Origin of the sequence: Streptomyces sp. NBC_01016, from assembly GCF_026341035.1 — a bacterium.
Taxonomy (GTDB): Bacteria; Actinomycetota; Actinomycetes; order Streptomycetales; family Streptomycetaceae; genus Streptomyces.
Genome location: NZ_JAPEOQ010000002.1, coordinates 1,593,735 through 1,824,420 on the forward strand (window position 1 = coordinate 1,593,735; position 230,686 = coordinate 1,824,420).

Genomic DNA, 230,686 nt, shown 5'->3' on the forward strand with positions numbered 1-230,686 from the left:
CAGGGCCACTCCCGGCTCGACGCCTACGCCGCCGTGCGCACCGGCGACGACAAGCTGGCCAAGCGCGCCTGGGAGAAGTTCTTCAAGAGCGACGGCTACACCGAGGCGTCGCCCTGGAAGACCGAGAAGGTCGACGGGCCCGTCACGCTCGTCGCAGGCACCGAGGCGAACTGGGTCTACACCAACGACACGGCCCTGTACGGGCTCGCCGCCATCGAGAACCTGGCGCTTGTCGGGGACAAGATGCCCTGATCCCGGCAGAATCGGGTCATGGACCGCAGCCGTCGCGACTGGACCCATTACCGCTTTCGCAGTGTGTGGGAACTGCCCGCCCCGCCGGGCGCCGTGTACGCGGTGCTCGAGCGGGCCGAGGAGTATCCGCGGTGGTGGCCCCAGGTCCGCTCGGTGACGCCGCTGGACGGGAGCGCGACCAGCGGCGTCGCCGTCTTCCGGTCCTTTCTTCCCTACGAGCTGCACGTCACGGCGCGCGAGGCGCGTCGTGACCCGGCCGCGGGGACCCTGCAGATCGCGATGACCGGGGACCTGGAGGGCTGGGCGCGCTGGACGCTGACGCCGCTGCCCGGAGGCGGCACCCGTGCCGTCTACGACCAGGAGGTCGAGGTGAGCAAGCCGCTGATGCGCCGGTTCGCGCTGCCCGGCCGTCCGGTGTTCCTGGCCAACCACGCGTGGATGATGCGCGGCGGGCGGAGGGGGCTTGCCGCCCATCTGCAACCGGTTTGAACACAGGGCGCCGCGACCTGTATTGTTCAACGCGTTCCCGGGCGATTAGCTCAGTGGGAGAGCGCTTCGTTCACACCGAAGAGGTCACTGGTTCGAACCCAGTATCGCCCACCCGGAGAATGACCGGTCCGCCGTACAGGCGGGCCGGTTTTTCGTTGTGCCGGTTTTCGTTGTGCCGTACGGCACCGGTGGGTGAGGTGTCGTTTCTGCCTTCGGGGCCCCGACGGGGGAACGATCAGGCTGCCGCCGGAAGTTCCGGGCGCAGCGGCCACGCCGGGTCCACCGTCTCCGGGTTGCCGCTGCGGGCGAACCAGGCCTGCAGGCCGCGGGCCTGCGCCGCGTGCCAGACCGCCTGCAGGGTGTGCAGCTCGGCGGGGGAGAGGCGCTCCAGGCGGGACGCGAACCTGCGGCCCACCTCCCGCACCAGGTCGAGGGACGCCTGCGCGTCCGCCGCCGCGTCGTGCGCGTCCGCCAGCTCCACCTCGTAGTGCGCGCACAGATCCGTCAGCGTGCGACGGCCCTTGCGGTAGCGGTCCAGGTGCTTGTCCAGGACACGCGGGTCGATCACGCACAGGGACGCGGTCGCCAAGTAGAGGGAGAGCGACGAGGCCCGGTGCCGCTTCAACTCGCGGTCCAGCAGCGTCAGATCGAACGGGGCGTTCATCACGACCAGCGGGCGGCCCGCCGCGGCCTGCTCGGCGAGTGCCCGCCCGACCTCCTCCATCACGGGCGCCGGCCAGCGCCCGTTGAGCTGCAGATGCTCGTCGGTAAGGCCGTGCACCTCGGTGGCACCCGGCGGCACCGGCACCCCGGGGTTCACCAACCAGCGTGATACCCGTGGGCGCGTTCCCGCCGCGTCCTGCACCACGATCGCGGCGGACACAATGCGATCGTTCTCCACGTCCACGCCGGTCGTCTCGGTGTCGAAGGCGGCCAGTGGACCCTCGTACCAGCACGTCATGATCTCTCAACTCCTGGTTCCCGCGCGGCAGATGACGTCCCGTCGACGTGTGGTCCCTGCCCCAAGCGGTGATACCCGCGCTGTTTGCGTCGTACGCCGAGCGGTGACAACACAGGTACGAGTCATGGCAGTTCAGCGGGGTGCCATCGGCGTGAACCCGCATTCCCGGAAGGTCAGTCGGCCCATGGCGCTCGCGCGGCCCGAACGAGGCGGGCTGCTGCCCGAGCGGATCGCACCGCCGCGCGGCACACTCGCCACCACCGCCTGCATGGAGACCCTGCAGGTGGGCTATCTGCATGCCGTGGCCGCCGCCGCGGGGTGCTCGCTCTCGCAGCCCTTTCCGGACAACGGCATCGACTGGCACGTCAGCCACAGCTCGCCCGGGCATGCGATCGACGACGAAGTCACCATCAAGGTGCAGCTCAAGGCGACGTACCAGGTCGCGCCCGATCCGCCGGGTCCCTCCTTCGCCTTCACGCTCGACAACGCGCACCTGGAGAAGCTCGCCCGCACCCCGGTCTCGGTGCACAAGATCCTCGTCGTGATGCTCGTGCCGCGCTCCCAGGACGACTGGCTGCGGGCCGCCCACGACCGGCTCGACCTGCGGCACTGCTGCTACTGGATGAACCTCGCCGGACACCCGGTCACCGGGCGGCGCAGGACCACCGTGCGCGTCCCGACGGCGCGGATCTTCGACGACCGCGCGCTCTGCGAGATCATGGCCAGGGTGGGCGCGGGTGGACGGCCCTGACGGTCCAACTCGGCCTGGGCCGAAGGGAGTTGTGTGATGCAGCATCGCCCGATCGAGGAACCACTGCGCCCGCTCGGCGCGGGCCGCGGCCACCCCGTCGACCTCGTCGGGCCCGATCCGGGGCAGGTCGACCCCGCGGTGCTCGGCGCCCTGCTCGACCGGCACGGCTGGCGGCGGCGCGGCGGGGCCGCCGGGAGGTACGCGCGCTGGACGCTGCCGGGGGGCGGGGGCCGGACCAGCCTGCTCGTGCCGGAGAGCCGGGCCTTCCCGGACAGCGAGGAACTGCTCGGCGAGGCGATCGTCGCCCTCGAACGCAGCGGTACGCCGTCCGCGCGGGAGGTGCTGGTCTCGCTCGCCGTGCCGAGTGACGAGATCCGCTGGACGCGCGATGTTCCGGCGGGGCCCGCGGGCGCCTCGTCCTGGCCCGCCGAGGAGCAACTGCGGGGCGCGGCACGGCAGATGCTGCTCGCGGGCGCCCTCGCCGCGCGGGGCCGCGCCGGGTACTACGGGGCGAGGCATCGGCGGCCCGCGGCCGCGGCCCTGGAGAACGTACTGGTGCAGACGGCGTCCGGCGGGCGCCGTCTCACCGCGTTCGTGCCCGTGGCCACGGGGCGGGCGCTCGCCGTACGGCTGCACCAGGCGCTGTACGCGGTGCGCGAGGCCATCGACTACCGGCGGGCCACCGGCGGCATGGACGCGTTCGACGGCGCGGTCGAGGCGGGCGTCAGCCATGAGCTGACCGAGGCGCTCGTCGCGCTGGTGCGCGGCACCGAGGGCGCGCGCGTCGGCGTGGCCTGGGCGCCCGCCGCCGGGGTGCCCGAGGAGTGCACGGACGGCGACGCCCCCGTCGAGTTCTCACCCGGTGACCTCGACGTGCTGCGCGAGGCCGGCGCCCGCTTTCTGTACGCCGAACCCGCCGTCTCCGTCCGCGTCACCGGCACTGTCGTCCGCATGCGCAGGACGGGGCCGCGCGGCGCGGGCACGGTGCGGATGCGGGTGCTCGCGGGCGTCGAGGTGCCGCACGTACGGATGACGCTGGACGAGGAGGCGTACCGGATCGCAGGGCACGCGCACCTGGTGGGCCTGCCGATCCGCGTGCACGGGCGCCTGGAGAGCCGGGGCGGATTCCGCCGCCTCACCGGGGCGACCGGAGTCGTCCCCGTACAGGTGGAAGAGGCCGAGCGGGACCGGATGATGAAGTCGCTCCAGGAGAACCTGGACTTCTTCGAGGAGGCCTGCGCGGGGGAGGAGTAGGGCTTGATCCGTCGGAAGGCCCCCAGCCGCCCGGGTCAGCTGCTGGACCGGTGCGCGTACAGGTCTCTGAGCAGGGCGATCTCCGCGCCGTGGTGCAGCATCTCGCGGTTGATGTGGAGGACGAGCCGCGCCATCGGATCCTTGGCGAACTCGCCCTCCGCCGGGCCGCACGGGCGGGCGAGGCCCTCCTCGCCGAGGCTGCGCACGCCGTCGGCCCACTGCGCGTACGCCGCGTCGAGCCGGTCGAGGGCGTCCGCCGCCGTCCCCGGATACACGTACGACTCGTAGTCGACGGGCGCCGCCCCGAAGTGCGACGCGTTCCGCGCGCCGAGCACGCCCACCAGAATGTGGCCGAGGCGCCAGGCGATCGTCGTCACCGGCGCGGGAACCGGCTCCGGGTACGCGAAGTCGATCGTGAGCTCGCCGGAGCCGACCTGCATGGGGGCGGTGCCGGTGCCGCGCGGGCGGACGTTCCAGCAGTCCGCCACCGGTTCCCAGAAGTACTCGTCGTCGCTGAGCCCCGCCAGGCGGTCGCGGAGCTGGTGACGCCAGTGCCAGTCGAGCTGGTCGGCGAGGAGCGGGTTCCAGTCGAGTGTCATACGTCTCACGCTAGAGCCCGGCACTGACAGTCGCCTCATGCGCGCGACCGGTGACGGGCCCGTCGCCCGGTTAACCGTTTCGCGAGCGGCCCTGGTGACTCGGTACGATCGTTGCTGCGCGCGTCACAGGTAATGGCGCGGCGTTCCATCTTCAGGTAGGAGAAGTCCGGTGTCTGACGTCCGTGTGGCCATCCAACGCGATTCCGAGCGGGAAGAGCGCGTGGTGACGACGGGCACTACGGCCGCCGAGCTCTTCCCCGGCGAGCGCAGCATCGTCGCGGTGCGCGTGGCCGGAGAGCTGAAGGACCTCGCGTACGAGGTCGTCGACGGCGAGACCGTCGAGCCCGTGGAGATTGCCTCCGAGGACGGCCTGAACATCCTGCGGCACTCGACCGCGCACGTCATGGCGCAGGCCGTGCAGGAGCTGTTCCCCGAGGCCAAGCTCGGCATCGGCCCGCCCATCAAGGACGGCTTCTACTACGACTTCGACGTCAAGGAGCCGTTCACCCCCGAGGACATCAAGCGCATCGAGAAGAAGATGCAGGAGATCCAGAAGCGGGGGCAGCGCTTCTCGCGCCGCGTCACCACTGACGCGGACGCGGCGGTCGAGCTGGCCGACGAGCCGTACAAGCTGGAGCTCATCGGCCTCAAGGGCAACGCGGCGCAGGCCGCCGACGGCGCGGACGCCGAGGTGGGCGGCGGCGAGCTGACCATCTACGACAACCTCGACGCCAAGACCGGCGAGCTGTGCTGGAAGGACCTCTGCCGAGGCCCGCACCTGCCGACCACCCGCGTCATCCCCGCGTTCAAGCTGATGCGCTCGGCCGCCGCCTACTGGCGGGGCAGCGAGAAGAACCCGCAGCTCCAGCGCATCTACGGCACCGCGTGGCCGTCGAAGGACGAGCTGAAGGCGTACCTGGAGTTCCTCGCCGAGGCCGAGAAGCGCGACCACCGCAAGCTCGGCGCCGAGCTCGACCTGTTCTCCTTCCCGGACGAGCTGGGCCCGGGCCTCGCGGTCTTCCACCCCAAGGGCGGCGTGATCCGCAAGGTCATGGAGGACTACTCGCGGCGCCGCCACGAGGCCTCCGGCTACGAGTTCGTGAACACCCCGCACATCTCGAAGGAAGCACTCTTCGAGACCTCGGGTCACCTGCCGCACTACGCGGAGGGCATGTTCCCGCCCATCCAGTTCGACGAGCAGAACTACCGCCTCAAGGCGATGAACTGCCCGATGCACAACCTGATCTTCAAGTCCCGCGGGCGTTCCTACCGTGAACTGCCGCTGCGGCTCTTCGAGTTCGGCACCGTGTACCGCTACGAGAAGTCGGGCGTCGTGCACGGCCTGACCCGCTCGCGCGGCTTCACGCAGGACGACTCGCACATCTACTGCACCAAGGACCAGATGGCGGAGGAGCTCGACAAGCTCCTCACCTTCGTCCTCGACCTGCTGCGCGACTACGGCCTGACCGAGTTCGAGCTGGAGCTGTCCACCCGCGACGACTCCGACAAGTTCATCGGCACGGACGAGGACTGGGCCGAGGCCACCGAGGCGCTGCGCACCGCGGCCGAGAAGCAGGGTCTTCCCCTGGTGCCCGACCCGGGCGGCGCCGCGTACTACGGCCCGAAGATCTCCGTGCAGGCCAAGGACGCCATCGGCCGCTCCTGGCAGATGTCGACCCTCCAGGTCGACTTCAACCAGCCCAAGCGGTTCGGCCTCGAGTACACCGCGGCGGACGGCTCGCGCCAGCAGCCCGTCATGCTGCACCGCGCCCTCTTCGGCTCGATCGAGCGGTTCTTCGGCGTGCTCCTGGAGCACTACGCGGGTGCGTTCCCGGCGTGGCTCGCCCCGGTCCAGGCCGTCGGCATCCCGATCGGCGACGGCCACGTGACGTACCTGGAGGAGTTCGCCGAGAAGGCGCGCGCCCAGGGCCTGCGCGTCGAGGTCGACAAGTCCTCGGACCGCATGCAGAAGAAGATCCGCAACCAGCAGAAGGCCAAGGTGCCCTTCATGGTCATCGCGGGCGACGAGGACATGAACGCCGGTTCGGTGTCCTTCCGTTACCGCGACGGCTCGCAGGAGAACGGCATCCCGGTCGACGAGGCCATCGCGAAGATCGCGAAGGTCGTCGAGGAGCGGGCGCAGGTCTGATCCCTCAGTCCGTACGGTGTGAGGCCTCCGGGGAGTTCCCCGGGGGCCTTTCGCCTTCCCGCACCGTCTCCCGTTCCCCTTCCCGCGCGAACACCTGCAGCAGCCACGAGGAGAACGAACCCGTGACCGCGCCGAGCAGAGCAAGGCCGCAGGCCATCACGCCCACCGCCACCAGCCGGCCGATCGGGGTCACCGGCGCCAGGTCGCCGTAGCCCACGGTCGACAGCGTCGTGCACGTGAACCACACCGCGTCGCCGTAGGTGCGAATGTCCGCGCCGGGCGCCGCGTGCTCCTGCTGGTACAGGGCCAGCGACGCGGCGAAGCCGAGCAGCGTCACCGACAGGCCCGCGTACGCGATCACGCGCGCGTGCAGCGAGAGCCGCGGCTCGTTCTGCCGGCGCTGCACCGCCTCGTAGGTCTGCACGATCCGTACCGGGCGCAGCAGCGGAAGCAGCAGGACCAGCGTGTCCAGCCAGTGCGTGCGGATGAAGCGCGGCCAGCGTTGTCCGCTCAGGTGCCAACGGGCCACGTAGTCGACGAGGAACACCGCCCACGCGGCGAGGGCGAGCGCCAAGCACAGGGTCTGCACGGCGCCGGGCAGGCCGTGGCCCAGGACCAGGACCGCGTACGCGGCGAGGAAGACGAGCGAGGCCACCGCCAGGACGACGCCGTTGTGCCGTTCCCAGCGGGCGAGTGGGGTGTCGGTCATCCCGACAGCATCGCCCGCGCCGACCTGGGGCGGTACCCGCCGACACGCCTCCGTGAGGTGACGCAATATGCTGCATTGCATGACGAGTGAGCCGGAGCAGCAGGTCGGTCCAGTGGGTGAGCCGGACGGATTCGGGCGTCTGTGGACCCCGCACCGCATCGCGTACATCCAGGGCGAGGGCAAACCGAGCGGCCCCGGGGCCGACGACGGCTGTCCCTTCTGCGCGGCTCCCGGCCAGTCCGACGAGGACGCGCTGATCGTGGCCCGCGGCGAACACGTCTTCGCGATCCTCAACCTGTACCCGTACAACGGCGGGCACATGATGGTGCTGCCCTACCGGCATGTCGCCGACTACACCGACCTCGACCTGAACGAGACCGCCGAGCTCGCCGACTTCACCAAGCGCGCCATGGCCGCACTGCGCTCCGCCTCGGGCGCGCACGGCTTCAACATCGGCATGAACCAGGGCGCGGTCGCGGGCGCCGGCATCGCGGCCCATCTGCACCAGCACATCGTTCCGCGCTGGGGCGGCGACACCAACTTCATGCCGGTCGTCGGCCACACCAAGGTGCTGCCGCAGATGCTCGCCGACACACGCACCGCCCTGGCGAAGGCCTGGCCGAGCGAGTGAACGCGCGGCCTGGGGCCCCTTTGGGCCCCGGCCTGATCCGTCAGTAGGGGCCCTACGCGTCGTACGTGTGGGCCCTACGCGTCGTACGTGTCCGCCTTGCCTGGTGACGGGTCCTGGACCGCGCCACTGAGGAAGCCCGAGCGGGCGCCGAACTTCTCGGTGTCCACGCCGTTCTCATCGAGCACCCTGATGGCCGCCGCGTGCACCACGCGCAGTACGGGCGTTGCCGTGCGCAGCGCGTCGTCCGCCATGAAGCGGTGCCGCCACGGCTGGTCCGCCCAGGCGTGGCGCAGGCCGAACGGCTCGGGCAGCACGAGCTTGCCGCCGAGGTGGTCGAGGAGCGGCGGATACCAGGTGAAGGGCGCGCGGACCGCGATCCGGACCGACTCGTCCGAGGTGACCAGCGGGAGCGTCTTCTCCGTGGTCTCCCAGAACCGTATGGCCTTGGAGACCTCCTTCTTCCTCGGCTCGGGCTTCGACGTGAACAGGGAGTGCACCGGACCGAGCGCGTGCCCGGTCACTTCTATCCGCAGCGTCTGGTGCAACACCGTCACCGTGATCAGCATCGTGATCACCAACTGGCCGTCCCAGAGCGTGAACTGGACGCCCAGGTAGTGGCGGCTGCCGCCGCCGAACTGCTGCTCGTTGCAGATCCGCTCTATCTCGTGCGTCCTGGTCTCGAACGCATCCACGTTCACGCCCGAGGGACGGGTCACGCTCTTCGCGTTCTCACCGACCGGCGAGACGATCCAGTGCTTCACCGAAGGCGTGGGGAAGCCGCCCGTATGGATGGGCTTGCGCTCCAGGAGGCGGAGTTGGTCGTGGATCGCGCGGATCACGTCCCAGCTGCGGAACGGGTGGATGTCCTTGCCGGGCTCCTTGGACACCAGGTCCTCGGCCAGCTGCCAGCCGCCCCAGCGCGTGCCCATGCCCAGGATGCCCTTGGGCCCCGCGTAGAACACGGAGTTCGACGCCTGCTCAGCGGTCAACTTGGCCAGATTCTGCCGCAGTTGCTCGGCCGCCGTCTCGCCGGGGCTGCCGGGAACGGCCTCCGGGATCTTCGCGCCGATCCCGCCGCCGGACAGCAGCCCGCCCCACCGGTCCCGCAGGTCCCGCGCGGTGCGCTCGCAGATCCGCCGCGCCCACAGGCCGCCGATCACGGGCGCCACGAACGAGGCCCGCAGATACCAGGTCCAGCCGCTGCTGGACGGAAGCTGGACGAGCACGACGATGACGGCGACGAACACGACGGCCAGCACCGCCATGGTGAGGGCGGACCGGCCGCGCGCCTCGCGCTCGCGCTTCTTGGCCTCGCGCTTCTCCTTGGCGCCCTTGCCCTCGGCCTCCTTGAGCTCCTTCTCGGCCTGGGCGACCCGGATGGTGTCCCTGCGGCGGATCTCGAACGCGGTCACCCAGAGCAGGAAACCGGGCAGGAACAGGAAGCCGAACACCACCGTCACCAGCGTGAGCAGGCTGTCGCGCTGGCGCCGGATCCGATTGGCCGCGAGGCAGTGCTCCACGACGACCTGCGGTTCCGTGCCGAACGACTGGATGAGCGGCTTGCGCGCGCCGCCCAGCATCCGCACCTGCACCGCCCGCGCGAAGGCCTCACCGAGGTTCGGCGCGAAAAGTGACCACATCCCCCTCTTCACCTGGGACTTGTGCCACTCGTTGTTGGTCTCCTCGATCTTCACCGCCGGGTCGTCCCGGTACGCGGCCGAGGCGATGGCGAACGTCGCGGCGGTCTGGCCCGCGGAACCCTGCAGCGGGATCTGCGCGCCCGGTCGGAAGTCGAATACTCCGTCGGCCGAAGCCGGCTTCATCGTGTCCGCCACTGCCACCCCCATCACCGCACGCCGTCGCTGCGGCTTTTCCCGACTTGCCCGCCCCGCACACCTGTTGGGCGCGCCGTCGGCCGGATCCGGCTGATCTTCGACCAGCGTAGCGGCCGCCACCGACACCGGCCCCGAGGAACGGGAAGCCGGTGCCGGTGCGCGCTCCGGGGCCGACTACGGGACGTCCTGGGCCTGTTCGCGGATCCGCTCGCTCAACTGGGCCGGCATCGGCTCGTGCCGGGCGTACGCACGGCTGAAGCGCGCGGTGCCGTGCGACAGTGAGCGCAGGTCCACCGCGTACCGGCCGATCTCGATCTCCGGCACCTCGGCCCGGATCAACGTCCTCCCGCCCGACGCCTGTTCGGTGCCGACGACGCGGCCGCGCCGACCGGACAGATCGCTCATCATGGTTCCCACATAGTCGTCGCCGACGAGGACCTCGACCTCGGCCACCGGCTCCAGGAGATGGATCCGCGCATCGGCAGCCGCCTCGCGCAGCGCGAGCGCCCCCGCCGTCTGGAACGCCGCGTCGGACGAGTCCACCGAGTGCGCCTTGCCGTCGAGCAGCGTCACTCGCACGTCGATGAGTGGATATCCGGCCGCGACGCCCTTCGCCGCCTGCGCCCGCACGCCCTTCTCCACGGACGGGATGAACTGCCGGGGCACCGCGCCGCCGACGACCTTGTCCACGAACTCGATGCCCGAGCCGCCGGGCAGCGGCTCCACCTCGATCTCGCAGATCGCGTACTGGCCGTGACCGCCGGACTGCTTCACGTGCCGGCCGCGCCCCGCCGACTTGCCCGCGAACGTCTCCCGGAGGGAGACCTTGTGCGGGATGACGTCGACCTGCACCCCGTACCGGCTGCGCAGCCGTTCCAGGGCGACGTCCGCGTGCGCCTCGCCGAGGCACCACAGCACCACCTGGTGCGTGTTCTGGTTGTGTTCCAGGCGCATCGTCGGGTCCTCGGCGACCAGGCGTGAGAGACCTTGCGAGAGCTTGTCCTCGTCGGCCTTGCTGTGCGCCTGGATGGCCAGCGGCAGCAGCGGGTCGGGCATCTCCCAGGGCGACATGAGCAGCGGCGCCTCCTTCGCCGAGAGCGTGTCCCCGGTCTCCGCCCGGCTCAGCTTCGCGACGCACGCCAGATCGCCGGCGATGCATTGGGTCAGCGTGCGCTGCTGTTTCCCGAAGGGGGCCGAGAGCGCGCCGATCCGTTCGTCCGCCTCGTGCAGGGCCCGGGCCTCGTGCCCGTGGTCGGAGAGCCCGTGGCCCGACACGTGCACCGTCTCGTCGGGCCGCAGGGTGCCGGAGAAGACGCGGACGAGCGAGACCCGCCCCACGTACGGGTCGGACGCGGTCTTCACGACCTCCGCCACCAGCGGCCCTTCCGGGTCGCAGGCGTGGATGTCGAGCTCCTTCCCGTCGCGCCCGCGCACATCGGGAGCGGCCCGCTCCAAGGGGGTCGGGAAGCCGCCGGTGATCAGATCGAGGAGTTCGACGGTGCCGATGCCCTGCCGTGCGCCCTCCGCCGCCGGGGCCGCCGCGAGGACCGGGTGGAAGACGCCGCGCGCGACGGCCCGCTCCAGGTCGTCGATGAGCGTCTTGACGTCGATCTCCTCGCCGCCCAGATAGCGGTCCATGAGGGTCTCGTCCTCGCTCTCCGAGATGATCCCCTCGATGAGCCGGTTGCGGGCCTCCTCGATCAACGAGGCCTGGTCGGCGCCCGGTTCCGACTCCTTGCGTTCGCCCGACGCGTAGTCGAAGAGGCGCTGCGAGAGCAGCCCGATCAGGCCCGTCACGGGCGCGTGCCCGTCCGGCGCCTGTTCGCCGCGCAGCGGGAGGTACAGGGGGAGCACGGCGTCCGGGTCGTCGCCACCGAAGATCTCGGCGCAGGTCCGCGTCATGTCCTCGAAGTCGGCGCGCGCCGCCTCCAGGTGCGTGATCACGATGGCCCGCGGCATGCCGACCGCCGCGCATTCCTCCCACACCATGCGTGTCGCGCCCGCCATCGTCTCGGGCCCGTCGGCCGCCGAGACGATGAAAAGGGCCGCGTCCGCAGCTCGCAGACCGGCCCTCAACTCCCCGACGAAATCCGCGTAGCCGGGGGTGTCCAGGAGATTGATCTTGAATCCGTCCCACTCCAACGGGACGAGCGAGAGCTGGACCGAGCGCTGCTGGCGATGCTCGATCTCGTCGTAGTCCGAGACGCTGGTGCCGTCCTCGACGCGCCCGGCCCTGTTCACCGCCCCCGCGGTCAGTGCGAGGGCCTCCACCAGGGTGGTCTTGCCCGATCCGCTGTGGCCGACCAGCACCACATTCCGTACGGACGCGGGATGGTCGGCCGTCGCTGCCCTGCCGGCGGCTCCGGGGTGTCCGTTGCTCTTGTCGCCCATGCCTTGCCTCCCGGTTGCTTGCTGCTCGGTGAGGTGGTCCCAGGTCCTTGTCGGCCTATGGGCGCGGACACGCGAATCCGCGTGCGGAGGCGGCTTCGGCGACGCCCGCGGTGTCTTCGAGCTTTCCACTCGGGTCACTGTGCGTCCATACGTCGTACCGGATCGCACGCCCACGCGTGCGGCCCGTCGGCGGTTCGCACGTGTGCGTGGCTACGATGGGCCAGCCGGTGGCCAGAGGGGCCGCGCGGCCACCGACCATCGGGAAGGCCATGCTGAACAAGTACGCGCGTGCATTCTTCACGCGTGTCCTCACACCGTTCGCCGCGTTTCTCATCCGCCGCGGAGTCAGCCCCGACGCGGTCACGCTCCTGGGCACCGCCGGAGTCGTGGCCGGTGCGCTGGTCTTCTATCCGCGCGGTGAGTTCTTCTGGGGAACCGTCGTCATCACGCTGTTCGTGTTCTCGGACCTCGTGGACGGCAATATGGCGCGCCAGCTGGGCCGCTCCAGCCGCTGGGGCGCCTTCCTGGACTCCACGCTCGACCGTGTCGCGGACAGCGCCATCTTCGGCGGCCTCGCGCTCTGGTACGCGGGTGGGGGCGACGACAACGTCCTGTGCGCCGTGTCGATCTTCTGCCTCGCCAGCGGCCAGGTCGTGTCCTACACGAAGGCACGCGGCGAATCGATCGGCCTGCCCGTCGCCGTGAACGGTCTCGTGGAGCGTGCCGAGCGGCTCGTCATCTCGCTCGTCGCCGCGGGCTTCGCCGGGCTGCACAAGTTCGGCGTACCCGGCATCCAGTACCTGCTGCCGGTCGCCCTGTGGATCGTCGCCGTGGGCAGCCTCGTCACGCTGATCCAGCGCGTCGTCACGGTGCGTCGCGAGTCCGCGGAGGCCGACGCGGCGGCAGCCCAGGAGGGGGCCACCTCGTGAGCGGGACGCAGGAACGGATCACCGACGCGCTGTACGGGCTCGGCTGGGCGACCGTCAAGAAGCTTCCCGAGCCGGTGGCACAGCGCCTCGGCCGCACGATCGCCGACGCCGCCTGGAAGAAGCGCGGCAAGGGCGTGCGGCAGCTGGAGGCCAACCTCGCGCGCGTGGTGCCCGACGCCACACCCGAGCGCCTGCAACAGCTGTCCAAGAAGAACATGCGCTCGTACCTGCGCTACTGGATGGAGTCCTTCCGGCTCCCCGCGTGGAGCAAGGAGCGCATCCGGGAGGGCGTCTCGATCAAGGACATCGACTACCTCACCGAGGGCCTCGACTCCGGTAAGGGCGTCGTCCTCGCGCTGCCCCACATGGGCAATTACGACCTGGCGGGCGCCTGGGTCACCACCAAGCTGGACACCCCGTTCACGACCGTCGCCGAGCGGCTCAAGCCGGAGACCCTGTACGACCGTTTCGTCGCCTACAGGGAGGGCCTCGGCATGGAGGTGCTGCCGCACACGGGCGGCGCCGCCTTCGGGACGCTCGCACGGCGGCTGCGTGCGGGCGGCCTGGTCTGCCTGGTCGCGGACCGGGACCTCTCGACCTCCGGTGTGGAGGTCAAGTTCTTCGGCGAGACGACCCGGATGCCCGCGGGGCCCGCGATGCTCGCCCAGCAGACCGGCGCGCTGCTGCTCCCGGTCACCCTCTGGTACGACGACTCGCCCATCATGCGGGGGCGCGTCCACCCACCCGTCGACGTGCCGGAGACAGGTACGCGGGCCGAGAAGACGTCTGTCATGACGCAGGCGCTGGCCGATGCCTTCGCCACAGGGATCGCGGACCATCCGGAGGACTGGCACATGCTGCAGCGCTTGTGGCTCGCCGACCTCGACAATTTCGAAGAGAGGCCGGCGTGAGAATCGGAATCGTCTGCCCGTACTCCTGGGACGTGCCGGGCGGCGTCCAGTTCCACATCCGCGATCTGGCGGAGCACCTCATCCGCCTGGGGCACGAGGTGTCCGTCCTCGCGCCCGCGGACGACGAGACCCCGCTGCCGCCGTACGTCGTGTCGGCGGGCCGCGCGGTTCCCGTGCCGTACAACGGCTCGGTGGCGCGCCTGAACTTCGGCTTCCTGAGCGCCGCGCGCGTGCGCAGGTGGCTGCACGACGGCACGTTCGACGTGATCCACATCCACGAACCGGCGTCCCCGTCGCTCGGCCTCCTGACGTGCTGGGCCGCACAGGGCCCGATCGTCGCGACCTTCCACACGTCCAACCCGCGCTCGCGCGCGATGATCGCCGCGTACCCGATCCTGCAGCCCGCCCTGGAGAAGATCAACGCGCGCATCGCGGTGAGCGAGTACGCGCGCCGCACCCTGGTCGAGCACCTGGGCGGCGACGCGGTCGTCATCCCGAACGGCGTCGACGTGGACTTCTTCGCCCGCGCCGAGCCCAAGCCCGAGTGGCAGACAGAAGGGGCGCGAAGCTCGGTTGAGGGCGGTGGTGGGAGACGGGCGGGAGGCACGATCGGCTTCATCGGCCGCATCGACGAGCCCCGCAAGGGCCTTCCGGTGCTCATGAAGGCGCTGCCCAAGATCCTCGCGGAGCGCCCGCAGACCCGGCTCCTGGTCGCGGGGCGGGGCGACGAGGACGAGGCGGTGGCCTCCCTGCCCAAGGAGATGCGCGACCGCGTCGAGTTCCTCGGCATGGTCAGCGACGAGGACAAGGCGCGCCTCCTGGCGAGCGTCGACGTGTACGTCGCGCCCAACACCGGGGGCGAGAGCTTCGGCATCATCCTGGTGGAGGCGATGTCGGCGGGCGCGCCCGTGCTCGCCTCCGACCTGGACGCCTTCGCCCAGGTCCTCGACCAGGGCGCCGCCGGCGAACTCTTCACCAACGAGGACGCGGACACCCTCTCCGTCGCCGCCCTGCGCCTCCTGGGCGACCCGGACCGCCGCGCCGAACTACGCGCGCGTGGCAGCAAGCACGTCCGCCGCTTCGACTGGTCCACGGTCGCCGCGGACATCCTCTCGGTCTACGAGACGGTGACCCAGGGCGCGGCCGCGGTGGCGGCGGACGAGCGGACGGGCCTTAGGGCGCGCTTCGGCTTGGCGCGGGACTGACGCCCGCCGCGACCCCGGTAGCCTTGCCGCCCGTGACCGTCACCCTCATCTGGATCGCCGTAGCCCTCTTCGCGATCGGGCTCTACCTGAGCTGGACCGCAGGAAGGCTCGACCGCCTGCACGCCCGTATCGACGCGGCCCGCGCCGCCCTCGACGCCCAACTCCTGCGCCGGGCCTCGGTCGCGCAGGAACTGGCCACGTCGGGCGTGCTCGACCCGGCCGCGTCGATCGTGCTGTACGAGGCGGCACACGCCGCGCGTCAGGCCGAGGAGGAGCAGCGCGAGGTCGCGGAGAGCGAGCTCAGCCAGGCGCTCAGGGCGATCTTCAACGAGCCCGACCAGGTCGAGGTGATCCGCGCGGCCCCCGGCGGCGAGGAGGCCGCAGAGGAGCTCGCCCAGGCGGTCCGCCGCGTCCCCATGGCCCGCCGCTTCCACAACGACGCCGTACGCGCCGCCCGCGCGCTGCGCCGCCACCGCACGGTCCGCTGGTTCCGGCTCGCCGGGCACGCCCCGTTCCCGCTGGCCTTCGAGATGGACGACGAGGCGCCGGTGGCGCTGGCCGACCGTGCCACCAACTAGCTCCACCAACCAGATCCACCAGAACTAGATCCACTGGATCCCGGGCCAAAAGGAGCCACCGGCTACCCATTGGCCCTTGTAGTGGCCTGCTGTCCAGAGGTTTGCTCGGTGCTGCAAAAGCCTTCTTCACCGAGTCGAGGTCACCCGTGTCCACTTCTGAAAACACCGCCACCGGCACCGCCCGCGTCAAGCGAGGCATGGCCGAGCAGCTCAAGGGCGGCGTCATCATGGACGTCGTCACGCCCGAGCAGGCGAAGATCGCCGAGGACGCCGGCGCCGTCGCGGTGATGGCCCTGGAGCGGGTGCCGGCCGACATCCGCAAGGACGGCGGCGTGGCCCGGATGTCCGACCCGGACATGATCGAGGGCATCATCGGCGCCGTCTCGATCCCGGTGATGGCCAAGTCCCGCATCGGCCACTTCGTCGAGGCCCAGGTGCTCCAGTCGCTCGGCGTCGACTACATCGACGAGTCCGAGGTCCTGACCCCGGCCGACGAGGTCAACCACAGCGACAAGTTCGCGTTCACGACCCCGTTCGTCTGTGGCGCCACGAACCTGGGCGAGGCCCTGCGCCGCATCGCCGAGGGCGCCGCGATGATCCGCTCCAAGGGCGAGGCCGGCACCGGCAACGTCGTGGAGGCCGTGCGCCACCTGCGCCAGATCAAGAACGAGATCGCCAAGCTGCGCGGCTTCGACAACAACGAGCTGTACGCCGCCGCCAAGGACCTGCGCGCACCGTACGAGCTGGTCAAGGAGGTCTCCGAGCTGGGCAAGCTGCCGGTGGTCCTCTTCTCCGCCGGTGGCGTCGCCACCCCGGCCGACGCCGCGCTGATGCGCCAGCTCGGCGCCGAGGGCGTCTTCGTCGGCTCGGGCATCTTCAAGTCCGGCGACCCGGCCAAGCGCGCCGCCGCCATCGTGAAGGCCACCACCTTCTTCGACGACCCGAAGATCGTCGCGGAGGCGTCCCGCAACCTCGGCGAGGCCATGGTCGGCATCAACTGCGACACGCTGCCCGAGGGCGAGCGCTACGCGAACCGGGGCTGGTGATGACCACTCCCGTGGTCGGAGTGCTCGCTCTCCAGGGCGACGTGCGGGAGCACCTCGTCGCCCTGGCCACGGCCGACGCCGTGGCGAGGCCCGTGCGGCGCCCCGAGGAACTGGCCGAGGTCGACGGGCTCGTCATCCCCGGCGGCGAGTCGACCACCATGTCGAAGCTGGCCAACCTCTTCGGCCTGATGGAGCCCCTTCGCGCGCGCGTGCGTGACGGTCTTCCGATCTACGGGACGTGCGCGGGCCTGATCATGCTCGCCGACAAGATCCTCGACCCGCGCTCGGGCCAGGAGACCATCGGCGGCATCGACATGATCGTGCGGCGCAACGCCTTCGGACGGCAGAACGAGTCCTTCGAAGCGGCTGTCGACGTCCGGGGCGTCGAGGGGGATCCTGTAGAGGGCGTCTTCATCCGGGCTCCATGGGTGGAGTCCGTGGGCGCCGAGGTGGAGGTGCTCGCCGAGCACGAGGGGCACATCGTGGCCGTGCGCCAGGGCGACGCTCTCGCGACGTCCTTCCACCCCGAACTCACGGGAGACCACCGGATCCATGCCCTGTTCGTGGATATGGTGCGGGCGAAGGACGCTCCGGGTTCCTTGTAGGATCTCTGGCGTTCGTAAATTGGTTACGCGAAGGAGACAGGCAGATGTCCGGCCACTCTAAATGGGCTACGACGAAGCACAAGAAGGCCGTGGTTGACGCCAAGCGCGGCAAGCTCTTCGCGAAGCTGATCAAGAACATCGAGGTTGCGGCGCGCTCCGGCGGCATCGACCCCGATGGAAACCCGACGCTTGTCGACGCCATCCAGAAGGCCAAGAAGAGCTCGGTCCCGAACAAGAACATCGACTCCGCGGTCAAGCGCGGCGGCGGCCTCGAGGCCGGCGGCGCCGACTACGAGACGATCATGTACGAGGGCTACGGGCCGAACGGTGTCGCGGTGCTCATCGAGTGCCTCACCGACAACCGCAACCGTGCCGCCTCCGACGTGCGCGTCGCCATGACCCGCAACGGCGGCTCGATGGCCGACCCCGGTTCGGTCTCGTACCTCTTCAACCGCAAGGGCGTCGTGGTCGTCACCAAGGGCGAGCTGTCCGAGGACGACGTCCTGGGCGCCGTGCTCGACGCGGGCGCCGAGGAGGTCAACGACCTGGGCGAGTCCTTCGAGGTGCTCTCCGAGGCCACCGACCTGGTCGCGGTGCGCACCGCGCTGCAGGAGGCCGGGATCGACTACGACTCGGCGGACGCCAACTTCGTCCCGACCATGCAGGTCGAGCTGGACGAGGAGGGCGCGCGCAAGATCTTCAAGCTGATCGACGCGCTCGAGGACAGCGACGACGTGCAGAACGTCTTCGCCAACTTCGACGTCTCCGACGAGGTCATGGAGAAGGTCGACGCCTGACGTGACATCAGCGGCGGGCCGATGGGACACACCCCGTCGGCCCGCCGCTTTGTCAGTGGCACCCGATAGCCTGCACAAACAGGCGATCGAAGGTTGGGGGCAGGCGTGCGTGTTCTCGGGGTGGACCCGGGTCTCACCCGGTGCGGTGTCGGCGTGGTCGAGGGGATCGCGGGACGGCCGCTGACGATGCGCGGCGTCGGTGTCGTACGGACGCCCGCGGACGCCGAGTTGGGGCACCGCCTCGTCGCCATCGAGCAGGGCATCGAGCAGTGGCTCGACGAGCACCGGCCCGAAGTCCTCGCCGTGGAGCGGGTGTTCAGCCAGCACAACGTCAGTACGGTGATGGGCACCGCCCAGGCAAGCGCCGTCGCCATGCTGTGCGCCTCGCGCCGCGGCATCCCCGTGGCGCTGCACACGCCCAGCGAGGTCAAGGCCGCCGTCACCGGCACGGGCCGTGCCGACAAGGCACAGGTGGGCGCCATGGTGACGCGCCTGCTGAGGCTCGACGCCCCGCCCAAGCCTGCCGACGCCGCCGACGCCCTCGCCCTCGCCATCTGTCACATCTGGCGGGCCCCCGCGCAGAACCGACTCCAGCAGGCCGTGGCACAGCACGCGGCCCAGGCGCCCAGGACCCCCCGAGCCACCCGCGCTTCTCACGCACCGAAAGGCCGTACCGCATGATCGCCTTCGTCAGCGGCCCCGTCGCCGCCCTCGCCCCCGACGCCGCGGTGGTCGAGGTGGGCGGTGTCGGTATGGCCCTCCAGTGCACGCCGAACACGCTGTCCACGCTGCGTATCGGCCAGCAGGCCAAGCTCGCCACCTCCCTCGTCGTGCGCGAGGACTCGCTCACGCTCTACGGCTTCGCGGACGACGACGAGAAGCAGACGTTCGAGCTGCTGCAGACGGCGAGCGGCGTCGGCCCGCGCCTGGCGCAGGCGATGCTCGCCGTGCACAGCCCGGACGCGCTGCGCAGAGCCGTCTCCACAGGTGACGAGAAGTCGCTCACGGCCGTCCCCGGTATCGGTAAGAAGGGCGCCCAGAAGCTGCTCCTGGAGCTGAAGGACCGGCTCGGCGAGCCCCTCGGCACGGGCGGCCCGGCCATCGGCAAGGCAGTCAACAGCGGCTGGCGCGAGCAGCTGCACGCCGCGCTCATCGGCCTCGGCTACGCGACCCGCGAGGCCGACGAGGCGGTCGACGCGGTCGCCCCGCAGGCCGAGGCCGCGGAGGGCACGCCGCAGGTCGGCCAGCTCCTGAAGGCGGCCCTGCAGAGTCTCAACCGCACCCGTTAGCCCCGCCGCCCCGACCGGGCATCCGAAGCCGACCGCCCCTCCCAATCCGTAACGCGAGGCACCACACATGAACTGGGACGAGACCGCCGAAGACGCCGCGACGCCGCAGGCCGACCGGCTCGTCGGTGCGTCGGCCGACCATGAGGACCAGGCCGTAGAGGCGGCCCTGCGCCCCAAGGACCTGGGCGAGTTCATCGGCCAGGAGAAGGTCAGGGAGCAGCTCGACCTGGTCCTGCGCGCCGCCCGCGCGCGCGGCGCCACCGCCGACCACGTCCTGCTCTCCGGCGCCCCCGGCCTCGGCAAGACCACCCTCTCCATGATCATCGCGGCCGAGATGGGCGCCCCGATCCGCATCACCTCCGGCCCCGCGATCCAGCACGCGGGCGACCTCGCGGCGATCCTCTCCTCGCTCCAGGAGGGCGAGGTCCTCTTCCTCGACGAGATCCACCGGATGTCGCGGCCCGCCGAGGAAATGCTCTACATGGCGATGGAGGACTTCCGGGTCGACGTCATCGTTGGCAAGGGCCCGGGCGCCACCGCCATCCCGCTGGAGCTGCCGCCCTTCACCCTCGTCGGCGCGACCACGCGCGCGGGGCTGCTGCCGCCGCCGCTGCGCGACCGCTTCGGCTTCACCGCGCACATGGAGTTCTACGGGCCACCGGAACTCGAGCGAGTGATCCACCGCTCGGCAAGCCTCCTCGATGTGGAGATCGACACAGCGGGCGCCGCCGAGATCGCCGGTCGCTCCCGCGGCACGCCCCGTATCGCCAACCGCCTGCTGCGCCGCGTCCGCGACTATGCGCAGGTCAAGGCGGACGGACAGATCAACAGGGACATCGCGTCCGCGGCCCTCGGCGTCTACGAGGTGGACGGCCGCGGCCTCGACCGCCTGGACCGCGCCGTGCTTGAAGCCCTGCTCAAGCTGTTCAGTGGTGGGCCCGTGGGACTTTCGACACTCGCCGTCGCCGTGGGGGAGGAGCGTGAGACGGTGGAAGAGGTCGCCGAGCCCTTCCTCGTCAGAGAGGGACTCCTGGCGCGCACCCCCCGGGGGCGCGTGGCGACTCCCGCCGCGTGGGCCCATCTCGGACTCACCGCACCCCAAGGGAGACCTGGGGCAGGCGGACAACAAGACCTCTTCGGGGCATGACGGCGCGCGTGCTCGCCGGGGCTGGAACCCCGGTGCCATGCTGAGCGTTGTTCCCACAGTGCGGACTCGCTTAGACTCCGCCGACGTCGCCTTTACAGCGGCGTAATACCCCATCATCGATGCGGCCGCATCTCGACGCGGCCGAATGAAGGAAGTTCCTACCCGTGAGTCCTGTGACCCTCCTCCCGTTCATTGTGCTCATCGGGGCCATGTTCCTGATGACCCGGTCTGCCAAGAAGAAGCAGAAGCAAGCCGCGGACATGCGCAATGAGATGCAGCCCGGTTCCGGCGTCCGCACGATCGGGGGCATGTACGCCACGGTCAAGGAGGTCCACGACGACGCGGTCCTCCTCGACGCCGGCCCCGGGGTCCACCTCATGTTCGCGAAGAACGCCATCGGTGCCGTGCTCACCGATGACGAGTACAACCGCATCGTCCACGGCGAGGAAGTCGTTGGTGATGACGAGCTGACCAATGACGCCGTCGTGCCGGACGACGCGTCCTCCCTCACCGAGACCGACGCTGACGACTCGCGCATCGACCTCGGCAAGAAGGACGAGGCCGCCGAGGACGTCGAGGCCGAGAAGGCCGAGCCGGCCGAGAAGGCCGAGAAGGCCGACGACGTCGAGGTGAAGAAGACCGACGGCGAGTCCGACGCGAAGTAGTACGGCCGGAACCGTGGGGCGTCCGCTCGATGTGCCCCGCGGTTCCTGTTCGTGCGTGACCCGCGCGGACTCTCGACCATTTCATGGCCGTCCGGGCACCCAACCCCGATGCCGGGCGGATGGAGAGGGAGTACGAGAAGGTGGCCACACCTAAGAAGAGCCGAGGGGCAGGTGCCCCGTCGAAGCCGGGGCGCGCCCTGGGCCTGATCGTGATCATCATGGTCGCGCTCGTCGGGGGGATGTTCGCCTCCGGCACGTTCACCCCGCGCCTTGGCATCGACCTCGCGGGCGGCACCAGCATCACGCTGGAGGCCAAGAACGAGCCGGGCAAGCCCAACGCGATCAACAAGACCAACATGGACACGGCGGCGGACATCATCAACCGCCGTGTCAACGGCATGGGTGTCTCCGAGGCCGAGGTCCAGACGCAGGGCAAGAGCAACATCATCGTCAACATCCCGCGAGGGACGAACGAGAAGCAGGCTCGCGAGCAGGTCGGTACGACCGCGCAGCTCTACTTCCGTCCGGTGCTCACGATGACCTCCGGCCAGCCGGCCGGCAAGGGTGACAAGTCGGCCACCCCGTCCCCGAGCGCCTCTACGGGTGGCAAGGCGACCGACAAGGCCACCGGCTCGGACAAGGCGACCGACAAGTCGACGGCCACGCCGACCCCGAGCGCCACGACGCAGGGCCGCGCCGTCACCGACAGCCTCAAGGCCGACGCGACGCCGAGCGCCTCCGCGAAGACCGGCGACGACGCGCAGGCCACCCCGAGCGCCAGCACCGACCCGGCGACCGCCGCGCTGCAGAAGAAGTTCATGCAGCTCGACTGCACGGACAAGGCCGCCCGCACCAAGATCAACGAGGGCGCGAAGTCCTCCGACCCGATCATTGCCTGCGGTCAGAGCCAGGGGCAGTGGCAGAAGTACGTCCTCGGCCCGTCCGAGGTGGGCGGCAAGGACGTCAAGAAGTCCCAGGCGACCATCAACCAGCAGAACGGCCAGTGGGTCGTGAACATGGAGTTCACGGGCACGGGCTCGAAGAAGTTCGCCGCGACGACCAGCAAGCTCAAGAGCCAGCAGTCGCCGATGAACCAGTTCGCCATCGTGCTCGACGGCGACGTGGTCTCCGCCCCCAGCGTCAGCTCCACCCTGAGCCAGAACGCCGAGATCTCCGGCTCCTTCACCCAGGAGTCCGCCCAGGACCTCGCGAACGTGCTGTCCTACGGCGCCCTGCCGCTGACCTTCCACGAGCAGAGCGTCACCTCGGTGACCGCCGCGCTCGGCGGTGAGCAGCTCAACGCCGGTCTGATCGCGGGCGCCATCGGCCTCGCGCTGGTCATCATCTACCTGGTGGTCTACTACCGCGGCCTGTCGCTCGTCGCCCTGGCCTCGCTGCTGACCTCCGGCATCCTCACGTACACCCTCATGACGCTGCTCGGCCCGGCCATCGGCTTCGCGCTGAACCTGCCGGCCGTCTGTGGTGCCATCGTGGCCATCGGTATCACCGCGGACTCGTTCATCGTGTACTTCGAGCGGATCCGGGACGAGATCAGAGAGGGACGCACCGTGCGTCCCGCCGTGGAGCGCGCCTGGCCGCGGGCCCGGCGCACGATCCTGGTCTCCGACTTCGTGTCGTTCCTCGCGGCCGCGGTGCTCTACATCGTGACCGTCGGCAAGGTGCAGGGCTTCGCGTTCACGCTCGGCCTGACCACCCTGCTCGACATCGTCGTGGTCTTCCTCTTCACGAAGCCGCTGATGACGCTCCTGGCACGCACCAAGTTCTTCACGAGCGGGCACAAGTGGTCCGGCCTCGACCCGAAGCGCCTCGGCGTGCAGCCCCCGCTGCGTCGCACCCGCCGCGCCACCCGCCCTGTCGACCCGAAGGAGGCGTGAGATGTCGAAGCTGGGCAATCTCGGCGCCAAGCTGTATCGCGGTGATGTCGGGTACGACTTCATCGGGAAGCGCAAGATCTGGTACGGCGTCTCGATCCTGATCACCATCACGGCCATCCTCGGCCTGACGGTGCGCGGCCTGAACATGGGCATCGAGTTCGAGGGCGGCGCGATCTTCACGACGCCCAAGACCAGCGTCTCGGCCCAGAAGGCCGAGGAGTACGCCACGGAGGCCTCCGGCCACGAGGCGCTCGTCCAGGAGCTCGGCTCGGGCGGTCTGCGCATCCAGGTCGCGGGCGTCGACACCGCCAAGTCGGACCAGATCAAGGCCGAGCTGTCCAAGGACATGGACATCAAGGCCGACGACATCAACGCCGACCTGGTGGGCCCCAGCTGGGGCGCCTCGATCGCCAACAAGGCATGGCAGGGCCTGGCCATCTTCATGGTCCTGGTCGTGATCTATCTGGCGATCGCCTTCGAGTGGCGGATGGCGCTCGCGGCACTCGTCGCGCTCATCCACGACATCACGATCACCGTCGGGATCTACGCGCTGGTGGGCTTCGAGGTCACCCAGGGCACGGTGATCGGTCTGTTGACCATCCTTGGTTATTCGCTCTATGACACGGTCGTCGTCTTCGACTCGCTCAAGGAACAGACGAAGGGTCTCGAGAAGCAGACCCGCTGGACGTACAGCGAGGTCGCCAACCGGTCGATCAACAGCACCCTGGTCCGCTCGATCAACACCACGGTCGTGGCGCTCCTCCCGGTCGGCGGTCTGCTGTTCATCGGCGGCGGCTTCCTCGGCGCGGGCATGCTGAACGACATCTCGCTGTCGCTCTTCGTGGGCCTCGCCGCCGGTGCGTACTCGTCGATCTTCATCGCCACTCCGCTGGTCGCCGACCTCAAGGAGCGCGACCCGAAGATGAAGGCGCTCAAGAAGCGGGTGCTCGCCAAGCGGGCCGCCGCCGCGGCGAAGGCCGAGTCGCCCGTCGTGGGCCACCAGGCCGACGGCGGTCTGGACACGGAAGCCGAGGAGCCGCAGGACGCCGCCCCCGCGGGCGCCGGCCCCGCCGCCGCGGGTCCGCGCAACCAGCCGGCCCGCAACCGCGGCCGCGGCCGACCCTCGGGCAAGCGCCGCTGACCCGGACCTTCACGGTCGTCACAAGGGCGCCAGGAGCCTTCGAGGCCCTGGCGCCCTTGGCGTTTCCGCACAGCGGCGACTGCTAGGGTTGGCGGTCGCCGCAAAGCGGTCGAACCTCCAGGAAAAACTCTTCACATACTCGCTGAGGTGCAGAAATGACCGACATCAAGGAGCTGCTCCTCAGCCGCATCCGCGATGTGCAGGACTATCCGGAGCCCGGCGTCCTGTTCAAGGACATCACCCCGCTGCTCGCGGACCCGGCGGCCTTCACGGCCCTCACCGACACGCTCGCCGAGCTCTGTGTCCGCAACGGGGCCACGAAGATCGTCGGCCTGGAGGCGCGCGGCTTCATCCTGGGCGCCCCCGTCGCGATCCGCGCGGGCCTCGGCTTCATCCCCGTACGCAAGGCGGGCAAGCTCCCCGGTGCGACGCTCGCGCAGTCGTACGACCTGGAGTACGGCTCCGCCGAGATCGAGGTGCACGCCGAGGACCTCGGCTCCGACGACCGCGTCATGGTGATCGACGACGTGCTGGCCACCGGCGGCACCGCCGAGGCCGCGGTGCACCTGATCCGCCGTGCCGGCGCCGAGGTCGCGGGCTGCGCCGTCCTCATGGAGCTGGGTTTTCTGCCGGGCCGCGCGCGACTCGAATCCGCGCTTCGGGGCGCGCCGCTCGACGCCCTGCTCGTGGTGTAAAGCCGCAGTTCACAGCCTTGGCGGCGGGCCCGGAGGAATCCGGTGCCCGCCTCTGGTGTTTCACCAGTACGAAGGCGTCACCTCGGCCCGGGGCGAGCCGAGGACGCCGGATCGATACCATGGGCTCTCCGGGACCTGAACGGGGGACCCGTCGCGCACGAGGAGCGCCGTTGCCAGACGAGGCCAAGCCACTTTCCGCCGCCACGCATGACGAACAGGCCACTGCCGCCGCGGCTCCTTCCCGCACGCCCGAGAAGGACGCGAAGACGGCGAAGCCTGCGCCGCCGAGCGGCACGGCGGCGGAGCAGCCGCGCACCAAGCCCCCTACCAACCAGCCGCGCCCCACATCCCCGCCGGCGATCCGCGCGGCCTCGAACCAGCCGGCCGCGCGCTCCGGCTCCTCCAACCGCGTCCGCGCCCGCCTGGCCCGCCTCGGCGTGCAGCGCTCGAACCCGTACAACCCGGTCCTGGAGCCGCTGCTGCGGATAGTGCGCAGCAACGACCCGAAGATCGAGACGTCCACGCTGCGCCAGGTCGAGCGCGCCTACCAGGTCGCCGAGCGCTGGCACCGCGGCCAGAAGCGCAAGAGCGGCGACCCGTACATCACGCACCCGCTCGCCGTGACGACGATCCTCGCCGAGCTCGGCATGGACCCGGCGACGCTGATGGCGGGCCTGCTGCACGACACGGTCGAGGACACCGAGTACGGCCTGGACACCCTCAAGCGCGACTTCGGCGACCAGGTGGCGCTGCTGGTCGACGGCGTGACCAAGCTGGACAAGGTCAAGTTCGGCGAGGCCGCGCAGGCCGAGACCGTGCGCAAGATGGTCGTCGCGATGGCCAAGGACCCGCGTGTCCTCGTCATCAAGCTCGCCGACCGCCTGCACAACATGCGCACCATGCGCTACCTCAAGCGCGAGAAGCAGGAGAAGAAGGCCCGCGAGACGCTGGAGATCTACGCTCCGCTGGCGCACCGCCTGGGCATGAACACCATCAAGTGGGAGCTGGAGGACCTCGCCTTCGCGATCCTCTACCCCAAGATGTACGACGAGATCGTGCGGCTCGTGGCCGAGCGCGCGCCCAAGCGCGACGAGTACCTGGCCATAGTGACCGACGAGGTGCAGTCGGACCTGCGCGCGGCCCGCATCAAGGCGACCGTCACAGGCCGCCCGAAGCACTACTACAGCGTCTACCAGAAGATGATCGTCCGCGGCCGTGACTTCGCGGAGATCTACGACCTGGTGGGCATCCGCGTCCTCGTCGACACGGTCCGCGACTGCTACGCGGCACTGGGCACGGTCCACGCCCGCTGGAACCCGGTTCCGGGGCGGTTCAAGGACTACATCGCGATGCCCAAGTTCAACATGTACCAGTCGCTGCACACGACGGTCATCGGCCCCAACGGCAAGCCCGTCGAGCTCCAGATCCGTACGTTCGACATGCACCGCCGCGCCGAGTACGGCATCGCCGCGCACTGGAAGTACAAGCAGGAGGCCGTCGCAGGCGCCTCCAAGGTGCGCACCGACGCGCCCAAGTCGTCCGGCAAGGGCGGCAAGGACGATCACCTCAACGACATGGCGTGGCTGCGCCAGTTGCTCGACTGGCAGAAGGAGACGGAGGATCCCGGGGAGTTCCTGGAGTCGCTCCGCTTCGACCTCTCGCGCAACGAGGTCTTCGTCTTCACGCCGAAGGGCGACGTCATAGCGCTCCCGGCCGGGGCGACGCCGGTGGACTTCTCGTACGCGGTACACACGGAGGTCGGCCACCGGACCATAGGAGCACGCGTCAACGGACGCCTCGTGCCCCTCGAATCCACGCTGGACAACGGCGACCTGGTGGAGGTCTTCACCTCCAAGGCGCAGGGCGCGGGCCCGTCCCGCGACTGGCTCGGCTTCGTGAAGTCGCCGCGTGCGCGCAACAAGATCCGGGCCTGGTTCTCCAAGGAGCGCCGCGAGGAGGCCATCGAGCAGGGCAAGGACGCCATCGCGCGCGCCATGCGCAAGCAGAACCTGCCGATCCAGCGGATTCTCACCGGCGACTCGCTCGTGACGCTCGCGCACGAGATGCGCTACCCGGACATCTCGTCCCTGTACGCCGCCATAGGCGAGGGCCACGTCACGGCGCAGTCCGTCGTGCAGAAGCTCGTGCAGGCCCTCGGCGGCGAGGAGGCGGCCAACGAGGACATCGCGGAGAGCGCACCGCCCTCGCGCGGCCGTTCCAAGCGCCGCTCGAACGCCGACCCGGGCGTCGTGGTCAAGGGCGTCGACGACGTCTGGGTGAAGCTGGCGCGCTGCTGCACGCCGGTGCCCGGTGACCCGATCATCGGCTTCGTCACGCGCGGCAGCGGCGTATCGGTTCACCGCAGCGACTGCGTCAACGTGGACTCGCTGTCCCGCGAGCCGGAGCGCATCCTCGAGGTCGAGTGGGCGCCCACGCAGTCGTCCGTCTTCCTGGTCGCCATACAGGTCGAGGCCCTCGACCGCTCGCGGCTCCTGTCCGACGTGACCCGGGTCCTGTCGGACCAGCACGTGAACATCCTGTCCGCGGCGGTACAGACGTCCCGCGACCGGGTGGCCACATCCCGCTTCACGTTCGAAATGGGCGACCCGAAGCACCTGGGCCACGTCCTCAAGGCGGTCCGCGGAGTCGAGGGCGTGTACGACGTGTACCGGGTGACGTCGGCGCGGCGGCCGTAAATCCAGACCTGTGGCCGGAGGGGGCAATTCAAGCCCTGCGGCCGGGTGAGCAAATCAAGCCCCTGCGGCGATTGAGCAGCGGGGTCCGGGGCAGAGCCCCGTGGCATGGGAACGGCCCCCGAGCACAGTGCTCGGGGGCCGTCCACGTTCCGGCCGCAGTGGAGGCTCAGCCTCCGAACTCGTGCAACCCCTTGACCGCCTGGTCCAACAACGCCTGGCGCCCGTCAAGCTCCTTCTGGAGCTTGTCCGCCTTCGCGTTGTTGCCCTGCGCCCGCGCCTGCTCGACCTGCCCGCTCAGCTTGTCGACCGCCGCCTGCAGCTGGCCGGTAAGGCCCTCCGCACGGGCACGCGCCTCCGGGTTCGTACGGCGCCACTCCGCTTCCTCGGACTCCTGGAGGGCACGCTCCACGGTGTGCATCCGGCCCTCGACCTTCGGGCGGGCGTCCCGCGGTACGTGACCGATGGCCTCCCACCGCTCGTTGATCGAGCGGAACGCGGCGCGCGCCGACTTCAGGTCCTCGATCGGCAGCAGCTTCTCGGCCTCGTCGGCGAGCGCCTCCTTGTGCTTGAGGTTCTCGCCCTGCTCGGCGTCGCGCTCGGCGAACACCGAGCTGCGGGCCGCGAAGAAGACGTCCTGGGCGCCGCGGAAGCGGTTCCACAGGTCGTCCTCGTGCTCGCGCTGCGCGCGCCCCGCGGCCTTCCAGTCCGACATCAGGTCGCGGTAGCGGGCCGCCGTGGCGCCCCAGTCCGTCGAGTTCGACAGCGACTCGGCCTCCGCGACCAGCTTCTCCTTGGTCTTGCGGGCGTCCTCGCGCTGCGCGTCCAGCGACGCGAAGTGGGCCTTGCGGCGCTTGGAGAACGCCGAGCGGGCGTGCGAGAAGCGGTGCCACAGCTCGTCGTCCGACTTGCGGTCGAGGCGCGGCAGACCCTTCCAGGTGTCCACCAGCGCACGCAGCCGCTCGCCGGCCGCCCGCCACTGCTCGGACTGGGCCAGCTCCTCCGCCTCGACGACCAGCGCCTCCTTGGAGTGCCGCGCCTCGTCGGACTGCTTGGCCTTCTGGACCTTGCGCTCCTCGCGGCGGGCCTCGACGCTCTCCACCAGCTTGTCGAGCCGCTTGCCGAGCGCTTCCAGGTCGCCGATCGCGTGGGCGTCCGTGACCTGCTCGCGCAGGTGCTCGATCGCCGTCATGGCGTCCTTGGCCGACAGGTCGGTCGTCTTCACCCGGCGTTCGAGGAGCCCGATCTCGACGACCAGGCCGTCGTACTTGCGCTTGAAGTAGGCCAGGGCCTCGTCAGGAGACCCCGCCTTCCACGAACCGACCTCTCGCTCGCTGCCGTCGGCCGTACGCACGTACACGGTCCCCGTCTCATCGACGCGGCCCCACGGGTCGCTGCTCACAGCGCCTCCTCCACATGATGCCTGCGCGGGGCGTCCCGCCCCGGGGCATCGTCCACAGTTTCCTGGCGGGCCCGGCCCGCCCTCCACAACGCGGCTCGAATCCGCGCCGCTCGAAGCCAATCTAGGCGACCGGCCACCCCACTGTCCGCACTCAGCGCGGCTCAATTCCGTGCCTACACGCGCGTGGGGTGGCCCTTTGGCCTCACTTCTTGGTGACCGTCGCCTTGCTGACCTTGACGGCCTCCTTCGGCGCCCCGTCCTCCGAGCCGCCGGTGACGCCCTTCGCCGCGACGCCCTGGACGACCTTGAGGCCCTTCGCGTCCATCGTGCCGACGGGCGTGTACGTAGGCGTCAGCTTGCTGTCCTTGTAGACGAGGAAGAACTGGCTGCCGCCGGAGTCGGGCTGCCCGGTGTTCGCCATCGCGACCGTGCCCGCCTTGTAGGTCACCGAGCCGTCCTTGGCCGGCTTGCCGAGCCCGCCCAGGTTCTCGTCGGGGACCGTGTAGCCGGGGCCGCCCGCGCCGGTGCCCTCCGGGTCGCCGCACTGCAGGACGTAGATGCCCTTGGTGGTGAGGCGGTGGCACTTCGTACCGTCGAAGAAGCCCTTGTCCGCGAGGTGCTTGAACGAGTTCACGGTGTGCGGGGTCTTCGCCGCGTCCATGGCGACGGTGATGTCACCGGCGCTCGTCTTGAAGGCCATGTCGTACTTGGCCTTCTTGTCGATCGCCATCTTGGGTTCGGACGCCTTCTTGCTCGCCGAGGGCGACGGGCTGGGCTTCGCGCCCGAGGTGTCCTTCGCACTGTCACCGCTGAAGGCCCCGGCGGCGTACGCGCCGCCCGTGCCGAGGACGGCCACCGCGAGCACGGCGGCGATCACGGTGTTGCGGGTGCGTGCCTTGCGTCGAGCGGACTCGCGCCGCTGCTGCTGGCGGAGGAACTTCTCCCGGGCGAGCTGACGCTGCCGCTGATCCTTGGTGACCACCGGGTCTTCTCCTCGTACGTCTCGTGACCTTCATGGGCCCCTGCTGGTGCCCCGTACCGTATATGGGTTCGCTGTGGAATCGGCCGCGCCGGTAGGCTCTGATCCGCCGCATTCCGTTTCGACGACACACGAAGGACGAACGTGCTGATTGCCGGGTTCCCCGCCGGGGCCTGGGGCACCAACTGTTATCTGGTTGCCCCCGCCGCGGGTGAGGAGTGCGTGATCATCGACCCCGGCCACCAGGCCGCTCAGGGAGTCGAGGAAGCGCTCAAGAAGCACCGCCTCAAGCCGGTGGCGGTCGTCCTCACGCACGGGCACATCGACCATGTCGCCTCGGTCGTCCCGGTCTGCGGGGCGCACGACGTCCCGGCCTGGATCCACCCCGAGGACCGCTACATGATGAGCGACCCGGAGAAGGGCATCGGCCGCTCCATCGGCATGCCGCTGATGGGCGAGCTGTCCGTGGGGGAGCCGGACGACGTGCGGGAGCTGTCCGACGGCGCGCGGCTGAAGCTCGCCGGGCTCGACTTCGGCGTCGCGCACGCGCCGGGCCATACCAAGGGGTCGGTGACCTTCCAGATGCCCGAGGCGGCGGACATCCCGTCCGTCTTCTTCTCGGGCGATCTGCTCTTCGCCGGCTCCATCGGACGCACCGACCTTCCCGGTGGCTCCATGGACGACATGCTCGAATCGCTGGGCCGTGTGTGCCTGCCGCTCGACGACTCGACCGTGGTGCTGTCCGGACACGGCTCCCAGACGACCATCGGCCAGGAGCGCGCCACCAACCCGTATCTGCGGCAGGTGGCCGCCGGCCAGGGATCCTCCACCGAGGCTCCCCGACGAGGAATGTGACGAGAAACCTCCCGTGAGTACCTTCCAGGCCCCCAAGGGCACGTACGACCTGCTTCCGCCGGACTCCGCGACGTATCTCGCGGTCCGCGAGGCGATCTCCGCCCCGCTGCGGAACTCCGGCTACGGCTACATCGAGACGCCCGGCTTCGAGAACGTCGAGCTCTTCGCGCGCGGTGTCGGCGAGTCCACGGACATCGTCACCAAGGAGATGTACGCCTTCGAGACCAAGGGCGGCGACAGGCTCGCGCTGCGCCCCGAGGGCACCGCGTCCGTGCTGCGTGCCGCCCTGGAGGCCAACCTCCACAAGGCGGGCAACCTCCCGGTCAAGCTCTGGTACTCGGGCTCGTACTACCGCTACGAGCGCCCCCAGAAGGGCCGTTACCGGCACTTCTCCCAGGTGGGCGCCGAGGCGATCGGTGCCGAGGACCCGGCCCTGGACGCCGAGTTGATCATCCTGGCCGACCAGGCGTACCGCTCGCTCGGCCTGCGCAACTTCCGCATCCTGCTCAACTCGCTCGGCGACAAGGAGTGCCGTCCCGTCTACCGGGAGGCGCTCCAGACGTTCCTGCGCGGCCTCGACCTCGACGAGGACACGCTGCGCCGCGCCGACATCAACCCGCTGCGCGTCCTCGACGACAAGCGGCCCGACGTGCAGAAGCAGCTCACGGACGCGCCGCTGCTGCGCGACTACCTGTGCGACGCGTGCAAGGCGTACCACGAGCAGGTGCGCGAGCTGCTGACCGCCGAGGGCGTCGCCTTCGAGGACGACGAGAAGCTGGTCCGCGGTCTCGACTACTACACCCGTACGACCTTCGAGTTCGTCCACGACGGACTCGGCTCGCAGTCCGCGGTCGGCGGCGGCGGCCGCTACGACGGCCTGTCCGAGATGATCGGCGGCCCCTCGCTGCCGTCGGTCGGCTGGGCGCTCGGCGTGGACCGTACGGTCCTGGCTCTGGAGGCGGAGGGCGTCGCGCTCCAACTCCCGTCCAGCACCAGCGTGTTCGCGGTGCCGCTCGGCGACGAGGCGCGGCGCGTGCTGTTCGCCAAGGTGACCGAGCTGCGCAAGGCCGGGATTTCGGCGGACTTCTCGTTCGGCGGCAAGGGCCTCAAGGGCGCCATGAAGAATGCCAACCGGTCGGGCGCGCGGTTCACGCTCGTCGCCGGTGAGCGGGACCTGGCCGAGGGCGTCGTGCAGCTCAAGGACATGGAGTCGGGCGAGCAGGACGCCGTCGCGGTCGACGAGATCGTGAACGTGCTCACCGCGAAGCTGAAGTAGGCAGATTTTGCACACCTGATGTTCGAGGCCCCGGAACACGCTTCCGGGGCCTCGAACATTTTCGCCCCCGAGGGCGTACATGCTTATGCCCAACGAACGGTGGACACAGGGGCCGGTGCGGCAGAATGAGGGCGACCGCAGCACACCCACTCGCGTACTCACCTACGGATCGGCGTGATGAGCAAGACGACCACAGCAAGCGACACCGTCTCCCGTGACACCGGAGCCGATCCCGCACCGCGCTCCGTCGGCGGCAGCCGAGCCTTCGGGCTGCTCCTGGTGATCACCGGGGCGGCCGGACTGCTCGCCTCGTGGATCATCACGCTCGACAAGCTCAAGCTGGCCGAGGACCCGAACTTCACGCCGGGCTGCTCCCTGAACCCGGTCATCTCCTGCGGCAACATCATGAAGAGCGAGCAGGCGACGGCGTTCGGCTTCCCGAACCCGTGGCTCGGCCTCGTCACCTACGCCATCGTGATCGGCGTCGGCATGAGCCTGCTGGCCAATGCGAGATTCCCGCGCTGGTACTGGCTGACCTTCAACTTCGGCTGCCTCTTCGGCGTCGGATTCGTGACCTGGCTGCAGTTCCAGTCCCTGTACCGGATCAACGCGCTGTGCCTGTGGTGCTGCCTGGCCTGGGTCGCCACGATCCTGATGTTCTGGTACGTCACGTCGTCCAACATCCGCAACGGCTTCCTGCCGGCGCCGCGCCCGGTCAGGACGTTCTTCGAGGACTTCACCTGGGCGCTGCCGGTGCTGCACATCGGGGTCATCGCCGTGCTGATCTTCACGCGCTGGGGCTCCTCGCTCTGGGCCTGAGGGGCCCGTGCCCGCGGCGTTGTCAGTGGCGTGACTTAGGGTTTTGATCGTGGAAGCCGACCTGTTCACCGCCGCAGCCGAAGAGCGCCAGGAGAAGGACCCGTCCGCGAGCCCCCTGGCCGTCCGGATGCGCCCGCGCGTCCTCGACGAGGTCGTCGGCCAGCAGCACCTGCTCAAGCAGGGCTCGCCGCTGCGCCGACTGGTCGGCGACGGCGGGTCAGGACCCGCGGGCGCCTCCTCGGTGATCCTCTGGGGCCCGCCCGGCATCGGCAAGACCACGCTCGCGTACGTGGTGTCCAAGGCGACGAACAAGCGGTTCGTGGAGCTGTCCGCGATCACCGCGGGCGTCAAGGAAGTGCGCGCCGTCATCGAGGGCGCCCGCCGCGCGCTGGGCGCCCACGGCAAGGACACGGTTCTCTTCCTCGACGAGATCCACCGCTTCAGCAAGGCCCAGCAGGACTCGCTGCTGCCCGCCGTGGAGAACCGCTGGGTGACGCTGATCGCGGCGACCACGGAGAACCCGTACTTCTCGGTGATCTCCCCGCTGCTGTCCCGCTCCCTGCTGCTCACCCTCGAATCGCTCACCGACGACGACCTGCGCGGACTGCTCGCGCGTGCGCTCACCGAGGAGCGCGGTCTCGGCGGCGCGGTGACGCTCGCGGAGGACGCCGAGGAGCACATCCTGCGGGTGGCCGGCGGCGACGCCCGGCGTGCGCTGACCGCCCTGGAGGCGGCGGCCGGAGCGGCCATCGCCAAGGGCGAGGAGACCATCACCCTCGAAAGCGTCGAGGAGTCGGTGAACCGCGCGGCGGTGACCTACGACCGGGACGGGGACCAGCACTACGACGTGGCGAGCGCCCTCATCAAGTCCATCCGCGGCTCGGACGTGGACGCGGCGCTGCACTATCTGGCCCGCATGATCGAGGCCGGTGAGGACCCCCGCTTCATCGCCCGTCGCCTGATGATCTCCGCGAGCGAGGACATCGGCCTCGCGGATCCGACGGCGCTGCCGACCGCCGTCGCCGCCGCCCAGGCCGTCGCGATGATCGGCTTCCCGGAGGCGGCGCTCACCCTGAGCCACGCGACGATCGCCCTCGCCCTGGCCCCGAAGTCGAACGCGGCCACGACGGCGATCGGCGCCGCCATGGAGGACGTACGCAAGGGCCTGGCAGGACCCGTGCCGCCGCACCTGCGCGACGGGCACTACAAGGGCGCCGCCAAGCTGGGCCACGCGCAGGGCTACGTGTATCCGCACGACGTGCCCGGCGGCATCGCCGCCCAGCAGTACGCGCCGGACGCGATAGCGGGCCGCCGCTACTACCAGCCGACGCGCTACGGGGCGGAGGCCCGGTACGCGGACGTGGTGGAGCGGGTCCGCGAGCGGCTCGGGGGCCCTGGCGGCGAGGGGTCCGACTGATCCGGTAGACTGCCCCGAAGTGCTGTGTCCCGTGCCCGGGATCCCGAAAGGGAAACCGGCACCACCAGAGCGGGACATCAAGCCGGATCCCCCGAACCGTGTGTTCTCCGCACGGCACAGGAGATCCAGGAGCGTCGCGCACCGTCGAAGGTGTCGCGGGCAGCCCACCACCAGCCCGGCCCGCAAGGGCCCGGGGCCCGGTCGGTGGGCCACTCGCGTGCTGCACGTATGTGCCCAGACCTGGGAGCGGCTGCCCTGCCGTCCGCAAGGACAGCGGTGGGGTTTCCCGGGCTGCGGATTGCGACCTCCCCGAACCCTGGTGAAGCCGTATTCGCATCAGAAACACGAGGTGTTTGGTTCATGCCGAACCAGTCCCGCCCCAAGGTCAAGAAGTCGCGTGCCCTCGGCATTGCGCTGACCCCGAAGGCCGTCAAGTACTTCGAGGCCCGCCCCTACCCGCCGGGCGAGCACGGCCGCGGCCGCAAGCAGAACTCGGACTACAAGGTCCGTCTGCTCGAGAAGCAGCGTCTGCGCGCCCAGTACGACCTGAGCGAGAAGCAGATGGCCCGCGCCTACGACCGCGCGAAGAAGGCCGAAGGCAAGACCGGCGAGGCCCTGGTCATCGAGCTCGAGCGTCGTCTCGACGCCCTGGTTCTCCGTTCGGGCATCGCCCGCACGATCTACCAGGCCCGTCAGATGGTCGGCCACGGCCACATCGAGGTCAACGGTGGCAAGGTCGACAAGCCGTCGTTCCGTGTCCGTCCCGACGACGTCGTGATGGTCCGCGAGCGCAGCCGCAACAAGCCGCTGTTCCAGGTCGCGCGTGAGGGTGGCTTCGCCCCCGACGGCGAGACCCCGCGTTACCTCCAGGTGAACCTGAAGGCTCTGGCCTTCCGCCTGGACCGTGACCCGAACCGCAAGGAGATCCCCGTGATCTGCGACGAGCAGCTCGTCGTCGAGTACTACGCCCGCTGATCTCCCTCACCGGAGTCTCCCTCACGGGAGTGCGGACGTAGTCTCACCTGCGTTTCATCCCGCCGTCTCGCCACCCTTCCAGGTGTGCGAGGCGGCGGGTTCGCGTTTCTCCCGGGCCGGTTCCGCGGGGCGGGCCGGATGCGGGACCGTCGCGGCCGGGCGGTGCCACCGACCGCGGCTCAGTGCGCGTGCCACCGCCTCGTCGTGCTCCAACTGCTCGCCCGAGCACGCAAGTTCGGCGAACCGGGCGTCGTCGAGCGCCTGCCGTGCCTGCGTCTCGCACCGCTTGTGCGGCGTGCTGTAGTGGGCCGAGCCGAACAGTGGCAGCCCCACGGAGGTCCACATCCGGGCGGCCGCCCCCTGCAGCACCGCAGCCTCGGCGGCGTCCCCCTCCTCGACCGTGATCAGGGCGAGCAGTTCCATCGACAGCACCGTGCCCAGCAGATCGTGGAACTCGTGGTGGATGGCCAGGCACTCGTCGAGCAGCCGGCGCGCCTGCGCGTAACGACCCTCCGTCCACTGCGCGTACGCCAGCACATAGAGCGCGTACGCGAGGGTCCAGCGCTCCCCGTGGTCCTCGGACACCTGTCGTACGTCCGTGCACAGCGCCACGGCCTCCGCCAGGTCGCCCTGGAAGGCGAGCGCCATCGCCAGCTCGACCTGGCCCATCAGCACGTTGCTGTTGAGCTCGCCGATCTCCCGGTAACTGGACAGCGCGGTGCGCAGCAGGTCCTCGGCGCGCGGCAGGTCGTCGGTGACCAGGGCCAGGCACCCGGTGCGGTGCACCGCGTACGCGAGCGCCGTGGCGTCGCCGGCCCGCTCCGCCTCCTCGCGGCACTCCTGCAGCGCGGCGAGCGCGGGCACCGTGTCGCCCTGCAGGATCGCGACGTAGCTGAGCACCCACAGCGCCTTGAGGCGCGAGGCCCCGTACTCCAAGCCCTCGTCGACGAGCCCGGGGCAGACGTCGCCGTCGTCGAACTCGACGTCAAGGCCGACGCTGCGGTCCAGCCAGTGCCGCCCCTCGGAGAGCCGCCCGCAGCCCGCCCAGTAGAACCAGAGCGTGCCCGCCAGGTACTGGCCCAGATGCGTCTCGCCCGGTTCGGTCAGGCAGTGTTCGAGGGCCGCCCGCAGATTCGGCAGCTCCGCCTCGATCCGGGACGCCACCTCGCCCTGCCGCGGCGAGAACCAGTCCAGCTCGCACCAGGTGGCCAGGCCCATGTACCAGTCGCGGTGCCTGCGCCGCATCCGCCGGCCGTCGTCCAGGTTGTCCAGCCACTCGGCCCCGTACGCGCGCACCGTGTCGAGCATCCGGTAGCGCACCTCGCCCCGAGCCTCCTCGCGGACGACCACGGACTGCGCGAGCAGCTCGTCGAGGACGTCGACGACGTCGTCCGCGGGCAGGCTCTCGCCACCGCACACGTACTCCGCCGCCTCCAGGTCGAACGAGCCGGAGAACACCGACAGGCGCGCCCACAGCAACCGCTCCTGCGGCGTGCACAGTTCATGGCTCCAGCCGATCGTGGTGCGCAGCGTCTGGTGGCGCGGCAGCGCGTTCCTGCCGCCACCGCGCAACAGCCGGAACCGGTCGTCGAGCCGCTCCATCAGCTGCGGCGGCGACAGCACCCGCAGCCGCCCGGCCGCGAGCTCCACCGCGAGCGGCAGACAGTCGAGGCGGCGACACACCTCCAGCACGTCTACCAGCGTCCGCCCGTCCAGCTGGAACCCGGGCAGCAGCGCCGTGGCCCGGTCCGCGAACAGCTCCGCCGCGTCGGCCGGCGTCAGCGGCGCCAGCGCGAACACCTGCTCCCCGTCGACGGTGAGCGGTCTGCGGCCCACCGCGATCACCCGGAGACCCGGCGCCGCGCGCAGCAGGTCCCGTATGAGGGAGGCGCACGCCTCGACGAGGTGTTCGAAGCCGTCGAGCACGAGGACGAGCCGGCGCTCGGCGAGGTGGTCCACCAGCACCTGGCGCGGCGCGCGGGTGGTGTGGTCGGTGAGGCCGAGGGCCTCGGCGAGCGTGTACTCGACGAGCTCCGGCAGCCGCACGGTCGCCAGCTCCACCCGCCACACCCCGTCGGGACACAGGGAGCGCGGGACCCGGGCGGCGGCGTGGGCGGCGAAGCGGGACTTGCCGACACCACCGACTCCGGTGACCGTGACCAGGCGGCCCGACTCCAGCGCCGCCGTCAGCGCCGTGAGTTCGGCGCCGCGGCCGACGAAACGATTGAGTTCGTGGGGGAGGTTGCCGGGTTGTGGGGGACCGGCGGGGACATCTGTGGGGCGCGAAGTGCGTCGCATGGGGCACAGAGCGTACTCAGGCGTGCGCGGTCCGTACAATCGCTGTCCCGAATGTCCACCGCTCCGGACGCGAATGCGGTACGGACCGCGCGGTCGGGCGCGATAGGCTCGGGGGACGACTTTTTGATGTTCAGAAGCTGTGCGTTCGTACAGAGCTTTCGTACCGAGCTAGGGAGCGGTGCCAAGTGTCCGGTGGAGAGGTTGCCGGGATTCTGGTGGCTGTCTTCTGGGCGATCCTGGTCTCCTTCCTCGCGGTGGCGCTCGTGAGGCTGGCCCAGACGCTCAGGGCGACCACGAAGCTGGTCGCGGACGTGACCGAACAGGCCGTCCCGCTGCTCGCCGACGCCTCCGCCGCGGTGCGCTCCGCGCAGACCCAGATCGACCGTGTCGACTCGATCGCCTCGGACGTCCAGGAAGTCACGTCGAACGCGTCGGCGCTCTCCTCCACCGTGGCCTCCACCTTCGGCGGCCCGCTGGTCAAGGTGGCCGCGTTCGGCTACGGAGTGCGCCGGGCCATCGGTGGCCGCGCCAAGGACGCGCCCGCCAAGGAGTCGCGCCGTACCGTGATCGTGGGGCGCCCGCTCCCCGAGGCGCGGCGCGCCAAGCGGGCCAACCGGAACAAGAGGGACTGACCGAAGACATGTTCCGCCGTACGTTCTGGTTCACCGCGGGCGCAGCCGCCGGCGTATGGGCCACCACGAAGGTCAACCGCAAGCTCAAGCAGCTGACGCCGGAGTCGCTCGCGGCCCAGGCCGCCAACAAGGCGGTCGAGGCGGGCCACAAGCTCAAGGACTTCGCTCTCGACGTCCGCGACAACATGGCCGAACGCGAGGCCGAACTGGGCGACGCCCTCGGCATCAACGAGGCGCCGGATCCCGAACCGCTGCCGCAGAGCCGCTTCGCGGTCATCCAGAACACCTTCGCCACGAAGCAGACCAAGCAACTCAAGCAACCCAAGTACCTCGAGAACACGCGGTACTCGATCAACAATCGGAATGAGGACCACTGATGGAGTCGGCTGAAATCCGTCGCCGCTGGCTGAGCTTCTTCGAGGAGCGTGGCCACAAGGTCGTGCCCTCGGCGTCGCTCATCGCGGACGACCCGACTCTGCTGCTCGTCCCCGCAGGCATGGTCCCGTTCAAGCCCTACTTCCTGGGTGAGGTCAAGCCGCCCGCGCCGCGCGCCACTTCCGTCCAGAAGTGCGTGCGCACGCCGGACATCGAAGAGGTCGGCAAGACCACGCGGCACGGCACGTTCTTCCAGATGTGCGGCAACTTCTCCTTCGGCGACTACTTCAAGGAAGGCGCCATCAAGTACGCCTGGGAGCTGCTCACCAGCTCCGTGGCGGACGGTGGCTACGGTCTGGAGCCCGAGAAGCTCTGGGTCACCGTCTACCTCGACGACGACGAGGCCGAGCGCATCTGGCACGAGGTCGTCGGCGTACCCAAGGAGCGCATCCAGCGCCTGGGGAAGGCGGACAACTACTGGTCCATGGGCGTCCCGGGCCCCTGCGGCCCGTGTTCCGAGATCAACTACGACCGCGGCCCCGAGTTCGGCGAAGAGGGCGGCCCGGCCGTCAACGACGAGCGCTACGTGGAGATCTGGAACCTGGTCTTCATGCAGTACGAGCGCGGCCCGGGCACCGGCAAGGACGACTTCGAGATCCTCGGCGACCTGCCGTCGCAGAACATCGACACGGGTCTCGGTCTCGAGCGCCTCGCGATGATCCTGCAGGGCGTACAGAACATGTACGAGACGGACACCCTGCGCGTCGTCATCGACAAGGCCACCGAGCTGACCGGCGTCGCCTACGGCAGCAAGCACGAGTCGGACGTCTCGCTGCGCGTCGTCGCCGACCACATGCGTACGTCGACGATGCTCATCGGCGACGGCGTCACGCCCGGCAACGAGGGCCGCGGCTATGTGCTGCGCCGCATCATGCGCCGCGCCATCCGCAACATGCGCCTCATGGGCGCCACGGGCCCGGTCGTGCAGGAGCTGCTCGACGTCGTGATCGACACGATGGGCCAGCAGTACCCGGAGCTGATCACCGACCGCAAGCGCATCGAGCAGGTCGCGCTCGCCGAGGAGGCCGCGTTCCTCAAGGCCCTCAAGGGCGGCACGAACATCCTGGACACCGCCGTCACCGAGACGAAGGCCGCCGGCAAGTCGGTCCTCGCCGGCGACAAGGCGTTCCTGCTCCACGACACGTGGGGCTTCCCCATCGACCTCACCCTGGAGATGGCCGCCGAGCAGGGCCTCTCCGTGGACGAGGACGGCTTCCGCCGCCTGATGAAGGAGCAGCGGGAGCGCGCCAAGGCGGACGCTCAGGCCAAGAAGACCGGGCACGTCAACGTCGGTGCGTACCGCGAGATCGCCGACGCCGCCGGTGCCACCGACTTCATCGGTTACTCGGCCACGCAGGGCGAGTCGACGGTCGTCGGCCTGTTGGTCAACGGCGTCTCGTCGCCGGCCGCCACCGAGGGCGACGAGGTGGAGGTCGTACTCGACCGCACCCCGTTCTACGCCGAGGGCGGTGGCCAGATCGGCGACACCGGCCGCATCAAGCTGGACAACGGCGCGGTGATCGAGGTCCGCGACTGCCAGAAGCCGGTTCCCGGCGTGTACGTCCACAAGGGCGTCGTGCAGGTCGGCGAGGTGACCGTCGGCGCCTCGGCCCAGGCGATCATCGACGTGACCCGCCGCCGCGCCATCGCCCGCGCCCACTCCGCCACGCACCTCACGCACCAGGCGCTGCGCGACGCGCTCGGCCCGACGGCTGCGCAGGCCGGCTCCGAGAACCAGCCGGGCCGCTTCCGCTTCGACTTCGGTTCGCCGTCGGCCGTGCCCACGGCCGTGATGACGGACGTCGAACAGAAGATCAACGAGGTGCTCGCCCACGAGCTCGACGTGCAGGCCGAGGTCATGTCGATCGACGAGGCCAAGAAGCAGGGCGCCATCGCCGAGTTCGGCGAGAAGTACGGCGAGCGGGTGCGCGTGGTCACCATCGGCGACTTCTCCAAGGAGCTGTGCGGCGGCACGCACGTGCACAACACCGCCCAGCTCGGCCTGGTGAAGCTGCTCGGCGAGTCCTCCATCGGCTCCGGCGTGCGCCGCATCGAGGCCCTCGTCGGCGTCGACGCGTACAACTTCCTCGCCAAGGAGCACACGGTCGTCGCCCAGCTCCAGGAGCTGATCAAGGGCCGCTCCGAGGAGCTGCCCGACAAGGTCTCCGCCATGCTCGGCAAGCTCAAGGACGCCGAGAAGGAGATCGAGAAGTTCCGCGCGGAGAAGGTCCTCCAGGCTGCCGCCGGTCTCGCCGAGAGCGCCAAGGACGTCCGCGGCGTCGCCGTCGTCACCGGCCAGGTCCCGGACGGCACGTCCGCCGACGACCTGCGCAAGCTGGTGCTCGATGTTCGAGGCCGCATCCAGGGTGGCCGCCCCGCGGTCGTCGCCCTCTTCACCACGGCCAACGGCAAGCCGCTCACGGTCATCGCGACCAACGACGCCGCCCGTGACCGCGGTCTCAAGGCCGGCGACCTGGTCCGTACGGCCGCCAAGACCCTCGGCGGCGGTGGCGGCGGCAAGCCGGACGTCGCGCAGGGCGGCGGCCAGAACCCGGCCGCGATCGGCGACGCCATCGACGCCGTCGAGCGCCTCGTCGCGGAGACCGCGAACTGATGCGCCGAGGCCGCCGTCTGGCGATCGACGTCGGGGACGCCCGGATCGGGGTCGCGTCCTGCGACCCCGACGGGATCCTCGCGACTCCGGTGGAGACCGTGCCGGGACGCGACGTCCCGGCCGCCCACCGGCGGTTGAAGGCCATCGTCGAGGAGTACGAGCCGATCGAGATCGTCGTCGGACTCCCTCGCTCCCTCAAGGGGGGCGAGGGCCCGGCGGCCGCCAAGGTCCGCGGCTTCGCCCAGGAACTCGCCCGAGGCGTGGCACCCGTTCCGGTGAGACTTCTCGACGAGAGGATGACCACAGTGACGGCCAGTCAGGGACTGCGCGCCAGCGGTGTTAAGTCCAAAAAGGGCCGCTCTGTCATCGACCAGGCGGCCGCCGTCATCATCCTCCAGCAGGCCCTGGAGTCCGAACGGGCGTCAGGAACCGCTCCCGGCGAGGGCGTCGAAGTGGTTGTCTGATCGCGATACGGTAACGTTCCGCGCGACCGGCGGTGTTCGAATAGCCGCCGCACAGCATCAAGAGGCGGAACGGTTGCCCTTCCTGATCGGGGCCTTCCTGATCGGACAGCGGCTCATCCTGCCTCGCGGCTTGTAGGGGACCGATGACTGAGTATGGCCGGGGCCAAGGCTCCGAACCGTGGCATCCCGCGGACCCGCTGTACGGGGACCAGGGATGGGGGCAGCAGGCCGGGCACGGCCAGGCTGCCTACGGAGGCCAAGGGCAGTACGACCCGCAGCAGGCCTACGGCGGTGACTGGGACACCGGTCAGCAGGGTTACGGCTACGGGCAGGACCCCGGTTACGGCCAGAATCCCGGCTACGGGCAGGACCCGGGCCACGGCCAGGACCCCGGCTACGGCCAGCAGTCGTACGGCGGACAGCAGGGCCAGAACGGTGGCTGGGACTGGGACACCGGCTCGCAGGGGCAGCCGCCCTACGGCGTCGACCCCGCTGACCCGTACGGCACCGGTCAGCACGCCGCGTACAACGGCGAGGAGCCGGACTACTACAACACCCCCGGCGCCTACCCGCCGCCGGAGCCGCCCGGCCACCGCCGCCCGCAGCAGGACCCGGGGACCGGCTGGGACGCCGGCCCCGACCAGGGCGAGGAAGCGTTCTTCAACGGCGGTGGCGACGACGAGGACGACTACGACGAGGGTCGCGGCGGGCGCCGGGGCCGCGGCGGCAAGAAGCCGAAGAAGCGGCGCAGCGGCTGCGCGTGCCTGGTCCTCACGGCGATCTTCGCGGCCGGTGTCGGCGGCGTCGGCTACTTCGGTTACCAGTTCTACCAGGATCGTTTCGGCGCGGCGCCGGACTACGCGGGCGACGGGAACGGCAAGCAGGTCACCGTCGTCATCCCGAAGGGCTCCGGCGGCTACACCATCGGGCAGAAGCTGAAGGACGCAGGCGTCGTGCAGAGCGTCGACGCGTTCGTCGCCGCCCAGTCGGCGGACCCGAAGGGCAAGTCGATCCAGGACGGCGCGTACGTCATGGAGAAGCAGATGTCCTCGTCGAGCGCCGTCGACCTGCTGCTCAGCCCCAAGAGCCACGCCAACCTGACCATCCCCGAGGGCTGGCGCAACGCCAAGGTCTACGAGCTGATCGACAAGAAGCTCAAGGTCTCCAAGGGCACCACGGCCAAGGTCGCGAAGAAGGACTACAAGGACCTCGGCCTGCCCGACTGGGCGCTGGACCACAGCGGCGTGAAGGACCCGCTGGAGGGCTTCCTCTACCCGTCGAGCTATGCGGCCGCCAAGGGCATGGAGCCCGAAGAGGTCCTGAAGGACATGGTGGCGCGGGCCAACGACAAGTACGAGCGGCTCGACCTCGAGGGCGAGGCCAAGAAGCTCCACCTGGACAGCCCGTGGCAGGTGCTCACCGTCGCGAGCCTCGTGCAGGCCGAGGGCAAGACGCACGACGACTTCCGCAAGATGTCCGAGGTCGTCTACAACCGCCTCAAGACGTCGAACACGGAGACCAACCAGCTCCTGCAGTTCGACTCGACCTTCAATTACCTCAAGGGTCAGAGCAACATCAACATCGGCGAGTCCGAGATCAACAGCAACAAGGACCCGTACAACACCTACACGCGCAAGGGCCTCCCGCCCGGCCCGATCGGCAACCCCGGCGATGTGGCCCTCGCCGCGACGCTCAACCCGACGGACGACGGCTGGATCTACTTCGTGGCCACGGACGGCATGCACAAGACCGAGTTCGCGAAGACCGGCGCCGAGTTCGAGAAGCTGAAGGACAAGTTCAATGCCAGCCAGGTCAACTGACGTGCGCAGGGCGGCAGTTCTGGGCTCGCCCATCGCCCACTCCCTCTCGCCGCAGCTGCACAACGCGGCGTACGCGGAGCTGGGTCTGGACGAGTGGAGGTACGACCGGTTCGAGACCGACGAGGCGGCGCTGCGCGGCTTCCTCGCCGGACTCGGGCCCGAGTGGGCCGGGCTCTCGCTGACGATGCCGCTGAAGCGGGCGGTGATCCCGCTGCTCGACGAGGTCACCGAGACCGCGCGCTCCGTGGAGGCCGTGAACACGGTCGTCCTCAAGGAGGACGGCCGCAAGATCGGCGACAACACCGACATCCCGGGGCTGATCGCGGCGCTGCACGAGCGCGGCGTGGAGAAGGTCGAGTCGGCGGCGATCCTCGGCGCGGGCGCCACCGCGTCCTCCGCGCTCGCCGCGCTCTCCCGGATCTGCACCGGCGAGGTCGTCACCTACGTACGCAGTGAGCAGCGCGCTGACGAGATGCGCGGCTGGGGCGAACGCCTCGGGGTGCGGGTGCGCACGGCCGACTGGGCCGACGCGGCCGCGGCCTTCGAGGCCCCACTGGTGATCGCCACGACGCCGAAGGGCGGCACGGACCACCTGGTCGAGGCGGTGCCCGGAAACGTCGGCACGCTCTTCGACGTCGTCTACGATCCGTGGCCCACGCCGCTGGCGGCCGCCTGGGAGCGGCGCGGCGGCCCGATTCTCAGCGGGCTCGACCTGCTCGTGCACCAGGCGGTCTTCCAGTTCGAGCAGTTCACCGGGGACACCCGCCCGGTGCTCGCCGCCATGCGCGCGGCGGGCGTGAAGGCGCTCGGCTGACCCCTCGGCGTGTGGCTCGCGTCTCATGTGGCGTCCGCACCCCGGACACCGGAAACGTCGGGCTCTGCGGGCATGGGAGGATCGTTCCCATACACAGAGCGCGAGCATGAGGAGCACCGTTGAGCAGGTTGCGCTGGCTGACCGCGGGGGAGTCGCACGGCCCCGCACTCGTCGCGACGCTGGAGGGACTTCCCGCCGGCGTTCCGATCACCACGGAGATGGTGGCGGACCACCTGGCACGGCGGCGCCTCGGCTATGGCCGCGGCGCGCGGATGAAATTCGAGCGCGACGAGGTCACCTTCCTCGGCGGCGTCCGGCACGGACTCACCCTCGGCTCCCCGATCGCGATCATGGTCGGCAACACCGAGTGGCCCAAGTGGGACAAGGTCATGTCCGGTGACCCGGTCGACCCGGAGATCCTCAAGGACATGGCGCGCAACGCGCCGCTGACCCGTCCGCGCCCCGGCCACGCCGACCTCGCGGGCATGCAGAAGTACGGCTTCGACGAGGCCCGCCCGATCCTGGAGCGCGCCTCGGCCCGCGAGACGGCCGCCCGGGTCGCGCTCGGCGCGGTCGCCCGGTCGTACCTCAAGGAGACGGCCGGCATCGAGATCGTCAGCCACGTCGTCGAGCTGTGCTCGGTGAAGGCCCCGCAGGGCGTCTACCCGACCCCGGCCGACGTCGAGAAGCTGGACGCCGACCCGCTGCGCTGCCTGGACGCCGACGCGTCGAAGCAGATGGTGGCCGAGGTCGACCAGGCCCACAAGGACGGCGACACGCTCGGCGGCGTCGTCGAGGTCCTCGCCTACGACGTGCCGGTGGGCCTCGGCTCGCACGTGCACTGGGACCGCAAGCTCGACGCCCGCCTGGCCGGTGCGCTCATGGGCATCCAGGCCATCAAGGGCGTCGAGATCGGTGACGGCTTCGAGCTGGCGCGCGTGCCCGGTTCGCAGGCGCACGACGAGATCGTCAAGACGGACGACGGCATCCGCCGCGTCTCCGGCCACGCGGGCGGCACCGAGGGCGGCCTCACCACCGGTGAGCTGCTGCGGGTGCGCGCCGCGATGAAGCCGATCGCGACCGTGCCGCGCGCCCTCAAGACCGTCGACGTCGCCACCGGTGAGGCCACGCAGGCCCACCACCAGCGCTCCGACGTCTCCGCCGTGCCGGCCGCCGGCATCGTCGCCGAGGCGATGGTCGCGCTCGTCCTCGCGGACGCGGTCGCCGAGAAGTTCGGCGGCGACAGCGTGCCGGAGACCCGGCGCAACGTCACCTCGTACCTCGACAACCTCCAGATCCGTTGAGCGGCCCGCAGGTCGTCCTCGTCGGACCGATGGGGGTCGGCAAGTCGACGGTGGGCGCGCTGCTCGCCGAGCGGCTCGGCTGCGCCTACCGGGACACCGACGACGACATCGTCACCGCACAGGGCCGCGCCATCGCGGAGATCTTCGTCGATGAGGGCGAGGCGCACTTCCGAGGCCTTGAGAAGGCCTCCGTTGCGGCCGCGCTCGCCGACCACGAGGGCGTGCTCTCGCTCGGCGGCGGCGCGATCCTCGACGCCGACACCCGCGCGCTGCTCGCCGCCCACCCGACCGTCGTCTATCTCTCGATGGACGTCGAGGAGGCGGCCAAGCGCACCGGTCTGAACGCGGCCAGGCCGCTGCTCGCCATCAACCCCCGCAAGCAGTGGCGGGAGTTGATGGAGGCGCGCCGGCATCTGTACACCGAGGTCGCCCAGGTGGTCGTGGCCACCGACGGCCGCACCCCCGAAGAGGTCGCCGAAGCGGTCCTCGACGCACTGGAGTTGAAGCAGGCATGAGCGAGGAAGTGACCCGTATCCACGTCGGCGGCACCGCCGGCACGGACCCGTACGAGGTCCTGGTGGGGCGTCAACTCCTGGGTGAACTGGGCTCGTTGATCGGCGACAAGGTCAAGCGTGTCGCCATCGTGCACCCGGAGGCGCTCGCCGAGACCGGCGAGGCGCTCCGCGACGACCTGGCCGACCAGGGCTTCGAGGCCGTCGCCATCCAGGTGCCGAACGCCGAGGAGGCGAAGACCGCCGAGGTCGCCGCGTACTGCTGGAAGGCCCTCGGGCAGTCCAACTTCACGCGCTCCGACGTCGTCGTCGGCGTCGGCGGCGGCGCGACCACGGACCTCGCCGGTTTCGTGGCCGCGACCTGGCTGCGCGGCGTGCGCTGGATCGCCATCCCGACGACCGTGCTCGCCATGGTGGACGCGGCGGTCGGCGGCAAGACCGGCATCAACACCGCCGAGGGCAAGAACCTGGTGGGGTCCTTCCACCCGCCGGCCGGAGTCCTGTGCGACCTGGCCGCCCTCGACTCCCTCCCGGTGCACGACTTCGTGTCCGGCCTCGCCGAGGTCATCAAGGCCGGCTTCATCGCCGACGAGAAGATCCTCGAACTCATCGAGGAGGACCCGGAGTCGGCCCGTACGCCCACGGGCAAGCACACCGCCGAGCTGATCGAGCGCGCCATCAGGGTCAAGGCCGAGGTCGTCTCCTCCGACCTCAAGGAGTCGGGCCTCCGCGAGATCCTCAACTACGGGCACACGCTCGCGCACGCCATCGAGAAGAACGAGCGCTACAAGTGGCGGCACGGCGCGGCCGTCTCCGTCGGCATGCTCTTCGCCGCCGAACTCGGCCGCCTGGCAGGCCGGTTGGACGACGCGACGGCCGACCGCCACCGCACGGTCCTGGAGTCGGTGGGTCTCCCGCTGACCTACCGCTACGACCAGTGGCCCAAGCTCCTCGAAACGATGAAGGTCGACAAGAAGTCCCGCGGGGACCTGCTGCGCTTCATCGTCCTCGACGGCCTCGGCAGGCCCACCGTCCTGGAGGGGCCCGACCCCGCCGTGCTGCTCGCCGCGTACGGCGAAGTGGCGGAATAGGGCGGTCCGTTCGCGTTCGGGCACGTCATGACCTCCCCGGCCGTTCACACAACGGCGGCCGGGGACGGTACCGTTCAGTAGCGCCCCGTTCGCCGGCGCCCTAGGGTCTGTCCGGCGGGTCAGGTCGCTTCCGGGTGGCCGTCATCGATCGGTGCCGGTGAGCGGGGGCTGGTGTGTGCAGCTGCAAGGCGGACGATTGAGGCATCGCGGAGCGATGGTGATTGAGGACAACGCCGCAGATGTGCGTGCCAGGGCCCGCAACCGCGACATGATCCGCCGGATAGACCCTAGTGACCGTCGTACGAGATGGAGTGGCACCGGATGCAGCAAGCAGGGGGGTCTCCGCTGCCGCCGCCCCACCGGCCGGAGCACAGGCCGGCCGGCCCCTTGCCGCAGGCGAGTCACGCCCCGCAGCCGCCCGGTGTGCCGGGCTTCAGCGGAGCGCCGCCGCACCACCCGCCCGCCCAACCGCCGCACATCCAGGCGCCGCAGGCCCCTGCCCCGCCACCGCCGCAGGCCGCGCATCCGCCGCAGCAGCCGCCGCGTGAGACCACCGGCCATGTGCAGCTCCCGACCGGCGCCCCCGTCGCGGTGCCGAGTCCGCCGCCCGCGCAGGCGCCCGCCGACGCGACCTCGACCACGCTCGCCGTGCTGCTCATCGGTCCCGCGGGTGCGGGCAAGACGAGTGTCGCGAAGTACTGGGCGGAGAGCCGTCGGGTCCCGACGGCCCACATCAGCCTCGACGACGTACGGGAATGGGTTCGCTCGGGCTTCGCGGACCCGCAGAGCGGCTGGAACGACAACAGCGAGGCCCAGTACCGGTTGGCCCGCCGCACCTGTGGTTTCGCCGCGCGCAACTTTTTGGCGAATGGAATCTCCTGCATCCTCGACGATGCGGTGTTCCCGGACCGGCCGGTGGTCGGGCTCGGCGGCTGGAAGCGGCACGTGGGGCCTGGGCTGCTGCCCGTCGTCCTCCTGCCCGGCCTGGAGATCGTCCTGGAGCGCAACTCCCGGCGCAGCGGCAACCGGCGTCTCACCGACGAGGAGGTGGCCCGGATCCACGGGCGGATGGCGGGCTGGTACGGCTCGGGCCTCCCGATCATCGACAACTCCCAGCTGGACGTCCCCGGCACGGCGCAGGTCCTGGACGACGTCCTGGCCCGCGCCATCACGAGCCCACCGAAGTGGTGACGGTGGGGTAGGCGTAGGCCTGGCGGCGGGGCGGGTGGGGTCGGCGGGCCGACGGGGCCTTCGAGGTTGGCTGGGGCGGGGCTGCCTACGGGGTCGGCGGGCTTGATACCGGTGGGCTCTGCTGGGGCGGGGCGGGGTATGCGGTGCCCGCGTACCGGTTCCCTCCGGCCGATGCGGGCCTGCGGCGTCCCGTGCGGGTTCCTTCCGCCCGACGTGGCTTTGCGGCGCCCGCGTGCGGGTTCCCTCCGGCTGACGAGGGCCTGCGGTGTCCCGTGCGGGTTCCCTCCGGCTGACGAGGGCCTGCGGTGTCCCGTGCCGGTTCCTCCGCCCATCTCCCACCCGCCCGCCCCCTCCGGGGGCGTCGGTCCGACGGGGTGTTGCCCGTGGCGTGGGCCGTCCTGTCGCCGACCGGGTTCTCTGCCTGTTGCGGTCGATCGGCTCACGCCGCGGGGCTCTGCCCCGGACCCCGCTGCTCAAGCGCCGCAGGGGCTTTATTTGCCCAGCTCGACCGTGACGGTGCGGAGCGCGGCTCCCGCCGCGAACAAGCGGCCGTCGCCTTGGGCAGCCCGGCGTCGACCACGGCTCCTGCTTGTGGCGGTCGGCCGCAACTGCCTGGGGCGATCTGTGGCCACCACGGTTCCCCACCCGTGGCGGTCGGCCGCAACCGCCTCGCGCAATCTGCGGCCATCACGGCTCCCAACTCGTGGCGTGCGACCGCAACCGCTTCGTGCGAACTGCCGCCACCACGTCTCCTGTCCCTGGCGGTCGACGCCGTCCTGCCTCGTGCAATCCGCCGCCATCCACGGCTCCCGCTCATGGCGGTCGACGCTGACCCGCCTTGTGCAATCCACCACCAGCCACGACTTCCCACCCATGGCGGTCGGCCGCAGCTGCCTTGGGCAATCTGCCGCCACTACGGCTCCCACCCACGGCGGTCGGCCGCAACTGCCTTGGGTGATCTGTGGCCACCACGACTCCCCACCCGTGGCGGTGGGCCGCCCCCGACTTGGGCAATCTGCCGCCTTGGGCGGCAGGGTGGGCAAGGCGGCGCACGGTGCCGCGCAACGAACACGGAAGGCCCGGCCCCGGCACAGGTCGCCGACCTCGGCGCAGCGGGCCAGGCCCCGGGGCGGGCCGGAGCCCCCGGAGGGGGCGGGTGGTGGGAGATGAGCGGGCACTGGCGCAGCCGGGGGTGGTGTGGTGCCGTGCACCGGCCCAGTGGTGTGCCGTTCCCGGCGAAGCTCCGTTCCTCGGCGCTGCGCACGCATCACGGCGGGCGCCACCCCTGAGAGAGCCGGCCCCGGGGAGGCCCGCTCCTGTCAGATGCGGGCCCCGGCGCAGCGGGCCAGGCCCCGGGTGGGCCGAAGACGCCGGTGGGAGCGGGTAGGAGAGGGACGACCGGGCGTTGGCGCAGCCGGGGGTGGTGTGGCGCCGCGCACCGGTCCAGTGGTGCGTCGGCACCGGTGGAGCTCCACCCTCGGCGCTGCGCACGCGTCACGACGGGCGCCAAGCCTGAGGGAGCCCGGGCCCAAGCCCCGTATACCTGTCACGATCCGGGCCCCGGCACCGCGGGCCGGCCCCCGGGCGAGCCGAAGCCCCCGGAGGGGGCGGGTGGGAGGGAGATGAGCGGGGATCGGCGCAGCCAGGGGTTGTGCGGCGCCCTGCAATGAGCGCGGCAGACGTTGCCCCGGTAAGGCGCCCCCCGGCGCCGTGCCCCCATCAGGTAAGCGTGGCCCCGGGCAAGGCTCCAACCCCCGGCGCCGCGCCCCCATCAGGCAAGCGCGGATCCCGGCAAGGCCCCAACCCCCGGTGCCCCGCACTCATCAGGCGGGCCCCGCCCCCGGATGACGCTGCCACCAACCCCGCCACAGCTCACCCCGGCGGCCTCGCGCACCAAACCCCCGGCACGAGCCCACCCGCCCCACCCCCGGAGGGACCCGTCCGGACGCGCTTGGACGGCCGTCACCCGTGCCCGCTCGTACGCTCGCGTCATGGCAGAGGTGCACGCGGCCCGACGGGACCGGCTCAGAGAGCGCGCTACGGCGGGCGGCAGCGCGGCCGCCCTCGTCTCGCGCCCCGCCAACGTCCGCTACCTGGCTGGAACGGCACCGCACGGCGCCGTCCTCCTGCTGGGCCGGGACCTCGGCGGCGGTGACGACCTCCTGCTGTGCGCGCGAGCGCCCAGCGAGGAACCCGCCGACGGCCGGCTCGACGAAGCGCTGCGGGTACAGGTCCTGGACGTACCCGCGGGGGACCCGGCCGTCGCCGCCGCGGACGTGGCCGCGGCCCGCGGGGCCGACTCGCTCGCCGTCGAGGAGCACCACCTGACGGTGGCCCGGCACCGTGCGGTCGGCTCCGTGGCACCCCGGCTCCGTCTGCTGGACCTCAACAGCGGGGTCGAGCAGCTCCGCCTCGTCAAGGACGAGGAGGAGATCTCCTGTCTGCGGATAGCGGCAGAGATCGCCGACCAGGCGCTCGGTGAGCTGCTCGAGTCCATCCTCGTCGGCCGAACGGAGCGGCACCTCTCCCTCGAACTGGAACGTCGACTTGTCGACCACGGCGCCGACGGTGCCGCCTTCCCCACCTCCGTGGGCACGGGCCCGAACTCGGGGCGCGTGGCCCACCGGCCCACCGACCGCCGGGTCGAGGAGGGTGATTTCCTCTCCGTGTGCCTGGGCGCGACGTACCGCGGCTACCGCTGCGAGATCGGCCGTACGTTCGTCATCGGAACCTCGCCCGCGGACTGGCAGATCGAGCTGTACGACCTCGTCTTCGCCGCCCAGCGGGCCGCCCGGGAGAGCCTGGCGCCGGGCGTCGAGTGCCGCGAAGTGGACCGGGCCGCCCGTCACGTCCTGGACGCGGCAGGGTATGGTGACGGGCTCGCGCCGCTGACCGGACACGGTGTGGGACTCGAAATCGACGAGGACCCGCAGTTGGCCCCCGCAGCCATGGGTAAACTGGACACTTGTGTGCCGGTCACCGTCGAGCCGGGGGTCCACCTCCCGGGTCGGGGCGGCGTCCGGATCGATGACACGCTCGTCGTCCGCCCCGAGGCGGACGGCGGACCCGAGCTACTCACCATCACGACCAAGGAGCTGCTCGCGCTCTAGCCCGCAAAGGCTGCTCGCGTGCCCCTGGGTCGTCCACGTCAGTCCAGGAGATTCCGCAACCGTGGCTTCCACGAACGACCTCAAGAACGGCCTGGTGCTCAAGCTCGACGGGGGCCAGCTCTGGTCCGTCGTCGAGTTCCAGCACGTCAAGCCCGGCAAGGGCCCTGCCTTCGTGCGCACCAAGCTCAAGAACGTGCTCTCCGGCAAGGTCGTCGACAAGACGTTCAACGCCGGCGTCAAGGTCGACACGGCCACCATTGACAAGCGCGACATGCAGTTCTCGTACATGGACGGCGACTACTTCGTCTTCATGGACATGCAGACGTACGACCAGCTGCACGTCGACCGCAAGGCCGTCGGTGACGCCGCCAACTTCCTGATCGAGGGCTTCGAGGCCACGGTCGCCCAGCACGAGGGCGAGGTGCTCTTCGTCGAGCTGCCGGCCGCCGTCGAGCTGGTCATCAAGGAGACCGAGCCGGGCGTCCAGGGCGACCGCTCCACCGGCGGCACCAAGCCCGCCATCCTGGAGACCGGCCACCAGATCAACGTGCCGCTCTTCGTCACCACGGGTGAGAAGATCAAGGTCGACACCCGCTCCAGCGACTACCTCGGCCGGGTGAACAGCTAACCGTGGCTGCCCGTAATACGGCCCGCAAGCGCGCCTTTCAGATCCTCTTCGAGGCAGACCAGCGCGGCGCCGACGTCCTGACGGTTCTCGCGGACTGGATCCGGCACTCCCGCAGTGACACGCGGCAGCCCCCGGTCAGCGAGTACACGATGGAGCTGGTCGAGGGGTACGCCAAGCAGGCGTCCCGGATCGACGAGCTCATCTCGCAGTACTCCGTCGGGTGGACCCTTGACCGGATGCCGGTCGTCGACCGCAACATCGTGCGGCTCGGCGCCTATGAGCTGGTCTGGGTCGACGGGACCCCGGACGCCGTGGTGATCGACGAGGCCGTTCAGCTGGCCAAGGAGTTCTCCACCGACGAGTCACCGGCGTTCATCAACGGACTGTTGGGTCGCTTCAAGGACCTGAAGTCGTCCCTGCGTCGCGACGAGGCCTGAGCCCCGCCGCCGAGCGCAGCACCGTTCCGCGGGCCCGGAGCAGAACATGAACAATGTTCTGCTCCGGGCCTGGTGCGTTTCCGGGGATCTTCACTAAGTTCTGGTCATGTCACCGACAGGCCTCCCCGCGCGCGTGCGCATCGGCTACGGGCTCGGCTCCCTCGCCACCGGAACCTTCGGCACGGTCCCGGGCCTGTTGCTGCTGTACTACCTGACCGACGTGCTCGGCGTCGGAGCGGGACTGGCCGGGCTGCTCGTCTTCCTGCCCAAGGTCTGGGACGTGCTGTTCAACCCGTGGGTCGGCGGTCGCTCCGACCGCAGCACCCGCTCGCGCCTCGGCCCGCGCCGCTCCTGGATGCTGCTCGGCGCGCTCACCCTGCCGGTCTGCTTCGCGGGCATGTTTGCTGCCCCCGCCGGCCTCGAAGGCGGACCCGCCGCCGCGTACGTGGCCGTCCTGTTCCTGCTCAGCGCCTCCGCGTACGCCTGCTTCCAGGTCCCGTACGTCGCGCTGCCCGCGGAACTCACGGGTGATCCGGACGAGCGGGCCCGGGTCATGGCCTGGCGGGTCGCCTTCCTCGCCGTGGCCATCCTGCTGTCCGGCTCCCTCGCCCCGATCCTCGCGGGCGCCACCGGCGACGACCGGGGGAGCGCGGGCGGGTACCGGCTGATGGGTGTGGTGATCGGCGGGCTGCTCGCCGTGGGCATGCTGGCCGCCGTGCTCGCCACGGCGGGAGCGCCCAGCGTTATACGTAATACGCGGGACGTCATACGTACAACGCGTGACGCCACACCAGCACCGGCGGACGTCATACGTACAACCAGCGAGTCGAGTCTGCGCGCGCAGCTGCGCGCCGCCCGGGGCAATGCGCCCTTCGGCTGGCTGTTCGGCGCGTACGTCGTGCAGGCCGCCGCGTCCGGCCTGATGCTCGTCGGCACCCAGTACTTCGCGACGTACATCCTCGGCCGGCCGAGCGCCACCACCGTGCTGTTCGCCTGCCTCATCGTGCCGTCGCTCCTCGCGATGCCCCTGTGGCTGGCCATGGGCCGCCGAACGGGCAAGCGGAACGCGGCAGTCGGGGCTTCCGTCTGCTTCCTGCTGGGGGCGCTCGGCGCCGCCGCGGGACGTGAACTGCCGACGACGCTGGTCTACGTGGCCGTGGCCGTGGCGGGCGTCGGGTATGCGGGCATGCAGATGCTGCCGCTCGCGATGCTCGGCGACGCGATCGCCGCGGACGCCTACACCAGCGGGCGGCGCAGGGCCGGAGTCTTCACCGGCCTGTGGACCGCCGGTGAGACACTCGGACTCGCCCTGGGCCCCGGCCTGTTCGGGCTCGTCCTCGCGCTGGGCGGGTTCGTCTCGTCCGATGCCACTGACCGCGTCGCGCAGCCCGGCTCGGCGCTGACCGCGATCGTCATCGGCTTCGGCGCACTGCCCGCCCTGCTGCTCGCGCTGAGCCTTCCGCTGCTGGCCAGGTACCGCCTCACCGAGTCCGAACTGATCCGCCTGCGCGCCGACTTCGACGAGTCCTTCGCGCCCGGCGAGCACCCAGAGCCCACCCAGCGAGACGAGGAGTCCGCATGACGACCGACGACCCGATCCTGGCGCGGCTGACCGCACTGCGCGCGGGCGACCTGCCGGTACACGGCGGGCGCACCATGGCGTACGTCTACGACTCCGGGCTCGAGGGCCTCGACGAACTCGCGAACGCCGCGCAGGCCGCCTTCGCCGGGGTCAACGGGCTCGACATGACGGCGTTCCCGAGCGTCGTGGAGCTGGAGAACGACCTGGTGCGGCGCGGCACCGCGCTGCTCGGCGGGAGCGCGGGCACGTTCACCAGCGGCGGCACCGAGAGCTGCCTGCTCGCCGTCCTGACCGCGCGTCAGTACGCCCGCAAGGAGCGCGGGGTGACCGAGCCCGAACTCGTGCTGCCGGAGACGGCGCACGCCGCCTTCCACAAGGCCGCCGAGCTCTTCGGCCTGCGCGTGGTGAGCGTCCCCGTCGACCCGGACACCTTCAAGGTGCGCCCGGCCGACATGGCCGCGGCGATCTCCGACCGCACCGCCCTGGTCGTCGTCTCCGCTCCCTCGTACGCGCACGGGGTCATCGACCCGGTCGTCGAGGTGGCGCGGGAGGCGGAGCGGCGCGGGGTGCTGTGCCACGTCGACGCGTGCATCGGCGGGTGGTACCTGGGGCATCTGCGGCACGCCGCGCGACAGGGGCAGGACGTACCGGACGTCCCGGAGTTCGACCTGTCCGTCCCCGGCGTGACGTCGCTCTCCGTCGACCTGCACAAATACGCGTACACGGCGAAGGGCGCCTCGCTGCTCCTGTTCCGCGACGCGGGGCTGCGCCGGCACGGCTGGTTCGCGCACGCCGCCTGGCCCGGCTACCCCGTGGTCAACTCCACGCTCCAGGGCACCAAGTCGGCCGGGCCCCTCGCGGCGGCCTGGGCGGTGACGGAGCGCGTCGGCGCCGAAGGTTACGCGGTGCTGTCGACGCGCGTACACCGGACGACCCGCGCGCTCGCTGACGGTGTCGAACGGATCGGCGGTCTGCGGCTCGCCGCGCGGCCCGAGGCCTCCCTGATCGCCGTGGCCTCCGACGACCCGGACATCGATGTCTTCGTGGTGGCGGACGAGCTGCGGGGGAGCGGCTGGTATCTGCAGCCGCAGCCGGCGTTCGGGGCCTCGCCGGCCACGCTGCATCTGACGGTGACCGCGGCGGTCGCGCAACAGGAGACGGCGCGGATGTTGCTTGCCGAGCTGGAGAAAGCGGTGGAACGGGCCCGTGAGCTGGGGCCCGTTCGGGTGGATCCCGAGGTCGTCGAGGCCGCGGCCACGCTGGATCCGGACGCGCTGACCTCGGAGGAGGTCGAGATCGCGCTCGCGCTCGCCGGGGTGGGCGAGGGCGGCAGGCTGCCGGAGCGGATGGCGCCCGTGCTCGCGGTGCTCCAGGAGCTCCCGCCGCGACTGAGCGCGCGCCTGCTGCCCGAGGTGATCGGGCGGCTCTTCCGGACCTGAGGGACTGAGGGAACGCACCGGGGCTCGGAAACACCGGAGGGAACGCACTGGGCAGGCCCCGGAAACGCCTGAGGGGGCGGAGCCCAATCGCTCCGCCCCCTCAGGGCTGTGACGTTTCTGCGGCGCGTGGCCGGAATCAGACGTCGTCGTGCGCCACCGCGCGACGCGCGTCCGCGTCGAGCACGCCCCAGCTGATCAGCTGCTCGGTCAGGACCGAGGGCGACTGGTCGTAGATGACGGCGAGGGTGCGCAGGTCGTCCTGGCGGATCGACAGCACCTTGCCGTTGTAGTCACCGCGCTGCGACTGGATCGTGGCGGCGTAACGCTGCAGCGGGCCCGCCTTCTCCGGCGGCACGTGGGCCAGACGCTCCAGGTCGAGGCGCAGCTTCGGCGGCGGCTCGGCGGCGCCACCCGGGGTGGTGCCCGGCAACAGTTCCTGCACCGGCACGCCGTAGAAGTCCGCCAGTTCGGCGAGACGCTGCACGGTCACGGCACGGTCGCCGCGCTCGTACGACCCCACCACGACCGCCTTCCAGCGTCCCTGGGACTTCTCCTCGACACCGTGGAGGGAAAGGCCCTGCTGGGTACGGATCGCGCGGAGCTTCGCCCCGAGCTGTTTGGCGTATTCGCTGGACATATAGCTCCCCGGACACTGCATCACTAAGCGGCTGCGCCGCGTGGCTGTAACTCACTGTGAGGTTACGCAGCGTTACTTGGCCGCGTCAAGCCGAATGGTCCGTACCGACCTTCTCGTGAATTCCGCGGTCTCGCACCTCCAGGCGGGTGATCAGCGATGTTGTGGGGGCTGGTAGTGTTGACGACGCAAATCCGACGTCCTTTAAGGTCCGTCCCGTGAGGCGGAGAAGGGGGTCCGTTTCGTATGGACACACAGCAGTCCGATGCCCGGCCCGTACTCGAAGGCCCTGACATCGCGCGGGTACTGACCCGCATCGCCCACGAGATCGTCGAGCGCGCCAAGGGCGCCGAGGACGTGGTTCTCCTGGGCATCCCCACGCGAGGCGTCTTCCTCGCCCGCCGGCTGGCCGAGAAGCTCGAAGAGATCACCGGCCGCGCCATCCCCGTCGGCTCGCTCGACATCACGATGTACCGCGACGACCTGCGCATGCACCCGCCGCGCGCGCTCGCCCGCACCGAGATCCCGGGTGACGGCATCGACGGCCGCCTCGTCGTCCTCGTCGACGACGTGCTCTTCTCCGGCCGCACCATCCGCGCCGCCCTCGACGCCCTGAACGACATCGGGCGCCCGCGTGCCGTGCAGCTCGCCGTCCTCGTCGACCGCGGCCACCGCGAACTCCCCATCCGTGCCGACTACGTCGGCAAGAACCTCCCCACGTCGCTGCGGGAGACGGTCAAGGTCCAGCTCGCCGAGGAGGACGGCCGCGACGCCGTGCTGCTCGGTGCCAAGCCGGACGCCCAGGCGGCCGAGCAGTAGCACCCCTTCCTGCCGTGCGCGCGCACGCGTACGGCCCGACAGGTGTGCCCTCGCGCGCCCGTATGTCCTGAATCTCCTGAACTGCCTTACGGAGCACCCCAGATGATGCGACACCTCATCTCGGCCGCCGACCTCTCCCGCGACGATGCCGTACTCATCCTCGACACCGCCGAGGAGATGGCCCGCGTCGCCGACCGGCCCATCAAGAAGCTGCCCGCGCTGCGCGGCCGGACCATCTGCAACCTGTTCTTCGAGGACTCGACGCGTACGCGGATCTCGTTCGAGGCCGCCGAGAAGCGCCTGTCCGCCGACGTCATCAACTTCGCCGCCAAGGGGTCGAGCGTCTCCAAGGGCGAGTCCCTCAAGGACACCGCCCAGACCCTCGAGGCCATGGGCGTCGACGCCGTCGTCATCCGGCACGGCGCGTCCGGCGCCCCGTACCGGCTCGCCACCTCCGGCTGGATCGACGCGCCCGTCATCAACGCCGGTGACGGCACCCACCAGCACCCCACGCAGGCGCTGCTCGACGCCTTCACGATGCGCCGCCGCCTCATCGGTCCCGACGCCGGGATCGGCCAGGGCCTCGACGGCAAGCGCGTCACGATCGTCGGCGACGTGCTGCACAGCCGCGTCGCCCGCTCGAACGTCGACCTGCTGCACACGCTCGGCGCCGAGGTCACCGTCGTCGCGCCGCCCACCCTGGTGCCGGTCGGCGTCGAGACCTGGCCGTGCGAGGTCTCGTACGACCTGGACTCCACCCTCACCAAGTCCGACGCGGTGATGATGCTGCGCGTGCAGCGGGAGCGGATGAACGCCGCGTTCTTCCCGACCGAGCGCGAGTACTCGCGCCGCTACGGGCTGGACGGCGACCGCATGGCGCGGATGCCTGAGCACTCCATCGTGATGCACCCCGGCCCGATGGTCCGCGGCATGGAGATCACCGCCGAGGTCGCCGACTCCGACCGCTGCACGGTCATCGAGCAGGTCGCCAACGGCGTGCACACGCGGATGGCCGTCCTGTACCTGCTTCTCGGCGGCAACGAGCCCGCCGTCAGCCACACTCGCCCCACCGGTTCCGAGGAGACGAAGTAACAATGAGCAAGACCCTTATCCGTGGTGCGAAGGTGCTCGGCGGCGAGCCGCAGGACGTGCTGATCGACGGCGGCGTGATCGCCGAGGTCGGCAGCGGACTGTCCACCGAGGGCGTCGAGACCATCGTCGAGGCCGAGGGCAAGGTCCTCCTGCCGGGCCTCGTCGACCTCCACACCCACCTGCGCGAGCCGGGCCGCGAGGACTCCGAGACCGTCCTGACCGGTACGCGGGCCGCCGCCTCCGGTGGCTACACGAACGTGTTCGCCATGGCCAACACGTTCCCGGTCGCCGACACCGCCGGCGTCGTCGAGCAGGTCTACCGGCTCGGCCAGGAGCACGGCTACTGCGACGTGCAGCCCATCGGCGCCGTCACCGTCGGCCTGGAGGGCGTCAAGCTCGCCGAGCTGGGCGCCATGCACGAGTCCGCCGCCGGCGTCACCGTCTTCTCCGACGACGGCAAGTGCGTCCACGACGCCGTGATCATGCGCCGCGCCCTGGAGTACGTGAAGGCCTTCGGCGGCGTCGTCGCCCAGCACGCGCAGGAGCCCCGCCTCACCGAGGGCGCCGAGATGAACGAGGGCACCGTCTCCGCCGAGCTGGGCCTCGGCGGCTGGCCTGCGGTGGCCGAAGAATCGATCATCGCCCGGGATGTGCTGCTCGCCGAGCACGTCGGCTCCCGCGTGCACATCTGCCACCTGTCGACCGCCGGCTCCGTCGAGATCGTCCGCTGGGCCAAGTCCCGCGGCATCGACGTCACCGCCGAGGTCACCCCGCACCACCTCCTGCTCACCGACGAGATGGTGCGCTCGTACAACCCGGTCTACAAGGTCAACCCGCCGCTGCGTACCGAGAAGGACGTCATGGCGCTGCGCGAGGCGCTGGCCGACGGCACGATCGACATCGTCGCCACCGACCACGCCCCGCACCCGCACGAGGACAAGGACTGCGAGTGGGCCGCCGCCGCCATGGGCATGGTGGGCCTGGAGACCGCGCTCAGCGTGGTCCAGCAGACGATGGTCGAGACGGGCCTCCTGAGCTGGGCCGGGGTCGCCGACCGGATGTCCGTGAAGCCCGCCGAGATCGGACAGGCCCACGGCCATGGACGTCCCGTCTCGGCAGGTGAGCCCGCGAACCTGGTTCTCGTCGACGCCGACTACCGTGGTGACGTGGACCCCGCGGGCTTCGCCTCCCGCAGCCGCAACACCCCGTACGAGGGCCGTGAGCTGCCGGGGCGCGTCACCCACACCTGGCTGCGGGGCAAGGCCACCCTCGCCGACGGGAAGCTCGCGTGACACCTCTGCAACCACTCGCTGTCCTCGCTGCCGAACAGAAGTCGGCGGAGGTGACGGACTGGCCGAACCGGATCGGCTGGATCGTCGGTCTGCTGCTCTTCATCGCGCTCGTCTACTGGCTGATGCGCCAGGGCTGGAAGTGGCGCGGCACCCTGCAGGGCGACCTGCCGCCGCTGCCCGACGCGCCTTCGGAGCAGGGCCCGGCGAAACTGGAACTGAGCGGCCGGTACCACGGCTCCACCAGCGCAGGGCAGTGGCTCGACCGCATCGTGGCGCACGGCCTCGGCACTCGCAGCCGCGTGGAGCTGACGCTCACCGACGCGGGCCTGACCGCCGTACGCCCCGGAGCGACGGACTTCTTCGTCCCCGTGGACGCGCTGCGCGAGGCCCGGCTCGACAAGGGCATCGCCGGCAAGGTCCTCACAGAGGGCGGCCTGCTGATCGTCACCTGGGCGCACGGCGACAAGCTGATCGACTCGGGATTCCGCTCCGACCACGCCGCCGAGCAGGCGGAGTGGGTCACCGCAATCAACAACATGATCAAAACGAAGATCACGACGGAAGGCACCGCACGATGACCACCTCCACCAGGGGAACTGCGAAGGTTCCCGCCGTGCTCGTCCTGGAGGACGGCCGGGTGTTCCGCGGCCGCGCCTACGGGGCCGTGGGGGAGACCTTCGGCGAGGCCGTGTTCTCCACCGGCATGACCGGCTACCAGGAGACCCTCACCGACCCGTCGTACGACCGCCAGATCGTGGTCGCGACCGCCCCGCAGATCGGCAACACGGGCTGGAACGACGAGGACGACGAGTCGAAGCGCATCTGGGTCTCCGGCTACGTCGTGCGCGACCCCGCGCGCGTGCCGTCCAACTGGCGCGCCAAGCGCAGCCTGGACGACGAGCTGGTCGCGCAGGGCATCGTCGGCATCTCCGGCATCGACACCCGCGCCCTCACCCGGCACCTGCGCGAGAGCGGCTCCATGCGCTCCGGCATCTTCTCCGGCGAGACGCTCCCGGCCGACGCCGAGCTCGTCGCGAAGGTCCAGGCGCAGCCCGCGATGAAGGGCCTGAGCCTGTACGAGGAGGTCGCCACCAAGGAGGCCTACGTCGTACCGGCGATCGGTGAGAAGAAGTTCACCGTCGCCGCCATCGACCTCGGCATCAAGGGCATGACCCCGCACCGGATGGCCGAGCGCGGCATCGAGGTGCACGTGCTGCCGGCCACCGCGTCTCCTGAGGACGTGTACGCCGTGAATCCCGACGGCGTGTTCTTCTCCAACGGCCCGGGCGACCCGGCCACCGCCGAGGGCCCGGTCGCGCTGATGACCGCTGTCCTGGAGCGCAAGACGCCGCTGTTCGGCATCTGCTTCGGCAACCAGATCCTCGGCCGCGCCCTCGGCTTCGGCACGTTCAAGCTGAAGTACGGCCACCGAGGCATCAACCAGCCGGTGCAGGACCGCACGACCGGCAAGGTCGAGGTCACCGCCCACAACCACGGCTTCGCCGTGGATGCGCCGCTGGACAAGGTGAGCGACACCAAGTTCGGCCGCGTCGAGGTTTCCCACGTGTGCCTCAACGACGACGTCGTGGAGGGGCTCCAGCTGCTCGACCAGCCGGGCTTCTCCGTCCAGTACCACCCCGAAGCGGCGGCCGGTCCGCACGACGCCGCGTACCTGTTCGACCGCTTCACTTCTTTGATGAGCACAGTTCTGATGGAGTCCGCCCGTGCCTAAGCGCAACGACCTGAAGTCCGTACTCGTCATCGGCTCGGGCCCGATCGTCATCGGCCAGGCCGCGGAGTTCGACTACTCCGGCACCCAGGCCTGCCGGGTGCTGAAGAAGGAGGGCCTGCGGGTCATCCTGGTCAACTCCAACCCGGCGACGATCATGACCGACCCGGAGATCGCCGACGCCACGTACGTCGAGCCGATCACCCCCGAGTTCGTCGAGAAGATCATCGCCAAGGAGCGCCCCGACGCGCTCCTGCCCACCCTCGGCGGCCAGACCGCGCTCAACACCGCGATCTCGATGCACGACCAGGGTGTCCTCGAGAAGTACGGCGTCGAGCTGATCGGCGCCAACGTCGAGGCGATCAACAAGGGCGAGGACCGCGACCTCTTCAAGGGTGTCGTGGAAGAGGTCAAGAAGAAGATCGGGCACGGCGAGTCCGCCCGCTCGTACATCTGCCACTCCATGGACGACGTCCTGAAGGGTGTCGAGGAGCTCGGCGGCTACCCGGTCGTCGTCCGCCCCTCCTTCACCATGGGCGGCGCCGGCTCCGGCTTCGCGCACGACGAGGAGGAGCTGCGCCGCATCGCGGGTCAGGGCCTCACGCTCTCGCCGACCACCGAGGTGCTCCTGGAGGAGTCCATCCTCGGCTGGAAGGAGTACGAGCTGGAGCTGATGCGCGACAAGAACGACAACGTCGTGGTCGTCTGCTCCATCGAGAACTTCGACCCGATGGGCGTGCACACCGGTGACTCGATCACCGTCGCCCCGTCGATGACGCTCACCGACCGCGAGTACCAGCGGCTGCGCGACATCGGCATCGCGATCATCCGCGAGGTCGGCGTCGACACCGGCGGCTGCAACATCCAGTTCGCGATCAACCCCGACGACGGCCGCGTCATCGTCATCGAGATGAACCCGCGTGTCTCGCGCTCGTCCGCCCTCGCCTCCAAGGCCACCGGCTTCCCGATCGCGAAGATCGCCGCCAAGCTGGCCGTCGGCTACACGCTGGACGAGATCCCGAACGACATCACCGAGAAGACGCCGGCCTCCTTCGAGCCGACGCTCGACTATGTGGTCGTGAAGGCCCCGCGCTTCGCCTTCGAGAAGTTCCCGAGCGCCGACTCCACGCTGACCACGACCATGAAGTCGGTCGGCGAGGCCATGGCCATCGGCCGCAACTTCACCGAGGCGTTCCAGAAGGCGCTGCGCTCGCTGGAGAAGGCGGGCTCGCAGTTCTCCTTCGTCGGCGAGACCGGTGACAAGACCGCCCTCCTCGAAGAGGCCGTCCGCCCGACCGACGGCCGCATCAACACCGTCATGGAGGCGATCCGCGCCGGCGCCACGCCCCAGGAGATCTTCGACTACACGAAGATCGACCCGTGGTTCGTGGACCAGCTCTTCCTCATCAAGGAGGTCGCCGACGAGCTCGCGGCCGCCCCCGAGCTGACGCGTGAGCTGATCGCGGAGGCCAAGCGGCACGGCTTCTCCGACCGCCAGATCGCCGAGATCCGCGGCCTGCGCGAGGACGTCGTCCGCGAGGTCAGGCACGCCCTCGGCGTCCGCCCGGTCTACAAGACGGTCGACACCTGCGCCGCCGAGTTCGCCGCCAAGACGCCGTACTTCTACTCCTCGTACGACGAGGAGAGCGAGGTCGCGCCGCGCGAGAAGCCCGCCGTGATCATCCTCGGCTCCGGCCCGAACCGCATCGGCCAGGGCATCGAGTTCGACTACTCCTGCGTCCACGCCTCCTTCGCGCTCAGCGACGCGGGCTACGAGACCGTGATGGTCAACTGCAACCCGGAGACGGTCTCCACGGACTACGACACGTCCGACCGCCTCTACTTCGAGCCGCTGACCCTCGAGGACGTCCTGGAGATCGTCCACGCGGAGTCGCTCGCGGGCCCGATCGCGGGCGTCATCGTGCAGCTCGGCGGCCAGACCCCGCTGGGCCTCGCGCAGGCGCTCAAGGACAACGGCGTGCCCGTCGTCGGCACGCCCCCGGAGGCGATCCACGCCGCCGAGGACCGCGGCGCCTTCGGCCGCGTGCTCGCCGAGGCAGGCCTCCCGGCCCCGAAGCACGGCACCGCCACGACGTTCGCGGAAGCGAAGACGATCGCCGACGAGATCGGCTACCCGGTCCTCGTCCGCCCCTCGTACGTGCTCGGCGGCCGCGGCATGGAGATCGTCTACGACGAGGAGCGCCTCTCCTCGTACATCGAGGAGTCGACGGAGATCAGCCCCTCGCGGCCGGTCCTCGTCGACCGCTTCCTCGACGACGCGATCGAGATCGACGTCGACGCCCTGTACGACGGCGAGGAGCTCTACCTCGGCGGCGTCATGGAGCACATCGAGGAGGCCGGTATCCACTCCGGCGACTCGGCGTGCGCCCTGCCCCCGATCACCCTCGGCGGCTACGACATCAAGCGCCTGCGCGCCTCTACGGAGGGCATCGCCAAGGGCGTCGGCGTACGCGGACTCATCAACATCCAGTTCGCCATGGCCGGGGACATCCTCTACGTCCTCGAGGCCAACCCGCGCGCCTCCCGCACGGTCCCCTTCACCTCGAAGGCGACCGCTGTGCCGCTCGCGAAGGCCGCCGCCCGCATCTCGCTGGGCGCCACCGTCGCCGAGCTGCGCGCCGAGGGCCTGCTCCCGAAGACCGGCGACGGCGGCACGCTGCCCATGGACGCGCCGATCTCCGTCAAGGAGGCCGTCATGCCGTGGTCGCGCTTCCGCGACATCCACGGCCGCGGCGTCGACACGGTCCTCGGCCCGGAGATGCGCTCCACCGGCGAGGTCATGGGCATCGACTCCGTCTTCGGCACGGCGTACGCCAAGTCGCAGGCGGGCGCCTACGGTCCGCTGCCGACGAAGGGCCGGGCGTTCATCTCCGTCGCCAACCGCGACAAGCGCTCGATGATCTTCCCGGCGCGCGAGCTGGTCGCCCACGGCTTCGAGCTGCTCGCCACGTCCGGCACCGCCGAGGTCCTCAAGCGCAACGGCATCAACGCCACGATCGTGCGCAAGCAGTCCGAGGGCGAGGGCCCGAACGGCGAGAAGACGATCGTCCAGCTGATCCACGACGGCGACGTCGACCTGATCGTCAACACCCCGTACGGCACCGGTGGCCGCCTCGACGGCTACGACATCCGTACGGCGGCGGTCTCCCGCTCCGTGCCGTGCCTGACCACGGTCCAGGCGCTCGCCGCGGCCGTCCAGGGCATCGAGGCGCTGGGCCACGGAGACGTGGGCGTGCGCTCACTGCAGGAACACGCGGAGCACCTGACGGCGGCCCGCGACTAAGGATCCAGCAGCCCAAGAGGGGGACACCAAAACGGTGTCCCCCTCTTCATGAGGCCACCGCCTCATGAGGACCTATAGGACTTCAGGCATGTACAAGCTGTTCTTCAACCTCGTCTTCAAGCGCATGGACCCCGAGAAGGCCCACTACCTGGCCTTCCGCTGGATCCGTCTCGCGGCCCGCACGCCCGTTCTGCGCACCTTCGTAGCCGCGTATCTCGCGCCGCGCCACAAGGAGCTGCGTACGGAGGCCCTGGGCCTGCGGATGCACGGTCCCTTCGGGCTCGCCGCCGGCTTCGACAAGAACGCCATCGCGATCGACGGCATGTCGATGCTGGGCTTCGACCACGTCGAGATCGGCACCGTCACGGGCGAGGCCCAGCCGGGCAACCCCAAGAAGCGCCTGTTCCGCCTTGTGCAGGACCGCGCGCTCATCAACCGCATGGGCTTCAACAACGAGGGTTCGCTGGCCGTGGCGGCCCGCCTGGCCTCCCGCAACCCGGTCTTCAGGACCACGGTCGGCGTCAACATCGGCAAGACCAAGGTCGTGCCGGAGGCCGAGGCCGCCGCCGACTACGTGAAGTCGACCGAGCGGCTCGCCGCGTTCGCCGACTACCTCGTCGTGAACGTGTCCTCGCCGAACACGCCGGGCCTGCGCAACCTCCAGGCCACCGAGGCGCTGCGGCCGCTCCTGAGCGCCGTGCGCGAGGCGGCCGACCGCACGGTCACGTCGCGCCGTGTCCCGCTCCTCGTGAAGATCGCGCCCGACCTCGCCGACGAGGACATCGACGCGGTCGCCGACCTGGCCGTCGAACTCGGCCTGGACGGCATCATCGCCACGAACACCACCATCTCCCGCGAGGGCCTCAGCACCGGCGGCGACGTCGTGAAGGAGATCGGCGGCCTGTCCGGCGCTCCCCTCAAGGAGCGCTCCCTGGAGGTCCTCAGGCGCCTGTACGCGCGCGTGGGCGACCGGATCACGCTCGTGGGCGTCGGGGGCATCGAGAACGCCGAGGACGCCTGGCGACGCATCCTCGCCGGTGCCACGCTCATCCAGGGCTACTCGGCCTTCATCTACGAAGGCCCCTGCTACGCCCGCGCGATCCACAAGGGACTCGCCGCCCGCCTGCACAACTCCCCGTACGCCACGCTCGCCGACGCGATCGGCGCCGATGTCAGGAAGAAGGCTTCCGCATGAGTGCGATGGACCCCTTCGGCGCGCGCCTGCGCCGCGTCATGGACGAGCGCGGTCCGCTGTGCGTCGGCATCGACCCGCACGCCGCCCTGCTGTCCTCCTGGGGCCTGAACGACGACATCACGGGCCTGGAGACCTTCACGCGCGTGTGCGTCGAGGCCATGGCCGACACGGTGGCCGTGGTGAAGCCGCAGATGGCGTTCTTCGAGCGGTTCGGCTCGCGGGGCGTCGCGGTCCTGGAGCGGGCCGTGGCGGACCTGCGCGCCGCCGGGACCCTCGTCGTCATGGACGCCAAGCGCGGCGACATCGGCTCCACCATGGCCGCGTACGCGGAGACCTTCCTGCACAAGGACTCCCCGCTGTTCTCGGACGCCCTGACCGTCTCGCCGTACCTCGGCTACGGGTCCCTGAAGCCGGCCGTCGACCTGGCGCGCGAGTCCGGAGCGGGCCTCTTCGTGCTCGCGCTCACCTCGAACCCCGAGGGCGGCGAGGTCCAGCACGCGGTCCGCGCCGACGGTCGCAACGTGGGGGCGACGATGCTCGGGCACCTTGCCGAGGAGAACGCGGGGGAGGACCCCATGGGCTCCTTCGGAGCCGTCGTCGGCGCGACGCTCGGCGATCTGTCCTCCTACGAGCTCGACATCAACGGCCCGCTCCTCGCCCCCGGCATCGGGGCGCAGGGTGCCACGGCGGCCGATCTCCCGTCCGTGTTCGGCTCCGCCGTGCGCAATGTCGTACCGAATGTGAGCCGTGGAGTTCTCAAGGCGGGACCTTCGGTCGCCGCCCTTCGGGACGCCTCCGTGCGGTTCGCGGACGAGGTGCGCGAGGCCGTCGCGGGGGCCTGACGCGAGAGGTTTAGGGGTGGCACTCCGTGCCGACCTTGGGTTTTGCGTCTCAATCCTGTCCTGTTTAGCGGTCGATTTGTCCAGAATGTACGGCTCGACAGAGGCTGACCAGGACTTTTCGTCTGTTCTCGCTGACTCTGGCGGCCATGCCCGCTAGTCTCCGTCGAGAGTCAACGGCCAACTGCACGCCAGCGGGTTGTTCGTTGCTCACCAGGTGTGGGGCGATTAGGTTCCTCACCGGTCCGTATCCGACAGTTCGACATCCGAGGTGACGTAGGCGTGGCTCTTCCGCCCCTTACCCCTGAACAGCGCGCAGCCGCGCTCGAAAAGGCCGCCGCGGCTCGCCGGGAGCGGGCCGAGGTCAAGAATCGACTCAAGCACTCCGGCGCCTCCCTCCACGAGGTCATCAAGCAGGGCCAGGAGAACGACGTCATCGGCAAGATGAAGGTCTCCGCCCTCCTGGAGTCCCTGCCCGGCGTGGGCAAGGTCCGCGCCAAGCAGATCATGGAGCGGCTCGGGATCTCCGAATCCCGCCGGGTGCGCGGTCTCGGTTCCAACCAGATCGCCTCCCTGGAGCGCGAGTTCGGCAGCACCGGAGCCTGAGCGGCCGAGCCCGCCCCGGGGTGATTCCCGGGGCTGGTCCGGGCACTCCGGAACAACTGGAATAATCGCTGCATGAGTGAACGTCCGCGGCTGACCGTGCTCTCCGGCCCCTCGGGGGTCGGCAAGAGCACGGTTGTCGCCCATATGCGCAAGGAACACCCCGAGGTCTGGCTCTCGGTGTCGGCCACGACCCGCAAGCCGCGCCCCGGCGAGCAGCACGGTGTCCAGTACTTCTTCGTCACCGACGAGGAAATGGACAAGCTGATCGCCAACGGTGAGCTCCTCGAGTGGGCCGAGTTCGCGGGGAACCGCTACGGCACCCCGCGCCGGGCCGTGCTCGACCGCCTGGAGGCGGGGGAGCCGGTGCTGCTCGAGATCGACCTCCAGGGCGCACGCCTGGTCCGGGAATCGATGCCCGAGGCGCAGCTGGTCTTTCTGGCTCCTCCGAGCTGGGAGGAGCTGGTCCGCCGGCTCACCGGGCGCGGTACGGAGGCGCCGGAGGTCATCGAGCGTCGTCTCGAGGCCGCCAAGGTGGAGCTCGCCGCCGAATCGGAGTTCGACACCACGCTTGTCAATACCTCCGTCGAGGGCGTGGCCCGTGAGCTGCTAGCCTTGATGAAAGTTCTTTGATCTTTAACCCCATCGGAAGGCAGAGAGTGTCCTCTACCATCACCGCGCCCGAGGGCATCATCAACCCTCCGATTGATGAGCTCCTCGAGGCCACCGACTCGAAGTACAGCCTGGTCATCTACGCCGCCAAGCGCGCGCGTCAGATCAACGCGTACTACTCGCAGCTCGGTGAGGGCCTCCTCGAGTACGTCGGCCCGCTCGTGGACACGCACGTCCACGAGAAGCCGCTCTCGATCGCTCTTCGTGAGATCAACGCGGGTCTGCTGACGTCCGAGGCCATCGAGGGCCCGGTTACGTAAGTACCGCGTTTCTGCGGAATTTCTTCATTACAGGCCCGGCAGCGCGACTGCCGGGCCTGTGGTGTGTCATGGAGTCGTACGCTCGCGCTTCAGGGGCGCACGTCCGAGATTCAGGGGAGAAGCCGGTGTCGAAGCCGAAGGTCGTTCTGGGGGTCAGCGGCGGAATCGCCGCCTACAAGGCGTGTGAGCTGCTGCGTCGACTGACGGAGTCCGGCCACGACGTGCGCGTCGTGCCGACCGACTCGGCGCTGCACTTCGTCGGCGCCGCGACCTGGTCGGCACTCTCCGGCAACCCGGTCTCGACGGAGGTCTGGGACTCGGTCCACGAGGTGCCGCACGTGCGCATCGGCCAGCACGCGGACCTCGTGATCGTCGCGCCGGCCACCGCCGACATGCTCGCCAAGGCGGCCCACGGGCTCGCCGACGACCTTCTTACGAACACGCTCCTCACCGCCCGATGTCCGGTCGTCTTCGCCCCCGCGATGCACACCGAGATGTGGGAGCACCCGGCCACCCAGGAGAACGTCGCCACGCTGCGCCGCCGCGGCGCCCTCGTCATCGAGCCGGCCGTCGGCCGCCTCACGGGCGTCGACACCGGCAAGGGCCGCTTCCCCGACCCGACGGAGATCTTCGAGTACGCACGCAGGGTGCTCGCGCGCGGCGACGCCCCGCAGGACCTCGCCGGCCGCCACGTGGTCGTCAGCGCCGGCGGCACCCGCGAGCCCCTCGACCCGGTCCGCTTCCTCGGCAACCGCTCCTCCGGAAAGCAGGGCTACGCGCTTGCCCGCACGGCGGCGGCGCGCGGCGCCCGCGTCACGCTGCTCTCGGCCAACGCGGACCTGCCGGATCCGGCGGGCGTCGACGTCGTCCACGTGGGAACGGCCGTTCAGCTGCGCGAGGCGGCCCTCAAGGCGGCCGCCGATGCCGACGCGGTGGTCATGGCCGCGGCCGTCGCCGACTTCCGCCCCGAGGCGTACGCGACCGGGAAGATCAAGAAGAAGGACGGCGAGGAGCCGGCGCCGATCGTCCTCGTCCGCAACCCGGACATCCTTGCCGAGCTGTCCGCCGACCGGGCCCGACCGGGACAAGTCGTCGTAGGCTTCGCCGCGGAGACCGACGACGTCCTCGCGAACGGCCGCGCCAAGCTCGCCCGCAAGGGCTGTGACCTGCTCGTCGTCAACGAGGTGGGGGAGCGCAAGACCTTCGGCTCCGAGGAGAACGAGGCCGTGATCCTGGGCGCCGACGGGCACGAGACCCCGGTCCCCCACGGCCCGAAGGAAGCGCTCGCCGACCGTGTCTGGGACGAGGCGGCGCGCCGCCTCGCGCCCGCGACGGACGGCTGAATCTTTGCCTAACACGCGCGGAACCCCATCGGTGCGTGAAATTCACATCCGGCACCCCTGACGCATGGAAACCCCGAAAACACGCCAATTTCGGGCGAGCAGTACCCTTCCGAAGACCGATCGTCGTATCGCAGAATGCGGTGTCGCAGGTCACAGCACTCCCAGTGGGCGAGACACGTGACCCGGCGGCCGAGTACGACCGATAAACTGTTCCCGGACGGTGCCGGGCGCAGCCCCCCGCACCAACCGTCAAATGATCAGCCAGCAGCCGCTGCAACCACAGGGAGCGTTGTGTCCCGTCGCCTGTTCACCTCGGAGTCCGTGACCGAGGGTCACCCCGACAAGATCGCTGACCAGATCAGCGACACCATTCTCGATGCGCTGCTGCGCGAGGACCCCTCGTCCCGCGTCGCCGTCGAGACGCTGATCACCACTGGCCTCGTGCACGTCGCCGGCGAGGTGACCACGAAGGCGTACGCGCCGATCGCGCAGCTCGTGCGCGACAAGATCCTCGAGATCGGCTACGACTCGTCGAAGAAGGGCTTCGACGGCGCGTCCTGCGGCGTCTCGGTCTCCATCGGCTCGCAGTCGCCCGACATCGCGCAGGGCGTCGACACGGCGTACGAGAAGCGCGTCGAGGGCGACGAGGACGAGCTCGACAAGCAGGGCGCGGGCGACCAGGGCCTGATGTTCGGCTACGCGTGCGACGAGACGCCGGAGCTCATGCCGCTCCCGATCCACCTCGCGCACCGCCTCTCGCGCCGCCTCTCCGAGGTGCGCAAGAACGGGACGATCCCCTACCTGCGCCCCGACGGCAAGACCCAGGTCACCATCGAGTACGACGGCGACAAGGCGGTCCGTCTGGACACGGTCGTGGTCTCCTCGCAGCACGCGAGCGACATCGACCTGGACTCGCTCCTCGCCCCCGACATCCGCGAGTTCGTGGTGGAGCCGGAGCTGAAGGCGCTGCTCGACGACGGCATCAAGCTGGAGACCGAGAACTACCGCCTGCTGGTCAACCCGACCGGCCGCTTCGAGATCGGCGGCCCGATGGGCGACGCCGGTCTGACCGGCCGCAAGATCATCATCGACACCTACGGCGGCTACGCCCGCCACGGTGGCGGCGCCTTCTCCGGCAAGGACCCGTCCAAGGTCGACCGCTCGGCCGCGTACGCGATGCGCTGGGTCGCCAAGAACGTCGTGGCCTCGGGGCTCGCCTCGCGCTGCGAGGTCCAGGTCGCGTACGCGATCGGCAAGGCCGAGCCCGTCGGTCTCTTCGTGGAGACCTTCGGTACGGCGACGGTCGACACGGACAAGATCGAGGCCGCGATCTCCGAGGTCTTCGACCTCCGTCCGGCCGCGATCATCCGCGACCTCGACCTGCTGCGTCCGATCTACTCCCTGACGGCCGCGTACGGCCACTTCGGGCGCGCGCTGCCCGAGTTCACGTGGGAGAAGACCGACCGCGTGGACGCGCTGCGCAAGGCCGCGGGGCTGTAGGCCCTGAGCCATTGACCGGTAGGCCTTGAGCCGTTGATCGGTCCCTGGGGCCCGGTTCTCCTTCGGGAGGGCCGGGCCCTTCGGCGTTTCCGGGCCGCTTCTGGGCCGCCCCGGTGTCAGTCCCCTCTGGTAGGAATGCACGTGTGAGCAGCGAGAACGACAGGGGCGACGAGGGCGGGGAGCCGGAGCAGCTTGCGTTGATCCGGGAGAGCGTGCGGGCTGCCAAAGTGCCGAAGGCGAAGCCGCGGACGTGGCGGGGAGCGGCGCTGGCCGAGGAGCTGCCGGTGGCGCGGGTGCTCGTGGACAAGGGGGTGCTGCACCTCGACCGGTACTTCGAGTACGCGGTGCCGAAGGAGCTGGATGCCGCCGCGCAGCCGGGTGTGCGGGTGCGGGTGCGGTTCGGGGCGGGGAACCGGAACGTGCGGGACGGGCGGCGTGAAGGGGGTGGGCTGATTGACGGGTTTCTTGTCGAGCGGGTGGCCGAGGCCGAATATCAGGGGCCGCTCGCCGCGCTCGCGCAGGTCGTGTCGCCCGAGCCCGTGCTCGATGCGGAGTTGCTCGGGCTGACCCGGGCTGTCGCCGACCGGTATGCGGGCAGCCTTGCCGATGTGCTGCAGCTCGCGATTCCGCCGCGGCATGCCAAGGCCGAGGCCCGGGAGTTCGCTGCTCCTCCCGCGCCGCCGGAGGCTCCGGAGGCCGGTTCCTGGGCGCGGTACGAGCGAGGGGCCGACTTCGTGGCTTCGCTGGCCACGGGCGGTGCGCCGCGGGCCGTGTGGACGGCGCTGCCCGGGCCCGAGTGGGCCGACGAGATCGCTCGGGCCGTGCGGGCGACGCTCGCTTCGGGGCGGGGGGCCCTGGTCGTCGTGCCGACCGTGCGGCTCGCGGCGCGCGTCGATGCCGCGCTGCGGGAGGAGTTGGGGGAGGGGCAGCATGCCCTGCTGACGGCCGATGCCGGGCAGCAGCGGCGGTATTCCGAGTGGCTCGCCGTGCGGCGGGGGGGCGCCCGGGCCGTCGTGGGGACGCGGGCGGCCATGTTCGCTCCCGTACGGGACCTGGGACTCGTCGTGGTGTGGGAGGACGGGGACCAGCACCACAGCGATGATCATGCCCCCTTCCCGCATGTGCGGGAGGTCCTGGAGCTGCGGGCCACGCGCGACAAGTGCGCGTTCCTGCTGGGGAGTTGGAGCTGCACGGTCGAGGCCGCCCAGCTGGTGCGCAGCGGGTGGGCCGCCGCCGTGAGCGCGCCGCGGGACGTCGTACGGCGGGTCGCTCCACTCGTACGCACCGTGGGGGACCGGGACGTGGCGCGCGACGAGGCGGCGCGGGCCGCCCGGCTGCCGAGTCTCGCGTGGGAGGTGGCGCGGACCGCGTTGCGCGAGGGGCCTGTGCTGGTGCAGGTACCGAGGCGGGGGTACGTGCCGCGGCTCGCGTGTCAGCGGTGTCGTGAGCCCGCCCGGTGCCGGCAGTGCGCGGGGCCGTTGGAGGCGCGGGAGGCGACCGGGGTGCTCGCGTGCGGGTGGTGCGGGCGAGAGGAAGGCGGCTGGCAGTGCGCCGAGTGCGGGGGTACGCGGTTGCGGGCGCAGGTCGTCGGGGCGCGGCGTACCGCAGAGGAGTTGGGGCGGGCGTTCTCCACCGTGCCGGTGCGGACGTCGGGGCGTGAGCAGGTGCTCGACACGGTTCCGGGGACGCCCGCGCTCGTCGTGAGTACGCCGGGGGCCGAGCCGGTCGCCGAGGGCGGGTACGCGGCGGCGCTGCTGCTCGACGGGTGGGCGATGCTGGGGCGGGCCGATCTGCGGGCGGGGGAGGAGGCGCTGCGGCGGTGGATCGCGGCGTCCGCGCTGGTGCGGCCGCAGGAGGTGGGCGGCGCCGTGGTCGTGGTCGCCGAGCCCACGCTGCGGCCCGTGCAGGCGCTGGTGCGGTGGGACCCCGCGGGGCACGCGGTGCGGGAGCTCGCGGACCGGGCCGAGCTCGGATTTCCGCCTGTGTCACGGATGGCGGCGGTCACGGGGACGGCGGAGGCGGTCGCCGGGTTCATGGGGGCGGTGGAACTTCCGGGGGACGCCGAGGTGTTGGGCCCCGTGCCGGTGCCCGAGGCGATACCCGGTGGCGGGCGGCGGGGCGGGGGCCCGCCGGCCGGGGAGCAGTGGGAGCGGGTGCTGGTGCGGGTGCCGCCGGGCAGTGGCTCCGTGCTCGCGCGTGCCCTGAAGCAGGCGCAGGCGGCGAGGATGGCGCGGGGCGCGGGCGAGCCCGTACGGGTTCGGGTGGATCCGCTCGACATCGGGTGAGAGGGCCGGCGCCCGGTCGCTCTCGATGCGCGGCACGATCGACGCCGCAGTCACATGCCGCTGCCTCCGCGTACGACAGGTCGCGTACGGGGAGGCAGCGGCAGGTGGCGCGGCCGCTCAGCCGTGGCGCGGGCCGGGGAAGGCGCTGGGGCGCGCGTCGTCGCGCAGGCCCGTGGCGCCCGCGGTCGGCTGGGTGGGCAGAGCGCGGGCTGCGGGGACCGCCGACAGCGGGCCCGCTCCCATCGGCACGGTGGGGCGCGCGGCCTGTGCCGGGGACGGCACGGCGGACGTCGGCGACGCCGGGACCTCCGCCCCGCGCTCGGCCTCGGCCGCCGCCTGGGTGGCCGCCCTGCGCGCCCCGTACCTGCGGTGGACCGCCTGCTTGGTGACGCCGAGCGCGGAGCCCACCGCGTCCCAGGAGAAGCCCAGCGAACGGTCGAAGTCCACGGCTGCGGTGACCAACGTCTCGACGCTGTCGCGCAGTTCCTGGGCGAGACGGACGGTGGGGGCGGGCGCCCTCCCGTAGACGACGAACCCCGCGGAGGGGCCTGAGCGGCGCGGGCGGTAGACGTTGCCCAGCTGTGCGGTGAGGGTGCGCAGTGCGTCCACCTGACGGCGGACCCGCTCGATGTCCCGCACAAGAAGATGCAGGCTGGCCCGTGCCTGGGCGTCGTGGGTTGCGTGGTCGGCCATGAACAAGCCTCTCGAACCGGCGATAAAAAAGGATCGGGCCACGCTCGCGTCAAGCGACACCGACGAAGACGGGTGAACTATGACGAATGACCGATTGCGGCCCATGACTGGTCAACTCTTTCTTGACCAACGCGCCATCCGGTGTGGGGTCACGCTGTTCGGGCGCATCCGCATATGCGAGGGGCGCACGTCAGGACGTGCGCCCCGTACGCGCCCGCCGCACGACGCCCATAGACTGGTGCGCTGCCCGTGACCCTGCCCCGAGAGGCTGTACGCCACCGATGAAGCTCGTCTTCGCAGGCACCCCCGAGGTCGCCGTTCCCGCCCTGGACGCCCTGATCGCCTCCGACCGGCACGAGGTCGCCGCGGTCGTCACCCGGCCCGACGCACCGGCGGGGCGCGGCCGTCGACTGGTCGCGAGCCCGGTCGCCCAGCGGGCCGAGGAGGCCGGCATCGAGGTGCTCAAGCCGGCCAAGCCGCGCGACGAGGAGTTCCTGGCGAGGCTGCGGGAGATCGCTCCCGACTGCTGCCCGGTCGTCGCGTACGGGGCGCTGCTCCCGAAGATCGCACTCGACGTGCCCGCCCGCGGCTGGGTCAATCTGCACTTCTCGCTGCTGCCCGCCTGGCGTGGCGCCGCGCCCGTGCAGCACGCGGTGATGGCGGGCGACGAGATCACCGGCGCGTCCACGTTCCTCATCGAGGAGGGGCTCGACTCCGGGCCCGTGTACGGGACGGTGACCGAGGCGGTCCGTGCCACCGACACCAGCGGTGACCTGCTGACCCGGCTCGCGTTCGCGGGCGCCGGGCTGCTCTCCGCGACGATGGACGGGATCGAGGACGGCACGATCGAGGCCGTGCCGCAGCCCGCCGACGGCGTCACCCTCGCGCCGAAGATCACCGTGGAGGACGCCCGTATCGACTGGAGCGCGCCGGCCCTGCGGGTCGACCGGGTCGTCCGCGGCTGCACGCCCGCGCCGGGTGCCTGGACCGAGTTCCGCGGCGAGCGGCTCAAGGTGCGCACGGCCGTCCTCGCGCCCGACCGGACCGACCTCGCGCCGGGTGAGATCGGCGCGGGCAAGAAGAACCTCTACGTAGGCACCGGTTCGCACGCCGTCGAGCTGCTCTGGGTGCAGGCGCAGGGCAAGAAGCCGATGGCCGCGGCGGACTGGGCGCGGGGCACCCGGATCGCCGCGGGGGAGACCCTGGGCTGACGGGCCCACGAGGACCGCTGTCGGCGCCGGGACGTACCCTGGGAGGGTTCATCCCGGCGTACGACCCGTGCGTAGCGCCCGTACGATCCCAGCAGCGGAGCACCTTTGAGCGACCAGCCCGGCCGGCCCCCTCGTAAGCCCGGCAAGCCCCACCGTCGTCCCAAGAAGGACCCCGTGCGCATCCTCGCCTTCGAGGCGTTGCGCGCGGTGGACGAGCGGGACGCGTACGCGAACCTCGTGCTGCCGCCGCTGCTGCGCAAGGCCCGCGAGAAGGGCGACTTCGACGGGCGGGACGCCGCGCTCGCGACCGAGCTCGTGTACGGGACGCTGCGCAGGCAGGGGACGTACGACGCGATCGTGGCGGCCTGTATCGACCGGCCGCTGCGCGAGGTCGATCCGCCGGTTCTGGACGTTCTGAACCTTGGCGTGCATCAGCTGCTCGGTACGCGGATCCCGACGCACGCCGCCGTGTCCGCATCGGTCGAGCTGGCGCGCGTCGTGCTCGGTGACGGGCGGGCCAAGTTCGTCAACGCCGTGCTGCGGAAGGTCTCGCAGCACGATCTCGACGCGTGGGTCGAGCGGGTCGCGCCGCCGTACGACGAGGATCCCGACGACCATCTGTCCGTGGTGCATTCGCATCCGCGATGGGTCGTCTCCGCCTTGTGGGACTCGCTGGGCGGCGGCCGTGCCGGGATCGAGGATCTGCTGGAGGCCGACAACGAGCGGCCCGAGGTCACGCTCGTGGCGCGCCCGGGGCGGACCACGGCCGAGGCCGTACTCGCCGAGGTGGGTGAGGAGTCGGGGCTTCCGGGGCGCTGGTCGCCGTATGCCGTGCGGCTCGCCGAGGGCGGCGAACCCGGCTCGTTCGACATCGTGAAGTCGGGGCGGGCCGGTGTGCAGGACGAGGGCAGTCAGCTGGTGGCCATCGCACTGGCGAACGCTCCGGTCGAGGGCCGTGACGAGAAGTGGCTCGACGGTTGCGCGGGCCCCGGCGGCAAGGCGGCCATGCTCGCCGGGCTCGCCGCCGAGCGCGGCGCGACGCTGCTCGCGTCGGAGAAGCAGCCGCACCGGGCCGGGCTCGTCGCGAAGGCGCTGGCCGGGAACCCGGGGCCCTACCAGGTGATCGCCGCGGACGGGACACGGCCGCCGTGGGGGCCCGGGACGTTCGACCGGATCCTGATGGACGTGCCCTGCACCGGACTTGGCGCGCTGCGGCGGCGCCCCGAGGCGCGGTGGCGGCGGCGTCCCGAGGACCTGGAGGGGTTCGCTCCGCTGCAGCGGGGCCTGCTGCGCAAGGCGCTCGAGTCCGTGCGGGTGGGGGGTGTCGTGGGGTACGCGACGTGCTCGCCGCATCTCGCGGAGACGCGGGCGGTCGTCGAGGACGTGCTGAAGGGGGTCGGCGGGGCCGAACTCATTGATGCGCGGCCTCTGTTGGAAGGTGTGCCGGGGCTTGGGGAGGGGCCGGATGTGCAGCTCTGGCCCCATCTGCATGGGACCGACGCGATGTATTTGGCGTTGATTCGGCGTACCGCGTAGGTCTTGTTGCGGTCGTGCGGCGCTGGGGTCGCGGGGCTCTGCCCCGGGCCCCGCGCCTCAATCGCCGGCGGGGCTTGATTTGGGCTCGGCCGAGCCTGATTGGTGTCCGGGCTCGCTTGATTTGGGCGCGGGCGGGGTTGATTGGGGAGCGCTCGACCGGGACAGTGCGTGTGGCCACCAGACCTTTGGGCCCACGTCCAGGAACAGGGCTGTCACCAGGACCGACCTGACCACGAATGTGTCCAGGAGTACGCCGATCGCCACCGCGAAGCCGATTTCGGCGAAGGCGACCATGGGGAGCGTGCCGAGGGCCGCGAAGGTGCCCGCGAGGACCAGGCCCGCCGACGTGATCACCGCGCCGGTCGCGGCCAGGCCCGTGACGACGCCGGGGCGTGTGCCCTGGCGCGCGGCCTCCTCACGGATGCGGGTCGTGAGGAAGATGTTGTAGTCGATGCCGAGCGCCACCAGGAACACGAAGACGAAGAGCGGGAAGTCCGTCGATTCGCCCGCGTAGTCGAAGAGGTGGCGGAAGGCGAGCGCGCTGATGCCGAGGGCCGCCGCGAAGGACAGGACGACCGTCCCGATCAGCAACAGGGGCGCCACCAGGGCCCGTAGGAGCAGGCACAGGATCAGCAGGACGACCACCAGAACGAGCGGGATCACCAGCTTGTTGTCGTGCGCCGTCGCCCGGTCCATGTCGAGCAGCGCCGCTGTGCCGCCGCCCACCTTGGCATCCGCCCCGTCCACCGCGTGCACCGCGTCGCGCACCCGGTCCACCGTGTCCTTGGCGGCCTGGCTGTCGGCGGGCGCGGTCGTCGTCGCCTCGAACAGGACCCGGCCGTCGGCCGCGGGTTTGGTGTTCGGCGGGACGCCGATGCTGCCTCGTACGACGCCGTCCGTCGCGGCGACGGCGCGGCGCACCTCCAGGCCCTGCCCCTGGTTCGCGACGATGACGAGCGGGTCGCCGGCGCCCGCGGGGAAGTACTCCGCCGAGACTTCCTGTCCCACGATCGAGTCGGGTTTGTCGGTGAACGAGTCGGCGTTGCTGATGCCCTCCGCCTTCAGCTGCATCAGCCCGAGGGAGAGCACGGCGAGCGCCAGGGCTGTCACGGTCCAGATCATCCGCGGACGGCGCGCGATCCGCTGCCCGGTGCGCGCCCACACGCCGCGCTCGGTGGGTTCCGCGCTGCCCATGTGCGGGATCAGCGGCCAGAAGATCCAGCGGCCGAAGATCACGAGCAGGGCGGGGAACAGGGTCAGCATCGCGAGCAGGGCGACGGCGACCCCGATCGCGGCGACCGGGCCGAGCCCCCGCGTCGAGTTCATCTCGGCGGTGAGCAGCATCAGCATGCTGAGCACCACGGTGGCGCCGGAGGCCAGGACCGCCGGGCCCGCCCGGTGCAGGGCGAGCGCCATCGCCTCGTGCCGATCCTCGTGGCGGCGGAGCTCTTCCCTGTATCGGGCCACGAGCAGCAGCGCGTAGTCCGTCCCCGCGCCGAACACGAGGACGGTGAGGATGCCCGCGCTCTGCCCGTTCACGGTGAGCCCCGCGTTCTCCGCGAGGAGATAGATCAGCGCCTGCGCGGTGAAGAGCGCCGCCACCACGCTCAGTACCGGTACGAGCAGCAGGGACGGGCTGCGGTACGTGAACAGCAGGATGACGATGACGATGCCGAGCGCGGAGAGCAGCAGCGTCGAGTCGATGCCGGAGAAGGCCTCGGAGAAGTCCGCCGAGGTGCCGCCGGGACCCGTGATGTGGATCTTCAGATCGCCCACGGACGTGCCGGTCGCGTCGCGGATGGAGTCCACGGCGGGGGTGATCCGCTCGAAGCCCGAGGCGTCCATCGTGACCGGGACGTAGACCTGGGCCGCCGACGGGCCCGGCCTCTTGTCGAGGACGGGGCCGCGGGTCTCCGTGCCCCGTACCCCGTGCGCGCTCAGCTGCTTGATCTGGGCGACGTCCTTGGCGATCCGGGCGCGGTCCGCCACGGTGAGCCCGCCCTCGCGCGCGTAGATCACCACGGCGGGGATGGTCTCCGGCCTGAAGTCCTTGGAGATGTCGAGGACTTGGGTGGACTCGGCGGAGCCCGGCAGCCAGGACTGCGCGTCGTTGTCCTGTGCGTCGGTGAGTTTCTGGGCGAGCGGCGCACTGCCCACGAGGACGACGAGCCACAGCAGGAGCACCAGCCACTTGCTGCGCCGCCCGCACACGAGCCGCGCCACTCCACGGCGCCCGGGCGCCGTGCTCACAGTGCTCTGTACGTCCGCCATGGCGTCCCCCGCTGCGTCGTGCGCGGTACTCCGGGGGCCAACCGCCGACCCCCGCTGCGAGCCGCCCAGAATGGCACGGGCGGGCACGGCTCGGTATCGGTCTCAGGGCTTGGTCCGGACCGAGGCGGGCAACCGGCGCCGGGCATGGCACGCTTGGGTCATGGCCGTGCAGATCAACCCCAGCATCCTGTCCGCGGACTTCGCCCGCCTTGCCGACGAGGCAAAGGCAGCCGAAGGCGCCGATTGGCTCCATGTCGACGTCATGGACAACCACTTCGTCCCGAACCTGACCCTCGGGGTTCCGGTCGTAGAGTCGCTGGCGCGCGCGACGGACACCCCGCTGGACTGCCATCTGATGATCGAGGACCCCGATCGCTGGGCCCCTCAGTACGTCGAAGCGGGTGCCGGGTCCGTCACCTTCCACGCGGAGGCGGCCGCCGCCCCCGTCCGGCTCGCGCGTGAGATCCGCGCCAAGGGCGCCCGCGCCTCGATGGCCCTGAAGCCGGCGACGCCGATCGAGCCGTACGAGGATCTGCTCCCCGAGCTCGACATGCTGTTGATCATGACGGTTGAGCCGGGATTCGGCGGGCAGGCGTTCCTGGACATCATGCTGCCCAAGATCCGCCGCACCCGTGAGCTGATCGGGAAGCACGGTCTGGAGCTGTGGCTGCAGGTCGACGGCGGAGTGTCCGCCGCGACGATCGAGCGGTGCGCCGAGGCGGGCGCCGACGTCTTCGTAGCCGGTTCGGCCGTCTACGGGGCGAAGGATCCGGCGGAGGCGGTACGTGCACTGCGCACCCAGGCGGAGGGCGCCACGGCGTCCGCGGGCTGGGCGTGCGACCACTGAGCCACCGGTACGTGAACGACGTCCATCGGGGCTGATCAACCGCGTCGGATCTGCAAGGATGAACGACGTATCCAGGTTGTGAACAGCAGATGGTCCGTGAGCCGATTCGTGAGCAGCAGTCGATCTCATGACGTAAAAGAAGTTTCGTGACGTAAAAGAAGTGAGGAGAACGCCGTGTCCGCATCATCGGCGGGACGGGCGGCCCTGCGGATGGGACCCGCGGAGCTGGTGCAGGCGGCGGCCATGGCCCGTCGCTTCTACCTCGAGGGCAAGTCCAAGATCCAGATCGCCGAGGAGTTCGGCGTGAGCCGCTTCAAGGTGGCACGGGTCCTCGAGACCGCCCTCGAGCGGGATCTCGTACGCATCGAGATCCGGGTCCCTGCCGAGCTGGACGCGGAGCGTTCCGACGCGCTGCGGGCCCGCTACGGCCTGCGGCACGCGGTCGTGGTCGAGTCGCCCGCCGAGATCGACGACTCCTCCGACCCGGAGAACCTGGGCGAGGTCGCCGCCGATCTGCTCGGCGAGCTGGTCACCGAGGGCGATGTGCTCGGCCTCGCGTGGGGCCGCTCCACCATCCACATGGCGGCCGCCCTCGACCGGCTTCCGCCGTGCACCGTGGTGCAGTTGACGGGCGTGTACGACGCGGGGACCGCGGAGCGCGGCTCCGTGGAGGCCGTGCGGCGTGCGGCGCAGGTGTCGGGCGGCGACGCGCACCCGATCTACGCGCCGATGCTGCTGCCGGACGCCGCGACGGCGGGGGCGCTGCGCAACCAGACGGGGATCGCCCGCGCCTTCGAGTACTTCGACAAGGTCACCGTCGCGTGCGTGTCCATCGGCTCCTGGGAGCCGGGCATCTCGACCGTGCACGACATGCTGAGCGACGAGGAGCGCGCGCACTATGCGTCCCTGGGTGTCGCCGCCGAGATGTCTGCGCACCTGTTCGATGCGCAGGGGCGGCGGGTCGGGCGGGACCTCGGGGAGCGGTGCATCACCGTCGAGGCGGATCGTCTTCGGCGGATACCGGAGGTCGTGGCGATCGCGGGTGGCCAGCGGAAGGCTGGCGCCATCGACGCGGTGCTGCGGTCGGGGCTCGTGACCAGCCTGGTCACGGACACGGCTGCGGCCGATTTCCTGTTGGCGGCCGGGTCTGCGCCGAAGCCGGCGTTGCAGCGGGCTGATCCGGATGGTGTGTGAGGCCGGAGGCGGGGTCGGCGTCGCGGGGCTCTGCCCCGGGCCCCGCGCCTCAATCTCCCCCAGCTAACGCTGGGAGGTGCCCCCTGCGGGGCTTGAAATGGCAATCGTCGGCGGGGCTTGAAGGGCTCAGCGAGGCGGGAGGGTTCGGTGGGTGTGCCGCGGATTGATCTTCATGGAGTCGTCGACAAGGACGGGTTCATGGACCGGTGCGCCGCCGCGCTCGGGCTGCCGTCGTGGTTCGGGCGGAACTGGGACGCCCTTGCCGACGCCCTCGGTGATCCGGGCCAGCTGCCCGAGGCCCCCGAGGGCGCGCCGCTCGTCGTGGTCGTGAGCGGGTGGGCCGGGTTCGCCGAGCGGCAGCCCGGCCAGTGGGAGACCGCCCGTGAGGTGTTCGCACAGGCCTCGGCCGCGCAGATCCGCGTGGAGCTCGGAGGATCATCCAAGGATCGGCTCTGACCTTGGGATGTTCGGCCCGGAGACTCGACTTCGGCTGACGTGGGAAAATGAAGTACGTGCTTTGTGCTCCGGGAGCAGACTTCTGGGGCCCCCTTCTACCGACTGGGATGTCCGCACGTGCGTTTCCTCAATGACATCAAGCCCGCGTACGACCTGACGTACGACGACGTCTTCATGGTGCCGAGCCGGAGCGCGGTCGGCTCCCGGCAGGCCGTGGACCTTTCGTCGCCGGACGGCACGGGCACCACGATCCCGCTGGTCGTCGCCAATATGACCGCGATCGCCGGGCGTCGTATGGCCGAGACCGTCGCCCGCCGCGGTGGCCTCGTCGTCATTCCGCAGGACATCCCGATCGAGGTCGTCACCGAGGTCATCTCCTGGGTCAAGACGCGCCACCTGGTGCTCGACACCCCGATCGTCCTTGCGCCGACGCAGACCGTCGCGGACGCCCTCGCGCTGCTCAACAAGCGCGCGCACAACGCCGGTGTCGTCGTCGACGACGAGCAGCGGCCCGTCGGTGTCGTCACCGACCAGGACCTGACCGGCGTCGACCGCTTCACGCAGCTGTCCGAGGTCATGTCCAAGGACCTGCTGCTGCTCGACGCGGACATCGACCCGCGCGACGCCTTCAACAAGCTGGACGGCGCCAACCGCCGCTACGCCCCGGCCGTCGACAAGGAAGGCCGCCTCGCCGGCATCCTGACGCGCACCGGCGCCCTGCGCGCGACCCTCTACACCCCGGCCACCGACGCCAACGGCAAGCTGCGCATCGCCGCCGCCGTCGGCATCAACGGCGACGTGGCGGGCAAGGCCAAGCAGCTGCTCGACGCCGGCGCCGACACGCTCGTCATCGACACGGCCCACGGCCACCAGGAGTCGATGATCGAGGCGATCAAGAAGGTCCGCGCGCTCGACCCGCAGGTGCCGATCGTCGCGGGCAACATCGTGGCCGCCGAGGGCGTCAAGGACCTGATCGAGGCCGGCGCCGACATCATCAAGGTCGGTGTCGGACCCGGCGCCATGTGCACCACGCGCATGATGACCGGCGTCGGCCGGCCGCAGTTCTCCGCCGTCCTGGAGTGCGCCGCAGAGGCCAAGAAGTACGGCAAGCACGTGTGGGCCGACGGTGGCGTGCGGCACCCGCGCGACGTCGCCATGGCGCTCGCCGCCGGAGCCTCCAACGTCATGATCGGTTCGTGGTTCGCGGGCACGTACGAGTCCCCGGGCGACCTGCAGCACGACGCCAAGGGCCGCGCCTACAAGGAGTCCTTCGGCATGGCCTCGGCCCGCGCCGTGAAGAACCGGACGAGCGACGAGTCCAGCTACGACCGCGCCCGCAAGGCGCTCTTCGAGGAGGGCATCTCCACCTCGCGGATGTTCCTCGACCCGGAGCGCCCGGGCGTCGAGGACCTGATCGACTCGGTCATCGCGGGTGTCCGCTCCTCCTGCACGTACGCCGGTGCCAACTCGCTCGCCGAGTTCGAGCAGCGCGCCACCATCGGCATCCAGTCCGCCGCCGGCTACGCCGAGGGCAAGCCGCTGCACGCCAGCTGGAGCTAGCAGCACGAAGCACCGTGAACCCCGCGTCCCTCTTCGGAGGGGCGCGGGGTTCGTCGTTTTCGCCTCATGGGGAGACCGAACCGAGCACACCCGGGCGCAACGGACCAAACGGACCGCGCAACGATCGTCCGTGTCCGGGAAGGTAGCGCAACGATCATGCGCGACTGCGCAAGGTTGCTGCATTACTCCTGGGAACAGAACTCCTCTAGAGTCATCCGCTGTACGTTGCGTGGCGGGGGTTCGGCCTGCTCGGCGGGACCCGTTTGACGGGTGTGCTCCGCCGCGTCCCCCTCGCTGCGGTCAACCTCACCCGGCAGCGATCAAGGAGCCAGTCCGTGCTCGACCACGGCGCACCCCCGCGCACCCCGCAAGCCGCTCCCGCGCCCGCGGGACTCGGCGCCCGCCTGATGCGGCGCAAGCCGGTAGATCTGCTGGTCGCGGAGGGCGGCCAGGGCGAAGGCGGATCGCTGCGGCGCTCCCTCGGGCTCTGGCAGCTGACCATGATCAGCATCGGCGCCACGCTCGGCACCGGCATCTTCGTGGTGCTCGGCGAGGCCGTCCCGAAGGCCGGTCCCGCCGTCACGCTGTCCTTCGTGATCGCCGGTCTCACCGCGCTCTTCTCGGCGCTCTCGTACGCCGAACTGGCCGGCACCATCCCGGTCGCCGGCTCCTCCTATTCGTATGCGTACGCAACGATGGGCGAACTTCTCGCCTGGGTGTGCGGCTGGTGTCTGGTCCTGGAGTACGGGGTCTCGGTCGCCGCGGTGGCCGTCGGCTGGGGCGAGTACCTCAACGAGCTGCTCGACGGGACGATAGGCGTCACCATCCCGGCCGCCCTGTCCGCGCCGCCCGGTGACGGCGGGATCTTCAACCTGCCCGCGCTCATCGTGGTGATGCTCGCCATGGTGTTCCTGCTGGGCGGCGCCAAGGAGTCCGCGCGGGCCAACACCATCATGGTCGCCGTGAAGATCGCGGCCCTGATCCTCTTCTGCGTCATCGGCTTCATGGGCTTCAAGTCCGGCAACTACGAGGACTTCATGCCGCTCGGCATGGCGGGCGTGAGCGCCGCGGGTGCCACGCTCTTCTTCTCGTACATCGGCTTCGACGCCGCCTCCACCGCCGGTGAGGAGGCGAAGAACCCGCAGCGCGACCTGCCGCGCGCCATCATGCTGTCGCTGATCATCGTCACCGCGCTGTACGTCCTCGTGGCCGCCGTCGCCGTGGGCGCCCGCCCCTGGACGCACTTCACCGACTCCGAGGCGACGCTCGCCGCGATCATGAAGGACGTCACGGGGCAGCCCTTCTGGGGCACGGTGCTCGCCGCCGGCGCCGTCATCGCCATCGCGTCCGTCGTACTCACCGTGCTCTACGGGCAGACCCGCGTGCTGTTCGCGATGTCCCGCGACGGCCTCGTGCCCAAGGTGTTCTCGAAGGTGCACCCGAAGACCGGGGCGCCGCGCGCCAACACGGTCATCGTGTCCCTGTTCTGCGGTGTGCTCGCGGCCGCCATTCCGCTCGGCCAGCTCGCCGACGCCACCAGCATCGGCACGCTCTTCGCGTTCGCCCTGGTCAACATCGCCGTGATCATGCTGCGCCGGACCCGCCCGGACATGAAGCGCACCTTCCGCGTGCCGCTGTCGCCGGTCCTGCCGATCATCGGTTTCGCGCTCTGTGTGTGGATGATGGGCAGCCTGTCCGCTATCACCTGGATCGTCTTCGGTGTCTGGATGGCCGTCGGTCTCGTGTTCTACTTCAGTTACGGGATGCGCCGCTCCCGCCTGGCCGCCCCGGACGCGGGCCTCGTAGACGCAGAAAAGTGAACCTCCTGCCTTGCTGAACGATCTCGACGAACGCATCGTGCACGCCCTCGCCGAGGACGCCCGCCGCTCCTACGCCGACATCGGCCAGCAGATCGGCCTGTCCGCGCCCGCCGTGAAGCGCCGCGTGGACCGGCTTCGGGCCACCGGCGCGATCACCGGGTTCACGGTGCGCGTCGACCCGGCCGCGCTCGGCTGGGAGACCGAGGGGTTCATCGAGATGTACTGCCGCTCCAACACCTCGCCGGAGGCGATCCGGCGGGGCCTGGAGCGTTACCCCGAGGTCGTGTCCGCCTCCACCGTCACCGGTGAGGCGGACGCGATCGTGCAGGTCTTCGCCTCCGACATGCGGCACTTCGAGCGGGTCCTGGAGCGGATCGCGGGGGAGCCGTTCGTCGAGCGGACGAAATCGGTGCTGGTGCTGTCGCCGTTGATGCGGCGTTTCACGTCGGGATCGCCTGCGTAGCGGGGTCTGAGCGAGGCCCACGGCCCCCGCGCAACGAATCGCCGTTCGGCGGGAAAATCACGCAACGAACAGCTCGGCAGCGTGCAACAGGTGCTTCTTGTCCGGGGTGACGGGCGACCGCAGACTCTATGTGACCCCGAACCCCGCCCCGTACCGGTTGAGGACACGCATGCGCACCGCCCTGCTCCAGAGCTCAGGACACCCCGGCTCGACCGCTGCGAACCTCAAGGTTCTCGACGCGGCCGCGGGCCGGGCCGCCGCCGCGGGCGCCGGGGTCCTCGTGACCTCGGAGATGTTCCTGACCGGGTACGCGATCGGGGACGACGTGGCCCGGCTCGCCGAGCCCGCCGACGGGGACGCGGCCGACGCGATCGCCGAGATCGCGCACCGGCACGGCCTCGCCGTCGCCTACGGCTACCCGGAGCGCGCGGGCGACGCCGTCTTCAACTCCGTACAACTGATCTCCGCCGAAGGCGCCCGCCTCGCGAACTACCGCAAGACGCACCTCTTCGGCTGCTTCGAGCGCGAGCAGTTCACCCCCGGTGAACAGCCGGTGGTTCAGGCCGAGGTGAACGGTCTGCGGGTCGGCCTCATGATCTGCTACGATGTCGAGTTCCCGGAGAACGTCCGCGCGCACGCCCTCGCCGGCACCGACCTGCTGCTCGTGCCGACGGCGCAGATGCACCCCTTCCAGTTCGTCGCCGAATCGGTCGTGCCGGTGCGCGCCTTCGAGAACCAGATGTACGTCGCGTACGTCAACCGGGTCGGCGCGGAAGGGGAGTTCGAGTTCGTCGGGCTCTCCACGCTCGCAGGTCCCGACGGGGTGGCCCGTGCCCGAGCGGGCCGCGGCGAGGAGCTCGTGTTCGCCGACGCCGACCCCGACTTCCTCGCCGCCTCCCGCGCGGCCAACCCGTATCTGAGCGACCGCCGCCCGGGCCTCTACGGCTCGCTCGCCTCCTGAACGGCCCTGCCGCCCGCCTCCCGAGGCTCACCCTTCGAGGCTTACCGCACCGCCTCAACTCCCGCTTCCTGCCCAGCACTTCAGTACCCGCAAGGAGTCCGTACCCCATGACGTCCACGGTGCCCACCGCCGCCCAGCACACCGAGGGCCAGCCGCCCATCACGATGTTCGGGCCGGACTTCCCGTACGCGTACGACGACTTCCTCGCCCACCCGGCGGGCCTCGGCCAGATACCCGCGACCGAGCACGGCACCGAGGTCGCGGTCATCGGCGGCGGCCTGTCCGGCATCGTCGCCGCGTACGAGCTGATGAAGATGGGCCTCAAGCCCGTCGTGTACGAGGCCGACCAGATCGGCGGCCGGCTGCGTACGGTCGGCTTCGAGGGCACCCCGGCGGGGGCCTCGGACCTGACCGCCGAGATGGGCGCGATGCGCTTCCCGCCGTCGTCCACGGCGCTGCAGCACTACATCGACATGGTCGACCTGAAGACGAGGGCGTTCCCCAACCCCCTCTCCGAGGCCACGCCCTCGACCGTCGTCGACCTCAAGGGCGAGTCCCACTACGCCGAGACGATCGCCGACCTCCCGCAGGTCTACCGGGACGTCGCCGAGGCCTGGAACAAGTGCCTCGACGAGGGCGCCGACTTCTCCGACATGAACCAGGCGATGCGCGAGCGCGACGTGCCGCGCATCCGCGAGATCTGGGGCAAGCTCGTCGAGAAGCTCGACAACCAGACCTTCTACGGGTTCCTCTGCGAGTCCGAGGCGTTCAAGTCCTTCCGGCACCGGGAGATCTTCGGCCAGGTCGGCTTCGGTACGGGTGGTTGGGACACGGACTTCCCCAACTCCATTCTGGAAATCCTGCGCGTCGTCTACACCGAGGCCGACGACCACCACCGCGGCATCGAGGGCGGCTCGCAGCAGCTGCCGCTGCGCCTGTGGGAGCGCGAGCCGGAGAAGATCGTGCACTGGGCGCCCGGGACCTCGCTTTCCACCCTGCACGTGGACGGCAAGCCGCGCCCGGCCGTGACCCGGCTGTCCCGCACCGCCGGCAACCACATCACCGTCACGGACGCCGACGGCGACATCCGTACGTACAAGACGGCGATCTTCACCGCGCAGTCCTGGATGCTGCTGTCCAAGGTGGACTGCGACGACGAGCTGTTCCCGATCGACCACTGGACGGCGATCGAGCGCACGCACTACATGGAGTCCAGCAAGCTGTTCGTGCCGGTGGACCGGCCGTTCTGGCTCGACAAGTCCGTCGACGACAAGGGAAATGCCACGGGTCGTGACGTCATGTCGATGACGCTCACCGACCGGATGACGCGCGGTACTTACCTGCTCGACGACGGGCCGGACAAGCCCGCCACGATCTGCCTCTCCTACACGTGGTGCGACGACAGCCTGAAGTGGCTGCCGCTGTCGGCGAACGAGCGCCTCGAAGTCATGCTGAAGTCGCTCGGCGAGATCTATCCGAAGGTCGACATCCGCAAGCACATCATCGGCAACCCGGTGACCGTGTCCTGGGAGAACGAGCCGTACTTCATGGGCGCGTTCAAGGCGAACCTGCCCGGCCACTACCGCTACCAGCGCCGCCTGTTCACGCACTTCATGCAGGAGACCCTGCCCGAGGACCGGCGGGGCATCTTCCTCGCCGGTGACGACATCTCGTGGACGGCCGGGTGGGCCGAGGGCGCCGTGCAGACCGCGCTGAACGCGGTGTGGGGCGTCATGCACCACCTGGGCGGCAGCACGGACGCGTCGAACCCCGGCCCGGGCGATGTGTTCGACGAGATCGCGCCGGTGGAGCTCCCGGAGGACTGAGTGGGCCGGGAGATCAGACGCCTGCGGCGCGCGCCTTCTCGTACAGCTCCGCCGCGACGTCCTTGAGCTCCTCCGCGTCCCGGGCCTGGCCCTGGAGTTCGATCATGATCTCCTCCAGGCCCACCTCGTCGTGCGCGACCAGGTCCTCCACGATCTGGTCGATGCTGCCCTGGAACGGCCTGCGGTCCTCGCCGGTGTACGGCTCGCGGGTGTGGACCGTGTTGACGCGCAGCACGGTCTGCAGGGGTGCGGTGCGGCCGCGCTCCTCCGCGAGCGCCTGGAGGTCGGCCCACTGCTGCTTGAGGCCCTCGGCCCCCATCGCCGCGGGCATCCAGCCGTCCGCCTTGTCGACCATGCGGCGGGCCGACCTCGGGCTGTTCGCCGGGAGCAGGATCGGCAGTGGTCCGGCCGGCTTGGGGCCGACCACGGCCGGTGCGACGGTCGTCAGCTCACCCTCGTACGACACCGGGTCCGGGCCCCACACCGCGCGGCACACGTCGACCAGCTCGTCGAGCACCTTGCCGCGCCGCTCGAAGGGCGCCACGCCGGCCGCCGCGTACTCGTCGTGCGACCAGCCCGTGCCGAGCCCCGCGACGACGCGGCCCCCGCTCGCCGCGTCCAACGAGGCAAGGGAACGGGCGAGTTGGAAGGGGATGTGCAGCGGCGCCACGAGGACGCTGGTGCCGAGCCGTGCGCGGGACGTGGCGGACGCCGCCAGGGTGAGCGCGACGAGCGGGTCGGCGACGGAGCGGTACTGGTCCGGCCAGGGCAGGCCGGGAATCCCGTACAGGCCCTGGGTGGCGGGCTCGGGGTACAGGATCCGCTCGAACACCCACAGGCTGTCGTAGCCCACGGCCTCCGCCGCGCGCGCCACGTCCGGGATGTCCCTGCCGATGTCGTACTGCTTCATCTGGGGCAGTCCGAGGCCGAGTCGGGTCGTCGTCGCCATGCGCGTGCTCCTTTGCTCGCCGGGTCTGTTCGACACCGTGGATCTCTGTGTCAGCGTGGATCTCTGTGTCAGCGTGGATCTCTGTGCCAGCGCGGATCTCTGTGTCAACGTACCGACGTGGTACGGGTGTTCCCTCCGCTGCGGTACGGATGTTCCGGCGGCTTCGGCCGAGTCAGTCCGGCAGCGGAGTGAGCAGCATCCGCCCGACCAGACCCACCGACGCGTCGAGACGGTGCGCGAACTCGGCCTCCACGGACGGCAGATCGCGCAGCGCCCACAGGGCGCGGGCCGCTCCCCACGCGCCGTCGCGGGCGCGCTCCAGGCTCCACGCGCCGAGCAGATGGGTCAGCGGATCGGCGACCTGGAGCAGGTCGGGGCCCGGCATCAGCTCTTCGCGGATGCGCTCCTCCAGCGAGACGAGGAGGTCGCCCACGCGCTCGAACTCATCCTCCAGTGCGTCCGGTTCGCAGCCCAGCGTGCGACACGCGTCCACGACGGCGAGCGCCAGATCGTGCCCGATGTGCGCATTGATGCCCGCGAGCGCGAACTGCAACGGGCGTACGCCGGGATGCCGGCGGAGCTGGAACAGGGGCCGCCAGCAGGCGGGCGGGCGCGCGCCGTGGGCCGCCGCGTCGACCGCCACGAGATAGCGCTCGGCGAACCGGACGTCCAGCGTGACCGCCGCTCCCCGGTCCGGGAAGCCGCCCGCGAGCCCCCCGTCGATGACCCGGTCGACCTCCTCCGTGACGGAGAGATAGACCCGGTTGAAGACGGCCACGCCGTCGCGCGGTGGCAGATCCGCGCCGAGCGCGCGCATCCGTGCGATCACGATGTCGACCCCTTGAGCGGGGATCCGGGCCTGTGCGAACCGCTCCAACTGCGCCATGAACGCAGCGTCCCAGCCGTAGCCTTACGCGGACGTCGGCTGGCCGGGGGCTTCCCCAGAACGAGGGAACGGCGGACCTGGAGGGGGAGGGTGAGTGCGGTGTCGGGCTTACGCGCGCGGCGGCTGGCCGAACGGCGGGCGGAGCGGCGCCGCAGGACGGCGCGCGGAGCGCTCGCCGCGGCGGCCTCGGCCGTGGTGGCCGTCGGCACCGTAGTGGGCCTCGTGTCCGCCCTCGACCGCGACAGGGCCGAGGCCGACGAGGCACGCCCGACCGTCAGTGGGTCTCCGAGCCTGCGCCCACTGCCCGCGGTGCCGACCCCGTCGCCGACCAGTAACTCGCCCTCACCGTCGAAGAGTTCGAAGCCGAAGCCGAAGCCCAAGAAGTCGGCCCCCGCCCGGCCGAAGCCGTCGAGCGCCCCGCCCGCCGCGAGCGGCCTGTACCGGTACGGCGACTCCCAGGTCCTCGAATGGGTGCGGGCCAACCGCTCCGACCCGCGCCGCCCGCTCATCGAGTCCCGGATAGCGAACCGCCCGGCCGCCGTCTGGTTCGCCGACTACGCGCCCGCCACGATCACCTCGCGGGTGCGTGCGGTCACCTCGGCCGGGGCGAGCGCAGGGCAGGTGCCGGTGCTCGTGCCCTACGCCGTCCCCGACCGTGACTGCGGCGGGCACTCCGAGGGCGGGGCGCCCGACCTGGACGCGTACGGTGACTGGATCGAGAGGTTCGCGCGGGGGCTCGGCTCCCGCGAGGTCATCGTGATCCTGGAGCCCGACGCGCTGTCCCAGACCGAGTGCCTTTCCAAGAGCCGACAGGCCGACCGCTACGAGGCGCTGGCGCACGCGGGCCGGGCCCTCAAGTCCGCGAACCCACGCGCCCGCGTCTACTACGACGCCGGACACTCCGCCTGGAACCCGCCCGGCACCCAGGCAGCCCGCCTTCGCGCGGCGGGCGCCGCGTCGGCCGCGTCGTCCGACGGCGTGTTCACCAACGTCTCCAACTTCCACCGGACGTTGGACGAGACCGCGTACGCCCGCAAGGTGCTCGCCGCGATGGGCGGGCCGAGCGGCCTGGGCGCCGTCATCGACACGAGCCGCAACGGCAACGGCGCCCCGCCCGACGGCGAGTGGTGCGACCCCGACGGCCGCACCCTGGGCCGGTCCCCGACGCTGCGGACCGGGGAGTCCCGGATCGACGCGTATCTGTGGGTGAAGCTGCCCGGGGAGTCGGACGGGTGCAAGGGGGAGCCGGGGACGTTCACGGCGGACTATGCGTACGAGTTGGCGGACTGAGCGTCGCCCGGTTGCGTAAGTCCCGTACGGGCATGAGGGGTTGACAGTTCCAGTGGCCGGAATATGTTGCATGCAATGTGAAATATGGCCGGGCCGATGGCCGAGACCCCCTTGACCCTGGAGGCTCAATGGACTCCGTGCGGCAGTGCGACCTCTTGTTCACCGGAGGCCACGTGGTCACCGTGGACGACGGCAGGAACGTGTACGAGCCCGGCGCCGTCGCGGTGGCCGGCGACCGGATCGTGGCGGTGGGCCCGGCGGCGGAGATCGAGGCCGGGTGGCGGGGCGCGCGGGTGGTGGACTGCCGGGGCCGGGCGGTGCTGCCGGGGTTCGTGGACGGGCACAGCCACCTCTTCCAGGCGCTGGCCAGGGGCCTCGGCGAGGGGCAGTCGATCTGGCCGTGGCTGTGCGAGTTCATGTGGCCGTACTCGATCGCGGTGGACGCCGAGGACGCGCGGATCGCGGCGACGCTCGGCGCGGTGGAGGCGCTGCGCTCGGGCATCACCACGGTCGTCGACAATCACTACGCGCCGACCGACGCCGAAACGGTTCTCTCGGTGGCCGGCGCCATCGAGGCGACCGGACTCCGCGGCGTCGTCGCGCGCGGCATGATCGGGCACAAGACCGCCGTCGCCGCCGCGCGCGGACTGCCCGACGAGCTCTTCCGCTACTCCGTCGCCGAGGAACTCGACATCACGCGGGACTGCATGCGGGCCCGGCCGCCCGGCTCCGCCGTCGAGATCTGGCCCGCCCCGCTCAACCTCAGCTACGGCGACCAGGAACTGATGCGCGGCGCCGCCGGGTTGGCCCATGAGTTCGGCGCCCGGTGGCACACGCACTGCAGCGAGGGCGCCAAGGACCCGGCGAGCTACCTGGACGCGTACGGGATCAGGCCCGTGAGCTGGCTCGCCGCGGAAGGGCTCCTCGACGAGCGGGCCACCCTCGCGCACGCCGTCTGGCTCGACGACGCCGAGGCCAAGGCGGTCGGGGAACGCGGCGCCGCGGTCGCCCACAACCCGGCCTCCAACGCGTACCTCGCCTCCGGAGTGATGCCGCTGCGCCGCCTGCGCGACGCCGGGGCCGTCGTGGCGCTCGGCACCGACGGGCCCAGTGCGGGGCACCGCCAGGACATGTTCGAGGTCATGAAGCAGACCCTGTTCGCCCAGCGCCTCGACACGCTCGACCCGGCGGTGGCGCGCTGCGAGGAGGCCCTGGAACTGGCCACCCGGGAAGGCGGCCGGTACGTCGGCAACGGCGCCGGGGTGCTCGCGCCCGGCGCTCCCGCCGACCTCGCCGTGGTGGCGCTCGACCGCCCCCACCTGCGCCCGCTGCACCGCGCGGTGGCCGCGCTCGTCTACTCCGCGCGCGGCGGCGACGTGGAGATGACCGTCGTCGGCGGTCGCGTCGTCGTCGAGGAGGGGCGCTGCACCCTCGTCGACGAGGAGGCGCTGATGGAGGAGGCCCAGGAACGCGCCGAACGCCTCGTCCACCGGGCCGGCTTCGGCCCGCTCACGACCCCTTGGCAGCACTGACAGCACTGACAGCACTGACAGCACTGACAGCACTGGCAGAACACGCAGAACTGACAGCCACAGGTGACGGCCGTCCGTCCACGGCCCCGGTAAGTGCGCACGAGACAACACCCGGCCCACCGGGTGGAGGGAGTAACGCACATGTCCGAAAGGGAAGTTCAGGACGGGACTCAGGACGGGGCGGGGGAGCCGGGCACGGCGGAGGTGGAGGGGCGGCGCAAGGACGCCGTCGATTCCGTGCCCTCCGTGTGGCGCCTCGTCGTCTACGGGTTCCAGCACGTGCTCGCCTTCTACGCGGGCGCCGTCGTGATGCCGCTGCTCGTCGCCGAGGGCATCGGCATGAAGGGCGACGACATCGCCCTGCTCGTCAACGCCTCGCTGCTGACCTGCGGCCTCGCCACGCTCCTGCAGTCCGCCGGTCTTCCGGGCATCGGCATCCGGCTGCCGGTGGTGCAGGGCACGTCCACCACCGCGGTGCCCTCGCTGGTGTCCGTGGGGCTCGCGGCGGGCGGGGCGAAGGCCGGCCTGCCGACCGTGTTCGGGGCGGTGATCGCGGCGGGGCTCGCCCTGTTCGTGGTGGCACCCGTCTTCAGCAGGCTGGTGCGCTTCTTCCCGCCGCTGGTCACCGGCACGATCGTGACCATCGTGGGGATCACGCTGCTCGCCGTCGCCGCGCGGCAGGTGGGCGGGGGAGACCCGAGCCAGGGCTCGTTCGGCTCCCCGCAACACCTGGGGCTCGCAGCCGTCACGCTCGTCGTCATCCTGCTGCTGCACAAGCTGTCGCGGGGGTTCCTCGCGACGGTGGCGGTCCTCGTCGGCCTGTTCATCGGTACGGTCGTGGCCGCGTTCGCCGGGTTCGCCGACTTCTCGGGGATCGGATCCACGCCCTGGCTGGGCACCGCGGCTCCGCTGCACTACGGGGCGCCCCGGTTCGACGTCGTCGCGGTGCTCTCGATCGTCCTGGTCATGGTCATCATCGCGGTCGAGTCCATCGGGCAGTTCTTCGCCGTCGGCGAGATCGTGGACCGGAAGGTCGAGGGCAGGCACGTGACCCGCGCCCTGCGCGCCGACGGCCTGGCCACCGCGGTCGCGGGCGTATTCAACTCCTTTCCCAGCACCGTCTATTCGCAGAACATCGGCCTGATCCGGCTGACCAGGGTCAAGTCCCGCTGGATCGTCGCGTCCTCCGGCGTGATCATGATGGTGCTCGGGCTCGTACCGAAGGTGGGGGCGATCGTCGCCGCGATGCCGGCCTCGGTCCTCGGCGGCGCGACGATCGTGCTGTTCTCCACCATCGCGGTCGTCGGCGTGCAGATCCTCTTCCAGGCCGACCTGACCGACCAGCGCAACACCATCCTCGTCGCCGCGAGCGTGGGTGTCGGCTTTCTGCCCACCGCGTTCCCGCAGTTCGCCGAGCAGATGCCGGGGCGGCAGCTGCATGCGCTCTTCGAGAGCGGCATCATCCTCGGCACGCTCACGGCGGTGTTCCTGAACCTCTTCTTCCACCACCTGCGGCTGCCCTTCGGGCGTCGGAGGGGGAGCGGGGACGGCGGGGAGTGCCGGGAATGCCGGAAGGGGGGTTCGAACGCTGCCGGATCCATTGACGCACCCGAACATTACATGCAACATGTATCTCCAACGGGCAAGCAGTGAGGGGGAGTTGAGATGAGCGCAGAGCGGGCGGTCAATCCGGTCGCGGCCGGCAGCCTCCTGGCGGACCGGGCGTACGAGGAGCTGAAGGGTGCCGTTCTGGCGAACCGGCTGCGCCCCGGCGACGCGCTCTCCGTGCCCGCCCTCGCCGCGCAGCTGAGCATCAGCCGCAGCCCGGTGCGCGAGGCGGTCCAGCGCCTCATCCACGACGGCCTCGCCACGCACGTCCCGCACAAGGGGGCCGTGGTCGCCACGGTCGACGTGGAGGACGTGCGGCAGCTGTACGTCGTCCGTGAGGTGATGGAGGGCCTCGCCGCCCGCCTGGCCACCGAGCGGCTCGACGCCTCACGGGTCGCCGAACTGCGCGACCTCCTTGAGCGGCACGAGCGCGAGGTCGGCACCGGAGTCGACGAGCGCACGCACATCGAGATGGACATGGCCTACCACCGGATGATCCGCGAGGTGGCCGACAACCCCCACCTCACCGCGGCGCTCGACACCATCCAGGGCCGCGCCCACCTCGCCCTGCACCAACTGTGGCGCGGTCAGGAGGCGCCGCGGCTCGCCGTCGCCGAACACCGCCGCATCTTCGAGGCGATGACATCGGGCGACCCGGACGCGGCCGATCTCGCGGCCCGCGACCACATCCGCAAGCTCCGCATCCGCCTCTCGCAGGCCGTCGCGCCGGGCCCTTCGGGGTCCTCCGGGGCCGGCCGCGTACGCCCCGTCGAATAGCGCCACAGAGCAGCGCCGTCGTACAGCCCCACAGACCAGCGCCGTCGTACAGCGCCACCGAGAGCGACAACGCACCACGTTCGAAGCTCAACTCCCGTTCAGCGCAAGCCAGAAGGGACGTGACCGACCGTGAGCACCGCAACCGGCACCGCCACCGCTGTCCGTGACGGCGTCGGCGCCAGCACCCCGCGCCCCGACGGCCGACTGAAGGTCAAGGGCGACTTCGCCTACTCCTCCGACCTGCGGGCCGAGGGCATGGTGTGGGGCGCGACGTTGCGCTCGCCGCACCCGAGCGCCCGCATCGTGCGGCTCGACACGACCGCGGCGCTGCGGCTGCCCGGGGTGCTGGCGGTGCTCACCCACGAGGACGTCCCGGGGCGGGCGACGTACGGCATGAAGGTCTCCGACCAGCCGGTTCTCGCCGCCGACCGCGTCCGCTACCAGGGGGAGCCGGTGGCCCTCGTGGCCGCCGACCACCCCGAGACGGCCCGCAGGGCGCTGGCGCTGATCGACATCGCGTACGAGGAGCAGCCGGCGCTCACCGACCCCGAGGACGCGGTACGTGGCGTGGGCCCCCTGGTCCACCACGACCGCGTGGACGGGAGGCACGGCAACGTCGTCCGGCACGTCCGCATCCGCCACGGCGACGTGGCGGCCGCTCGCGCCGAGGCCGACGTGATCGTCAGCGGCACGTACGAGGTCGGCATGCAGGACCAGGCCTTCCTCGGCCCCGAGTCCGGGCTCGCGATCCCCGCGGAGGACGGCGGCGTCGACGTCTACGTGTCGACGCAGTGGCTGCACGACGACCAGCACCAGATGTGCGCCGCGCTCGGCCTGCCGCCGGAGAAGGTGCGGCTCACGCTGTCCGGTGTGGGCGGCGCGTTCGGCGGGCGCGAGGACGTGTCCGTGCAGATCCACGCGGCGATGCTCGCGCTGCGCACCGGCAGGCCGGTGAAGATGAGCTACAACCGCGAGGAGTCCTTCTACGGTCATGTGCACCGGCACCCGGCCCGCATGTGGTTCGAGCACGGGGCGACGCGCGAGGGCCGGATCGTGTTCGTCAAGGCGCGGCTGCTCTTGGACGGCGGCGCCTACACCTCCACCTCGCAGGTCGTCATCGCCAACGGCTCCTACTTCGCGGCCGGTGCCTACGACGTGCCGCACGCCGAGATCGACGGATTCTCCGTCTTCACCAACAACCCGCCCTGCGGCGCGATGCGCGGCTTCGGCGCCGTGCAGTCCTGCTACGGCGTCGAGTCGAACCTCGACAAGCTGGCCCATGAACTCGGTATGGATCCGGCGGAGTTGAGGGTGCGCAACGCGATGACCACCGGGACGGTGCTGCCGACCGGGCAGGCGGTGGACGGTCCCGCGCCGGCGGCGGAGCTGTTGGACCGGTTGCGTGCGCGGCCGCTGCCGCCGGTGGGGGAAGGGCCGTTCGGGAACCCCGGCGGGCTCAACAACACCAGCCACGGCGAAGGCATCAGGCGTGGCGTCGGGTACGCGATCGGGGTCAAGGCCATCGGCTTCTCCGGCGGCGTCGACGACCGCTCCGTGGCCCGCGTACGGCTCGTCCTGAACGGCGGCGAACCCGTCGCCGAGGTACACACCGCCGCCGCCGAGTGCGGCCAGGGCATCGTCACCGTACAGACGCAGATCGTACGGACCGAGCTGGGCGTCGAGCGTGTGGTCGTGCTCCCGGCCGATACACAGGTCGGCGACGCCGGATCGTCCTCGGCGTCGCGCATCACCTGGATGAGCGGGGGAGCGGTACAAGGCGCGTGCAAGGCGCTGCGCGAGCGGATCACGGTGCTCGGTGACCGGTCGTTGGTCGAACTGCTCGCCGAATACGGTCCGTTGGAGGCGGAGTACGAGTACGCGCACCGCCGCACGTTCCCCGTCGACGACGAACGCGGGCAGGGCGACGCGCACATCGCGTTCGCGTTCGCCGCGCACCGGGCCGTCGTGGACGTCGACACCGAGCTGGGGCTCGTGAAGGTCGTCGAACTGGCCACCGCACAGGATGTCGGCAAGGCGATGAATCCCCTTGCCGTGGAAGGCCAGATCGAGGGCGGCAGCGCGCAGGGCCTCGGGCTCGCGGTGATGGAGGAGCTTCGGGTCGAGGACGGCCGGGTGCGCAATCCGTCGTTCACGGACTATCTGATCCCGACCATCGCCGATATGCCGCACGTCCCCATCGACCTGCTCGAACTTCCGCACCCGGACTCGCCGTACGGCCTCAACGGCGTCGGTGAGCCGCCCACCCTGTCGTCGACTCCCGCCATCGCGAACGCGCTGCGTGCCGCTACGGGGTTGGAGCTGGCGAAGGTGCCGGTGCGGCCCGAGGACATCACCGGTTCCGGTTCCGATTCCGGATTCGGCTCCGGGGCCGGATTCGGCTCCGGGTCCGGCTCCGGTGGCATCGCCGACAGCGAGAGGAGGTGAGGCGGGCCCTGCCCTGGGTCCCCAAACGGTCCACCACTGAACACGGTTGGTACCAGCTGGGAAGGAAACAGCACCTTGATCATCGACACCCATATGCACCCGACCAACATCGTCGACCAGGCGTGGCGGCACGACGGCTCCCCGTTCACGGGTGAGCGCACGCTGGAGATGATGGACGGCCCGTACATGATCAACGGCAAGCCGCGCCGCATCGACTACGGCTGCATCATGCCGCCGCCCGGCAACTCCGTCTGGCAGGACGGGATGCGCACCGGACGCGAGGGCATCCGCGACTACATGGCGTACATCACCGAACTGGTCACCACGTACCCCGACCGGTTCATCGGGAACTTCATGTACAACCCGCGCTTCGGGCCCGAGAACGGGGCGAAGGAGCTGGAGTTCCACGTCAAGGAGTACGGCTACAAGATGCTGAAGCTGCATGCCAACATGCACGCTTACCGGCCCGACCGGGCCCTCGACTGGCTGCGGCCCGTGCTGCGGGTCTGCGACGAACTGGGTGTCGTCGTCCTCATCCACACCGGCGACGGGCCGTACTCGATCCCGACGCAGTTCTACCCGATCATCCGGGAGTTCACCAACGTCAACTTCATCCTCGCCCACTTCGGTGTGCAGACCGGTGGCGTGTACTGCTTCGAGGCGCTCTACATGATCCTCGACTCGCCGAACGTGTACGGGGAGTCGGGCTGGCTGCTCCAGTCGCGGATCGTGGAGTTCGCGCAGCAGATGGAGAAGCACCAGCTGGTCTTCGGGACGGACTCGCCGCCGAACGAACCGGGCATGTGGGCGCGGGAGTTGGAGGTGCTGTGCGGTCCGCCGCCGCAGGGCATGCACCTCTCCGAGGAGCACCTTGAGGGCTACCTCGGCAACAACATGGCCAAGCTTCTCGACCTGAAGCCGACGCCTCCGCCGCGCAACCAGGAGGAGGCGCAACTTCGCCTCACGGACACGTACGCGTCGTTGGACACGGTTGCGCGTAGGTGACGGTGGGCCGGGGGCCATGGCCTCCGGCGGTGGGGCGGGGGCCGGGGGTGCGTCCTGGCCCCCGGCGGCCGGGGGCGGGGGCGTTGACCGCCGGGGGCGGGGTTAGGGGTGCACTTTGGCCTCCGGAGCCCCGTTCCGGTTGCCTCCGCCCATCTCCCACCCGCCCGCCCCCTCCAGGGGCGTCGGCCCGACGGGGTGGCGCCCGTGGCGTGGGCAACTCCGCTGCCGGGCCGGTTCCCGGCCTGTTGCGGCCGATCGCTCCACGCCACGGGGCTCCGCCCCCCCTGGGACGCTGTGCCTCAAGGTCGGCGGCGCTGATTGTGCGGAACCGGCGTTACGGCCTCGGGGCTCCGCCCCGGCCCCCGCTGCTCAATCGCCGCAGGGGCTTGATTTACCCAACCGCCGCCGATGCCGTCCCCGACCCCGTCCCCGACCCCGACCATCTCCCACCCACCCGCCCCCTCCAGGGGCGTCGGCCCGACGGGGTGCCGCCCCCGCCATGGGCAATCCGCCACAAGAACGGCTCCCCACCTGTTGCGGTCGACGCCACCCCGCCATGGGCAATCCGCCACAGGGACGGCTCCCCACCCGTTGCGGCCGGCCGCCACCGCCTTGGGCAATCTGCCGCCTTGGGCGGCAGGGTGGGCAAGGCGGCACCCCGGTGCGGCGTAACGAGGATGAAGGGCCCGGCCCCGGCTCCGGTGCGCAACCTCGGTGCTGCCCCACGGGCGGTGGACAAGCCCCGTTGCGGCGCAGGAAGCACGGCGGACGCCGACCCGAGCCACCCACGGGGGCCGAAGCCCCCGGAGGGGGCGGGCGGGTGGGAGATGGGCGGGTACCGGCGCAGCCGGGGAGACCCGGTGCCGCGAAACGGTCGCGTCGGGCGTCATCGGGGTGCGCCCGGTGCCGCGAAACGGCCGCGTCGGGCGTCATCCCGCCCGCCCGGTCCCACGCCACGGCCGCGTCGGGCGTCATCCCGCCCGGTCCCGCGCCACGGTCACGTCAGGCGTCATCCCGCCCGGTCCCACGCCACGGCCACGTCAGACGTCATCCCGCCACCCGCTGCCGCGCAACGCCCTCGCTGCCGCGCAACGGCCCGCGCCAACACCCCCGCTGCCGCGCAACGCCCCGCGCCAACACCCCCGCCCCGCGCAACAGTCACCACGACCTCGACCACGCCACCCGCCACCGCCACCCGCCACACCCCACCGCCACAGACAGGACCCGCCACCGTGCAACGTATAGGGCACCTCCTCCCCGCCACCTCCCTCGGCGCCGACCGCTGGGTGGCCCAGATCTGCGCCCCGGTCCAGGTGGACATCGCCCACCCCGCCGCCCGCGCCCTCCTCCCCGAGTTCCAGTACGGCCCGGCCCTGACGGCCACCCACACCGACGAACTGCGGCGCGGCGCCGAACAGTTGGCCCAGGCCGGCGCCGACGCCATCGTGTGGCACGGCACATCGGCCGGCCTCGACGGCGCCGCCCACGCCCGCACCGTGGCCCGCGTCATCGAACGCACCGCCGGCGTCCGCGCCTCCACCGTCACCCTCGGCCAGCTCGACCTCCTGGCCCGCGCCGCGACCCACTCCATCGCCCTCATCACCGCAGGCTCCGAACAACAGGCGGGCCGCCTCGCCGACACCTGCCTCGCCGCGGGCCTCCGTATCGCCTCCCTCACCGCCCTCGACCTGGCCACCCCGCGCGAGGCGGCCGAGCTGCCCGTGTCGAAGGTCCGCCGGATCCTCCTCGACGCCGATTCCGTCGACGCCGAGTGCCTGGTGGTGGCCGGCACCGAACTCCCGGTCGCCCCCGTCGCGGCCATGGTGGAACGGGAGTTGGGCAAGCCGGTGCACGACGGAGCGCGGGTGGCCGTCCGCACGGCACTCGACCTGCTCGGCACGGGAGTCGAATCCCCCGCGTGGGGCGAGCTGTTCACGGGCGGCGTGCACGCGGGGGTCTGCTGTGACAGCCACTGACCGCACCCCCGCCCGCACCCGCACCCCCGCCCGCGCCCACGACACCGGCCGCCAGGATCTGCACGCCTTCCTCGACGCCTACCGCGCCGCCCACCCCGATGACGTTCTCACCGTCGACGAGAAGCTGGAAGGCGAGGACGTCGCCGCTCTCGTCGCCGAACTCGCTGCCCGCGGCCGCGACGAACTCCTCCTCTGTGCACGGGTGTCGGGCCTCGACGGCACGCCCCTCGTCACCAACCTCTTCGCCTCGCGCACCCGCGTCGCCCGCCTGCTCGGCACGGACCCGGCCGGTCTGCACCACGCCTACCAGCAGGCCGCCGCCCGCCGCACCGAACCCCGCGTCGTCCCCACGGGCCCCGTCCTCGACACGGTCGCCGAGGGCCCGGACGTCGACCTGACCACGCTCCCGCTCCTCAAGCACTTCGACTCGGACCGCGGCCCGTACATCACCAGCGGCGTCATCACCGCCGAGGCGCCATCCGACACACCCGGCCGCTCCGGCAACCTCAGCTACCACCGCGCCCTCGTGCACAGCCGCACCGAACTCGCCACGAGCCTGCACTCACGCGGCCACCTGTGGCAGCTGCTGCGCCTCGCCGAGCAGCGCGGCGAGCCGCTGCCGGTGGCGATGGTCATCGGCGCCCACCCCCTCTTCCAACTCGCCGCCTCGGCCCGCGTCGGCCCCGATGTCGACGAACGCACCCTGGCGGGCGGCCTGTTGGGGGAGCCCCTGGACGTCGTACGCACCCCACGGCACGGTATCCGCGTCCCGGCCTGCGCCGAACTCGTCCTCGAAGGCGTCATCGACCCGGCCCGCACCGCGCCCGAAGGCCCTTTCGGCGAGTTCTCCGGCTACTCCTCCGACCGCTCCACGAACAACGTCCTCACGGTGCACAGCGTGCTGCGCCGCCGCGACGCCGTGCTCCTCGACATCGTCGGCGGCAACAGCGCCGAACACCTCAACCTGGCCCGCATCCCGCGCGAGTCGGAGATGGCGGAACAGCTCACGTCCCGCTTCCCCGAGGTCACGGCGCTGCACTACCCGACCTCCGGCACGCACTTCCACGCGTACGTCGCCCTGCGCCAGGCCCGTCCAGGACAGGCCCGGCAGATCATGCTCGCGCTGCTGGGCTGGGACCCGTACCTGAAGACGGTCGTCGCGGTCGACGACGACGTGGACATCACCCGCGACGAGGACGTGCTGTGGGCGCTCGCGACCCATCTCCAGCCGGGCGCCGACGTGTTCACGGTCGACGGACTTCCCGGCAGCCCCCTCGACCCCTCGTCGACCCCGGACGGCACCACGTCCCGTATGGGCCTCGACGCCACCCGCGCCCCGCACTTCGACGCCGTACGCATCCGCACGGACCCGGCGCGCGTCGCGCGCGCCCGTGAACTGCTGGACGAGGGACCGGGACCGGCGTGCGGCTGATCGTCGGGATCACGGGTGCGACCGGCGCGGCCTACGGCATCCGCCTCCTGGAGGCGCTGCGCGCCGTGCCCGACGTCGAGACGCATCTGATCCTGACCCGCTGGGCACGGACCACCATCGAACTGGAGACGGACCGGAGCGTCGGTGACGTACAGAAGCTCGCCGACGTCGTGCACCGCCCCGGCGACCAGGCGGCGGCCGTCTCCTCCGGCTCGTTCCGCACCGATGGCATGGTGATCGCGCCGTGCAGCATGAAGACGCTCGCGGGGATCCGGGCCGGCTACGCGGACGGGCTGCTCGGCCGGGCGGCCGACGTCGTCCTCAAGGAGCGGCGGCCGCTGGTCCTCGTACCGCGCGAGAGCCCGCTGCACGAGATCCACCTGGAGAACATGCTCGCCCTCGCCCGCATGGGCGCCCGGATCGTGCCGCCGATGCCGGCCTTCTACCAGCGCCCGAAAACGATCGAGGACCTGGTCGACCACACGGTCGCCCGGGTCCTCGATCAACTCGCCCTGCCGGGACCGGCGGTGGACCGGTGGGCGGGCGGGTGACTACTTGTCGCCGGCCGGCTTGTTGTCGGCCCGCTCCTCGTCGTACGACGACGTGCCCTCGTCGAGCAGCGGCTTCTGCGTCTTGAGGTGCGCGGGGGCCATCGCCCGCAGTGCGTGGTACCCGGTGATGACGACGATCGTGCCGAGGGCGATGCCGCTCAGCGAGAAGGTGTCGGTGAACTTCAGGGAGACGTCGCCGATGCCGATGATGATGCCCGCGGCGGTCGGCACGAGGTTCAGCGGGTTGCGCAGGTCGACCCCCGCGTTGATCCAGATCTGCGCGCCGAGCAGGCCGATCATGCCGTAGAGGATGACCGTGATGCCGCCGAGGACGCCGCCCGGGATCGCCGCCACGATCGCGCCGAACTTCGGGCACAGGCCGAAGAGCAGCGCGAATCCGGCCGCCGCCCAGTACGCCGCCGTCGAGTAGACGCGGGTCGCGGCCATGACGCCGATGTTCTCGGAGTACGTGGTGTTGGGCGGGCCGCCGACGGCCGTGGAGAGCATCGAGCCGACGCCGTCCGCCGAGATGGCCGTGCCGAGCTTGCCGTCGAGGTTGTCGCCGGTCATCTCGCCGACGGCCTTGACGTGGCCCGCGTTTTCCGCGATCAGCGCGATGACGACCGGCAGGGCCACCAGGATCGCCGACCACTGGAAGGACGGGGCGTGGAAGGTCGGCAGGCCGAACCAGTCCGCCTGGCCGACGGCCGACAGGTCGAGGCGCCAGTGGTCGACGGCCTTGCCGCCGCTGTTCGGCGAGTGGATCTGCCCGAAGACCCGGTCGAGGACCCAGGAGATCCCGTAGCCGAAGACCAGGCCGAGGAAGATCGCGATCCGCGACCAGAAACCGCGCAGGCACACCACGGCCAAACCGGTGAACAGCATGACGAGCAGCGCCGTCCACTGGTCGGTCGGCCAGTACGTGGTGGCCGTGACCGGGGCGAGGTTGAAGCCGATCAGCATCACGACCGCGCCGGTCACCACCGGCGGCATCGCCGCGTGGATGATCCGCGCCCCGAACTTCTGTACCGCGAGGCCCACCAGGAACAGCGCGACGCCCACGACGAAGACGGCGCCCGTGACCGTCGCGCTGGTGCCGCCCTGCGCCCGGATCACGGCCGCGACGCCCACGAAGGAGAGCGAACAGCCCAGGTAGCTGGGGACCCGGCCGCGCGTCGCGAGCAGGAAGATGACCGTCGAGACGCCGGACATCATGATCGCGAGGTTCGGGTCGAGGCCCATCAGGACGGGCGCCACGAAGGACGCGCCGAACATCGCGACCACGTGCTGTGCGCCGAGCCCGATCGTGCGCGGCCAGGAAAGCCGCTCGTCGGGGCGGACGACCGCGCCGGGAGCCGGCGTGCGCCCGTCGCCGTGCAGTTTCCAGCGCACGCCGAGGTCCATGAGAGATTCCGCCTTCTGTGGGGGCCGTGAGGTGGGTGGTGCCTGTGCGGCTCGAAATGATCGCTTCATGTTAATGCGACGTAAGTGCGAGCTCGCACCGAGCCACCGCCCACCTGTCCGGGCCTACGAGGCGTGATCCGCCGCCCGTGCGGTGTCGGGTTCCGTCGTCCCCGTCCGCGTACGGTCGCCGCCGCGCAGCACCTTCGCGAACACCACGAGCCCGAACGCCAGCACCGTCACCAGGCCGAACGAGACCACCAGGCTGGTCGCGTCGGCGATCGTGCCGATCGCCGAGGGCGCGATCAGGCCCGAGGTGTACGTGATGGTGGCGACGCCGGCGATGGCCAGGCTCGGATTCGGGCCGCTGCGCCCGGCCGCGGCGAAGCAGAGCGGCACCACGACCGCGATCCCGAGGCCCACGAGACCGAATCCGGCCATCGCGACGCCCGGGTTCGGCGCGACCACCACGAGCAGCGCGCCGAGCGTCGCCACGACGCCGCCGATCCGCACGGTGCGCACCGCGCCGAACCGGTCCACCACCGCGTCGCCCGCGATCCGCGCCACCGCCATCGTGAGCGTGAACGCCGTGGTGCAGGCGGCCGCGAGCCCGGCCGACGTGCCGAGCACATCCCGTAGATACACCGCCGACCAGTCCAGGCTCGCGCCCTCCGCGAACACCGCGCAGAATCCGACCGCCCCGATGAGGAGCGCCGACTTGGGCGGCAGCGCGAAGCGCGGCGGCGCCTCCTCTTCCTCCGTCGGGCGCAGATCGAGCACCCAGCGGCAGACGACCAGGCCCGCCACGGTCAGCACGACCGCCGCGAGCGCGTGGTGCAGCCGCGCGTCCGAGCCGAGATGGGCGGCGATCGTGCCGCCGAGCGAGCCGAGCAGGGCGCCCACGCTCCACAGCCCGTGCAGCCCCGACATGATCGATTTGTCGAGCCGGGTCTCGATCTCGACGCCCAGCGCGTTCATGGCCACGTCCGACATGCCCGCGGTCGCCCCGTAGACGAGCAGCGCGGCGCACAGGGTGAACACATTGGGCGCCAGCGAGGGCAGGATCAGGGCCAGCGTCCACAGCGCGAGCAGTCCGCGCAGCCCGGCGCGGGCGCCGAAGCGGTGGGTGACGCTGCCCGCCAGCGGCATCGAGAGCGAGGCGCCGATCGCGGGGAAGGCGAGAGCGATGCCCAACTGCCCCGCGCTCACGCCCGCGTGCTCCTGGATCCAGGGCACCCGCGTCGCGAACGACCCCGTCACGGAGCCATGGATGCAGAAGACGGTGGCGACGGCGTACCGCGCCCGCTTCAACTCCCTTGGTGCGTACGTCACTTCCTGCATCCCGCGAGCCCTCCCCAAGTCTCCCTTGTGTGCCGCCGTAAACTATCAGGAACCCTGCCTGATAATGCCAGTGATATCCGCGTAGGATCCCGCCATGCCCGCATCGCCCAGAACCGCCCGAGCCATCAACGACCGGCTCGCGCTGCGCCTCCTCCAGGAGGAAGGGCCGCTCACCGCAGGGCAGTTGAAGGAGCGCACGGGCCTGTCCCGGCCCACCGTCGCCGACCTCGTCGAGCGGCTCACCGCGGCGGGCCTCATCGAGGTCGTCGGCGAGGCGGGCGCCCAGCGGCGTGGCCCCAACGCCCGGCTCTACGGGATCGTCGCCGGCCGCGCCCACCTCGCCGCGCTCGACGTGCGCACCGGGGGCGTACGGCTCGTCGTCGCCGACCTGTTGGGCACGGTGCTCGCGGAGGCATCGGTGCCGGTCGGCGCGGGGGAGGAGGCGGGCGCCGCCGTCGAGCGCACCGTCACGACGCTGGAACGCACGGCGAAGGAGGCGGGTGTCGAGCGGCTGCACACCGTCGGTGTCGGCGCCCCCGGCCTCATCGACCCCGCGACCGGCGAACTGCGCGACTCCTCCGGACTGCCGCAATGGCACCGCCGCCTGGTCTCCGCGCTGCGGGAACGGCTGCCCGCGCGGGTGCTGGTGGAGAACGAGACGAACCTGGCCGCCCTCGCCGAGCGGAGGGACGGCGCCGCCCGCGACCGGGACACCTTCGCGCTGCTGTGGCTGGGCCTCGGCATCGGCGCCGCCGTCGTCCTGGACGGAAAGCTGCGGCGCGGCGCGTCCGGCGGCACCGGAGAGGTCGGGTTCCTGCCGGTGCCGGGGACGGCCGGGCTGCCGTCCGCGTCCGGCTGCGACGGAGGTTTCCACTCGCTGGCCGGCTCGGCGGCGATCCTCGAACTGGCCGCAGCGCACGGGCTCGTGGCCCCGGGGGAGCCCCTGGAGAAGGCGGCCGACGTGGTGCGCGACGCGGACGACGCCTTCCTGGACGCGCTGGCCGACCGGGTGGTGCTGGGCGCCGCCGCGGTGGTGGCCGTCCTCGACCCCGGCTGCGTGGTGCTCGCGGGCGAGATCGGCCGCGCGGGCGGCGCGGGGCTCGCCGAGCGGGTCGCGGTGCGGCTGGCCGGGATGTCACCGCTGCCGACCGAGGTCCGGGCGGGCGAACTGGGCGGCGCGGCGGTGCTGCGGGGCGCGCTGCTGATGGCCCGGGAGGTGGCCCAGGAGGCCGTCTACCCGCGCGACGCCACTCGGGGCTGAGCCCCGAGACGTAGGACCGCTCAACGCCGCGCCACATACTCCGCGAACGTCACCTTCCCGACCGCCCGCTCCGGCGCCAGATGCCCACCCGCCCGAAACGCCCCGTACGCCTTCCCGGCCAGCCGCACCGACACCACCGCCCGCCGCTTCCCCGTCGCCTTGAGATACGTACGCGCAAGATCCGCAAACGCGAGAACCTCGGGCCCGCCCATGTCCGCCACCCGCCCCGCCGGAGGCGACTGCGCCAACTCGGCCAGCCGGTCCGCGACTTCGGCCACCTCGATCGGCTGGTCGCTGACACCGGAGGGCAACAGCACCACCGGCAGCTTCGCCGCGACCCGCACGATCGTCGCCACCAGGTCGTGGAACTGCGTCGCCCGCAGCACCGTCCACCCGAGCCCCGACTCCTCGACGAGGCGCTCCACCGCGAGCTTCGCCTTGTAATAGGGGAACGGGACCTCGTCCACGCCGACGATCGAGATGTAGAGAAGGTGCGGGACCTCCGCCCGCCGCGCCGCCTCGATCAACTTGGCGGCAGCCTTCTCGTCACCGCCGGTCTGCGTCGTCGCGCAGTGCACGATCGTGTCCACGCCGGTCACGGCCCGGTCGAGCGCGGGCCCGCCCTCGCGCAGATCCACGGCGTACGGCTCGCTGTGCCTGCTCAGCACCCGCACCTCGTGCCCCGCCGCGCGCAGCCGCTCGGTGACGAGCCGGCCGAGCGTTCCGGTTCCGCCGGTCACCAGGATCGTGGTCATCGCCGTCTCAGCTCCTTCGTAACCGGGCGTCCCCCTGCGGAACGCCCGCGAACATCCGGGCCCTGTGGTGCTCGAACTCGGCGGCGCGGGCCGTGTGTTCGGTGGGGCGCGTGCTGGTCACGCCCTCAGACTGCCAGAACGGCGGCGTATTCCCGCCGGTGGGCGAAAACCAGCGCCGCGGCCTGTGAGTCAGCCCACAGCGTTCGCATGCGTGCAGGTCGGGGAGACGTGGCAGACTGGCCCTGTACCAGAAGCAGCGCACTCCGGGGTCGGTGAAAGTCCGAACCGGCGGTTACAGTCCGCGACCCGGTCACGATCCTGTGGCCGGTTGACCAGGTGAAATTCCTGGACCGACGGTTAAAGTCCGGATGGGAGGCAGTGCGCGGCGGGCGGGCACGTGAGTGCGCGTCGCGGGCTGTTTCAGCGGTTCCCCAGGGGACCGGTGTCGAACGCGGCGTCGCCACAGGTGTCGCAGTCCGTACGCTCTGTCGTCGTCGTACGACAGTGCCCCGGAGTCCAGGCCCGTAAAGGGAGGACCCGGGAAGTGTTCACCGGAATCGTCGAAGAGCTGGGCGAGATCACCGCCGTCGAGATGCTCGACGACGCCTGTCGCTTCCGCGTGCGGGGCCCCGTCGTCACCGAAGGCGCCAAACACGGGGACTCCATCGCCGTCAACGGCGTCTGCCTCACCGTCGTCGAGCACGGGAACGACGAGTTCACCGCCGACGTCATGGCCGAGACCCTCAAGCGCTCCAGCCTCGGCGCACTCGCCACGGGCTCCCGCGTCAACCTCGAACGGCCGATGGTCGCCGACGGCCGCTTCGGCGGGCACGTCGTGCAGGGCCACGTCGACGGCACGGGCACGATCGTCGAGCGGACCCCCTCCGAGCACTGGGAGATCGTCAAGATCTCGCTCCCGGCCGAGCTGTCCCGCTACGTCGTCGAGAAGGGCTCGATCACCGTCGACGGCGTGAGCCTGACGGTCGTCGAGGCCGCCGACGACTACTTCACCATCAGCCTCATCCCCACCACCCTCGCCCTGACCACGCTCGGCGTGAAGCAGGCCGGCGACCCGGTCAACCTCGAGGTCGACATCATCGCGAAGTACGTGGAGCGGATGCTCGGAACCCAGGGCGGTGCGCGGTGAACTGGCTCAACACCGAGGCGTTCACGATCTTCGGCCAGCACATCCTCTGGTCCGACATGATCGGCAACACGATCGGCCTCATCGCCCTCGCGCTCGGCTGGCGCCGCTCCATATGGACCTGGCCCGCCCAGCTGATATCCGGCGCGATCCTGCTCACCGCCTTCGCCACCGCCCACCTCTCGGGCAGCGCGGGCAAGCAGCTCGTCGTCATCGTCGTCGCCCTCTACGGCTGGTGGCAGTGGAACCGCGGCAAGGGCCAGGCGCAGGACGGCTCCATCGCCGTCCGCTTCGCCACCTGGCGCGAGCGCGGCTACCTGCTGGGCGCCGCCGCCGTCGGCACGCTCGCCGTGGGCGGCCTGTTCACCGCGTTCCCGACGCTTTCCTGGGACCCGTGGCCGGACGCGTACATCTTCGTCGGCACCGTCGTCGCGATGTACGCCCAGGCCCGCGGCATGGTCGAGTTCTGGTTCGCCTGGCTGCTCGTCGACCTCGTCGGCGTCCCCCTGAACTTCGCCAACGGCTTCGCTTTCTCCGGCTTCGTCTACGTCATCTACGGCGCGCTCGTCCTGTGGGGCATGCGCGACTGGTGGCTGCGCTCCCGCGCGGCCGCTTCCACCGCCCCGGCCCTGGAAGGAGCCCGCGCATGAGCGCCCGCCCGTCTCCCACCACCGCCCCTTCAAGGAAGGCGCTTCGCGCCGCCCCTTCTGATTCCAACCTCTACGAGGTCGAGGACCTGTCCCTCGACCCGGTCGAGATGGCCGTTCGCGACATCGCCGCAGGACGCCCCGTCGTGGTCGTCGACGACGAGGACCGCGAGAACGAGGGCGACCTCGTCGTCGCCGCCGAGAAGATCACGCCCGAGATCGTCGCCTTCATGATGAGCGAGTGCCGCGGCCTGATCTGCGCCCCCATGGAGGGCGACGAGCTCGACCGGCTCGAGCTGCCGCAGATGGTCGGCCAGAACACCGAGTCGATGCAGACCGCGTTCACCGTCTCCGTCGACGCCTCCGGCGCGCACGGCGTGACGACCGGCATCTCGGCGGCCGACCGCGCGGCCACGCTCCGGCTCCTCGCCTCGGGAGGCAGCCAGCCCGGCGACTTCGTCCGCCCCGGCCACATCTTCCCGCTCCGCGCCAAGGAGGGCGGCGTCCTGGCCCGCGACGGCCACACCGAGGCCGCCGTCGACCTCGCGCGGCTCGCGGGCCTGCGCCCGGCCGGCGCCATCGTGGAGATCGCGGGCGAGGACGGCGTGATGCTGCGCCTGCCCGAGCTCGTCCCGTTCGCCCGCAGGCACGGCCTGACGATCATCTCCATCAAGGACCTGATCGACTACCGCCGCACCTCCGAGCCCACGGTCAAGCGCGAGGCGACCGTCCAACTCCCCACCGCCTTCGGCGACTTCATGGCCTACGGCTACCGCTCCACGGTCGACGGCGTCGAGCACGTCGCCCTCGTGCACGGCGAGCTGGGCGACGGCGAGGAGGTCCTCGCCCGGATCCACTCCGAGTGCCTGACCGGCGACGTGTTCCACTCGCTGCGCTGCGACTGCGGCCCCCAGCTGGAGGAATCCATGCGCCGCATCGTCGAGGAGGGCCGCGGCGTCGTCGTCTACCTGCGCGGACACGAGGGCCGCGGCATCGGCCTCGTCTCCAAGCTGCGCGCGTACGAGCTCCAGGAGCAGGGCCGCGACACCCTCGACGCCAACCTGGAACTCGGCCTGCCCGCCGACGCCCGCGACTACGCGGCGGGCGCCCAGATCCTCGGCGACCTCGGCGTGCGCAGCCTGCGCCTGATGACCAACAACCCCGACAAGACCGACGCCCTCACCCGCCACGGCCTCAAGGTCACCGAGCGGGAGCCGATGCCGGTAACGGCGGGCGAGCACAACCTGCGCTACCTGCGCACCAAGCGGGACCGCATGGGCCACGACCTGCCCTGGCTGGACGCCCCGCGGACGTCCGCCTGCAACAACCAGTAACCCCATTTCGAACGACGTACGTACGAGGAGAAGCGCGTGAGCGGCAAGGGTGCACCCGAACTGAGCGTGAAGAACTGCGGCGACCTGCGCGTCGCCGTCATCGCGGCCCAGTGGCACGAGCAGGTCATGGACGGACTCGTGGACGGCGCCCTGCGCGCCCTGAACGAGCTGGGCATCAGCGAGCCCACCCTCCTGCGCGTCCCCGGCAGCTTCGAGCTCCCGGTCGTCGCGAAGGTCCTCGCGGGCCGCGGCTACGACGCGATCGTCGCGCTCGGTGTCGTCATCCGGGGCGGCACCCCGCACTTCGAGTACGTCTGCCAGGGCGTGACGAACGGCCTCACCCAGGTCACCGTCGACACCGGCGTCCCCATCGGCTTCGGCGTCCTGACCTGCGACACCGAGGAGCAGGCGCTCGACAGGGCCGGCATCGAGGGCTCCAACGAGGACAAGGGGCACGAGGCGGTCACCGCGGCCGTCGCCACCGCCACCACGCTGCGCACCATCGCCGAGCCCTGGCGCTGACGTCCCGCCCGTCTCCCGCCACCGCCCTTTCAAGGAAGGCGCTGCGCGCCCCTCATTCCCAGACGCGTAAAGTAGACGCCACCATGTCCAATAAGACGTTCGAGGAGCTCTTCACCGAGCTCCAGCACAAGGCAGCCAACGGCGACCCCGCCACTTCCCGCACCGCTGAACTGGTCGACAAGGGCGTCCATGCCATCGGCAAGAAGGTCGTCGAGGAGGCCGCCGAAGTCTGGATGGCCGCCGAGCACGAGGGCAAGGAGGCAGCCGCCGAGGAGATCTCGCAGCTGCTCTACCACGTGCAGGTGATGATGGTCGCCCGCGGCATCTCCCTCGACGACGTGTACGCGCACCTTTAAGCCCGCGTACCCACCACCCCATCCGCAACTCACCCCTTACGCAAAGGAATCCGACCTCATGCTGCGCATCGCCGTCCCCAACAAGGGTTCACTCTCAGGGCCTGCGTCGGACATGCTGCATGAGGCCGGATACCGGCAGCGCAAGGAGTCCAAGGAACTCGTCACGGTCGACCCGGACAACGAGGTCGAGTTCTTCTACCTGCGCCCCAAGGACATCGCGATCTACGTGTCCTCGGGCAAGCTCGACATCGGCATCACCGGCGAGGACCTGCTGATCGACTCCGGCGCCGACGCCGAGACGATCCTGCCGCTCGGCTTCGCCCGCTCCACGTTCCGCTTCGCCTCGCGTCCGGGCGCCGTGAAGGACCTCGCGGACCTCGCGGGCAAGACGATCGCCACCTCCTACGAGGGCATCGTCGGCAAGTACCTCGCCGAGCGCGGCGTGGAGGCCAACGTCGTGCACCTCGACGGCGCCGTCGAGACCGCCATCGAGCTCGGCGTCGCCGAGGCCATCGCGGACGTCGTCGAGACGGGCACGTCCCTTCGGAACGCCGGCCTGGAGGTCTTCGGTGAGCCGATCATGCGCTCCGAGGCCTGCGTCATCCGCCGCAAGGGCGAGACGACGGACGACCCCAAGGTGCAGCAGTTCCTGCGCCGCCTGCAGGGCGTCCTCGTCGCCCGGACGTACGTGATGATGGACTACGACTGCCGCGCCGAGCACCTGGAGAAGGCCGTCGCCCTGACGCCCGGCCTGGAGTCGCCGACCATTTCCCCGCTGCACAACGAGGGCTGGGTCGCCGTCCGCGCGATGGTCCCGGCCAAGGGCGCGCAGCGCATCATGGACGACCTGTACGCCCTCGGCGCGCGGGCCATCCTCACCACGGCCATCCACGCCTGCCGCCTCTGAGGACGTCCACCATGTCCGACCAGCCCAGCCTGCCCGTCACCTTCCGGCCGGGCCGCACCCGCGCGGTCCTGCACACGCTCGGCGCCGCGTCCTTCGTGGTGATCACGATCGTCGCGCTGCTGCTCGGCGGCCTGAGCCCGGGGGAGAAGGTCAGCTTCGTCTTCACCGGGGCGCTCTTCTGGGGCGTGCTCTGGCTGCTGGCCCGTCCCAAGGTCGTCGCCGACACCGAGGGCGTCACGGTCGTCAACGTGGCGCGCAGCCGCCGGCTGTCCTGGGCGGAGATCGTCCGGGTCAATCTGCGCCCCGGCGACCCCTGGGTCTTCCTCGACCTCACCGACGGCACCAGCATGGCCGCCATGGGCATCCAGCCCGGCATGGCCAAACAGTCGGCAATCCGCGACGCGAAGGCGCTCCGCGCCCTGACGGAAGCGGCACACCAGTCAAGCCCCGCCGGCGATTGAGGCGCGGGGTCCGGGGCAGAGCCCCGCGACGTCAACCCCGGTGCCACCGACTCCGGGACGAGTAGCCCCTGACACATCGCCCCCCGGCTTGATTAACCTGGTCCCGGGGCGCGCCACAAGTGCCGCCCCGCCCTCACCCCGCCACCCGGCGGAGCCAAGGGCTCCTGCGAACCGAGGAGTGACTCCCTCCAGCGATGGACGGATCGTCCGGTAGTACCTGCGCCGCCCCCTCCCGACACGGCACGCCCCGCGCGCCGATGTCCCCGGAGGCGGCGGCATGACCATCCCGTTGCTGCTCCTTGCGGCCGCTTTCCTCCTGATCCTCGCCAACGGCTTCTTCGTGGCGGCCGAATTCGGCCTCGTCACCGTGGAGCGCCCCGACGCCGAGAAGGCCGCGGCCGCGGGCGACAAGCGCGCCCGTACGGTCGTGAACGCCCTCAAGCAGCTGTCCTTCCAGCTCTCCGGCACCCAGCTCGGCATCACCATCACCTCACTGGTCGTCGGCATGCTCGCCGAACCGGCCCTCGCCGAACTGCTGCGCGGCCCCTTTGCCGCCGTCGGCATCCCCGACGGCGCCGCCGGCGGCATCGCGGTCGTCGTCGGCATGCTGCTTGCCGCCGCCGTGCAGATGGTGATCGGCGAACTCGTGCCGAAGAACTGGGCGGTGTCGAAGCCGCTGCAGGTCGCCCGGTTCGTGGCCGGCCCGCAGCACGCCTTCTCCCGCCTGTTCCGGCCGGTCATCGCCCTGCTCAACGCCGTGGCGAACCGCATCGTGCGCGCGCTCGGCGTCGAGCCCGCCGACGAACTCGCCTCCGCCCGCACCCCGGGCGAACTGGTCTCCCTGGCCCGGCACTCCGCGCAGGCGGGCGCCCTCGAACAGGACACGGCCGACCTCTTCGTACGGACCCTGTCGCTCGCCGAGCTGACCGCGCAGCACGTCATGACGCCGCGCGTGAAGGTCAGCGCGCTGCAGTCGTCCGCGACCGCCGAGGACGTGGTCAATCTGACCCGCGCCACGGGCCTGTCCCGCTTCCCGGTCTACCGGGAGCGGATCGACGAGATCATCGGCATGGTCCACCTCAAGGACGCCCTCGCGATGCCCGCGCACGAACGGCTGCGCACGCCGGTCGGCCGCATCGCGCAACCCCCGCTGCTGGTCCCCGAGACCCTCCCCGTACAGCCCCTGCTGGCCCGGCTGCGCAGCGAGCAGCCGATCGCCGTCGTCGTGGACGAGTACGGCGGCACGGCCGGGGTCGTCACCCTGGAGGACATCGTGGAGGAGCTCGTCGGCGAGGTCCGCGACGAGCACGACGGCCTCGACCTCCCCGAACTGGCGGTCGCCCCGTCCGAGGACGGCCGCCCCGCCTGGGACGCCGACGGCAGCTGCCGCGTCGACATCCTGCGCCGGATAGGCCTCGACGTCCCCGAGGGCCCGTACGAGACGGTGGCGGGACTCGTCGCCGATCTCCTGGGCCGCATCCCGGCCCCCGGCGACAAGGCCGAACTCCCCGGCTGGCGCCTGTCGGTGCGAGCGGTGGACCACTACCGGGCAGAGCGCGTTCGCCTCGTGAAGACCGCCGACGCGCCCACGCCCGTCCTGGAGGCGGCCCGATGAGCTCCCTCCCGTCTCCCACCGCCGCCCTTCCAAGGAATGAGCTGCGCTCATGAGTGTTCTTCAGCTCGTCTTCGCGGCCCTGCTGGTCCTCGCCAACGGCTTCTTCGTCGGTGCGGAGTTCGCTCTCGTGTCGGTCCGCCGAAGCCAGATCGAACCCATCCCGGGCAAGCGGGCCAAGCAGGTCCTGTACGGCCTGGAGCACCTGCCGCAGATGATGGCGGCGGCCCAGTTCGGCATCACCGTCTGCTCGCTGACCCTGGGCGCGGTGGCCGAACCGACCGTGGCCCACCTCCTGGAGCCCGTCTTCGAGGCGGCGCACGTCCCGCACGGCATGATCCACCCGCTCGGGTACGTGATCGCGCTCGCGGCCGTGGTCTTCTTCCACCTCGTCATCGGCGAGATGGTCCCGAAGAACCTGGCGATGGCGGCGCCGGAGAAGACGGCGCTGTGGTTCAGCCCCGGCCTCGTCGCCTTCGCCCGCCTCTGCAAGCCGGTCACGATCGCGCTCGGCGCGTGCGCCCGTCTGATCCTCAAGGCCTTCCGGGTCGAGCCCAAGGACGAGGTGGAGGCGGTCTTCACGAGCGAGCAGCTCAACCGTCTCGTGGAGGACTCGGGTCAGGCGGGTCTCCTCGCCCCCGAGGAGCAGGAGCGCCTGGAGGACGCCCTGGAACTGGGCTCCCGCCCGGTGACGGACGTCCTGATCGACCGCGCCTCCCTGGTGACGGTCGGCCCCGCGGTCACGCCGGCCGAGATCATCGGGCTCACGGCCCGCACGGGCTACTCGCGCTTTCCGCTCTGCTCCGAGGACGGCGCGTTCATGGGCTATCTCCACGTGAAGGACGTCCTCGACCTGATCGACGGCCCCGACATGGACCGCGCGGTGCCGCAGCAGCTCTGGCGCCCCATGGCCACGCTGCGGTCCGAACTCCCGCTGGACGACGCCCTCACGGTGATGCGCCGCGCCGCCACCCACCTGGCCAAGGTCGCGGACGCCTCCGGCCGCGTACTCGGCCTGGTCGCCCTGGAGGACGTCCTGGAACTCCTGGTCGGCGAGGTCAACGACCCGGCCCATCGGGAGAGCCCACGAGTCCCGGAGGCCCGAAAGCGCGAGGGGGCGCTGGCGTAACTTTTCTGGGCGGGAGCCGTCCGCCACCGCGTCACCCGGCGGACGGCCCCCGCCCCGACAACACCTCTCCATACGCCTGCATCAGATCCGGCAACCGCAACGTCGCCAGGTCATCCCGAGTGGGCTCCACCGCATATCCGGTCAACCGTAAATCGCGATACGCACACGACTTCTCGTACAGCGTCCGCAGGAACCGCCCGTTCCCGAGCTCGTCGATCCACCCCTGGTCCACCACATGCCCGGCGATCGAGCGGAGCTCGTCCCGCGCCTCCTCGTCCCACACGTCCCCGTTCTCCGCGGCCAACACCTCGCCGATGGAGGTGAGTTCGAGCGGCCGGTACGACGGGAAGTCGACCCGCGAAGTGAACCGCGACGAAAGCCCGGGGTTGGCGGCGAGCAGCCGGTCCATCCCCTCCGGGTACCCGGCGAGGATCACCACGAGGTGATCCCGGTTGTCCTCCGCCCGCTTCAGCAGCACCTGAAGCGCCTCGTCGCCGTACGCGTCGCCCTTCCCGTAGCCGGAGTTGGACAGCGCGTACGCCTCGTCGACGAACAGCACCCCACCGAGCGCCGAGTCGATGAGTTCATTCGCCTTCACGGCCGTCTGCCCCAGATACTCGCCCACCAGGTCCGCCCGCTGCGCCTCGACCAGATGGTCGCCCCCCAGCAGCCCGAGCGCGTAGAAGACCCGCCCCAGGATCCGCGCCACGGTCGTCTTGCCCGTACCCGAGGGCCCGGAGAACACGAAGTGCCGTTTCGGCGGCTGGACCGGAAGCCCCTGGCTGGACCGCAGCCGTGCCATGTTCAACTGGGCGGACAGCGCCTTCACTTGGCGCTTCACGGGCTCCAGGCCCACCATCCGCTCCAGTTCGCTGAGCGCCTCCTCCAGGAGCACCGGATCCGTGCTGCTGGCCGGCGGCGGCGCGGGCACCGGCACCACGGCCTTCTCCCGCACCATGTCGGCGTCGTCGGCGGCCGAGCCACCGGGAGGCGGCAGATCGGGGTCGGTGACCTTCAGATCCCGCCCGTCGCTCTCGTACAGCGGATCGCCGATGTCACCTTCGGGCCCGTCCTGATACCCCGTCATGGACAGGGGCGCGAGGTCCGACCCGTCGCCGAAGTCCCCGTACCCGTCCCCCTCGGCGATCGCCGCGAGCCGCGCGGAGGTGTCCATGAAGGCGGGGTCGACCCGGTGCACCGCCCGGTACAGAGGGAGCGCGGCCGCCGAACGCCCGGTGCCCTCATGGGCCCTGGCCAGCCAGTAGCGCAGCTCCTTGCGCTGCGGCTGCTCGCTGCGACAGCGCATCAGGGCCGAGGAGAGCAGCGGCTCCGCCTGCCCGTACATCTCCAGGCGCACCCGGGCCATGCCACCGAAGAGACCGGCCTCGATGCCGAGCATCGGGTCGTCGGTCAACGGGTCGGTGTGCCGGACCAGTTGATCCCAGTCCTTCACCAGGTACGAGCGGCAGGCGTGCAGGAACCGCACCTGTGGATCCGCGTCGAACGGCGGCAGGGTCGCCAACGCCCGATCCAGGTCCGGGACATGGCGCCCGTCCAGCCAGTGCGAGGCGTGCGCGAGCAGCAGGTCGCGCGGGTGCTCGAGCACCGGCTGCACCCACCAGCCCAGCCAGTACCAGGAGTTGAGCGTGCGCCGGTGGCGCATGCGCTGCTCGCCGAACCGGTCGCGGTGCCGGAACATGCGCAGCAGCGCCGTCGTCGTGTCGACGCGCAAGGCGTGCAGCCCGAGCCAGCCGTCGGCCATCCCCGGGTCCATCCGTACCGCCGTGCGGAATTCGTCCTCCGCCTGCGGATACGCACCCATGGTGTAGGCGTCGACGCCTCGCAGCCAGGCGAGGTCGGCCGGGCCGGCCTGTGCACCGGTGCCGAAGTCCATCACGTCCCCCACAAGCCGTGCCCCCGATGAACCGCTCTGTCATGGACGGGAGTTGTCACGATGCGGACAGCGAGCCGTCCGTAGACCGCACCGAGGGCATCGTACCTGCGGGGGTGAGCTCGGCCGTAGGGCGCGACCCGGTCGGATCGGGGTCGGGGCGGGGGGATTCGGCGCAGGTGAGCGTGGTGCCGAATGGTGACCGAGGGTGAGCGAAGGACGCCTCGGTGCGCCCGGGAAGGGGCGTTGAGGGCAGAACGAAGCCCCCGATCACGGGGGAACAACCGGGGGCTTCGCGTCTGTAGGCGGTCCCGAAAGGCCGCACATTGAGAACGTAAGTCCTGTACGGCCCCTCGGTCAAGCAGAGTTGGAGCTCTCGCGGAAAGTGGCGGAAGGCCGTTTCCATAGGTTCACCGGACCGCTGGCGGTCCATCACTGTGAGTGATGGACCCCTTCAAGGTTGGGATCCCACGAGGCCCTTCCCGCATCTCATATCCCTCTGGACACTCGCGTACCAAAAGGTGCGCGAAGGGGAGGGAAGGGTTCTCTTTGAAGTGCTCCCGCTCCGCTGGGATCCAGCCGTCCCAGAACTCCCGCTGCGCCTCGCCGTCCCGCGCCCGCCCTCGTGCCCACGCCGCCTCGCCGGGCATGTCGAGCCACAGCAACATCGCGAGTTCCGGCCGAAGTTCGCCCCGCCCCGCCCCGACGCCCTCGATCAGGACGACGTCCGCGGGCGGCAGTTCGCGCGCGGCGGTGTAGCGGCGGGCGTTCCAGTCGTACGTCTCGTAGCGCGCGGCCTCGCCGCGGGAGAGCGGGTCGAGGACCTGGGCGCGCAGCCGCTCGGTCCAGCCGAAGAGCGCGTCGTGGCTCGCGAGGTCGTCGATCCGCAGGACCGGCGCCCCGCCGAGCGCCTCCGAGAGCCGCACCGCGAAGGTCGACTTGCCGGAACCCGCGTGCCCGTCGATGCCGACGAGCCGCACGGGGCCGCAGGAGGGCGGCAGCCGGCGGATCCGGTCGGCGCAGTCGGCGAGGGGCACATGGTGGTAGCTCACGGCCGCAAGGGTACGACGCCGCCCGGATCGGTTTCGCGCGCGCCGCCGCAGGTCATGCCAGTGGTGAAGACCAATATTCGTGCTGGTGCCCCGCTGCGAAACGCTGGTGGAAATCCCGCCCCGGCGGCCATAGTTGGCGCACCCTGTCACGTCAGTCTCCGTCTCCGTCACGTCCGTCAGAACCGACGACCGAGGGATCAGCCGATGACCCGACCCGAAACCCCGTCCCCGCTCTCCCGGAGAACCGTTCTCGCGGCAGCCGCGGGCGTCGCGCTCGCCACGACGGCCGCGACGGGCGCCGCGCGCGCCGCCACGCCCGCACACTCCGCGCGGAAGGGCGCCGTGAACCGCCTCGTGGACAACCACACCTGGACGTCGTCCGCCGACTGGAACTCCGGCACCGCGCACGGCACGCGCGTCGTGAGCGGCGCGCGCCCCGGCGTGACGATCGGCGCGCCCGCCGGCACGACGACGTACACCGATCCGCATCTGAAGAAGAAGGCCCAGTGGGAGTACGCCGAGTGGCTCTCCCCGGTCCACGCGCTCTCGGCCCCCGCCACCGAGGTCATCGCGTCCTGGAACGCGCACACCCCGAAGGGCACCTGGATCCAGATCGAACTCCAGGGCACCTACACGGACGGCGCCACGACCCCCTGGTACGTCATGGGCCGCTGGACAGCGGGCGACGACAAGGACGCCGACATCCGCCGCACGTCCGTGGACGACCAGTCGGACGGTAAGTCGAGCATCTGGACGGACACGTTCTCCATCGACGACGCCGCCTCGGGCCTGCGCCTGGTCTCGTACCAGCTGCGCCTGACCCTGCTGCGCGCGCCGGGTTCGAAGGCGGCGCCCACGGTGTGGCGCCTGGGCGCCATGGGCTCGGACGTCCCGGACCGCTTCACGGTCCCCGCGTCCAAGCCGGGCCTCGCCAAGGAGCTGAAGGTCCCGCGCTACTCCCAGAACATCCACGTCGGCCAGTACCCCGAGTACGACAACGGGGGCGAGGCCTGGTGCAGCCCCACGTCCTCGCAGATGATCATCGAGTACTGGGGCCGGAAGCCGACGCCCGCGCAACTGGCCTGGGTGGACCCCTCGTACGCCGATCCGCAGGTCTGCCACGCGGCACGTTATACGTATGACTACCAGTACGAGGGCTGCGGCAACTGGCCGTTCAACGCGGCGTACGCGGCGACGTACAAGGACCTTCAGGGCGTCGTCACCCGCCTCTCCTCCCTCGGCGACCTGGAGAAGCTGATCGCGGCCGGTATCCCGGCCATAACGTCCCAGTCGTTCCTCAAGGAGGAGCTGACCGGCGCGGGCTACGGCACCTCGGGACACCTGATGACGGTCATCGGCTTCACCGCCGGTGGCGACGTGATCGCCAACGACCCGGCCTCTCCCAGCGACGCCGCGGTCCGCCGCGTCTACAAGAGGCGCGAGTGGGAAAATATCTGGCTCCGAACCAAGCGCTACAACGCCGACAACAAGGTCGTCTCCGGCACCGGCGGCGTCTGCTACCTGTACTTCCCGGCCGCCCCGACCGAGAAGCAGCGCAAGGCGCTGGCGGCGGTGGGCGTGCGCTGACCGTCGCGCGGACCGATGAATCGGACCGCCCGCCGTGGTCTCCTCATGCGAAGGGGCACCCCTGTGAGGAGACCACGGAGACACCATGCGGCAGCAGAACACGAACCACCCGGCCCTGGCCACGCTGGACCCGCTCCTCGGCGAGTGGCGGCAGTGGGCACTCGTCGAGGGCGCTCCCGGCGGCCGGATCGGACCGATCCCGACCTCGTACGCGCGCACGCCCGACGGCGGTTTCCTCGTGCAGCGCGCCGACCTCGCGCCGGACACCGCGGCCGCCCTGCCGGAGGGCTGGCGCGAACACCACCCGTTCCCGACCGTCGCCCACATCGGATACGACGACGCCGCCGGGCGCTTCACGATGCTCTACGCCGACGGGCGCGGCGTCTCGCGCGTGTACGGGCTGCGCCTGACCGACGGGGAGTTGCGGATCTGGCGGTCCGCTCCGGACTTCCACCAGCGCTTCTCCGCCCGGTTCGACGCGTCGGGGGACACGCTCACGGGTGCCTGGGAGGCGTCGAAGGACGGGGAGGCGTGGCAGACGGACTTCGGGGTCGTGTACGAGCGGGTCGCCGGCCGGTGAGGCGGGTCAGCCGGTGACGACCGGGTTCACCATCCAGTCGGGGTGGCCCGGCATCGGCGGGGTCTTGGAGCCGTACAGCCACGGTCGCAGGAAGCCCTTCAGGTCGTGGCCCGCGACCTTCGAGGCGAGTGCGATGTAGTCGGCCGTCGACGCGGTCTTCCCCCGGTACTGACTGATCCACGCCCGCTCGATCTTCGCGAACGTCGCCGCGCCGACCTGCTCGCGCAGCGCGTACAGGACGAGCGCCGAACCGTCGTAGCGCATCCGCTTGAAGAGGTTCGGCTCCGTGGGCTCGGCGGGGGCGCCGGCGTCGTGGCGCCACTGGTCGTGGTTCTCGTACGCCGTCTTCATCGCGGCCTCGAAGCTGTCGCCGCCGTGCTCCTCGGAGTACCAGCGCTCGTAGAAGCGGGCGTGGCCCTCGCTCAGCCACAGGTCGGACCAGGTGGCGATGCCGACGCTGTCGCCGAGCCACTGGTGGGCCAGCTCATGGACGAGATTGCGCTCGGCATCGACCTTCGTGCCGAGCAGATCCGCCTTCGGCACGAGCGACAGCGTCTGCGTCTCCAGGGCCACCGCGAGGTCCGTGTCGCCGACGAGGACGCCGTACCGGTTGAACGGATACGGCCCCAACTTCTGCTGGAGCCACGCCAGATGATCGGGCGTCAGATCGCGGTACTGCTTGGTCGGCGCCACGAGCGCGTCCGGCACGACATCGCGCAGCGGCAGCCCGCCAGGACCCTTGCTGTCGATCAACGTGAACTTGCCGATGGCCAGTTGGACCAGCTGCGTCGCGATCGGCTGCTCGGAGTCGTACGTCCAGCGGACCCGCCCGTCGCTGCGCTCGGTGCGGTCGACGAGGCGCCCGTTCGCGACGGCCGTGCGGTCGGCCGGGGTCGTCACGCGGAGCGTGACGGGGGCGCGCCGGCTCGGGTGGTCATTGGACGGGAAGATCATCTTGGCGCCGTTGGGCTGCGGATACAGAACCGTCCCGTCGGGCGTCGGGATCCAGCCGTAGTCCTCGATCGCGTCGTCGCGGTGGCGCACCTGCGTCGGGTCGGCGGTGTACCCGACCTTCACGGTGAAGGAACCGCCCTTGGGGATCGGTGAGGCGGGCGTGACGATCAGCTCGTCGCCCTCGCGCCGGGTCTGCGCGGAGCGGCCGTTCACGGTCACCGAGTGCAGCTCGTTCCCGGCGAAGTCGAGGTCGAAGCGGGACAGCGCCTGCGTCGCCGTGGCCTTGACGGTGGTGGAGGCGGCGAACGGGGTCTTCGGCGCCCGCCAGTCGAAGTCCAGCGTGTAGTGGCGCACGGTGTAGCCCCCGTTCCCGTCGAGCGGGAACATCGGGTCGCCGAGGCCCGCGGCGCCCGGCGTCGCGGTGTCGGTCGCCGCCCGGGAGACGGCTACCGGGCCGGTCAGCGCCGCGGTGACGGTGATCGCCGCGGCGAGGACGAGACGGGTTCTGCGGCGTGATGTCCGGTACCTGCTCATCGGGAACCTTCCGGTCGGACGGAACGCGTCGCAGTGTGGGACGCACGACACGGCGGCCCGGTTGTGCGTGACCAAGGTCTCGGCGGCACGACAGCGATCCGATGGCAAGGTGGAGAAGGCGCCACAAGGGGCTGGGCCCGTCGGGTCCAGGGCGCAGCCGGGGGAGTCAGGACCAGCACCGCGAACCTCGACCCGAGCGAGACATCCATGACCGCACATTCCGCCACCGCTTCCACCGCCGCCACGCGCACCCGCACCCGCACCCGCACCCGCACCGGCGGGCCCGATGACAACGGGCCGAAGATCCTCGAACACGTCCTGGGCTGGACCTTCGTCGTGGTCCTCGCGATGCTCGTCACACAGCTCGGCCTGATGTGACCGGTCCGTCGCCCACCCCGACGTGACACGCACCACCACGGCCCTAGCCGCGCAGGCGTGAGGGCGCCTCGGAAAGTGCCATACTGCGGCATTCGCACGGAGTCCGAGACCAGGGCCGGAATTGAACACTAGCCACCAGCGGGTGCGCGGCAGCGAACGCTCCGCCACCCGCCGCGCCGAACTCATCGCCATCGGACGGAAGTTGTTCGCCGACACGTCCTACGACGCGCTGTCCATGGACGACATAGCGCAGCACGCGGGCGTGGCCAAGGGGTTGATCTACTACTACTTCGACTCCAAGCGCGGCTACTACCTGGCGATCATCGAGGAGTCCGTCGGTGAACTCGTCGATGGCGCGAGCAGTGTCGGCGACCTGGCCCCCGTGGAGCGGGTGCACCGCACGGTGGAGGGCTATCTGCGCTACGCGGAGCGGAACCAGGCGGCGTACCGCACGATCGTCACGGGTGGCGTGGGCTTCGACGCCCAGGTGCAGGCCATCAGGGACGGGGTGCGCGACGCGCTGATCGCCACCATCGCCCGGGCCGCGTACGGGACTTCGCAGGTGCCGCGACTCGCACGGACCGCGCTGCTCGGCTGGCTGTGCAGCGTCGAGGGCATCACGCTCGACTGGATCGGCCACCACGAACTCGAACGGGACACGGTGCGCGCCCTGTTGGTGCGCACGCTCGGCGAAACCCTGCGCGTGATCGAGGAGTTCGAACCCTCGTACCCCGCGCCAGTGCTCCCCTGACCACGCGCACGTACGCGCGCGTGCGGCCAGGGGAGCGTGTGGGGGGTGCTTGTGGGGCCGACTGATCGCCGTAGGGTCGGCCGATTTCCGTGGGGCTGGGGGGTTAGTTGATCGCCTTGATCAGTTCACCGTTCGAGGTGTCCCCGGACAGCTCCCAGAAGAAGGTGCCGCCGAGGCCCTGCTGGTTCTTGTAGTCCATCTTCCCGGCGATGGTCCCCGGGGTGTCGTAGCTCCACCAGTCGTTCCCGCAGTGCGCGTACGCGGTGCCGCCGACCGTGCCGGTGGTCGGGCACTTGCTCTTGAGCTCCTTGTAGTCGTCGATTCCCTGCTCGTACTTGCCGGCCGCGGGCCCGGTCGCCGTGCCACCGGGAGCGTCCTGCGTGACGCCGGTCCAGCCGCGCCCGTAGAAGCCGATCCCGAGCAGCAGCTTGGAGGCGGGCACGCCCATCGCCTTGAGCTTCGCGATGGTGGCCGAGGTGTCCCAACCCGCCTTCGGGATCCCGTCGTACGAGGTCAGCGGCGAGTGCGGGGCGGTGGGCCCCTTCGCGTCCCAGGCACCGAAGAAGTCGTACGTCATCGGGTTGTACCAGTCGACGTACTGGGCGGCGCCCGCGTAGTCGGCGGCGTCCAGCTTGCCGCCCTCGGAGGCGTCGGCCGGAATGGCCGAGGTGATCAGGTAGTCGCCGCCGAACTTCGAACGCAGCGCCGACATCAGGTTCTTGTAGGCGTCGCGCCCGCTGGTGTCACAGGTGAGGCCGCAGGCGTTCGGGTACTCCCAGTCGATGTCGATGCCGTCGAAGACATCGGCCCACTTGGAGTTCTCGACCAGGTCGTAGCAGGACTGGGCGAACGCGGCCGGGTCCTTGGCGGCCTCGCCGAACCCGCCGGACCAGGTCCAACCACCGAAGGACCACAGGATCTTGAGCTCCGGATGCTTCTTCTTCAGCTTCAGGAGCTGGTTGAAGTTGCCGCGCAGCGGCTGGTCCCAGGTGTCGGCGACACCGTCCACGGACTGATCGGCCGTGTACGCCTTGTCGGTCGCGGCGTAGGAGTCGCCCATCGCGCACTTGCCGCCCTGGACGTTGCCGAAGGAGTAGTTGATGTGCGTGAGCTTGTCGGCGGAGCCCGAGGTCTCGATGTTCTTGACGTGGTAGTTCCGGTCGTAGACACCCCACTCGGTGAAGTATCCGACGACCTTCGAGCCGGCCGCTTTCGGCTCGGTGTCGGCCTGCTGCTGTGCGGCGGCGCTGCCCGCTCCGGCGAGCAGCCCCGCGCCGAGAACGGCGCAACATGCGGCGGAGAGGAGGCCCTTGAGGCCTCTACGGGGGAGGTGCGGTCTGAGCATCGTGTCTCCTCGTGGGGGAGGGGAGCTTGGGGGGATCGTGCTGTGGACCTGCGCGCCGCACCTTAGAAGGACTAGACCAGTGGGGTCAATGGTCCGAACCAATTCCGCTGCCGCAGAAAAACTTGGAGTAAGCGGTCGTTAACTGGTGACGGGGCGCTCCGGATCGGGAATACTCAACACGCCGCGGCCGCTTGGTCTGCGCTTTCCGTGATCCGGAAGGGCAGCATCGGCCCGGCAGTGACCATCCGGCGACGCCCGCCCACCCGGCGGTCGCCGCCGCAGCGCCCGCCCAGAGAGGAGAGCGTCGCCATGCCGGAGCCAGGAGTAGAGCGTCAGCTGCCGACGGACGAAGCTCAGGATCTGCTGCGGCTCGTCCGCGACATCGCGCAGCGGGAGATCGCCCCGCGCGCGGCCGAGGACGAGGAGGCGGGCCGCTTCCCGCGCGAGATCTTCAAGCTCCTCTCCGAGTCGGGACTGCTCGGACTGCCGTACGACGCCGAGTTCGGCGGCGGCGAGCAGCCCTACGAGGTCTATCTCCAGGTCCTGGAGGAACTCGCGGCCGCCCGCCTCACGGTGGGCCTCGGCGTCAGCGTGCACTCGCTGTCCTGCCACGCCCTCGCGAACTTCGGCACGAAACAGCAGCGCACCGAGCACCTGCCCGACATGCTGGGCGGCGGCCTGCTCGGGGCCTACTGCCTCTCCGAGCCGTCCTCGGGCTCCGACGCGGCGTCCCTGCGCACCAAGGCGGTCCGCGAGGACGACGCGTGGGTGCTCACGGGGACGAAGGCCTGGATCACCCACGGCGGAGTGGCCGACTTCTACACGGTCCTGGCCCGCACCGGCGGTGAGGGTGCGCACGGCATCACGGCGTTCCTGGTGCCCGGTGACGCGGCGGGGCTGAGCGCGGCGGTGCCCGAGAAGAAGATGGGCATGAAGGGCTCGCCCACCGCCCAGATCCACCTGGACGGGGTGCGGGTGAGCGACGCGCGCCGCCTCGGGGACGAGGGGCAGGGCTTCCAGATCGCCCTCTCGGCGCTCGACTCGGGCCGCCTCGGGATCGCGGCCTGCGCGGTCGGCGTCGCGCAGGCCGCGCTCGACGCGGCGGTGGAGTACGCGAAGGGGCGCGCCCAGTTCGGCCGGCCCATCGCGGACTTCCAGGGATTGCGCTTCATGCTCGCGGACATGGCCACACAGATAGAGGCGGGCCGCGCCCTGTATCTGTCGGCGGCCCGGCTGCGGGACGCGGGCAGGCCCTTCTCCAAGCAGGCCGCCATGGCGAAGCTGCTGTGCACGGACGCCGCGATGAAGGTCACCACGGACGCGGTGCAGGTCCTCGGGGGGTACGGCTACACGGCCGACTTCCCCGTGGAGCGCATGATGCGCGAGGCGAAGGTGCTCCAGATCGTCGAGGGCACCAATCAGATCCAGCGCATGGTCATCGCCCGTCACCTCGCCGGTCCTGAGAGGGGCCGGCAGTAGGTAGCGCCCAGCCCCGCGACGCCGCGGGACCTACTGCCGGGTGCTCTGCATCGCGCTGAACTGCCCGGTGCGCACGGTGGGCGCGATCAGCCGCGCCCACTCCGGGTCCTCGCGCCCCGGCAGCGTCCTGCCGCGCTCGGTCCAGGCCGCGACCATCGCCTGGTAGATCGGCGGGTTGTGCAGGCGCGGCTGGGGCGGCTGCGGGTGCGGCGGCCGGGCCTGCTGCGGCCGGGGGAGCGGCTGCGGCCCCGCGGGCTGGAGCGCGGGAGGCCCCGGGGGCCCTACGGCCGGGGGCGTCGAGGGCCGCGGGGTCTGGGCGGCCCTGGGGGTGCGCTGAACCTGTGACGTTTGCTGGGACTGCTGTTCCTGTGGCACCTGCTGACCCTGGGGGAGCGGGTGGGACGTGGGGGACTGCCGGCCCTGGTGAACCGATTCTGCGGTAACCGGTACGAGGATGCGCCTGCGTCGTCCCGTGGGCGCAGGTGCCGAGGTCTGCGTCGAGGTCATGCCGATTCAACGAAAGGGGGATCGGCGAGGTCACTGGTTGACGAATTCGAGCGTCAGTTCACGACATACCCATACGCGTGGCATGGGCCGGTCGAACATCTGGCCAGCATTGCCGAGCTGACGTACCGTCAACTCCGCCGCCGGGCAGGCCGCACCCCTCCGGGCGTCGTCAACCACCGTGCTCCCAGGGAGGTTTGCCGTGTCCGCAAACGAGGCCGACGACCGCCCTGTCGCCTTCGACGAGTGGCCCGTCCACCAGGTCCCGCTGTCGATGAAGCACGTCGCCACCAGCGACCGCAACGCCTACGACCGCTGCATCTTCCATGTCTTCGACCCCACAGGGCAGTTCCTGCTCATCCTCGGCCTCGGGGTCTACCCGAACCTGGGTGTGATCGACGCCTACGCCACCTTGCGCGTCGGTGACACGCTCCACGCGGTCCGCGCCTCCGACGCCCTGAGCGAGGACACGCGGATGAACATGCGCGTCGGACCGCTGCACATCATGGTCGAGCGCCCGCTCAAGAACTTCATCCTGTCCTGCGCCGCCGACCCGGACGACCCCGACGGACTCTCGTACGAGATCAACTGGAGCGCCGACTTCCCGGCCCTGTGGGAGCCGCACCACACGCAGCGCAAGGGGCCGCGGCTCACCCTTGAGGGCAAGCGGTTCGTGCAGGCCGGGCGGTGCGAGGGGTGGCTGCGGATCGGGGGCCGGGAGATCCGGCTGAGCGACTGGACCGGGACCCGGGACCGGAGCTGGGGCGTGCGGCCGGTGCCGGGGGAGGAGGGTGGCCGGCTCGCGCAGGAGTACCCCACCGAGGGCTTCCACTGGATCTGGGCGCCGATCCGCTTCGACGACCGCTTCCTCATGGTGATCACCCAGGAGGACGCCGACGGCTACCGCACGCTGAACGACGCAACGGTCGTCCGCGAGGGCCACCGCGACCGCCAACTCGGCTGGCCCCAGACCGACATCACGTACCGCCCCGGCACCCGCCACCCCGAGCGCGCGGTCATCCACCTCATGGACCCGGTCGACCGCAAGCCGCTCGACGTGGGCGTCGAGATCCTCGCCTCCTCCCCGCTCGCCGTCGGCGCGGGCTATCCGCCGGCCGACGACTGGCAGCACGGGACCTGGCGCGGCCACGACTGGTGCGAGCGGCGGACGTACGACCTGGCGGACCCGGCGGCCCACCCCCGGGCCGCGTTCGGGGTCATCGACCACGCGGCGCGCTTCACCCTCAACGGGCAGGTCGGGCACGGCATCTTCGAGCACGGCTCCTTCGGCCGCCACGATCCGAGCGGCTTCACGGGCTTCGACTCGGTGGCCCCGGAGCGTACGTAACCACTGAGCGTTCGTAGCCACTGAGAGTTCGTAACCACCCTTCACGGAGAGGGAGTTCGGCGATGGCGACAACACCCCGACAGCCCAGGCCCCGCACATCCACCCGTGAACCCGAGGAGGTGTCCCGGCGCCTCACCGCCTGGCTGGGGCGCCGGCTGCCGGGAGCGAAGGCGGTGAACGTCACCGTTCCCGAGTCCAACGGCATGTCGAGCGAGACCCTGCTCTTCGACATCGAGCACCCCGAACCACCCATACGTGCCTGTGCGTTGCGGCTGGCCGCGGACCCGTCCGCGTACACGATCTTCCCGGTGTACGACATGCCGCGCCAGTACCGGACGATGCGGCTCGCGGGCGAGCGCACCGGGCTTCCGGTGCCGCGCGTGCTGTGGCTGGAGGAGGACGCGGGGCCGCTCGGCGCCCCGTTCTTCGTCATGGAACGGGTGGCGGGCCGCGTGCCGCCCGACGTCATGCCCTATACGTACGAGGGGAATTGGCTGCACGAGGCGACCGACGACGAGCGGGAACGCCTGGAGGACGCGAGCGTCCAGGTGCTGGCGCGGTTGCACGACGGCGTGCCGGCCGCCGAGGCGTCCTTCCTGGAACTGCCCGGCGAGGGAAGCCCGCTGCGCCGACATGTGGATGCCCAACGCGCCTACTACGCATGGGTGGTGGAGGGTCGCAGCCCCTCGCCCCTCATAGAGAGCGCCTTCGGGCGCCTGGAGGAGATGTGGCCGCGGGAGCCCGGCCCCGCGGTCCTCAATTGGGGCGACGCCCGCATCGGCAACGTCATCTACGAGCAGGACGGGTTCGCACCCGCCGCCGTCCTCGACTGGGAGATGGCCTCGCTCGCCCCGCGCGAGGTCGACCTCGGCTGGACGGTGTATCTGCACCGCTTCTTCCAGGACCTGACCGAGGCCTTCGGGCAGCGCGGCCTGCCGGACTTCCTGCGCCGCGACCGCGTCGAGGCGCGCTACGCCCGGCTCACCGGCCACACCCCGCGCGACATGGAGTTCTACACGCTCTACGCGGCCCTGCGGCACGCGACCGTGATGCTCCGCGTCGCCTACCGGCAGATCCACTTCGGTGAGGCCACCGAGCCCGTGGACCCGGACACACTGATCCTGCACCACGACAGCTTGCGGGCCATGGTGCGGGGCAGTTACTGGGCCGACCGGTCGTAGCGGGTCAGGCGGCGGCTCGGCGGTAGGGCTGGTCGGGCATCCGGATGGGGCGCGAGCCGGCGCCTCCGGCGTGCGAGAAGGGCTGCGTACGCCAGTCGAGCCCCTGAGGGAGCGTCAACAGGAGCGCGGTGGCCTGCTCTTGGGTACCCACCAGGTCGTCCGTGGGCAGGGCCTCCGTGACGGTCCTGCCGCTGCCGACGCAGACGGTGAGCCCGAACGGGTCCCACGGCGACGTCACATGGGCGTGCTCCGGCAGTACGTCCTCCTCCGCGAGGAGGGCGATGGCCTTGCCGCAGTCGGGGCAGGCCACCCGGTACATCTCGAACGTGTCGTACCCGTCCCCCTCGTCCCCGGCCGCGTCGAAGGCGTCGGGTTCGACGCCCTCCGGCTGGGGCTCTGCGATCGCCTGCTGGCGGCCGCGCGCGCCAGGACGTCCGGAACGCTTCACACTCTGCATGGGATTCTCCCCCTCGGGTGGGCCGGCCGCTGATGTCCATGAGTGGCGGCCTCGGCCACAGCAAGCATTTCCCGGCTGTTCGTCGAGGTAATCACTCCATGCCGGTGGACACGGCCCGAGTCCTGTGGTGTTCGTCACATGTCGAATGGACTTGCCCGCCCGGCGGTAGACGTATCGCCCATCTCGTTCCTTCAGGTATCCGTGAGGATCAAGGGACGGGTAGGTTCAGCGGCATGGAGGAGCTCGACCGACAGATTGTGCAGCTGCTCGTCACGGACGGGCGGATGAGCTACACCGACCTGGGCAAGGCCACGGGCCTGTCCACGTCCGCGGTGCACCAGCGGGTGCGTCGCCTCGAACAGCGTGGCGTGATCCGTGGCTACGCCGCGGTCGTCGACCCGGAGTCGGTCGGCCTGCCGCTCACCGCGTTCATCTCGGTGAAGCCGTTCGACCCGAGCGCCCCCGACGACATCGCGGAGCGCCTCGCGGGTGTCCCCGAGATCGAGGCGTGCCACAGCGTGGCCGGCGACGAGAACTACATCCTCAAGGTCCGGGTCGAGACCCCCCACGAGCTGGAAAACCTCCTGGCCCGAGTCCGCTCCCTGGCCGGCGTCTCCACCCGCACGACGGTGGTCCTCTCCACACCGTACGAGGCGAGGCCTCCGCGGGTTTAGGGGGCGGGTCTGGCGGCTCGGCGGGACCGGGGGGCCTGGCCGGTGAGGTGGGTCTGGTCTGGGGCGACACGACCGTTCCGGTGGTGCGGTGCCGGACCTCTGCGGCCCGCCGGTCCAGCGCCTCCCCGCCTGTTGCGGTCGACCGGCCTCACGCCACGGGGCTCCGCCCCGGCCCCCGCGCCTCAATCGCCGGCGGGGCTGATCGTGCCGAACCGGCGTTACGGACACGGGGCTTCGCCCCGGGCCCCGCGAGTTTCGTCCCAGAGCGGGGCTTGAGTTGGCCACCCGCCGCGGGAGCTTGAGTGGCCCGCCGGCCCGCCGGCCCGCCGGCCCGCAGGCAATGGCCCGGCTCCCGCCCATCTCCCACCCACCCGCCCCCTCCGGGGGCGTCGGCCCGACGGGGACCGCACCTCGCCCTGGGCCATCCGCCGCCGACCACGGCTCCCCGTCCGTAGCGGTCGACGGCGACCCGCCTCGTGCCATCTGCCGCCGGCCACGGCTCCCCACCCGTGTGCGGTCGACGCCGCCCCCGCCTTGGGCAATCTGCCGCCTTGGGCGGCAGGGTGGGCAAGGCGGCGCACGGTGCCGCGCAACGCGACGACGGCCCCGGCCACGGCAACGCCCTGGACCCCGTGCCGCGCGGCATGACGGAGGGCGCCACCCCCGGCGAACCCCTGGACCCCCGTCCCGGGCCACGATCCCGGCGAGCGCCCACCCCGGCACGGGTTGGGGACCCCCGTCCCGCGCCACGATCCCGTCAGGCGCCCACCCCGGCACGGGCAGGGGAACCCCGCCCCCGCGCCACGATCCCGGCAGGCGCCGCCCCCGCACGGGTAGGAAAGCCGACGTCGACCACCCCGCGGCACACCCCACCCCACGGACACGGGAAACTGTCACCATGAGCACGCCCCCCACCCCCCGCACCGTTCTCCTGCGTCGAGGCGAGATCCACAGCCCGGCCGACCCCTTCGCCACCGCCATGGTCGTGGAGGCCGGCCACATCGCCTGGGTCGGCTCGGAGGGCGCGGCGGACGCGTTCACGGACGGCGTGGACGAGGTGATCGACCTCGACGGCGCCCTGGTGACCCCCGCGTTCACCGACGCCCACGTCCACACCACGTCGACCGGCCTCGCCCTGACCGGCCTCGACCTCACGGCCGCCCGCACCCGCACCGAAGCCCTGACCCTCGTACGGGAACACGCCGCGGCCAACCCCACCGACCGCGTCCTCCTCGGTCACGGCTGGGACGCCGCCCGCTGGCCCGACCGCACCCCCCTCACCCGCGCCGAACTCGACGAGGCCACGGCCGGCCGGCCGCTCTACCTCTCCCGTATCGACGTGCACTCGGCCGCCGTCAGCACCGCCCTCCTCGACCTCGTCCCCGGCATCACGGACCGCCCCGGATTCGCCCCCGAGGGCCCCCTGACCCGCGACGCCCACCACGCCGTGCGCGCCGCCGCGTTCGCCGCCGTGGGCCCCCAGCAACGTACGGAAGCCCAGCGCGCCGCGCTGAAGCACGCCGCGTCGCTCGGCATCGGTTCGGTCCACGAGTGCGCGGGCCCCGACATCTCCTCCGAGGACGATTTCACCGGTCTGCTCGACCTCGCCCGCTCCGAGCCGGGTCCGCGCGTCGCCGGCTACTGGGCGGACCGCGACATCCAGCGCGCCCGCGCGCTCGGCGCGCTGGGCGCCGCGGGCGACCTGTTCGTCGACGGTGCCCTGGGCTCCCACACGGCGTGCCTGCACGAGCCCTACGTAGACGCGTCGCACAACGGCACCGCCTACATGTCGGCCGAAGAGATCGCCGCCCATGTAGTCGCCTGTACGGAGTCCGGCCTCCAGGCCGGTTTCCACGCCATCGGGGACGCCGCCGTCACCGCCGTGGTCGACGGCATGCGCGCCGCCGCCGAAAAGGTCGGCCTCGCGCGCGTGCGCGCGGCCAGGCACCGCGTCGAGCACGCCGAGATGCTCACCCCTGAAACTGTCGCCGCCTTCGCGGAGTTCGGCCTCACCGCCTCCGTACAGCCCGCCTTCGACGCCCTGTGGGGCGGCGAGGACGGCATGTACGCCGACCGGCTCGGTGTCGAGCGGGCGCGCACCCTCAACCCGTACTCGGCCCTCCTGAAGGCCGGCGTCCCGCTCGCCTTCGGCTCCGACAGCCCGGTCACCCCGCTCGACCCGTGGGGCACGATCCGCGCCGCCGCCTTCCACAGGACGCCCGAACACCGCGTCTCCGTACGCGCCGCGTTCACCGCCCACACGCGCGGGGGCTGGCGCGCCGTCGGCCGCGACGACGCGGGCATCCTCGTCCCGGGTGCTCCCGCCGACTACGCCGTCTGGCGCACGGACGAACTCGTCGTGCAGGCACCGGACGACCGGGTGGCCCGCTGGTCGACCGATCCGCGCTCCGGAACGCCCGGCCTGCCGGACCTCTCCCCGGGAGTCCAACTCCCGGTCTGCCTGCGGACGGTGGTCTTCGGTCAGACGGTCTTCGTAGGGCCGGACGAGTGATAACCGGGGCGCCACGGCTTCGATCTTGCCGCGACACGGTCCCGTGCGACCTGCGAATCCTCTGCGCTGACCAGCGGAGTTCGAAGAGAGCCGCAGGTCGAACGCCTGTTGACAAGGCGCGGCGGTCGACGGGTAGGTTCGGCCGGGTCCACCACCTCCAGGTACGACCGGGGAAGTCCAGGCATTCGTAGAACGCAGCTGGGTCAGGGGGTGGTGCGCCGCACCGGCGTACCACCACTGGGAGCCAGGCCCAGCGCCCGCGCCACGGGGCGCTGGAACGTTCCGGCCGGTCGGCCAGGTGCGACCCGGGTGGGGCCCGGGCGTTCAGTAGACAACGGCTTTAGGTCGACCCGCAGCCAGCGGGCCCCAGGTCGGCCCGAAGGACGCCCGGCCCCGATCCGCAGTACTCGTAGACAAGTAGTGATTGGTTTCGTTTCCCGCCCTCCACAGCTCACCCAGGGCGCCTTATCGGCGTGAACTGGGGTGCTCGCTATGGTGGTCCCCTTGTGGACGGAAGTTTTAAGGGGAAGCTGTGAGCGACGGCGGCGGGCGGAAATTCGGCCCTCTGGGCACGACCTTGGTGATCATCCCGACCTACAACGAGGCGGAGAACATCAAGCCCGTCGTGGGCCGCGTCCGGGAGTCCGTGCCCGCGGCGCACGTCCTGATCGCCGACGACAACAGCCCGGACGGCACGGGCAAGCTCGCCGACGAGCTGGCCGCGAATGACGAGCAGGTGCACGTCCTGCACCGCACCGGCAAGGAGGGCCTGGGCGCCGCCTACCTCGCGGGCTTCGCCTGGGGCATGGAGCACGACTACGGCGTCCTGGTCGAGATGGACGCCGACGGCTCCCACCAGCCGGAGGAGCTGCCCCGGCTGCTGACCGCACTGAAGGGCGCCGATCTGGTCCTGGGCTCGCGCTGGGTGCCCGGCGGACGGATCGTCAACTGGCCCAAGTCCCGCCAGTTCATCTCCCGCGGCGGCTCCACGTACTCGCGCCTCCTCCTGGACGTCCCGATCCGCGACGTCACCGGCGGCTACCGCGCCTTCCGCCGCGAGACCCTGGAGGGCCTCGGGCTCGACGAGGTCGCCTCGCAGGGCTACTGCTTCCAGGTCGACCTGGCCCGGCGCGCGGTGCGGGAGGGCTATCACGTGGTCGAGGTCCCCATCACCTTCGTGGAGCGCGAGCGCGGCGACTCCAAGATGAGCAAGGACATCGTCGTGGAGGCCCTGTGGCGGGTCACCACGTGGGGTGTGGGGGCGCGGGTGGACAAGGTCCTGGGCCGCAAACCGGACGTCCGCTGAGAGCGATCTTGATTCCCCGCTTACGCCAATCGCACCCGGGCCCAGGCAAACTGGATGCATGACCACTGGCACTCCGCCTCGTAATCCGTCCACCGGGGCCCGGCGCTCCCGGCTCCGCAGGTATCTGCCGCTCGCCGTCGCGGCCTGGATGGTCCTGGAGATCTGGCTGCTGACGGTGGTGGCGGGCGCGATCGGCGGCTTCACGCTCGGCATCCTGCTGGTGGCCGGCATCGTGCTCGGATCCGTGGTGATGAAGTCCGCGGGGCGCCGTGCGTTCCAGAACCTCACCGAGACGCTGCAGCGCCAGCAGAGCGGCTCTCCCGAGGCCTCCAAGCCCCCTGAGCAGCGCTCGCAGGGGAACGGGCTGCTGATGCTCGCCGGGGTCCTCCTGATGATCCCTGGGCTGATCTCGGACGTTCTCGGCCTGCTGCTGCTCGTTCCGCCGCTGCGCACGGCGCTGAGCCGGTACACGGAGCGCAAGGTCGAGCGGAAGATGGGCGCGGCGGCGGGCCCGGGGTCGTTCGGTGACGCGTTCCAGAAGGCCCGGATGCGGCAGTCCGGCAGCACCGTGATCCAGGGCGAGGTGATCAAGGACGACGAGCGTCCGGGGTCGCGCGGGGACGACGCGGACCCGCGGCCGCCGCTCACTCCCTGACGGACTCGCGACGACGGATCCACGACGACGGACCACGACAAACGGCCGGGGCCGGACACACGGTGTGTGTCCGGCCCCGGCCGTTGTGCGGTGTCTCTGGGAGTCAGGCCGACTTGCGTCCGCTGTTGTCCCGCGGGTGCACCGCGATGTTCATCGCGCCCGAACGCAGAACTGCCAGACGCTCCTCGAGGACCTCTTCGAGCTCCTCACGGGTGCGCCGCTCCATCAGCATGTCCCAATGCGTACGAGCCGGCTTCCCCTTCTTCTCCTCAGGGCCGTCGCCGTCAACGAGGAGTGCCTGGGCCCCGCAGACCTTGCACTCCCACTCCGGCGGAATTTCGGCCTCCACCGAGAAGGGCATCTCAAAGCGATGTCCCTTCTCGCATGCGTACTCCACGGCCTGGCGCGGGGCCAGGTCGATGCCGCGGTCCGTCTCGTAGCTGGTCACTACGAGGCGTGTACCGCGAAGAGCTCGCTCACTCATGAATCGTGCCTCCCGGGCTTGTCGCCCACAGGACAGGTGTCGCTGTCGTCGTCATCCGGTCAACGTCCGGTCGGCGGTAAAGATTCCCGGTTCCCGGGTCATGCGTCGCCGTCGTAGCCGCCCCTTGTTGTACCCACCGGTGACCGGTTTGTCACATCTCACGCAGGATGTCACCCAGCGTTTCGCGATCTAGACGTGCAGTAACGGTACGCCTGGCAGGCCAACCGCGTACACTACCGGGATTTGCCTTCAGGTGCTAAATCCGGGCCGGCACGGAATTGCCCGCGTCGCGCACCGCCCGATGGACCGGAACCCTCGCGAGCAGAACAAAACCGATCACGAAGAAGGCGACAAGGGACACGATCGCGTCGCGATAACTCCCGGTCAGCTGGTACGCGAGCCCGAACACCAGGGGCCCCAGCCAGCTCATCCCGCGGTCGCTCATCTCGTATGCGGAGAAGTACTCGGCCTCCTTGCCGGCCGGTACGAGGTGCGAGAAAAGCGAACGGGACAGCGCCTGGGTGCCGCCCAGGACGAGCCCGATGCCGGCGGCGAGCACGAAGAACCACGTCGGCGCCCCGGCAGGCAGGAAGTAGCCGGCCCCGATCGTCACCGTCCACGCCACAAGAGAGCCGAGGATCGTGCGCTTGGCGCCGTACGTACGGGCGAGGCGGCCCATCGCGAGCGCCCCGGCCACCGCCAGGAGCTGCACGAGCAGCACCGCCACGATGAGCGTCGACTGGTCGAGTCCGAGTTCCTCGGAGCCGTACACGGAGGCCTGTGAGATCACCGTCTGCACGCCGTCGTTGTAGACCAAGTAGGCGAGGAGGAAGGAGAGCGTCAGCGGGTGGCGGCGCATGTCCTTCACCGTGGCAAGGAGTTGCTGCGGCCCGGAGGCCGTACCACCGGGCGCGGGCTGTGTGCGCTGGTCGCGCAGGCGGCGTAGCGGCACCACGGTGAACGCGCCCCACCAGACGCCCGCCGACGCCAGACAGATGCGTACCGCCGTCGACTCGGAGACACCGAAGGTGTCGTGGGCCGTGTACAGCACCAGGTTCGCCAGGAGGACGAGGGCGCCGGAGGCGTAACCGAAGGCCCAGCCGCGCGAGGAGACCGCGTCGCGCTCCTCCGGGGGCGCGATCTGCGGCAGGTACGAGTTGTAGAGCACCATCGAGACGGCGAGCGAGGAGTTCGCGATCACGAGGAGAAGGCCGCCCAGTAGATAGCGGTCGCCGTCCAGGAAGAACATCCCGGCCGTCGCCGCCGCGCCTATGTAGGCGCAGAGCGCGAGCAACGGCTTCTTGCGGCCCGTACGGTCCGCGGCCGCGCCCGCGAGGGGCATCACGAAGATCGACAGGATCACCGACAGGGAGACCGAGTACGCGAAGAACGAGCCCGCGCGGACCGGGATGCCCAGGGGGTGCACAAAGCCGTCCGCGTCCGCCGCCGCCTTCGCGACCGAGGTCAGATACGGCCCCAGGAACACCGTCAGGACGCTGGTCGAATAGACCGAGCACGCCCAGTCGTAGAAGTACCAGCCGCGTTGCTCGCGCTTGCGCTCGGCGGCCGCGGAAGCCCTCTGCGCCGTCTCCCGCGCGATCTCGGTCCCCACCCGTGTCCCCTTGCCGTCCCCGCCGTCCGGCGCCGCGGGGTGGCGGTCAGACCCACGTCCCCCGGTCCTTGAGGACGTCCCGCAGCGTCTCGATGTGATCGGAAACTATGCCATCGACCCCGAGGTCGAGAAGTCGCCGCATCTCCTTCTCGTCGTTCACCGTCCACACGTGGACCTGCAGCCCGCGCGCGTGGGCTGCCCGCACGAAGCGGTGGTCGACGACCCGGATCCGCCCGTGCGCCACCGGCACCTGGGCGCAGACCGCGGAGCGGCGCAGCGCGGCCGGAATCCCGCACGAGCGAAGGCGCAGGCCCAGCACGCCCTTGGTGCCGTACGACGTGGCGAGGCGGGGGCCCGCGAGCGCCTGCGCGCGGGCGACGCGCGCCTCGGAGAAGGAGCCGACACAGACGCGGTCCCACGCGCGCGTGCGGCGCAGCAGGTCGAGGAGGGGGACGAGCGCGGGTTCCGCCTTGACGTCCACGTTCCAGCGCGCGTCCGGGAACGACTCCAGCAACTCCTCGAAGAGCGGCACCGGTTCGCTGCCCGCCACGCGCGCGTGGCGCACCGTGGACCATGGGAGGTCGGCGATCCGGCCGCCGCCGTCCGTGACCCGGTCGAGCGTGGTGTCGTGGAAGGCGACGAGGCGCCCGTCGGACGTCGCGTGCACATCGGTCTCGAGGTAGCGGTAGCCGAGGTCCACGGCGCGGCGGAACGCGGCGGCGGTGTTCTCCAGGCCGTCCGCCGCCCCGCCCCGGTGGGCGAGCGCGAGCGGACCCGGGTGGTCGAGGTAGGGATGGCGTACGCGCGAGGTCACCGTCGCAGTATGGCCCGCCGGGGTGTGCCGCCGGCGACCGCGGTGGGGCCTGCGGGCGACGTGGGGACGGCGAAGACGCGCAGGAAGAACTGGGCCAGCGGGCCGATCGTCAGGGCGTACAGAACGGTGCCCACGCCGATCGTGCCGCCGAGCAGGAAGCCGCTCGCCACGACGGCGATCTCGATGACCGTGCGCATCAGGCGGATCGAGCGGCCGGTGCGCTGGTGGAGTCCGGTCATCAGGCCGTCGCGCGGGCCGGGGCCGAACTTCGCCGCAATGTAGAGGCCGGTCGCGGCACCGTTGAGCACGATGCCTGCCAGCATCAAGGGGATGCGCACTCCGTAGGAGTGCGGATCCGGGACGACCGCGAGCGTGCCGTCGATCGCGAGGCCCACCACGAAGACGTTCGAGACGGTGCCGAGGCCGGGCCGCTGCCGCAGCGGGATCCACAGGAGCAGCACGATCGCGCCCGCGATGATCGACACGACGCCGATGGAGATGCCCGTCAGCTCGGCGAGCCCCTGATGCAGCACGCCCCAGGGCTCCAGGCCGAGTCCCGCCTCCACGAGGAGCGCCGAACTCGCGCCGTACAGCGCGAGACCTACGTAGAGCTGCACGAGGCGGCGGACGAGCGGGCCGCCTCGCGGCGGAGTGGACGGTGACGCGGACAAGGTGAGCCCCTCAGTGGTGGTAGTGGCCTGACGCATGACACTCTGTGGCGTGGAATTGGATGCCAACCATGGCCAATTCGGGGAAGGTGGACTGGCTCGCATGGCTCAGTGGACTTCGGCGATCGGCTCGACCCAGCTCGCCTGGCTGCTCACCTCGCAGCAGCCGCGCCCCGCGGGCCCCGGCACCCGCCGCCCGCCCGCCTACCGCGCCCTCGCCGACGGCATCCGCCTGCTCGTCCTCGAGGGCCGCGTCCCGGTAGCCACGCGGCTTCCTGCCGAGCGCGAACTGGCCCAGGCACTCTCGGTGAGCCGCACCACGGTCGCGGCCGCCTACGAGGCGCTGCGCGGCGAGGGCTTCCTGGAGTCCCGCAGGGGAGCGGGCAGCTGGACCGCTGTGCCCGCCGGGAACCCGCTTCCCGCGCGCGGCCTGGAACCCCTGCCGCCCGAGGCCCTCGGCTCCATGATCGACCTCGGCACGGCGGCCCTGCCCGCCCCCGAACCGTGGCTGACCCGCGCCGTACAGGGCGCTCTGGAAGAACTGCCGCCGTACGCCCACACCCACGGCGACTACCCGGCGGGGCTGCCCGCGCTGCGCACCATGATCGCCGAGCGGTACACCGCGCACGGCATCCCGACCATGCCCGAACAGATCATGGTCACGACCGGTGCGATGGGCGCCATCGACGCGATCTGTCACCTCTTCGCGGGCCGTGGCGAACGCGTGGCCGTGGAATCACCTTCGTACGCGAACATCCTTCAACTGATGCGCGAGGCGGGCCTCAGGCTCGTGCCCGTCGCCATGGCTGACGGGCTCCAGGGCTGGGACCTAGAGCGCTGGCGCCAGGTACTGCGCGAGGCGGCGCCCCGGCTCGCTTACGTAGTCGCCGATTTCCACAATCCGACGGGCGCGCTAGCCGACGAGGAGCAGCGCCGCTCACTGGTGGACTCCGCGCGCGCGGCGGGCACCGTCCTGGTGGTCGACGAGACCATGACGGAGCTGCACTTCGACGGGGAGGACAGCGTGAGTGCGGCCGTGCCGCGCCGGGTCTGTGCGTTCGACCCCGCGGGCTCCACGGTGATCACGGTCGGCTCGGCCAGCAAGGCGTTCTGGGCGGGCATGCGGATCGGCTGGGTGCGGGCCGCGCCCGACGTCATCCGCAGCCTGGTCGCCGCCCGCGCGTACGCGGACCTCGGCACCCCGGTCCTGGAGCAGCTGGCGGTGAACTGGCTGCTGAACACCGGGGGTTGGGAGGAGGCCGTCGCGCTGCGGCGCGCACAGGCGCGCGGGAACCGTGACGCGCTCGTGGCCGCCGTGCGGCGGGAGCTGCCCGACTGGGAGTTCGAGGTGCCGAACGGGGGCCTCACCCTGTGGGTGAAGGCCGGTGGCCTGTCTGGCTCGCGCCTCGCCGAGCTCGGCGAGCGGGTCGGGGTGCGGGTCCCCTCGGGGCCACGCTTCGGCGTCGACGGGGCCTTCGAGGGGTACGTACGGCTGCCGTTCACCGTGGGCGGCGCCGTGGCCGACGAGGCGGCGGCGCGGCTCGCGGCGGCGGCGCAGCTCGTCCGGGACGGTCAGGGCGCGGGCGGGGACGTACCGCGCACCCTGATCGCGTAGCCGGCTAGGGCCCTCATGGAGGGCGCTGCTTCCTTCGTGTGGAGCCCTGCTTGTTCTTATCTGTGGAGCCCAGCCTTCAGCGCTTTCTTTCCTGTGGAGCCCAGCCTTCAGCGCTCGGCCAGCGCCTCGGCCTCCTCGGGCACCGCTTCGACCGGGGTCTCCATGGCCGCGTCGGCCGGCGTGTTGCGCTCCGGGAGGAGCGCCGCGACCGCCTGCCGGTGGACCTCGCTCGTCGCGTCGTCGTACGGGTCCGGGGTGGCGGGGACCTGGAGGCGATGGACCGGCCCTGTGCCCAGGCGGGCGTAGCCGCGGCCCGCCGGGATGTCAGCGGTGGGCGTCGTCTGCGGCACCGTGCCGAGCACGTCCTGCAGCTCCTCCGGAGTGGCCGGGCCGAGCACCACGCGCGCGCGGGTGTGCTGCCTGACCGGGTCGATCAGGGCGTCGAGGCTGTCGAACTGCTCGGCCACGACGACCGTCACACCGGCCGCGCGGCCGTGCCTGAGAGGCACCTGGAGCAGCGTCTGCGGGTCCTTGCGGCCGTCCGCGGCGGCGAGGTGACCCAGGGCGCTCGGACGGTCCAGCAGGATCCACAGCGGGCGCTTGATGTCGTCCGGGGTGGGGTGCCCGGCCTGTCGCGCCCGGTTCGCGGCGATCAGTCGCCGCTCCGTCTCGTGTGCCGCCCATTCGAGGCTGGTCAGCGCACCGGCAAGACCGCACTCCACGGCGAGCACCCCGGAGCGGCCGACCAGGCACGCGTAGTCGCCCGTCCCGCTGCCCTCGACGATCAGCACGTCACCGTGGCGCAGCGCCTGGAGTGCCACGGAACGCAGCAGGGACGTCGTGCCGCTGCCCGGCTGCCCCGCGACCAGCAGGTGGGGCTCGGTGGAGCGGACGCCGGTGCGCCACACGACAGGCGGCACGTCCCGTTCCTCCTCGCCCGCCATCACCGGCAGCGTGCGCTGAACGCCGGTCCCGTCGGTGAAGCCGAGAACGGTCTCACCGGGCGAGGTCACGAAGGGCTGGGCGGCGATGTCCGTGGGCAGCGGGTCGAGCACGTTCACCGTCAGGTGGTTGCCCTCCTCGTCCCACGCGAAGTGGTACTCGCGGCCCCGGCCGAGCTTGGCGTGCAGCAGCTGCTCGATCCGGGCCCGCGATGCCGCCTCCCCGTCCGTGAAGTACGCGGGGTAGCGGATGTCGATCCGGTCGACGCGGCCGTCGCCGTCGAAGTCGAACGTCTCGAAGGCCTTCTCCCAGTCGCCACCGTGCGCGTAGAGCGGGCTCGGGTCGTCGGCTACGGAGAAGTACGGTACAAGCGCCTCGTAGAGGGACGAGAGGCGCTGTACCTGCGAATCGTCGGGGCCGGTCTGCTCCGGCGGCTTCGGATCGCGCCCCTTCCATCCGGCCGCCGCCATCAGGGTGATGAGCGCCAGCAGCGGACCGTATGGAATGAACACCACGACCAGGACGACGGCGGCCACCAGGAAGAGCAGCGGTCCGCGCCGCTCCTTGGGGGTGTTCGCCCACTTCTGCCGCCCGGCACCGGCCAGGCGGCGCAGCCCACGGCTGACCGTGATGAGGGGGTGGAGTACGTCGGTGGCACCGTCGGCGGCCGTCCGAGCCATGTCCCGGCTCCGGGCGATCGTGGCGCTGCCGTTGCTCAGAATGCGGGGGAGTGGGCGCCTGGCCACGTCGTTCTCCTGAAGGTGTGTGCGGGTGAGTGGTCCGTCAGAACTTGATCCCGCCGAGCAGGCTGGCGAGGCTCTGGCCGCCCGCCTTGATGCTCGGGGCGATGGCAGTGCCCGCCAAGTAGAAGCCGAAGAGGGCGCAGACCAGTGCGTGCGAGGCCTTCAGGCCGTCCTTGCGGAAGAACAAGAAGACGATGATGCCGAGCAGCACGACGCCCGAGATGGACAGGATCATGAGGGTTCTCCTGGTTGATGGGGACAGTCACCATGAGTTCTTCCAGGCTCACAGCATGTATCTATACGACAAAAGGTGCAAATGGGTGGAAATTCGTAGCTTTCACCCAATTGACCGGCCGCTGTTGAGCCGCCCGAGCGTGCTGCCGGACGTCCGTCCGCACTCTTCGTGATCTTTGCCTCGGTGGGGTCGGGTCATGTGCCCGACCGGGCAGTACCCTGTCGATTCACTCGTACGGCTGCACAGCCGTACCGGCACGTATGAGAAAGGCGGTCCGCCCGATGAGCGAAGCCCCCGACCCGGAGGTCGTGGAGCTGGCCACCAAGATCTTCGACCTCGCGCGACGCGGCGAGACGGAGGCTCTCGTGGGCTACGTGGACGCCGGGGTGCCGGCGAACCTCACGAACGACCGGGGTGACACGCTCGTCATGCTCGCCGCCTACCACGGGCACGCCGAGGCGGTGCGTGCCCTCCTGGAGCGCGGCGCCGAGGCCAACCGCGCCAACGACAAGGGCCAGACCCCGCTCGCGGGCGCCGTCTTCAAGGGCGCCGACGACGTGATCAGGGCGCTGCTCGACGGGGGCGCCGATCCGGCCGCGGGGACCCCTTCGGCGGTCGACACGGCCCGGATGTTCGGCAAGACGGAGCTCGTCGACCTCTTCGGAACCTCCTGACACACCGGCTCTGACCAGGCAAAACGGGGGTGCGGGAAATGTGGTCGCGGTGGCTTGAGTCGCTGGGTCATGATGACGGCGTGATTTACGGACGCGAGGCCGGGGCAGGTGGTGCCCACGTGCAGAGCGGGCCGTGAACGGCCCGGTTCCGGGCCTTGGACGAGAGGCAGAGAAATGGGTAGCAGCAAGCAAGAGACGGCGGGCGCTCCGACGTGTTGTCGCGTGGCCAGGTAGGTGAGCATCCCGGTTGCGTCGACGCTTGATTTGAGGCTGTTTCCCATGTTCGAACCGGTCATAGCGCCCAGCGGTACGCTGCTCGGCCTGCTGCAGCGGGGCCGCGGCGACGGCACGCTGCACGCGCTGACGGCGCCGCGTGCCGAGGCGCTCGCGGCTCTCAATCACTGTGTGCTGAGCGACCCCCGCCACGACTGGCAGGTGGAGAACCGCTCGCTGTACTACGCCCGGCTCTACGTCGATCTCCATGGCGAGCTCGACGAGATCGAGCGGCACCTCTTCGACCCCGAGGACCTCCTCGACACCGAGGAGTCACGTACGGGCCTGGCGCTCGCGGTCCTCGGTCACCTCGCCTCCTACGGAAGGCGGGACGCCCTGGAGCTGCTGCGCAGGTACGCCGCCGTGGGCGGCAACTGGGCCTGGGCGCTCGACGAGCTGGCTCTGCGCGACGACGACGCGGGCCTGCGTGCGCTCGCCGAGCCGGTCCTCGCCCGCTTCCCGGCCGACGCCGAGGCCGAGCTCGCCGTCGTCGTACGCGACGCCTTCGAGCCGCGACCCTGGCGTCTGTGGGCCGAGGATCCGCGGCCGCATGTGGGGGCACGCGTGCGTGCCGCGCAGGAAACCGGATCCTTCGACCGCTGGCAGCGGCAGATGCGTCCTGCGGGGCCGCGCCCCGAGTGGAGCGTGCAAGCCGTCTTCGACTGGGCCCAGGAGGGCTTCGAGCGCGGCGCCGTCCTGTACGTGCCCGCCGCCCGCTGCCTGACCGCCGTGGCGGGTCCCGAGGACCACGCCGAGATCGTGCGGGCCGCGCAGGACGGGACCGACGGGGCGCGCTGCACCGCCCTTCGCTACCTCGCCGACATGCACGATCCGGGCGTACTCGATCTCATCGAGGCTGCCGTGGAGGCGCCGTCCCGCGTGGTCGTGGACGCCGCGCTGGACGCCTTCGAGCGGATGCGCAGCGTCGCCGCCGTGCAGCGGGCCCGGCAGTGGGCCCCCCGGCCGGACGCGCTCGGCGCCGCCGCGGGCCGCATGCTCGCCTGCAGGGGCGGTGCCCAGGACGGCGAGCTCGTCCTCGCCTCCCTACGGGAGGCAGTACGCGGCGACGGCCCCGACGCCCCCACCCTCTGGCCGCTCGTCGACGGGGCGGGACGGCTCGGCATCGTCTGCGCCGCCCCCGTGCTGCGGCACATCTACCGCGAGACGGCGTCCTCGCATCTGCGCGGGCGCGCCGCCTGCGCGCTCGCCGCCACCGATCCCTCCTTCCCCGCCGGGTTCGCCGTCGAGTGCCTGTGGGACTGCGAGGAGAGCACCCGCGAGGTCGCCGCGCGGCACGCCGAGACGGGCGATGCCCGCGTCGTCGATCAACTGCGCCGCCTCGCCGCCGATCCGGCCGAGGAGGACGAGGTGCAGACCGCGGTCCGCAGCAGGATCGGTCCCGACGCCCCGGCGTTGTGACGCGCTGATTTCCGGGAGGTGGCCCTTCGGTGAGGGGCCACCTCCTGCTCGTTCACCTGCGGTTTTCACCGGCGGCCAACGCTCACGGACCGTTCCTCGCCAGGAAAGATCGACTTTGACGTGAGCACGTCCGGCGGGGCGACAAACCCCGTATGCGTATCGTCATCGTGACCGAGTCCTTCCCGCCCGACATCAACGGTGTGGCGCACTGCGCCCTGCAGACCGCGCGCCATCTGGCCGCCCGCGGCCACGACCCCCTCGTCGTCGCCCCCGCCACCCCCGCCGCGCCGGAGGCGGACGCGGCGGCGCCCTGCCCTGTCGTCCGGGTGCCGTCCCTGCCGCTGCCCGGCTATCCGCAGGTCCGTGTCGCACTGCCGGGGCGCCGCCTCGTGCAGACCGTGGCCGCGCACCGGGCCGAACTCGTCCATCTGGCAAGCCCGTTCGTGCTCGGTATGCGCGGCATGGCGGCCGCGACCCGGTTGCGCGTGCCCGCCGTGGCCGTCTACCAGACCGACCTGGCGGGCTATGCGCGTACGTACGTGGGGGTGGGTGAGAGTGCGGCCTGGCGGCGGATCCGCACCGTGCACGCCGCCGCGGACCGCACCCTCGCGCCTTCCACCACCGCGCAGCGCGACCTGGAGGCGCACGGGGTGCCACGGGTGCGGCTGTGGCCGCGTGGGGTCGACGCCGTACGGTTCCGGCCCGCGAGGCGCTGCGAGCTCCTCCGTGCCGAGCTGGCGCCGCGTGGGGAGCTGCTCGTCGGGTACGTGGGGCGGCTCGCGCCGGAGAAGCACGTGGAGCTCCTGGCGCGGGTCTGCGGCCTCGACGGTGTGCGCGTCGTCGTGGTGGGCGACGGGCCGAGCGAGACGTCCCTGCGCGGCGCGCTGCCCGGCGCGCTCTTCCTGGGGCGGCGCACCGGGGGCGAACTCGCCCGGATCTTCGCCGCGTTGGACGTGTTCGTGCACACAGGGCCCTACGAAACGTTCTGCCAGACGGTGCAGGAGGCCATGGCGAGCGGGGTGCCGGTGATCGCCCCGGCGGCCGGCGGTCCCCTCGACCTCGTCGCGCACGGCAGGACCGGGATGCTCGTACCTCCTGGCGACCCGGAGGCGTTGCGTGACGCCGTGTGGGCGCTCTCCGGGGACCCCGGGCTGCGTGCCACATACGGAAGCGCCGGGCGGGCCGCTGTGTCCGGGCGCAGTTGGGAGGCCGTGGGCGACCTCCTGGTCGAGCACTACGTAGAAGTGCTGCATGCGCGGCAGGCCGGGACCGGGGCGGTGGCGGCATGAGCGGGCGCCTGCGGATCGTACGGCTCGCGAACTTCGTCGCCCCCGCGTCCGGCGGGCTGCGGACCGCGCTACGAGAACTGGGTGCGGGGTACCTGGCGGCCGGGCACGAGCCGGTGCTGATCGTGCCGGGGGAGCGGCTCTCGGACACGGAGACGCCTCAAGGCCGCGTCATTACGTTGCCGGGGGCGCCGCTCCCCGCGACCGGCGGCTACCGCGTCCTGACCGACCGGCAGCGCGTGGCACGGCTGTTGGAGCGGTTGCGCCCGGACCGGCTGGAAGTGTCGGACCGGACGACGCTGCGCTGGACCGGTGAGTGGGCACGCCGCGCGCGGGTGCCGGCCGTGATGGTCTCCCACGAGACCGCCCATGGAGTGCTGCGCACGTGGGGCATGCCCGAGCGCGCCACGCGGCGGGCCGCCGACGTGCTCAACGTCCGTACGGCGCACGCCTACACGCGCGTGGTGTGCACCACGGAGTGGGCCGAGCGCGAGTTCGTGCGGATCGGGGCGCGCAACGTGGTCCGGGCGCCGCTCGGCGTCGATCTCGTGCGGTGCCGGCTGGGGGAGCGGAGCGCGGAGGTGCGTGCGCGGTACGCGCGCGTGGACGAGGTGCTGCTCTTCATGTGCACACGGCTCTCCGTGGAGAAGCGACCGGGCATCGGCCTCGACACCGTGGCGCGCCTGCGCCGCTCCGGTGTGCCCGCCCGGCTCCTCGTGGCGGGCGACGGGCCCCTGCGGTCGCGGCTCGAACAACGCGCGCGGGCCCGGCTGTTGCCGGTCGACTTCCTTGGGCACGTTGCCGACCCGGTCGCGCTGGCGGCCCTGCAGGCCACGGCCGATGTGTGCCTGGCCCCGGGGCCCGCAGAGACGTTCGGGCTCGCCGCCCTGGAAGCGCTGGCCTGCGGGACACCGGTCGTCGTCAGCGCGTCCTCGGCGCTGCCGGAGGTGATCGGCGGGGCAGGGGTCGTGGCCGAGGACAACGGTGCGGCGTTCGCGGCAGCCGTCCGGGACGTGCTCGGGCGGCCCACGGGACAACGTAGGGAAAGGGCACGCGCGCGTGCCGAGTGTTTCGGGTGGGACGTCGCCGTGGACGCCTTCCTGGCGGCGCACGACGCACCCGTTCAGGTTCCGGCTGGGGGCGCGGCATGAAGGCGCTCAGGGTCGCCGCGCACCACAGGCCGGCGGCGCGGGTCGGCGCGGGCCGTTCCGGCTCGACGTCGGGCGCCGGGCCGAGCGCCTCCCCCCAGGCTCGCCACGGCGGGCACCGGCTGGGTCGCGCGGCGCTGCGCCGACCTGCTGCCCGGGCTCCTGGCGCTCGCCGCGGACGAGGTGCGGCACGATATGCGCGGCACCGGCGCCCGTCTCGACCTGCGGGCCTCCGCGGGAGTTGCGGCGGCGCTCGCCTCGATGTCGGGTCTGGAGGTGCCAATGGGCTCGGGTCTGGAGGTGTCGCTTCGGGCTTGCGATCATGTGACGGGAGTCGCGGGAGCGGCTCCGGGTACGAGCCAGCCGTGCGAGGTCTGCCCCTGACCGGGAGCGGGCCCCGTATCGCCTACGCACCATAGGAGTTGAGCCATGGCCCTCGACATCGCCGCCGTCCGCGCACAGATCCCCGCCCTGAAGTCCGGCACGGCCCGCTTCGACGCGCCGGGCGGCACCCAGATGCCTGCGCCGGTCATCGACGCCGTCACCGCCGCGCTGACCGGCCCGCTGGCGAACCGGGGGCAGACTACGGAGGGCGAGCGCCGTGCCGACGGGATCGTCGTCGAGGCCCGCGCGGCGCTGGCCGATCTGCTCGGCACCACCCCCGGGACCGTCGTGTTCGGGCGCAGCGCCACACAGCTCGTCTACGACCTGTCCCGGACGCTCGCCAAGACCTGGGGGCCGGGTGACGAGGTGGTCGTCACCCGGCTCGACCACGATTCCAACATCCGCCCGTGGATCCAGGCGGCCGAGGCGGCGGGCGCCACCGTACGGTGGGCCGACTTCGACCCGGAGTCGGGGGAGCTGCGGCCCGAGCACCTCAAGGCGGTGCTTTCGGAACGTACCCGCCTGGTGGCCGTGACCGCCGCGTCCAACCTGATAGGCACGCGTCCCGACCTGTCGGCCCTGGCCGCCCTCACCCACGAAGTGGGCGGGCTGTTCCACGTGGATGCAGTGCACTACGCCTCGCATGCCGTGGTCGACCTGGTGGCGCTCGGCGCGGACACGCTGGTCTGCTCGCCCTACAAGTTCCTCGGCCCGCATCTGGGCGTGCTCACCGGCCGCGCCGAACTGCTGGAGTCGCTGCGTCCCGACAAGCTGCTGCCGTCCAGCGACGCCGTACCGGAGCGCTTCGAACTCGGCACGCTTCCTTACGAGTTGCTGGCGGGTGCGAGCGCCGCCGTGGACTTCCTCGCGGACCTGGACGTGGGCGCGCGCGGCAGCCGCAGGGAGCGCCTCGTCGCCTCCTTCGCAGCTCTGGAGGAACACGAGGAGGTGCTGCGGCAGCGCATGGAGCGAGGACTCGCGGACCTCGGCGGCGTCACCCTGTACTCGCGTGCGGAGCGGCGCACCCCGACCCTCCTGTTCACGGTCGAGGGCCGGAGCCCGGCCGAGATCTCCCGGCACTTGGCCGATCACGGCATCGACGCCCCCGCCGGCTCCTTCTACGCGCTGGAGGCCTCGCGGCGGCTCGGCCTCGGCGACACGGGCGGTGTCCGCGTGGGCCTCGCCCCCTACAGCAGCGCGGAGGACGTGGAGCGGCTGCTCACGGCTCTGAAGGCGGTCGTGTCCTGAGGCGTTCGAGGCGTCGTTGAACGATCCATCGATACCACGTTGTCTCGTTCCGGGAACTGCGCTTGAATTCGGCCGTGGCCATGGACGAACTCAACGCCCTCGCGGACGACCGCGCGCTGCTGGGACGCACCAGCACCGCGGAGCGCGTCGCGGACATCCTGCGGAACCGGATCGCGGAAGGCTACTTCCCGCCCGGCACGCGCCTGTCGGAGGACAGCATCGGAGGCGCCCTCGGGGTGTCGCGCAATACGCTCCGTGAGTCGTTCCGGCTGCTCACGCACGAGCGGCTGCTCGAACACCGGCTGAACCGCGGGGTCTTCGTGCGCGTCCTGAGCGTCGACGACGTCGAGGACATCTACCGGACCCGGCGCATGGTCGAGTGCGCCGTCGTACGGTCCCTGGGAGACCCGCCGTACGCACTCGACCGGGTCGCCGGAGCCGTCACCGACGGACACCGGGCGGCCGAGCGGCGCGAGTGGAAGAGCGTCTCGACCGCCAACATCCACTTCCACCGTGAACTCGTCGCCCTGGCACGCAGCGAGCGCACCGACGAACTGATGCGCAGCGTCCTGGCCGAGCTGCGCCTGGCGTTCCACGTCGTGGACGACCCGCAGCGCCTCCACGAGCCGTACCTGGCGCGCAATCTGGAACTCGTCGAGATGCTGCGCGAGGGGCGCAGGGACACGGCTGAGACGCTGCTCGGCGAGTACCTCGACGACTCCCGCGACGGGCTCGTCGAGGCGTACCGGCAGCGGATGCCGAAGGACGGCTAGCCGCCTTTCGCGGCCCGTCGCGGGCAGGCCCGAAAGCCGTCGCATCTGCGCCGTTTCGACCGTTGTCAGACCCAGCGCATACCCTGTGCTCCGTGACTTCGCCTGCCAGCACGGAATCCGTTCCGCCCCAGCTCAGCGCGGGGCCGCGCCCCGCACCGGGCCCGGCCGCCGACGAAGGGCTCGCGCGCCGCCTTCGCGCGCTCGCGTGCACCGCGCCGCTGCACGATCTGGACGTGCGCAAGGCCAATCTCGCGGGCGAGTACTCGACGTACGGGATGGCGGAGGTGGCGCTGTCCGCCATCGACCTCGTCACACTGAACATGGACTTCGACACGGGCGCCGACCACGAGCAGATAGTGGCCAGGCTCGTTCCCCGCATCGCGGCACAGGCCCCGCAGCGGCCTTCCGCCGAGCACGAGCGGGTGGCCCGCTGGGTCCTGGAGAACCTGATCAACGTCGGCAGCGTGGACCGCGGCTTCCGCGCCGTGTACGGCACGTTCGCGCAGGACGGCTCCTACGTACGGCGTGACTACGACTTCAAGCTGATCGAGGAGGTCCCCGGCTACGGGGGCAGCGTCTACCTGCGCACGACGGACGAGGCGGTGAACGTCCTGGTCGGCGCCCTCGACACGGACGTCACCAGCGCGCAGATCGCCGCCGAGGTCAAGCTGGAGGTGCTGATCAGCCGCGGCCGGCTCGCGGACGCGCAGCTCGCCGCCGAGCAGGCCAGGTACCGGACCGTGCAGTACTCGGAGACGCTCCGCAAGGCGCTGGACGCGACGCGCCGCAATGTGCGCGCCGTCGACTGGCTGCAGGCCGTGCCCGACATGATCGCCGAGGCGCTCGACCACGTCGCGGACCGCTACCGGCACGAGAACGCGATCCTGACGAACATCCGCAAGGCCCGTGACGAGTCGGAGGAGCCGGAGCAGAAGCGCCGCGCCGCCGAGCTCGTCGACATCGTCAAGGACTGCATCCGCCGTCATACGCAGCTGCAGTCGCGCCTCCTGGAGGCCGGCCCGCTGTTCCGCGCCGAGCAGGACCGGCAGGCCTTCACGGCGCCCTCCGCGCGCGTGGGCCTCGATCTGTACGGGCAGCTCCTCGCGCCGCTGCTGCCGCTGCCGGTGGAGAGCGCGAAGAAGGCCACCGACGCGTTCTTCGCGCGCGGCACCGGGCTTCGTACGCCCGTGTCCGTACGCGTCGGCGACCTGGTCGACATACTGCTCACGCCGCCCATGGAGCGTGAGCACCTCGGCGCGGAGATGCCCGAGCCGGACCTCATCGCCACGCCGGACGACAGCCGGTTCAGCGAGGAGCAGCTCGCGGGCGCCATGGAGCTGCTCGACCTGCCGTCGGACGCGCCGCGCCGGCTGTCCGGGCTGCTCGCCGACGCCCGCAAGCGCGATGCCGAACTGCCGTACTTGGTGGCCCTGTTGGCGGTCCACGCCGCGAGCCCGCCGGTCGGCACGGCCTACCGCCAGGGCGAGGAGAAGCTGCTGTTCGCCGTGGACGACGGCACCGAGCTCGACGACCCGGAGTTCGGCGGCGCCGACCTCATCGTGGGAATGGCCCTGCTCGACGCGGTCGGGATGGCCGCCGGCCGGACGGAGGCCGCGTGATGGCGACCCACCTCTACGTAGCGCGCATGAACGACGTAGTCCGCGTGAACCACGTAGCGCGCATGAACTTCTACGCAGCACCCATGAAGGAGCACCACCCGTGACCGAGTACGCCGAAGAGCACGCCGAATGGGGCGAGCCCGACGCTTCGGGCTCGGCCAGGGCCCAGGCGCCCGTCACCCCGGCCGACGCCGCCGACGCGGCGCGTCTGGTCTCCTTCGGCCTCCAGCCGAAGCTCCAGCCCTCCCGTGATCAGGAGTACGGGGAGCTGCTGCGCCGCTATCGCGAGGACCCGCCCTTCGCCCGGCTCGCCGACGCCGTGGCCACCGGGCTCGGCCTCGTCGTCCTGGAGGTGTCCCCGCGCGCGGGGATGGCCGTGACCGCCGCCGAGGACTCCGTGTTCGCGGTTCGCATGGGCGACTACGCGCGCCGGACGACCGCGGACTCCACCGACCGCTTCCTGCACGGCCTCGCCCATCTCGCGGTCGCCGCGCTCGCCTTCCCGCGCCCCGAGGACCTCGCCGACGACGGCTACATCGGCCGCGTGAGTGTCAACGGCGTGGACGCCTTCGTCCGGCAGGCCTGCCGCAAGCTGGAGGAGCGGGCCGAGGAGACCGGCGAGAACACCGACCCGGCGACCGAGGCCCCCGGGCTCGAAGCCGCCTGGCGGATCTGGGCGCGGCGCAGCTCCACGGGCGCCACCAAGGACACGCGCCGCCTCGCCAGTTCGACCACCGGCATCGTCGGCAAGGCCGTCGCCTTCCTCACCGACTCCGGCTTCCTGCAGAGAACCGGCGACGACTCGGGCGGCACGTACCGCACCACCGCCCGCTACCAGCTCCAGGTCCGCGACATGGCCGGCACGGCCGCCATGGCCGAACTTCTCGAGCTGGGCGTCGTTCCCGTCACCGACGGGTCCGCGAGCCTGGTGCCGCCGATGGACGAGGACGCGACCGGGCTCGCCGCCGACGCGGGCCTGCCGTTCCACTCCTGACCTTCTGAACTTCCGTACCTACCACGAGAGTCCGCCATGTACGAGCTGTCCCGGATTCGCCTCTACTCCATCGGGCCCGCCGGTGCACGCTACGCCGACACCGTGCTTGACCTGCGGGGCGTTGGCGAGCCCGTGCCCGACCCCGCACCCACCCAGGCGGAGTTCTTCGAGGACGAGCCCGTCGGTCCGCCGCGCCGCCCCGCGCCGGCCGGTGTGCTCTTCCTGGAGAACGGCGGCGGCAAGTCGGTCCTGCTCAAGCTGATCTTCTCGGTCATGCTGCCCGGCCACCGGAACACGCTGGGCGGCGCCAGCTCCGGTGTGCTGCGCAAGTTCCTCCTCGCCGACGACTGCGGACACGTCGCCCTGGAGTGGCAGCACACGCTCACCGGCGAGTGCGTCGTCGTCGGCAAGGTCAGCGAGTGGCGGGGGCGGCAGGTCTCCAACGACCCGCGGAAGTTCGCCGAGGCCTGGTACTCGTTCCGGCCGGGCCCCGGTCTGAGCCTCGACTCGCTGCCGGTCGCCGAGGCCAGCGCCGTACGTCCCGCCGCCGAGGGCGCCTCGGGCGCGCAGGGGCGGCGCCGCACCATGAAGGGCTTCCGGGACGCGCTGACGGAGGCGGGCAAGGCGTACCCGCACCTGGAGGTGCACTGGGAGGAGATCCACGACCGGTGGAACGAGCACCTCGGTGACCTGGGCCTCGACCCCGAACTCTTCCGCTACCAGCGGGAGATGAACGCGGACGAGGGCGAGGCCGCGGGCCTCTTCGCCGTCAAGAAGGACTCCGACTTCACCGACCTGCTGCTGCGCGCCGTCACTGACACGCGGGACACGGACGGCCTCGCCGACCTGGTGAGCGGGTTCGGGAACAAGCTGGGACGGCGTTCCGAGCTGATGGCCGAGCGCGAATTCACCGCTGGCTCCGTCGATCTGCTCACCCGCATCGTGGAGGCCGCCGACACGCGGGCACGCGCGCGGGACATCCACACCGCCTCCGAGCGCCGCACGCGCACGCTCGCCCGTCGCCTGTCCGCCCGCGCCGCCGTCGAGCGCGGCCGCACCGGGGAGTTGGCCCAGCAGGTCACCGCGGCCTCGGGCACGGTCGCCGAAGCGGAGTCGGCGCGCGAGCGCAGCTCCCTGATCGCGGCCGAACTGGCCTACCGCCACGCCTCCTTGGCGCTCGCCGGGGCCGAGAAGGCCGCCGCCGCGCAGAAGCGCGAGCTGGCCGACGCGCGGGGCCTCCACTCCGCCTGGCAGGCCGCCGAGGCCGTCCTGCGCCACCGCGCCGCCGCGGACCGCTCCGCGCGCGTGGCCGTCGCCATCCGCGAGGCCGAGCGGGACGCCGCTCCCGCGCTCGCGGCCCGCGCGAAGGCCGCGTCCGAACTCGTCCGGGCGCTGCACGGCGCCGCCGAGCAGGCCGAAACGCACGCGAACGTGGAGGAGGAGCGCTCCGCCGTCCTCCAGGAGGCGGGCGAGACCGCGCACCGCGACGCGACGGCCGCGGCCACCGAGGCCCAGCGTGCCCGCAGTGAACTCGGGCACCTGCGCCAGCGGTTGACCGAGGTCGAGCAGGAGACCACCGAGGCCGTGCGCGCCGGGTGGATCGACGACAGCGCGCCCGACGCCGACCCGGCCCGTGCCGCGCTCGCCGCGGCCGACGCGGAGAAGACCACTGTCGCCGCGTGGGACACCGCGCGCGAGGCCGCCCGCCGGGCTTCCGAGCACGCGCGCGAGGCCGGTGCCGTCGAGTCGCGCGCCGAGCTGACGGCGGCCCGCGCCGCCGACGCCGCGAGCGCCGCGGAGCAGGCCCACCAGGCGGAGGAGCGGGCGGCCGCCTCCCTCGCGGGGGAGGAGCGGCTGGCCGAACTGCTCGGTGTGGGCGGGCGGTCCGACGACAGCGGGGCCGAAGGACAGGACGCGTCCGGGGGCCGGGACGGCGAGGCATTCGGAACTTCCGAGGGCACCCTCACCGCCGAGGACCTGGACCGCGCCGCCGACGACCTGAAGGCGCTGCTCGACGACACCGTGACCACCGCCGAGCGGCAGTTGTTCGAGCTCCGTACGGCCGCCGCCGACGACTCCCGGATCCTGGGCGCCCTGGGCGACGGCGGCCTGCTCCCGCCTGGCCCCGACGTGCTGGCCACCGTGGAGTTCCTCGGTGAACACGGCATCCCGGCCCTGCCGGGCTGGCGCTACCTTGCCCAGTCCGTCGACCCGACCGACCACGCGCGCGTGCTCGCCGCCCGGCCCGAGCTGGTCGACGGCGTCGTGATCACCGATGCGGCGGCCCATGGACGGGCCCGGGAGGCGCTCGCCGGCGCGGCCCTGCTGCCCCGCTCCGCCGTCGCCGTCGGCACCGCCGCCGCGCTGCTCGCCCCGACCCCGTCCGAGGACGCGTCCTCCTCCAGGGACGCGGCCGTCTTCCTCGTCCCGCCGAACCCGGCCATGCACGACGAGCACGCCGCCGACGAGGAGCGGCAGGCGCTGCGCGAGCGCGCGGCCCGGCGCGACGAGGACATCAGGGCGCGCGCCGGGCGCCTCGCCAAGGACCGAGAGCTGGCGGCGCGCCTCACTTCCTGGCGCTCCGGCTGCCCCACGGGCCGCCTCGCCGAACTCGCCGCCGCGGCAGGTGAGGCCCGTACGTTCGCCGAGGAGTCAGAGGCCGAGCTCGCCGAGGCCCGCACCCTGCGCGCCGAGGCCGACGAGTCCGCGGCCGAGGCGACCCGCGTGCGCGACGAGCGACAGGAGGCGGCGCAGAAGGCCCGCCGCGCCGCCGACGCGCTCGCCGGACTCGCGTTCCGCCTGCGCGAGCGCGCGGGCTGGCAGGCCAAGGTCCGCGAACTCGCCGACGAGGCCGTCGAGTCGGAGGCCCGCGCCCAGTCCTGCCTGGAGCACGCGCGTTCGGCCGACGAGGACCGCCGGGCCGCCCAGCGCTCCGCGGACGATGCCCGCCGCACCGCCCGCACGCTGCGCGCCGAGCGCGCCGAGATCGCCGGCGCCCCCGACGACGTACCGGAGGGAGAGGCGCCCCAGGCGTCGCTGCCCGCACTGCGCGAGGCGTACCGGGCCGCGTCCCAGGTCTACGAGAAGGTGGGCGTCGGCGCCGATCTGCGGGCCGAGCAGGCCCGAGCCGAGTCCGACGAGTCCGCGGCGCTCACCGAGCTGGACCGCCTCAGCAACAAGGTGCGCACCCGCGCCGCCACCCTGCTGGAAACCTCCGAAGGCGCCGACGGCCCCTCCCGGCAGGCCGCCGCCTCCCGCGCCGAGGAACTCGTCCAGCTGCTGGAGACCCGCGCCTCCACCGCGAGCGAGCAGCTCGGCCGGCTGCGCGGCGAGGCCGAGCGGCACGCGCCCGAGGACGGCGACGCGCACACGGAGCTGCCCGAGGACCTCGTCCCGTCCGACACCGAGCACGCGCAGTCCCTGCTGCGCACGGCCACCACCGAACTCGCCGTCCGCACCGACGCGTTGAGCAGCGCCCGCGCCGCCCACGCCGAGCTGCTCGACGCGCACCGTGCCGCCGAGGACGGGGCCGGGGGCTTCGACGAGACCGCGGCGCTCCTGCGCGACCTGCTGCGGGACCACGCGGACCCGGCCGAGGAGCAGGACGAGCCGGAGCCCTACCCCGGCTCCCTGGAGGAGGCCCGCCAGGCGGCGGCCGAGACCCGGCGCTCGCTGCGCGGCTGCGCCGCCGACCTGTCCGCGGCCGAGGCGGCGGTCCGAGAGGCGAGCGACATCCTCGTACGGCACGCGAACTCGACGCGGTACGAGCAGGTGCGCACGCCCGCCCGCCAGCAGATCCGCGAACTGCCCGCGTCCGCGCTCCCCGAGCACGCGCAGAAGTGGGCCGACGCGTTCGCGCCCCGACTGCGCGTCCTCACCGACGAGTTGGCCCAGCTGGAGCGCAACCGCGACTCGATCGTGGACCGGCTGCGCGGCCTCGTGGAGTCCTCGCTCGCCACGCTCCGCTCCGCCCAGCGCCTGTCGCGGCTGCCGGAGGGGCTCGGCGAGTGGTCCGGACAGGAGTTCCTGCGGATCCGCTTCGAGGAGCCCGACCAGGCCACGCTGATCGAGCGGCTCGGCGAGGTCATCGACGAGGCGACCAGCGCGGCCGTGAAGAAGAACTCCGACCTGCGCCGCGACGGCATGTCGCTGCTGCTGCGCGGCGTCGGCGCGGCACTCCAGCCCAAGGGCATCGCCGTCGAGATCCTGAAGCCGGACGCGGTGCTGCGCGCCGAGCGCGTCCCCGTCGGACAGATGGGCGACGTCTTCTCCGGCGGTCAGCTGCTCACCGCGGCCATCGCCCTGTACTGCACGATGGCCGCGCTGCGCTCCAACGACCGGGGCCGCGACAAGCACCGCCACGCGGGCACGCTGTTCCTCGACAACCCGATCGGCCGCGCCAACGCCACGTATCTGCTCGAACTGCAGCGTGCGGTGTCCGACGCGCTCGGCGTGCAACTCCTGTACACCACCGGCCTGTTCGACACGACGGCGCTCGCCGAGTTCCCCCTGGTGATCCGGATGCGCAATGACGCGGACCTTCGGGCCGGTCTGAAGTACATCAGCGTGGAGGAGCACCTGCGTCCGGGCCTGCCGCAGCAGGACCCCGAAGGCGAGACGGTGCACGGCGAGATCACGGCCACGCGGATGTACAAGCGACCTGCTGAAGCCTGACGCCCGACCGCGCGGCGGGGGCGGCTCAGGAGTGGGTCAGCTGCCCGGCCCCGCCGCGCCTGCGTATGTTGACCGAGTCGGGCCGCGCGACGCCGCGCCGCGACCTCGCGGCACGGCGGGCCTGGCGTCGCTCCTTGCGCAACTGCCGGGCCGTGCTGGCCGGGACCGAGATGACGCCGTGCCGCTGGTTCCACACCTGGCGCGTCACCCAGACGTCCAGGACGCCCCACGTCGCCACCACCGTGCTCCCCACGCTGCTGAGCACCATGGGGAAGGCCAGCCAGGAGTCGGTCAGCGTGCAGAGCACGGCGATCATGGCCTGGATCAGGGTGAGCGCGACTATGAGGACGGCCCGCACCGCGGACGTCCGTACGGGATCGGGCATCCGGCGTCGACGCGCCGGCTCCTCGACCCACAGTCCGTTCTGCTCCGCCGTGCCCATCGCCACGTCACTCCCCACCGCTCGTGGGCCCTCAACGACCCTCAAGCCGATGCCCCGCATCGGCACTGCACAGTGACTGCCCGAATTGCTGTGCTTTACGCCGTCGAGTTGCCCCTCCCTCAATGAAGACGAACGGCGGGCCGGGGAGATTCCCGGTTCGGCGAACTCGCCTGTTCCGGGGGTGCGGTGCGCAGGATTCCGGCCAACTCTCCGACAGGACGGACCGATTGTGATCGTTGCCGAGGTGGGTCCAGAGCGGAGTTAATCTCCCGCAATGCCGGACAACTCATGATGTCGGCACCACAGTTCACTCGGACATCATCCGGACAGGCCTTCGAGTTGCTCCTGTCTCAGTAGTAGGCTCGCGCCGTTTGTTGACGCACATGTGTGCCCCTGAAGGCAGAGGGGTCGATCTGGGGGAGGCCATGCGCTTTCGCGGGAAGTCCATCCGCCGGAAGATCGTGGCGTTGTTGCTGGTGCCGTTGCTGTCCCTGACGGCCATCTGGGCCTTCGCCACGGTGATCACGGGGCGCGCCGCCGTCCAGCTGATATCCGCGGGCCAGGCGATCGACTCGGTCGCCTACCCGCTGGTCGCCACGAGCCGTACGTTGCAGGCGGAACGCCGCCAGACGCTCGTCTATCTCGCCGACCCCCGTGCCTCCGACGCCCAGTCGGCGCTGCGGGCCAAGCGGACCGCGGCCGACGAATCGATCACCCGGATCAAGGAGAAGGCGCGCGACGGCGACATCCGCGTCGGCCTGGACGGCGACGCCCGGGTCTCCCTCGACACCGCCGTCGAGGGACTGGAAGGGATCGCTTCGCTTCGTCGGAACGTCGACGAAGGCACCGTGACCCGCGCCCAGGCCCTCGAGTTCTACAACCGCCTCGTCGCGCCGACGTACGACTTCCTGCTCGACCTCACGGCCCTCGACAACGCGAAGGTCGAACGCCAGGCGCGCGCCCTCGTCGGCGTACTCAAGGCACGCGAACTCCTGTCCCAGGAGGACGCGCTGGTCGGCTCCGGGCTCGTCGCCCGCCGGTTCACCCAGCAGGAACTGCGGCAGGTCTCCGACCTCGTCGCCCAGCGTTCCCTCCTCTACGAGAGCAATCTCGCGCTCCTGCCCGACTCCGAGCGCTCCCGCTATCAGCGGTACTGGAAGAGCCCGGACACCAACCCGCTGCGCACCGCTGAGGAAGCGGTCGTGAACGGCTCCCCCGGCACACCGAAGGGCGCCACCGCACGGAGCTGGGACAGGGCCTCGCAGCCCGTGCTCGACGAACTCGTCGACCGGGACACCGGCGCGACCGAGCGCTACCAGGACCGCGCCCGCCCGGAGGCCATCGACGTCCTGCTGCGGGCAGGCATCGCCGGAGTGCTCGGTCTACTCGCCCTCCTCGTCTCCCTGTACCTCTCCGTACGCATCGGCCGCGGGCTCGTCCGCGACCTGCGCCGGCTCCGTCTTGAGGCGCACGAGGCCTCCGGTGTGCGGCTCCCCGGTGTGATGCGCCGCCTCGCCGCGGGGGACGAGGTCGACGTGGAGACCGAGGCGCCGCGTTTCGAATACGGCAGGGACGAGATCGGCCAGGTCGGCCAGGCGCTCAACACCCTGCAGCGATCCGCCGTCGAAGCAGCCGTCAAGCAGTCCGAGCTGCGCCGCGGCGTCTCCGAGGTGTTCGTCAACCTCGCCCGGCGCAGCCAGGTCCTGCTGCACAAGCAGCTGACCCTGCTCGACACCATGGAGCGCAGGACCGAGGACACAGACGAGCTCGCCGACCTGTTCCGCCTCGACCACCTCACCACCCGGATGCGCCGCCACGCGGAGGGACTGGTAATCCTCTCCGGCGCCGCCCCGTCCCGGCAGTGGCGCAGACCCGTCCAGCTCATGGACATCGTGCGGGCCGCCGTCGCCGAGGTGGAGGACTACGAGCGCATCGAGGTACGGCGGCTGCCGCGGATCGCCGTGACGGGACCGGCCGTCGCCGACCTCACCCACCTCGTGGCCGAACTCCTGGAGAACGCCACGGTGTTCTCGCCCCCGCACACCGCCGTGCAGGTGGTCGGCGAGCGCGTCGCGAACGGCTTCACCCTGGAGATCCACGACCGCGGCCTCGGCATGGCCCCCGACGCGCTGCTCGACGCCAACCTGCGCCTCGCCGAGACACCGGAGTTCGAACTCTCCGACACCGACCGGCTCGGCCTGTTCGTGGTCAGCCGCCTCGCCCAGCGGCAGCACATCCGCGTCTCCCTCCAGCCGTCGCCCTACGGCGGCACCACCGCGGTGGTCTTCATCCCGGACTCCCTGCTCACGGACGCCCCCGACACCGAGGGCGCCGGCTTCCGTCTCGACCGGCCCAACGCGCTGCGCCGCACGGCCCCTTCGGTGACCCAAGCAAAGCCGGGCGGCGTGGCCGGGCTGCCCGGTCTGCCGGCCTCCGTGCTCAACGGGCCGGTCGAGCTGGAGGCTCCGCTGACGACCTCCGACATGACCCAGTTCCCTGGAGCCCTGGGCGACGAGGACAGCGAGCGCGGCGGTCTGTTCCGCCCCCGCCGCGCCGTGGCCGGGCCTCCCGGTGAACAGCACCAGCAGGCCGAGGACGACGGCGCCGGGACCGACGGCACGAACACCTCCCGCCACACGGGCGGCCCGCGCCGCTCCGGGGACCACAACGCGCAGGACCCGGCAGCCGGGCCCGAGGGGCCGCTGCCGCTTCCGCGCCGGCGCGTGCCCAAGCTCGTCAGCTCGCACGGCAGGCCCGTGACCCACAGCAGGCCCGGCGCGGACGACCGCATCGCGTCAGAACCGGGCGAGCGGCACGACTGGGGCAACGGCAACGGCAACGGCAACGGCAACGCCAACGCCAACGCCAACGCCAACGGCGACGGACAGCAGGACACCCCGGTCGGCCTCCCCAGGCGCCGCACCCGTGCGGTGGAGGAGACCGAGGCCCCGCGCGAGACCCCCGAGCCCGCACCGGACGCCCAGCAGCCCGGCACGCCAAGCACCACTTCCGGCGGGCTGCCCCGCCGCGTCCGACAGGCCAACCTGGCCCCGCAGTTGAAGGACGGCCCGGACCTGCGCGGCGACAGCGCGGCACCGGCCGAAGACAGGACTCCCTCCGCACAGCCCACCGACCGGGACGCCGACGAGGTGCGCAGCCGTATGGCCTCGCTCCAACGCGGCTGGCGGCGTGGACGCGCGGAGAACACCGCGGGCGATGAGCGCGCCGACGGTACAGCACGAGGAACGAAATCTGAGGGGGACGGTCGATGACCGCGCCGAAGGCCAATGCGGGGACCACCAACGGGGTTGTCGGCGAGCTGAACTGGCTCCTGGACGACCTGGTCGAGCGCGTCGCCGGTATCCGCAAGGCGATGGTGCTCTCCGGCGACGGGCTGCCGACGGGCGTCTCCGAGGGGCTCAGCCGCGAGGACAGCGAACACCTCGCCGCCGTGGCATCCGGATTCCACAGCCTCGCCAAGGGGGTGGGCCGGCACTTCGAAGCAGGCAGTGTCCGGCAGACGGTCGTCGAACTCGACGAGGCCTTCCTGTTCGTCACCGCGGCGGGGGACGGCAGCTGCCTCGCGGTGCTGTCCGACGCGGACTCCGACGTCGGCCTCGTCGCCTACGAGATGACCCTGCTGGTCAAGCGCGTCGGAGTGCATCTGGGGACGGCCAGGCGCACAGACCTGCCCGCCGGAGGGTAGTGGGTTGGCATGAGACCAGACGGTCAGGAGACGCATCACTGGTTCGACGACGACGCGGGCCCCGTCGTGCGCCCGTACGCCATGACGCGCGGCCGCACCAGCAGCGCGACCCAGCACCGGCTCGACCTGATCGCGGTCGTCGTCGCCGAACGGCATCAAGGCGACGCGTCGACCGACCAGACGCTGTCGCCGGAACACGTCGACATCGTCGGGCTCTGCCAGGACGCCCCGCAGTCCGTGGCCGAACTGGCCGCGGAGCTCGATCTTCCGGTAGGGGTGGTGCGCGTCCTCATCGGGGATCTCGTCGACGACGAACTGGTCCACGTGACGCGGCCGGTTCCACCGGCCGAGCTGCCCGACGCGGGTATTCTCCGCGACGTGATCGACGGCCTCAGAGCGCTCTGATCCGTCAGCGGAGCATGCGGGGCACAGGAACGGGGCGGACGGCGGGAGACACACGTGGCAGGCTGGCAGTTCTGGATCGACCGAGGCGGCACCTTCACGGATGTCGTGGCCCGGCGGCCCGACGGTCGCCTGCTCACGCACAAGCTGCTCTCCGACCATCCGGCGCGCTACCGGGACCCGGCCGTCTTCGCGATCCGCGAACTCCTCGGTGAGGGCGCGGAGCCGGCGCCCGGCGGCGGGCCCGGCGACCTCGTCGACTCCGTCCGCATGGGCACCACGGTCGCCACCAACGCCCTCCTGGAGCGCCGCGGTGAGCCGACCGCCCTCGTCATCACGCGCGGCTTCCGCGACGCCCTGCGGATCGCCTACCAGAACCGGCCCCGCATCTTCGCCCGCCGCATCGAGCTGCCCGAACTGCTCCATGAGCGCGTCATCGAGGTCGACGAACGGGTGGACGCCCAGGGCGAGGTGCTCACCCCGCTCGACCTGGGCTCCCTCGAGGTCTCGCTGCGCCGGGTCTACGAAGACGGCATTCGGGCGGTGGCCGTCGTCTGCCTGCACAGCCACCTCCACCCGGATCACGAGCGCGAGATCGGCGCCCTCGCCGAGCGCATCGGCTTCCCGCAGATCTCGCTGTCCAGCGAGGTCAGCCCGCTCATGAAGGTGGTGCCCCGGGGCGACACGGCCGTCGTCGACGCCTACCTGTCGCCCGTCCTGCGCCGCTACGTGCGCCAGGTCGCCGAGCAACTCCCCGACGTGCGGCTGATGTTCATGCAGTCCAACGGAGGGCTCGCCGAGGCCGGGCAGTTCCGCGGCAAGGACGCCATCCTGTCCGGGCCCGCAGGCGGCATCGTGGGCATGGCCCGGATGTCGGGGCGCGCGGGCTTCGACCGCGTCATCGGCTTCGACATGGGCGGCACTTCCACGGACGTCTCGCACTTCGCGGGCGAGTACGAGCGGGTCCTCACCACGCAGATCGCCGGAGTGCGGCTGCGCGCGCCCATGCTCGACATCCACACCGTCGCGGCGGGCGGCGGCTCCGTGCTGCACTTCGACGGCAGCCGCTACCGGGTCGGACCCGACTCGGCCGGCGCGGTGCCGGGACCGGCCTGCTACCGGGGCGGCGGCCCGCTCACGGTCACCGATGCCAACGTCACCCTCGGACGCGTCCAACCCGCGTACTTTCCCCGCGTGTTCGGGCCCGAGGGAGACCAGCCGCTCGACGACGACCTCGTACGCGAGCGTTTCGCCGCCCTCGCCACCGAGATCCGCGAAAGGACCGGTGACGCGCGCACCCCCGAGCAGGTGGCCGAGGGCTACCTCCAGGTCGCCGTGGCCAACATCGCCAACGCCGTGAAGCGCATCTCGGTGCAGAAGGGCCACGACGTCACCCGCTACGCCCTCACCACCTTCGGTGGTGCCGGTGGGCAGCACGCGTGCAAGGTCGCCGCCGAACTCGGCATCCGGACGGTCCTCGTACCGCCCATGGCAGGCGTCCTCTCGGCGCTCGGCATCGGGCTCGCCGACACCACCGCCATGCGGGAACAGTCCGTCGAGGCCACCGTGGACGACTCCTCGATGCCGCACATTCTCAAGACCGCAGACGACCTGGAGAGCGCCGCACGCGAGGAACTGCGCGCCGAGGACGTCCCGGAGCAGCGCATTCGGATCGTGCGCAGGGCCCAGCTCCGCTATGACGGCACGGACACCGCGCTCACCGTGGAACTCACCGAACCCGACGCCATGACCCGCGCCTTCGAAGAACGTCATCGCGCTCACTACTCCTTCACCCTGGACCGACCGCTCGTCGTCGAGTCACTCTCCGTAGAAGCCACTGGCCTGACCGATCCCCCCGATCTCTCGCACCTCGCACCCCGCACCACCGCGCCGACCACCGCCACGACCGTCCGCCTGCACACCGGCGGAACCTGGCGCGACGTACCCCTCCACCACCGGGACCAACTCCCGCCCGGCGAGCCCGTCCAGGGGCCGGCGATCATCGCCGAGGACGGCTCGACGACCGTCGTCGACGACGGATGGCAGGCGGCCCTCGCGGACGACGGCCACCTGATCATGCAACGGGCGGCGATTACAGAGAGTTCCGATCTCGGCACGGAAATCGATCCGGTTCGGCTCGAGGTCTTCAACAACCTCTTCATGTCGATCGCGGAGCAGATGGGTGCCCGACTCGAGTCGACCTCGCAGTCCGTCAACATCAAGGAACGTCTGGACTTCTCCTGCGCGCTCTTCGATCCCGACGGCAGCCTGGTCGCCAACGCTCCGCACATTCCCGTGCACTTGGGCTCGATGGGCACCAGCGTCAAGGAGGTCATCCGCCGTCGCGGCTCGACCATGCGGCCCGGCGACACCTACGCCGTCAACGACCCGTACCACGGCGGCACGCACCTGCCCGACGTCACCGTGATCACCCCGGTCTTCGACACGGACGGTGACCGGATCCTGTTCTACGTCGCCTCGCGCGGGCACCATGCGGAGATCGGCGGCATCGCCCCCGGCTCCATGCCCGCGAACAGCCGCACCATCGACGAAGAAGGCGTGCTCTTCGACAACTGGCTGCTCGTGGAGGCCGGCCGGTTCCGTGAGGAGGAGACGCTGCGCCTGCTGACCGAGGCGCCCCATCCCTCCCGCAACCCGCGGACGAACCTCGCCGACCTGCGCGCCCAGATCGCGGCCAACCAGAAGGGCGTCGACGAAGTCGCCCGCATGATCGAGAACTTCGGCCTGGACGTCGTGCTCGCCTACATGAAGCACGTACAGGACAACGCCGAGGAATCCGTGCGACGCGTCATCGACGCCCTGGAGGACGGCGAGTTCAGCTACGAGACCGACTCGGGCGCGGTCATCCGCGTGCGCGTGAGCGTGGACCGCGCACAGCGCAGCGCCACCGTCGACTTCACCGGCACCTCCGACCAGCTCCCCACGAACTTCAACGCCCCGTTCGCCGTCGTCAACGCCGCCGTCCTGTACGTCTTCCGGACACTCGTGGGCGACGACATCCCGCTCAACGACGGCTGCCTGCGCCCCCTGAACATCGTCGTGCCGCCCGGGTCCTTCCTCTCGCCCCAGCCGCCCGCCGCGGTCGTCGCGGGCAACGTGGAGACGTCGCAGGCCATCACGGGAGCCCTCTACGGGGCCCTGGGCGTACAGGCCGAGGGTTCCGGCACGATGAACAACATCACCTTCGGGAACGCGCGCCATCAGTACTACGAGACGGTGGCCTCCGGCTCCGGCGCAGGCGACGGCTTCCCCGGCGCGCCCGTCGTCCAGACCCACATGACCAACTCGCGGCTCACCGACCCCGAGGTCCTCGAGTGGCGGCTGCCCGTCCTCCTGGAGGAGTTCGCGATGCGGCGCGGCAGCGGGGGAGCGGGCCGCTGGCCGGGCGGCGACGGAGCCGTGCGACGCATCCGCTTCCGTGAGCCGATGACCGTCTCCACGCTGACCCAGCACCGCAGGGTGCCGCCCTACGGGATGGCTGGTGGCGCCCCCGGAGCGCTCGGCGCCAACTCCGTGGAGCGCGTGGACGGCACCGTCACCCGCCTCGACGGCAGCGACACGGCCGATGTGGACCCCGGCGACGTACTCGTCGTCGAAACGCCCGGAGGCGGCGGCTACGGGCCGCCCGGGGCGAGCAGCAGTACCCGAGACAGCGACACCAGCGAGGCAGGAGAGACACAGCCATGATCTTCGGGCGTTCTGAGCGCCGAAAGGCCCCCGTCGAGCCCGTGACGCTCAAGATCCTGGTGGCCGGCGGCTTCGGCGTGGGCAAGACGACGCTGGTCGGCGCGGTCAGCGAGATCAGGCCGCTGCGCACGGAGGAACTCCTGACGGAGGCGGGCCGCCCCGTGGACGACATCGAGGGAGTCGAGCGCAAGAGCACCACCACGGTGGCGATGGACTTCGGCCGCATCACGCTCCGCGACGACCTCGTGCTCTACCTCTTCGGCACACCGGGCCAGAACCGCTTCTGGTTCCTCTGGGACGAGTTGTCGACCGGGGCGCTGGGAGCGGTCGTCCTCGCGGACACCCGCCGCCTGGAGGACTGCTTCGCCGCGGTCGACTACTTCGAGCGGCGCTCCATACCGTTCATCGTCGGCGTCAACTGCTTCGACGGCGCCGCACGCCACCCGGCCGACGCGGTCCGCCAGGCGCTCGACCTCGACCCGGACGTCCCCGTGGTCCTGTGCGACGCACGCGACAAGGAGTCGGTGAAGGACGTGCTGATCGGCGTCGTCGGCCATGCCGCGGAAGCCGCCGAGCGCAGGCAGCCCGCGGCGACCTGAGCACGCACAGCGGCGGCCCGCACCCCCGCCGACCGGGGTTCGAACCGCCGCGTACGCGCGCGTGGAGGGCTGTACGTCACCACGCGCGCAGGGATATGGCCTATGCGTCGTCTCCGTCCGCGTGCCAGCCGAAGCTCTTCTCCACGGCCTTGCGCCAGTTCTGGTACTCGCGGTCCCGGACGCCCGCGTCCATCGCGGGAGTCCACTCGGCGTCCCGCTGCCAGTGCGCCTTGAGCTCGTCCAGGTCGTTCCACACGCCCGTCGCGAGCCCGGCGGCGTACGCGGCGCCCAGGCACGTCGTCTCGGAGACCTTGGGGCGCACCACGGGCACGTCGAGCACGTCCGCCTGATGCTGCATCAGGAGGTTGTTCTTCGTCATGCCGCCGTCGACCTTCAGAGTCGTGATCCGCACCCCGGAGTCCTGGTACATGGCGTCGACGACCTCACGGGTCTGCCAGCTCGTCGCCTCCAGGACGGCACGCGCCAGGTGCGCCTTGGTGACGTACCTGGTGAGGCCGGTGACGACGCCGCGCGCGTCGGAGCGCCAGTAGGGCGCGAACAGACCGGAGAACGCGGGCACGATGTAGGCACCGCCGTTGTCGTCCACGCTCGCTGCGAGCGTCTCGATCTCGTCGGCGCTCTTGATGATGCCGAGCTGGTCGCGGAACCACTGCACCAGGGCACCCGTGATCGCGATCGAGCCTTCGAGGCAGTACACGGGCGCCTCGGTGCCGATCTTGTATCCCATGGTGGTGAGCAGGCCGTTCTTCGAAGGAACCGGCCGGTTACCGGTGTTGAGCAGCAGGAAGCTGCCCGTCCCGTACGTGTTCTTCGCGGTCCCCGCGTCGTAGCAGGCCTGCCCGAAGATGGCCGCGTGCTGGTCGCCCAGGGCGGAGGCCACGGGCACACCGGCCAGCTGCCCGACCGCGGTGCCGTACACCTCGGCGGACGAACGGATCTCCGGAAGCAGTGACTCAGGGATATTCATCGCCGACAGGATCGACTGGTCCCACTGGAGGGTCTCCAGGCTCATCAGCATGGTGCGCCCGGCGTTCGTGACGTCGGTGACGTGCACGCCGCCGTCGGTGCCGCCGGTGAGATTCCAGATCAGCCAGGAGTCCATCGTGCCGAAGGCGAGCTCCCCGCGCTCGGCCCTGGCCCGCAGCCCCGGTACGTTGTCGAGCAGCCAGGCCGCCTTGGGTCCGGAGAAGTAGCTCGCCAGGGGCAGCCCGGTCGTCTCGCGGAAACGGTCCTGTCCGTCGGCGCCGCCCAGCTCGTTGCAGAGCGCCGAGGTCCGCGTGTCCTGCCAGACGATCGCGTTGTGCACGGGCTTGCCGGTCGCACGGTCCCAAAGGACCGTCGTCTCCCGCTGGTTGGTGATGCCGAGGGCGCTGAGCTGGTCCGCGCGCAGTCCCGCCTTCGCGATCGCCCCCGCGACCACGGCCTGGACCTTGGACCAGATCTCGGTGGCATCGTGCTCCACCCAGCCCGGCTTCGGGAAGATCTGACGATGTTCGCGCTGGTCGACGGCGACGATCTCGCCGTCCTGGTTGAAGATGATGCAGCGGCTCGAGGTGGTGCCCTGGTCGATGGCGGCGACGTACTTCACGGAAGCGTCGGGCATGGCTACCCCTTCGTAAGAAGACGTACGAGAGTGTTCTGCGCTTCAGAACGCTGCGTTGCTTCAGAACGCCGCGTTGTAGATGACCCCCGCCAGCGCGCCGCCGATGAGCGGCCCGACGACCGGGACGAGAGCGTAACCCCAGTCGGACGTCCCCTTGTTGGGGATGGGCAGGAAGTGGTGCACGATGCGCGGCCCCAGGTCACGGGCGGGGTTGATCGCGTAACCCGTCGGCCCGCCGAGCGACAGGCCGATGCCGACGACCAGGAGCGCCACGATCAGCACCTGGGTGCCGGACTCGCCGAGTCCCTTGGTGAGGCCGAACGCGAGAATGGGCAGGACCAGGGCGATCGTCGCGATGACCTCGGTGAGCAGGTTCGCGACCACGTTCCGGATCTCGGGGATCGTCGAGAAGATGCCGAGCGTCGGTGTCGGACCGTCCTCGGCGGAGTCCTCGTCCGAACCGACGTTGGCGTTGAACTGCGCGAGATACACCAGGTACGCGAGGACGGCGCCGAGCATCGCGCCGACCATCTGGCCGAGCAGATAGACCCAGACCTTGTCCCACTTCCCGGTGTCGACCGCGATGCCGATGGTGACCGCGGGGTTGAGGTGACCACCCGACAGCGGGGCGGCCGTGTAGGCGCCGGCCAGCACGCCGAAGCCCCAGCCGAACGCGATGACGACCCACCCGGAGGCCCTCGCCTTGGAGTGTTTCAGGGTGACGGCGGCGCAGACGCCCGCGCCGAAAAGGATCAGAATCGCGGTGCCGATGACCTCACCGATGAAGATGTCTCCGTTGCTCATGGCGGCTCCTAGGCCCTCGCCCGGGGTCAGTGCTCCCCGGTCCTCCGTGCAGGGTGCGTTTCCCATGGCTGGTTCTGAACTACGGCTGCCGTAGGCAGGGAAGTCCCGCGCCCCGCCCGGCGTCCGTGACGAGCGTGCCCGAACAGTCGGAACCACACGTGGGGGAGCGGCCCTGACCTGCCGCAACCCGGCAGGAAGGCGCACCTGGGGCAGGCAGGGCCCCGAGCAGCGGTGGGCCGATTTGCGCCGATGCCGACTGACACCCGGAAGTGTTCACCGGCCGTACTGGAGCGTCAAGGTCGTGGACGGCAACGGTTAACCGGCGGCCGACGCTCCCCTCCGGTCGCGCGCGGCAGCCGCGGCTCGCGCGCCGCGGCGCACGTCGAAACCTTCGCGCCCCGCGTGACCGCAGACCCAACTCGCCCCGGAGAGCGCCTTCGCGGCCTTCTTGAGCGGGGCGAGCAGCGCGGCGGCCCGCCGGTGGTCGGGCACGCTGCCGGGCGGGCACACCACCGTGGCCAGCGACAGCGTCACCGCCCTGCCGCCCGCCGACCAGGGAGCATCGAGCACGGCGGCCGCGAGCGGACCGAGCTGCTCCGGATCCGCCAGGACCAGGAAGTCGTCACCCCCGATGTGCCCCACCCGCACGGACTCCGACGCCGTGCGCGCGAGGGCCCGCCCCACCGCACGGATCAGCTCGTCGCCCGCCGCGAACCCCGCACCGTCGTTGACCTGCTTGAACCCGTCGATGTCCAGCCAGCTCAGGGCGAAGCCGCGGCCCTGCGCCACCCAGCGGTCCAGCTCGCCCGTCACGGAGTCCGAACCCGGCAACCGCGTCAGCGGGTTGAGCCCGGCTGCCTCCTCGACCCGGCTCTCGGCGAGCGCCCGTACGAGGTCGGTGAGGCGTACGACGCCGACGCAGCGCCCGCCGTCGTCCACCACGGCGACGTCGTCGGCGGTGCGGGCATGCTCGCCGTCCGCGACCACGTCGAGCACCTCCCAGGCGGTCGCGGTGACGCCCACCGTGCGCGGCCGGTCGCCGAGCCGCGCGGCGGGCCGGTCGGCGTACAGCGCGTGCCCATAGCGCGTCGACAACGACAGCAGGAAGCGGTCCCGCTGCACCGACCGCACCGGCACCCCGGCGGCATCGACGAGCAGCACCCCGGACACCTCGGCCGCACCGGTGAGCCGGCGTCGCACCTGCTCCGCGGACGCCGAATCGGGCAGCAGCGCCGCGGGCCGCACGAAGTCCCGTACCGGCGGCCCGGTCGGCCGCGACGAGCCGACGGCCGGGGGCAGTTCGGGCACGTACACCTCGGAGATCGGCAACCGGGCCGCCGGCGCGAACAGATTGCCCTGCGCGAGCTGCGCCCCGGCGTCCCGGGCCGCCATGCACTGGGTCTCGGTCTCCACGCCCTCGACCGCGAGCAGCGCGCCGATCTCCTCGCACAGCGTCCGCATGGCCCGCACCGTCGCCCCGCGCGACAGCAGTGAGGCGTCGAGCTTGATCAGGTCCGGCGCGAGATCGTCGAGCAGCCGCAGGGGTACGTCGCCGTCGCCCACGCCGTCGGCGCACACCCGGAAGCCCTCCTTGCGCAGCACCGCGACGCCCTCCAGGAGCGCGCGGTGCGGCACGTGCGTGAACGGCGGCCCCACATCGACGGTCACCTCCCACGGCAGGCGGCCCGCATCCCGCACCGCGCGCCGCAGCGCATCAAGACCGCCCAGGTCGGCGAGCGTGCCCGCGAACACGTTCACGTGCAGCGGCAGCAGCGTCTCCCGGCGTGCGGCGTCGCGGATCGCCAACGCGGCGAGGTCGCCGTCGAGTTCGGGATCGCGATGCGCCCGCGCGAGCACATCACCCGACTCGGGGCGGGCGAGTATCTCCAGAGCCGCGGCCGATCCCGTGGTCAGATTGACCACGGGCTGGAAGGCGAAGCGGAGGCTGTCCGGCCAGGTGTGCACGCCAGCATGATGGCGTCACACGGACACCACGAGGGCCGGTTCACACGCTGTTCACGCAGCATTCCCGCACGGCCACGCAGCGTACGCACGCGGCGGTCAGCGCACCGCCACGACCGACGAACCGTGGCCGAACAGGCCCTGGTTGGCCGTGATCCCGGCCCGGGCCCCGGCCACCTGCCGGTCACCCGCCGCGCCCCGCAACTGCCACGTCAGTTCGCAGACCTGGGCGATCGCCTGCGCCGGAACCGCCTCCCCGAAGGACGCGAGCCCACCGCTGCTGTTCACGGGTATTCGCCCTCCGGGAGCGGTCGCGCCGTCCCTGAGCAGCTTCGCGCCCTCACCCTCGCCGCACAGCCCGAGGTCCTCGTACCACTGCAACTCCAAGGCCGTGGACAGGTCGTAGACCTCCGCGAGGGACAGATCCTCGGGGCCGATCCCCGCCTCTTCGTAGGCGGCGCGGGCGATCGATGCACGGAACGTGGGGCCTTCGGACGTGACCCCGGCGGCCGAGTCCGTGGCGATGTCCGGGAGGTCGAGCACGGTGTTCGGGTACGTCGGAGTCACCGTCGACACGGCCCGTATCCGGACGGGATCCGCGGCTCCGTGCCGGCGCGCGAAGTCCATGCTGGACAGCACCAGCGCCGCACCGCCGTCCGACGTGGCGCAGATGTCGAGCAGCCGCAGCGGATCGGCGACAACGGCGGAGGCCCCGACCTCCTCGGCCGTCACCGTCTTGCGATAGCGCGCGTTCGGATTCAGCGCGCCGGAGGCGGCGTTCTTCACCTTGACCTGCGCGAAGTCCTCGAGCGTGTCCCCGTGCAGGGCCATGCGCCGGCGCGCGTACAGACCGAAGTACGTCGGGTTGGTCGCCCCAAGTGCACGGAAACGCAACCAGTCGGGGTCGTCGGGCCGGTTACCGCCGGCGGGCTTGAAGAACCCCTTGGGCGCGGCGTCGGCCCCCACCACGAGCACGACGTCCGCGAGTCCCGAAAGGATCTGCGCCCGCGCCGTGTTGACCGCCTGGGCCCCCGAAGCGCAGGCCGCGTAGACGCTGGCCACGCGCGCGCCCTGCCAGCCGAGTGCCTTCGCGAACGTCGCTCCCGCCACGTAGCCGGGATAGCCGCCGCGCACCGTGTCCGCACCGACGATCGAGCCGACGTCGCGCCAGTCGACCCCGGCGTCGGCGAGCGCGGCCCGCGCCGCTGCCACCCCGTACTCGACGAAGCTGCGCCCCCACTTCCCCCAGGGGTGCATGCCCGCGCCGAGAACCGCCACGTCTCCCGTCATGCCGCCACCCCCGTCGGCCGCCAGTGCCACGTCGTCCATGTCGTCCCGGTCTCGTCGTCCCCCTCCTCGTTGAGCACGCCCGGTACGACTTCCACCTCCATGCCGACCGCGAGATCGGCCACGGAGACGCCAGGAGCTCCCTGGCCGAGCACGACCAATCGCTCCGTCTCGAGCTCCACAGCGATCAACGCGTAGGGCTCCCAGGGAAGTTCCCGATCCGACACGTACGGTTCCGGTGGTCGGTACCTGGCGTCCGTGTACGACCAGACGCGCCCGCGCCGCGACAGAGGCAGTTCCACCAGCTCGCCGCCCGCGCAGGCGGGATTGCGGCACGCCCCGTCCTCGCGCGGAAAGAACACCGATGCACATGCGGAGCAGCGCGTGCCCAGCAGGCGGAAGTCGTCCCCCTCTCCGCTGAACCAATCGGCCACGACAGGTGTACGCGTACGCGCCACAGTTCCTCCCCGGCAATGAATCTGACGGAACGTCAGAAGTGTGCCATGGGGAGCCGAATGACGTCAGGGGTCCCGCAGAACCGCCCGCGTCCTACCGGCGTCCGTGACGGGTGAAGGCGTGACCGGTGAGGGCGCGACCGGGACCCACGGGGGTGCTTCCGGTCGCGCCCGCCACGTCACCGCCCCGTCAGCGAACGCCTGGAGATCGGGAAGTCGAAGTACGTGTCCGGGTAGAGCTCGGGCTTGTACGTGTAGTGCCACCACTCCTCGGGCAGGTTGACGAACCCCTGCGCGCCGAGCGCGTTGCGCAGCAGGTCCCGGTTGGTTCGCTGCACGCCCTGGATGCGCGGATCGTCCGTGTGGGCGAGCGTGTCGAAGCAGTCGAACCCGGTCCCCATGTCCAGCGAGTTGTCCGGGAACCGCTCGGCCTTCGGCCCGTAGCAGGGCGTGAGCCTCTCCCCGGGCACGTAGGGGCGCGTGGGCCGGGCGGGCAGCTTCACGACGGTCAGATCGAGGGTGGAGCCACGGCTGTGGCCCGACTTCTCCGCGATGTAGCCGTCCGCGAACAGGCGCGTCTTGTCGACGCGCGGGTAGAACTCCGCCTTCATCTTCTGGTCGTCGAGATCCTTCGCCCAGCGGACGAAATGGTCGACCGCGCGCTGCGGGCGGTAACAGTCGTACACCTTCAGGGAGTAGCCCCTCTTCAGGAGGCCGATCTGCGCCTTGTGGAGCGACTGCGCGGCAGGTCTCGTGAGGAGGCACATCGGCTTCTTGTAGCCGTCGACCGGCTCACCCATGAAGTCGTGCTCCGTGTAGTAGCGCATTTCCTGGATGATCGTGGGGTCCACGTCATGGAGCGCCACGAAGTCCTTGGGGGCCTTCGGGTCGGGCGTCGCATGGGCAGCCGAAGGGGCGGCGGCCACGCCGAGCAGCGCGGCGGCGGCCAGGGCGGCGAGTTTCCGCAGAGCGGTGGAGGCTCGAGTCATGGATCAGCGTCTATCAGGAGCCGGGCCCACCGGGGAAGACCGCAGCCGAGTGATCGGATACAGTCCGCGCCGTGCCCGCATCAACCCACCCCACGCTCAACCCCGTTCCGGATTCCCACTGTTCGAGCTGTGGGGCCGCCTACGGGGCAGAGGTGCACGGCTGGCCCCGCACCTGCCGGGCCTGTGACTCCGTCGCCTACCGCAACCCGCTCCCCGTGGCCATCGCCCTGCAACCGGTGTACGACACGGTGGGCACCGCCCTCGTCGCGATCACGCGCACCATCGCCCCCGCGCGCGGGGAGCCCGCCCTGCCCGGCGGCTTCATCGACGACCGGGAGGACTGGCGGCGAGCCGTCGTCCGTGAGCTCCAGGAGGAGACGGGCATCGTCGCCGCGGCCCGCGACGTACGCCTCGTGGACGCCATGAGCGCCCCGGACGGCCACCTCCTGCTCCTCGGCCTCCTGCCCGAACGTCCGGCGGGATTTCTGCCCACCAGCGCGCCCACGGACGAGACGGACGGCTGGCACCTCCTGCGCCGCCCGACCGAACTGGCGTTTCCGCTCCACACGTTGGCGGTGAAGGCCTGGTTCGAGGGCCGCTACCTGTAGGAGCCAGGTCCCGTGAGCGTCCAGCGCGACCTTGCCGTAAGGCGCTCACAGGCCGCGCACACGCACCGGATACCGCGGTTCGACCTCGCCGTCCTCTCCGTCCGTCTCGACGACCACGCGCCCCTTGGCCCAGCGCACCCGGAACCGCTCGATCTCCGGCTCCTCCCAGCCGTCCCCGACGTCCCGCACCAAGTAGCCGCCGCCTGTACGGCCCGGTGCCGGCGCCCACGCCTCCAGGGCGACGCCCCCACCCGGATCGCGCACAGGAAGTACCGACCCACCACGCGCGAGCACCGGAATACGCGACAAGGGGGCGTCCACCGTGACCTGCCCGGGCCCCTCGAAGACTTCGCCGGTCACCGTGTCGTACCAGCGTCCAGGCGGCAACTGAACCGTGCGACGGACGGCTCCCTGCTCCAGGACGGGCGCGACCAACAGGCAGTCGCCCAACAAGAAGGCGTCCTCACAGTCACGCAAAGCCCGGTCCTCCGGAGCACCCCACCACAGAGGCCGCACATACGGGGCGCCGGTGCGCCGGGCGAGATGCGCGAGGGTCATGAAGTACGGAAAGAGGCGATGCCGCTCCTCCAGCGCCACGCGCGCGTGCGTGAGCACCTCCTCGCCGAACATCCAGGGCTCGCGACGCCCCGCCCGCAGCGCCGAACGCGTGCGGAACAGCGGCATATGAGCGCCCAGCTGGAACCAGCGCAAGAACAGTTCCGGTGACGGCTTCCCGTCGGACCCGCCCACATCAGGTCCTGAATACGGCACCCCGCACAAGCCGAGCCCCATCACCAACGAGAGCGAGGAGCGAAGGCCGGTCCACCCGGTGGCGACGTCACCGGACCACGTCCCTCCGTAGCGCTGCAAGCCCACCCAGCCGGACCGGGAGAACAGGAAGGGCCGTTCCTGCGGCTGCAGTTCGCGCAGCCCCTCGTAGCCGGCCCGCGCCATGCACAGCGCGTACACGTTGTGCGCCTCCCGATGGTCGCCGCCCCGCCCCTCGACCGCGTGCCGGGACGAACGGGGGAGCGTGGGCTCACCGAAGGCGGAGAAGGACACCGGCTCGTTCATGTCGTGCCAGAAACCCGAGAAGCCCTGCTCGAGACGCTCCTCGTACAGACCGCCCCACCACTTGCGCACCCGCTCCGCGGTGAAGTCCGGATACATCGACTCACCCGGCCACACGACCCCGCGCACGGGCCGGCCCGCCGCGTCCCGCACAAAGGCGTCGATCGCTTGCCCGCCGTCGTACAGGGAGTTGCCGCGCTGGGCCTTGACCGCCGGGTCGACGATCGACACCAGCCGGACGCCCTCGCCGCGCAACTGTTCGGCCAGCCGGGGCAAGGACGGAAACCGCTCCCGATCGACAGTGAAGGCCTGTCCCTCCGTGAAGTGATCGATGTCCAAATGCACGGCCTCCAGGGGCAGATCGCGCTCCTTGTAGCCCGCGACGCCCCGGCGCACCTCCTGCTCGCTCCCGAACCCCCAACGCGCGTGCTGGTGGCCCAGCGCCCAGCCCGGCGGCACGGCCGGAGCGCCGGTCAGCTGGGACCAGACGTGGAGCACGCGCGCGGGTGCGCCCACCACCACCCAACAGCGCAACGGGCCACCCTCCATGCGTAGTTCGGACGTCCCGGCGTAGTCATGCCCGGAGCCCGCACCCTCATGGCCCTCACGGAGGCTGACGGTGCCGTCCCACGTGTTGTCGTGGAACACCAGATGCGTACCCGCATCCGCGACCACCACCTGCACCGGCATCGTGAGCGACAACGGATCGTCCTGCCGACCGAACGAACCGCCTGGATCCGTGTTCCACAACCGGTACGTCCCGTCACGCAGCCGCGGGCCCGACGCACGGCCTCCGAGGCCGAAGAAGCGCGCATCGGCCGAGACCTCGGACCGCTGCGCCCAGCGCGCCTCACCGCCACCCTCGGACTCCCACCACCGGGGCGGCAGATCGCGGCGCAGCAAGACCCCGCCCGGCGTACGCACCTCCAAAGCGCCGTGCCGCGAGACCACCGCGGTCACCCGCTCGGAGACCACCCGCCAACCGCCGTCCTTGTCCGGCTCCAGCACCGCCCGCGGGTCCGCCTCCGGGCAGAGCCCGGCCAACGCGTACGAAGGCTCCGGTTCGGCCCCGTCCCAGCCCCAGAAGAGGGCACCGCTCACGGTGACGATGATGCGCAACCGGGACCGCGTGAACCGCACAAGACCGCCACCCGGTTCGGGCGTCACACCGACCACCGAGCCCGGGACCCGGGCCCGCTCGACTCCCCGCCGGGGCAGGCCCACGGAGTCCGCGCGACGGTGCCGCCACGACGCCCGAACGGAGCGCAGCCCATGGGCCGACCCCACGGACGAAACCGCCTTCGCCAAGCGCACCAGGTCACGACCATCCATGCTGCTCACCCTGCCACCGAGGCGCACGCGTGCGTGCCGCGTTCAACTGCCGTTCATCCGTGGTGCCAGCACATCTTCGCCGGGCCGACTATGTGGGATACACCCTGGTGTCGAAGTCGATCACGTGGCATCGTCCAGTGAGCCGCGTCAGGCGCACACTCCGCGGAGCGCGCCGAGGACGCACACGCCGCGCACGCACTTCCTGGAGCCGCATCATGTCCACCGTGAACCCGTCACCGCTCTGGCAGCCCGATCGGCAGCAGATCGCCGACGCGCAGATCACACGGTTCCAGGCCTGGGCGGCCGAGCAGCACGGCGCGCCCGCCGACGGCGGCTACGAGGCGCTGCACCGCTGGTCGGTCACCGAACTCGAAACCTTCTGGAAGGCCGTCACCGAGTGGTTCGACGTGCGCTTCACGCACCCGTACACGCGCGTGCTCGGCAACCGTGACATGCCCGGTGCCGAGTGGTTCCCCGGTGCCACGATCAACTACGCCGCGCATGCCCTGCGCACGGCGGACGACCCCGCGCGCGCGGACACCCCCGCGATCCTCCACGTCGACGAGACACACGAACCCCGTCCCGTCACCTGGTCCGAGCTGCGCGGCCAGGTCGGCTCCCTGGCCGCGGAACTGCGCGCCCTCGGAGTACGCCCCGGCGACCGCGTCAGCGGCTATCTGCCCAACATCCCCGAGGCCGTCGCCGCCCTCCTCGCCACGGCGGCCGTCGGAGCCGTGTGGACGTCCTGCGCCCCCGACTTCGGCGCGCGCAGTGTCCTGGACCGCTTCCAGCAGGTGGAGCCCGTGGTCCTGTTCACGGTCGACGGCTACCGCTACGGCGGCAAGGAGCACGACCGCCGCGACACCGTGCAGGAACTCCGCAACGAACTGCCGTCCCTGCGCGCGGTGGTACACATCCCGCTTCTCGGGACCAAGGCACCCGAAGGCGCGCTGGAATGGTCGGCCCTCACCTCCGCGGACGTCACACCCGTCTACGAAGAAGTGCCCTTCGACCATCCTCTGTGGGTGCTCTACTCCTCCGGCACCACAGGCCTGCCCAAGGCCATCGTGCAGTCGCAGGGCGGCATCCTCATCGAGCACCTCAAGCAGATCGGCCTGCACTCCGACCTCGGCCCCGACGACCGCTTCTTCTGGTACACGTCCACCGGCTGGATGATGTGGAACTTCCTCGTCGGCGGCCTGCTCACCGGCACCACGATCGTCACCTACGACGGCAGCCCCGGGTACCCCGAGACCGGCGCCCAGTGGGCGATCGCCGAACGCACCGGCGCGACCCTCTTCGGCACCTCCGCCGCATACGTCATGGCCTGCCGCAAGGCCGACGTGCACCCCACGCGCGACCACGACCTCTCCCGCGTCAAGTGCGTCGCCACCACAGGCTCCCCGCTCCCGCCGGACGGCTTCCGCTGGCTCCACGACGAGGTGCGGGACGACCTGTGGATCGCCTCCGTCAGCGGCGGCACCGACGTCTGCTCCTGTTTCGCCGGAGCCGTGCCGACGCTCCCCGTCCACATCGGCGAGCTCCAGGCGCCCAGCCTCGGCACGGACCTCCAGGCGTGGGACCCGGCCGGCGAACCCCTGACCGACGAGGTCGGCGAACTCGTCGTCACCAACCCGATGCCGTCCATGCCGATCCGCTTCTGGAACGACCCCGACGGCACCAGGTACCACGACAGCTACTTCGACACCTACCCCGGAGTCTGGCGCCACGGCGACTGGATCACGCTGACCTCGCGCGGCTCCGTCGTCATCCACGGCCGCTCCGACTCGACTCTCAACCGCCAGGGCGTCCGGATGGGATCGGCCGACATCTACGAGGCCGTGGAGCGCCTCCCCGAGATCCGCGAATCACTCGTCATCGGCCTGGAACAGTCCGACGGCGGCTACTGGATGCCCCTCTTCGTCCACCTCGCGCCGGGCGCCACCCTCGACGACGCGCTCCGCTCCCGCATCAAGCAGGTCATTCGCGAACAGCTCTCGCCGCGCCACGTGCCCGACGAGATCATCGAAGCTCCCGGCGTCCCGCACACCCTCACCGGCAAGCGCATCGAGGTGCCCGTCAAGCGCCTGCTCTCGGGCACGCCGCTGGAAAAGGCGGTCAACCCCGGCTCCATCGACAACCTCGAACTCCTCAAGTTCTACGAGGAGATCGCCCGCAAGCGAGCCTGACCGGCCGCCCGAAACCGATGGTGCACCGTCACCGAACGTGGCGTTGTCAGTACCCCTGATTACTCTGAGTGAGAGTAGTTCAAGCGCACTCAGGGGGAATCATGGGGCACACTCAACACAGCCGAACGGCCGGCGTTCGACGCGGCCTGCGCCGTGAAGTGGCGGGAACCATCGGCCTGTTGGCCGACGAGCAGGACTTCGAGGCGATGCGGCTCTACCGCAGCTTCACCTTCGACGACCACACGACGTACCTGCGCCAAGTGGAAGGACTGCTCAAATCCCAGGCCGCGGCCGGCGGGTACACCACGGTCACGCTGTTCGACCCGGCCGAGTTCACGGAATTCTGCCGGGCGGAGGGCCTCGACCCGGACAGCGCGATCAGCCGTACCCGATTCACCGCGGAACTCGCCGCGTCGGGCCCCGGGGTCGCCTACCAGGGACAACCCATGGCCGACCTCGTCCCCGAACTCGTGGAAGAGGCCGTCCGCCAAGCGACCTGGGAATTCGCGACGTCCGTCCTGTCCCGGACAGGGGCCTGCGCCGTGTGCGGGCAGGACGTCGGACGCATGGCCTTCGCCAGGGCTTCCTACCTGGTCTCCCGAGTGATCGACGCGCTCGGCGAAGGAGCCCACCACTGGGTGTGCAGCGTGCTCACCGACAGGGAGTCCCTGCATGCCGTCCTGCACGTGGACGCCACGGAACCCGACACGGTCACGGTGGATGAGTCCGCGGCCATGGAGGTCACGGCCGTACTGGCGCTGGCGATCGTCAGCCGGCGCGCCTGTGCGGTCATCGTGCGCAGCTCGGTCCCTGGCGAAGAGGACCGCGTCTGCGGCTGGCACCTGAAGGACGAGGGATTCCAACCGATCCCCGGGGGACGGGTCTTCGACGCCTACTGCACCGACGCGGACTCCGGCGACCTGTCCGGTCCGGAACCAGGCGTGAACTACTGCACCGCACCAAAGGTGGACGACGCGAAACCGGAAGGCAGGCATCTGCACTGATCGCTGCGAGCCGCTGATCCCTGCGGACAAGCGCGAAGGGCGCCCCGCCCAAAGGCGGAGCGCCCTCCAAAAGGCACCGGTAAGGCGCCGGTCGTGCTCGGTTACTCGCCGGACAGCACGGCCTGAGCGGCGTTGCGCGCTTCCTCCGCCGACTCCGCGGCACGCGCGGCAGCGGCCGCGCGCTCGCACTGGGCCAGCGTGTACTTGCTGAGCGTCGCCCGCACGTACGGAATCGAAGCGGCGCCCATGGAGAGGGAGGTGACCCCCAGACCGGTCAGGACGCACGCGAGCAGCGGGTCGGACGCGGCCTCACCGCAGACGCCGCAGCTCTTGCCCTCGGCCTTCGCCGCCTCGGCGGACAGCGAGACCAGGTCGAGCAGCGCGGGCTGCCACGGGTCCTGCAGACGCGACACGGCGCCGACCTGACGGTCCGCGGCGAACGTGTACTGGGCCAGGTCGTTGGTGCCGAGCGACAGGAACTCGACCTCCTGCAACACCGACCGGGCACGCAGAGCGGCGGACGGAATCTCCACCATCGCGCCGAACTTCGCCTGCAGACCGGCCTCACGGCAGGCATCGGCAAAGGCCTTGGCGTCGGCGCGGTCGGCCACCATCGGCGCCATGACCTCGAGGTAGACCGGGAGACCCTCGGAAGCCTTCGCCAGCGCGGTCAGCTGCGTGCGCAGCACCTCCGGGTGGTCGAGCAGCGTCCGCAGACCGCGCACGCCCAGAGCCGGGTTGGGCTCGTCGCCGGGCGTCAAGAAGTCCAGGGGCTTGTCGGCGCCGGCGTCGAGCACCCGCACCACGACACGGCCCTCGGGGAACGCCTCCAGCACCTGCCGGTACGCCTCGACCTGCTTCTCCTCGGACGGAGCGTTCTTGCTGTCGTCCAGGAAGAGGAACTCGGTACGGAAGAGACCGACACCCTCGGCACCCGCCTCGACCGCCGCGGGCACGTCCGCCGGGCCGCCGATGTTGGCGAGCAGCGGCACCTTGTGCCCGTCAGAGGTGGCACCGGGACCGGTCGAGGCGGTCAGCGCCGCCTTGCGCTCGGCGGCAGCGGCCTCCATCGCTGCCCGCTTCTCCGCGCTCGGGTCCACGAAGATCTCACCGGTGCTGCCGTCGACGGCGACCACGGAACCCTCGGCGAGCTCACCCGCACCGGGAAGCGCCACCACGGCCGGCACACCCAGGGCACGGGCCAGGATCGCGCTGTGGCTGGTCGGCCCGCCCTCCTCGGTGACGAAACCGAGCACGAGCGCGGGGTCCAGGAGCGCGGTGTCCGCGGGCGCAAGGTCACGGGCGATGAGCACGTAGGGCTTGTCGCTGTCCGGAACGCCGGGCATGGGCACCCCGAGGAGCCGGGCCACGATGCGGTTCCGCACGTCGTCGAGGTCCGCGACGCGACCGGCCATGTACTCACCGGCACCGGCAAGGAGCTCTCGATAGTGCGAGAACGCGTCGTAGATGCCGCGCTCGGCCGTGCTCCCGACGGCGACACGACGGTCGACGTCGGCCATCAGCTCGGGGTCCTGGGCGATCATGGCCTGAGCCTCGAGCACCGCCTGGGCCTCGCCACCGGCCAGATTGCCGCGCGCCATCAGATCGGCAGCGACAGCTTCGACGGCCTGGCGGGCGCGCCCCTGTTCGCGCTCGGCATCCTCAGCCGGAATCTGCTTGGCCGGCGGCTCCAGCACCGCCGTCCCCATGTGCCGAACCTCGCCGATCGCCACACCGTGGCTCACGCCGACGCCTCGCAGCGTTGTCTCCATCTCACCCGTCTCCGATAGTGCGGCGAGCGCAGCCGCCGCGTTGATTTCTTGCCGACCGTCAGTGACGGAGTGCGTCACTTCCAGCCGAACAGCGCGTCGCCGGCCTTGATGTCGCCGTCCTCGACGACACCGGAAAGGGACTCGGCCGTGGCCTCAAGGGCGACGACCGGGCAGATCGGCGACTTGCCGGCGGCCTCGACGGCAGCCGGGTCCCATCGGACCACGGCCTGCCCGCGCTGCACAGTGTCGCCCTTGTTGACGAGCAGCTCGAAGCCCTCGCCGTTGAGCTGGACAGTGTCGATGCCCAGGTGCGTCAGCACACCATGGCCTTCCTCATCCACGACGACGAAAGCGTGCGGGTGGAGGGACACCACGATGCCGTCCACCGGGGCCACGGCGTCGGACGCCTCGCGCGCGGGGTCAATGGCGGAGCCGGGGCCGACCATCGCACCGGAGAACACCGGGTCAGGAACAGCAGAGAGCCCGATGGCGCGTCCGGTGAGCGGGGACGTCACACTGGTCATGGCAAGCCTCCCAGAGGGCGGAGATTCAGGGTCGCCGTCACTGCCTGTCCTGGACGGCGTACTGTTCAGAAGCGTAAGTCATAAAAAGTCCCGGTTCCCTACGAGAGGTACCGGTTGGCGGACGTAGGGGCCGCGGGCAAACGATTTGCGTCGAAGCTCGGGCCCGTTGTACCGTCGTACACCTGCCAGGGAGGCAAGCGACGCCATCGAGCGTCCAACACCTCGGCAGCATCTATCAAGTCCTAAGTTGCTTTGCGAACCGTATCTCTGCATGTCTGCAGAGACGTGGCAAGCGGGCCGAAAAAAGACTGATAGTGTTTGACCTCGCCGAAAGGGCCGCGAAAGCGGAACTCCTATAAGGCGGGTGTCAATCCGAGGAAATCGGCCGGTGAAACGGTCTGATAGAGTCGGAAACGCAAAACAGCAAGACCGAAGGGAAGCGCCCGGAGGAAAGCCCGAGAGGGTGAGTACAAAGGAAGCGTCCGTTCCTTGAGAACTCAACAGCGTGCCAAAAATCAACGCCAGATATGTTGATACCCCGTCTCCAGCATCTGCTGGGGCGAGGTTCCTTTGAAAAGTCCTGCAGATCTTATTGGTCGGCAGGCGCACAGCGAGGACGCTGTGAACGGTCGGATTATTCCTCCGACTGTTCCGCTCTCGTGGTGTCACCCCGATGACGGGGAAACATTCACGGAGAGTTTGATCCTGGCTCAGGACGAACGCTGGCGGCGTGCTTAACACATGCAAGTCGAACGATGAAGCCCTTCGGGGTGGATTAGTGGCGAACGGGTGAGTAACACGTGGGCAATCTGCCCTTCACTCTGGGACAAGCCTTGGAAACGAGGTCTAATACCGGATAACACTCCCATTCTCCTGGATGGGGGTTAAAAGCTCCGGCGGTGAAGGATGAGCCCGCGGCCTATCAGCTTGTTGGTGAGGTAATGGCTCACCAAGGCGACGACGGGTAGCCGGCCTGAGAGGGCGACCGGCCACACTGGGACTGAGACACGGCCCAGACTCCTACGGGAGGCAGCAGTGGGGAATATTGCACAATGGGCGAAAGCCTGATGCAGCGACGCCGCGTGAGGGATGACGGCCTTCGGGTTGTAAACCTCTTTCAGCAGGGAAGAAGCGAAAGTGACGGTACCTGCAGAAGAAGCGCCGGCTAACTACGTGCCAGCAGCCGCGGTAATACGTAGGGCGCAAGCGTTGTCCGGAATTATTGGGCGTAAAGAGCTCGTAGGCGGCTTGTCACGTCGATTGTGAAAGCTCGGGGCTTAACCCCGAGTCTGCAGTCGATACGGGCTAGCTAGAGTGTGGTAGGGGAGATCGGAATTCCTGGTGTAGCGGTGAAATGCGCAGATATCAGGAGGAACACCGGTGGCGAAGGCGGATCTCTGGGCCATTACTGACGCTGAGGAGCGAAAGCGTGGGGAGCGAACAGGATTAGATACCCTGGTAGTCCACGCCGTAAACGGTGGGCACTAGGTGTGGGCAACATTCCACGTTGTCCGCGCCGCAGCTAACGCATTAAGTGCCCCGCCTGGGGAGTACGGCCGCAAGGCTAAAACTCAAAGGAATTGACGGGGGCCCGCACAAGCAGCGGAGCATGTGGCTTAATTCGACGCAACGCGAAGAACCTTACCAAGGCTTGACATACACCGGAAACGTCTGGAGACAGGCGCCCCCTTGTGGTCGGTGTACAGGTGGTGCATGGCTGTCGTCAGCTCGTGTCGTGAGATGTTGGGTTAAGTCCCGCAACGAGCGCAACCCTTGTTCTGTGTTGCCAGCATGCCCTTCGGGGTGATGGGGACTCACAGGAGACCGCCGGGGTCAACTCGGAGGAAGGTGGGGACGACGTCAAGTCATCATGCCCCTTATGTCTTGGGCTGCACACGTGCTACAATGGCCGATACAATGAGCTGCGATACCGCAAGGTGGAGCGAATCTCAAAAAGTCGGTCTCAGTTCGGATTGGGGTCTGCAACTCGACCCCATGAAGTTGGAGTTGCTAGTAATCGCAGATCAGCATTGCTGCGGTGAATACGTTCCCGGGCCTTGTACACACCGCCCGTCACGTCACGAAAGTCGGTAACACCCGAAGCCGGTGGCCCAACCCCTTGTGGGAGGGAGCTGTCGAAGGTGGGACTGGCGATTGGGACGAAGTCGTAACAAGGTAGCCGTACCGGAAGGTGCGGCTGGATCACCTCCTTTCTAAGGAGCATCTAGGCCGCCAGACTTTGTTTGGTGGTCCAGGGCCATTACGTCGGCAAATGTTCGACGGTGGTTGCTCATGGGTGGAACGTTGATTATTCGGCACCGTCAGTCATCTCGGGCTGCAAGTACTGCTCTTCGGAGCGTGGAAAGCTGATCACGAGTGGCGAGGGTGTCGGGCACGCTGTTGGGTGTCTGAAGGTACGGCCGTAACGGTCGCCTTCAGTGCCGGCCCCGGTAAAAATCCGCTTCGGTGGGTTGTGACGGGTGGTTGGTCGTTGTTTGAGAACTGCACAGTGGACGCGAGCATCTGTGGCCAAGTTTTTAAGGGCGCACGGTGGATGCCTTGGCACCAGGAACCGATGAAGGACGTGGGAGGCCACGATAGTCCCCGGGGAGTCGTCAACCAGGCTTTGATCCGGGGGTTTCCGAATGGGGAAACCCGGCAGTCGTCATGGGCTGTCACCCGCTGCTGAATATATAGGCAGTGTGGAGGGAACGCGGGGAAGTGAAACATCTCAGTACCCGCAGGAAGAGAAAACAACCGTGATTCCGGGAGTAGTGGCGAGCGAAACTGGATGAGGCCAAACCGTATACGTGTGAGACCCGGCAGGGGTTGCGTGTGCGGGGTTGTGGGATCTCTCTTTTACGGTCTGCCGGCCGTGAGACGAGTAAGAAACCGTTGATGTAGGCGAAGGACATGCGAAAGGTCCGGCGTAGAGGGTAAGACCCCCGTAGTCGAAACATTAACGGCTCGTTTGAGAGACACCCAAGTAGCACGGGGCCCGAGAAATCCTGTGTGAATCTGGCGGGACCACCCGTTAAGCCTAAATATTCCCTGGTGACCGATAGCGGATAGTACCGTGAGGGAATGGTGAAAAGTACCGCGGGAGCGGAGTGAAATAGTACCTGAAACCGTGTGCCTACAAGCCGTGGGAGCGTCGCGCATTGAGTTTACTCAATGCGTCGTGACTGCGTGCCTTTTGAAGAATGAGCCTGCGAGTTTGCGGTGTGTTGCGAGGTTAACCCGTGTGGGGAAGCCGTAGCGAAAGCGAGTCCGAATAGGGCGATTTAGTAGCGCGCTCAAGACCCGAAGCGGAGTGATCTAGCCATGGGCAGGTTGAAGCGGAGGTAAGACTTCGTGGAGGACCGAACCCACCAGGGTTGAAAACCTGGGGGATGACCTGTGGTTAGGGGTGAAAGGCCAATCAAACTCCGTGATAGCTGGTTCTCCCCGAAATGCATTTAGGTGCAGCGTCGTGTGTTTCTTGCCGGAGGTAGAGCACTGGATAGGCGATGGGCCCTACCGGGTTACTGACCTTAGCCAAACTCCGAATGCCGGTAAGTGAGAGCACGGCAGTGAGACTGTGGGGGATAAGCTCCATGGTCGAGAGGGAAACAGCCCAGAGCATCGACTAAGGCCCCTAAGCGTACGCTAAGTGGGAAAGGATGTGGAGTCGCAGAGACAACCAGGAGGTTGGCTTAGAAGCAGCCACCCTTGAAAGAGTGCGTAATAGCTCACTGGTCAAGTGATTCCGCGCCGACAATGTAGCGGGGCTCAAGCGTACCGCCGAAGTCGTGTCATTGCAGCTATAGGGCCAACGCCCGCTGTGATGGGTAGGGGAGCGTCGTGTGCCGGGTGAAGCAGCACCGGAAGGTAGTTGTGGACGGTTCACGAGTGAGAATGCAGGCATGAGTAGCGATACACACGTGAGAAACGTGTGCGCCGATTGACTAAGGGTTCCTGGGTCAAGCTGATCTGCCCAGGGTAAGTCGGGACCTAAGGCGAGGCCGACAGGCGTAGTCGATGGATAACCGGTTGATATTCCGGTACCCGCTGTGACGCGAAAGACATCGAATCCAGTGATGCTAAGGCCGTGAAGCCGTTCCGGACCCTTCGGGGAATGGAAAGTGGTGGAGCCGCCGGCCCAAGCTGGTAGTAGGTGAGCGATGGGGTGACGCAGGAAGGTAGTCCAGCCCGGGCGATGGTAGTCCCGGGGTAAGGGTGTAGGGCGCTGTCCAGGTAAATCCGGACAGCTTGTGCCTGAGACCTGATGCCGAGCCGATTGTGGTGAAGTGGATGATCCTATGCTGTCGAGAAAAGCCTCTAGCGAGTTTCATGGCGGCCCGTACCCTAAACCGACTCAGGTGGTCAGGTAGAGAATACCGAGGCGTTCGGGTGAACTATGGTTAAGGAACTCGGCAAAATGCCCCCGTAACTTCGGGAGAAGGGGGGCCATTCCTGGTGATTGGACTTGCTCCATGAGCTGGGGGTGGCCGCAGAGACCAGCGAGAAGCGACTGTTTACTAAAAACACAGGTCCGTGCGAAGCCGTAAGGCGATGTATACGGACTGACGCCTGCCCGGTGCTGGAACGTTAAGGGGACCGGTTAGTCACATTTCGGTGTGGCGAAGCTGAGAACTTAAGCGCCAGTAAACGGCGGTGGTAACTATAACCATCCTAAGGTAGCGAAATTCCTTGTCGGGTAAGTTCCGACCTGCACGAATGGCGTAACGACTTCTCGACTGTCTCAACCATAGGCCCGGTGAAATTGCACTACGAGTAAAGATGCTCGTTTCGCGCAGAAGGACGGAAAGACCCCGGGACCTTTACTATAGTTTGATATTGGTGTTCGGTTCGGCTTGTGTAGGATAGGTGGGAGACTTTGAAGCGGCCACGCCAGTGGTTGTGGAGTCGTCGTTGAAATACCACTCTGGTCGTGCTGGATGTCTAACCTGGGTCCGTGATCCGGATCAGGGACAGTGTCTGATGGGTAGTTTAACTGGGGCGGTTGCCTCCCAAAGAGTAACGGAGGCGCCCAAAGGTTCCCTCAGCCTGGTTGGTAATCAGGTGTTGAGTGTAAGTGCACAAGGGAGCTTGACTGTGAGACCGACGGGTCGAGCAGGGACGAAAGTCGGGACTAGTGATCCGGCGGTGGCTTGTGGAAGCGCCGTCGCTCAACGGATAAAAGGTACCCCGGGGATAACAGGCTGATCTTCCCCAAGAGTCCATATCGACGGGATGGTTTGGCACCTCGATGTCGGCTCGTCGCATCCTGGGGCTGGAGTCGGTCCCAAGGGTTGGGCTGTTCGCCCATTAAAGCGGTACGCGAGCTGGGTTTAGAACGTCGTGAGACAGTTCGGTCCCTATCCTCTGTGCGCGTAGGAATATTGAGAAGGGCTGTCCCTAGTACGAGAGGACCGGGACGGACGAACCTCTGGTGTGCCAGTTGTCCTGCCAAGGGCATGGCTGGTTGGCTACGTTCGGAAAGGATAACCGCTGAAAGCATCTAAGCGGGAAGCCTGCTTCGAGATGAGTATTCCCACCCCCTTTGAGGGGTTAAGGCTCCCAGTAGACGACTGGGTTGATAGGCCGGATCTGGAAGCACCGCAAGGTGTGGAGGTGACCGGTACTAATAGGCCGAGGGCTTGTCCTCAGTTGCTCGCGTCCACTGTGTTGGTTCTGAAACCACGAACAACCGTCGTAGCCATGTGCCACGGCTCCGGTTGACAGTTTCATAGTGTTTCGGTGGTCATAGCGTGAGGGAAACGCCCGGTTACATTCCGAACCCGGAAGCTAAGCCTCACAGCGCCGATGGTACTGCAGGGGGGACCCTGTGGGAGAGTAGGACGCCGCCGAACTCCTTTTATAGAAAAGCCCGGGCCGGGATACGGTCCGGGCTTTTCTGCGTTTGGGGGCGTTGTCGTGTACTGCGTTACGACGCCCCGGTAGCTCAGGCCTCCCGACACTGAGGGTAAAGTCAGGGGGCATCGTTGGTTCGTTCCCCACAGGAGGCCCCCGGGTGGAGGTCCAGGAGACCCGTGTTCAGACGGACAGGGTCCTCACCATCCCGAACATCCTCAGCATGGCGCGTCTCGTCGGCGTGCCCCTCTTCCTGTGGCTCATCCTGCGCCCTGAGTTCGGGGGCCCCAAGAGTGACGGCTGGGCGCTGCTCGTGCTCGCGCTCAGCGGCATCAGCGACTATCTCGACGGGAAGCTCGCGCGACGCTGGAATCAGATCAGCAGCCTTGGCCGGCTGCTCGACCCGGCCGCCGACCGGCTCTACATTTTGTCCACGTTGGTGGGTTTGACCTGGCGTGACATTCTGCCCATTTGGTTGACCTCCGTACTTTTGGCGCGTGAACTGCTTCTGCTGGTGATGGTGGGGATCCTCAGGCGCCATGGCTATCCGCCGCCCCAGGTGAACTTCCTCGGGAAGGCAGCGACCTTCAACCTGATGTACGCGTTCCCCTTGCTGCTTCTCAGCGACGGAACGGGCTGGATCCACGAACTCGCTGCTATTTTCGGATGGGCGTTCGCCGGATGGGGTACGACGCTGTACTGGTGGGCAGGGATCCTCTACGTGGTTCAAGTCCGCCGTCTTGTCCGGGCGGACTCCATGGCCGATTGAACTCGCCATTGCGCGTTGGCAGGGGCCAGATGGCCTGCCGTGACAAGTGCGGGCCATTCAGGGCGGGTGAAGTCGGCTAGACCGTCGTCTCTTCAAGGAGGACGCTTCCGACATGAAGGCCGTCGTGATGGCCGGAGGCGAAGGCACACGCCTTCGCCCCATGACCTCGAGTATGCCCAAGCCGCTCCTACCAGTGGCCAATCGGCCGATCATGGAGCATGTGCTCAGGTTGCTCAAGCGGCATGGGCTCAGCGAGACCGTGGTCACCGTGCAGTTCTTGGCCTCACTGGTCAAGAACTACTTCGGGGACGGCGAAGAGCTTGGAATGGAGCTCACCTATGCCAATGAGGAGAAGCCACTCGGCACTGCCGGCAGCGTGAAAAACGCTGAGGAAGCGCTGAAGGATGACTCTTTCCTTGTCATCTCGGGTGACGCCCTCACCGATTTCGACCTCACCGAGCTCATCGAATTCCACAAGGAAAAGGGTGCGCTCGTCACCGTCTGTTTGACGCGTGTGCCCAATCCGCTGGAATTCGGTATCACCATCGTCGACGAGGAGGGGAAGGTCGAGCGCTTCCTCGAGAAGCCGACCTGGGGGCAGGTCTTCTCGGACACGGTGAACACGGGCATCTACGTGATGGAGCCCGAAGTCTTTGATTACGTCGAGGCCGATGTCCCGGTGGACTGGTCCGGAGATGTCTTCCCGCAGCTGATGAAGGAAGGCAAGCCCATCTACGGCTATGTCGCCGAGGGCTACTGGGAGGACGTCGGCACACACGAGAGCTATGTGAAGGCCCAGGCCGACGTCCTCGAAGGAAAGGTCGACGTCGAACTCGACGGGTTCGAGATCTCGCCCGGTGTGTGGGTGGCCGAAGGTGCTGAAGTGCACCCGGACGCCGTGCTGCGTGGGCCGCTCTATATCGGCGACTACGCCAAGGTCGAAGCGGATGTGGAGATCCGGGAGCACACGGTCGTCGGCTCGAACGTCGTCGTGAAGAGCGGGGCCTTCCTGCACAAGGCCGTCGTGCACGACAACGTCTACATCGGGGAGCACTGCAATCTCCGCGGCTGCGTGGTCGGCAAGAACACCGACATCATGCGGGCCGCGCGGATCGAGGACGGCGCCGTCATCGGCGACGAGTGCCTCGTCGGTGAGGAATCGATCGTCCAGGGCAATGTGCGGGTCTACCCGTTCAAGACCGTCGAGGCAGGCGCCTTCGTCAACACGTCGGTCATCTGGGAGTCGCGTGGGCAGGCCCATCTGTTCGGGGCCAGGGGCGTCTCCGGGATCCTGAATGTCGAGATCACACCCGAACTGGCCGTGCGGCTCGCGGGGGCGTACGCGACGACGCTCAAGAAGGGGTCGACCGTCACGACCGCGCGTGACCACTCCCGTGGTGCGCGTGCGCTCAAGAGGGCCGTCATCTCCGCGCTCCAGGCCAGCGCCATGGACGTAAGGGATCTGGAGAATGTGCCGCTGCCCGTGGCGCGGCAGCAGACGGCTCGGGGAAGTGCCGGCGGGATCATGATCCGTACGACGCCCGGGGTGCCGGACTCCGTCGACATCATGTTCTTCGACGAGCGCGGGGCGGATCTTTCGCAGGGCAGCCAGCGCAAGCTGGACCGGGTGTACGCGCGGCAGGAGTACCGCAGGGCGTTCCCCGGGGAGATCGGCGATCTGCACTTCCCGTCGAGCGTCTTCGACTCGTACACGGGGTCCCTGCTGAGGAACGTCGACACGACGGGGGTTGCGGAGGCCGGGCTCAAGGTGGTCGTCGACGCGTCGAACGGAAGTGCCGGGCTCGTGCTGCCCAGCCTTCTCGGGCGGCTCGGCGTCGACTCCCTGACGATCAATCCCGGGCTCGACGAGTCGCGGCCCACGGAGACCGCGGACGCCCGCAGGTCCGGGCTCGTACGGCTGGGGGAGATCGTGGCCTCGGCGCGGGCCGCGTTCGGGGTGCGGTTCGACCCGGTCGGTGAGCGGCTTTCGCTGGTCGACGAGAAGGGGCGGATCGTCGAGGACGACCGGGCGTTGCTCGTGATGCTCGATCTTGTCGCCGCGGAGCGCAGGAGCGGGCGGGTGGCGCTGCCCGTGACCACGACCCGGATCGCGGAGCAGGTCGCCGCGTATCACGGGACGCAGGTCGAGTGGACGACCACGTCTCCCGATGACCTGACGCGCGTGGGGCGTGAGGACGGGACGATCTTCGGTGGGGACGGGCGGGCCGGGTTCATCATTCCCGAGTTCAGCAGCGTGTTCGACGGGGCCGCGGCGTTTGTGCGGCTCATCGGGCTCGTCGCCCGTACGCAGTTGACCCTCAGCCAGATCGACGCGCGGATTCCGCGGGCGCATGTGCTCAAGCGGGATCTGGCGACGCCGTGGGCCGTCAAGGGCCTCGTCATGCGCCGCGTCGTGGAGGAGGCGGGCGAGCGGTCCGTGGACACGACCGACGGTGTACGGGTCGTGGAGGCCGACGGACGTTGGGTGATGGTGCTGCCCGACCCGGCCGAGGCGGTCACCCACCTGTGGGCCGAGGGGCCGGACGACGCCTCGGCGCAGCAACTGCTCGACGAGTGGTCGGCGGTCGTGGACAGCGCCGGGCGCTGACCCGGATCCCTGCTGCTCGACGCCTATTTCGGGCGTCGGGCGGCAGGTCAGTGGGGTCGTTGGGTGACAGTGGCCACGACGTGCGACGATGTGCGGCATGCCGCAGCAGCCCCCCAAACGGAGCACCCCAGAGCGCCCCGCGCGCCCCGACGCCTCCATGTCGCTGCTGACCAACGTCATGGATCACAGCCTTGACGACGGGTATGCGGAGGCCACCGCGCGCAAAGAGGCGCTGGGGCAGAGCGGTTTGCCGAAGACGCTGCGGGCGAAGCTGGGGCTTGCGGCGGGGCTTGTGCTCGCCGCTCTCGTGGTGACGGTGGGGGCGGCGCAGGCCCGTGTCACCGCGCCGGTGGTGGCCAAGGAGCGCGAGGAGCTCATCGACCGCATCGACCGGGAGACCGAGTCCGCCGACCAACTGGAGGGGCAGGTCGACTCGCTGCGCGGGCGCGTGGGGGAGATGCAGCGCGAGGCGTTGAAGAAGCACGGTGGTGAGAAGGCGGAGTTGGCGGGGGTGCTCTCCGGCGCCGTCGCCGTGCACGGCCCCGGTGTGAAGCTCGTCGTCGACGACGCCAAGTCGGCCACCACGGGCGACGGCAGCGGTCCGCGCGAGAGCAACGGTTTCTCCGACACGGGCCGCGTACGCGACCGGGACATGCAGCGCGTCATGAACGGTCTCTGGCAGTCCGGCGCCGAGGCCATCAGCATCAACGGGCAGCGCCTCACCTCGCTGTCCGCGATCAGGGCCGCGGGTGACGCGATACTGGTCGACAACAAGCCGCTGGTGCCGCCGTACACGGTGCTCGCGGTCGGGGACGGGCAACGGCTGAGCACCCGGTTCCAGAACAGCCCCGACGGTCTCTATCTGCACGCACTGCAGGAGAACTTCGGGGTCAGGACCAGTATTTCGGCTCAGGACGACATCGAGCTTCCTGCCGCACCCAGCGTGATCGTACGTACAGCACAGCCGAGAGCAGAGCAGAAGGGCACATCGTGATCGCCGTACTGGGCCTCGTCGTGGGAGTCGTGGTCGGTCTTTTCGTCCGGCCCGAGGTTCCGGCGGTCGTCGAGCCTTACCTTCCCATCGCCGTCGTCGCGGCGCTGGACGCGGTGTTCGGGGCGCTGCGCGCCATGTTGGACGGGATCTTCGACGACAAGGTGTTCGTCGTCTCGTTCCTGTCGAACGTCGTCGTGGCCGCGCTGATCGTCTTCCTGGGCGACAAGTTGGGCGTCGGCGCACAGCTGTCGACCGGTGTCGTCGTGGTGCTCGGCATCCGCATCTTCTCCAACGCGGCCGCGATCCGGCGGCATGTGTTCCGGGCGTGAGGTCGATGAGTCAGAACGAGAACGAAGAGAACGCAGAGAACCGCGAGAACTCGCGGGGCGTGCAACCGGACGGCGAGAGCGGCCAGTTGCGCAAGGAGCTCTCCAAGGAGCTGCCCCCCGAGGTGCCGCCGGCGAACCGTGCGGCGGAGCGGGAGGCGGAGGCGGGTGCGGCCGAACCCGAGGCGTCCCAACCCCAGGCGCCCGAACCGGAGCCGGCCGGCACGGATGACCGCCCGGAGGCCGGCCCGGACGTCGTCGAACCCGAACTGACCGGGCGGCAGCGGCTCGTGAAGGGTCTGTGGCCGCCGCGCGCGTCACGTGCCCAACTCATCATGGCTGTGCTGCTGTTCGTCCTGGGGCTCGGGCTCGCCATCCAGGTGCGGTCCACCAGCGACAACAGCGCCCTGCGCGGTGCGCGTCAGGAAGATCTCGTTCGCATTCTCGATGAACTGGATGATCGAACTCAGCGTCTTGAGGATGAGAAGCAAGGTCTCGTGGACCAGCGCACCGAGCTGGAGAGCAGTTCGGACCAGGCCGACGAGGCCCGCAAGCAGACGGCCGAGAAGCAGAAGCAGCTCGGCATTCTGGCGGGCACGACGGCCGCGCAGGGCCCCGGGATCACCATGACCGTCACCGACACGAAGGGGGCCGTGGAGGCGGACATGCTGCTCGACGCGGTCCAGGAGCTGCGCGCCGCCGGTGCGGAGGCGATTCAGGTGAATGATGTCCGCGTCGTGGCCAACACGTATCTGACGGACGGCAGCGGCGGGAAGGGGATCAGCGTGGACGGGCACGAGATCGGCCGCCCCTACCGGTTCAAGGTCATCGGCAAGCCGCAGGACCTGGAGCCGGCCCTGAACATTCCCGGGGGTGTGGTGCAGACGCTGGAGAAGGAGCAGGCCACGGTGGCCGTGAGCCGCTCGAACAAGATCGTCGTGGATGCCTTGCGATCGGCGAAACGGCCTGATTACGCTCGGTCGTCCTCGGAGTGAAGTCGGGGGTGCATGGTGGATACCGTGCGAGGGCATGAGGTTGCGGGGGGTCGCCGCAGCAAGGGTGGTGTGCGTGGTGGAAACTGTTTGGCGGATACGGACGTTGTGAGGGTGTCCGTGTCATTGATGTACGCGATGTACGCCGATGTGTGCAGTCAGGGTTCGTCCTGCCCCACGGGCGGGTCTGTTTCGGTCAAGGGGAATCGCCCGTGAAGTTGTTTGCGAAGTTGTTCGGCAAGAGCCGTGAGGACGCGCGTCACCGTGCGCCGCGGCAAGGGGACGTCCCGGAGACGCAGGTGGGTGAGCGCCCGCTGTTCCGGGACCAGGTCGCCGGAGACAATTCGGACGGACAGGGCGCGTCGTCTGTTGACCCTGCCGGTTCCGGCCGCATAGGTTTCGGAGAACCGTCAACCTCAAGTACGGGTGGAGAGTTTGCCCCCGACCCGTACGCGTCCCACGCCCCCGCGGGGCAGCCGCGGCAGGAGGATCCGTCCATGTCGGCCCTGGTGTGTACGAGGTGCGGAAACCGGAACGGGGAGAACAGCCGGTTCTGCTCCAACTGCGGTGCGCCGCTGCGTGGCGGTGCGGCGCCGGAGGGGCCGTCCGAGACGACGTCCACGATCTCCATCTCCGGCCTCGAGTCCTACGACCCGGAGGCGACGGGTCAGACGCAGCTTCCGGCCCTCTCGCCCGAGGCGCAGGCGGCGGTCGACGCGCTGCCGCTGGGCTCGGCGCTCCTGGTGGTGCGGCGCGGTCCGAACTCGGGCAGCCGCTTCCTCCTGGACGGCGAGCTGACCACCGCGGGGCGCCACCCGCAGAGCGACATCTTCCTGGACGACGTGACCGTGTCACGCCGCCACGTGGAGTTCCGTCGCCTGCAGGACGGCTCGTTCACCGTCGCCGACGTCGGCAGCCTCAACGGCACGTATGTGAACCGTGAGCGCATCGACTCGGTGACGCTGAACAACGGGGACGAGGTGCAGATCGGCAAGTACCGGCTGGTGTTCTACGCGAGCCAGCGCGGTATCTGAACCGTCCGCGACCCTTCAGGAAGGTCCATGCTGCACACGACGAGTGGCGGTGCCCCCGGGGGCACCGCCACCACGGACAGTCGGCTGACGAGCATCGGCACCGTACTGAACGTGCTCCGAGAAGAGTTTCCCGAAGTCACCATCTCCAAGATCAGGTTCCTGGAGTCCGAGGGCCTTGTGGAGCCCCGGCGCACGCCCTCGGGCTACCGGAAGTTCAGCCCGGACGACGTCGAGCGGCTCGCCCATGTGCTGCGCATGCAGCGGGACCACTACCTGCCGCTGAAGGTCATCAAAGAGCAGCTCGACGCCCTGGAACCGGGCGAGACGCTGTCCGTGCCCGCGCCGGGACGCCCCGGAGATGCGGAGGACGGCACCGACGTGCCGACGGCCGCGCGGGTCGGCCGGGACGAATTGCTGGCCGCCGTCGGCGTCGAAGAGGACGAGCTCGACGAATGGGAGTCGTACGGACTCCTCACGCCTCTGCCCGATGGTGGCTACGACGCCTCCGCCGTGTCGGTCGCCGAGCTCATCGGTGAGCTGGCCCGGTTCGGGATCGGGCCGCGGCACCTGCGGGTCATGCGGGCGGCCGCGGACCGGGAGGCCGGCCTGGTGGACCAGGTGGTGGCCCCCCTGAAGGTGCACCGCAACCCGCAGACGCGGGCGCATGCCGAGGCCCGCGCCAAGGAGCTGGCAGGCCTCACCGTGAGGCTGCACTCGGCACTTGTGCAGACCGCGCTCGGGGTGCGTCTGCCCTGATCGTGGGCGCGGGTGAGCACCGATGGCCCGGTCCTCGGTGGATGCCCGACTACCCAAACCGACCGGGCACGTCCTAGGGTTGCTGTGTGAACGAGCTCGACGTCGTAGGTGTCCGGGTCGAAATGCCCTCCAACCAGCCGATCGTGCTCCTGCGTGAAGTGGGAGGCGACCGGTACCTCCCCATCTGGATCGGACCGGGGGAGGCGACCGCGATCGCCTTCGCCCAGCAGGGCATGGCGCCCGCGCGTCCGCTGACGCACGACCTTTTCAAGGATGTTCTTGAGGCGGTCGGCCAGGAGCTCACGGAAGTGCGCATCACGGACCTGCGCGAAGGCGTCTTCTACGCGGAGCTGGTGTTCGCGAGCGGGGTCGAGGTCAGCGCCCGCCCGTCGGACGCCATAGCCCTGGCGCTGCGCACCGGTACGCCGATCTACGGCAGTGACGGGGTCCTGGACGATGCGGGGATCGCGATCCCCGACGAGCAGGAGGACGAGGTGGAGAAGTTCCGCGAGTTCCTCGACCAGATCTCTCCCGAGGACTTCGGCACCAACAGCCAGTGACCGCCCTGCCGACGGCCGGGCTCGGCCGTCGAGCGGCGGCGCCCTCGGGACATTCGGCTAGCCTTTCCCGGCGGTGGGTCACGGGAAACCACTCTTAGGGTGATTATCACTCGGCGTGCCTAGTGTGGCGTTCGTTGACGCACCCCCTGTGACTGCCTACCGTCGACAAGGCAGGTCAATGAGGAGGTCGGCGTGAGAAGCAGCGGCGACGGTACGGCGACGGACGGTCCGTACCTTCCCCCGAGCTCTCGAATGAGCTCGAGCAGGGGGCACCCCCTCCACGGCAGCGCGGCCGATCACACTCCGCAGCGCCCGCAGGCCGTGCCTGTGGTGGCGGGGAACAGCGGCGAGGCCGCTACAGAGCAGCTGGGATACCGGGGGCCGACGGCATGTGCGGCGGCCGGCATCACCTACCGGCAGCTCGACTACTGGGCCAGGACCGGCCTTGTCGAACCCAGTGTGCGCTCCGCGTACGGATCGGGGACACAGCGGCTCTACAGCTTCCGGGACGTCGTCGTCCTCAAGGTCGTCAAGCGGTTCCTGGACACGGGTGTCTCGTTGCAGAACATCCGGACGGCCGTGCAGCACCTGCGCGCGAGCGGCTTCCGGGATCTGGAGCGGATGACGCTGATGAGCGACGGCGCGACCGTGTACGAGTGCACGTCGCCCGACGAGGTGCACGATCTGCTCCAGGGCGGCCAGGGGGTCTTCGGGATCGCCGTGGGCGTGGTCTGGCGGGACGTGGAGGCCGCGCTGTCGCAGCTGCACGGTGAGCGTGTGGAAACCGGCGAGACGATCGTTCCGCCGAACCCCACGGACGAGCTCGCGAGGCGGCGGGGCAGGGCCGTGTGAGGTCCGTACCGCCGCGTTGTCAGTGGCGTAGGGCAGCATCAGTGATGTGAGAACCGCGCCCACGATCCTGCATCTCGACATGGATGCCTTCTACGCCTCTGCGGAGCAGGCGGCGAAGCCGAGCCTGCGCGGGAAAGCGGTCGTCGTGGGCGGGCTGGGTCCGCGCGGTGTCGTGGCCACGGCGTCGTACGAGGCGCGGAAGTTCGGGGTGCACTCGGCGATGCCGATGGGGCAGGCGCGCAGGCTCGCCCCGCACGCCGCGTATCTGGTGCCGCGCTTCCGGCTCTACCGGGAGATCAGCGAGCAGGTGATGGGGCTCCTGGGTGCCCTGTCGCCGCTCGTGGAGCCGCTCAGCCTGGACGAGGCGTTCGTCGATCTGGAGGCCGGTGAGGCGGCCTGGGACGCCGCTTCGGCGGAAGCCGTGGGGCAGCGGCTGCGGGCCGACATCCGACGCGTGACCGGGCTGAACGGGTCCGTGGGGCTCGCCGCGTCCAAGATGCTCGCGAAGATCGGCTCTGAGGAGGCGAAGCCGGACGGGCTCGTGCTGATACGCCCCGGGACCGAGCGCGCGCTGCTCGGGCCGCAGTCCGTGCGCATTCTGCCCGGCGTCGGGCCCGCGACGGCGGATCATCTGCGGCGGGCCGGGATCCTGACCGTGGAGGAGATCGCGGGGGCCGGCGAGGACGAGCTGGTGCGCCTCCTTGGGAAGGCGCACGGCAGCCACCTGTACGAGATGGCGCTGGCCCGCGACGAGCGGCCCGTCGTCGCCGAGCGGGACTCCAAGTCCGTATCGGTCGAGGACACGTACGACGTGGACATCCATGACCGGGTGCGGGTCCGGATGGAAGTGCGCAGGCTCGCCGGCCGGTGCGTGGAGCGGCTGAGAGCGGCCGAGCGCTCGGGGCGGACCGTGGTGCTCAAGGTGCGGCGCTACGACTTCTCGACGCTGACGCGTTCAGATACGCTGCGGGGGCCGACGGACGATCCCGGGGTGGTGCGGGAGGCCGCGGCGCGGCTGCTGGAGAGCGTGGACACGACCGGTGGCGTGCGGTTGCTGGGGGTCGGTGTCAGCGGGCTCGCCGACTTCACGCAGGAGGACCTGTTCGCGCAGTTCGCCGCCGCGGAGGAAGCAGCCGCTGAGGAGGCCGCCGCCGAGGAGCCGGAGGGGGAGGCGGTCGCGGCCGAGACCGTGGAGGCCGCCGAGCCCGTCGAGCGGCGATGGCTGGCCGGGCACGATGTGCGGCATGCCGAGTTCGGGCCCGGGTGGGTGCAGGGGAGCGGGCTCGGGCGGGTGACCGTGCGGTTCGAGACGCCGTATGCGGCGGTGCCGGGGCGGGTGCGGACGTTCCGGGTCGATGATCCCGAGCTGGAGTCGGCGGATCCGCTGCCGCTGGTGGAGGGCGCCGAAGTTCAGGTCGGGTCGTCCTCCGCGCCCGCGACCTTGCCGAATGTGACGTCGGGCGACTGAGGAGCCGTGATGTCCAGACCGTAGTGGTGGTAGAGCTGGAGCTCCTGCTCGGGGGAGAGATGGCGGCCCACGCCGAAGTCGGGGGCGTCCTTGATCAGGGAGCGCTCGAAGGGCACGTGCAGCGTGCCGTCCGTGAAGTCGCTGGGTTCGAGCGGGACGAAGGCATCGCGGCTGAACAGGCCGGTTCGTATCGCGGCCCACTCCGGCACGCCCGTGGCGTCGTCCAGGTACACCTCGTCGATGGTGCCGATCTTGGCTCCGTTGCGGTCGAACGCCTTGCGGCCGATCAGATTGCGCGGATCGACATCGGTCTGCACGGGCCCTCCAACTGATCGCGATGATCGCAACTCGTCTGTAACCACTACGAAAGAGCACATTGCGGAAGGCGGCCACTCGGGGGCTCCGGCCAAGTTGCCGCTGGTAGGCTGGCGACTGGCTGCTGACCCCGTGCGGGAGAGTCTTCCGACAGTAGTCGGGGGCGCCGAAGGAGCAAATCCTCCCCGGAATCTCTCAGGCCCCTGTACCGCACGGACGAGGTCACTCTGGAAAGCAGGGCGGGGTGCACGGTTTCCGCTCTCACCGACGGTGCAAGCCGGTGTGTTCCGTGTTCTCGCGGGGTGGGCCGGTGAAGCTCTCAGGTTGAGATGACAGAGGGGGAGGCCGGACGGGTACCCGCGCCGTGGTGCCCCTCGTAGGTCGCAATGACCAGGAGGCCTCCGCCAATGACCGCCAACCGCATTCCGCTCTCCCAGCTGGAGCGAGGAATCCCCTTCGAGCAGCGCCACATCGGCCCCGATGACGCCGCTCAGGCCAAGATGCTCGCGCAGGTCGGCTACGGCTCGCTGGACGAGCTGACCGCAGCCGCGGTGCCCGATGTGATCAAGAGCGCCGAGGCGCTCGACCTTCCGGCCGCCCGCAGCGAGGCCGAGGTGCTCGCCGAGCTCAAGTCGCTCGCCGAGCGCAACCAGGTGCTCGGCTCGATGATCGGCCTCGGCTACTACGGGACGTTCACGCCGCCCGTCATCCTGCGCAATGTGATGGAGAACCCGTCCTGGTACACGGCGTACACGCCCTACCAGCCGGAGATCTCGCAGGGCCGCCTCGAGGCGCTGCTCAACTTCCAGACCATGGTCGCCGAGCTGACCGGCCTGCCCACCTCGGGCGCCTCGCTGCTCGACGAGGGCACCGCGGCCGCCGAGGCGATGGCCCTGTCGCGCCGCGTCGGCAAGGTCAAGAACGGCGTCTACGTCGTCGACGCCGACGCCCTTCCGCAGACCATCGCCGTCATCGAGACGCGCGCCGAGCCGACCGGCGTCGAGATCGTCGTCGCCGACCTGAGCGAGGGCATCCCCGCCGAGGTCGCCGAGCGCGGTGTCGTCGGTGTGCTCGTGCAGTACCCCGGTGCCTCCGGTGTCGTGCGGGACATCAAGCCCGTGATCGACCAGGCGCACGAGCTGGGCGCCATCGTCACCGTTGCCGCTGATCTTCTTGCTCTTACATTGCTGACCTCGCCCGGTGAACTCGGCGCGGACATCGCCGTCGGTACGACGCAGCGCTTCGGTGTCCCGATGGGCTTCGGCGGTCCGCACGCCGGATTCATGGCCGTGCGCGAGAAGTTCGCGCGCTCGCTGCCCGGCCGCCTCGTGGGTGTCTCCGTCGACGCCGACGGCAACAAGGCGTACCGACTCGCCCTGCAGACCCGCGAGCAGCACATCCGCCGCGAGAAGGCGACCAGCAACATCTGTACCGCGCAAGTGCTGCTCGCCGTCATGGCCGGCATGTACGCCGTGTACCACGGGCCCGAGGGCCTGAAGTCCATCGCCCGGCGCACCCACCGCTACGCCACCGTGCTCGCCGCGGGGCTCAGGGCGGGCGGCGTCGAGGTCGTGCACGGCGCGTACTTCGACACCCTCACCGTGCGGGTGCCGGGCCGGGCCGCCGAGGTCGTCTCCGCCGCGCGCGAGGGCGGCGTCAACCTGCGCCTCGTGGACGCCGATCACGTCTCGCTCTCCTGCGACGAGACCACCACGCGGGCCCAACTGGGCGCCGTGTGGAGCGCGTTCGGTGTCGAGGGGGACATCGAGGCCCTGGACGCCGAAGCGGCGGACACGCTGCCGGGCGGGCTGCTGCGCGAGGACGACTACCTGACGCACCCCGTCTTCCACCAGCACCGCTCCGAGACGGCGATGCTGCGTTACCTGAGGGCGCTCGCCGACCGCGACTACGCGCTGGACCGCGGCATGATCCCGCTGGGCTCCTGCACGATGAAGCTCAACGCGACGACGGAGATGGAGCCGGTCACCTGGCCCGAGTTCGGTCAGTTGCACCCCTTCGCCCCCGCCGAGCAGGCGCAGGGCTACCTGACGCTCATCCGTGAGCTGGAGGAGCGGCTCGCCGAGGTCACCGGCTACGACAAGGTGTCGCTGCAGCCGAACGCCGGCTCGCAGGGCGAGCTCGCCGGTCTGCTCGCCGTCCGCGGCTACCACCGGGCCAACGGCGACGAGCAGCGCACCGTCTGCCTCATCCCGTCCTCCGCGCACGGTACGAACGCCGCGAGCGCCGTGATGGCCGGCATGAAGGTCGTCGTCGTGAAGACCGCCGACGACGGCGAGGTCGACATCGAGGACCTGCGCGCCAAGATCGAGAGTTACGCGGACCAGCTGTCCGTCCTCATGATCACGTACCCGTCGACGCATGGTGTCTTCGAGGAGCACGTCGCCGACATCTGCGCCGCCGTGCACGACGCGGGCGGTCAGGTCTACGTCGACGGCGCGAACCTCAACGCGCTGGTGGGCCTCGCCAAGCCGGGCCGCTTCGGCGGCGACGTCTCGCACCTGAACCTGCACAAGACGTTCTGCATCCCGCACGGCGGCGGCGGTCCCGGCGTCGGCCCTGTGGGTGTGCGCGAGCACCTCGCGCCGTACCTGCCGAACCACCCGCTGCAGCCGGCCGCGGGCCCCGAGACGGGCGTCGGCCCGATCTCCGCGGCGCCGTGGGGCTCCGCCGGGATCCTGCCGATCTCCTGGGCGTACGTGCGGCTCATGGGCGGCGAGGGGCTGAAGCGGGCCACGCAGGTGGCCGTGCTCTCCGCCAACTACATCGCCAAGCGGCTCGAGCCGCACTTCCCGGTGCTCTACAACGGCCCGGGCGGGCTCGTCGCGCACGAGTGCATCATCGACCTGCGGCCGCTCAGCAAGGCGACGGGCGTGAGCATCGACGATGTCGCCAAGCGGCTCATCGACTACGGGTTCCACGCGCCGACCATGTCGTTCCCGGTCGCCGGGACGTTCATGATCGAGCCCACCGAGAGCGAGGACATCGAGGAGCTCGACCGGTTCTGCGACGCGATGATCGCGATTCGCGGCGAGATCGAGCGGGTCGCCTCCGGCGAGTGGCCGGCCGACGACAACCCCCTGCGGAACGCTCCGCACACGGCCGGGATGCTCGGCGGTGACTGGGAGCACACGTACAGCCGGGAAGAAGGTGTCTTCCCGGCCGGGGTGGTCGCCTCTGACAAGTACTGGCCGCCGGTGCGGCGTATCGACCAGGCGTTCGGCGACCGGAACCTGGTGTGTTCCTGCCCGCCGCTCGACGCCTACGAGGGCTGATCCGCTCGGGACTGCGCGGCCGTCGGTCGCGCAGTCCTGCTCAGCTGATCCCTACGCCGCCGTCACGACCCTGCCCAGTGGGCGGTGCGGGGCGATGATCCTGCCACTCGGCAGCAGCTCGCCGGTGTCCTCGAAGAGCAGGACCCCGTTGCAGAGGAGGCTCCACCCCTGCTCGGGGTGGTGAGCCACAGGGAGCGCTGCTTCCCTGTCCTCGGATTCCGCTGTCGGGCAGAGTGGCTGGTGCTGGCACATGGATGGGATCTTTCGCTGCGAAGTGATCTCGATGACGTGGGCTGTGCTGGTGGTGCCTGTCGTGCTGCGGCTTGAAGGCTTGTTCATGGCCGCCCCCCGTTTTCGTGAGTTCTGGAACCCAGTGTTGCCCTGTGGGCGTCAATCCGCAGGGATTTCCTTGCAGCGGTCCTTATGGGTGTCAGACGCATCACCCGTGCGGACGGTTCAGTTCAACTCGACTCTCCCTTCGGGTGGTTAGGAGTGGTCGGTACGGGCTAGTCCGCTCGGGCAGGGCTGTGCCCCGCGACCGGACGGCGGACGGTGCGGGGCACAGGAGTGTGTGACAGGGGCCGTCGGCGGGCCCCCATCGGTCAGGCGAGCAGGCCGGCGGTTGCCGGGGTCGGCGTCAGGCGGTGCGTGAGGACCGGCAGGAGCTCCGCCACCCGGTGCGGCTGGTGCGGGGCGATGCCGGGCGGAGCGGGTGCCAGCGGGACGAGGATGTCGTCGGCCGCGGGTTGGCCGCTCGCCGGGTCGGCGGTGCGCTCGCCGTGCAGCCACAGCGTGAGCATGTAGAGCTCGGGCACCGAGAGCAGCCGCGGCTGGTAGGCCTGGGGCAGCGACTCCGCCTGGCGAAGGGCCCGTTCGGTGGACCTGATGTAGGGGCCCTCGAAGAAGTGCGAGAAGGCCCAGCCGTCCGGTGTGAGCATGGTGTCGGCCGCTGCCACCGCGCGCTCCCCGCAGCGGATCAGGAAGCGCCAGCCGGTCAGGCGGGCCCTGGATGGCCCGGTGGTTCCGTTGATGTGGTCCAACACATGGAGGGGCAGCGGGAGTTCGGGTGTGGCGGGTCCCTGTGCGGCGCGCAGGGACGGGGTGCGTGCCTCGCGGACGGCGGTGGGGGAACCGAGGGCCGTGAGAACGCTGCGCAGGGCGGGCGCGGGAGCCGGTGGGACGTGCAGCGGCATGGTGGGTCGCCTCTCATTCGACAGGCATGTGATGCGAGGGCGGTGCGGACGAGCGGACGGCGCTGTCTGCTGCGGATGCACAGGGGTACACGGGGCAGAGGGGGCGGGGGTCCGGTCCGAATCCGGGCCGCGGGCGCCAACTCTCTGTCTCGCCAGCGGAGTTTATACGATGCGTGTTCACACGGTGTTTCGCCTAGCACGCCGCCCGGATTTCGCAAGGTGCTATTCGGGCGCGGTTCCCATGGGGTTTTGTGGGTATCCTCCCCATTTCCGGTGGGGCCGCCGTGCGTGACCTCGGCGTCCTTCGGCCGAGCGGTCGGCGTGTTCTTGTCGGCGTTTTTCACCAGGGCCGCAAGTCACGGAATCTGTGGACGGCCGCATGCCTAAGGAATGTGCCCGCGGGTAACCGCCTTGAGCGTACTGCTCCGTGGATGAGCGCGGGGCGTTACGGATCACATTGCCGGGGCATCATCCACCGTGACACGCGGCCGTGACGGAGCATCAACGGGTCGCCCGTGCGAGGAGGGACGCTTCCATGGGGGAGAAGGTCGATGCGGGGACGGTCGGTCTGGCCGATCCGCGGCGCTATCGGGAGAAGCTCAAGGAGTGCCTGGAGGGGTTCGGGCGACTGCTGGGAGAGAAGCGCTTCGATCGTCCGAAGAATCTCATGGGGCTGGAGATCGAGCTGAATCTCGCGGGGCCCGACGGGCTGCCGAGAATGATGAATGCGGAAGTTCTGGAGCGCATCGCGAGCCGCGATTTCCAGACCGAACTCGCGATGTTCAATCTCGAAGTGAACATTGCCCCGCACCGGCTCGGCGGCCGCGTTCTCGACCAGCTCGCCGAGGAACTGCGCACGGGGCTCGGATATGCGCACCGGAAGGCGAACGAGGTCGACGCGGGCATCGTGATGATCGGCATTCTGCCGACGCTGAGCGCGGACGACCTGGTCTCGGCGAACCTGTCGGACGTCGCCCGCTACACCCTGCTCAACGACCGCATCGTGGCCGCGCGGGGCGAGGACTTCGCGCTCGACATCGCCGGTGTCGAGCGGCTGACCTGCACGTCCTCCTCGATAGCGCCCGAAGCCGCGTGCACGTCCGTGCAGTTGCACCTCCAGGTGACGCCGGGGCGCTTCGCCGATGTGTGGAACGCGGCGCAGGCGGTGGCCGCCGTACAGACAGCCCTCGGCGCCAACTCGCCCTTCCTGTTCGGCCGCGAGCTGTGGCGCGAGTCCCGGCCGCCGCTGTTCCAGCAGTCCACCGACACCCGGCCGCCGGAGCTCGCGGCGCAGGGCGTGCGGCCGCGCACCTGGTTCGGGGAGCGCTGGATAGATTCCGCGTACGACCTTTTCGAGGAGAACCTGAAGTACTTCCCGCCGCTGCTGCCGATCCTCGACGACGAGCAGCCGCTCGACGTGATCGCCAAGGGCGACATCCCGCGCCTCGCCGAACTCGTCCTGCACAACGGCACGGTGTACCGCTGGAACCGCCCCGTGTACGGCATCGCGGACGGCGTGCCGCACCTGCGCGTCGAGAACCGGGTGCTGCCCGCGGGCCCCACCGTCACGGACGTCATCGCCAACACCGCGTTCTACTACGGCCTCGTCCGCGCCCTGGCCGAGGAGTCCCGGCCGGTGTGGTCGCGGCTCCCCTTCGCCGCGGCCGCCCGCAACTTCGACACCGCCTGCCGGTACGGCATCGACGCGCGCCTGGAGTGGCCGCGCAGGGGCCGGTTCGGCGGCACGGAGCGGGTGCCGGCCGTGAACCTCGTACGGGACGAGCTGCTGCCGCTCGCTGCGGCCGGGCTCGACGCGTGGGGCGTGGCGCCGGCCGACCGGGATCTGTACCTGGGGGTGATCGAGGAGCGGTGCCGGCTGCGGATGAACGGCGCGGCGTGGCAGTCGGCGACGTATCACCGGGCCCTGGAGAGCGGTCTGGCGCGGGACGCGGCGCTCGCGGCGACCACGCGCCGGTACTGCGAGCTGATGCACCGGGGCGAGCCGGTGCACAGCTGGCCCGTCGGGCTGCCGGAGCCGGCGGTTCCGCTGGGCTGAAGGGCCCGGCCGGCTCAGTTGCCTGTGGCGCCCGCTTCGATGATCGCCTTCAGGATGACTTTCTGGATGTCCGCCGGGTCGCTGACCTGGTGTCCCGATCCGCCCGTCGCCTCGGCGATCTGCTCGACCTCCCGCTTGTCGGTGTCGGGCCCCACGGCGATGGCGATCAGCGGGACGGGGTGGTCGCGGTCGGTGAGGTTCCCGAGCTTCTTGATGAGGCTCTCGCGGGAGATCGACCCCGGGTCCTCATTCACGCCGTCCGTGACCACCACGACGGCGTTGAACCTGCCGCTCTTGTACGAGGACGTGGCCTCCTTGTAGGCCGCGAGCGTCGTGTCGTACAGGCCCGTCGCCCCGCCGGGCACCGGCTGCAGCGAGGTGAACGCGGCCGACAGGCGGTCGCGCCGGGTGCCGGAGCCGACGCGGTCGCCGAGGCGCTCGGTCGGCACGAGCTTCTTGTAGTCGCGGTCGCCGTCGAGGAACGTGGCGAACTCCCACAGGCCGATCTCGTCCTCCGGCGTGAACGTGGAGAGGGCCGCCAGCATCGACGCCTTCGTCACCTCCATGCGGGACTCGCCGCGGCTGGGCACGATGTTCCCCATCGAGGCCGACGCGTCCACGACCGTCGTGATCCGGGCGCTCTGCACCGTGATCGTCCACATGCCGAGGGTCTCCTCGAGCTGCTCCTCGGTGGGCGCCTTCGCCGCCACGCGCGCGTACGGCTGCGGGGAGCGGCCACCGGCCCGTGAGACGACCGTCGCGGGGGAGCGGTCGCTGTCCGTGCGGAAGCCGTGCCGCTCCAGGATCGAGCGGCCCTCGGGCGCGCCGAGCAGCGTCATGAAGCGGACGGCCGCCCGGCTCTCGTCGGTGCTCAGCCTGTCCTCGCCGACCAGCGAGAACGGGTAGTCGAGGGCGGGCGAGCCGTCCTTCGGATAGAAGAGATCGACCGAACCCGCGTCACCCGCCTCCTTGTTGTGCGCGTACGCGGCCTGCTCGGACAGGATCAGCGCCTCGTTGCGCCGCGGGTTGCCCTGCTCGGTGCCGGAGTCGTCGCGCGGCACCGTGTCCATGAGCTGCGCGTCGCTGTCGGACGTGCGCTGCGAGAGGCTCTTGGCCATGGCGGCGGCCTGTGTGCCGTCCCCCTTCGCGGACGCGGACGCCAGCTTCGTGAGCGCCAGCAGTCCGCTGGCGCTGCGGGCGGGGTCGGCGGCGCCCAGGCGCAGCTTGTCGTCCTGCATGGCGGTGCCCGTCAACTGGGCCCAGGTGTACGTCTTTCGCGGCCAGCCGAAGGACTTCGCGGCCGTGGGAACCATGCCCACGCCGACCGGTGAAGAGGCGACGTTGCCGGCCGGCGTGACCTTTGTGTCCCCCGTGCCCGTGGTGACGCGCTGCACCCAGACGTCCGAGTCCGGCACCCAGACCTGGTAGTCCGCGGCGCCCTTCCCCGCGCGCAGGGTGTCGGCGACCTTGTACGCCTCGCGCGCGGTGACGGCGATGTCGAGGCAGTTGCCGTCGGAGGTGAGTTTCTCGCGGCGGGCGTGCTCCGCCGCTTCCCGCAGCGCCGGGGCCATGTCGGGGGAGGCGACGACATCGAGATGGACCTCGTCCTCGCATCCGCTGCCGAGGCCGAGCAGCTCGGGGCGGAACACCGTGGCCGTGCCTGCTGCGGCCACGACGACGAGGGCGGTCGCGATGGCCACGGTGCGCCCGCGCGAGCGGGGACGGGGTGCGGCGGCGGCCGCCCCGTACTCGTCGGGCATGCTGCTGTGACGTCCCATGGCGGTGGAGCCCCTCCCTGAGCCACAAAGGCAGTTGCGGTATAAGCGGTGGAGCAGTGGAGGGGAGCGGTGCGCCGAATTGCGTCGCCCCGGCCCCCTCGGCCTGTCGCACGCGATCTTCGTACCTGCATTCGAGACCCTAGCGGGGCGCTGTGACGGATGCGGCGGGATTCATCAACTGGAGGCAGGTGTGCAGGTGGAGGCGGAACCGACGCCCGGTTCTTCTCCCGAAGGGCGGCTCTCACGGCGCTTCTTGCGGGATGAAACGCTGCTCGTTCTGGGGCTTTCGCTCGGTGCGAGCGGTGTGTCCGCGCTCATCAGCTTCGTCGGCTCTGTCACGAAACCCGGCGGCCTCAAGGACCAGGCGGCGACCCTGAACGCCTCGGCGGCGCCCGGCCGACCGTGGCTCGACCTGGCCTGGCAGCTGTTCGGCATCGCGAGCGCCCTCGTGCCGGTCGCGCTCGTCGCGCACTTCCTGCTCAGGGAGGGCGAGGGAATGCGCACGATCGGCTTCGACCGGAAGCGCCCGTGGTTCGACGCGGGCCGGGGTGCCGCGGTCGCCGCCGTCATCGGCAGCACGGGGATCGCCTTCTACCTCGCCGCACGCGGCCTCGGCTTCAACCTCACGGTGGTGCCGGAGGCGCTGCCCGACGTGTGGTGGAAGTACCCCGTGCTGATCCTCTCGGCGGTGCAGAACGCCGTACTGGAGGAGGTCATCGTCGTCGGGTATCTGCTGCGCAGGCTCGGGCAGTTGGGGTGGACGCCGGGGACGGCCCTCGTCGCGTCGTCCGTGCTGCGCGGCTCGTACCACCTGTACCAGGGCATCGGCGGGTTCTTCGGGAACCTCGCGATGGGCGTCGTCTTCGCCTTCCTGTACCGGCGGTGGGGGCGGGTCGGGCCACTGGTGGTGGCCCATTCCCTGTTGGACATCGGTGCGTTCGTCGGATACGCGGTGCTGGCGGGCAAGGTGGGCTGGCTGCCCACCGCGTAGCCCGGGTCATGCGTGCAGTTCGCCCTCGATGGTCGTGACCGCGCGGCCGGTCAGGAGTGTGCGCTCGCCGCGCAGAGCGACGCGTACGAGACCGCTGCGGGCGGAGGCCTGCAGTCCGGTCAGCTCCTCACGGCCCAGCCGTGCCGCCCAGAACGGGGTGAGCGCCGTGTGCGCGCTCCCGGTCACCGGGTCCTCGTCGATGCCGGCGCCCGGGAAGAAGCAGCGCGACACGAAGTCGTAGCCCCGGGAGGGGTCCTCGGCGCGGGCGGTGGCGATGACGCCGCGCCGGGAGAGGCCCACGAGCGCCTTGTGGTCGGGGGTGAGCGCCCGCACGGTCTTCTCGTCGGCGAGCTCCACGACCAGGTCGCCGACGGACGGGCCCGTGTCGTGCACGGAGAGCGGCTCGGCGCCGAGGGCCTCGGCGAGCCCCGCGGGGGCGGGCTCCTCGGTGAGCGGCGCCGTCGGGAAGTCGAGCGTGAGCGAACCGTCCTCGCCGGGCGTCGCCACGAGCACGCCGCTGCGGGTCGCGAACCGCACGGGGCCGCGCGTCACCCCGGTGGAGTGCAGTACGTGGGCGGTGGCCAGGGTCGTGTGCCCGCACATGTCGACCTCGGTGGTGGGCGTGAACCAGCGCAGCGCCCAGTCGGCGTCGCCGCCCTCCGGCAGCGGGTGTGCGAAGGCGGTCTCGGCATGGTTGACCTCAAGGGCGACGTTCTGCAGCCAGGTGTCGTCGGGGAAGGCGTCCAGGAGCAGGACGCCGGCGGGGTTGCCGCCGAAGGGCCGGTCGGTGAAGGCATCGACGATACGAATACGCATGTCAGAGACGGTAGTTGCCCCCACTGACAACGGCCCAAGGCCAATCCGGGGCGGCTGGCCTGTTTTCCGGGAGCCGTCGGGCTTGCCATCGGGCTTGCCGTCCGGGGCTTGCCATCCGGGGCTTGCCATCCGAACAGTCCCGATATATCGTTGAGGCATCGCGATCGGTTGACGATCGCGGTCAACGAAATCCGCGATCAGTTGTGAAAGGACTGATTCCCATGCGTAACCACGGACACGAACACGGACATGGCCACCCCGGCAGGGGTGGATTCGAGCGCGGCGGCTTCGAGGGTCGGCGTGCGGCGTTCGGGCCTTTCGGGCCCGGCTTCGGCGGCCCCGGCGGTCCCGGCCCCTGGGGGCGCGGCGGCCGCGGTGGCGGGCCTCGCGGACGGGCGCGGCGCGGTGACGTGCGCGCCTCGATCCTGGCCCTGCTGAAGGACCGCCCGATGCACGGCTACGAGATGATCCAGGAGATCGCCGAGCGCAGCGGCGGCGCGTGGAAGCCGAGCCCCGGCTCGGTCTACCCGACGCTGCAGCTGCTCGAGGACGAGGGTCTGATCGCCAGCGCGAGCGAGGGCGGCAAGAAGCTCTTCTCGCTCACCGACGACGGCCGTACCGCCGCCGAAGAGGGGCCCGAAGCTCCTTGGGAGGAGGCCGGTCGCGGCGTCGACTGGGAGGCCATGAACGAGATCCGGCAGGCCGGTTTCGGCCTGATGGAGGCGTTCGGCCAGGTCTGGAAGACCGGCAGCAAGGAGCAGCGCGAGAAGGCGCTCTCCGTCATCACCGACGCGCGCAAGAAGCTGTACCTGATCCTCGCCGACGAGGACTGAGTCCCGTGCGGGCCCGGACAGGCCACAGAGCGCGGAAGAGGCGTCCCGTACGAAAGGTGCGGGGCGCCTCTTCGCGTACGTACGTAGTACGTACGAAGGGTCAGGTCACGAGCTCAGGTCACGAGCCCGTTCAGCTTGCGCAGTGACTCGTCGAGCGCGGCCGTCGCCGAGTCCTTGAGCTTGCCCGCCATCAGCGAGACCGCCGCACCCGTGAACTCGCCCTTGATGCGGGCCGTCGTCGCGTCGCCGTCCGGGGTGAGTGAGTAGTGCATGAAGAGGTTCACGCCCATCGGGCCCTTGCCCCTGATGGCGAAGGCGCGGCCGTCCTCCAGTTCCTCGATGGTCCAGTTGACCTCGGCCGGGAAGCCCATCAGCTTCATGTTCTCCTCGAACTGGCCGCCCACTTCGAGTGAGGTGGGGCCGCCCTTCGGGAAGTCGGTGTGGGTGGCGTTCCACTTCCCGTACGAAGAGAAGTCGGTGAGCTGCGCCCAGACCTTCTCCGTGGGCGCTTCCATGCGTGCTTCCGCGCTGACTTCGGCCATGTGGCCACCCCTTTGAGTCGTGAGCCATGACGGGCTTCGGTGTCGCGTCGTCGCGGAAAGTAGCCGTGTGGCCTCGAACATTCAATACTGATGACCCGTCAGTTCCGGGGTGGCGTATTCCGGTCCCCTCGGGGACGCGTGGCTCGATCTCATCCGTAAGGAGGAGATGTTCTTGATCAGTGCCCAACTTGTGTCGGACATGAGAATGCTCCTCACCGTGGATGTTCCGAGGGGCCCGCGCTGATGGGGTGGGGAGTGTGCATAGCTCAACCCCGTCCGACGCCGATGCGCTCGGCCCCACCAGTGACGAACCCGTAGACGCCCAGCTCAGCGACGAACTCGCGGCGGTCGTCGCGGGCGCTCGACGGCGCGCGGTCCGGGACGGGGACCGGCAGATCGACACCGCGCACCTGCTGCACTCCCTTCTCGAGACGGATCCCGACGTACGCGCCGTGTTCCCGGAAGGCGCGCAGGTGGCGCGGCTGCTCGGTTATCTCGTGCAGCGAAGCATCGGGTACGGGCTGCGCTGGCAGGGCTCCGTGGAGGACTCCGGTGCCGTGCCCCTCGTACCCTCCGCCCCCGGCTGGTCGCCCGTCGCGGCCGCCGCGATGGAGGCGGGTGTGGAGCGGGCCGCGTCGCGCGGGGACGAGCGGGCGCGCGGCGTCGACGTGCTCGCCGCGCTCGCGGCGGATGTGGAGTGCCGGGCGGTCGAGGTGCTCGGCCGGGCGGGCGTCGATGTGGAGCGGCTGCGGCAGCAGCTCAACTGACGCGGCGCCTGAGGTGCCGGGGTGCTGCGGTTCAAGTGAGCCGTGTGTGAGGCGCCGGGTCCCTGCGGTTCAACTGACCTCCCGCGTAAGGCGACCAAGGGGGCCGGCGTCCATCCCGTGAGACAGGGGTCAATGGGGGTGACGGTCCTGACGCGCCCTGCCATGATGTGCCGGTGCACGAGTCATTGGGGTCTTCGGGGAAGCAGGCAACCCGCGGGCGCGGCATGGGACTGGGCCTCGCCCTCCTCTCCGCGCTCGCGTTCGGCGGTTCCGGGGTGGCGGCGAAACCGCTGATCGAGGCGGGGCTCGACCCGCTCCATGTGGTGTGGCTGCGTGTCGCGGGCGGCGCCCTGGTCATGCTGCCGGTCGCCTGGCGGCACCGCGCGCTCGTGCTGCGCAGGCCCGCGCTGCTGGTCGGCTTCGGACTGCTCGCCGTGGCGGGCGTGCAGGCCTGCTACTTCGCCGCGATCTCCCGCATCCCCGTCGGCGTCGCCCTGCTCATCGAGTACTTGGCGCCCGCGCTCGTACTCGGCTGGGTCCGCTTCGTGCAGCGCAAGCCCGTGACGCGCGCCGCCGCGCTCGGCGTCGTGATCGCCGTGGCCGGTCTCGCCTGTGTCGTCGAGGTGTGGTCGGGGCTCGGCTTCGACGCGCTCGGCCTGCTGCTCGCGCTCTGCGCGGCCTGCTGCCAGGTCGGCTACTTCGTGCTGTCCGACCACGGCGGCGACGCGGCCGAGTCCGGGGCCGAGGTGCCCGACCCGTTCGGTGTGATCGCGTACGGGCTGCTCATCGGTGCCGTGCTGCTCACGGTCGTCGCCCGCCCCTGGGGCATGGACTGGTCGGTGCTCGCGGGCAGTGCCTCCATGGACGGTACGTCCGTGCCCGCGTGGCTGCTGCTGTGCTGGATCGTGCTGCTCGCCACGGTCGTCGCGTACCTCACCGGTGTGGTGTCGGTGCGTCTCCTGTCGCCGCAGGTGGCCGGGGTCGTGGCCTGCCTGGAGGCGGTCGTGGCGACCGTCCTCGCCTGGGTGATGCTCGGGGAGCACCTGTCGGGGCCGCAGCTGTTCGGAGGGGCGATGGTCCTGGTCGGGGCGCTCATCGCACAGTCGTCGAAGTCGGTCGCGACGCCGCGCGGCCCGTCCGGCGACGCTGACGACGCACCGGAAAACGTGTTGTCGCGCTCTGGTGAGGCTGTCTAGGGTGCCGGGCATGCACGCACATGCACTCGTCCTTCCGCCCCCGGCCGTCTGAGGGCTGCCCGGCCGTCGTGGCCGGGCCCGGTCGACCGGGGATCTCGCCACTGTGGGGCCGTCACCTGAGGGTGCCGGTCGAAACCGTGCTGCCTGAGTGATCCCCGGCGCCGTGCTTGGCCCTGCCGCGGGCGGCGCTTCCCGGAGGGACACGGCCGTCCGCTCACGACGGTCCGTGTTCCTGGCCCCCGGTGTCTCCGGAGGGCCGCTCTCCGTGGAGTGTCACGTGTCGCATGTCTCGCATGTCTTCAAAGCGGGCGCGGTCGCGCCTGCTGATTCTGTAGCCGGCCTTGTGTCCGGATCTGGCTCGGCTTCCGATTCCTCCTCTGGCCCTGCTTCTGGGGCCCTACGTCAACTGCCGGTTTCCCGCGGCCTGGTGTATCTGGTCGTCGCCGGTGTCGCCTGGGGCACCGCGGGCGCTGCCGCCTCGCTGGTGTTCCGGGCCAGTGACGTGGGTCCTGGTGCCCTGTCGTTCTGGCGCTGCGTCGGTGGGCTCCTGCTGCTCGTCGCCGTGCGGGCGCTGCGGCGTACGCCCGCCCCGGTGTCGTACGAGACGAGGGGGCGCAAGGCCGTCCGGCTCGGCGTGCTCGGTCTTTCGCTCGCCGTGTTCCAGACCGCCTACTTCGCCGCGGTGCAGGTGACCGGGCTCGCCGTCGGCACCGTGGTCGCGCTCGGCGCGGGGCCCGTGCTCATCGCGGTCGGCGCGCGCGTGCTGCTCGGGGAGCGGCTCGGCGTGGGCGGGCTGCTGTCCGTGGCCGGGGCGCTCGGCGGGCTCGCCGTCCTCGTCCTCGGCGGTGGTGAGGCGACGGTGCGCCCGCTCGGGGTGGTGTGGGCGCTGCTGTCCGCGGCCGGGTACGCCGTGATGACGCTGCTCACCCGGTGGTTCGGGCGGCACGGCGGGGGAGGGAACGGGCTCGGCACGACCGTGGGTACGTTCGCGGTCGCCTCGCTCGCGCTGCTGCCGCTCGGCGCGGCCGAGGGCCTGGTGCCGCACACCGGCCACCACCTCGCCGTCATCGGCCTGTTGGTGTACATCACCTCGGTGCCGACCGCGCTCGCGTACGCCCTGTACTTCGCCGGCGCGGCGGCCGTGCGCTCCGCCACCGTCTCCGTGATCATGCTGCTCGAACCCGTCGGCGCCGCCGTCATCGCGGTCACGCTGCTCGGTGAGGAGCTGACTGGGGCGACTGTCGCGGGCACCGCCCTGATGCTGGCGGCGGTGACGGGCCTCGCCGCGGCGGAGGCCCGGTCGACGGGCTGATCTCCTGCGCGGGTCGAGGCCCGGTCGCATTCAACCGGATGACCCGCTAGGCGAGTTCGTGACGCCGTCGTCGCTGCGTGGCGAGGGCGGCGGCGTCGCGCGGGTCGCCGCGTCCGGCGAGGCCCGCCGCGATCCTGTCCTGGACCTCCTCGGGCTTGTGCTCCGCGTACTTGAACTTGGCGCGCACGTCGGTCACTTCGAGCAGCAGGCCCCGGATGCCGGGCAGCATCCGGCCGTACGGGGCCGCGCCCGCGGCCACCGGCACCGATTGGCCGGGTGGCTGGAAGTGGCCGACCTGCCGGTTCAGGAGCTCCGCCTTCTCCTCCGCGTCGTCCACCACGCGCGCGGTGCAGCGGAGTTGGACGGCGGCGTAGAAGCTGGTCGGCGTGCCGTGCTCCGGTGGGACGTCCGGCGGTGCCTGCCAGGGGCCCGGCACGAACGCGTAGTCGTCGACGACGCTCAGCAGCACCTCCGGGTTGGCGTCGAGCGCGGACCACAGGGGGTTGGGGCGGGCGAGGTGGGCGACGACCTCGCCGAACTCGCCCGGGCCCTGAGGGTCGTACGCGAAGTGCATGGGTTGTACGAAAGGCGGTTCGCCGTCGAGGCCGTTGATTGCGAGCTGGCCGAAGTCGTGGGCGGCGAGCCACTGCTGCCACTCGGCCGTGTCGCGCGCCGCGTCCCAGGGGTGGATCAGCATCACAGCCCCTTGAGGTACGGGGGAACGTCGATGCCGTCGGCGAGGTCGTCCGAAGGGAGCAACTCCCCGTAGCCGCGCTGTACCGGGACCACGCCGGCCCAGTGCGGCAGGTCCATGTCCTCGGGCTCGTCGTTCGGGCCGCCCTCGCGGACCTTCGCCGAGACCTCGGAGAGATCGATGCGGAGCACGGCCGTCGCGGCGAGCTCCTTGGCGTTCGCGGCCCGGGAGTCGGCGGCGCGGCCCGCCACCACGTGGTCGACGAGCGCGTCCAGGGCGAGCCGCTTCTCCTCGGCGTCCGTGACCTGGTGCGCCGTGCCGTGCACCACCACGGAGCGGTAGTTGATGGAGTGGTGGAAGGCGGAGCGGGCGAGCACCAGGCCGTCCACGTGCGTCACGGTCACGCAGACCGGCAGGCCCGGGTCCTGCTGGCCCGCCATGCGCAGCGGGCGCGAGCCGGTGGAGCCGTGCACGTAGAGCCGATCGCCGACGCGGGCGTACAGCGTGGGCAGCACCACGGGGGCGTCGTCGCGGACGAAGCCGAGGTGGCAGAGGTAGGTCTCGTCGAGTATCGAGTGCACCAGGTCGTGGTCGTACGCCGCGCGCTCCTTGGCGCGGGTCGGGGTCGTGCGGTCCGTGCGCGTGTAGGAGGCGGCCGACTGTTCCTGGTTCACGTCCTGGGTGACACTCATGTTGCGAACTCCATTGCACTAGTACATACTGTTCTTTGTGCTAGGAGAGTATCTGATCAGTGGGCGTCGCGCAGCAGAGATCTGTGCGAGTGTCGAGCGTGCGGTGATCGCGGGGGACCTGGAGCCGGGTCAACTGCTTCCGCCCATGCGGGAGTTGGCGGAGCGGCTCGGGGTGAATCCGAATACGGTCGCGGCCGCGTACCGGTCGCTGCGTGAGCGCGGGGTCATCGAGACGGCCGGGCGGCGCGGCAGCCGGGTGCGTCCGAAGCCGGTCATCACCGCGCGCGAGGCCATCCGCGTGGACGTGCCGGAGGGAGTGCGGAACGTGTCGGACGGCAATCCCGACACCGCGCTGCTGCCCTCGCTGGTCGAGGCGTTCGCGGCGGCCGCGGGCGTCGCCGACAAGGATCCTGTGCTGTACGGGGACGACTCCCTGGAGCCGGGCCTCGTGCGCCGCGCGCGGGCCGATCTCGACGCGGACGGGGTGCCGGACGGGCCCGTCACCGTGACGTCCGGTTCGCTCGACGCCATCGAGCGGGTGCTCGCCGTGCACCTCAAGCAGGGGGACGCGGTCGCCGTGGAGGACCCCGGCTGGGGCAGCATGCTCGACCTCGTGCCCGCGCTCGGGCTGCGGACGGTGCCGGTCGGGGTGGACGACGAGGGGCCGCTGCCGGACGACGTGGAGCGGGCGCTGGACGCGGGGGCCCGGGCGATCGTGGTGACGGACCGGGCGCAGAATCCGACCGGCGCGGCGGTGGGGTCGGGCCGGGCGAAGGTGTTGCGGGAGATCCTGGGCGCGCACCCGGAGGTCCTGCTGATCGAGGACGATCATGGCCACGGCATCGTCGATCTGCCGCTGCACCCGCTCGCCGGGGCCACGCGGCAGTGGGCGTTCGTACGTTCCGTGGCCAAGGCGTACGGGCCCGACCTGCGGCTCGCCGTGCTCACGGGGGACGCCGGCACGGTCGACCGGGTGCGGGGGAGGCAGCGGCTCGGGCCCGGTTGGGTCAGTCGCATCACGCAGCGGGCCGTGGCCGGGCTGTGGGAGGCCGGGGCGGTGGACGCGGGGACCGTCGCGGCCTCGTACGGGAAGCGGCGCGACGCGCTGGTCGCCGCGCTGGCCGAGCGGGGAGTCGTTGCGCACGGGCGCAGCGGGATGAACGTGTGGGTGCCGGTGCCGGACGAGACCGGGGCGGTGGCGCGGTTGCTGCACGCCGGGTGGGCGGTCGCGCCGGGGGCGAGGTTCCGGATGGAGGCGGCGCCGGGGGTGCGGATCACCGTGTCCCGGCTGAGGCTCGAGGAGATCGGGGTTGTGGCGGACGCGGTGGTGGCTGCGGTGCGGCCCGCTCCGCGGAGGCATTACGCGTGAGGGGTGGGGTGCGGCGTGCCGCGGGTTCGGTGCCGCGTCGGGGCGGGGCTTGTGGGGTTCCGTTGCGCGGCGCCGGTTCTTGGGCTGTGCCGGGGCGGGCGCCCGTGGTGATGGGTGCGCTGCACCGGGGTGCCGCCTTGCCCACCCTGCCGCCCAAGGCGGCAGATTGCCCAAGGCGCGTGCGGTCGACCGCAGCGAGTGGGGAGCCGTGGCGGGTGCGCAGTGCCAGGGTTCAGGGCCGGCTGACGCCCCGTCGTCGCGACTGCGTAAGTGCCGCGCCTGCCAGGACGATTGCCGCGCCGATCGGGGTTGACCAGGAGAGGGACTCGCCGAGGACCGCGACGCCGGCCGCTGTCGCGATGACCGGGACGAAGTACGTGACCATCTGTGCGGTCGTCGGGCCGACCTCGGACACAAGGCCGTACTGGATGAGGAACGCCACGCCCGTGCCGAGCGCGCCCAGCGCGGCGATCGCGAGCAGTGGGCCCATCGCGAAGTGGGTCGGCCAGGACGTGAACAGCGGGGTGACGAGCGCCAGTTGGGCGGTGGCGAGCAGCAGCTGCGCCCCGATCATCGACACGTTCGACTCGCCCGTGTTCGCGAGTGTGCGGCGGACGTAGATCCAGCCGATCGGGTAGCAGAGCGAGGCCAGCAGGGCCATCGCCGTGCCCGCCAAGTCCAGGCCGTGGAAGCCCTGCCACACGCCGAGGACGGTCAGCACGCCGAGGAAGCCGATGCCGAGTCCCGCGACCCGGCGCCGCGTGGGCCGGTCCTCGGAGAGCGCGACCAGCGAGAGCGCCATGCCCCACAGCGGAGACGTCGCGTTGCAGATCCCGGCGAGCGTCGACGGGATCGTCTCCTCGGCGAACGCGAAGAGCGAGAACGGCAGCGCGTTCAGGAAGAGCGCCGCGACCGCCAGGTGCCCCCAGGTGCGAGCGCCGCGGGGCAGCCGCTGACGCTTCACGATCATGGCCACGAGCACGACCGCCGCGCCGAACAGCAGGCGCCCGAGCGTGACCTGGAACGGGGCGAAGCCCTCCGTGCCCACCTTGATGAGCAGGAAGCTGAAGCCCCAGATGAGGGCGAGTACGCCGAAGCGGATGCGCCAGTCGAGGGCGGGGCGCGGGGTGGCGGTGGGCGGAGCCGCAGTGGCTCGGGAAGCGGTCGTCGTGCTCATGGAGTCCAGAGTGGCTCCCCGCGTCTTCGTAGCACAAGCGAGATTAATTTCCGGGTACCGATTAGCATCACTTACATGTTGAACCTGGAGCGCCTACGGGCCCTGGACGCCCTGGCCCGGCACGGATCGGTGAGCGGCGCGGCCGAGGGGCTGCATGTCACCACGTCCGCCGTCTCGCAGCAGATGGCCAAGCTGGAGCGCGAGGCGGGACAGCAACTGCTTGCCAAACAGGGGCGCGGCGTGCGGCTCACCGACGCGGGCCGGCTGCTCGCGGAGCACGCGGCGCGCATCCTCTCGCAGGTCGAGCTGGCGCAGTCCGACCTGGAGGCGCAGCGCGGGCAGGTCGTGGGGGAGCTGCGGCTGTCCGCGTTCCCGACCGCCGCCCGCGGACTGTTCCCCGGCGCGCTCGCCGCGCTGCGTGCCGAGCATCCGCAACTGCGCGTACGGTCCCAGGAGTTGGAGCCCGAGGCCGCGGTGGCCGAGGTGATTCGCGGGGATCTCGATCTCGCCGTCGTGCTGGACTGGTACAACAAGCCGATGCCCATGCCGGAAGGCCTGGTCAAGGCGAGCATCCTCGACGATCCGGCCGATGTCGCCATGCCGGCCGGTCATCCGCTGGCGGGGCGCGAAGAGGTCGGCCTGGAGGACTTCGCGGACGACGAGTGGATCACCTGGGGGCAGGGCGAGTTCTGCCACGAGTGGCTGATGTTCACGCTGCGCGCCAAGGGAGTCGAGCCGCAGGTCGGCCACCGCGCCGCCGAGACACACACCCAACTCGGCCTGGTCGCGGCCGGGTTGGGTGTGTGCGTCGCGCCGTTGCTCGGCCGCGACCCGATGCCCGAGGGCGTGGTGACGGTGCCGGTGCGGCAGAAGGTGCGGCGTCATGTGTACGTGGTGTGGCGTGCGGACGCGGACCGTCGGCCCTCGATCCGCGCGGCGGTGCGGGCGCTTCAGAAGGTGGGGGCGGATCTTGGGCAGCTGGCCGACGGGTGATGGCCGATGGGTGGTGGGTGACGGGTGACGGGTGACGGGTGACGGGTGACGGGTGACGTCAGCGTTGGCCCGGGTCGGCCAGCTTCCGGAAGTCCCATGACGCGATCTTGTCCGGAGTGAGTCGCGCCCACGCGTGCCGGCCGTCGTGGACCATCTCGGTCATCCCGAAGTTCTTGTGCGCGAACAGCCGCTCGACCGCGTCGAGTTCGGGGCGCTCCTCGCCGGTGCGCGGGGTCTCGCCGACGAACTCGATGCGCCCGGACAGCTCGACGCCGCGCAGCTCCCCGTACTGCTCGCCCGCGTCGACCACCACCGCCACCCGGCTGTCGGCCCGCAGGTCGGCCCAGCGGCGGCTGCGGGACAGCGAGTAGATCCACAGCGACGTGCCGTCCCAGACGAACCAGAGCGGGCTGACGTGCGGCGTGCCGTCCGCGGCCACCGTGGCGACCCGGCAGGTGCGCTGCTCGGTGAGGAACGCGTCGCGCTCCTCGGTCGACATCATGATCTTCCGGCCGCGGCGCTGGGTGGTGGTGGTCATAGGGGCTCCCTTGTCCGGCATCCGACGTGTATCGGGCGGGCATCCGACTCGCCTGACGTGGTATCAGGAACGCAGCATGCGACCTCTTCCCTGTGCACGCAATGGTGGCTACCCTCCAGCAGCCCGGAGAAGCAGCCGAAATCCCGACAGGCGAAGAGCCGACAGGCAGGGGGCGGTCGTGCCGTCGCACGAGAAGCACGAGAAGCACGAGAAGCGCGAGAAGCGCGAGAAATTGGCCGAGCTGCTCGCCCCGGCGAGCACGGTCTTGCTGACCGTCGAGTGCCAGCAGGGCGTCGTCGGCGCCGACAGCGCACTGCCCGAACTCGCCGAAGAGGCACGGTCGTCGGGGGCCCTCGACAACGTGGCGCGACTGGTGGCCGCCGCCCACGAGAGCGGGGTCCAGGTCCTGCACGCCGTCGCGGAGCGGCGCCCGGACGGCCGCGGGGCCAGCCGCAACGCCCGGCTCTTCCGCGCGACCGAACGCCTTCCCGTGAAACAGCTCTCGGGCACCGACGCCGTCCGCGTCGCCCCGCCCGTCGAGGTCGCGGACGAGGACCTCGTCGTACGCCGACTGCACGGGCTCTCACCCATCTCCGGCACCGACGTGGATCCACTGCTGCGCAATCTCGGCTGCCGCACGCTCGTCGTCACCGGGGTCTCCGCCAACGTGGCCATCCCGAACGCCGTGTTCGACGCCGTGAACCTCGGCTACACAGTTGTCGTGCCCCGGGATGCCATCGCGGGGGTGCCCGCCGACTACACCCCCGCGATGATCGACAACACGCTCGCCCTGATCGCCACCGTGACGGCGACGCCGGACGTGCTCGACGCGTGGAAGCGCCGTTAACGCACCAGGCCGCGCTACGCGAGCTCGATCGAGTCGCCGCTGACCTTGAGCTTCCTCTCCTCCAGGGGCTGCGTGGCCGGAGAATGCGCCACGCTGCCGTCCTTGATGGAGAACTTGCTGCCGTGGCACGGGCAGTCGATGGTGCCGTCGGCCACCTTGTTCACCTTGCAGCCCGAGTGCGTACAGATGTTGGTGAACGCCTTGAACTCGCCCGCCGCGGGCTGCGTCACGACCACCCCGGCGTCCGCGAGGATTTTTCCACCGCCCTCCGGGATGTCCGAGGTCTTGGCGATCGCGCTGCCTTTCTTCTCGCCGCCGCCCGACGACGCGTTGCCCGCGGGCTGTGACGTGTCCTCGTCCGAGCTGCCGCACGCGCTCAGCGCCGCGGCGATCCCCACGGCGCCGACCGCCGTGACGACGGTGCGGCGCGACGGGACGTGGCTCGTGGGGGCGGGCTCCTGCGAAGCGGTCATGAGGTGAAGGTCCCTTCATCGGTGGGTCGGGTCGAGGGGACGTGCTGGATCCCGTGGGGGTTTCCCTGAGGTACGTACGGTGATCCCTGGACGTTCAACGCCCTCCTGATCTCATAACCTGGGCGCATGCTCACCGAAGTCACCGCGACCCGCTATGTCACCCCATTGAGGGAAGGCGGATCGCTGCCCGGTCTCGTCGAGGGCGACGACCTCGTCCCGTACGTCATGAAGTTCACCGGCGCGGGACAGGGCCGCAAGACGCTCGTCGCCGAGGTCGTCTGCGGCCGGTTGGCGCGCGCGCTCGGCTTTCGCGTGCCGGAGCTCGTCACGATCGACCTGGACCCGGTGATCGGCCTCGGCGAGCCCGACCAGGAGGTGCAGGAGCTGCTGAAGGGGAGCGGCGGCACCAACCTCGGCATGCGGTTTCTGCCGCGGGCGCTCGGCTTCGACCCCCTCGCGTACGTCGTCGATCCGGTTCAGGCGGGCCGGATCGTCTGGTTCGACGCGCTGATCAACAACGTCGACCGGTCCTGGCGCAACCCCAACATGCTGGTCCAGGGCGGCGAGCTGTGGCTCATCGACCACGGCGCCAGCATGATCTGGCACCACAACTGGCGCGGCGCGCACGCGTGGGCGGACAAGCCGTACGACGCGAGCGACCACGCCCTTGCCCCCTTCGGGCCCGAGGTCTCGGCGGCCGCGGCCGAGCTCACGCCGCTCGTCACGGAGGAGCTGATCGCCGAGGCCGCCGCCGACGTGCCCGACGTGTGGCTCGCGGACGAGCCCGGATTCGACACCCCGGACGCGGTGCGGCGCGCTTACGTAGAGACGCTACGCGCGCGTGCCGCCACGATTCACGAACGCGTCACGCTGCCCGCAGGCGGCGCCCGGCCCGCCGGAACTCCCGGCTGGGTGACCGAAGGAGCGGCCCGATGACCGAACGCCATGTCACCGAGCCCCATGTCACCGAACGCCGTGTCACCGAACGGCATGTCTTCGAGTACGCCCTGCTGCGCGTCGTGCCGAGCATCGAACGCGGGGAGCAGATCAACGCCGGTGTCGTCGTGTACTGCCGCGCCAAGTCCTTCGTCACGGCCCTCACCCACCTCGACGAGAAGCGGCTGCTCGCGCTCGACCCCGAGGCCGACGTGACCGGGGTGCGCGCCGTGCTGCATGCGGTCGAGCGGCACTGCCGCGGGGGAGACGACGCGGGCCAGGCGGCCGCGGACGACGCCGGGCGGCGCTATCGCTGGCTCGTCGCGCCGCGCTCGACCGTGGTGCAGCCCGGCCCCGTGCACACCGGACTGACCGCGGATCCGGCCGCCGAGGCGGAGCGTCTGCTGGGTCTGCTGGTGCGCTGAACGCCCAGGTCGGGGCCATCTAGTGATCAGCGGCACCTGGTGGGCACGTTGACACCGGGTGCCAGGGCTTCTAGCGTCGCACGCACAGGGTACTAAGCGGTTGCTCACCCGCATCGGGCGCAGCGGCCGCACCTCTAGGGCGAGGAGACCGAAGAGCATGTCCACCACTGAGCAGCGCGTAGCGATCGTCACGGGAGCCGCGCGCGGCATCGGCGCCGCCACCGCGATCCGTCTGGCCGAAGAGGGCCGCGCCGTCGCCGTGATCGACCTCGACGAGGCCGCCTGCAAGGACACCGTCGAGGCGATCACCGCCGCCGGTGGCAAGGCCCTTGCCGTCGGCTGCGACGTCTCCGACGAGGCGCAGGTCGAGGCCGCGATCGCGCGCATCGCCGAGGAGCTCGGCGCCCCCACGATCCTCGTGAACAACGCGGGCGTGCTGCGCGACAACCTGCTGTTCAAGATGAGCGCGAACGACTGGGACACGGTCATGAACGTGCACCTGCGCGGCGCGTTCCTGATGTCGAAGTACGTCCAGAAGCACATGGTGGACGCCAAGTTCGGCCGCATCGTGAACCTGTCGTCGTCCTCGGCGCTCGGCAACCGCGGCCAGGTCAACTACTCCGCCGCCAAGGCCGGTCTGCAGGGCTTCACGAAGACCCTCGCCAAGGAGCTCGGCAAGTTCGGCGTCACCGCCAACTCCGTCGCCCCGGGCTTCATCGTCACCGAGATGACCAAGGCCACCGCCGAGCGCGTCGGCATGGGCTTCGAGGACTTCCAGGCCGCGGCCGCGACCCAGATCCCGGTGCAGCGCGTGGGCCGCCCGGAGGACATCGCCAACGCCATCGCCTTCTTCACCGGCGAGCAGGCCGGCTTCGTCTCGGGCCAGGTCATGTACGTGGCCGGCGGCCCGCTCAACTGAGGCCGGGGGATACGGACATGACGACTTCCGAACTTCCGGAGCTCTCCGGCAAGGTCGCGCTCATCACGGGCGCGAGCCGCGGCATCGGCTACGGCGTCGCCGAGGCCCTCATCGCGCGCGGCGACCGCGTCTGCATCACGGGACGCGGCGAGGACGCCCTCAAGGAGGCCGTCGAGCAGCTCGGCTCCGACCGCGCGATCTACGTAGCGGGCAAGGCGCACGACGAGGCGCACCAGGCCGCCGCCGTCGAGCGCACCATGGAGGCGTTCGGCCGCGTCGACTTCCTCGTCAACAACGCCGGTACGAACCCGGTGTTCGGCCCGATCGCCGAGCTCGACCTGAACGTGGCGCGCAAGGTCTTCGAGACCAACGTCGTCTCCGCGCTCGGCTTCGCGCAGCAGACGTGGAAGGCGTGGCAGAAGGAGAACGGCGGCGCGATCGTCAACATCGCGTCCGTGGCGGGCATCTCCGCCTCGCCGTTCATCGGCGCGTACGGCATCAGCAAGGCCGCCATGGTCAACCTGACGCTCCAGCTGGCGCACGAGTTCGCGCCGGTGGTGCGGGTCAACTCGATCGCCCCGGCGGTCGTGAAGACGAAGTTCGCGACCGCCTTGTACGAGGGCCGGGAGGCCGAGGTCGCGGCCACGTACCCGATGGGCCGGCTCGGTGTGCCGGAGGACATCGGGGGCGCCGCCGCGTTCCTCACCTCCGAGCAGTCCGGCTGGATCACCGGACAGAACCTCGTCGTGGACGGCGGCAAGTTCCTCAACGCCGGCGTCGAATAGGCCCCTGGGCCGACGGCCCCAAGGGCAGATTCCGGGCGTTGGCCGACAACGTTCCACAAAGGGTTCCGCTCGTGAAGTGCCCCGTCGTTTCAACCAGTTGAACCGGCGGGGCGCTGCGATATTGTCTGCCGACCTGGCATGGCTGATCGAGGAGCGAGCGCGTGTTCAACCGTTTCCCTGCCCCTCGCGTGTGGGCGGCTTTCGCGTCGATGACCCTGCTCACAGGGTGCGGGCTGATGAGTTCGGGTGAGGGTTCCGATGCGCGGCCCATCACCGTGGGCACCACCAGTGTGCCGAGCACGCTGGACCCCGCGATGTCCTGGGACGGCTCGTGGGAGCTGTTCCGCAACGTCTACCAGACGCTGGTGTCGTTGCCGTCGGGCGCCGCCGAACCGCAGTCGGACGCCGCCGATTGCCGGTTCGAGGACTCAGCCAACCGCGTCTACCACTGCGAGCTGCGGGAGGACATGAAGTTCTCCAACGGGGACACGCTCGACGCCAAGGCCGTGAAGTACTCCATCGACCGGGTCCGCAAGGTCGGCGGGGGCGGCGGGCCCGCGGGCCTGCTGGGCAGCCTCGACCGCGTGGAGACGCAGGGCGAGCGCGGCGTAACGTTCCGCCTCACCAAGCCGGACGCCACCTTCCCGTTCGTGCTCTCCACTCCCGCCATGTCGATCGTCGACCCCTCCGCCTATCCGGCCAACTCCGCGCGCACGGACGGCAAGGTGACCGGTTCGGGGCCGTACGTGCTCAAGTCGTACGCCGACGGCAGCAAGGCCGAACTCGTGCGCAACGACAACTACCAGGGCTTCGCGGACCGCAAGAACGACGCGGTGACGATCCGCTACTTCAAGACGTCGTCCGCCATGGTCGGCGCCCTGAATGCGAAGAAGATCGACGCGACCTTCCGTGGTCTCGCGGCCGACGACATCGTGAAGCTCCAGAACAAGCAGGGCACAGGCGGCGTGCAGCTCGTCGAGGGCGCGGGCATGGAGATCAGCTACCTGGTGTTCAACCCCAAGGACCCGTGGGCGGGCAAGAGCGCGGTGCGCCGGGCGGTGGCCCAGATCGTCGACCGCGGGGCGATCGCGGAGAAGGTGTACGCGAACACCGTGGAACCGCTGTACTCGATGGTCCCCAGGGGTCTCGCGGGCCACACCACCGACTACTTCGACGAGTTCAACGACCCGAGCGCCAAGAAGGCGGCCGGGATCCTCTCCAAGGCGGGCATCAACGCCCCCGTCCCGCTCACGCTCTGGTACGCCTCCGACCGTTACGGCTCCGCCACCGCGCCCGAGTTCGCCGAGATCAAGCGGCAGTTGGAGGCGTCGAAGCTCTTCAAGGTCACGCTCAAGAGCCGCCCCTGGAAGTCGTTCGAACAGGGCTACAAGAAGGGCGAGTATCCGGTGTTCGGGCGCGGCTGGTTCCCCGACTTCCCCGACGCCGACAACTTCATCGCGCCCTTCGTGGGCGAGAAGAACGCCCTGAGCACGCCGTACGTCTCGCCCGAGATCACCGACAAGCTGCTTCCGCTGTCCCGCAAGCAGAGCGACCGGGGCGTCGTGGCGCGGCAGTTCGAGCAGGCACAGCACATCATGGTGCGGGACGCGCGGCTGCTGCCGCTGTGGCAGGGCAAGCAGTTCATCGCGTCGAGCGAGGAGATCTCGGGCGGCGAGCGGGCCCTCGACCCGTCGACGATCATGATGATGTGGGAGCTGCACCGCAAGACGAGCTGGTGAACGGGGCGCGGGCGTCGATTGTCAGTGGGCGCCGGTAGGTTTCTGGGTGTAGATGCGGCCGCGTCCCCGGCACGGTGGGGCGCGGGCGTGCATGTGCCCGTACCCCGGAGGTTGTTGACGTGACCGACACCGCGATGCTGCCCGAGTCCTGGCGCGGCGTCCTCGGCGACGAACTGCAGAAGCCCTACTTCAAGGAGCTCACCGAGTTCGTCGAGGAGGAGCGCGCGAAGGGTCCCGTCTACCCGCCGCGCGAGCAGGTCTTCGCCGCGCTCGACGCGACGCCCTACGACAAGGTCAAGGTGCTCGTCCTCGGCCAGGACCCGTACCACGGCGAGGGGCAGGGGCACGGCCTGTGCTTCTCGGTGCGGCCCGGCGTGAGGACGCCGCCCTCGCTGCGCAACATCTACAAGGAGATGCAGGCCGAGCTCGGCACCCCGATCCCGGACAACGGGTATCTGATGCCGTGGGCCGAGCAGGGCGTGCTGCTGCTCAACGCGGTGCTGACGGTGCGGGCCGGCGAGGCCAATTCGCACAAGGGCAAGGGCTGGGAGAAGTTCACGGACGCGGTGATCCGCGCCGTCGTCCAGCGGCCCGACCCGGCGGTCTTCGTGCTGTGGGGGAACTACGCGCAGAAGAAGCTGCCGCTCATCGACACCGAGCGGCACGCGGTGGTGAAGGGCGCGCACCCCTCGCCGCTGTCGGCGCGGAAGTTCTTCGGCTCGCAGCCGTTCACGCAGATCAACGAGGCGATCGCCGCGCAGGGCCACACGCCGATCGACTGGAGTGTCCCGGACCTGGGCTGAGCGGGGGCCCGGCTCGCGGGGAGCCGCGCCTGAGCTGGATTGTCAGTGCCGCCGGTTAGCGTCGTCGGATCGGACATCGTGGTCGGGCGCGCCGGGCGGCCGGGCTTGGAGGAGACAGTGGAACAGCAGCGTGAGCAGGCGTCGGACGACGCCATGATGAGCCGCATCGGGCAGGCGGTCATGCTGCACCACGGCGGCGACCGCGAGGAGGCGCAGGGGCGCTTCCTCGGCCTGTGGGCGGAGATCGGGGAGGACGGCGACCCGCTGCACCGCTGCACGCTCGCGCACTACATGGCCGACACCCAGGACGACCCGTCGGACGAGCTGGCCTGGGACCTGCGCGCGCTGTCCGCCGCCGACTCCCTCACCCAGGAGCGGCTCGCCGAGCACGAGGCGTCCCTGGCGCTGCGCGCGTTCTATCCGTCGCTGCATCTCAACCTGGCGGCGGACTACGTGAAGTTGGACCGCCCCGGGCCGGCCCGCAGCCACCTGACGCGGGCCCGCGCGGCGGAGGGGGCCCTGGGGGACGACGGTTACGGGGACGGGATCCGCGCCGCCCTCACCCGGCTCGAGGAGCGGGTGGCCACGATGGGGGCGGGGCCGAGGGAGCCGGGAGAGGGGAGGCCCGGCGGGGAGCCGCTGGGGCCGCCGCGGACGGGGTCGTAGGCGGGGGAGGTTCCCGCGGCGGCGGAGGCGGAGGCGCGGTCAACCGCCGTATGTGTCGCGGCAGATGACCGACTGGGGGCTGTCCGGGTCCCAGCCGCCGTACCGACGGCCGAGGGCGCAGACGTTGGTCTGGGTGGGGGCCTTCGGGACCTTCTTGACGTGTCGGAGCTCGGGGGCGGTGCGGGGTTCGGGGGCGGTGGTGAGGCGTGGGGCCGGGGTGGCCTTCGGGGCCGTGCGCGGGGGAGTGGGGGCGGCGGCTTGCTGAGGCTGTTCCGGGTGCCGCGCCGGGGCGTGCTGAGGGGCGGTCGGTTTTAGCTGCTCCAGGGCCTCGCGCGCGGGCGCCTGGACGACCGGGTGGTCGGCGTGTCCCTCGGGGCGGGGCGCCGGGGCGGAGGCCGAGGGGGAGTGCGTCTTCGGGGTGGTCGGCGTCGCGCGGACGCTGACGCAGCCGGAGGCGGTGGCTGCGAAGGCGGCGGCGGCCGCGGTCAGCAGGATCGTGGTTGAGCTGGGCGTTCGGGGCACGGGAGCCACTTTGGTCGGGAACCGGGGGGTGGGGGAGGGAACGGGGGGATGATGCCCCGCATGAGTGACGGGTGCTCCGCGTGGGGCGGGAGGGGTGCCTAGGTCGTGGGGCGCTGACCCGGGGCCCGCTGGCTCTCGTTCGCCAAGCGGGGTTTGAAAGATTGGGGCTCTGCCCCATACCCCGCTGCTCAATCGCCGCAGGGGCTCTATTGGGGCAGCATTCCGTTGAGGAGTTCGGTGTAGCCCGCGCGGAGGGCCGGGAGGGTGGGGGGTGAGGCGTGGAATGAGCCGGCCACGGACGAGAACATGATGCCCTCCGTCCAGGCGACCAGGGACAGGGTGTGTCGCTCGGGGGCGCTGGAGCCCGCTGCCCGGAGCAGTGTCGTGAGGGGGTCGCGGAACTGGCGGCCCGTCTCGTCGAAGAAGGTGCGCAGCTCGGGTCTGCGGGTTGCCTCCAACGCCAATTCGTAGCGGCATACGAGCAGTTGGGGGTGGTGGGTGAGGTAGCGGTGCAGGGCGAGGGCCATGCCGTCGATCAGAGAGGCGAGGCCGCCCGCGGGGTCCGGGAGTTCGTCGACCGAGAGCACCTGCCCCTCGCGCACCGCGAGCCGCCGCACCGCCGCTTCCAGGAGGGCGAGCCGGGTGCGCGCGTGGTTCGACGTCGAGCCCTGGGGCAGTCCCGCGGTCTCGTCGACCGCGCGGTGGGTCAGCCCGCGCATGCCGCGCTCCGCGAGCAGTGTCAGGGCGGCGTCGGCGATCCGGTCGGCCCGGGTGAGGGGGGCAGCATCTTCGGTGTGCGGGGTGTCGGGGCGGTTCATGGGAGCAATCTACCGCGACCACTACAACTGTAGTACGGTCGAGATGCGAACTCACTACAGGTGTAGTGATCGTTTCGGTACTCCACATAGGAGGCGTCATGTCCCGACAGCCCCGTGCCGTCGTCGTCGGAGGCGGGATCGGCGGGCTCACCGCCGGACTCGCGCTCCAGCTGCGCGGCTGGCAGGTCACCGTTCTGGAGCGGGCGGGCGAGCTGAAGCCCGTAGGCGCGGGGATATCCCTGGCGCCCAACGCGCAGCGCGCCCTCGATGTCGTCGGGCTCGGTGACGAGATCCGCTCCCTCGAGGCCTGGGAAGGGGACGGTGGGCTGCTCACGCCGAAGGGGCGCTGGCTCTCGCGGGCCGACCCGAAGCTCGCGGCCGAGCGGTTCGGTGGGTCCATCGTGCTGCTGCACCGGGCGACCCTGGTCGACAAGTTGGCGGGCCGGCTGCCCGCCGATGCTGTGCGCACCGCGTCCGACGCGCGGCTCCTCGATGCCGGTGACCCGGACGACCCGGCCCGCCCCGCGCGCGTCGGCACACCCGAAGGCGACCTGGAGGCGGAGCTCGTCGTCGGCGCCGACGGCATCAACTCCGCCGTGCGCGGCGCGCTCTTCCCCGAGCACCCCGGCACCGAGTACACCGGCTTCACCACCTGGCGCGTGCTCGTGCCGCCGCTCGGCCGCCCCTTCACCCAGCACGAGACCTGGGGCCCCGGCATGATCTGGGGCACCCACCCCTTCGCCGACGGCACCGTCTACGCGTACGCGGCGGCCATGGCCCCGGCCGGGCAGCGGGCGCCGGATGGCGACGAGAGGGCGGAACTCCGTCGTCTGTACGGGAGTTGGCACGACCCGATTCCCGCGATCCTCGACGCGGTCGAGCCGGGGCAGGTCCTTCGTCACGACGTGCATCAGATCGCCGAGCCGTTGCCCGCCTTCCACCGCGGACGCGTCGCCCTGCTCGGCGACGCCGCGCACGCCATGGCGCCGACCCTCGGCCAGGGCGGCAACCAGGCCATCGAGGACGCGGTCGTCCTCGCCCACCATGCCGCCGCCGACGGCCCGCTCGACCTGCCCGGTTACACGGCCGTACGGCTGCCCCGTACGACGGCGATCGCGCGCAAGGCCATGACCGTCAGCCGCGTCAACCTCACCGCGAACCGGCCCCTGATCGCCCTGCGCAACACGGCGATCCGCGCCGTCGGCGTGCTCGGTCCGGCCTTCCTGCTGCGCGGCATGGACGGCATCGCGGACTGGCGCCCGCCCCAGCGCGAGCCGTACACCGCCCCGTATGCTGCCCGGACGCAAGCGCGGGCCGGCACGGCCCGGCCATCGCAGGACAGGAGCACTCAGACGTGAAAGTCGGCGTCATCGGACTCGGCGACATCGCCAAGAAGGCGTACCTGCCGGTGCTCGGAGCGCGGCCCGCGCTCGAACTGCACCTGCAGACGCGGACGCCCGCGACCCTGACCGAGGTCGCGGACCAGCTCCGCGTGCCCGCGTCGCAGCGCCACGCCGACCTCGACTCGCTCCTCGCGCAGGGCCTCGACGCGGCCTTCGTGCACGCGCCCACCGCCGCCCACCCGGAGATCGTCACGCGGCTCCTGGAGGCGGGCGTTCCGACGTACGTCGACAAGCCGCTCGCCTACGAACTCGCCGAGTCCGAGCGGCTCGTCCGGCTCGCCGAGGAGCGCGGCGTGAGCCTGGCCGTCGGCTTCAACCGCCGCTACGCGCCCGGGTACGCGCAGTGCGTCGAGCACCCGCGCGAGCTGATCCTGATGCAGAAGAACCGCGTCGGGCTCCCCGAGGAGCCGCGCGCGATGGTCCTCGACGACTTCATCCACGTCGTCGACACGCTGCGCTTCCTCGTGCCGGGCCCGGTCGAGGACGTGAGCGTGCGCGCCCGCGTCGAGGGCGGCCTCCTTGAACACGTGGTGCTCCAGCTCGCGGGCGACGGTTTCACCGCGCTCGGCGTCATGAACCGGCTGAGCGGCTCCACCGAGGAGATCCTCGAGGTGTCGGGGCAGGACTCGAAGCGGCAGGTCAACAACCTCTCCGACGTCGTCGACCACAAGGGCCAGCCCTCGGTCCGCCGTCGCGGCGACTGGGTGCCGGTCGCCCGCCAGCGCGGCATCGAGCAGGCCGTGCTCGCGTTCCTCGACGGGGTGCGGGCGGGCAAGGTGCTGAGCGCGCGGGATGCGCTGGCCACGCATGAGCTGTGCGAACAGGTTGTGCGTGAGGTGCTGCGGCGGGTGTGACTCAGGGGGCTCGAATGAGCTGTTCAGCCGGCGACGGCGTTGCGGTTCGGGGCTCTGCCCCGGACCCCGCTGCTCAATCGCCGCAGGGGCTTGATTGCCGCCAGCGCCACCAGGACCGTCACCGCCCCGTGCACCGGCCACGCGCCGAACCGTACGTACAGCGTGGTGCCCCGCGCGGTCGGCATGTCGTAGACGCGGGCCGCGCTCGCCGATGTGCCGAGCCAGGCGCCGGCGCGCGTCCCGTCCGGGCCGTACACCGCGGAGACCCCGGTCAGCGTCGCGTGCACCATCGGGCGGCCGGTCTCGGCGGCCCGTACCGCCGCGAGCGAGGCGTGCTGCTCGGGCGCCCAACTGTGCTGGAACGTCGACGTCGAGGACTGCGCGAGCAGCACCTGCGCCCCGTCCCGCGTCAGCTGCCGCGTCATGTCGGGGAATGCCGACTCGAAGCAGACCAGCGGCCCGACGCGCAGCGTCCGCCCACCGTGGCGCACGTCCATCACGACCTGCCGCGTGCCGCGCATCCGGTCCTCGCCTGCCGCCTTGCCGACGGAGGTGGCCCAGCCGAGGAGCGAGCGCGCGGGCACGTACTCGCCGAAGGGGACGAGCCGCATCTTGTCGTAGTGGTCGCCGGTGAGGCCGTTCCCGCCGACGAGCACGGAACTCTTGTATATGCCCTGGCCCGAGCCGTCGGCGGCGCGACGCCGTGCGTCGACGTTGACGAGGATCTCCGCGTCCACCTCACGGGAGAGCGCGGCGAGCCGGCGGGCCAGGTCGGGGCGGCGCGGCAGGTCGTAGCCGACGCTGCTCTCGCCCCAGACGACCAGGTCCACGCCCCGGCCCGCCAGTTGACGGGTCAGCCGCACCTCCCGGTCGAAGCGGGCCTTGATGCTGCCGAGGCCGTCCACCACGCCCGGCTGCACCACCGCGATCCGCGCCTGCCCGTCCGTGTCGGGCCGCGGCGCCCACACCCACGCAACTCCGGTGACCGCGACCGTGGCGACCAGCCCCGCCACCGCCGGAACGCGGGCGCCGCGCGCGACGACGAGGAGCGTCACGCCGGTGTTCACGGCCACCACGAGCAGGCTGAGCAGCCAGACGCCGCCCACCGACGCCAGCCGCAGTGCGGGTGTCACCTGCCACTGGCTGGAGCCGAGCAGACCCCACGGGCCGCCCAACCCCTGCCAGGAACGGACCAGTTCGACCATCAGCCATCCCGAAGGGACGGCGAGGAGCGCGGTCGCCGCCTGTCCCGGCGTCGGCCGGCCGTGCAGGAGGCGGCGCAGCAACCAGCCCCACGGCGCCCACAACGCGCCGAGCAGCGCCGCGAGGACGAGCGTGAACACATGCAGGCTCGGCAGCAGCCAATGGTGCACCGCGAGCATGAACCCGAGCCCGCCGAGCCAGCCGTCGAGCGCCGCCCGGCGCGGCGTGCCGGCCGAGCGCGCGAGCAGCATCCACGGCACGAGGGCGACGTACGCGAACCACCACAGGGAGGGCGCCGGGAACGCGAGCGCGGGCAGGGCGCCCGCGCCGACCGCCGCGGCGCCGCGCCACCAACGTGATGTGTCGAGCCGCTGCCGCCACCCCTCCATGCGCCGCGCCTCCCGACTCGTACTCGTACGACCCATCGCCTCGCGCCTACAGTGTGCGCGCCGCCGACGATCAACGACAGTGGGCGGAGAGCGGGTCAGCTGCCCGCGACGGCCGGCTGGGGGACGCGGCGCCACTTCTCGTAGACCGTCACCCGGTGCAGCCGCCAGCCGCCGGCCGTACGGACGAGGTCGAAGGCGTACCGGCCGCCGCAGATGAAGTCGGGGGCGGTCGAGTCGCCGTCGCCCGCGAAGCGCATGGGGTTGAAGTAGTCGGCCCGGACGCGGCCCGTGTCGCCGATGTCGCGGTCGACGGTGTCGAAGCGGACCCGGCGGTTCACGATCAGGTGCTGGCGCATCGGGAACAGCTCCATCGTCGTCGACAGCCACTGCGCGATCTCCGCGGCGGTGCCCTCCACCCCTCCCGCC

Annotated in this window: 194 protein-coding genes, 1 tRNA gene, 3 rRNA genes, 2 pseudogenes and 2 riboswitches (2 of these 202 only partly in view); of the genes and pseudogenes, 147 read left to right on the forward strand and 53 right to left on the reverse strand. The window is 70.6% G+C overall.

Annotation, left to right across the window (positions count from 1 at the left end):
• From OG746_RS34035 to OG746_RS34045, 3 genes are all read left to right on the forward strand, one after another.
• Positions 1-252, forward strand: partial view of an exo-rhamnogalacturonan lyase family protein gene (locus OG746_RS34035; RefSeq protein WP_266721718.1) — the end only. The gene continues 2,493 nt to the left of window position 1, outside the view; 252 of the gene's 2,745 nt are visible here — the last part of the coding sequence; its start codon lies beyond the left edge, outside the window; it ends in the stop codon at positions 250-252.
• A gap of 18 nt (positions 253-270) precedes the next feature.
• On the forward strand, positions 271-741 hold the full coding sequence (locus OG746_RS34040; RefSeq protein ID WP_266721720.1) for an SRPBCC family protein: 471 nt from the start codon (positions 271-273) through the stop codon (positions 739-741).
• Positions 742-780: 39 nt separating this feature from the next.
• Positions 781-852: transfer RNA gene (locus tag OG746_RS34045), tRNA-Val, on the forward strand.
• 124 nt (positions 853-976) lie between these two features.
• On the opposite strand, the gene OG746_RS34050 is transcribed toward OG746_RS34045, so the two are convergent.
• Complete coding sequence (locus OG746_RS34050) at positions 977-1,702, reverse strand: 3'-5' exonuclease (RefSeq protein ID WP_266721723.1); 726 nt, start codon at positions 1,700-1,702, stop codon at positions 977-979.
• Between the two features lie 184 nt (positions 1,703-1,886).
• Between OG746_RS34050 and OG746_RS34055 the strand changes: the two genes are divergently transcribed.
• Together OG746_RS34055 and OG746_RS34060 are read left to right on the forward strand one after the other, a co-directional pair.
• Positions 1,887-2,453, forward strand: a complete 567-nt coding sequence (locus OG746_RS34055; protein ID WP_266725606.1) for a DUF4365 domain-containing protein — start codon at positions 1,887-1,889, stop codon at positions 2,451-2,453.
• Positions 2,454-2,489: 36 nt separating this feature from the next.
• The gene (locus OG746_RS34060) at positions 2,490-3,707 is read left to right on the forward strand and encodes a hypothetical protein (RefSeq protein WP_266721725.1); all 1,218 of its coding nucleotides are present in this window, start codon (positions 2,490-2,492) and stop codon (positions 3,705-3,707) included.
• 35 nt (positions 3,708-3,742) lie between these two features.
• Here the strand turns inward: OG746_RS34060 and OG746_RS34065 are convergent, their stop codons facing one another.
• Complete coding sequence (locus OG746_RS34065; RefSeq protein ID WP_266721727.1) at positions 3,743-4,306, reverse strand: DinB family protein; 564 nt, start codon at positions 4,304-4,306, stop codon at positions 3,743-3,745.
• 169 nt (positions 4,307-4,475) lie between these two features.
• Between OG746_RS34065 and thrS the strand changes: the two genes are divergently transcribed.
• A complete protein-coding gene (gene thrS / locus OG746_RS34070; RefSeq protein WP_266721729.1) occupies positions 4,476-6,455 on the forward strand; it encodes a threonine--tRNA ligase in 1,980 nt (659 codons plus the stop codon).
• Between the two features lie 4 nt (positions 6,456-6,459).
• On the opposite strand, the gene OG746_RS34075 is transcribed toward thrS, so the two are convergent.
• Positions 6,460-7,164, reverse strand: a complete 705-nt coding sequence (locus OG746_RS34075) for a potassium channel family protein (protein WP_266721731.1) — start codon at positions 7,162-7,164, stop codon at positions 6,460-6,462.
• Between the two features lie 67 nt (positions 7,165-7,231).
• Here OG746_RS34075 and OG746_RS34080 point away from each other — a divergent pair, with 67 nt between their 5' ends.
• Positions 7,232-7,795 carry an HIT family protein gene (locus OG746_RS34080; protein ID WP_266721733.1) on the forward strand — a complete coding sequence of 188 codons (564 nt, stop codon included), beginning with the start codon at positions 7,232-7,234 and terminating at the stop codon, positions 7,793-7,795.
• A 74-nt stretch (positions 7,796-7,869) separates the two neighbouring features.
• Here OG746_RS34080 and OG746_RS34085 read toward each other — a convergent pair whose 3' ends face one another.
• Together OG746_RS34085 and OG746_RS34090 are read right to left on the reverse strand one after the other, a co-directional pair.
• Positions 7,870-9,618 (reverse strand): AbeC-like domain-containing protein, encoded by a 1,749-nt coding sequence (locus OG746_RS34085; protein WP_266725607.1) that lies wholly within the window; start codon positions 9,616-9,618, stop codon positions 7,870-7,872.
• 186 nt (positions 9,619-9,804) lie between these two features.
• Complete coding sequence (locus OG746_RS34090; protein WP_266721735.1) at positions 9,805-12,021, reverse strand: elongation factor G-like protein EF-G2; 2,217 nt, start codon at positions 12,019-12,021, stop codon at positions 9,805-9,807.
• A gap of 215 nt (positions 12,022-12,236) precedes the next feature.
• On the opposite strand from OG746_RS34090, the gene pgsA reads away from it, so the two are divergent.
• The 15 genes from pgsA to OG746_RS34165 all read left to right on the forward strand — a co-directional run bounded on the left by pgsA (position 12,237) and on the right by OG746_RS34165 (position 27,620).
• Positions 12,237-12,950, forward strand: coding sequence for a phosphatidylinositol phosphate synthase (gene pgsA, locus OG746_RS34095; RefSeq protein WP_266725608.1), 714 nt, complete (start codon positions 12,237-12,239; stop codon positions 12,948-12,950).
• Positions 12,947-13,861, forward strand: a complete 915-nt coding sequence (locus OG746_RS34100; protein ID WP_266721737.1) for a phosphatidylinositol mannoside acyltransferase — start codon at positions 12,947-12,949, stop codon at positions 13,859-13,861. Before pgsA ends, OG746_RS34100 begins: the two co-directional genes overlap by 4 nt.
• The gene (locus OG746_RS34105) at positions 13,858-15,066 is read left to right on the forward strand and encodes a glycosyltransferase family 4 protein (protein ID WP_266721739.1); all 1,209 of its coding nucleotides are present in this window, start codon (positions 13,858-13,860) and stop codon (positions 15,064-15,066) included. Before OG746_RS34100 ends, OG746_RS34105 begins: the two co-directional genes overlap by 4 nt.
• A gap of 32 nt (positions 15,067-15,098) precedes the next feature.
• Positions 15,099-15,644 (forward strand): LemA family protein, encoded by a 546-nt coding sequence (locus tag OG746_RS34110; protein WP_266721741.1) that lies wholly within the window; start codon positions 15,099-15,101, stop codon positions 15,642-15,644.
• 146 nt (positions 15,645-15,790) lie between these two features.
• Positions 15,791-16,690, forward strand: coding sequence for a pyridoxal 5'-phosphate synthase lyase subunit PdxS (pdxS, locus tag OG746_RS34115; protein WP_266721743.1), 900 nt, complete (start codon positions 15,791-15,793; stop codon positions 16,688-16,690).
• A complete protein-coding gene (gene pdxT, locus OG746_RS34120; RefSeq protein ID WP_266721745.1) occupies positions 16,690-17,295 on the forward strand; it encodes a pyridoxal 5'-phosphate synthase glutaminase subunit PdxT in 606 nt (201 codons plus the stop codon). The genes pdxS and pdxT overlap by 1 nt, the downstream gene beginning before the upstream one ends.
• A gap of 44 nt (positions 17,296-17,339) precedes the next feature.
• Positions 17,340-18,092: a YebC/PmpR family DNA-binding transcriptional regulator gene (locus OG746_RS34125; protein WP_266721747.1), complete on the forward strand. Its 753-nt coding sequence runs from the start codon at positions 17,340-17,342 to the stop codon at positions 18,090-18,092.
• A gap of 105 nt (positions 18,093-18,197) precedes the next feature.
• Positions 18,198-18,773, forward strand: a complete 576-nt coding sequence (ruvC, locus tag OG746_RS34130; protein ID WP_266721749.1) for a crossover junction endodeoxyribonuclease RuvC — start codon at positions 18,198-18,200, stop codon at positions 18,771-18,773.
• A complete protein-coding gene (gene ruvA / locus OG746_RS34135; protein ID WP_266721751.1) occupies positions 18,770-19,381 on the forward strand; it encodes a Holliday junction branch migration protein RuvA in 612 nt (203 codons plus the stop codon). The genes ruvC and ruvA overlap by 4 nt, the downstream gene beginning before the upstream one ends.
• Before the next feature lie 67 nt (positions 19,382-19,448).
• A complete protein-coding gene (gene ruvB / locus OG746_RS34140) occupies positions 19,449-20,528 on the forward strand; it encodes a Holliday junction branch migration DNA helicase RuvB (protein WP_266721753.1) in 1,080 nt (359 codons plus the stop codon).
• A gap of 164 nt (positions 20,529-20,692) precedes the next feature.
• Complete coding sequence (gene yajC, locus OG746_RS34145) at positions 20,693-21,193, forward strand: preprotein translocase subunit YajC (RefSeq protein WP_266721755.1); 501 nt, start codon at positions 20,693-20,695, stop codon at positions 21,191-21,193.
• A gap of 140 nt (positions 21,194-21,333) precedes the next feature.
• The gene (gene secD / locus OG746_RS34150) at positions 21,334-23,088 is read left to right on the forward strand and encodes a protein translocase subunit SecD (RefSeq protein ID WP_266725610.1); all 1,755 of its coding nucleotides are present in this window, start codon (positions 21,334-21,336) and stop codon (positions 23,086-23,088) included.
• Position 23,089: 1 nt separating this feature from the next.
• A complete protein-coding gene (gene secF / locus OG746_RS34155) occupies positions 23,090-24,229 on the forward strand; it encodes a protein translocase subunit SecF (RefSeq protein WP_266721757.1) in 1,140 nt (379 codons plus the stop codon).
• 155 nt (positions 24,230-24,384) lie between these two features.
• A complete protein-coding gene (locus tag OG746_RS34160; RefSeq protein ID WP_266721759.1) occupies positions 24,385-24,924 on the forward strand; it encodes an adenine phosphoribosyltransferase in 540 nt (179 codons plus the stop codon).
• A gap of 170 nt (positions 24,925-25,094) precedes the next feature.
• The gene (locus tag OG746_RS34165; protein WP_266721760.1) at positions 25,095-27,620 is read left to right on the forward strand and encodes a RelA/SpoT family protein; all 2,526 of its coding nucleotides are present in this window, start codon (positions 25,095-25,097) and stop codon (positions 27,618-27,620) included.
• Between the two features lie 166 nt (positions 27,621-27,786).
• On the opposite strand, the gene OG746_RS34170 is transcribed toward OG746_RS34165, so the two are convergent.
• Positions 27,787-29,019 (reverse strand): DUF349 domain-containing protein, encoded by a 1,233-nt coding sequence (locus tag OG746_RS34170; protein WP_266721761.1) that lies wholly within the window; start codon positions 29,017-29,019, stop codon positions 27,787-27,789.
• A gap of 202 nt (positions 29,020-29,221) precedes the next feature.
• Positions 29,222-30,001, reverse strand: a complete 780-nt coding sequence (locus tag OG746_RS34175; RefSeq protein ID WP_266721763.1) for a peptidylprolyl isomerase — start codon at positions 29,999-30,001, stop codon at positions 29,222-29,224.
• A gap of 141 nt (positions 30,002-30,142) precedes the next feature.
• On the opposite strand from OG746_RS34175, the gene OG746_RS34180 reads away from it, so the two are divergent.
• The 5 genes from OG746_RS34180 to rpsD all read left to right on the forward strand — a co-directional run bounded on the left by OG746_RS34180 (position 30,143) and on the right by rpsD (position 35,340).
• Positions 30,143-30,853, forward strand: a complete 711-nt coding sequence (locus OG746_RS34180) for an MBL fold metallo-hydrolase (RefSeq protein ID WP_266721765.1) — start codon at positions 30,143-30,145, stop codon at positions 30,851-30,853.
• Positions 30,854-30,866: 13 nt separating this feature from the next.
• Entirely contained in the window at positions 30,867-32,129 is a 1,263-nt protein-coding gene (gene hisS / locus OG746_RS34185; protein ID WP_266721767.1) for a histidine--tRNA ligase, read from the forward strand.
• Positions 32,130-32,306: 177 nt separating this feature from the next.
• Entirely contained in the window at positions 32,307-32,948 is a 642-nt protein-coding gene (locus OG746_RS34190) for a vitamin K epoxide reductase family protein (RefSeq protein ID WP_266721769.1), read from the forward strand.
• 49 nt (positions 32,949-32,997) lie between these two features.
• Positions 32,998-34,365: a replication-associated recombination protein A gene (locus OG746_RS34195; protein ID WP_266721771.1), complete on the forward strand. Its 1,368-nt coding sequence runs from the start codon at positions 32,998-33,000 to the stop codon at positions 34,363-34,365.
• Positions 34,366-34,725: 360 nt separating this feature from the next.
• Positions 34,726-35,340 carry a 30S ribosomal protein S4 gene (gene rpsD / locus OG746_RS34200; RefSeq protein WP_266721773.1) on the forward strand — a complete coding sequence of 205 codons (615 nt, stop codon included), beginning with the start codon at positions 34,726-34,728 and terminating at the stop codon, positions 35,338-35,340.
• A 54-nt stretch (positions 35,341-35,394) separates the two neighbouring features.
• Here rpsD and OG746_RS34205 read toward each other — a convergent pair whose 3' ends face one another.
• A complete protein-coding gene (locus OG746_RS34205; protein ID WP_266721775.1) occupies positions 35,395-37,638 on the reverse strand; it encodes an ATP-binding protein in 2,244 nt (747 codons plus the stop codon).
• Positions 37,639-37,823: 185 nt separating this feature from the next.
• Here OG746_RS34205 and OG746_RS34210 point away from each other — a divergent pair, with 185 nt between their 5' ends.
• From OG746_RS34210 to OG746_RS34280, 15 genes are all read left to right on the forward strand, one after another.
• On the forward strand, positions 37,824-38,270 hold the full coding sequence (locus OG746_RS34210; protein WP_266721777.1) for a DUF948 domain-containing protein: 447 nt from the start codon (positions 37,824-37,826) through the stop codon (positions 38,268-38,270).
• 8 nt (positions 38,271-38,278) lie between these two features.
• The gene (locus OG746_RS34215) at positions 38,279-38,647 is read left to right on the forward strand and encodes a DUF6167 family protein (protein WP_266721779.1); all 369 of its coding nucleotides are present in this window, start codon (positions 38,279-38,281) and stop codon (positions 38,645-38,647) included.
• Complete coding sequence (alaS, locus tag OG746_RS34220) at positions 38,647-41,319, forward strand: alanine--tRNA ligase (protein ID WP_266721781.1); 2,673 nt, start codon at positions 38,647-38,649, stop codon at positions 41,317-41,319. The genes OG746_RS34215 and alaS overlap by 1 nt, the downstream gene beginning before the upstream one ends.
• A complete protein-coding gene (gene ruvX / locus OG746_RS34225; protein ID WP_266721783.1) occupies positions 41,319-41,783 on the forward strand; it encodes a Holliday junction resolvase RuvX in 465 nt (154 codons plus the stop codon). Before alaS ends, ruvX begins: the two co-directional genes overlap by 1 nt.
• 143 nt (positions 41,784-41,926) lie before the next feature.
• Positions 41,927-43,603 carry an endolytic transglycosylase MltG gene (gene mltG, locus OG746_RS34230; RefSeq protein ID WP_266721785.1) on the forward strand — a complete coding sequence of 559 codons (1,677 nt, stop codon included), beginning with the start codon at positions 41,927-41,929 and terminating at the stop codon, positions 43,601-43,603.
• Positions 43,584-44,417, forward strand: a complete 834-nt coding sequence (locus tag OG746_RS34235; protein ID WP_266721787.1) for a shikimate dehydrogenase — start codon at positions 43,584-43,586, stop codon at positions 44,415-44,417. Before mltG ends, OG746_RS34235 begins: the two co-directional genes overlap by 20 nt.
• A 119-nt stretch (positions 44,418-44,536) precedes the next feature.
• Positions 44,537-45,721 (forward strand): chorismate synthase, encoded by a 1,185-nt coding sequence (gene aroC, locus OG746_RS34240; RefSeq protein ID WP_266721789.1) that lies wholly within the window; start codon positions 44,537-44,539, stop codon positions 45,719-45,721.
• Positions 45,718-46,236 (forward strand): shikimate kinase, encoded by a 519-nt coding sequence (locus tag OG746_RS34245; RefSeq protein WP_266721791.1) that lies wholly within the window; start codon positions 45,718-45,720, stop codon positions 46,234-46,236. Before aroC ends, OG746_RS34245 begins: the two co-directional genes overlap by 4 nt.
• Positions 46,233-47,324: a 3-dehydroquinate synthase gene (gene aroB / locus OG746_RS34250; RefSeq protein ID WP_266721793.1), complete on the forward strand. Its 1,092-nt coding sequence runs from the start codon at positions 46,233-46,235 to the stop codon at positions 47,322-47,324. The genes OG746_RS34245 and aroB overlap by 4 nt, the downstream gene beginning before the upstream one ends.
• 321 nt (positions 47,325-47,645) lie before the next feature.
• Entirely contained in the window at positions 47,646-48,515 is an 870-nt protein-coding gene (locus tag OG746_RS34255) for a Pro-rich N-terminal domain-containing protein (protein WP_266721795.1), read from the forward strand.
• 1,991 nt (positions 48,516-50,506) lie between these two features.
• A complete protein-coding gene (locus OG746_RS34260) occupies positions 50,507-51,625 on the forward strand; it encodes an aminopeptidase P family protein (RefSeq protein WP_266721797.1) in 1,119 nt (372 codons plus the stop codon).
• 61 nt (positions 51,626-51,686) lie between these two features.
• Positions 51,687-52,253, forward strand: coding sequence for an elongation factor P (efp, locus tag OG746_RS34265; RefSeq protein ID WP_266721799.1), 567 nt, complete (start codon positions 51,687-51,689; stop codon positions 52,251-52,253).
• A 2-nt stretch (positions 52,254-52,255) separates the two neighbouring features.
• Complete coding sequence (gene nusB / locus OG746_RS34270) at positions 52,256-52,690, forward strand: transcription antitermination factor NusB (protein ID WP_266721800.1); 435 nt, start codon at positions 52,256-52,258, stop codon at positions 52,688-52,690.
• A 106-nt stretch (positions 52,691-52,796) separates the two neighbouring features.
• Positions 52,797-54,272 carry an MFS transporter gene (locus OG746_RS34275; protein WP_266721801.1) on the forward strand — a complete coding sequence of 492 codons (1,476 nt, stop codon included), beginning with the start codon at positions 52,797-52,799 and terminating at the stop codon, positions 54,270-54,272.
• Positions 54,269-55,711 carry a pyridoxal phosphate-dependent decarboxylase family protein gene (locus OG746_RS34280; RefSeq protein WP_266721803.1) on the forward strand — a complete coding sequence of 481 codons (1,443 nt, stop codon included), beginning with the start codon at positions 54,269-54,271 and terminating at the stop codon, positions 55,709-55,711. The genes OG746_RS34275 and OG746_RS34280 overlap by 4 nt, the downstream gene beginning before the upstream one ends.
• Before the next feature lie 136 nt (positions 55,712-55,847).
• On the opposite strand, the gene bldD is transcribed toward OG746_RS34280, so the two are convergent.
• Positions 55,848-56,348 (reverse strand): transcriptional regulator BldD, encoded by a 501-nt coding sequence (gene bldD, locus OG746_RS34285; protein ID WP_266721805.1) that lies wholly within the window; start codon positions 56,346-56,348, stop codon positions 55,848-55,850.
• A gap of 243 nt (positions 56,349-56,591) precedes the next feature.
• On the opposite strand from bldD, the gene pyrR reads away from it, so the two are divergent.
• The 14 genes from pyrR to OG746_RS34355 all read left to right on the forward strand — a co-directional run bounded on the left by pyrR (position 56,592) and on the right by OG746_RS34355 (position 73,278).
• A complete protein-coding gene (gene pyrR / locus OG746_RS34290) occupies positions 56,592-57,164 on the forward strand; it encodes a bifunctional pyr operon transcriptional regulator/uracil phosphoribosyltransferase PyrR (protein WP_266721807.1) in 573 nt (190 codons plus the stop codon).
• A gap of 102 nt (positions 57,165-57,266) precedes the next feature.
• Positions 57,267-58,256 carry an aspartate carbamoyltransferase catalytic subunit gene (locus OG746_RS34295; RefSeq protein ID WP_266721809.1) on the forward strand — a complete coding sequence of 330 codons (990 nt, stop codon included), beginning with the start codon at positions 57,267-57,269 and terminating at the stop codon, positions 58,254-58,256.
• 2 nt (positions 58,257-58,258) lie between these two features.
• The gene (locus tag OG746_RS34300) at positions 58,259-59,548 is read left to right on the forward strand and encodes a dihydroorotase (protein WP_266721811.1); all 1,290 of its coding nucleotides are present in this window, start codon (positions 58,259-58,261) and stop codon (positions 59,546-59,548) included.
• The gene (locus tag OG746_RS34305) at positions 59,545-60,126 is read left to right on the forward strand and encodes a PH-like domain-containing protein (protein ID WP_266721813.1); all 582 of its coding nucleotides are present in this window, start codon (positions 59,545-59,547) and stop codon (positions 60,124-60,126) included. The genes OG746_RS34300 and OG746_RS34305 overlap by 4 nt, the downstream gene beginning before the upstream one ends.
• The gene (carA, locus tag OG746_RS34310) at positions 60,123-61,280 is read left to right on the forward strand and encodes a glutamine-hydrolyzing carbamoyl-phosphate synthase small subunit (RefSeq protein WP_266721815.1); all 1,158 of its coding nucleotides are present in this window, start codon (positions 60,123-60,125) and stop codon (positions 61,278-61,280) included. Before OG746_RS34305 ends, carA begins: the two co-directional genes overlap by 4 nt.
• Entirely contained in the window at positions 61,273-64,581 is a 3,309-nt protein-coding gene (gene carB / locus OG746_RS34315) for a carbamoyl-phosphate synthase large subunit (RefSeq protein ID WP_266721817.1), read from the forward strand. Before carA ends, carB begins: the two co-directional genes overlap by 8 nt.
• Positions 64,582-64,669: 88 nt before the next feature.
• Positions 64,670-65,776 carry a quinone-dependent dihydroorotate dehydrogenase gene (locus OG746_RS34320; RefSeq protein WP_266721819.1) on the forward strand — a complete coding sequence of 369 codons (1,107 nt, stop codon included), beginning with the start codon at positions 64,670-64,672 and terminating at the stop codon, positions 65,774-65,776.
• The gene (gene pyrF / locus OG746_RS34325) at positions 65,773-66,618 is read left to right on the forward strand and encodes an orotidine-5'-phosphate decarboxylase (protein WP_266721821.1); all 846 of its coding nucleotides are present in this window, start codon (positions 65,773-65,775) and stop codon (positions 66,616-66,618) included. Before OG746_RS34320 ends, pyrF begins: the two co-directional genes overlap by 4 nt.
• Before the next feature lie 279 nt (positions 66,619-66,897).
• Positions 66,898-67,221: an integration host factor gene (locus tag OG746_RS34330; RefSeq protein ID WP_026246651.1), complete on the forward strand. Its 324-nt coding sequence runs from the start codon at positions 66,898-66,900 to the stop codon at positions 67,219-67,221.
• 72 nt (positions 67,222-67,293) lie between these two features.
• A complete protein-coding gene (gene gmk / locus OG746_RS34335; protein ID WP_266721823.1) occupies positions 67,294-67,851 on the forward strand; it encodes a guanylate kinase in 558 nt (185 codons plus the stop codon).
• 26 nt (positions 67,852-67,877) lie between these two features.
• Entirely contained in the window at positions 67,878-68,150 is a 273-nt protein-coding gene (rpoZ, locus tag OG746_RS34340) for a DNA-directed RNA polymerase subunit omega (RefSeq protein ID WP_266721825.1), read from the forward strand.
• A gap of 68 nt (positions 68,151-68,218) precedes the next feature.
• Positions 68,219-69,493: a bifunctional phosphopantothenoylcysteine decarboxylase/phosphopantothenate--cysteine ligase CoaBC gene (gene coaBC / locus OG746_RS34345; RefSeq protein WP_524540512.1), complete on the forward strand. Its 1,275-nt coding sequence runs from the start codon at positions 68,219-68,221 to the stop codon at positions 69,491-69,493.
• Positions 69,494-69,784: 291 nt separating this feature from the next.
• Complete coding sequence (gene metK, locus OG746_RS34350) at positions 69,785-70,993, forward strand: methionine adenosyltransferase (RefSeq protein ID WP_266721829.1); 1,209 nt, start codon at positions 69,785-69,787, stop codon at positions 70,991-70,993.
• Positions 70,994-71,136: 143 nt separating this feature from the next.
• Entirely contained in the window at positions 71,137-73,278 is a 2,142-nt protein-coding gene (locus tag OG746_RS34355; RefSeq protein ID WP_266721831.1) for a primosomal protein N', read from the forward strand.
• Between the two features lie 117 nt (positions 73,279-73,395).
• Here the strand turns inward: OG746_RS34355 and OG746_RS34360 are convergent, their stop codons facing one another.
• Positions 73,396-73,971 (reverse strand): hypothetical protein, encoded by a 576-nt coding sequence (locus tag OG746_RS34360; RefSeq protein WP_266721833.1) that lies wholly within the window; start codon positions 73,969-73,971, stop codon positions 73,396-73,398.
• A 281-nt stretch (positions 73,972-74,252) separates the two neighbouring features.
• Between OG746_RS34360 and fmt the strand changes: the two genes are divergently transcribed.
• Positions 74,253-75,182 (forward strand): methionyl-tRNA formyltransferase, encoded by a 930-nt coding sequence (gene fmt / locus OG746_RS34365; protein ID WP_266721835.1) that lies wholly within the window; start codon positions 74,253-74,255, stop codon positions 75,180-75,182.
• Positions 75,183-75,287: 105 nt separating this feature from the next.
• Complete coding sequence (locus tag OG746_RS34370; protein ID WP_266721837.1) at positions 75,288-76,718, forward strand: RsmB/NOP family class I SAM-dependent RNA methyltransferase; 1,431 nt, start codon at positions 75,288-75,290, stop codon at positions 76,716-76,718.
• 57 nt (positions 76,719-76,775) lie between these two features.
• Here OG746_RS34370 and OG746_RS34375 read toward each other — a convergent pair whose 3' ends face one another.
• Positions 76,776-78,989, reverse strand: a complete 2,214-nt coding sequence (locus OG746_RS34375) for an MMPL family transporter (protein ID WP_266721839.1) — start codon at positions 78,987-78,989, stop codon at positions 76,776-76,778.
• A 160-nt stretch (positions 78,990-79,149) separates the two neighbouring features.
• On the opposite strand from OG746_RS34375, the gene rpe reads away from it, so the two are divergent.
• The 8 genes from rpe to OG746_RS34415 all read left to right on the forward strand — a co-directional run bounded on the left by rpe (position 79,150) and on the right by OG746_RS34415 (position 88,116).
• Positions 79,150-79,836: a ribulose-phosphate 3-epimerase gene (gene rpe, locus OG746_RS34380; protein WP_266721841.1), complete on the forward strand. Its 687-nt coding sequence runs from the start codon at positions 79,150-79,152 to the stop codon at positions 79,834-79,836.
• A 210-nt stretch (positions 79,837-80,046) separates the two neighbouring features.
• The gene (locus tag OG746_RS34385; protein WP_266725612.1) at positions 80,047-81,030 is read left to right on the forward strand and encodes a sugar-binding transcriptional regulator; all 984 of its coding nucleotides are present in this window, start codon (positions 80,047-80,049) and stop codon (positions 81,028-81,030) included.
• A 153-nt stretch (positions 81,031-81,183) separates the two neighbouring features.
• Positions 81,184-81,486 (forward strand): barstar family protein, encoded by a 303-nt coding sequence (locus OG746_RS34390; protein WP_323179756.1) that lies wholly within the window; start codon positions 81,184-81,186, stop codon positions 81,484-81,486.
• Between the two features lie 117 nt (positions 81,487-81,603).
• Complete coding sequence (locus OG746_RS34395; RefSeq protein ID WP_266721845.1) at positions 81,604-83,046, forward strand: GuaB1 family IMP dehydrogenase-related protein; 1,443 nt, start codon at positions 81,604-81,606, stop codon at positions 83,044-83,046.
• 335 nt (positions 83,047-83,381) lie between these two features.
• On the forward strand, positions 83,382-84,866 hold the full coding sequence (locus tag OG746_RS34400; protein ID WP_266721847.1) for an amino acid permease: 1,485 nt from the start codon (positions 83,382-83,384) through the stop codon (positions 84,864-84,866).
• A gap of 10 nt (positions 84,867-84,876) precedes the next feature.
• Positions 84,877-85,329 carry an Lrp/AsnC family transcriptional regulator gene (locus OG746_RS34405; RefSeq protein WP_266721849.1) on the forward strand — a complete coding sequence of 151 codons (453 nt, stop codon included), beginning with the start codon at positions 84,877-84,879 and terminating at the stop codon, positions 85,327-85,329.
• Positions 85,330-85,498: 169 nt separating this feature from the next.
• Positions 85,499-86,290 carry a carbon-nitrogen hydrolase family protein gene (locus OG746_RS34410; RefSeq protein ID WP_266721851.1) on the forward strand — a complete coding sequence of 264 codons (792 nt, stop codon included), beginning with the start codon at positions 85,499-85,501 and terminating at the stop codon, positions 86,288-86,290.
• 107 nt (positions 86,291-86,397) lie between these two features.
• A complete protein-coding gene (locus OG746_RS34415) occupies positions 86,398-88,116 on the forward strand; it encodes a flavin monoamine oxidase family protein (RefSeq protein WP_266721853.1) in 1,719 nt (572 codons plus the stop codon).
• Positions 88,117-88,129: 13 nt separating this feature from the next.
• On the opposite strand, the gene OG746_RS34420 is transcribed toward OG746_RS34415, so the two are convergent.
• Together OG746_RS34420 and OG746_RS34425 are read right to left on the reverse strand one after the other, a co-directional pair.
• Entirely contained in the window at positions 88,130-89,065 is a 936-nt protein-coding gene (locus OG746_RS34420) for an LLM class F420-dependent oxidoreductase (RefSeq protein WP_266721855.1), read from the reverse strand.
• A gap of 172 nt (positions 89,066-89,237) precedes the next feature.
• Positions 89,238-89,951: a DUF5995 family protein gene (locus OG746_RS34425; protein ID WP_266721857.1), complete on the reverse strand. Its 714-nt coding sequence runs from the start codon at positions 89,949-89,951 to the stop codon at positions 89,238-89,240.
• Positions 89,952-90,074: 123 nt separating this feature from the next.
• Between OG746_RS34425 and OG746_RS34430 the strand changes: the two genes are divergently transcribed.
• From OG746_RS34430 to OG746_RS34470, 9 genes are all read left to right on the forward strand, one after another.
• A complete protein-coding gene (locus tag OG746_RS34430; protein ID WP_266725614.1) occupies positions 90,075-91,241 on the forward strand; it encodes a glycoside hydrolase family 6 protein in 1,167 nt (388 codons plus the stop codon).
• 128 nt (positions 91,242-91,369) lie between these two features.
• Positions 91,370-92,773: an amidohydrolase family protein gene (locus OG746_RS34435; protein ID WP_266721859.1), complete on the forward strand. Its 1,404-nt coding sequence runs from the start codon at positions 91,370-91,372 to the stop codon at positions 92,771-92,773.
• 141 nt (positions 92,774-92,914) lie between these two features.
• A complete protein-coding gene (locus tag OG746_RS34440; RefSeq protein ID WP_266721861.1) occupies positions 92,915-94,426 on the forward strand; it encodes a nucleobase:cation symporter-2 family protein in 1,512 nt (503 codons plus the stop codon).
• A gap of 12 nt (positions 94,427-94,438) precedes the next feature.
• Positions 94,439-95,158: a GntR family transcriptional regulator gene (locus tag OG746_RS34445; RefSeq protein ID WP_266721863.1), complete on the forward strand. Its 720-nt coding sequence runs from the start codon at positions 94,439-94,441 to the stop codon at positions 95,156-95,158.
• Between the two features lie 129 nt (positions 95,159-95,287).
• Positions 95,288-97,603, forward strand: a complete 2,316-nt coding sequence (locus tag OG746_RS34450) for a molybdopterin cofactor-binding domain-containing protein (protein WP_266721865.1) — start codon at positions 95,288-95,290, stop codon at positions 97,601-97,603.
• Positions 97,604-97,678: 75 nt separating this feature from the next.
• Positions 97,679-98,608, forward strand: coding sequence for an amidohydrolase family protein (locus tag OG746_RS34455; RefSeq protein ID WP_266721867.1), 930 nt, complete (start codon positions 97,679-97,681; stop codon positions 98,606-98,608).
• A 1,232-nt stretch (positions 98,609-99,840) separates the two neighbouring features.
• Positions 99,841-100,584 carry an aspartate racemase/maleate isomerase family protein gene (locus tag OG746_RS34460; RefSeq protein ID WP_266721869.1) on the forward strand — a complete coding sequence of 248 codons (744 nt, stop codon included), beginning with the start codon at positions 99,841-99,843 and terminating at the stop codon, positions 100,582-100,584.
• Complete coding sequence (locus OG746_RS34465) at positions 100,571-102,016, forward strand: UbiD family decarboxylase (protein WP_266721871.1); 1,446 nt, start codon at positions 100,571-100,573, stop codon at positions 102,014-102,016. The genes OG746_RS34460 and OG746_RS34465 overlap by 14 nt, the downstream gene beginning before the upstream one ends.
• A complete protein-coding gene (locus OG746_RS34470) occupies positions 102,007-102,567 on the forward strand; it encodes a UbiX family flavin prenyltransferase (RefSeq protein ID WP_266721873.1) in 561 nt (186 codons plus the stop codon). Before OG746_RS34465 ends, OG746_RS34470 begins: the two co-directional genes overlap by 10 nt.
• On the opposite strand, the gene OG746_RS34475 is transcribed toward OG746_RS34470, so the two are convergent.
• On the reverse strand, positions 102,568-103,971 hold the full coding sequence (locus OG746_RS34475) for a uracil-xanthine permease family protein (protein WP_266721875.1): 1,404 nt from the start codon (positions 103,969-103,971) through the stop codon (positions 102,568-102,570).
• Positions 103,972-104,094: 123 nt separating this feature from the next.
• Positions 104,095-105,309 (reverse strand): MFS transporter, encoded by a 1,215-nt coding sequence (locus OG746_RS34480; protein WP_266721877.1) that lies wholly within the window; start codon positions 105,307-105,309, stop codon positions 104,095-104,097.
• Positions 105,310-105,403: 94 nt separating this feature from the next.
• Here OG746_RS34480 and OG746_RS34485 point away from each other — a divergent pair, with 94 nt between their 5' ends.
• Positions 105,404-106,570, forward strand: coding sequence for an ROK family transcriptional regulator (locus OG746_RS34485; protein ID WP_266721879.1), 1,167 nt, complete (start codon positions 105,404-105,406; stop codon positions 106,568-106,570).
• Between the two features lie 20 nt (positions 106,571-106,590).
• On the opposite strand, the gene OG746_RS34490 is transcribed toward OG746_RS34485, so the two are convergent.
• On the reverse strand, positions 106,591-107,325 hold the full coding sequence (locus OG746_RS34490) for an SDR family oxidoreductase (protein ID WP_266721881.1): 735 nt from the start codon (positions 107,323-107,325) through the stop codon (positions 106,591-106,593).
• Positions 107,326-107,579: 254 nt separating this feature from the next.
• A riboswitch (FMN riboswitch) is annotated at positions 107,580-107,711 on the forward strand.
• Positions 107,712-107,869: 158 nt separating this feature from the next.
• Between OG746_RS34490 and OG746_RS34495 the strand changes: the two genes are divergently transcribed.
• The 9 genes from OG746_RS34495 (at position 107,870) to OG746_RS34535 (ending at position 115,437) form a co-directional block, all read left to right on the forward strand.
• A complete protein-coding gene (locus OG746_RS34495; protein ID WP_266721883.1) occupies positions 107,870-108,472 on the forward strand; it encodes a riboflavin synthase in 603 nt (200 codons plus the stop codon).
• The gene (locus tag OG746_RS34500; protein WP_266721885.1) at positions 108,469-109,119 is read left to right on the forward strand and encodes a nicotinamide mononucleotide transporter family protein; all 651 of its coding nucleotides are present in this window, start codon (positions 108,469-108,471) and stop codon (positions 109,117-109,119) included. The genes OG746_RS34495 and OG746_RS34500 overlap by 4 nt, the downstream gene beginning before the upstream one ends.
• Positions 109,116-110,450 (forward strand): bifunctional 3,4-dihydroxy-2-butanone-4-phosphate synthase/GTP cyclohydrolase II, encoded by a 1,335-nt coding sequence (locus OG746_RS34505; protein WP_266721887.1) that lies wholly within the window; start codon positions 109,116-109,118, stop codon positions 110,448-110,450. The genes OG746_RS34500 and OG746_RS34505 overlap by 4 nt, the downstream gene beginning before the upstream one ends.
• Positions 110,451-110,486: 36 nt before the next feature.
• Entirely contained in the window at positions 110,487-110,972 is a 486-nt protein-coding gene (ribH, locus tag OG746_RS34510; RefSeq protein WP_266721889.1) for a 6,7-dimethyl-8-ribityllumazine synthase, read from the forward strand.
• A gap of 83 nt (positions 110,973-111,055) precedes the next feature.
• On the forward strand, positions 111,056-111,328 hold the full coding sequence (locus OG746_RS34515) for a phosphoribosyl-ATP diphosphatase (RefSeq protein WP_266721891.1): 273 nt from the start codon (positions 111,056-111,058) through the stop codon (positions 111,326-111,328).
• 58 nt (positions 111,329-111,386) lie between these two features.
• Positions 111,387-112,235, forward strand: a complete 849-nt coding sequence (hisG, locus tag OG746_RS34520; RefSeq protein ID WP_266721893.1) for an ATP phosphoribosyltransferase — start codon at positions 111,387-111,389, stop codon at positions 112,233-112,235.
• Positions 112,236-112,246: 11 nt separating this feature from the next.
• Entirely contained in the window at positions 112,247-112,696 is a 450-nt protein-coding gene (locus OG746_RS34525; protein ID WP_266721895.1) for a PH domain-containing protein, read from the forward strand.
• Between the two features lie 277 nt (positions 112,697-112,973).
• Positions 112,974-114,311, forward strand: a complete 1,338-nt coding sequence (locus OG746_RS34530) for a hemolysin family protein (protein ID WP_266721897.1) — start codon at positions 112,974-112,976, stop codon at positions 114,309-114,311.
• Positions 114,312-114,360: 49 nt separating this feature from the next.
• On the forward strand, positions 114,361-115,437 hold the full coding sequence (locus OG746_RS34535) for a hemolysin family protein (protein ID WP_266721899.1): 1,077 nt from the start codon (positions 114,361-114,363) through the stop codon (positions 115,435-115,437).
• Positions 115,438-115,468: 31 nt separating this feature from the next.
• On the opposite strand, the gene OG746_RS34540 is transcribed toward OG746_RS34535, so the two are convergent.
• Both OG746_RS34540 and OG746_RS34545 read right to left on the reverse strand, forming a co-directional pair.
• Positions 115,469-117,331 (reverse strand): AAA family ATPase, encoded by a 1,863-nt coding sequence (locus tag OG746_RS34540; protein WP_266721930.1) that lies wholly within the window; start codon positions 117,329-117,331, stop codon positions 115,469-115,471.
• Between the two features lie 407 nt (positions 117,332-117,738).
• Positions 117,739-118,380 carry a uridine kinase family protein gene (locus OG746_RS34545; RefSeq protein ID WP_266721932.1) on the reverse strand — a complete coding sequence of 214 codons (642 nt, stop codon included), beginning with the start codon at positions 118,378-118,380 and terminating at the stop codon, positions 117,739-117,741.
• 204 nt (positions 118,381-118,584) lie between these two features.
• Here OG746_RS34545 and OG746_RS34550 point away from each other — a divergent pair, with 204 nt between their 5' ends.
• Both OG746_RS34550 and OG746_RS34555 read left to right on the forward strand, forming a co-directional pair.
• Complete coding sequence (locus tag OG746_RS34550) at positions 118,585-119,967, forward strand: C39 family peptidase (protein WP_266721935.1); 1,383 nt, start codon at positions 118,585-118,587, stop codon at positions 119,965-119,967.
• Positions 119,968-120,052: 85 nt separating this feature from the next.
• Entirely contained in the window at positions 120,053-120,547 is a 495-nt protein-coding gene (locus OG746_RS34555) for a hypothetical protein (RefSeq protein ID WP_266721937.1), read from the forward strand.
• Between the two features lie 6 nt (positions 120,548-120,553).
• Here the strand turns inward: OG746_RS34555 and OG746_RS34560 are convergent, their stop codons facing one another.
• Entirely contained in the window at positions 120,554-122,035 is a 1,482-nt protein-coding gene (locus OG746_RS34560; protein WP_266721939.1) for a M1 family metallopeptidase, read from the reverse strand.
• 207 nt (positions 122,036-122,242) lie between these two features.
• Between OG746_RS34560 and OG746_RS34565 the strand changes: the two genes are divergently transcribed.
• Both OG746_RS34565 and OG746_RS34570 read left to right on the forward strand, forming a co-directional pair.
• Positions 122,243-122,413, forward strand: coding sequence for an SCO1431 family membrane protein (locus tag OG746_RS34565; RefSeq protein ID WP_266721941.1), 171 nt, complete (start codon positions 122,243-122,245; stop codon positions 122,411-122,413).
• Between the two features lie 121 nt (positions 122,414-122,534).
• Positions 122,535-123,164 carry a TetR/AcrR family transcriptional regulator gene (locus OG746_RS34570; protein ID WP_266721943.1) on the forward strand — a complete coding sequence of 210 codons (630 nt, stop codon included), beginning with the start codon at positions 122,535-122,537 and terminating at the stop codon, positions 123,162-123,164.
• A 103-nt stretch (positions 123,165-123,267) separates the two neighbouring features.
• Here OG746_RS34570 and OG746_RS34575 read toward each other — a convergent pair whose 3' ends face one another.
• Positions 123,268-124,509, reverse strand: a complete 1,242-nt coding sequence (locus OG746_RS34575) for a glycoside hydrolase family 18 protein (protein WP_266721945.1) — start codon at positions 124,507-124,509, stop codon at positions 123,268-123,270.
• 309 nt (positions 124,510-124,818) lie between these two features.
• Between OG746_RS34575 and OG746_RS34580 the strand changes: the two genes are divergently transcribed.
• Positions 124,819-125,988, forward strand: a complete 1,170-nt coding sequence (locus tag OG746_RS34580; RefSeq protein WP_266721947.1) for an acyl-CoA dehydrogenase family protein — start codon at positions 124,819-124,821, stop codon at positions 125,986-125,988.
• Between the two features lie 30 nt (positions 125,989-126,018).
• Here OG746_RS34580 and OG746_RS34585 read toward each other — a convergent pair whose 3' ends face one another.
• Positions 126,019-126,363, reverse strand: a complete 345-nt coding sequence (locus tag OG746_RS34585) for a hypothetical protein (protein WP_266721949.1) — start codon at positions 126,361-126,363, stop codon at positions 126,019-126,021.
• Positions 126,364-126,694: 331 nt separating this feature from the next.
• Between OG746_RS34585 and OG746_RS34590 the strand changes: the two genes are divergently transcribed.
• Both OG746_RS34590 and OG746_RS34595 read left to right on the forward strand, forming a co-directional pair.
• A complete protein-coding gene (locus tag OG746_RS34590; protein WP_524540513.1) occupies positions 126,695-127,840 on the forward strand; it encodes an Rv3169 family protein in 1,146 nt (381 codons plus the stop codon).
• 62 nt (positions 127,841-127,902) lie between these two features.
• Positions 127,903-129,021 carry a phosphotransferase family protein gene (locus OG746_RS34595; RefSeq protein WP_266721951.1) on the forward strand — a complete coding sequence of 373 codons (1,119 nt, stop codon included), beginning with the start codon at positions 127,903-127,905 and terminating at the stop codon, positions 129,019-129,021.
• A gap of 4 nt (positions 129,022-129,025) precedes the next feature.
• On the opposite strand, the gene OG746_RS34600 is transcribed toward OG746_RS34595, so the two are convergent.
• Positions 129,026-129,478: a hypothetical protein gene (locus tag OG746_RS34600; RefSeq protein WP_266721953.1), complete on the reverse strand. Its 453-nt coding sequence runs from the start codon at positions 129,476-129,478 to the stop codon at positions 129,026-129,028.
• A 233-nt stretch (positions 129,479-129,711) separates the two neighbouring features.
• Between OG746_RS34600 and OG746_RS34605 the strand changes: the two genes are divergently transcribed.
• The 4 genes from OG746_RS34605 to fxsA all read left to right on the forward strand — a co-directional run bounded on the left by OG746_RS34605 (position 129,712) and on the right by fxsA (position 134,625).
• Positions 129,712-130,152, forward strand: a complete 441-nt coding sequence (locus OG746_RS34605) for an Lrp/AsnC family transcriptional regulator (protein ID WP_266721955.1) — start codon at positions 129,712-129,714, stop codon at positions 130,150-130,152.
• Between the two features lie 898 nt (positions 130,153-131,050).
• On the forward strand, positions 131,051-132,664 hold the full coding sequence (locus OG746_RS34610) for an amidohydrolase (RefSeq protein ID WP_266721957.1): 1,614 nt from the start codon (positions 131,051-131,053) through the stop codon (positions 132,662-132,664).
• A gap of 532 nt (positions 132,665-133,196) precedes the next feature.
• Positions 133,197-133,970, forward strand: a complete 774-nt coding sequence (locus OG746_RS34615; protein WP_266721959.1) for a polyprenol monophosphomannose synthase — start codon at positions 133,197-133,199, stop codon at positions 133,968-133,970.
• Positions 133,971-134,028: 58 nt separating this feature from the next.
• Positions 134,029-134,625, forward strand: a complete 597-nt coding sequence (fxsA, locus tag OG746_RS34620) for an FxsA family membrane protein (protein WP_266721961.1) — start codon at positions 134,029-134,031, stop codon at positions 134,623-134,625.
• A gap of 103 nt (positions 134,626-134,728) precedes the next feature.
• Here fxsA and OG746_RS34625 read toward each other — a convergent pair whose 3' ends face one another.
• The 4 genes from OG746_RS34625 to yczE all read right to left on the reverse strand — a co-directional run bounded on the left by OG746_RS34625 (position 134,729) and on the right by yczE (position 138,242).
• On the reverse strand, positions 134,729-135,109 hold the full coding sequence (locus OG746_RS34625; RefSeq protein WP_266721963.1) for an RNA polymerase-binding protein RbpA: 381 nt from the start codon (positions 135,107-135,109) through the stop codon (positions 134,729-134,731).
• Positions 135,110-135,365: 256 nt separating this feature from the next.
• Positions 135,366-136,721, reverse strand: coding sequence for an MFS transporter (locus OG746_RS34630; RefSeq protein ID WP_266721965.1), 1,356 nt, complete (start codon positions 136,719-136,721; stop codon positions 135,366-135,368).
• A 46-nt stretch (positions 136,722-136,767) separates the two neighbouring features.
• A complete protein-coding gene (locus tag OG746_RS34635; RefSeq protein ID WP_266721967.1) occupies positions 136,768-137,535 on the reverse strand; it encodes a glycerophosphodiester phosphodiesterase family protein in 768 nt (255 codons plus the stop codon).
• Positions 137,532-138,242 (reverse strand): membrane protein YczE, encoded by a 711-nt coding sequence (yczE, locus tag OG746_RS34640; RefSeq protein ID WP_266721969.1) that lies wholly within the window; start codon positions 138,240-138,242, stop codon positions 137,532-137,534. Before yczE ends, OG746_RS34635 begins: the two co-directional genes overlap by 4 nt.
• A gap of 64 nt (positions 138,243-138,306) precedes the next feature.
• Here yczE and OG746_RS34645 point away from each other — a divergent pair, with 64 nt between their 5' ends.
• Positions 138,307-139,818 (forward strand): SCO1417 family PLP biosynthesis transcription factor, encoded by a 1,512-nt coding sequence (locus OG746_RS34645; protein ID WP_266721971.1) that lies wholly within the window; start codon positions 138,307-138,309, stop codon positions 139,816-139,818.
• A gap of 107 nt (positions 139,819-139,925) precedes the next feature.
• Here the strand turns inward: OG746_RS34645 and OG746_RS34650 are convergent, their stop codons facing one another.
• Together OG746_RS34650 and OG746_RS34655 are read right to left on the reverse strand one after the other, a co-directional pair.
• The gene (locus OG746_RS34650; protein ID WP_266721973.1) at positions 139,926-141,506 is read right to left on the reverse strand and encodes a hypothetical protein; all 1,581 of its coding nucleotides are present in this window, start codon (positions 141,504-141,506) and stop codon (positions 139,926-139,928) included.
• Between the two features lie 37 nt (positions 141,507-141,543).
• Positions 141,544-141,738 carry a hypothetical protein gene (locus OG746_RS34655; protein ID WP_266598445.1) on the reverse strand — a complete coding sequence of 65 codons (195 nt, stop codon included), beginning with the start codon at positions 141,736-141,738 and terminating at the stop codon, positions 141,544-141,546.
• Between the two features lie 281 nt (positions 141,739-142,019).
• Between OG746_RS34655 and OG746_RS34660 the strand changes: the two genes are divergently transcribed.
• From OG746_RS34660 to OG746_RS34705, 10 genes and pseudogenes are all read left to right on the forward strand, one after another.
• Positions 142,020-142,412, forward strand: a complete 393-nt coding sequence (locus OG746_RS34660; protein WP_266721976.1) for an ankyrin repeat domain-containing protein — start codon at positions 142,020-142,022, stop codon at positions 142,410-142,412.
• 279 nt (positions 142,413-142,691) lie between these two features.
• On the forward strand, positions 142,692-144,104 hold the full coding sequence (locus tag OG746_RS34665) for a HEAT repeat domain-containing protein (RefSeq protein ID WP_266721978.1): 1,413 nt from the start codon (positions 142,692-142,694) through the stop codon (positions 144,102-144,104).
• A 152-nt stretch (positions 144,105-144,256) separates the two neighbouring features.
• The gene (locus tag OG746_RS34670) at positions 144,257-145,393 is read left to right on the forward strand and encodes a glycosyltransferase family 4 protein (RefSeq protein ID WP_266721980.1); all 1,137 of its coding nucleotides are present in this window, start codon (positions 144,257-144,259) and stop codon (positions 145,391-145,393) included.
• Positions 145,390-146,541 carry a glycosyltransferase gene (locus tag OG746_RS34675; protein WP_266721981.1) on the forward strand — a complete coding sequence of 384 codons (1,152 nt, stop codon included), beginning with the start codon at positions 145,390-145,392 and terminating at the stop codon, positions 146,539-146,541. The genes OG746_RS34670 and OG746_RS34675 overlap by 4 nt, the downstream gene beginning before the upstream one ends.
• Before the next feature lie 99 nt (positions 146,542-146,640).
• A pseudogene (locus tag OG746_RS34680) lies at positions 146,641-146,922 on the forward strand (hypothetical protein); the annotation flags it as partial.
• A 45-nt stretch (positions 146,923-146,967) separates the two neighbouring features.
• Positions 146,968-148,170, forward strand: coding sequence for a cysteine desulfurase-like protein (locus OG746_RS34685; protein ID WP_266721983.1), 1,203 nt, complete (start codon positions 146,968-146,970; stop codon positions 148,168-148,170).
• A gap of 80 nt (positions 148,171-148,250) precedes the next feature.
• The gene (locus OG746_RS34690; protein WP_266725618.1) at positions 148,251-148,943 is read left to right on the forward strand and encodes a GntR family transcriptional regulator; all 693 of its coding nucleotides are present in this window, start codon (positions 148,251-148,253) and stop codon (positions 148,941-148,943) included.
• 92 nt (positions 148,944-149,035) lie between these two features.
• On the forward strand, positions 149,036-150,562 hold the full coding sequence (locus OG746_RS34695; protein ID WP_266721985.1) for a hypothetical protein: 1,527 nt from the start codon (positions 149,036-149,038) through the stop codon (positions 150,560-150,562).
• 100 nt (positions 150,563-150,662) lie between these two features.
• Positions 150,663-151,556 (forward strand): hypothetical protein, encoded by an 894-nt coding sequence (locus tag OG746_RS34700; RefSeq protein WP_266721987.1) that lies wholly within the window; start codon positions 150,663-150,665, stop codon positions 151,554-151,556.
• Positions 151,557-151,592: 36 nt separating this feature from the next.
• A complete protein-coding gene (locus OG746_RS34705; RefSeq protein WP_266721989.1) occupies positions 151,593-156,230 on the forward strand; it encodes a coiled-coil domain-containing protein in 4,638 nt (1,545 codons plus the stop codon).
• A 25-nt stretch (positions 156,231-156,255) separates the two neighbouring features.
• Here the strand turns inward: OG746_RS34705 and OG746_RS34710 are convergent, their stop codons facing one another.
• Complete coding sequence (locus tag OG746_RS34710) at positions 156,256-156,732, reverse strand: hypothetical protein (protein WP_266721991.1); 477 nt, start codon at positions 156,730-156,732, stop codon at positions 156,256-156,258.
• Positions 156,733-157,097: 365 nt separating this feature from the next.
• Here OG746_RS34710 and OG746_RS34715 point away from each other — a divergent pair, with 365 nt between their 5' ends.
• From OG746_RS34715 to OG746_RS34735, 5 genes and pseudogenes are all read left to right on the forward strand, one after another.
• Entirely contained in the window at positions 157,098-159,944 is a 2,847-nt protein-coding gene (locus tag OG746_RS34715; RefSeq protein WP_266721993.1) for a nitrate- and nitrite sensing domain-containing protein, read from the forward strand.
• Positions 159,941-160,378, forward strand: coding sequence for a roadblock/LC7 domain-containing protein (locus tag OG746_RS34720; RefSeq protein ID WP_266721995.1), 438 nt, complete (start codon positions 159,941-159,943; stop codon positions 160,376-160,378). Before OG746_RS34715 ends, OG746_RS34720 begins: the two co-directional genes overlap by 4 nt.
• A gap of 9 nt (positions 160,379-160,387) precedes the next feature.
• Positions 160,388-160,783, forward strand: coding sequence for a DUF742 domain-containing protein (locus OG746_RS34725; RefSeq protein WP_266721997.1), 396 nt, complete (start codon positions 160,388-160,390; stop codon positions 160,781-160,783).
• Positions 160,784-160,837: 54 nt separating this feature from the next.
• A pseudogene (locus OG746_RS34730) lies at positions 160,838-164,504 on the forward strand (hydantoinase B/oxoprolinase family protein).
• Complete coding sequence (locus tag OG746_RS34735; RefSeq protein ID WP_266722001.1) at positions 164,485-165,087, forward strand: GTP-binding protein; 603 nt, start codon at positions 164,485-164,487, stop codon at positions 165,085-165,087. Before OG746_RS34730 ends, OG746_RS34735 begins: the two are co-directional and overlap by 20 nt.
• A gap of 100 nt (positions 165,088-165,187) precedes the next feature.
• Here the strand turns inward: OG746_RS34735 and glpK are convergent, their stop codons facing one another.
• The 6 genes from glpK to OG746_RS34765 all read right to left on the reverse strand — a co-directional run bounded on the left by glpK (position 165,188) and on the right by OG746_RS34765 (position 172,208).
• Positions 165,188-166,711, reverse strand: coding sequence for a glycerol kinase GlpK (gene glpK, locus OG746_RS34740; RefSeq protein WP_266722004.1), 1,524 nt, complete (start codon positions 166,709-166,711; stop codon positions 165,188-165,190).
• A gap of 60 nt (positions 166,712-166,771) precedes the next feature.
• Positions 166,772-167,515, reverse strand: a complete 744-nt coding sequence (locus OG746_RS34745) for an MIP/aquaporin family protein (RefSeq protein ID WP_266722006.1) — start codon at positions 167,513-167,515, stop codon at positions 166,772-166,774.
• Between the two features lie 315 nt (positions 167,516-167,830).
• Positions 167,831-169,480: a GGDEF domain-containing protein gene (locus OG746_RS34750; protein ID WP_266722008.1), complete on the reverse strand. Its 1,650-nt coding sequence runs from the start codon at positions 169,478-169,480 to the stop codon at positions 167,831-167,833.
• Positions 169,481-169,576: 96 nt separating this feature from the next.
• Complete coding sequence (locus tag OG746_RS34755) at positions 169,577-170,767, reverse strand: lipid-transfer protein (protein ID WP_266725620.1); 1,191 nt, start codon at positions 170,765-170,767, stop codon at positions 169,577-169,579.
• Positions 170,764-171,222, reverse strand: coding sequence for a Zn-ribbon domain-containing OB-fold protein (locus tag OG746_RS34760; RefSeq protein WP_266722010.1), 459 nt, complete (start codon positions 171,220-171,222; stop codon positions 170,764-170,766). Before OG746_RS34760 ends, OG746_RS34755 begins: the two co-directional genes overlap by 4 nt.
• A gap of 176 nt (positions 171,223-171,398) precedes the next feature.
• Positions 171,399-172,208 (reverse strand): M15 family metallopeptidase, encoded by an 810-nt coding sequence (locus OG746_RS34765; protein ID WP_266722012.1) that lies wholly within the window; start codon positions 172,206-172,208, stop codon positions 171,399-171,401.
• 71 nt (positions 172,209-172,279) lie between these two features.
• On the opposite strand from OG746_RS34765, the gene OG746_RS34770 reads away from it, so the two are divergent.
• The gene (locus OG746_RS34770) at positions 172,280-172,816 is read left to right on the forward strand and encodes an NUDIX domain-containing protein (protein ID WP_266722014.1); all 537 of its coding nucleotides are present in this window, start codon (positions 172,280-172,282) and stop codon (positions 172,814-172,816) included.
• 45 nt (positions 172,817-172,861) lie between these two features.
• Here OG746_RS34770 and OG746_RS34775 read toward each other — a convergent pair whose 3' ends face one another.
• The gene (locus OG746_RS34775) at positions 172,862-175,219 is read right to left on the reverse strand and encodes a glycoside hydrolase family 31 protein (protein ID WP_266722016.1); all 2,358 of its coding nucleotides are present in this window, start codon (positions 175,217-175,219) and stop codon (positions 172,862-172,864) included.
• 215 nt (positions 175,220-175,434) lie between these two features.
• Here OG746_RS34775 and OG746_RS34780 point away from each other — a divergent pair, with 215 nt between their 5' ends.
• Entirely contained in the window at positions 175,435-177,408 is a 1,974-nt protein-coding gene (locus tag OG746_RS34780; RefSeq protein WP_266722018.1) for an acetoacetate--CoA ligase, read from the forward strand.
• A 101-nt stretch (positions 177,409-177,509) separates the two neighbouring features.
• The gene (locus OG746_RS34785) at positions 177,510-178,412 is read left to right on the forward strand and encodes a DUF8829 domain-containing protein (RefSeq protein WP_266722020.1); all 903 of its coding nucleotides are present in this window, start codon (positions 177,510-177,512) and stop codon (positions 178,410-178,412) included.
• A gap of 101 nt (positions 178,413-178,513) precedes the next feature.
• Here OG746_RS34785 and ptsP read toward each other — a convergent pair whose 3' ends face one another.
• Positions 178,514-180,184: a phosphoenolpyruvate--protein phosphotransferase gene (ptsP, locus tag OG746_RS34790; protein ID WP_266722022.1), complete on the reverse strand. Its 1,671-nt coding sequence runs from the start codon at positions 180,182-180,184 to the stop codon at positions 178,514-178,516.
• Positions 180,185-180,258: 74 nt separating this feature from the next.
• Positions 180,259-180,708: a PTS sugar transporter subunit IIA gene (locus OG746_RS34795; RefSeq protein ID WP_266722024.1), complete on the reverse strand. Its 450-nt coding sequence runs from the start codon at positions 180,706-180,708 to the stop codon at positions 180,259-180,261.
• A 687-nt stretch (positions 180,709-181,395) separates the two neighbouring features.
• Here OG746_RS34795 and OG746_RS34800 point away from each other — a divergent pair.
• The 13 genes from OG746_RS34800 (at position 181,396) to OG746_RS34860 (ending at position 196,923) form a co-directional block, all read left to right on the forward strand.
• Positions 181,396-182,921 (forward strand): 16S ribosomal RNA (locus OG746_RS34800).
• A gap of 314 nt (positions 182,922-183,235) precedes the next feature.
• Positions 183,236-186,358, forward strand: a 23S ribosomal RNA gene (locus tag OG746_RS34805).
• Positions 186,359-186,446: 88 nt separating this feature from the next.
• Positions 186,447-186,563: ribosomal RNA gene (gene rrf, locus OG746_RS34810) — 5S ribosomal RNA — on the forward strand.
• Together the 16S, 23S and 5S rRNA genes form the textbook arrangement of a ribosomal RNA operon.
• A 161-nt stretch (positions 186,564-186,724) precedes the next feature.
• Entirely contained in the window at positions 186,725-187,333 is a 609-nt protein-coding gene (clsA, locus tag OG746_RS34815; RefSeq protein WP_266722026.1) for a cardiolipin synthase ClsA, read from the forward strand.
• Positions 187,334-187,445: 112 nt separating this feature from the next.
• Complete coding sequence (locus OG746_RS34820) at positions 187,446-189,941, forward strand: mannose-1-phosphate guanyltransferase (protein WP_266722028.1); 2,496 nt, start codon at positions 187,446-187,448, stop codon at positions 189,939-189,941.
• A gap of 88 nt (positions 189,942-190,029) precedes the next feature.
• Positions 190,030-190,935, forward strand: a complete 906-nt coding sequence (locus OG746_RS34825; RefSeq protein ID WP_266722030.1) for a DUF881 domain-containing protein — start codon at positions 190,030-190,032, stop codon at positions 190,933-190,935.
• The gene (locus OG746_RS34830) at positions 190,932-191,264 is read left to right on the forward strand and encodes a small basic family protein (protein WP_266722032.1); all 333 of its coding nucleotides are present in this window, start codon (positions 190,932-190,934) and stop codon (positions 191,262-191,264) included. Before OG746_RS34825 ends, OG746_RS34830 begins: the two co-directional genes overlap by 4 nt.
• Before the next feature lie 5 nt (positions 191,265-191,269).
• Complete coding sequence (locus OG746_RS34835) at positions 191,270-192,256, forward strand: DUF881 domain-containing protein (protein ID WP_266722034.1); 987 nt, start codon at positions 191,270-191,272, stop codon at positions 192,254-192,256.
• Positions 192,257-192,378: 122 nt separating this feature from the next.
• Positions 192,379-193,287 carry an FHA domain-containing protein gene (locus tag OG746_RS34840; RefSeq protein WP_266725622.1) on the forward strand — a complete coding sequence of 303 codons (909 nt, stop codon included), beginning with the start codon at positions 192,379-192,381 and terminating at the stop codon, positions 193,285-193,287.
• A gap of 27 nt (positions 193,288-193,314) precedes the next feature.
• Positions 193,315-194,043 (forward strand): transcriptional regulator FtsR, encoded by a 729-nt coding sequence (ftsR, locus tag OG746_RS34845; protein WP_266722036.1) that lies wholly within the window; start codon positions 193,315-193,317, stop codon positions 194,041-194,043.
• Positions 194,044-194,129: 86 nt separating this feature from the next.
• Positions 194,130-194,603, forward strand: coding sequence for a bifunctional nuclease family protein (locus OG746_RS34850; RefSeq protein ID WP_006123076.1), 474 nt, complete (start codon positions 194,130-194,132; stop codon positions 194,601-194,603).
• 192 nt (positions 194,604-194,795) lie between these two features.
• Entirely contained in the window at positions 194,796-195,455 is a 660-nt protein-coding gene (locus tag OG746_RS34855) for a MerR family transcriptional regulator (RefSeq protein WP_323179727.1), read from the forward strand.
• Between the two features lie 46 nt (positions 195,456-195,501).
• Positions 195,502-196,923, forward strand: coding sequence for a DNA polymerase IV (locus OG746_RS34860; protein WP_266722040.1), 1,422 nt, complete (start codon positions 195,502-195,504; stop codon positions 196,921-196,923).
• On the opposite strand, the gene OG746_RS34865 is transcribed toward OG746_RS34860, so the two are convergent.
• Positions 196,866-197,240: a PRC-barrel domain-containing protein gene (locus tag OG746_RS34865; protein WP_266722042.1), complete on the reverse strand. Its 375-nt coding sequence runs from the start codon at positions 197,238-197,240 to the stop codon at positions 196,866-196,868. The two genes, OG746_RS34860 and OG746_RS34865, sit on opposite strands and share 58 nt — an antisense overlap.
• A 123-nt stretch (positions 197,241-197,363) precedes the next feature.
• A riboswitch (glycine riboswitch) is annotated at positions 197,364-197,459 on the forward strand.
• 186 nt (positions 197,460-197,645) lie between these two features.
• Here OG746_RS34865 and gcvP point away from each other — a divergent pair.
• On the forward strand, positions 197,646-200,531 hold the full coding sequence (gcvP, locus tag OG746_RS34870; RefSeq protein WP_266722045.1) for an aminomethyl-transferring glycine dehydrogenase: 2,886 nt from the start codon (positions 197,646-197,648) through the stop codon (positions 200,529-200,531).
• A gap of 51 nt (positions 200,532-200,582) precedes the next feature.
• Here the strand turns inward: gcvP and OG746_RS34875 are convergent, their stop codons facing one another.
• Entirely contained in the window at positions 200,583-200,783 is a 201-nt protein-coding gene (locus tag OG746_RS34875; protein ID WP_323179728.1) for a DUF5999 family protein, read from the reverse strand.
• Between the two features lie 350 nt (positions 200,784-201,133).
• Entirely contained in the window at positions 201,134-201,724 is a 591-nt protein-coding gene (locus OG746_RS34880; protein ID WP_266722049.1) for a hypothetical protein, read from the reverse strand.
• A 535-nt stretch (positions 201,725-202,259) separates the two neighbouring features.
• Between OG746_RS34880 and OG746_RS34885 the strand changes: the two genes are divergently transcribed.
• Positions 202,260-203,780: a glutamate-cysteine ligase family protein gene (locus OG746_RS34885; RefSeq protein ID WP_266722051.1), complete on the forward strand. Its 1,521-nt coding sequence runs from the start codon at positions 202,260-202,262 to the stop codon at positions 203,778-203,780.
• Between the two features lie 14 nt (positions 203,781-203,794).
• Here the strand turns inward: OG746_RS34885 and OG746_RS34890 are convergent, their stop codons facing one another.
• Positions 203,795-205,558, reverse strand: coding sequence for a substrate-binding and VWA domain-containing protein (locus OG746_RS34890; RefSeq protein WP_266722053.1), 1,764 nt, complete (start codon positions 205,556-205,558; stop codon positions 203,795-203,797).
• 190 nt (positions 205,559-205,748) lie between these two features.
• Here OG746_RS34890 and OG746_RS34895 point away from each other — a divergent pair, with 190 nt between their 5' ends.
• Entirely contained in the window at positions 205,749-206,549 is an 801-nt protein-coding gene (locus OG746_RS34895) for a CPBP family intramembrane glutamic endopeptidase (protein WP_266722055.1), read from the forward strand.
• Positions 206,550-206,555: 6 nt separating this feature from the next.
• On the opposite strand, the gene OG746_RS34900 is transcribed toward OG746_RS34895, so the two are convergent.
• Positions 206,556-207,365, reverse strand: coding sequence for a PhzF family protein (locus OG746_RS34900; RefSeq protein ID WP_266722057.1), 810 nt, complete (start codon positions 207,363-207,365; stop codon positions 206,556-206,558).
• A 221-nt stretch (positions 207,366-207,586) separates the two neighbouring features.
• Between OG746_RS34900 and OG746_RS34905 the strand changes: the two genes are divergently transcribed.
• Positions 207,587-208,198 (forward strand): PadR family transcriptional regulator, encoded by a 612-nt coding sequence (locus tag OG746_RS34905; RefSeq protein WP_266722059.1) that lies wholly within the window; start codon positions 207,587-207,589, stop codon positions 208,196-208,198.
• Positions 208,199-208,311: 113 nt separating this feature from the next.
• On the opposite strand, the gene OG746_RS34910 is transcribed toward OG746_RS34905, so the two are convergent.
• Positions 208,312-208,740: a type II toxin-antitoxin system Rv0910 family toxin gene (locus OG746_RS34910; protein WP_266722061.1), complete on the reverse strand. Its 429-nt coding sequence runs from the start codon at positions 208,738-208,740 to the stop codon at positions 208,312-208,314.
• A 257-nt stretch (positions 208,741-208,997) separates the two neighbouring features.
• On the opposite strand from OG746_RS34910, the gene OG746_RS34915 reads away from it, so the two are divergent.
• The 3 genes from OG746_RS34915 (at position 208,998) to OG746_RS34925 (ending at position 212,015) form a co-directional block, all read left to right on the forward strand.
• Positions 208,998-209,507 (forward strand): Clp protease N-terminal domain-containing protein, encoded by a 510-nt coding sequence (locus OG746_RS34915; RefSeq protein ID WP_266722063.1) that lies wholly within the window; start codon positions 208,998-209,000, stop codon positions 209,505-209,507.
• A gap of 224 nt (positions 209,508-209,731) precedes the next feature.
• The gene (locus OG746_RS34920; RefSeq protein WP_266725624.1) at positions 209,732-210,703 is read left to right on the forward strand and encodes an EamA family transporter; all 972 of its coding nucleotides are present in this window, start codon (positions 209,732-209,734) and stop codon (positions 210,701-210,703) included.
• Positions 210,704-211,109: 406 nt separating this feature from the next.
• Positions 211,110-212,015 (forward strand): EamA family transporter, encoded by a 906-nt coding sequence (locus tag OG746_RS34925; RefSeq protein WP_524540546.1) that lies wholly within the window; start codon positions 211,110-211,112, stop codon positions 212,013-212,015.
• Positions 212,016-212,061: 46 nt separating this feature from the next.
• On the opposite strand, the gene OG746_RS34930 is transcribed toward OG746_RS34925, so the two are convergent.
• Together OG746_RS34930 and OG746_RS34935 are read right to left on the reverse strand one after the other, a co-directional pair.
• Entirely contained in the window at positions 212,062-212,712 is a 651-nt protein-coding gene (locus OG746_RS34930) for an FMN-binding negative transcriptional regulator (protein WP_266722067.1), read from the reverse strand.
• Entirely contained in the window at positions 212,712-213,401 is a 690-nt protein-coding gene (locus OG746_RS34935; RefSeq protein ID WP_266722069.1) for a pyridoxamine 5'-phosphate oxidase family protein, read from the reverse strand. The genes OG746_RS34930 and OG746_RS34935 overlap by 1 nt, the downstream gene beginning before the upstream one ends.
• Positions 213,402-213,438: 37 nt before the next feature.
• Between OG746_RS34935 and OG746_RS34940 the strand changes: the two genes are divergently transcribed.
• Positions 213,439-214,770, forward strand: a complete 1,332-nt coding sequence (locus OG746_RS34940; RefSeq protein ID WP_266722071.1) for an aminotransferase class I/II-fold pyridoxal phosphate-dependent enzyme — start codon at positions 213,439-213,441, stop codon at positions 214,768-214,770.
• Positions 214,771-215,002: 232 nt separating this feature from the next.
• Here the strand turns inward: OG746_RS34940 and OG746_RS34945 are convergent, their stop codons facing one another.
• Positions 215,003-215,947, reverse strand: a complete 945-nt coding sequence (locus OG746_RS34945) for a DMT family transporter (RefSeq protein WP_266722073.1) — start codon at positions 215,945-215,947, stop codon at positions 215,003-215,005.
• A 75-nt stretch (positions 215,948-216,022) separates the two neighbouring features.
• On the opposite strand from OG746_RS34945, the gene OG746_RS34950 reads away from it, so the two are divergent.
• Complete coding sequence (locus tag OG746_RS34950) at positions 216,023-216,940, forward strand: LysR family transcriptional regulator (protein ID WP_266722075.1); 918 nt, start codon at positions 216,023-216,025, stop codon at positions 216,938-216,940.
• A gap of 58 nt (positions 216,941-216,998) precedes the next feature.
• On the opposite strand, the gene OG746_RS34955 is transcribed toward OG746_RS34950, so the two are convergent.
• On the reverse strand, positions 216,999-217,478 hold the full coding sequence (locus OG746_RS34955) for a pyridoxamine 5'-phosphate oxidase family protein (protein ID WP_266722077.1): 480 nt from the start codon (positions 217,476-217,478) through the stop codon (positions 216,999-217,001).
• 76 nt (positions 217,479-217,554) lie between these two features.
• On the opposite strand from OG746_RS34955, the gene OG746_RS34960 reads away from it, so the two are divergent.
• Positions 217,555-218,325, forward strand: coding sequence for a cysteine hydrolase family protein (locus OG746_RS34960; protein WP_524540514.1), 771 nt, complete (start codon positions 217,555-217,557; stop codon positions 218,323-218,325).
• Positions 218,326-218,339: 14 nt separating this feature from the next.
• Here the strand turns inward: OG746_RS34960 and OG746_RS34965 are convergent, their stop codons facing one another.
• Positions 218,340-218,798 carry a Rieske (2Fe-2S) protein gene (locus tag OG746_RS34965; RefSeq protein WP_266722081.1) on the reverse strand — a complete coding sequence of 153 codons (459 nt, stop codon included), beginning with the start codon at positions 218,796-218,798 and terminating at the stop codon, positions 218,340-218,342.
• A 126-nt stretch (positions 218,799-218,924) separates the two neighbouring features.
• On the opposite strand from OG746_RS34965, the gene OG746_RS34970 reads away from it, so the two are divergent.
• From OG746_RS34970 to OG746_RS35000, 7 genes are all read left to right on the forward strand, one after another.
• Positions 218,925-219,734 carry a HipA family kinase gene (locus tag OG746_RS34970; protein WP_266722083.1) on the forward strand — a complete coding sequence of 270 codons (810 nt, stop codon included), beginning with the start codon at positions 218,925-218,927 and terminating at the stop codon, positions 219,732-219,734.
• Positions 219,731-220,159: a DUF3037 domain-containing protein gene (locus tag OG746_RS34975; RefSeq protein ID WP_266722085.1), complete on the forward strand. Its 429-nt coding sequence runs from the start codon at positions 219,731-219,733 to the stop codon at positions 220,157-220,159. The genes OG746_RS34970 and OG746_RS34975 overlap by 4 nt, the downstream gene beginning before the upstream one ends.
• A 157-nt stretch (positions 220,160-220,316) precedes the next feature.
• Positions 220,317-221,078 carry a 3-oxoacyl-ACP reductase FabG gene (gene fabG / locus OG746_RS34980; protein WP_266722087.1) on the forward strand — a complete coding sequence of 254 codons (762 nt, stop codon included), beginning with the start codon at positions 220,317-220,319 and terminating at the stop codon, positions 221,076-221,078.
• Between the two features lie 17 nt (positions 221,079-221,095).
• Entirely contained in the window at positions 221,096-221,863 is a 768-nt protein-coding gene (locus tag OG746_RS34985; protein ID WP_266722089.1) for an SDR family oxidoreductase, read from the forward strand.
• Between the two features lie 209 nt (positions 221,864-222,072).
• A complete protein-coding gene (locus OG746_RS34990) occupies positions 222,073-223,602 on the forward strand; it encodes an ABC transporter substrate-binding protein (RefSeq protein WP_524540547.1) in 1,530 nt (509 codons plus the stop codon).
• Between the two features lie 119 nt (positions 223,603-223,721).
• Positions 223,722-224,405: a uracil-DNA glycosylase gene (gene ung / locus OG746_RS34995; protein WP_266722093.1), complete on the forward strand. Its 684-nt coding sequence runs from the start codon at positions 223,722-223,724 to the stop codon at positions 224,403-224,405.
• Positions 224,406-224,522: 117 nt separating this feature from the next.
• Positions 224,523-225,071 carry a hypothetical protein gene (locus tag OG746_RS35000; protein ID WP_266722095.1) on the forward strand — a complete coding sequence of 183 codons (549 nt, stop codon included), beginning with the start codon at positions 224,523-224,525 and terminating at the stop codon, positions 225,069-225,071.
• Between the two features lie 39 nt (positions 225,072-225,110).
• On the opposite strand, the gene OG746_RS35005 is transcribed toward OG746_RS35000, so the two are convergent.
• Both OG746_RS35005 and OG746_RS35010 read right to left on the reverse strand, forming a co-directional pair.
• On the reverse strand, positions 225,111-225,593 hold the full coding sequence (locus tag OG746_RS35005; protein WP_266722097.1) for a hypothetical protein: 483 nt from the start codon (positions 225,591-225,593) through the stop codon (positions 225,111-225,113).
• A gap of 206 nt (positions 225,594-225,799) precedes the next feature.
• Entirely contained in the window at positions 225,800-226,411 is a 612-nt protein-coding gene (locus OG746_RS35010) for a TetR/AcrR family transcriptional regulator (protein ID WP_266722099.1), read from the reverse strand.
• Positions 226,412-226,509: 98 nt separating this feature from the next.
• Here OG746_RS35010 and OG746_RS35015 point away from each other — a divergent pair, with 98 nt between their 5' ends.
• Positions 226,510-227,769, forward strand: a complete 1,260-nt coding sequence (locus tag OG746_RS35015) for an FAD-dependent monooxygenase (RefSeq protein ID WP_266722101.1) — start codon at positions 226,510-226,512, stop codon at positions 227,767-227,769.
• Positions 227,766-228,668, forward strand: a complete 903-nt coding sequence (locus OG746_RS35020; protein ID WP_266722103.1) for a Gfo/Idh/MocA family protein — start codon at positions 227,766-227,768, stop codon at positions 228,666-228,668. Before OG746_RS35015 ends, OG746_RS35020 begins: the two co-directional genes overlap by 4 nt.
• A gap of 23 nt (positions 228,669-228,691) precedes the next feature.
• Here the strand turns inward: OG746_RS35020 and lnt are convergent, their stop codons facing one another.
• Positions 228,692-230,260 (reverse strand): apolipoprotein N-acyltransferase, encoded by a 1,569-nt coding sequence (gene lnt, locus OG746_RS35025; protein WP_266722105.1) that lies wholly within the window; start codon positions 230,258-230,260, stop codon positions 228,692-228,694.
• Between the two features lie 95 nt (positions 230,261-230,355).
• Positions 230,356-230,686, reverse strand: the 3' portion of a protein-coding gene (locus OG746_RS35030; protein ID WP_266722107.1) for a nuclear transport factor 2 family protein. It continues 146 nt past the right edge of the window; the window shows 331 of its 477 coding nt (coding positions 147-477); its start codon lies off the right edge, out of view; the stop codon is at positions 230,356-230,358.

Coding starts and splice junctions, on each gene's coding strand:
- OG746_RS34040 (WP_266721720.1), top strand. CDS start 271: ATGGACCGCAGCCGTCGCGACTGGACCCATTACCGCTTTCGCAGTGTG.
- OG746_RS34050 (WP_266721723.1), bottom strand. CDS start 1,702: ATGACGTGCTGGTACGAGGGTCCACTGGCCGCCTTCGACACCGAGACG.
- OG746_RS34055 (WP_266725606.1), top strand. CDS start 1,887: ATGGCGCTCGCGCGGCCCGAACGAGGCGGGCTGCTGCCCGAGCGGATC.
- OG746_RS34060 (WP_266721725.1), top strand. CDS start 2,490: ATGCAGCATCGCCCGATCGAGGAACCACTGCGCCCGCTCGGCGCGGGC.
- OG746_RS34065 (WP_266721727.1), bottom strand. CDS start 4,306: ATGACACTCGACTGGAACCCGCTCCTCGCCGACCAGCTCGACTGGCAC.
- OG746_RS34075 (WP_266721731.1), bottom strand. CDS start 7,164: ATGACCGACACCCCACTCGCCCGCTGGGAACGGCACAACGGCGTCGTC.
- OG746_RS34080 (WP_266721733.1), top strand. CDS start 7,232: ATGCTGCATTGCATGACGAGTGAGCCGGAGCAGCAGGTCGGTCCAGTG.
- OG746_RS34085 (WP_266725607.1), bottom strand. CDS start 9,618: ATGAAGCCGGCTTCGGCCGACGGAGTATTCGACTTCCGACCGGGCGCG.
- OG746_RS34090 (WP_266721735.1), bottom strand. CDS start 12,021: ATGGGCGACAAGAGCAACGGACACCCCGGAGCCGCCGGCAGGGCAGCG.
- pgsA (WP_266725608.1), top strand. CDS start 12,237: ATGGGCCAGCCGGTGGCCAGAGGGGCCGCGCGGCCACCGACCATCGGG.
- pdxT (WP_266721745.1), top strand. CDS start 16,690: ATGACCACTCCCGTGGTCGGAGTGCTCGCTCTCCAGGGCGACGTGCGG.
- OG746_RS34125 (WP_266721747.1), top strand. CDS start 17,340: ATGTCCGGCCACTCTAAATGGGCTACGACGAAGCACAAGAAGGCCGTG.
- ruvA (WP_266721751.1), top strand. CDS start 18,770: ATGATCGCCTTCGTCAGCGGCCCCGTCGCCGCCCTCGCCCCCGACGCC.
- ruvB (WP_266721753.1), top strand. CDS start 19,449: ATGAACTGGGACGAGACCGCCGAAGACGCCGCGACGCCGCAGGCCGAC.
- secF (WP_266721757.1), top strand. CDS start 23,090: ATGTCGAAGCTGGGCAATCTCGGCGCCAAGCTGTATCGCGGTGATGTC.
- OG746_RS34160 (WP_266721759.1), top strand. CDS start 24,385: ATGACCGACATCAAGGAGCTGCTCCTCAGCCGCATCCGCGATGTGCAG.
- OG746_RS34190 (WP_266721769.1), top strand. CDS start 32,307: ATGAGCAAGACGACCACAGCAAGCGACACCGTCTCCCGTGACACCGGA.
- rpsD (WP_266721773.1), top strand. CDS start 34,726: ATGCCGAACCAGTCCCGCCCCAAGGTCAAGAAGTCGCGTGCCCTCGGC.
- OG746_RS34205 (WP_266721775.1), bottom strand. CDS start 37,638: ATGCGACGCACTTCGCGCCCCACAGATGTCCCCGCCGGTCCCCCACAA.
- OG746_RS34215 (WP_266721779.1), top strand. CDS start 38,279: ATGTTCCGCCGTACGTTCTGGTTCACCGCGGGCGCAGCCGCCGGCGTA.
- alaS (WP_266721781.1), top strand. CDS start 38,647: ATGGAGTCGGCTGAAATCCGTCGCCGCTGGCTGAGCTTCTTCGAGGAG.
- ruvX (WP_266721783.1), top strand. CDS start 41,319: ATGCGCCGAGGCCGCCGTCTGGCGATCGACGTCGGGGACGCCCGGATC.
- mltG (WP_266721785.1), top strand. CDS start 41,927: ATGACTGAGTATGGCCGGGGCCAAGGCTCCGAACCGTGGCATCCCGCG.
- OG746_RS34235 (WP_266721787.1), top strand. CDS start 43,584: ATGCCAGCCAGGTCAACTGACGTGCGCAGGGCGGCAGTTCTGGGCTCG.
- aroB (WP_266721793.1), top strand. CDS start 46,233: ATGAGCGAGGAAGTGACCCGTATCCACGTCGGCGGCACCGCCGGCACG.
- OG746_RS34255 (WP_266721795.1), top strand. CDS start 47,646: ATGCAGCAAGCAGGGGGGTCTCCGCTGCCGCCGCCCCACCGGCCGGAG.
- OG746_RS34260 (WP_266721797.1), top strand. CDS start 50,507: ATGGCAGAGGTGCACGCGGCCCGACGGGACCGGCTCAGAGAGCGCGCT.
- OG746_RS34275 (WP_266721801.1), top strand. CDS start 52,797: ATGTCACCGACAGGCCTCCCCGCGCGCGTGCGCATCGGCTACGGGCTC.
- OG746_RS34280 (WP_266721803.1), top strand. CDS start 54,269: ATGACGACCGACGACCCGATCCTGGCGCGGCTGACCGCACTGCGCGCG.
- bldD (WP_266721805.1), bottom strand. CDS start 56,348: ATGTCCAGCGAATACGCCAAACAGCTCGGGGCGAAGCTCCGCGCGATC.
- pyrR (WP_266721807.1), top strand. CDS start 56,592: ATGGACACACAGCAGTCCGATGCCCGGCCCGTACTCGAAGGCCCTGAC.
- OG746_RS34295 (WP_266721809.1), top strand. CDS start 57,267: ATGATGCGACACCTCATCTCGGCCGCCGACCTCTCCCGCGACGATGCC.
- OG746_RS34300 (WP_266721811.1), top strand. CDS start 58,259: ATGAGCAAGACCCTTATCCGTGGTGCGAAGGTGCTCGGCGGCGAGCCG.
- carA (WP_266721815.1), top strand. CDS start 60,123: ATGACCACCTCCACCAGGGGAACTGCGAAGGTTCCCGCCGTGCTCGTC.
- OG746_RS34320 (WP_266721819.1), top strand. CDS start 64,670: ATGTACAAGCTGTTCTTCAACCTCGTCTTCAAGCGCATGGACCCCGAG.
- pyrF (WP_266721821.1), top strand. CDS start 65,773: ATGAGTGCGATGGACCCCTTCGGCGCGCGCCTGCGCCGCGTCATGGAC.
- gmk (WP_266721823.1), top strand. CDS start 67,294: ATGAGTGAACGTCCGCGGCTGACCGTGCTCTCCGGCCCCTCGGGGGTC.
- coaBC (WP_524540512.1), top strand. CDS start 68,219: ATGGAGTCGTACGCTCGCGCTTCAGGGGCGCACGTCCGAGATTCAGGG.
- OG746_RS34360 (WP_266721833.1), bottom strand. CDS start 73,971: ATGGCCGACCACGCAACCCACGACGCCCAGGCACGGGCCAGCCTGCAT.
- fmt (WP_266721835.1), top strand. CDS start 74,253: ATGAAGCTCGTCTTCGCAGGCACCCCCGAGGTCGCCGTTCCCGCCCTG.
- OG746_RS34375 (WP_266721839.1), bottom strand. CDS start 78,989: ATGGCGGACGTACAGAGCACTGTGAGCACGGCGCCCGGGCGCCGTGGA.
- rpe (WP_266721841.1), top strand. CDS start 79,150: ATGGCCGTGCAGATCAACCCCAGCATCCTGTCCGCGGACTTCGCCCGC.
- OG746_RS34385 (WP_266725612.1), top strand. CDS start 80,047: ATGGGACCCGCGGAGCTGGTGCAGGCGGCGGCCATGGCCCGTCGCTTC.
- OG746_RS34410 (WP_266721851.1), top strand. CDS start 85,499: ATGCGCACCGCCCTGCTCCAGAGCTCAGGACACCCCGGCTCGACCGCT.
- OG746_RS34415 (WP_266721853.1), top strand. CDS start 86,398: ATGACGTCCACGGTGCCCACCGCCGCCCAGCACACCGAGGGCCAGCCG.
- OG746_RS34420 (WP_266721855.1), bottom strand. CDS start 89,065: ATGGCGACGACGACCCGACTCGGCCTCGGACTGCCCCAGATGAAGCAG.
- OG746_RS34425 (WP_266721857.1), bottom strand. CDS start 89,951: ATGGCGCAGTTGGAGCGGTTCGCACAGGCCCGGATCCCCGCTCAAGGG.
- OG746_RS34435 (WP_266721859.1), top strand. CDS start 91,370: ATGGACTCCGTGCGGCAGTGCGACCTCTTGTTCACCGGAGGCCACGTG.
- OG746_RS34440 (WP_266721861.1), top strand. CDS start 92,915: ATGTCCGAAAGGGAAGTTCAGGACGGGACTCAGGACGGGGCGGGGGAG.
- OG746_RS34445 (WP_266721863.1), top strand. CDS start 94,439: ATGAGCGCAGAGCGGGCGGTCAATCCGGTCGCGGCCGGCAGCCTCCTG.
- OG746_RS34475 (WP_266721875.1), bottom strand. CDS start 103,971: ATGGACCTCGGCGTGCGCTGGAAACTGCACGGCGACGGGCGCACGCCG.
- OG746_RS34480 (WP_266721877.1), bottom strand. CDS start 105,309: ATGCAGGAAGTGACGTACGCACCAAGGGAGTTGAAGCGGGCGCGGTAC.
- OG746_RS34485 (WP_266721879.1), top strand. CDS start 105,404: ATGCCCGCATCGCCCAGAACCGCCCGAGCCATCAACGACCGGCTCGCG.
- OG746_RS34490 (WP_266721881.1), bottom strand. CDS start 107,325: ATGACCACGATCCTGGTGACCGGCGGAACCGGAACGCTCGGCCGGCTC.
- OG746_RS34505 (WP_266721887.1), top strand. CDS start 109,116: ATGAGCGCCCGCCCGTCTCCCACCACCGCCCCTTCAAGGAAGGCGCTT.
- OG746_RS34515 (WP_266721891.1), top strand. CDS start 111,056: ATGTCCAATAAGACGTTCGAGGAGCTCTTCACCGAGCTCCAGCACAAG.
- hisG (WP_266721893.1), top strand. CDS start 111,387: ATGCTGCGCATCGCCGTCCCCAACAAGGGTTCACTCTCAGGGCCTGCG.
- OG746_RS34525 (WP_266721895.1), top strand. CDS start 112,247: ATGTCCGACCAGCCCAGCCTGCCCGTCACCTTCCGGCCGGGCCGCACC.
- OG746_RS34530 (WP_266721897.1), top strand. CDS start 112,974: ATGACCATCCCGTTGCTGCTCCTTGCGGCCGCTTTCCTCCTGATCCTC.
- OG746_RS34535 (WP_266721899.1), top strand. CDS start 114,361: ATGAGTGTTCTTCAGCTCGTCTTCGCGGCCCTGCTGGTCCTCGCCAAC.
- OG746_RS34540 (WP_266721930.1), bottom strand. CDS start 117,331: ATGGACTTCGGCACCGGTGCACAGGCCGGCCCGGCCGACCTCGCCTGG.
- OG746_RS34550 (WP_266721935.1), top strand. CDS start 118,585: ATGACCCGACCCGAAACCCCGTCCCCGCTCTCCCGGAGAACCGTTCTC.
- OG746_RS34555 (WP_266721937.1), top strand. CDS start 120,053: ATGCGGCAGCAGAACACGAACCACCCGGCCCTGGCCACGCTGGACCCG.
- OG746_RS34560 (WP_266721939.1), bottom strand. CDS start 122,035: ATGAGCAGGTACCGGACATCACGCCGCAGAACCCGTCTCGTCCTCGCC.
- OG746_RS34565 (WP_266721941.1), top strand. CDS start 122,243: ATGACCGCACATTCCGCCACCGCTTCCACCGCCGCCACGCGCACCCGC.
- OG746_RS34575 (WP_266721945.1), bottom strand. CDS start 124,509: ATGCTCAGACCGCACCTCCCCCGTAGAGGCCTCAAGGGCCTCCTCTCC.
- OG746_RS34580 (WP_266721947.1), top strand. CDS start 124,819: ATGCCGGAGCCAGGAGTAGAGCGTCAGCTGCCGACGGACGAAGCTCAG.
- OG746_RS34595 (WP_266721951.1), top strand. CDS start 127,903: ATGGCGACAACACCCCGACAGCCCAGGCCCCGCACATCCACCCGTGAA.
- OG746_RS34600 (WP_266721953.1), bottom strand. CDS start 129,478: ATGCAGAGTGTGAAGCGTTCCGGACGTCCTGGCGCGCGCGGCCGCCAG.
- OG746_RS34605 (WP_266721955.1), top strand. CDS start 129,712: ATGGAGGAGCTCGACCGACAGATTGTGCAGCTGCTCGTCACGGACGGG.
- OG746_RS34610 (WP_266721957.1), top strand. CDS start 131,051: ATGAGCACGCCCCCCACCCCCCGCACCGTTCTCCTGCGTCGAGGCGAG.
- fxsA (WP_266721961.1), top strand. CDS start 134,029: ATGACCACTGGCACTCCGCCTCGTAATCCGTCCACCGGGGCCCGGCGC.
- OG746_RS34625 (WP_266721963.1), bottom strand. CDS start 135,109: ATGAGTGAGCGAGCTCTTCGCGGTACACGCCTCGTAGTGACCAGCTAC.
- yczE (WP_266721969.1), bottom strand. CDS start 138,242: ATGCGTCAGGCCACTACCACCACTGAGGGGCTCACCTTGTCCGCGTCA.
- OG746_RS34645 (WP_266721971.1), top strand. CDS start 138,307: ATGGCTCAGTGGACTTCGGCGATCGGCTCGACCCAGCTCGCCTGGCTG.
- OG746_RS34655 (WP_266598445.1), bottom strand. CDS start 141,738: ATGATCCTGTCCATCTCGGGCGTCGTGCTGCTCGGCATCATCGTCTTC.
- OG746_RS34660 (WP_266721976.1), top strand. CDS start 142,020: ATGAGCGAAGCCCCCGACCCGGAGGTCGTGGAGCTGGCCACCAAGATC.
- OG746_RS34665 (WP_266721978.1), top strand. CDS start 142,692: ATGTTCGAACCGGTCATAGCGCCCAGCGGTACGCTGCTCGGCCTGCTG.
- OG746_RS34670 (WP_266721980.1), top strand. CDS start 144,257: ATGCGTATCGTCATCGTGACCGAGTCCTTCCCGCCCGACATCAACGGT.
- OG746_RS34675 (WP_266721981.1), top strand. CDS start 145,390: ATGAGCGGGCGCCTGCGGATCGTACGGCTCGCGAACTTCGTCGCCCCC.
- OG746_RS34685 (WP_266721983.1), top strand. CDS start 146,968: ATGGCCCTCGACATCGCCGCCGTCCGCGCACAGATCCCCGCCCTGAAG.
- OG746_RS34690 (WP_266725618.1), top strand. CDS start 148,251: ATGGACGAACTCAACGCCCTCGCGGACGACCGCGCGCTGCTGGGACGC.
- OG746_RS34705 (WP_266721989.1), top strand. CDS start 151,593: ATGTACGAGCTGTCCCGGATTCGCCTCTACTCCATCGGGCCCGCCGGT.
- OG746_RS34710 (WP_266721991.1), bottom strand. CDS start 156,732: ATGCGGGGCATCGGCTTGAGGGTCGTTGAGGGCCCACGAGCGGTGGGG.
- OG746_RS34715 (WP_266721993.1), top strand. CDS start 157,098: ATGCGCTTTCGCGGGAAGTCCATCCGCCGGAAGATCGTGGCGTTGTTG.
- OG746_RS34720 (WP_266721995.1), top strand. CDS start 159,941: ATGACCGCGCCGAAGGCCAATGCGGGGACCACCAACGGGGTTGTCGGC.
- OG746_RS34725 (WP_266721997.1), top strand. CDS start 160,388: ATGAGACCAGACGGTCAGGAGACGCATCACTGGTTCGACGACGACGCG.
- OG746_RS34735 (WP_266722001.1), top strand. CDS start 164,485: ATGATCTTCGGGCGTTCTGAGCGCCGAAAGGCCCCCGTCGAGCCCGTG.
- glpK (WP_266722004.1), bottom strand. CDS start 166,711: ATGCCCGACGCTTCCGTGAAGTACGTCGCCGCCATCGACCAGGGCACC.
- OG746_RS34745 (WP_266722006.1), bottom strand. CDS start 167,515: ATGAGCAACGGAGACATCTTCATCGGTGAGGTCATCGGCACCGCGATT.
- OG746_RS34755 (WP_266725620.1), bottom strand. CDS start 170,767: ATGACGGGAGACGTGGCGGTTCTCGGCGCGGGCATGCACCCCTGGGGG.
- OG746_RS34765 (WP_266722012.1), bottom strand. CDS start 172,208: ATGACTCGAGCCTCCACCGCTCTGCGGAAACTCGCCGCCCTGGCCGCC.
- OG746_RS34775 (WP_266722016.1), bottom strand. CDS start 175,219: ATGGATGGTCGTGACCTGGTGCGCTTGGCGAAGGCGGTTTCGTCCGTG.
- OG746_RS34780 (WP_266722018.1), top strand. CDS start 175,435: ATGTCCACCGTGAACCCGTCACCGCTCTGGCAGCCCGATCGGCAGCAG.
- OG746_RS34785 (WP_266722020.1), top strand. CDS start 177,510: ATGGGGCACACTCAACACAGCCGAACGGCCGGCGTTCGACGCGGCCTG.
- ptsP (WP_266722022.1), bottom strand. CDS start 180,184: ATGGAGACAACGCTGCGAGGCGTCGGCGTGAGCCACGGTGTGGCGATC.
- OG746_RS34795 (WP_266722024.1), bottom strand. CDS start 180,708: ATGACCAGTGTGACGTCCCCGCTCACCGGACGCGCCATCGGGCTCTCT.
- OG746_RS34820 (WP_266722028.1), top strand. CDS start 187,446: ATGAAGGCCGTCGTGATGGCCGGAGGCGAAGGCACACGCCTTCGCCCC.
- OG746_RS34825 (WP_266722030.1), top strand. CDS start 190,030: ATGTGCGGCATGCCGCAGCAGCCCCCCAAACGGAGCACCCCAGAGCGC.
- OG746_RS34835 (WP_266722034.1), top strand. CDS start 191,270: ATGAGTCAGAACGAGAACGAAGAGAACGCAGAGAACCGCGAGAACTCG.
- ftsR (WP_266722036.1), top strand. CDS start 193,315: ATGCTGCACACGACGAGTGGCGGTGCCCCCGGGGGCACCGCCACCACG.
- gcvP (WP_266722045.1), top strand. CDS start 197,646: ATGACCGCCAACCGCATTCCGCTCTCCCAGCTGGAGCGAGGAATCCCC.
- OG746_RS34875 (WP_323179728.1), bottom strand. CDS start 200,783: ATGTGCCAGCACCAGCCACTCTGCCCGACAGCGGAATCCGAGGACAGG.
- OG746_RS34880 (WP_266722049.1), bottom strand. CDS start 201,724: ATGCCGCTGCACGTCCCACCGGCTCCCGCGCCCGCCCTGCGCAGCGTT.
- OG746_RS34885 (WP_266722051.1), top strand. CDS start 202,260: ATGGGGGAGAAGGTCGATGCGGGGACGGTCGGTCTGGCCGATCCGCGG.
- OG746_RS34890 (WP_266722053.1), bottom strand. CDS start 205,558: ATGGGACGTCACAGCAGCATGCCCGACGAGTACGGGGCGGCCGCCGCC.
- OG746_RS34900 (WP_266722057.1), bottom strand. CDS start 207,365: ATGCGTATTCGTATCGTCGATGCCTTCACCGACCGGCCCTTCGGCGGC.
- OG746_RS34905 (WP_266722059.1), top strand. CDS start 207,587: ATGCGTAACCACGGACACGAACACGGACATGGCCACCCCGGCAGGGGT.
- OG746_RS34910 (WP_266722061.1), bottom strand. CDS start 208,740: ATGGCCGAAGTCAGCGCGGAAGCACGCATGGAAGCGCCCACGGAGAAG.
- OG746_RS34920 (WP_266725624.1), top strand. CDS start 209,732: ATGGGACTGGGCCTCGCCCTCCTCTCCGCGCTCGCGTTCGGCGGTTCC.
- OG746_RS34930 (WP_266722067.1), bottom strand. CDS start 212,712: ATGCTGATCCACCCCTGGGACGCGGCGCGCGACACGGCCGAGTGGCAG.
- OG746_RS34935 (WP_266722069.1), bottom strand. CDS start 213,401: ATGAGTGTCACCCAGGACGTGAACCAGGAACAGTCGGCCGCCTCCTAC.
- OG746_RS34945 (WP_266722073.1), bottom strand. CDS start 215,947: ATGAGCACGACGACCGCTTCCCGAGCCACTGCGGCTCCGCCCACCGCC.
- OG746_RS34950 (WP_266722075.1), top strand. CDS start 216,023: ATGTTGAACCTGGAGCGCCTACGGGCCCTGGACGCCCTGGCCCGGCAC.
- OG746_RS34955 (WP_266722077.1), bottom strand. CDS start 217,478: ATGACCACCACCACCCAGCGCCGCGGCCGGAAGATCATGATGTCGACC.
- OG746_RS34960 (WP_524540514.1), top strand. CDS start 217,555: ATGCGACCTCTTCCCTGTGCACGCAATGGTGGCTACCCTCCAGCAGCC.
- OG746_RS34965 (WP_266722081.1), bottom strand. CDS start 218,798: ATGACCGCTTCGCAGGAGCCCGCCCCCACGAGCCACGTCCCGTCGCGC.
- OG746_RS34970 (WP_266722083.1), top strand. CDS start 218,925: ATGCTCACCGAAGTCACCGCGACCCGCTATGTCACCCCATTGAGGGAA.
- OG746_RS34975 (WP_266722085.1), top strand. CDS start 219,731: ATGACCGAACGCCATGTCACCGAGCCCCATGTCACCGAACGCCGTGTC.
- fabG (WP_266722087.1), top strand. CDS start 220,317: ATGTCCACCACTGAGCAGCGCGTAGCGATCGTCACGGGAGCCGCGCGC.
- OG746_RS34985 (WP_266722089.1), top strand. CDS start 221,096: ATGACGACTTCCGAACTTCCGGAGCTCTCCGGCAAGGTCGCGCTCATC.
- OG746_RS34990 (WP_524540547.1), top strand. CDS start 222,073: ATGACCCTGCTCACAGGGTGCGGGCTGATGAGTTCGGGTGAGGGTTCC.
- OG746_RS35010 (WP_266722099.1), bottom strand. CDS start 226,411: ATGAACCGCCCCGACACCCCGCACACCGAAGATGCTGCCCCCCTCACC.
- OG746_RS35015 (WP_266722101.1), top strand. CDS start 226,510: ATGTCCCGACAGCCCCGTGCCGTCGTCGTCGGAGGCGGGATCGGCGGG.
- lnt (WP_266722105.1), bottom strand. CDS start 230,260: ATGGAGGGGTGGCGGCAGCGGCTCGACACATCACGTTGGTGGCGCGGC.